Genomic DNA, 230,686 nt, shown 5'->3' on the forward strand with positions numbered 1-230,686 from the left:
TACTCGGATCAATTTCTCTAGAATTTCCTGCCGCTTTTACAATTTGGAGATAAGGTTTTAAGTACATTAAGTTATCCCAAGACTGCGCCGTTACATTATATTTACCAAACTGATATGTTTGAAGATACATCGGATCAAAACCATAACTGTTATTGGCTACTAATATTCCATTTGAACCATTATATGCTTCCGAAAGCATTTCCGAAACATCATTCATCCAGTCATATGCATTGATTTTGGCTTCATAGGCGATACCTTTGGCTTCTGCATCTCCATTATTCCCAGCGAGTGTACCCGCTATACTGGTACTGTGACGTGAAATTGTTTGATTTTGTAAATTATCATAGCTGTTTATTTTTCCAGTTAATAATTCATGAGTGGTTCGGGGTTTTGAATAGTCCCATTGACCAATGACCATATTTTGTCCAGCAATATTTAATCCGGCAACTCCACCAGGATATAAATTATCTGCTTTGGTCATTTTAGCAGCACCCGCATTCAGAGTTGTATAATAAAGAGGTTTTCCGTTTTCATCAGCTCCGACAAGCTGTTTTTCATTCCCATTTTCGGAAATGAATTCTTTGTTTCCTAAGCCTTTAAGCCTTAGAACTTCTCCTTTTTGTTGATTTTGGTATTGATTTATTTTATGTTGAAAGGCTTGTATTTCGCTTTCTTGTGGTTTTTCATTTAATACATCTTTAGTTTGCCCATTTGATGAAAAAAAGAATAGCACAGCAATCCCCAATAATGATTTATTATAGATTTTCTGCATTCGGATAATTTTAATTATTGTGTTTTTATTAAAAAGTAGCCATGGATTACTTTAACAATATAGTTTTAATTTCTTGTCATTAAAATAAATTTGAGTAGAAGAGAAAATACGGTGTTTTTCTCATTACTTAATAGGATCTATTTCTGGTTATTGTATTTTTTATTGAGTTCTTTATTTTCTTCTTCCAACTTTTTAACATCTTTATTAAGTTGTATTACGTAGAGAGTCAATTCTTCAATTTTTTGTAAAAGTTTAATTTGAAATTCTCCCACATTCACGCCTTCTTTCTCCATTTGCTTTGCTGAAGCTATTTCAGGTAAATGTTTCTTCTCTAAGATGTGTTTCTCAATTTCTTCGAGTCTTGGAAGATTATAATCTTTTTCAAAGACAAAGTCAGCTGTAGGAGTTAGAGTTACTTTCAATTCTTTAGCCTCTAGTTTTCCTTGCAAGAATGCATTTCCATTTGGAGTGATTTTCATCAATTCACTCATTACTACTGATGAGTTCAAAGCAATTTGTTCTTGAGACTTTGCCAGAAAATGTAACCCCTCATTATCTAAAGTAATTGCAGCTTTAGCTAAGTTCTGTGTTCCGTTACTAGATAACCAGCCACCCGCAATTACATTATCTGTTTTAGCTCCAAAACTCATATATGTCGCCCCCGAACTTCTTAGTGAACCCCAATTGTTTAAAGATCCATCATCATATCTTATAGCAATAGCATTAATCCCTTCTGTTGCATGAGTAGCTCCTGTTAAAATATCTCCCATAACATCTAACTTTTTAATTGGTGTCGCGGTTCCTATTCCTACATTTCCATCTACAAACATTTGCCCATCATGTCTTAATGAAAAAGTTACATCTTCGGTTCCTGTTCCAAATATGCTATTTTTCATAAAGTACCTATCACCATTTCTTAAGTGGTTAGTTTTTAACTGAAATTGAGTTGAACCTGCAGCTCCGTTATTATGTACTGTGAATTTTGATTCTGGGTTGGTTGTTCCTACACCTACATTTCCGTTATTTAATAATTGAATCCCTAGCCCTGCAGACGTTTGAAGCCTTATTCCGCCATACCAATTAATATCCAATCCATCTGAAGAGGAAACAGGATAATGACTCAAATAATAATGTGTAGGATCAGAATTTCCATACAACTTATCAAAAGGAATGTTCTGAGAAAATAGAGACTCAAAAATAATTAAGCCAAAAATTGATAATATTTTTTTCATAGATGTTTTTTTTAATTTGTAATTTTTATTTTTAACCCAATGTTAAACTGAACGTTGATTTTATTAATCAAAACTCTCTTTTGAATACATATCAGATTTAATATGAAATAATCTTGATATTATTCCTTATTTTTTTATAAATAATTATCCCACAAATATTTATAAATAATTAGATGTGATTTTTAAAAGTCGAGTAAAAATGTAGTTAATTCTCAGTATTGAGAAATAGAAGAATCTATATTATAAATTTCGTGTGTTTTTTCATCGTGTTTGTGTTGTAAATTTGTGTTTTTAATAAGTCAATGCAAATATATCTAATTTTTCCTTTCAGGAGATTTTTTTTTGAAAAATCATTATTCAATACATAACATGCTGAAAACATGCAGATTAACCACAAATGAAAATTAAATTAAATTTTTAAACAAAAAAACCACTACAAAAGCAGTGGTTTCACAATATTTCAAAATTAAATAAAATTTAATCGTTTTGATTATTTCCTAAAAAAGCATCCCAACCTTGTGCAGTAAGAGAAACCAATTGATTAGAGCCTCTTGCTACCATGAAATTACCCTCTTCTTTATCAACAGCATGTCCGATGATCGTAAAATCCGGATGATTTTTCATTTTTTCAAAATCATTTGGAGAAATAGTGAACAACAATTCATAATCTTCACCGCCACTTAGAGCAGCCATTACAGGATTTAAATTAAATTCATCCGCTGTAGTGATCGTCAGATTATCCATTGGAACTTTCTCTTCATACAACCTGAAACCAACGTTTGATTGGTCTGAAAGATGTAAAATTTCAGAAGCCAAACCATCAGAAATATCGATCATAGAAGTTGGTTTGATATCCAATCCTTCTAGAATACCTTTAACATCTGTTCTTGCCTCAGGCTTCAATTGTCTTTCAAGAATATAATCAAATCCTTCCATTTCAGGTTGCATATTTGGGTCAGCAAGGAACACAGCGTGCTCTCTTTCTAAAATTTGAAGTCCCATATACGCGCCACCTAAATCTCCTGAAACAACAAGAAGATCATTTGGTTTTGCAGTACTTCTTTTTACGATGTTCTCTTCATCTTCAATTCCAACAGCCGTAATACTCATCACCAAACCTGCGTTTGAGCTTGTAGTATCTCCACCGATTAAATCAACTTTATATCTTGTACAAGCCGCCTGAATTCCAGAATAAATTTCTTCCAAAGCTTCCACCGGAAAACGGTTTGAAACCGCCAAAGAAACTAAGATCTGTGTTGGAGTAGCGTTCATTGCTGCAACATCACTAAGATTCACAACAACCGCTTTATATCCCAAATGCTTCAACGGAACATATCCTAAATTGAAATGCACTCCTTCTGCCAAAACATCCGTTGTAAGAACAACCTTTTTATTTCCAGGATTAATGATTGCTGCATCATCTCCTACTCCAAGTTCTGAAGACTCGTTGGATAAAGGAAAATGTTCTGTTAAATGCTTAATCAATCCAAATTCTCCTAGCTTAGAGATCGGCGTTAATTCTGGTTCTTTATCTTCAAACATATTTTTTAATTATAAGTAATGATTTATAAATGATAAATGATTTTGAAGACATTTTGTTCTATCAACGATCATTTATCTCTTATCATTTATTAGTTAAGTTTCGTCGGATCTATATTTTCCGGACGGAAAGGCAATTTCTTAAAATCTTCTCTCGTTAAGATTATTGTGTCCGGTGTTTTATATTTGTTCATCGCTTCCATTACATCATCCGGTGGCGTTGTCATTTTTCTCAGCATGGTATCAATCCAAACTCCCGTAGCTTCTGAAGTTGCACAATGTGAACCATCAGGAAGATAAAATTTGTGTACAAAACGATAAATAGAAGAATCTTCTGCACAACCATCAATTTCCAGACTTACAATAACGACCTGATCTGCAAATATTTCTTTGAAAAAAGAAAATCTTTCATGCATAATCACAGGACCAATCCCCCATCGACTCATTTGAGTAACGCCCATTTTTTCCTGCTTCATAAAAGCCATTCTTGTTTGCGCGCAAAATTGTACATATGATGAGTTTGCTAAATGTTTGTTGGCATCAAGATCACTCCAACGAACTTCGAATTTATGGTAAAATATCATTTAAATTTTATTTTTTAATAATGAACTCCAACTTTTTAACCACAAAAGGAACAAAAGCTTTTGCAATACATAAGTCTTTCAACAATAAACAGAAGAAGACATTAGTTTTAGAAAATCTTTGATTTTCATCTTATGTGAACTTTTAAACTGTTTAATAATAAACTTATTTTTTCTAAAGTGTTTACAATCTTTTGTTCCTTTTGTGGTTGAATATTTTCACTTTAAAGTTCAAAAAATTATATTCTTCAAAATTACTCAAATAAGATGGTTTATAAAAATTGTAGTTTTGTAAAAATAATCTTGAGCATAAGATTAATAGAATTATGAAGCAAATTATCATTATTGGAGGCGGTGCAGCCGGTTTTTTCTGCGCATCGAATCTTGACGAAACAAAATATAACATTACGATTCTTGAGCAAAACTCAGATGTCCTTCAGAAAGTTAAGATTTCCGGAGGTGGAAGATGTAATATAACTCATGCATGCTTTGACCCAAAGGAATTGGTTCAGTTTTACCCTCGTGGAAATAAAGAATTATTGAGTGTTTTCACTAAATTCCAGCCGGGAGATATGATGGATTGGTTTGATCAACGAAAAGTTCCGTTGAAAATAGAAAATGATAACAGGGTTTTCCCTGAAAGCAACTCTTCACAGACCATTATTAATACTTTATTGAATGAAATTCAGCAAAAAAATGTTGAAGTAAAGACAAAATGTTCTGTTAAGGAAATTGAAAAACTAGACGAAAAATATGTCGTTAAAACAAGTTTAGGTGATTTTGAAGCTGACTTTGTAGTTTATACAACGGGAAGTTCGCCGAAGTCTTTGAAAATTATTGAAAATTTAGGACATAAAATCATCGATTTAGTTCCATCACTTTTTACATTCAATATTAAAAATGATTTATTAAAAGAGTTGCCCGGAACAAGCTTTGAAAATGCAGAAATTTCTATTCCGAAATTGAAGACAGAAGAAAGCGGACCTTTGTTAATAACTCATTGGGGACTTTCAGGACCAGCGATTTTAAAAATATCGGCTTGGGAAGCTTTAAGTTTAGCCAAGGTTAAATATAATTTTGAAATTGAAGTTAATTTTATTTCAAAAGATATTGATGATGCAGAAGAATTGTTTCAAAACTTCAAACAATCCAATCCGAAAAAGACCATTGGACTGGCAAAAATATTTGATATAACGAATAGATTCTGGCAGAAAATATTAGAAGTTTCAAAGGTTGACCTCAACAAGCAAGTTGCCCAGATTTCAGGGAAGGAAATGCAAACCATTTTGGAAAATCTCTGCAAAAAGAAATTGCAGGTTACAGGAAAATCAACTTTTAAAGATGAGTTTGTAACGGCCGGAGGTGTAGATTTAAAAGAAATTAATTTTAAAAATATGTCCTCGAAAATTTTACCTAATTTTTATGTCGCCGGAGAAGTTTTGAATATTGATGCGGTGACTGGAGGATTTAATTTTCAGGCTTGCTGGAGTGAGGCTTGGCTGATTGCGCAGGATTTGAATTTGAAATAGTTTAATCTAAACACAAATGACACTAATAATTTCACAAATAACACAATTCAATTAGTGAATACTTGTGGAAAAATTTGTGATATTAGTGTTTAAAAAGACAACACAAATTATAAAATGCTCACAGTTAAAAGAAATATCCCAAACATCTTAAAAATCCTTTTAGTAATCGGGTTCGGATATTTCTTTTGGCTGATGTTTAAAATCACGTTAGAATATATTCCTTTAAAAACAGAGGTGAGTTTTTTAATGATAAAACAAACTGAAGTTACCGACAGACCGGAATATTTGTGGTTTTTCTACACCCATGTTTATACGAGTATTTTTGTTTTACTCTCCGGATTTTTAGCAATCCTCAGGAAAGATTTTGGACTTAAAAATTTCCATAGAAATTCGGGGAAAGTTTATATTTTTCTATTATTGATTTTGTCTGCTCCATCAGGAATTTACATGGGATTTTTCGCTAACGGAGACGTTTTTTCTAAAATTTCTTTTGTTATTTTGGGAAGTTTGTGGTGGTTTACTACTTTTAAAGCTTATCAATTTGCCCGACAGAAAAAATTTAAACAACATAAGCAATGGATGTGGCGCAGTTTTGCATTAACGCTTTCTGCTGTCACTTTAAGAATGTGGAAGGTTATTATTGTATATTTATTCCACCCCAATCCGATGGATGTCTATGAGATTATTGCATGGATGGGCTGGGTTCCGAATATCCTTTTAATTGAATATTTAATTACAAAAAAACATATATGAAAACTTTAAAATTAACATTAATTTCTTTATTTACAGTCAGTTTAATTGCCTGTAAAAAGGATGGAAAAGAAACCGAATCATCAAAAGATTCTCTTGTTGCAAAGAAAGATTCTGTGGCTGTTCCTGAGGTTCATCAAGAACTGTACGGAATTTACATGGGCGATTTTGCAGGAAAAGAAATGATTACTTCTGAAGATGGGGAGGAATATGAAGGTGATGTTTATAAAAAGCTTGCTTTAAAGATTAACAGAATCACAAAAGACAGTGTTTACGGGCAAAGTATTGTGAATGGAAATCAACGTCCGTTCCGAGGAAGTTTTAATGAAAGCTCCAAATCATTTACGCTTGACGAACCCGGAAATGATAAAACGGATGGAAGATTTGAAGTGAAATTATCTGGTGACAGTTTAACAGGAAAATGGTCTGTATTCAATAAAAAAGCGGTAAAATCACCTCTAAAAACACTAAAGCTAACCAAAAAGCAGTTTGTTTATAATCCGAATTTTATGCTGGATGAAGATTCAAACTTGGTAGATTGGGAAAATCCGAAAGATTTTGTTGAAAAATATACCGATGAAGAAACCGGGAAAACAGAAAAATACACAACTCAAAAAAATAGAGTTGCCTCGGATGCTGTGTTTAAATTAAATGCCTCTAAACAAAAGCTGTCAGAAAAAGATCTTAAAAACTTAAGAAAACTAGATCTTGAAATCATTAAAAATTCTGTTTTTGCAAGACACGGATATGCTTTCAAAAAGCAGACCTACAGAAATTTCTTTGAACAGACAGATTGGTATATTCCGGTTTCTAATAATGTAGACAATGACCTTTCTCCAATGGAAAAAGAGAACGTTGTTTTATTGAATCGCTTTGTAAAATATGCGGAAGATAAATACGACAGTTTCGGAAGATAATTGATCTTAACTCACTTTTTGTAAGCTTCTTGATTCTTCAAATTTTACAAAAAGAAAAAGCAGTAAACAACCTGCAACATAACACAAAATATCAATCCAGGAAAAAGAATTTCCGATCACAATATACATCAGGCTTCCTTGTTGGAAGCCTAGTTTTTCTGCAATATTGAAGGATTGAGCAAACTCAACCAAACAAGAAAAAGCCAAAATTCCAAGAATAAGTTTTTGATTATTAATGAAGATAAAACTTTTAACGAAAGTATAGAGAAGAATTACCACAATGACATCACCCAAATAGGCTCTGACGAAGAAAATGTCTTTTAGTTTTGTGGCAATTAAAACCTCAACCAAGAAAATTACTATTGTTGCAACGAAATATTTTAAGCTGAATCTGAATTTCATATTTATGTTTTAGCTAAAGCCGAATTGGTTTTATTATTAAAAAAACGGGCTAAAGCCCGTTCCAATTTATATATTTTTACAAAGATATTATTTCTTTACTTTCACAGTACATCCAATGGCAACAGTTTTTGTCATTTTTATAGGCTCACCTTTTATCAAAGCATTTAAAGCATCTTGAGCGTAATATTCTGAAACATCGTTTGGATTTTCGTAATTATTATCGATCGCTCCGATGTATTTTACTATATTTTTACCGTTTTCTTTCTGTAAAACAAATACATGAGGTGTTTTTGTCGCTCCGTATTGAGGGAAAACCTTCTGACCTTCATCCACCAAATAAGGGAAAGTAAACCCTTTTTCTTTAGCTCTGTCGATCATTTGTTTGTAACCGTCTTCCGGCTGTACACTTGGGTCATTCGGATTGATCGCGATCACGGGATAACCCTGATCTTTGTATTTTTTGTCAAGTTCAACAATTCTGTCCTCGTATTTTTTCGCATACGGGCAATGGTTGCATGTGAAGATCACGATAAAACCTTTTGCGGACTTAAACTCTCTCAACGAAACCATTTTTCCATCAACATTTTTTAGCTTAAAATCTGTTGCCTCGTCTCCTACTCCATATCCTTTTGAAGAAGCGTTGCTTTGTTTTTGAGGCGCCTTATCATCGTTTATCGTTGTGAAGCTTAAAAGCCCTAAACCAACGACAAAAGCCGTCATTAAAATTTTTAGATTTTTCATATTATATTGATTATTGTAAATTTTTAGTAATTGTATTTTCAAGTTCTTGTTTGCTCATTTCTCCGTCGTTGAAATGTACTTTTTCGCCATTTTTATAGAAAATCGTCACTGGAATATTTCCGTCCCAGTCTTTTTCAAACTTAGGAATCCAGGTGTTCATTCTTTTGATGTCATCCAATAAAATTACTTCTGCCGTGAGGTTTTTATTTTTGATGAATTTGATCACTCTTTCTTTATCTACCAATCGATCAAGTGAAACCAAGATCATTTTAAATTTCCGATTATTAGCATATTTATTATTGACTTCCATGAAATGAGGAAGCTCTTTTACGCATGGCGCACAAGTCGTTGACCAAAAATTAACGACAAGAAGTTTATCTTTCTCCTGTTGAATACGTTTTTCCAGCTCTTCATATTTAATTGAAGAAACCGTTGTCTGTTGTGCTTTAAAAACCGAAAAACACAAACACAGAAATAATATATTGATTACATTCTTCATACTCAAAATTAGTGAAATTATTATTAGTTTTTATTTTGATAATTATTCTTTAAAATCATTTTTATCACTATTATTTGATTTATTTTATTTATATTCGTTTTACAAATTAAAATTATTACTTATGAAAAATTTAAAAAAACTTACAAGAGATCAATTAGAAAAAGTTAATGGTGCTGGAGAAATCAAGTGTGTTACAACTTGCTTTTGTTTTACAGACACAGACGGTGAGGCTTACATCGGTGCTTGCAACGCGAAAGGAGTTTGCTGTTAATTTTTTAAGCACATCTATATTAAACTTCTAATGACGTCAAATTTTGATGTCATTTTTTATTGAAACACCCTATTTTAAATTTAAAAATATATTAACCATATTATATTTTAACTTATAATTTATTCAAATAATTAATTATTTCTCTTATTTTTGACTCTTATAACTCATTTAATCAATTTATATGAAAAAATTTTACTTCTTACTACCTATTTTACTTTTCACATCGTGTGCAACAGTTGAGGAAGATACCTCTGCAGAAGACAATCCAATTTTAGTGACAAAAATGGTGCAGGATGGTGATAATTATACTTTTAGCTATAACGGAGCCAAGATTGTTACCCTGACCAATACAACGGATAATTTCAAAAGAACTTATACGTATTCCGGTGACTTGATTACCAAATATCTTGATACTTACGCTGATGGATCAACACAAACCACAAATGTAACGTACAACAGCTCAAACAAGATCTTAAAAAAATCGTCTACTTATCAAGGCGCAACATACACTACAGATTATGCCTATATTGGAGCCGATCGAGTAAGAATAACGGATGTTATTGCTCATACCAACTCAACTAAAACTTATGTAAAAGATGTTTATTTAAACACTGACGGATCTTTAAAAAACTGGACGGAAACCGTTGCAGATGTACAGCCAGGAACAACTCAAAACGGAACTGGAATTCTTAAAAATGTTGCTTATGACGGAGGAAGTTTTCCATTTAAAAATATTATCGGATACACCAGACTTATGGACAGTGAGGATATGAACGGATCAACCCGTAATGTTATAGATTATAACAACCGTATCCAATATACTACTACACCAGGAGACGAATGGACAATCTACCATTCAACCTACGAATATCATACGAACGGATATCCTAAGAAAGACACCCGCGATTTTTATGAAAAAACAGGGACAAGCATAACCGATACCGAGATCACTACTTACGAATACAATCATTTATAATAAAAAGAGAGCACTTAGGCTCTCTTTTTGCTTTGGTTAAAAGCATTAAAATCTTAATTAAATTCTTTCGCTATGAAAAAATCATTCTTCTTTTTAATAGCATTTTTAGGCATTACAGTATTTGGGCAAAAAGCAGAAACAAAAACAGGTACTCCAACGATTACAGATTATACATTTTTAAAATCAAAAATGAAAATGGATGATGTGGTAACAAAAGCAGATAAGGCACCCGAATTTCCGGGAGGAATGGAAGCTTTCCACAGAAAATTTGCCGAGAACATGGATATTATTGATGTAAAAACTAATAAGATCAACACAAGAGTCTATTTTATCGTTGAAAAAAACGGCTATGTACGATACGTTACTGCAACCGGAGATGATAAAAAACACTCAGCTGCCGCAGAAACAGCCATCAGAAGAATGTTTGTAAAATGGAAACCAGCTACTGTAAATAATGAACCCGTTCGTTATCTTTATACTTTCCCTTTATCATTGAAGAAATATTAAAGCTTCATTATTAATATTTCAACGTTAAATGATTATTTCCCGATCATCTTTTTAATAGAATTCAGCTTCATTAGAGCTTCAATCGGCGTCAAAGTATTGATATCAATTTTCGTAAGTTCTTCACGGATATTTTCCAACACAGGATCATCCAATTGGAAGAAAGAAAGCTGCATATTTTCTTCTGTTACTCTTTTAATGGTTTCAGATGCGCCAGTTCCCTGCCCGCGACTTGCTTCTAACGTTTTGAGGATTTCATTGGCTCTGTTGACCACTTTTGAAGGCATTCCCGCCAATTTTGCCACATGAATACCGAAACTGTGCTCACTTCCACCAGGAACCAGCTTTCTCAGGAAAATAATACTTCCTTTGTTCTCCTGAATAGAAACGTGGAAATTCTTTACACGCTCGAAATTCACAGTCATTTCATTTAGTTCATGATAATGCGTTGCGAATAAAGTTTTAGCCTGAGTCGGATGTTGATGAAGATATTCCGCGATTGCCCAAGCAATGGAAACCCCATCATAAGTTGAAGTTCCACGACCGATTTCGTCTAATAAAATCAAACTTCGATCTGAAATATTATTCAAAATATTAGCGGCTTCGTTCATTTCAACCATGAAAGTTGATTCACCTGCAGAAATATTATCTGTGGCTCCTACTCTCGTAAAAATTTTATCTAAAACTCCAATTTCCGCATGCTTTGCAGGAACAAAACTTCCAATTTGTGCTAAAAGACAAACAATTGCAGTCTGACGAAGAATTGCAGATTTACCCGCCATGTTGGGACCTGTAACCATGATGATTTGCTGAGAATCTTTATCTAAATAAATATCATTCGGAATATATTTTTCACCTAAAGGAAGCGCGTTTTCAATAATCGGATGTCTTGCTTCTTTTAAATCGATTGAGAAACTATCCGTTAAAACAGGTTTTGTATAACTCTCAGAAACAGCCAATTCAGATAAACCAACGGCAACATCCAATTGTGCAATAATGTTCGAGTTCTCCTGAATCTGATCCATATAAACCATCGTTTCAGAACAAACATTTCTGTATAATTGGTTTTCTAAAACGCCAATTTTATCCTCCGCGCCAAGAATCTGACTTTCATATTCTTTTAATTCTTCCGTGATATAACGTTCAGCATTAACCAACGTTTGCTTTCTCAACCAATCACTCGGAACTTTATCTTTATGGGTATTTCGAACTTCAATATAATATCCGAAAACATTATTAAAATCAATTTTAAGGCTAGTAATTCCCGTTCTTTCGATTTCTCGCTGACACATATCATCAAGGAAACCACGCCCTTTACTTTGAAGACCTCTCAACATATCCAGCTCTTCAGAAATACCATTTTTAATCACATTCCCTTTCGCCAGACTTACCGGAAGTTCTTCATTAAGAGAATTTTGTAAGGATTTAATTAATTCATCTAAATCAGACAACGGTTCAAGCCAAGCCAAAACATCAGCATGGGGATGAAGCAACGCTTTAATTTTATGAATATTAATTAAGCTCTGGCGTAAATGTCCTAATTCTCTGGGCGAGATCTTTTCGGCAGCCAGTTTTCCCATTAATCGATCTAAATCGGAAATCGCCTTTAATAATTGGGAAATCTCATATTTCAGATGATCATTTTCATTTAAAAAATCAATTAAAGAAAGCCTTCTTCCAATTTCGTAGACAGATTTTAAAGGAAGGATAATTCTTCTTCTCAACAGCCTTCCGCCCATTGGAGTTGAAGTTTTATCTATAATATCTAATAACGATTTTCCTTGTGGATTGCTTGGATAAACAATTTCAAGATTTCTCAAGGTAAAATTATCCATCATCAAGAAATCTTCCTGAGGAATCACCTGAATCTTTGTAATGTGAGCCAATAAATTATGGTGTGTATCTTCAACAAGATAAGCGAAAATGGCTCCTGCTGCTGCAATTGCCAGTTTAGAATTTTCAACACCAAAACCTTTTAGAGAATTTGTTTTAAAATGATTCGTCAACTTTTCGTAGCCAAAATTATATTGATAAGCCCAATCTTCAAGCTTGAAAGCGCTTTTATTTTTAAGCTGCTCGGGAAGCTGAACACTTCTCTGATAAATAATCTCACTCGGATCAAAAGTATTGACGATATGAAGTATTTTATCTAAATTTCCTTCACTTACCAAAAACTCACCTGTTGAAACATCAACCAAAGCGATTCCGTATTTTTCTTTTTCTTTATGAAGAGAAAGCAGGAAATTATTCTTTTTCGAGTTTAAAACCTGATCATTGAAGGTAACTCCGGGCGTCACCAATTCGGTCACTCCTCTTTTTACAATTCCTTTTACGGTTTTAGGATCTTCCAATTGGTCGCAGATCGCAACACGAAGTCCGGCTCTCACCAACTTTGGAAGATAAGAATCTACAGAATGATGCGGAAATCCAGCCAATTCTATATGCCCGTCTCCATTCGCTCTCTTGGTTAAAACAATTCCTAAAATCTGAGAAGTTCTAACGGCATCCTGTCCGAAAGTTTCATAGAAATCTCCCACTCGAAATAACAAAAGCGCATCAGGATATTTGGCCTTGATGGCGTTATATTGAGCCATTAACGGGGTTTCTTTCTTTTCTTTCGTCGCCTTTGCCATTAAAATCTTTCTTAAAAAATTAGGATGGTAAAAGTATGAAATAAAATAGAAGGATTAAAATGCTTAATAATTTAAAATAATTTTTTCTCCCACGGATTTCACGGATTTACACAGATGATTGCGCATATTTTCTTTTTTATAGAATTAAAGCATGAATCTGTCCACAACCCTTGTCAAGGTTTAGAACCTTGACAAGGGTAATTAATAAAAGATCTAATTAGAAAACTCGTGAAAAATAAAAAATCATGTATTGTTTAGCCGCTTTTCCAAAGCTTCAGTACTTTTTTCATACGCCCATTTCTGTTTGTAATTCACCCATTTAGATTTAAAGATTTTTCGCATCAGTTTATCTGTATATCTCATAATGAAAACATGATACAGCATATTGGCAAAAACTTTCGGTTTATTAGGAAGTGCCCGAAGTGACATTGAAAATCCGGGTTCCAAATATCTGTTGAAATGCCAAAATGCTCCCGGAATAAAAAGTGCATCGCCATGTTCCATGAAGATCTCAAAGCCTTTTGCATATTTTAAAGCCGGAAATTTTTCGTAATCCGGGTTTTCATAATCTACATCATAGATCGTGTGAACCGACAGCGGAACTTTATATAAAAAGGGAGATTGCTTTTGGTCAAATAATAAAATCCTCTTCTTTCCTTCAAAATGGATGTGAAGAAAATCACCAAGATCGACATCATAATGCATTAAAACATGAGCATCGCTTCCCCCGAAAAACAAAGTCGGAAGTCTTTTGAAAAACTTCATTCCAAGATCAGGATAGGTGAAATTTTTCAATAGTTCAGGAAGCCTGTCAGTGATAATATAAAAGAAAATACGAAGATCTGACGGTTTACTTTTTATGGTATCAATATAATCCTTCATCTTCATGTGTGTGACGGGAGCATCTGTACTTTTAGAAGCATCTGCGGGTTTGTTATCATACAGGGGAACGTCTTGTTCACCTGCTTTTTCGCGGATAAAATCGAAATTCCATTTGTCGAAAGCATCCCAACGGCTCGCAAAATTTTTAATTAAGAGAGGTTTATGCTTTTTGAAATAATTTTTCTGAAAATCTTCTTTACTGATATCGTTTACAACATCTACGTTTTCGAGAATCATTTTGTTTCTTGATTTAATGCGAAATAAAAATAGTGTTTTTTTGAAATTTAGAAAAATTTTGGAATTAAATTATTTCCTCGAGATTTACACGGATCATAAAATTATTTTCAAAGATCTGTGTAAACCTGTGCAATCTGTGAGAAATTAAATTCTCTATTTTTTTTAAACTAATTTTAAGTTTCACGTAAAAGGAAAATGAAACGAAAATTTTATCTTTGTAAGACTAACCTAATTTATGAGAGCCTACAACACCAAACATTTCCTTAAAATCCTTTTCAGTTTACATAAAAGTGATACATTGAAAATTCTTTTTCCAAGTATGATTTTGGTGGGATTGTACTCTTGGGGAATTCAATATTTAGAAGTGGAATATTTTCATCTTACTTCAAAATCTGGAGTCAGCAATGTGGGAATGATTCATTCGTTATTAGGTTTTGTGCTTTCTTTATTGTTGGTTTTCAGAACAAATACAGCGTACGACAGATGGTGGGAAGGCAGAAAACTTTGGGGAAAGTTGGTAAATGATACCCGAAATTTTGCCGTAAAAATCAATAATATTTTAGTTGATGACAGAAAAGATGCTGAGCAAATCGCAAGATATTTAAAGTTTTATCCTCACTTTTTAGCAAAACATCTTTCAAAGGAATCTACGAGATTGGCTTTGGATGAAGATTATTCTGAAATTGAAAAATCTTTGAAACACCACGGCCCAAGTGAAATCGTCATTCTTTTAACTCATAAATTAGGTCAGTTAAAAAAAGAAGGAAAAATATCAGACATTGAAATGCTGTATTTAGACACCCAACTTTCAGGTTTTCTGGATGTTTGCGGAGGCTGTGAAAGAATTAAAAACACTCCGATTCCTTATTCTTACTCTTCGTTTATCAAGAAATTTATTATTCTTTACGTTTTTGCCTTGCCGATTGCTTATGTCATTAATATCGGGCTTTTCATGGTTCCGTTGACGGTTTTTGTATATTATGTATTGATGAGTCTGGAAATGATTGCAGAAGAAATTGAAGATCCTTTTAATAATGATGAAAATGATATTCCGATGGAAACTTTAGCACAGAATATAGAGAAGAATGTTCATCAAATTATGGGATTAAAAAAATAAAAATCAACCATTAAAGGTTGATTTCTTTTAGTTCGCCGTCTTGTTTTATTTCTACAAACTTGCTTTCTCGATTTCCGGAAGAATATCCGTAGAAAAACGTCTGATATATTGGTGTAGAGTACAAATATCCTCCATAAGCATTGTATGCGTCCGACTGCCCCGTTTTTTGCTGATAACTTGCTGTCGCTGTAAAATTGACAATTGTTTCAAGATAATATTTTCCGGGTTTCAGTTTTTCGAATTTAAATCTGCCGTGATCGTCGGTCAAAGCTTCAATTCTATATTTAAAAGCTTCTTCAGACATATAAACTGTAGTTTTTTTGTTCTCATACTTTTTTCTCATGCTGTAAAACTCTTCAAAATAAGGCGTTACAGGAAAAAGCATTACCACAGTTCCTTTCGGGGCATAATGTTTTTCTCCAAGCAAAGGTTTGATTCCCCAATTATTTTTTTGTTTGGTTGAAGCCACACCTTCAAGCGTAGAATTTCCAAAGCCAATCATTTGCTGAGCTAATTTCTTATCAAAAAAAGCTTGAGGATAATAGGTATTTTGAGCCTTTGAAAAAATAAAACCAAAGAGCAACATCATAACAACTGAAACATTTTTCATAGTATATTTTTTAGTCAAATATAAGTATTTTGCTATTTTTGAAATAAAAAATTCTATGAAATACATTTTTCTGTTACTATTTTCAACAACGTCTTTTGCATTAGCACAAAAACCATGCGGATTTAAAGACGGTCTACAGGAAGGAAACTGCAAACAGTTCTATGAAAGCGGACAGGTAAAAGAAGTTGCCGACTGGAAAAAAGGAAAATTAGAAGGTGACGCCATTTTCTATTTTGAAAATGGAAAAACACAGGCCAAAGGAGAATATAAAAAAGGATATAAAGTAAAAGAATGGGATTATTACGATAAAAATGGCGTTTTAACCTCGAAAGAAGTCTTTAGAAATGGAGATAAAAACGTTTATGATAATAGTTCTACTGCAACTTTTTATTCAACTTCAGGCGCTGTGATTGAAGTTTCTAATTATAAATTTGGTAAATTAGACGGCGAAAGTAAACTTTTTCATGATGATGGGAAGTCGGTAAAGCAGGTTGGTTTTTATCAAAACGGTCTTGCAATCGGGAAATGGAAGGCGCTTTATCCATCAGAAAAAATCCAGAGAGAAACGGAGTTCGTAAATGATAAAAGAGACGGCAACAGAGTTCATTATCGCGAAGACGGAAGCATCGAAAAAACGGAAGTTTACAAAGAAGGAAGATTAATTTCAACAAAATAATACATTGGTACACAAATTAAAACTGGAAGAACTTAACAGAATAGATGTAGAAACATTCAAGAAAGTTGAGAAAATTCCTTTAATCATAGTTTTAGATAATATTAGAAGTATGCACAATGTGGGTGCTACTTTCAGAACGGCAGATGCTTTTTTAATTGAAAAAATTATTCTGTGCGGGATCACTCCACAACCGCCTCACCGTGAGATTCACAAGGCGGCATTAGGCGCAACAGAAAGTGTTGACTGGAGCCATGAAAGTGATATTAACACTACAATTAGCGATCTGAAAAGTAAAGGATTTGAAATTATCGGTATTGAACAAACCTCAAACAGCCAGATGATTACAGATTTCACGATCGATAAGACAAAGAAATATGCTTTAATTCTTGGAAATGAAGTTGAAGGAATCAGCGATGAAGCATTAGAAAATATTGATACATTTTTAGAGATTCCGCAGTTAGGAACCAAGCATTCTTTAAATGTAAGCGTATGTGGAGGAATCGTGATGTGGGAGTTCACAAAGGCCTTAAAATAAAAAAACTGCATGTGTCTAAAAGACAGTGCAGTTTGAAATAAATCTAATAAAAAGTAAAAATGAAAGGCGACAAAGATACTTTTTTTTTCGGCGCGAACAAATTTTAAAATTGGTTTTTTTATTTTCTCCAAAAAAAATATAGGTTTTCAGAAAAAGTTTCGTTTAATTTTTTATAAATTAGCACAATGTTTATCAAGGACTATATCTCAAAAGATTTCCCGTGTTTTAGCTTGACTGACTCAATAGAATCAGCAAGAAACATGTTAGAGGACTTTGGATATTCTCATATTTTCGTTAAAAAATCCAATCACTTTTACGGAGCAATTGCGCAGGATTTCCTTTATGAAGAAGAAGGAACCCTGAAAGATCTTGAACATCAGATCGAGCGTTTTGCAATTCTTGAGGATAACAATATTATGGACAGCATTCGTTTGTTTTATACCTTCAATGCCAGTATAATTCCGGTTATCAATAAAAACGAAAAGTATTTGGGATACATCGGCTCCGACGACATTTTCCAGGATTTGTCTAAATATCCGCTGTTTTCGGAACTAGGAGCTATCCTTACGATTGAAACCCCCGCCAGAAGATATTCAATGACAGAAATTGCCAATATTATTGAGAGTAACAACTCTAAATTTTATGGTGGATTCATCAGTTTTATGTCCGATGAAGTAATTCATGTGACCATAAAAATAAGCAATGAAAATCTGGGCTCGATAGACGCAACTTTTGACCGTTATGATTATAGAATTGTAGAAAAATTCTATTCTGACGAAAAATCTGATTTGTTTAAAGACAGATTCGGCTTTTTACAAAAATTCATAGAAATTTAAACATGAAGGCAGCCATATATTCTCAGAAAAAAGATCTTGATACTTTTTTATATTTAAGCAAATTTGTTTCAGAACTTGAAAGCAGAGGCGTAAAATCTGTTTTGTACGAGGGAATGGCGGAAGCGCTTCAGTTTTCAAAAATATTTGAGACCTTTAATAATAAGCAGGATCTTATTGATAAAGAAGTTGATCTTTTCTTCACTTTCGGTGGAGACGGAACGATTGTAAACTCTTTAACTTTCATTGAAGATCTTGAAATCCCAATTGTTGGTGTAAACACCGGAAGATTAGGATTTTTGGCAAGTTTTACTAAAGAAGAAGCCTTCAAAGAATTGGATGCGATCTTAAAAGGTGATGTAAAAACGAGCCGTCGTGCTGTTATTGAAGTCGTTTCACCAAGATCAGACGAATTTTTTCCGTATGCTTTAAATGATGTTACCGTTTCCAGAAAAGAAACGACATCTATGGTTACGGTTGATTCATATATTAATGATGAATTTTTAAATGTATTCTGGGGAGATGGCGTTATCGTTTCTACCCCAACAGGCTCTACTGCTTACTCTTTGAGTTGTGGTGGACCGATCATTTCTCCCAATAACGAAAACTTCGTCATCACTCCTATCGCTCCTCACAATCTGAATGTGAGACCTTTAGTGGTTAATGACAGAGTAGAAATAAAATTCAAAGTTGAAAGCCGAGTGCCTCAATATTCGCTTTCTTTAGATTCAAGATTAATACATATAGAAACAGATCAGGAGATCATCATTAAAAAGGCAAGTTTCCAGATACTTTTGGTACAGCCGAATGATCTGAGCTTCTACGAAACCATCCGCCAGAAACTACTTTGGGGGCGCGACAAAAGAAATTAACAATTTATCAAAAATTCTTACCTTTACAGGAATTTTAGAAACACCTAATAATTTATATAAAAAGTAAAACATGAGCAGAATTTTCCCGGCAGGAGTTGCCACAGGTCAATTAGTTACTGATATTTTTCAGCATGCTAAAGAAAACAAATATGCATTACCAGCTGTAAACGTAATTGGTTCTAGCAATGTAAATGCTGTTATGGAAACTGCAGCAAAATTAAACTCTCCTGTTATCATTCAGTTTTCTAACGGTGGAGCTGCTTTTAACGCAGGAAAAGGATTAAGCAATGACGGTCAGAAGGCTGCTATTTTAGGATCTATTGCCGGAGCTAGACATATTCACACTCTTGCAGAAGCTTACGGAGCGACTGTAATTTTACATACTGACCACTGTGCAAAAAAATTATTGCCTTGGATCGACGGATTATTGGATGCTAGTGAAGAATTTTATAAGCAGACAGGTAAATCTCTTTACTCTTCTCACATGTTGGATCTTTCTGAAGAATCTTTAGAAGAAAACTTGGAGATTTCTGTTAAGTATTTCGAAAGAATGGCTAAAATGCAGATGACTTTAGAAGTTGAGATCGGTGTTACAGGAGGTGAAGAAGATGGTGTTGATAACTCTGATGTAGACAACTCTAAATTATATACTCAGCCTGAAGATATTGCTTATACTTATGAGAAATTAAAAGCTGTTTCAGACAACTTTACTATTGCAGCAGCATTCGGTAACGTACACGGAGTTTACAAGCCTGGAAACGTGGTTCTTACACCAAAAATCCTTGACAACTCTCAGAAATTTGTTGAAGAAAAATTCGGAACTGGTGAAAAGCCTGTGAATTTCGTATTCCACGGAGGTTCTGGATCTACTTTAGAAGAGATCAGAGAAGCTATCGATTACGGTGTGATCAAAATGAACATTGACACAGATCTTCAATTCGCTTACACAGAAGGAATTAGAGATTATATGGTTAACAATATTGATTATTTAAGAGCTCAAATCGGAAATCCTGAAGGAGAAGAAAAACCTAACAAAAAATTCTATGACCCAAGAGCTTGGGTAAGAAAAGGTGAAGAAACTTTCTCTACAAGATTGGTTAAAGCGTTTGAAGACTTAAATAACGTAAATACGCTTAAATAAATTATAAATAAATGCTAAAAGATGAGTGATAAGTGATTTTTAAACCGCTTTCATTTCATCTTTTAGCATTTATCATACATCAATTATATAGATATGGCATTCGACTGGTTTAAAAGAAAAGCAAAAAACATTACGACCTCTACTGATGAAAAAAAGGATGTTCCCAAAGGTCTTTGGCACCAAACTCCGTCAGGAAAAGTAGTAGAACATGACGAACTGAAGAAAAACAATTATGTTTCTCCTGAAGACGGATTTCATGTAAGAATAGGAAGTGCAGAATTTTTTGATATCCTTTTTGACGAAGGTAAATTCACTGAACTAGATGCTAATGTTGAAAGTATAGACATCCTAAACTTCAAAGATACAAAGCCTTACGCTGATCGTTTGAAAGAAGTAAGAGCAAAAACAAAGCTTACAGATTCCATCAGAAATGGTGTAGGAACTGTAAACGGAACTAAAATGGTAGTTTCTTGTATGGATTTTGCTTTTATTGGAGGATCGTTAGGTTCTGTAATGGGTGAAAAGATCAGAAGAGCAATTGATTACTGTATCGCCAACAAACTTCCTTATATGATCATTTGTCAGTCAGGAGGAGCGAGAATGCAGGAAGCAACCTATTCTTTGATGCAATTGGCTAAAGTACAGGCTAAATTGGCTCAACTTTCAGAAGCAGGACTTTTATACATCGCATATCTTTGCGACCCTACTTTTGGAGGAATTACAGCTTCTTTCGCAATGACTGCAGATATCATTATGGCTGAACCTAAAGCTTTGATCGGCTTTGCAGGACCAAGAGTTATCCGTGAGACCATCGGTAGAGACTTACCGGAAGGTTTCCAAACTTCTGAATTCTTGCAGGAAAAAGGATTCGTTGATTTCATCGTAAAAAGAACTGAAATTAAAGAAGTAGTAGCTAAGACAGTAAATTTATTAGCAGTACATGCTTAAAATTTGTAACAAATACAATACAATCTCTCTCTAATTGGGGAGAGATTTTTATTTATGAGGACTTTTAAAATATTTTTCAATACAATCCGAAGTATGAGCTTTAAAAAGATTTGTCGTCTTTTGTCGCTTGTTCTTCCTCATCCTCTTTTTTCTTTATTAAGCTTTTATGCTACTATGCAGGCTTTTACTATCGCTCAGAAACGCTTTCCCAAAACGGCTTCCAATAATGGCATTGGTAATGCTTTCAGACACGCTCTTTGGTGCGCTTTCATCCTGATGTATTGTAGCAAGATTTCTTCACCCGAAAAAGCATTGGATTTCTGTAAAAGAATAACCGATATGCACGAAGAGCTATTCCCAAATAAACCATTAGAAACCAAAATGGATCTTCATAACAATAAAATCGGAATGGATTATTTCATGGAATTGTTACCCGGAATTCACCGTCAGTTTTTTGAAAAAGGATTTTTTATTGATGCTTTAATTGATAAAATGAAAGACGCAAAAGTTCTGAAAAACCTGGATGATGATTTTGCGGGACACTTGGTTTATCTTGACGAAAAGTAGTTTTTCAAAAATGTTTTAAAATCATTAAGTCTTATTAAGATTTTAAGTTAAAGTCAATCATTCTGATTTTTAAAGCTAAATCTTAATATTCTTAACTCCTTATTCAATCTTAATGGTTCAAAAAAAATAAAAGTTTAAATAGTTTTACATTAAATTTATTATCTTTTCTCAAATTTTAATTTAATCAAATGGTTCTCAGCAGAATTTGGTCGGCTTTTATTATCGTTGCCATTGCTATAGCAAGCATAAAGTATATGTCATCAAGTCATTACAAAACCATTTTCAATGATATGGTTGTTGGAAAAGGCGGTGATACGGTGCAGATAGCAACTCAGAAAATGAATACCCTCTCTCCTATTGTCCGAGACAGTTTGATGAAAAAACAGAATTTTGCCGATAGCAGAATTCATTACAAGACAGATTCTCTGAAACAAGATGTAAAAGTTTACCGTGTTCAGGAATCAGATGGCGTTATCGGAACCTCTGAAACCGCTGTGAAGATCTGTATCGGTTTAATTGGAATCATGACCTTATTCATGGGATTCATGAGTATCGCAGAAAAAGCCGGCGGAATCAATCTTTTAAGTCGATTAATTCAACCTTTCTTTTCAAAATTATTCCCGGAAATACCAAAAAACCACCCTGCTTTCGGGCATATGTTAATGAATTTCAGTGCTAATCTTTTAGGATTGGATAATGCCGCAACACCATTTGGTTTAAAAGCCATGGAAAGTCTTCAAACTTTAAATCCAAATAAAGATACTGCGAGTAATTCACAGATTATGTTTCTGTGTCTTCACGCAGGAGGAATGACTTTAATTCCGGTTTCTATCATCGCAATTAGAGCTTCTATGGGTTCTAAAACCCCAACGGATATTTTCCTTCCTTGTATGATCGCGACGTTTGCAGCTACATTAGCGGCAATGATTATTGTTTCTTTATATCAGAAAATAAATCTTCTTCGTCCTGTAGTTATCGCTTATGTAGGCGGAATTTCAGCGATCATTGGACTTTTGGTTGTATACCTGGTTCAATTAAGCAAAGATGAATTAGACACCTTTAGTAAAGTTTTAAGCAACGGACTGATTCTCTTTATTTTCTTGGGAATTGTTCTTGGTGCACTTTATAAAAAAATTAATGTTTTTGATGCTTTTATTGAAGGGGCAAAAGAAGGTTTTACAACCTGCGTCAAGATTATTCCTTATCTAGTTGGAATGCTGATTGCAATTTCTCTTTTAAGAACTTCAGGAGTTTTTGATGTCATCATCGATGGAATGAAATGGGTAGCGTACACTGCTAATTTTGATCCTCGTTTTGTTGACGGACTTCCAACCGCATTAATCAAACCTCTATCCGGTTCCGGAGCCCGTGGAATGATGGTTGACACCATGTCAACTTTCGGAGCAGATAGTTTCCAAGGGAAGTTGGCTGCTGTTCTGCAGGGAAGTTCAGATACGACGTTTTACGTGATTGCTGTTTATTTTGGAGCAGTAGCAGTGAAGAATACAAGATATACGGTAATTGCTATGCTTTTGGCAGATTTAGTGGGTGTTATTACTGCGATTGCGTTGGCTTATTTGTTTTTTGCATAATTCAATTTCATGAAAGCTTATATTCAAACTGATAAAAATGGAGAATTTTATAATGTAAATGCTTTTGTAGCCTATGAAGGGTTCAAAAATTTCGGCTTTGAAACTCAGAAGTTTATTGACGTTGATGAGATTTTAGATAAAACTCCTGAATACATTATTGTTGGTGGAATTGGAAATGTAAGAAAGCGATTGCAAAATTTAAATATCATTCGTAAAAACAAAGAAATAGATTATCCCGAAGAATTAAAACCATTTATAAAAAGAAAAATTTGGAGCTCTTCCATCAACGAAGTATTCAATAAAAAAGAATGGAATATTTTTATCAAACCTCAAACAGAAACAAAATTATTCGTTGGAAAAGTCATTAAAAACGAAATGGATTTTTTAGGATTAATTTATGAAGAGAAAGACACTGAAATTTGGTGCTCTGAACTTGTAAATTTCAAAACAGAATGGAGGTGCTTTATTCGATATAAAGAAATTCTTGACATAAGAAGATATAAAGGAGATTGGGATACAAAAATCGATATAAAAACTGTTTTATCAGCAGTAGATTCGTTTATTTCACAACCCAATTCATATGCGTTAGATTTTGGTGTAAATGAAAGGGGTGAAATGTTTTTAGTAGAAGTTAATGATGGTCATTCATTAGGAACTTATGGTCTTTCATCTGCTAATTATGCTAAATTTCTCTCAGCAAGATGGAGCGAATTAACCCAAACAGAGGATTATTTAAACTTTTAATATAAGAACAACTAGATTATGATCACAGATAAAGAATTCACATTAAGATTAATACGTCAGTTAACTCAAGCATTACAAAAACTGATTTTAGACAAACCTGAGGAAAGCTTAATGCAGAAAGAATTAGATTTTGATTCTTTAATGAAAGATATTTTCAAGTTTGATTTTGTTACACTTTCAGCAAAATCTAAAGAAGAAATCATAGAAATTGTTAATGAGAGACAGGAAAGAGACCACAAAGATTATTACGAAATGCTTGGGAATCTTTTCTATTTTACAGGTAGAGGACAAAAAAATAATGACTTTTTAGACAAAGCAAAAACGTTTTACGAACTGTATCTTCAAACCAGCGGAATTTTTGCGCTTCCGGTTATCAACAGAATCAACGAAATAAAAAAAAGCACTTGAATAAAGTGCTTTTGTATTTTTAGAATGTTATTTTATAAGTTCCGGTGGAGGATGTGCTTGCTTTTTCGGCTTTCACATACTTCTTAACCCAAGACACCGCTGTAGAAGAAATACAGGAATCTGATGTTCCTCCTGATCGTCTTGCAGAGACTACATTTCCTGCTTTATCTACGGTGTAGGCAATTGTGATTGTTCCACTCGCCGTACAGCTATTGGCTGGCTGTGAACCTCCTCTTCCCATTGTTCCGGGAATGTATCCTATTAATTTTCTATCGATTCCGACTTTGCTATCGCCATTTCCATCTCCACCAAGAGGATCACCTGCATTTCCCATTCCTTCTCCCGTTCCTTGGCTTCCGGCTTTGGTTCCTCTTCCTTTAATTAAATTTCCGATGGCTGCATTTCCTTTTCCATCACCATTTCCAGTTTTGGAGTTGGCTGTTGTGGCGCCTGCTTTCTTCGTATTTTTAGAAGCAGATGTACTTGTTGCTGCTTTTTTATCAGATTTTTTAGCTTCTTCTTTTTTAGGAACCGTAAGTTTTGAATTATTTCCTGTAATTACTTTCTCCTTAGCTTCAGCCTTCTTCGTTTCAGGCTGGGGTTCAGGTTTTACAACGGTTTTAGTTTCAGGAACAGGAGTTTCTACAGGTTCTGGAGTCACAACTTCTGTCGCGGCAGCTAGACTTCCTTCCTGGTCAGCAGGTTCTTCAATGCCTTTTCCGTTTCGGTTATCTCCAAAATTGACGAGCATTGTGGTAACAACTTCATCAGGCTTTTTATCCAGCTCCGGCTTTAATTTATATAGAAAAACAAAAAGCAGGATTGCAGACCAAATAAGGATAGAAAGTATCGCACTCTTTATCCTGTCTCGGTTTTGCTCGTCTTTGTTCACTGTATAACTTCTCATCTTAAAATGATCCTTCCCGATATTTTCGGAGTTATTATTTATCTTTAACCGTCGCAATGGCAATATTGAATTTATTCTTTTCAGCAATTTCCATTACAAAAACAACATCTTTATGCATTGTATTTTCGTCTGCACGAATTGTAAAAGACTTGTTGGCTTGGTTATTTAATTTACTGACAATCAACGGCTCCAATTGATCTTTCGTCACAGGACTATCATCCACAAAATAAGATCCGTCCGGCTTAATACTTACCACCAAAGGATTGGGAATATTATCTTCTACCGCTCCCGCTTTCGGCAAATTTACCTCAATAGCGCTTTGATTGGCGGCCGATGAAGTAATCATAAAGAATATCAGCATCAGCAAGATAACATCGGTCATCGCTGCCAAACTGAATTCGGGATTCGCTTTATTTCTTCTCTGAATTTTCATCTGGAAAGATTTATAAAGGTTTATTGATAAGATCTAAAAATTCGCCAGACATATTCTGAGCTTTCAATACAAACTTATCAATTCTTGTTAAGAGAATATTGTAGAAAAAGTTAGCCGGAATTGCCACCGCAAGACCAACCGCAGTTTGTCCCAACGCGGTATAAATACCTTCAGACAAAGTTTTCGGAGAGAAAGATCCTGATGCGTGAGATAGATTAAAGAATGCAATGATCATCCCGATAACCGTTCCCAAAAGTCCTAACATCGGAGCAATACTCGGTACAACCGCCAAAAGGTTAAGGTTTTTCTCCATATTTGCCACTTCTACCTGAGCCTGAGATTCCATCGCGCTTACAATATCTGAAACAGGACGTCCCAATCTTGAAATTCCCTTTTCTAAAATCCTTCCTTCAGGTGAATTTTGTCTTTTACAGTAATCTGCTGCGGATTCTATTTTGCCTTCTTTAATGAAATCTTCAATATTATCCATGAAATTGGAATCCGTTTTTGAGGTCAGTCTTTTAATAAAGAAAAATCTTTCAAAAAACAGATATACCGAAAACACACCAAGCGCCAATACGGTAAACATTACTATTTTAGCGAAAGCTCCACCATGGAACATGATCTTCCAAAATGAAAATTCTAAATCGTCTGTTGCAACTGCTGGTGCAGTTATTTGCGCAAATAAAATCTGAGTAAGTTCCGTTAGCAGCATTAATATTAGTATTTATAAAGGTTTTAACGACAAAAGTAGTTGAATATTATTAATTGATGTCTTAAAAAATGCTTAAAAACACCTTAAATTTTGTTATTTTTTATCAACAACAAATTTCTCTCCAAAAACATTTGAAAAGAAATCTGATATTAAAACATTGAGGAGAGATTAATTTTAATCCTCGTCTACCTCAATATCATCTTGTTTGAATTCGCATTTGAGTCTAAAAGGAATCGGCGTGTCCGACCCTGTGTAGAAATCATCAATGGTTCCCTTCCAGATGACCTGAAGTACGTCTTCTTCGTTTTTGTCGAATTGAAGCTCATTATCATAAATAAAAGCCTCTTCATCGTCGAAAAGATCTACTTCTGTGTAGGTTTCCTCATCAGAATCATTGATTTTAATACTTTTTCCCTGTATTTCCGCTGTTTCGATAGGAAAATCGAAAATATTAAGCGAAAGTTGCGGAAAATTGTAGTGTAAAGAATCATCATCTACATGATCTAAGCTGTCATCCGTGATTATTTCAACCTCAAGAAAATGTTCTTGGTTACTGTAAACCGCCTTGCAATAAGTATTTCTAATATTGTATGTTAGCGTTTCGTCCGGATGGTAAATTTTTAAAATCCCTTTCATTATTTCTTAAAAAAGAGCTGTAATAATATGATTGTTAAACGTTTTCAGCAAAGATAAAAAATAGATTGAAAGTGGAAAATATTTTGAAAATTATTTTTCTAAAAATCCGATTTATTAATAATCGGTTTATTTCAATAATACTTACTTTTGTTTTCATAAAGATTCTGAAAATGAAAAACATTTTATCGAAAAGTATTTTAGGTTTAGGCTTGGCAGTAAGCTTAATTTCATGTAAAAAATCCGATTCTCCTTTAACGAAAGTTACTCCGACAAACATAGATTCTATTGCTTCGAATTATTATGAGCAATATCTAAAATTATATCCGTTGGAAGCTACGTCACAGGGAGATCTCAGATATAATGATCAGCTTCCGATCAACATCGATAAAGACTTCATTTCCGGAGAAGTAGCTTTTTATAATTCTGTTCAAAAACAATTGGATCAGGTAGATTACAAAAGTCTTTCTGATGATGATAAAGTGGTGTATGATGTTTTGGATTACACCTTAAAAGATAAAACTGAAGCCTATGCTTATCATCCTGAATATATTCCGTTTACTCAATTTGGCGGATTGCCATTAAATTTCCCTTTGTACGGAAGCGGAGAAGGAAGCCAGCCATTTAAAACTGAAAAAGATTACGAAGACTGGTTGAAAAGAATGGATAAATTCCCTTTATGGATGGATGCAGCCATTGAAAATTTTAAAGAAGGAATCAATAATAAAGTCGTTTTGCCTAAAAAGCTGATCGTAAAAATGATTCCTCAGATGAAAGCCGAAGAAATCACCACTCCTGATTTCGAAAAAAATATTTTCTACGGCCCAATTGAAAAATTTCCGAAAGATTTCACTCAGGCTCAAAAGGATAAATTCACGAAACTGTATCAGGATGCTATTTCTAAAAAAATAATTCCTGCTTATACAAAAATGGGCAAATTTTTAGAAACAGAATACCTACCAAAAGGAAGAGATACAGACGGTTACAACAGCCTACCGAAAGGAAGCGATATCTATGCTTATTATGTAAAAAGCTGGACGACAACGAATAAATCTCCGGAAGAAATTAATAAAATCGGACTTCAACAAGTTGCCATGCTTCGTGCTGAAATGGAAAAAGTAAAACAACAAGTCGGTTTTTCAGGAACATTGGAAGAATTCATCAATTTTGTAAAAACTGATCCAAAAGCGATGCCTTACAAAACTTCCAAGGAAGTTTTAACCGGATTTAATGGTATTTTAGCTAAAATAACTCCGAAACTGAAAACGATGTTCAGTGTAACTCCGAAAACAAAATTTGAGATCAGACAGACTGAAAAATTCAGAGAAGCAAGTGCAAGCGCAGAATATATCCAAGGAACACCAGACGGAAAAAGACCGGGAATTTTCTATGTTCCGCTTCCTGATCCTTCAAAATTCAATGTAACTTCAGGAATGGAGTCGCTTTTCCTGCATGAAGCAATTCCGGGACACCACTATCAGGTTTCTCTGCAACAGGAAAATATAAAATTACCAAAGTTCATGAGATTCGGTTGGTTTGGAGCTTATGGTGAAGGTTGGGCGCATTACTGCGAAACTTTAGGTCCGGAATTCGGTTTGTATACAGATCCTTATCAGAAAATGGGCTATTTAAGCGACCAGATGTTGAGAGCCGTAAGATTGGTTGTCGACACAGGAATGCATACCGGAAAAATGTCGAGAGAAGAAGCTATCAAATATTTCCTAAGCAATATTTCTTATGATGAAGCCGGTGCAACTGCAGAAGTTGAGAGATACATGGCAATGCCCGGACAGGCTTTAGGATATAAAATCGGTTCGTTGAGAATCCGTGAATTGAGAGATCAATATCAAAAACAGCTTGGAAATAAGTTTAGCTTGGCAAAATTCCATGATGAAGTATTGAGTCAAGGTTGCCTTCCTTTAGATGTTTTGAACAGAAAAATGGAGCTTTGGGCGAAGAAGCAGAAGTAATTTGATGAGAATTATTCTAATCTTTTTTGTTTTTCTTTTTTTAAGTTGTAAAACCGAGAAAAAAGAAATAAGCAAATTTCAAAAAATAATTATTGATGGAAGTTTGGTTGACAATGATACGATCAAACTTCTATCAAAATATCCTGAACTTAAATTATTTAATAGCGAAAAAGAAAACAGTAAAACCAGAACAGCTTATGTTCTTGAGACAGCAAATTATTATGATTCAGGTTTATTAAGGACAATTCATTTTGAAGACTATAAATGTAAGGCAGAATATAAGCAAGACACTCTTAATATTTGGTTGAATAACAACAATGGATATTTTGGAAACGGTGTCTTGGTAAAAGTTTTTAACGGTCAATTTTTAATTAAAGATATAGACCCGAAAACATTAAAGGGTGAAATCAAATTTATTAATTCAAAGCCTTTCTATCAAAAACTAGTTCTTAATAAAGATATATTTCAAAAAAATGATAGCATTTATGGCTTTATTGATTACAAAACAGATGTAGACTCATTAGTTAAAAAGAATTTTAGAGGATATTTCAAAACTTCAATTAATTAAAATAAAAAAAACAAAAAAATGATGATAACAGAAAGCCTGAAATCTCTTTACGTGAGAGACCTAAATAAATTAAAAACAGAAATTGAAGCTTATCAAAGCGAAGATTCAATGTGGGAAATTGACAAAAGCATAGCCAATTCTGCAGGAAATCTTTGTCTTCATTTGGTTGGAAATCTTAATCATTTTTTTGGAGCAATACTGGGAAATTCCGGTTATGTGAGAAACAGAGAACTTGAGTTTTCATTAAAAGATATTCCGCGTACAGAGTTAATTGAAAAAATTGAAGGAACATTAGATATTGTCATCAAAACACTCGATCAGCTTGATGAAAATGATCTGAAAAAAGAATATCCTCTTGAACCTTTAGGATATAAAATGACAACTGAATATTTTCTGATTCATCTTTTTGGGCATTTGAGTTATCATTTGGGGCAAATCAATTATCATAGAAGATTGCTGGATAATTAAAAATATATTTCTGGATAGTAAAAACAACCTCGAAAAGGTTGTTTTTTTATTTATCAAACATCATTTTCGTAATAAAATCCTTCTCGCCTTTTCCTCTTGCCGGAGAATATTCTCTTCCGTAGAAAATGATTTGCAGATGGAGTTTATTCCAAACCTCTTCTTTCCAAATATTCTTTGCGTCTCGTTCTGTTTCTACAACGTTTTTTCCAGAAGTGAGCTTCCATTGCGTCATCAGCCTGTGAATGTGTGTATCGACAGGAAAAGCAGGAAATCCGAAGCCCTGACTCATCACCACAGAAGCTGTTTTGTGTCCTACTCCAGCCAATTCTTCCAATTCTTCATAGGTTTGCGGAACAATACTGTTATGTTTTTCTACTAATACTTCTGCCATTTTTTTTAGATTCTTAGCTTTGGTATTGGATAGTCCGATTTCTTTGATCAGTTCTTTAATTTCAGAAACTTCTAATTTTGCCATTTTTTCAGGCGTATCTGCAACGGCAAATAATTGAGGCGTCACCTGATTCACTTTTTTATCGGTCGTCTGCGCAGAAAGTGCCACAGCAACCATCAACGTATAAGCATCAGAATGTTCTAATGGAATCGGAACTACCGGATATAATTTTTCTAATTCAATTTGAGCAAGCTCAGCCCTTTGCTTTTTTGTCATTTAACCATTAAATTTGAACAAAATTAAATCATTATGTTGAAAGTTGGAGACAAATTACCTGAATTTGAAGGAATAAATCAAGAGGGAGAAACGGTAAGTTCATCAAAATTAATTGGGAAAAAGTTGGTTATTTTCTTTTATCCCCAAGCCAATACTCCAACCTGTACGGTAGAAGCTTGTAATTTGAGTGATAATTATTCTCAATTAGAAAAAGCAGGATTTCAGTTATTAGGAATAAGTGGTGATTCTGTAAAAAAACAGAAAAATTTCCACAGCAAATTTGCTTTTCCTTATGATCTGATTGCCGATGAAAATCGTAATATTATTGAAAAATTCGGTGTTTGGCAGGAAAAGAAAACGTTCGGAAAAACCTACATGGGAATTATAAGAACGACTTTTATTTTTGACGAAAAAGGTATTTGTGAAAGAGTAATTGAAAAAGTGACTTCGAAAACGGCTGCTGAGCAGATTTTAGAAGGATAGATTTAAACACGAATAACGCAAATATTTTCACAAATGCCACAAAAACTAGTGATATTCATGAAAATATTTGTGTTTTTTATTCTGTTTCGAAATACATTAGTTCTTCATCTTCGTTGGGAAGCGTTACATGATTTTTGAACTTTAAGCCTAATTTTTCGATTAATTTTTGGGAAGAAAAATTATCTTTTAATGTAATTGCAGAGATCTTTTTTAAACCAAAATCATCCATTCCGATGGATTTTACTTTTTGAGCAGCTTCATAAGCGTAACCTTTGCCTTCAAATTCTTCTAAGAGAGAAAATCCGATATCTACGATGTCTAAACCTTCTCTTTCGAAGATTCCTACTCCACCGATCTTCTCATTTTTATCTTTAGTAACAACCAAATAATTTCCGAAACCTAACCTTTCAATTTGCGGAAGAAATCTGTTTTTGATGTAATTTTCGGCATCAGAAATGGTTTTAAGATGACGATCTCCGATATATTGGATGAATTTCGGTCTGTTGTACAGTTCGAAAATAAACTCTCCATCCTCCAATGACATTGGACGAAGAATGAGTCTTTCTGTTTCGTAGACGTTATTTTCGCTTGGTAGATTTGGCTGGTTTTTTAGGCTCATCTTTTGGTTCTTCCTTTTTTTCTATTTTCATAAGCCTTGGATTATTCGCACATTTTTTATTGTAAAGTTCAATATAAGCTCCATTGTCTTTTACATTGGTAATGGCTCCTGTTGACTTATTTATCGTTAATGTATAATGCTTTTTCTGGTAAGGACATTCTTGTGAAGTAAGCTTTCCGAGGTCTAAATAGTAGTTAGAAGTATCTTCATAATAATTTGCTGCAACATCTTTAAACTCTTCATCTACAATATATCCTTCTATCGTTGCCGCAATGGCAGCTTCCTGAATATTGTCAACCTTTCCGATAAATGTTTTTAGCCCATTAACATCTGTGACGTAATTCATTTTTCCACCGGAAGAATAGGCGATATAATAGAAACTGTCTTCCTCCGGAAAAAGGTCAAATCCTGAAAATTGAGGTGTATAATCCTGCTTAGATCCGGAAATACTAATCTCCTGATCTTTTGCATAGGTATTATAAACCAACACCCAAAAAACTATTTTACCGTTTGGTATAATTCCTTTTAAAATATTAGGAATACTGCTAAATTTTTTCTTCTCTTGAGCATACGTAAGCGTCCCTAAAAGAAAGAAAATCAATAAAATAAGTTTGGATGTATTTTTTATCATAATTCAAAACGTGGCAGAAATTATGCCATTTTTTCTAAATGAATTTTTCTCCTTTTTTTAAATTTTTAAGATCAAGAACGTAATCTTTTATTAACTGGTCGTGATCTCTTGGGCAAATCAGTAAGACTTTCTCTGTATCTACAACGATGAAATCTTTCAATCCATCAATAACAATTGCTTTATTACTGTTTTTTACATGAATGATGTTTCCTTCTGTGTTGTAGGTTAGAATATGTTTTTGCTTTACTGCGTTCTCGTTTTCGTCTTTTTCAGCGTTTTCATAAACAGATGTCCAAGTTCCTAAGTCGCTCCATCCCAGATCAGAAGGAATTACGTAAACGTTTTTAGCTTTTTCCAAAATTCCGTTATCAATAGAAATTTTCTGAACTTTCGGATAAATAATTTCAATACAGCTTTTTTCACTGTCTGCATTGTATTCACAAGCCATAAAATGCTGTGTCATCTCGGGAAGATACATTTCAAAAGCATGATGAATCGTTTTTACATTCCAGATAAAAATCCCAGCATTCCAAAGGAAATCTCCACTTTCCATAAAGCTTTTTGCAAGTTCCAGAATCGGTTTTTCCGTAAAAGTCTTAACCTTAAAATGTTCTGATCCTTTTTTATCTACAAATTGTATATAACCGTAACCTGTATCTGGTCTTGTTGGTGTAATCCCCAACGTTACAAGATAATCATTCTTAGAAGCCAGATCAAAAGCCACCTCTACTTTTTCCAAGAAAATATCTTCTCTCAAAATCAAATGATCTGCCGGTAAGACGATCATTGTTGCATTAGGATTGAGCTCAGCAATTTTATTAGCCATGTAAAGATTACATGCTGCTGTATTTTTTATTAATGGTTCACCTACGATATTTTCTTCCGGAACTTCAGGTAATTGCTGATGAGAAAGAGTGATATACTCCTTATTCGTAATTACAAATATATTCTCATTAGGGATAATTTTTTTGATCCTGTCATACGTCTGTTGAATCATCGTACGCCCAGTTCCTAAAATATCCTGAAATTGTTTTGGAAATTTCTGAGTGCTCAGTGGCCAGAATCTACTACCGATTCCTCCTGCCATTATCACACAGTATTTATCTGAATTTGACATGTTTAACTACATTTTTCTACCCTAGCCAAAGGCTTGAAAGAATACTTTCTGCCAGTAGCCAGATTCTTACAAAGATAGTTTTTTTTTATCAGACCTTCTAAAAAATACTTTTCATTTCGATAGATGAAATAGTCTCCTTTTTGAAGTTCTTCAATAAATTGTAGGGTATCATCTTGTTTTTCAATGTGAAAATATTTAACCAAATCGGGGCTGGCCATGAAATTTGCCTTTGGAGACTTAGAAAATTTGGTAATAATTGGTCTTAATTCTTCCTCATACACCTCAATACTTTCAAGAAGCATTAATCGAAAGGTCTCTTTCCACTCATTTCCGTGTGGTGAAATTCTTCTTCCATACTTTTCAAACGCTATTAAATGAGCCAACTCGTGAGTTAAAACAAAGAAAAAAAGTTGTGGAGGAAGTGTAGAATTTATCGTAATTTCATGGGAATTGTCCAGGAGTTTTCTGTAATCTCCCAGTTTAGAATTCCTGTTTCGTGTAATTTTAATATGAATGTAATAATCTAAAAACCAATGTTTTAAATATTGAAGCGTATTTGGTGGTAAATATTTTTCTAATGATTGAATAGACATTTTACAAACTTAGTGGAATTCCCGCATAGAAATTCAATAATTTAAGACTGAAAAGATAGTTAAATTTAGCCTGAGCCACAGAACCTTGTGCGTTTGCATAATTATTTCTGGCAACATTCACATCGTAAATCGTTGTTCTACCTGCAACATAACTTTTATCTGCGAAATCTAAAGCCAATTTTGTACTCTTCTCGGCTTCTACAGCAGATAAAAATATTTCATAATTAGCATCAACGTCAAATTGCGCCTTCTGAACATTCTGTCTTACGGTTTGTTTTTGTTGTTCTAAAGTTGCTTTGGCAATATTTTCATTAATCTTGGACTGCTCAACCTGAAGTTTAGTAATTCCTTTATTAAAAATCGGAATATTGATAGAAACTCCTGCATTTTGCCCAAAATTATCTTTATACTGAGGAAAGAAAACCCTTTCATCCTGAGCATTCAACAAGTTATTATAAAAACTTCCTATTCCTGCACTTGCTGTTATTGTTGGCCAAAATGCGGTTTTACTTACCTCTGTCTGAGCTTCGGCAGATTTAATTCTACTTTCGGCAGCTTTCACCTGAGGCTGATTTTCATAAGCTGTTGTCAAAACCTCATCTACAGATTTTAATTGTGGAGACAGTTGATCTGAAACGCTTACATCTTCAACATCAAAATCCTTATATTCATTTAATTGTAAAAGCTGAGCTAATGCAAATAAGCTTCTTCCAACATTAATTTCAGCCGTTTTAAGGTTTTGTTTTTCTCTTGCCAAACCTGCATCAGCTTCCGCCAAAATCGTTTGAGCTGTAGTTCCAACCTGAGTGGTTATTTTTGCTCTGTCGGCTTGTTTTTGAGCGTTTTCTACCGCTGCCTGAGAAATTTTTACAATTTCTTTATTCAACAAAGTCGTTAAATATTGTTGAGCTATTTGCAGAGAAATATCATTTTTAATGGTTTCGATGTCGTATTGACTTGCTTCAACATCAAATTCCGTCTTACGTATAGTTTTTTCTAATCTTCCGTTGTTATAAACCAAGATATCAGCGCCAAGATTAGCATTATTACTAAATCTGTCATTCCTGATACTTCCCGTTCCTAACGAAGCCTGACCAAAACTCACCGTATTTCCCACACTTGCAGAAACAGACGGTAAATAGTTCTTTTTAGCTATTTTTAAATTAGAATCCTGAATTTGTTTTGAATATTCATTTTGGATCACCTGAAGATTATGCTCTACGGCATAGTCTACGCATTCTCTTAAGGACCATCTTTTCTGAGCGCTTAAGCCCATGCTTGTTAATCCCAAAACAATAATCCAAACTTTTTTCATATTCTGATTTTATGATATTAGACGAACCAAATTTAAAAAAGTTACAGATAAAAAAAATTAATGTTTTATTTTTATCAAACTTTTGAGAATTTTGCATCATGACAACTGAACAATATCAAGAAGCTGTTGACTGGCTTTTCGTACAAGCACCTAACTATCAGTCCGATGGAGAAAAAGCTTATAAACCAGGTTTAGATAATATCACTAAACTTTGTGATTTTTTTGACAACCCTCAGGAAAAAATAAAATGCATCCACATCGGTGGAACTAATGGAAAAGGTTCTTCCAGTAATATGTTGGCATCTGTTCTTCAAGATTCAGGTTATAAAGTTGGCTTATACAACTCACCTCATCTTATTGATTTTACGGAGCGTATAAAAGTGAATGGAAGAAACTGTGACAAAGAGTTTGTCTTTAATTTCATCCAAAAGCTGAAAGGTCTTCCTGAAGATATTCTTCCTTCATTTTTTGAGTTCACGACCATTATAGCTTTTGAATATTTTTATCAGCAACAGGTGGATTTTGCCATTATTGAAGTTGGTTTGGGTGGAAGATTAGATTCTACCAATATTATTAAGCCTTTAGTTTCTGCGATCACAAATGTTCAGTTAGATCATCAAAATATTTTAGGAGATACGATTGAACAAATTGCATTTGAAAAGGCCGGAATCATTAAAAATAATACTCCAATAATCTTTGGTGACGAAAATGAAGTCGTAAAAAACATTATTATAGAAAAATCTATCCAAGAAAACGCTCTTTTTATTGATGCTACCCTACTAAAAACGGATTTAAAATCTGATTTAAAGGGAAATTATCAGGCAAAAAATATAAAGGTTGTTTTAGCCTTAATTGATGAATTAAGAAAACTCAATGTAAATGTTTCAAATCAAAATATTGAAAATGGACTATTAAACGTTCATAAAAACACAGGATTCATCGGCCGTTGGTTTGAATTTTCACAAAATCCACTGACAATTTGCGATACAGGACATAATCAGGCCGGATTGGAACAGGTTTTTGCTCAATTAAATTCAATTGACAAGCATAAACACGTTATTTTAGGTTTTGTAGTTGATAAAAAGATCGATGAAGTGATGAGTTTATTACCTGAAAATTCTGAGTTTTATTTTGCAAAACCGTCTATCCACAGGGGCAGACATCCGAAAGATTATGAAGATATGCTCATAAATGCAAAAATTTTTTATAAAATTTTCGATTCTGTGCAAGAAGCGTATTTATCTGCAAAACAACAATCTACAAATGAAGAAATGATTTTTATTGGCGGAAGTAACTTTGTTGTTGGAGAATTTTTAGAAAAAAATTTGGAGTTTTCCGAATAAGTCGTATATTTGCACCACTCTAAACGGAAATAACGTTACAGAGGGCGATTAGCTCAGTTGGTTCAGAGCATCTGGTTTACACCCAGAGGGTCGGGGGTTCGAATCCCTCATCGCCCACAAAGGTTCCTAAAACCTTTAAAAAACTTAGGGCTCTTAGCTCAGTTGGTTCAGAGCATCTGGTTTACACCCAGAGGGTCGGGGGTTCGAATCCCTCAGGGCCCACAAAATCTCTCTTTTTAAAGGGAGATTTTTTTGTTATATTAAAACTATGATGATGAAACAAACATTCATATCTTTTGTCTTTCTTCTCTCGATTTCAATAATCTATTCTCAGGAAATCAAAGAGAGCTCTGTAATCATAAAAGTTTCAAAGAATGTTGACCCTAACTTTGATAATTTTACGCGATTTGAGTATAGTCTAGACACTCGAAACATTGATATCTTAAGCCCTGATCAACCCTATTCAAAAGTTTTAATATTTATCGGCGATAAAAAAGTCTTTTCGCAAATAAATTCCTCTTCCAAAAAGATTCAATTGACGAATCGCTCAATAAGAGATATCCATTTTGAAAGCATTTTAACAAAAACTACTTTTACTTTTAAAATAAAAAAGCAATTTCTTATACTTACCGATATTAAAAACAATAACGAATCAATCTTAAAAATAGACAGATCAGGAGAATATATAAAATTGGTTGATGAAAACAGAAAAGAAGTTTACGTTGGAAAAGAAAAACAGAAAAAATTCAAATAAAACCTATTAACAAATTTTATCAACTATTTTCTGGATATTTAGTTCTTCCAGACAAGCCCAATCTCCTCGATAACATTCCTTATCCCCAAAAACAGAGCAAGGCCTGCACGTAAGATCACTCACCTGTACAACATCATCTTCACTCTGCCCGAAGCCTAAAAAGCCGGCATATGGATGCGTAGACCCCCAAATAGAAACACATCTCGTTCCCATTAAACTCGCCAAATGCATATTGGCAGAATCCATGGAGATCATTAGTTCTAATTCTGAAATTTTATTAAGCTCTTCCGTAAGACTTAATTTGCCTGATAAACTTTTTGTATTCGGAATCTGACTTTCCCATTTTTCTAATGTTTCAGTCTCTTCTTTACCGCCTCCGAAGAAATAGATTTTATGTTTTTGGGCTAAAATTTTCACCAATTCGTAAGATTTCTCCAAAGGAAGCATTTTTCCTTTATGCTGAGCAAAAGGCGCAAAACCAATTCCGGATTTATTAGTTGAAGTTGGTCTTAACTGATGAGAAAGTTCCACCTTAAAACTCATTTCACGAAAAACATCAGCGTAACGTTCAACCGTTTTTCTTAACTGAACTTTATTTAAATTCCAAATATCGGTTAGATGCTCTTTTTCCTCTTTTCCTTTATTGATTTTGAATACTTTAAGTCCTTTTCTTCGATAAATTTTATCTAAGATTTTCGTTCTGATCACATCATGCAGATTAGCGATCATATCGGGATGAAATTCTTTAATTAATTCATTCGCTAATCTTTGCAACCCGAAAATACCCTTATAATCATCTAAGTTGATTCCTTTGAATATAACATTCGGAATATCAGAGAATAAGCTCTCAAAATTCTTTCTCGAAACCATGATGATTTCAACGTCAGGATTCTGTTCCAAAAACTCTCGAAAAACCGGCGCTGTCATAGCGACATCACCAAAAGCGGAAAAACGATATGCTAAAATTCTGGTCACAGCTACGACTTTAGTTGATAGGCAACTGCATAAAATTTAATTTGTTTTGTCATCGCCATGAGTCCGTTGGCTCTGGAAGGAGAAAGAAACTCCTGTAATCCGATCTCTGAGATAAATTCGAAATCAGAATCTAAAATTTCCTGTGTAGAATGGCCACTGTAAATGCTCACTAATAAAGAAACGATTCCTTTTGGTAAAATACCATCAGAATCTGCATCAAAAAACAGTTTTCCATCTCTGAACTCTGCATCAATCCAAACTTTACTCTGACAGCCTTTAATAAGATTTTCATCACCTTTTTTGTCATCCGGAAGACCTTTTAATTCTTTCCCAAGATCAATGATGTACTCATATTTTTGCTCCCAGTCCTCAAGAAACGCAAATTCGTCGATAAGTTCCTTCTGTTTTTCTTTAATGGTCATTTCTTTACTTTCTTTTTGCAAAGATACTAAATTATGCTTTAGGCTTGAAGCAGTAAGCTATAGGCAAAATGATTGTGATATGAGATTTGGCTTATTTCCTATTACTTAAAGCTTATAGCGCAATTGAAGCCTCTTCAAAAACCTTTAATAATTTTACCTCCTCATTTTCCCAGCAAAGAATATTTGCTGCTTTTTCGAGTTCGGGTTGATAATTTTTTCTTCCTTTATTTAAAATTAAATTGATCGATTCAGCAATATTTTCAGGCTGATGATCTTTTATGATTTCTCCAATATCAAATTGACTTTTAATATTCTGCATTTCTGGGAGATTTGACAAAATTAAAGGAACTCGTGCCTGAATGCAATCTAAAACTTTATTAGGTAAAGAATAAAAATAACTCTCTCCCCCATTCTCTTCAATGCTCATTCCGCAATCAACTGTTATTGTGATTTCTCTTAAATCTTCTGGTTTTAATTTTCCTAAAAATTGAACTTTATGTTGAAGATTTTCTTTAATAACCAATTCTTCGTATTTCTTTTTACGAGGACCATCTCCCGCAATTTTTAAAATTACATTATCAAGATGGTGCATTGATAAAATAACTTTATCAATTCCACGAAAAGGATTTATTGCGCCTTGATATAAAATTACTTTTGGACTATTTTCAGGAATTTCAAAAGTAAAATCTATTTTTCGGGGAGCATTTTGAACAATAATTGGATCAACTCCATACTTTTTTTGGAACCATTTTCCATAACTTCCACTCGCTGTCATCATGAATTTCACTTTCGGAACGATGCTCCTTTCAAGATATCTCCATAATTTTTGTGACATTTTGCCTTGAATTGCCGGCATTTCGGAAAAAATTTCATGACTGTCAAAAACCAAAGGAATATTTAATTTTTTAGCAATAAGATAATTAGGTAGCAAGGCATCCAAATCATTAGCATGAAGAATGGTATTTTGATCTGCCTTTTTCTTTAATTCGTGATACAGCTTCCAGTTAAACTCAAAGTAGGCTGTTTTTAAACTTTTAGAAATTAATTGTATTCTGGAAAAAGAATAAGGTCGCTGCATTTTTTCTGCACCACCCCAATCATTTCCTATTAATTCAATCTCATAGCCGTTTTCATGCAAAGTCCTGCAAACCTTTTCGATACGTTGATCTGTATATAAATTACTAAAAGCAGATGTGATTATTTTTTTCCTCATTTACTTTTTTTTCCTGCCAACAAATGGTAAATTTGTATAAAGCAAACCAGCCCGTTAGGTATGATCACCGGCCAAAGCATTCCGCTAAAAATACCGTAAATGACAAAACAAATACAGCCAATCATATTAACAATTCTGATTTTTCTTACATCTTTCAATATAAAGCTCAACACAACGAAAAGTGAGGCAGAATATCCGACGTAAGTAGAAATTTCGGGATTCATGAGAAAAATTTAAAGGATAACAAACTTAGTCATTTTCAATAAGATAATAAAGTTTTTTTCTGCCATAAAGTCATTATTTGATTTTTGGTAAAATATTTGTAATTTAGATAATGAATAAATGGCAATGTTGCTATTATTCTAATGAGATATATTATGGATTATAAGTTTTCACAAGGTTTGAGCCAAGTGTTCAAACAAAGCAAAAGCGAAGCTAAACGGCTGAAAAGTGAATTTCTCAATACAGAACATCTACTTTTAGGTATTATAAAAACGGAAAACTCTGCAAAAGAAATCCTTCAAAACCTTAATGCGGATTTAACACAAATCAGAAGAAAAATTGAAACTCTAAATACAGCAAGTCTTAATCCTATTTCTGAGGAGGTTACCAATATTTCTTTCACCAAGATGGCAGATCATTCCATCAAACGTGCTGAGTTAGAATGCAGACAGTATAAAAGTAATGAAATTAATACCGTTCATTTGCTTTTAGGCATTCTATATAAATATGAAGACCCCACCTCAAGTATATTAGGTGCTTACGACATCGACTATGAAGGAGTATCAAAAGAATATCAAACTATGCTAAAAAATTCTGGCCAAACACCACAAATGAGTGCTTACGATGACGACGAAGAGAGAGAGGATTTTGAGCAAATGAGAAAGCCTACAGGAAATTTAGGGTCTGCAAAAAGTAAAACTCCAACTTTGGATAACTTTGGTAGAGACCTTACTTCTTTGGCAAGAGATGGGAAATTAGACCCAGTGATCGGTCGTGAGAAAGAAATCGAAAGAGTTTCTCAAATTTTATCAAGAAGAAAGAAGAACAATCCGTTGCTTATCGGTGAACCTGGAGTTGGTAAATCTGCCATCGCTGAAGGTTTAGCTTTAAGAATTCAACAGAAGAAAGTTTCAAGAGTTCTTTATGGTAAAAGAGTAATCACTTTGGATTTGGCGAGTTTGGTAGCAGGTACAAAATACCGTGGACAGTTTGAAGAGAGAATGAAGGCTATCATGACGGAATTAGAAAAAAACCGTGATGTGATCTTATTCATCGACGAGCTTCACACGATTGTTGGCGCGGGTAGCTCTACTGGAAGTTTAGATGCTTCCAATATGTTCAAACCGGCTTTAGCAAGAGGTGAGATCCAATGTATTGGTGCTACAACTCTTGATGAGTACCGTCAGTATATTGAAAAAGATGGTGCTTTGGAGAGAAGATTCCAGAAAGTAATGGTGGAACCGACTAATATTGAAGAAACCATTCAGATCTTGAATCAAATCAAAGACAAATACGAAGAACATCATAATGTAGTGTATACTCCGGAAGCAATTCTGGCTTGTGTTAATTTAACAGCCAGATATATTACAGACCGTTTCTTACCGGATAAAGCAATTGATGCAATGGACGAAGCTGGATCTCGTGTTTATATTAAAAACATGAAAGTTCCTACTGAGATCATTGATTTTGAACAGAAAATTGAAGACATTAAAGAACTGAAACAGAAAGCTGTAAAAGCTCAGGATTATCTTGAGGCAAGAAAGCTTAAAGATGAAGAAGAGCGTCTTCAGATGGAATTAAATTCTGCTCAAGATAAGTGGGACAAAGATGTAAAAGAGAAGAAAGAAACCGTAACCGATGAAAATGTTGCGGAAGTAGTTTCTATGATGAGCGGTGTTCCTGTAACGAAAGTCGGTAAAAATGAGCTTGATAAACTAGCTCAAATGGACGAAAAACTGAACGGAAAAGTTATCGGTCAGGAAGAAGCAGTGAAGAAAGTTGTTAAAGCTATTCAAAGAAACAGAGCGGGTCTTAAAGATCCAAACCGTCCAATTGGAACATTTATTTTCCTTGGAACAACGGGTGTTGGTAAAACTGAGCTGGCTAAAGTAATGGCAAGAGAACTTTTCGAATCTGACGAATCTTTGATCAGAATCGATATGAGTGAATACATGGAAAAATTCGCGGTTTCAAGATTGGTTGGTGCGCCTCCGGGATACGTTGGATACGAGGAAGGTGGACAATTAACAGAAGCTGTAAGAAGAAAACCTTATGCTGTGGTTCTTTTAGATGAGATTGAAAAAGCTCACCCGGATGTATTCAATATTTTGTTGCAGATCTTAGATGAAGGTCACGTTACGGACAGTTTAGGAAGAAAAATTGATTTTAGAAATACAATCATTATCCTTACTTCAAACATCGGAACCAGAGATATTAAAGACTTCGGTGACGGTGTAGGATTCGGAACTTCAGCTAAGAAAACAGGTTCTGATACAAGAGCTAGAGGAACAATCGAAAATGCCCTTAAAAAAGCATTTGCTCCTGAATTCCTGAATAGAATTGATGATATTGTGATCTTCAACTCTCTTGAGAAAGAAGACATCAAAAAAATCATTGATCTTGAATTGAACAAGCTTTACACCAGACTAGATAAATTAGGATATAAAGTTGATTTAACTGAAGAAGCGAAAGACTTTATTTCTGAAAAAGGTTGGGACAAAGACTTTGGTGCAAGACCTCTAAAAAGAGCGATCCAGAAATATATTGAAGATTTATTAGCTGAAATGTTGGTAAACAAACAATTAAATGAAGGAGAAACTATTATTTTAGACGTGAATGAAGCGAAAGACGGCTTAGCCGGAAAAGCTCAGAAAACAAAAAAGACGGTTGAAAAATCTTCTTAATCAATAATTTAATTTTTTAAATATAAAAGCATCGGGAATTTCTCGGTGCTTTTTTCGTTTTAATTAATTTTTAACATATTTTTTTCACTATTTAATGATTAATTAAAAAAAATATTTAATTTTATTGAACATTAAATCAATATCATTAATATGAAGAAAACAATTCTACTCGTAAGCTTTTCCTTGCTTACAATTCTATCCTGTGCCAATGAATCATCTGCAACCTCCACAATGCCTGACGTTTCAAAGCCGGAAGCAGTACAAAAATTCAATTTAGCCATCAAAAAAGTAGCAATGGAAAAGGAACCGGCTCCCACAACTCCACGAACATCCGCTGAACTGAGTGATTACAAAAAAGAAATGCTTTTACCAGCTGCGAAAGACCTCATCGCTTCATCCGGAGTTTCTTATTCTGAAATAGAAAGACAAACAGGAGGTGACAAAGAAAAAATTCTAAAATGGGCTGTAGAAGTCTATGGAGATTACAACAAGCAAACCAATAAAAACTACAAATCTGAAAACTAGAATTATGAAAAAACTACTTTTATTAGCATCATTTGCTGTTTCATTTTGCGTTTCGGCACAAGATCTTTATATCCAAAATTATACGGATACGGTAATACAATATGTCGTATGGAGATTAAACCCTTTGAATACATCGGTAAACTGTATTAGCCCTTACCTACAATCCTCAAGTTCTGTCACAGGAATGTCAACATTAACCTACTCTACTTCACCTGGATTAGTACCTGTTGAAGCTCTTTATAGCGGAAATATCAATACATCAAATACATTTAATCCTCTATTTCCTCAAACTCCTTTAATTGACACCTGGACTTTAGACAGCAACTATGCCAATCCGTACACTCTTCCTTCCAATCCGGTTCCTGCAGCAGCTATTTCAGGATCAAAATGGGGAGGTATAAAACTGGGCGTTCAGGATCAGGCAGGAAACAATATCGGAGGATATTATTCTCTGGGATATTCTTGCGGATCACCAACAGCTCTTGCCACATTTAGTGGGGTTATCAACGGTACTTTTTTTGAGGTCGGAGGAGCAACCTGGATAGTACTCTATTAATAATTTAGATCACTTTAACTAGTTAAAACACTATCAATAAAATTTTTAACAACAATTTAACCATGAAAAAAACAATTTTACTTTTAAGCATTTCGATGCTTACATTTCTTTCTTGTGCGAATGAATCATCTGCAACAACCACGATGCCTGATGTTTCGAAGCCGGAAGCAGTACAAAAATTCAATTTAGCGATCAAAAAAGTAGCAATGGAAAAGGAACCTGCTCCTGCAACACCAAGAACGTCTGCTGAATTGAGTGATTATAAAAAAGAAATGCTTTTACCAGCTGCGAAAGACCTCATCGCTTCATCCGGAGTTTCGTACTCTGAAATAGAGAGACAAACAGGAGGTGATAGAGAAAAAATTCTAAAATGGGCTGTAGAAGTCTATGGAGATTACAACAAGCAAACTAATAAAAACTACAAATCTGAAAACTAAAATCATGAAAAAACTACTTTTACTGGCAACATTTATTGCTTCATATTGCGTTTATGCTCAAACAACACCTCCACCAATTTATATCCAGAACTATACTCCTAATTATGTAGAGTACAACTTGATTAAATCTAATTTAGGGAGCCCTACAACAGGATGTACTCCTAATTTGGAGGCAAGAACCGTCACAAACAATTTATTAAAGTTAGGATATACTAATGATCCTTCAGTTTCAATAGATGCAAATTATGATGGGAATGTAAATAATACTTTCGCATTTAATGCAGCCTATCCATCCACCCCTCAGGTAGGCAGATGGATCGCTAACTCCAATTTTGCTGCTCCATATTATGCTCCTGCAGGGGTTCTTAATGTTTTCAGTAATGTGACAACCTGGACGGGGATTAAATTTGGAGTACAGGATCAATCAGGAGTAAATGTTGGCGGATATTATTTCCTTGGCCAATTTTGTGGAAGTACAACTGTATATTCAGATTTAACAGGTAACGTAATTCCTCCATCTATGACAGATGCCGTCCTTTTTACAGTAGGAGGAGCAACTTGGGTTGTCATATTTTAATCATTTAATTCAAAACAATTATCATGAAATTAAGAAAAACAATTTTACTTTTAAGTATTCCCATGCTTACATTTTTATCTTGTGCAACTGAAAATATGGCAACAAATACAACTCCGGATATTTCAAAGCCTGAGGCGGTACAAAAATTCAATCTAGCGATTAAAAAAGTAGCGATGGAGAAAGAACCTGCTCCTGCTACGCCAAGAACATCTGCAGAATTGAGTGATTATAAAAAAGAAATGCTTTTACCTGCTGCAAAGGACCTCATCGCTTCATCTGGAGTTTCTTACGCTGAAATAGAAAGACAAACACGCGGAGATAAGGAAAAAATTCTTACTTGGGCCGTGCAAGTTTATGGCGAGTACAACAAGCAAACTAATAAAAACTATAAATCTGAAAATTAAAATTATGAAAAAGTTATTTTTACTGACAGCATTTATTGCATCATTTTGGGCCTCCGCGCAAGATGATCTTTTTATCCAAAACTACACGGATACAATTATTGAGTATACAATCTGGAAATCCAATTATACCAGCACAACCAACTGCAGCCCTAATATTCAGGCTAACACCAGCCTGTCGGTATTGGGACCTGCGTCTTTATCTCCTCTAGGCTATGTAGAAGCATATTATAACCCAGATGTAAATACTTCAAATACTTTTAATCCTAACTATCCCGATACCCCTTTAATTAATAGCTGGGTGGTGAACGCTGATTATTTAAATCCTTATAATCTTCCCGGAAATCCTGTCCCTACAGCATTGTGGATGGGATCAAAATGGGCAGGTATGAAATTCGGTGTCAAAAATACTTCGGGAGTAGCAATAGGCGGTTATTACACAATGCACATGGGTTGTGGCACGGCTAATCCTCCTGTTTTAGATCTTTCCGGTTATGGTAGTCCAGCGGTTAATGGGACTATATTTACTGCTGGAGGTTCAACTTTTATTGTATTATTTTAGAGATTTAATCTAAATAAATTCCAACTAAAATTCCCGAGGCGATATGCTTCGGGAATTATTTTTATATCAAAATTGTAATGAAACTTAATCTTACAATCCAACTACAAATCCAATATTAGGTACTAAACCACTTGAAAATATACTTGAATTTTCTTTCCAAAGAACATTATACATTACCCCAATCTGCATAAAAGAATTGTTCCCGATTCTTTGCATATAACCTCCTCCGAGATACAAAGCATCTTCCTGTTCATTCATTTTATAATCGTAATATTTATCTTTATAATTGATGAAGTAATGCTGATAATTGGCACTTAAATAAAACGTTCTGGCAATATAATAATTCAAAAACGGGCCAACTCCGAACATTGTAGAGCGATAATAATCTGAAGTTTGCCAGGAAATACTTCCAATGACTCCTCCTTCCAAACCATCGGTAAGCCTGTAACCTACTCTTGGTGAAGCCTGTAAATAAAACGAACTCTGACTTCCGAAACCAACTCCAATTCCGCCTCCGAAAGTCCATTTGTTATTATTTTGTTCTGTTGTGCCTACCGAAACCTGAGAAAATGCCGATCCTGAAAGCATCAATAGTAAAGGAATAATAAACTTTTTCATATAAATTGTTTTTATCGATGTTTAAAATTATGTTTTTTTTACGAATTTTTTTAGTTGTATTTTTGCCGCATCAAACTAAGAACTCCCGTTAAGAGTTTCGTAAAATTGAAATAAAATGAAAATAGTAGTAGGATTATCTGGAGGTGTAGACTCCAGTGTTACGGCATATTTGCTGCAGCAACAAGGTCATGAAGTCGTGGCTTTGTTTATGAGAAACTGGAACGATGCTTCGGTAACGTTAGAAGATGAATGCCCTTGGATAGAGGACAGTAACGACGCGTTGATGGTTGCCCAGAAGTTGGGAATCCCGTTTCAGGTGATTGATATGAGCGATCTTTACAAGGAAAGAATCGTTGATTATATGTTTGACGAATATCAGAAAGGAAGAACTCCAAACCCTGATGTTTTGTGTAACAGAGAGGTGAAATTTGATGTTTTTATGAAAACAGCGATGTCTTTAGGTGCTGATAAAGTAGCAACGGGACATTATGCAAGAGTAGATTCTACTTTTGACGAAAACGGAAAAGAGATTTTTCATCTTTTAGCCGGAAAAGACAATAATAAAGATCAATCATACTTTTTATGTCAATTGAATCAGGATCAATTGTCTAAAGCATTATTTCCAATTGGAGAATTAACAAAACCTGAAGTAAGAGAAATTGCAAAAGAAATCGGATTGGTTACGGCTGATAAAAAAGATTCGCAGGGATTATGTTTTATCGGAAAAGTAAGTCTTCCTCAGTTTTTACAACAACAATTGGTTCCGAAAGAAGGTGAAATTGTAGAAATTTTCAAAGATTCGCCTTTATTTTCTCAGGAAACGCCGAAATTTTCTTCAAAAGAAGAAGAATTAGAATTTTTAAGTCAAAAAATCAATTATAAAAAAGCGGACGGAAAAGTGATCGGAAAGCATCAAGGTGCCCAATTTTTCACGATCGGTCAAAGCAAAGGATTAGGAATCGGCGGACATAAAGAAAGCTGTTTTATCGTATCAAGAGATATGGAAAACAACATTATTTTCGTTGGAGAAGGTCACAGCTTCCCAGGTTTGCATAAAAAAGCCTTGAAAGTTGATAATTCTGAACTTCACTGGGTTCGCGAAGATCTAAGACTGAAAAATGGAGAATCAATGGAAGTATTGGCGAGATTCCGTTACAGACAGGCTTTGCAGAAAGCAACGATCTTCCAGTTTGAAAATTCGTTCTACATGGAATTTGAAGAACTACAATCTGCCATCGCAGAGGGACAATTTGCCTCGTGGTATCTAGATGACGAACTTATCGGAAGCGGAGTAATTGCTTAAACTAAATATTAAAAGACCTTTTCAGGTCTTTTTTTATGCTTGATATTTTCTTAAAACTATTTCCCAATAATTTCCTTTCTGTGAGCAATTCCCCAATCTGTCAGATTATTAATGATTGTCTGCAACGTTTTACCGTGTTTAGTCAATTCATATTGTACCGTTACAGGTTGAGTATTCAAAACCGTACGGTTTATCAGTTTATTGATTTCCAATTCTTTTAATTCCTTACTCAGCATTTTGTTGGAAATTCCAACCACATCATTCAGAATATCAGAAAATCGTCTTTTATTGTAATAGCAGATTGATGAAATAATAGATATTTTCCATTTCCCACTCAACACATCCATCGAATCCTGAACGGCCATCATCTCCTTTTTATGAAGTTCTTTTTCAAGAGGTTTACATTCCATAAGGTTACATTGTTACTTAGAGGTTACTGTTACTTTTAGTTACAAAGTTACTAAAATAAATTTCAATGTGGTAATTTTGCTCTTAAGTTTTTAAACAACAAGAACAATGAGTAAATTAAAAAATAAAGTAGCTGTAGTTACAGGTGCTTCAAAAGGAATAGGTGCTTCAATCGCAAAATATTTTGCAGCAGAAGGCGCAAAAGTTGTCGTTAATTATGCATCAAGCAAAGCTGACGCAGATAAAGTGGTAAACGAAATCACCAACTCTGGCGGAATCGCCATTGCCGTACAGGGCGATGTCTCGAAAGAAGCAGATGTCATCAGACTTTTTGATGAAACGAAAAATGCTTTCGGTACATTGGATGTTTTGGTAAATAATGCCGGAATTTATAACTATGAGCCTATCGAACAGGTATCGGCAGAAACATTTCATCAGCAATTCAATATCAATGTTTTAGGTTCTATTTTTGCGATTCAGTCAGCATTAAAACTATTTGGTGAAAAAGGTGGAAATATCATCAATATCAGTTCAGGTGCAAGCAGATCTCCATTGCCTACAGGCTCAGTATATTCTGCAACAAAGACCGCATTAGATGCTTTTACCGTTGCTCTGTCAAAAGAATTTGCAGGCAGAAACATCCGAATCAATTCTATTTTGCCGGGTATCGTAGAAACAGAAGGTTCTCATACAGCCGGATTCATCGGTAGCGAAGCTGAAACTAAATTTGTATCCAACACACCACTCGGACGCACAGGACAGCCAGAAGACATTGCAAAAGCTGCCGTATTTATTGCTTCAGACGATGCAGGATGGATTACGGGTGAACAGATTGCTGTTTCAGGTGGAATTTTTGGTTTTTAATTATTAAAAAAATGAACAGATTAAAAAATAAAGTAGCCGTCATTACCGGCGGTAACAGCGGTATCGGATTTGGTATTGCAGAATCATTCAAAAATGAAGGTGCAGTTGGTACAATTACGGGTAGAAATGAGACAACCTTAAACAGTTCTGTGGACGCTTTAGGTTCAGAATTTATCGGAATTAAAGGAGATGTTACCAATCTTGATGATCTGGAAAATGTCTTTAAGAAAACATCCGAAAAATTTGGAAAAATTGACGTCTTGGTAGTTAATGCGGGAGGCATTGTTGACGGCGTTCCATTAGGAAGCATTGAAGATATAACAGAAAAAAGTTATGATCAATACATGGATTTAAACCTGAAAAGCGCCTACTTTTCCGTTCAAAAAGCACTTCCTTATCTTAATGAAGGAGCTTCCATTATTCTTATCGGATCAAGTGCTGCTCATCGTGCCGCACCGGGAATGGCGATTTATGGAGCTGCAAAAGCCGCCATTATATCATTAGCCAAAGGTTTGTCATTAGATTTACTGCCGAAGAAAATTAGAGTGAATGCCCTTTCACCAGGTTCTATTGACACACCAGTTTTCGGAAAAATTGTCCCGGAAGAACAATTGGAACAGGTAAAACAGTTATGGATAGACATTACTCCGGTTGGCAGACAGGGATTACCATCGGACATTGGAAATGCTGCTGTATTTTTAGCATCAGATGAATCAACTTTTGTTGTTGGAACCGAAATTCTTGCAGACGGAGGACTTACCAATATCAGTCTGATGAAGTAATTTGAATGAAGATAATTTTGTAATTAAATTTTTTCTGTAACATATTTCGAATTGTTGTACTTACTTGATAAATAACAATTAAAAATATTAATCATGAAAACTTCATTAAAAAACCAGTACGCTCAAGCAAATCAAATATTAATCGGAATTGTATCTGCCGTTTTTGGATATAACCTTTATCAGGCAATCGTACATCCCGAAAAATCTCACTTGATATTAAGCATTATTTTGTTAGGAATTACTTACTACATGTGTAAAGAATACGGTTATAAAACAGCCAAAGAAAAAGAATAAAATAGAAAAGGGGGTTGAAAATTTTCAATCCCCTTTTTTTGTATAAAAATATTAACCTTGTTTCTATTTAATGATAATATCTTTTGTAGAAGTAGTGTGCGCAGAAAAATATCCTAGAGCTCCGTTACTGATATTGCTTGGAGGATTAGTCGGTGTAACGCTTACTCCAGAATTTTCCAAAGTTGATAATGGGAGTGCTTTAAAATATTTATAAACAGAAGCATCAACAGACCGCATTTCAACCTGTATCGTATCATTCTTCTTCAAAGTAATTTTATTAGAAATCGGCTTAACATTTACTTCTCCATTTCCTATATCATCAGACATAACAGTATAAGCGGGAGATAGATCAAGGTTAGTTTTATTAGACTTAAAAAGATAATAATTCCCTTTTTCTGATGGGTCTGTAAAAATTGGAATAATACCTACACCATCCTCACTTCCATTAAAAAGTGTTGTTTGTTTGAGCCCTTCAAATTCTACATATTCCGGCATTTTACTGGTAGATTTATAGGTAACTCCATCTACAGTAACCGAAAGTGTATAAACACGTCCATAATTCGTCACAAGATTTACCGTTTTGTAAACACCGTTTTCATATTTCAGCGTATCCGTTTGCCCTTGGTCATCTGTAATAACTACGGTTGCATTGGCTACTCGCACAGAACCGCTATCTTCAAAAGATATTTTTCTGGATCTGGTAACTTGCACGAAATAAGGCCCATCTTCATCTGTAACGGCTCCTTCAATAACAATTTTTCCGCTCATATCATCTAAAGGAAGATCTATTACTTCTTCACAGCTTACTAAACACAAAAGAAGAGAATATATAATTAAGTATTTTTTATTGATCATCATTATTAATTTAGAATTTAAAGTTATAGGTTACGTTCGGAACGATAGAGAAAAGAGAAGTTTTCACGGTCTGTATCCCGTTTGGATCAACTAATTGAGGTTGGAATGTTACAGAGAAAGGATTGCTTCTTCCATAAACATTATATATCCCAAATGACCATGAGCTTTTAAAGCGTTTATTTGTTATGGGTTCATAGGTCGCATTAATATCCAGCCTATGATAAGCAGGCATACGATTGCTGTTTCTTTTTCCGTATTGCAATATCGTTTGATCACCTGATTCATACCTTCCAACGGGGAATGTTACTGCATTTCCCGTACTGTAAACAAATGCTCCGGATAACGTCCACTTAGGAGTTAATTGATAGCTCGTTACGATTGATAAATTATGCGTCTTATCTTGTTGGGCATTATACCATTCTCCGTCATTAATTCCGTCTATTTTTCTCTCTGTTTTTGATAATGTGTACGACAGCCAACCTGTAAGTCTTCCCGAGGTTTTCTTTGCTAAAAACTCTAGTCCGTAAGCTCTTCCGTGACCATTATACAAAAGATTATTTTCTATATTATCCAATACGTTTACTTCAACACCATCTTTATAATCTACCAGATTAGACATTTTTTTGTAAAAAGTTTCAATGCTGATTTCATAATCACTTTTGAATTTTTTGGTATATCCAATATTGATCTGATCTGCAGTTTCCGGTTTTCTTAAATTAATCCATAAATCATTAGCCAAATTTTCATTACTTGTACTGCTCAACGTCTGAATATTTTGGGTATTTCGGGTGTATCCTATTCTAAGGCTGTTACTTTTATTAAATTCATAATTAAGCATCAAACGAGGCTCTAAATTGGTGTAGCTTTTGGCAAAATTGTTATTTCCGGATTCTTCAGTTTCTGATGTTTTCTCTCCGGAAGAAAGCATAGACAATCTCACTCCGTAATTAATAAAGAATTTATCTGTAATTTTAAAATCATCATTAATATATAAAGCGTTTTCCCACATTGATCTGGGTTTTACCAAAAAGCCGGATTTTACAGATTCTGAAAGTCCCGGTGTATTAAAATAATAGTAAGATGATTGTAATCCATATCGTAATGAATGATTAAGACCAATATAATGGTTAAAATCCTGTTTAAAAGAAAGGTTTCTTATATTCGGATTAACTTCCAGAAGAGATCCGTCAAAATTTTGAATATTTGTTTTATAATTATAATTACTGAAGATAAAAGAAGTATTGGAAAACAATTTACTGCTTATAATACTGTTCCAGCGTAATGTTACGGCTATATTTCCCCAGTTATTTTTAAACTTTTTATAGGAAATAACGTCTTTCCCAAAGTAAGTTGATAAATGTATACTGTTGTTGTTATTTATCTGAAAATTTGCCTTTGCATTAAGATCATAAAAATACAGTTTTGTCTTTTTTCCGTCTTCTTTGCCTACAAAAAGATCTGCATAAGTTCGTCTCCCTGAGATTATAAAAGAAGACTTTCCTTTCTGAATTGGACCTTCTACACTTAGCCTGCTGCTGATTAAACCAATCCCTCCGGTAACATTGTAATCCTGATTGTTACCTTCTTTCATTTTTACATCAATTATTGAAGACAATCTTCCTCCGTATTGCGAAGGCATATTTCCTTTGTAGACCGAAACACTTCTCAATGCATCACTGTTGAATGTGCTGAAAAATCCCAACAAATGCGAATTATTAAATATAGGAGCCTCATCTAATAAAATAAGATTTTGATCAGGACTTCCTCCTCGCACACTAAAACCTGAACTCCCTTCTTGTGAGCTTATTCCCGGCAAAAACTGTAACGTTTTTATGACATCTTTCTCACCAAATAAAACAGGAAGCTTTGAAATACTTTGAATATCTAATACTTCTGCTCCCATTTTAGATTTTGTGAAAGCTGTCGTTTTATTTTTTTTATTGATTAAAACTTCTTCTATTACAGCATCTTCTTTTTCCATGGTCAAATCCATTTTTACGGTTTCGTATAAATGTATATTCTTAGTTATTGTGCCATGTTTATTGTGGTTGATAATTAATGTATAATCACTTTCGGGTAAGGAGATAGAGTAAAAACCATACTCATTGGTTTCAATAGTAATTTCAGGTTTCTCTTTTACTTTAATAGAGGCTCCAGAAATAATCTCTCCCGTATCTTGATCTTTGATGACTCCGTTAATAGAGTGGTTTTTTTGGGCATAGGAACATACTGACAAAAAAATTGCCATTGTAGTTATTCTCATCATTTATATTACGTTTGTTGTATTTTTTTGCAAATATAAAAACTTTCACATCTCAGTAAACACTTACTAACAAATGACTTACAACACATTAAAGAGAAAAAAAACAACTAAAATTTCATAATTTCGTCTATAAAACCTATACAATTAAGAAATATTAATTAACGTTATTAATCATTTTCTTAATTCCAACTTATACACTGTAATTTCTTTATTAAAAACTTTAATATTTATTTAACTATAAAATCCGTTATTTTTCATCACCTGTTAATAGTTTTAACATTAAAAAACTTCCAATGATAGTCTCTATAGCAAGAATTATTAGAAGAAATCCAACAGGTTTTTCTAATATTATTCCTCTCATCAGCTTTACAATGCCCAAAACGAAAATCGAAATCATAAAGTAAAATGTCGTTTTAGAAACTACATCTTTGAAAGATTTCAGAATAAAAATTGAAACATAAAATCCGAGTAAAAGAATCAAATAGAATTTCAGAAATTCTGGACCTTTCAAAGAAATCGGATTAAAAGTATCGTTGTTTACAATAAGCCAAATCAAACTTATTATAATCGGAATTGTGTGAATGATTATCTTTTTCATCGTTAATCCTTTTTGATTATCCCCCGCAACCACCACATCCTCCGCACCCTCCTCCACAACCACCGCCGCTGCAACTTCCTCCTCCTCCGCTACAGCCGCCACCGTCAGCACTGCTGTTACCATTTTTATCCTGATCTTTTGGAATATTTGTCTCTAAAATCGTTGAAATCAAACTTATAAAGAGAAAAAAAACTATAATCACAGCAACAAAGATTGTCAGCGTATTAAGAGTATTATCGGAGCAGGAATACACCATCAATAAAAGACAAATTAAAGTGGTAATCTTCAGTCTTGTGAGCCATGATCTTTTATACTGAGATTTTTTAACTGTACTATTCCAGATATCTTCTGGTGCGTCCTGATTAAAAATTTCTTTGTAGTTTTTTAAAGTATCTGAGAACCAATTCTGATGTTTATCTTTTTCTGCAAAACCTCCTTTTGACGGGTGGTGGTGAAGTTTCCTTTTCAGAATATCCGGACAAAATTCTTCCCAGTAATTTTGAGTATAAATAAGATGCATATGCCACACCTTATCTACAATTTCGCTTGGTGAAGCGCCGTTTGGGAGAACACAACAGAGATAAACGAACTTTTTATACTCTTCTATCGCTTTTTTAGTAAAATCTACACTCCACTTTTCTTCTTTGGCTAATTTTTTTGAGAAAGGAAAATCAACATTGGGAGCATCTAACGAAAACTGCTGAAGTCTGTTCCAGAGAGAATCGTTCTGTAATAACATTTTTGTTTCCATTGTTTTAACTTTTATTTTCTACTCAAATTTGGATTGATTAAAAAATATAAAAGTCTTACAATAATCTTTTTTAGTAGTAAAAAAATCTTAAATTAGTCTTATAAAACTAAAATAAACTGATGAAAAAAGAAGATGTTTTACACCTTGAGAAATTAATGAATTTCTTAAGTCTCCATTTTTTAAAGAAAAATAATTGGGAGGATGTCACAAAAACCGAATGGTCATACATTGTTGCCGAACTTAATGATTTAATTATCAATGACAACACAGAAAAAAGTATAAAGAAAGAGCCGGAATTGCTAGGTTCAAATTACCTTTATGAACATTTGATAATCAATAAACTAAAGAAATATCATCAAAACGAAAATGCTGTTTTAAGCAAACCTAATTTGGCAAAATTAAGTCTTATTGTTAAGGTTTTGGGATATTCAAATTATATCGATTTTATTAATTCAAATACAGAAGCATTTAATTTTAATGATCTGAGAATTGATATGAATAATGCCAAGCAAAACACCGTTCTTTTGGATCGTTTGGTTGGCTGTTGGTATTCTTACAACAGAAATCTTCCGGAAAACATTTTACAGGCAAAAGACGACCGAATCTGGCGTTCTGCAATGGAAATTTACAAATCCGAGACCTCCGGCGAATATTTTATTGAAAGAAGCGGCGGCGATCACCACAAGTATTTTGGAAAAGTAACCGCCTATTCAGATTATGTTTTTATCATCATGAACAGCAATACGTTTATTCGTCAAAGACATTTTATTTCAAGAATAAAAGATATCAAGGAAAAATTGAAAAATCCAGAATATAAGCTCCATGAGTTGCATTTTATAAGTACGTGTATTAGTTTTAATCAAGAGCCGATCGCTCTGTTCGAAATTTTTCAGAAAGCAGATCGGAAAACGTTTTTTCCCGACTCAATCAGCTTCCCGATTGACAGCGATGAAATCCCAAAATCTATTGTACAACAGCTTGAAGACACAGAGTCTAACAGAATTGATTACAGGTGATTCGTTTTGGGTGTTTAGTGTTTAGATTTGATTTAGGCTACCCTTTTTAATTAACCTACTAACCAATCTTTAAAATCTTTCACGCGATCACGGCTTACCGTAATTTCTTCGTGAGGTTGAAATTCCAATTCTACTTTGTAGTTGGGTGAGGTGTGAATATTTTTAATATAATCTGAGCTAATAATGAATTGCCTGTTTGCGCGGAAAAATTTCTTTTCATCTAAGACATCTTCCAGCTCATCCAACGTGAAATCTGATGGATAAGTTCTGTCTTCTGTCTGCAGATAAACGATCTTATTTTCACTGAAAAAGCAACTGATCTCACTTGTCTGAACGATCTTCAAATTATATCCAATCTTCACCAAAACTCTTGAAAGTGTAGTCTTATCTTTCTTAATTAACTGCTTAATTTCCTGCGAAGTAACAGAATTTCCTGAAGGAAGAAATGATTTAAATTTTTCAATAGCTCCAGCAAGATCTTCCTCTAAAATCGGTTTTAAAAGATAATCGATGCTATTCAGTTTAAAAGCTTTCAATGTATATTGATCAAATGCTGTCGTGTAAATGATAAATCCTTTTGTCGGAACTTTTTCAAAAATATCAAAAGACAAACCGTCACCCAAAACGATGTCTGAAAAGATAAGTTGCGGATGCTCATTTTCTGAGAACCATTTCACTCCGTCTTCTACAGATTCAATACTTGCAACAACCTGTAATTCCGGAAACAGGCTCAACATTCTTTCGATCTTTCTTGCTGCAGGTTTTTCGTCTTCGATAATGACAGTTTTGATCATTGATTTTTAGTTTTAATTTGGAATTAAAATTAAATAAAACTTTTCAGCTATTAAAAGTTTATCGGACTTTTTGATTTTCTCACCTCCTTTTCTATGACTTCTTTTTCCCATTCAGAATCAAATATAAATAGTTTTACCGCTTTTACCGTTAAAATAATTCCCCAAATTCCTAAAATAATTGACCCGTCGAAAAGTGAGAAATTAAATGTTCCTTTTTCAAAAATATCGTCTAAGAAAACGAATCCTGTGATGATTACAAACCAAAATATACCTTTATAGAATTTCTTTAGTTCTTTTACTCTTTGTTCTGCTTGATTATAATTCATGATATTAATTTTTTAAAGGCTATTATTAATTTATTATAATGTTTTTACGTTTTTTCTTTCTTCATCCATCAATTCCTTGATCTTTTTTTCTTCCCAGTCTTTTCCGATCCCAAAGACGTTGATTCCGTGTGCCAAAAGACCCATTCCCCATCCTAACATTGGCCAATAAAACCATAAATGATTAGGGGAAGTTAAAAGATTAAGAACCAATAAAAAAGGAATTATCAAACAATAAGAAGTAAGATTCCCATAGAATCCTTTTAGTTCTTTTACTCTCTTTGTTGCTTTTTTATAAGCTAAACTTTCTTTGTTTGGGTAAGTTTCCATAGTCTGTTATTTTAAATTTGTTTGTTTTTCTTGAATCAAATTTAGGTCAATAAAAAGCTTCCAATCAACTTTATCTTACTGAGCTGTAGAAAATGGATACTGAATTGCAAAAATTTGAATTTAATGGAAATTGAGGGAGTTATTTTTTCTTTTCTCGCGGATTTTTGCAGATAACTCAGATAATTTTTATGCGCTAAAAATATGCTTAAACAGGGTTTATTATATTTAGTAAATAAACGGAATTAGTTTTTTTGTAGATTTTCTGTATTCGATATACTCATCTCCAAATTGCTCTATCAAAGCCTGTTCCTCAATTTTAATCCTGTAGCTGAATGCTAATAAGGGAGGAACAAATGCTAAAATCAATGAAAACCAATTATTTAAATATAAGCCAAGGCCAAAAGAAGTTAATAAAGAAAAAGCATACGATGGATGTCTTAGATATTTATAAAATCCCTCTTTTTTGATTTTATGATCTTCTCTAATCGTAACATCAACAGTAAAGTACTTCCCTAAAGATTTAATGATTATAAATCTTAAAATGATTCCGATAAGGATAAAAATTTCACCAAGATAAAAGATCCACATCGATTGAGCAATTGGGAATTTCATACTGTATGAAACCGTTACAGACGCCACAATGGAAAAAGGAATGGCAATCCATAATAAATTCAACGTAGATTTATCTTTATTTTTCTGGTCTTTTTCTCCTGACTTCAGTATATTCTTATAAAGATATTCACTGATAAACCAAGCAACCATTGAAATGTAAAAAATGATGTCTAGTGTTTCCATCTACTTCTCTTTATTCATTAATTCTTTAATTTTCTTTTCCTCCCAATTGTTTCCTAATACAAATCCGGGTAAAAAAACACTCATTCCGTAGCCGACAACTCCGGTTCCCCAGAATATTGGGAGAGAGAAATATTTTAGACTCCAAATGGTTTGTCCGGGTTCTAATTCCCTATAATTCACAAATAAAATAAAAATATTCACCGCAAAATAAATGAAAATGAAAACATAAAAATTCTTTATTTTTTTCACTCTTCTTTCCGCTTCTTTGTAACGAAGGTCGTTTTGATCTATATTTTCCATAGTAGTAATTTTTTATCTTTTATCCTGTTTTTCTAAAATCTCTCTGATCTTTTTTTCTTCCCAATTTTTACCGATCGCAAAAACACTCATTCCGTGGGCAACAATTCCAATTCCCCAGCCTAACATTGGAAAATAAAACCAAATGTGTTTTGGATTGGTAATAAGGTTTACAATGATCAAAAACGGAATAATAATGCAATACGAAATAAGGTTTCCGTAAAAACTTTTGATCTCTTTTACCCTTTTCTTGGCTCTTTCGTAAGCTTTGTCATTATCTTCAACTTTTATACTCGTTTCGTTTGGTTTAGCTAATAATATCGGAAGTTTTACTTTAAAATAATCTTCGGATTTTTCGATAAAAACATTCTTTTTTGTCAACAGAGAATAACGCTGAACAATATTCGATAACCCAATTCCTGCACTCTCTTTCATTTGCTCTCTTACCTGAAGATTGTTTTCAATACAAAGCGTATCATTTTCAGAAAAAACTTTAATAATTAATGGTTTTGAAGAGGTCGCAAAATTATGTTTGATACAGTTTTCCAACAACAATTGCAGCGAAAGCGGAACAACATATCTTCTGTAATCTTCTTTATTGACATCAAAAACAAAGTCTACGCTGTCTTCAAATCTGGTTTTTAAGAGATCACAATAGGTTTTTGCAAATTCTATTTCATCTTCCACCGTAACCAACTCTTTATCTTTCTGTTCTAATACGTATCTGTAAATCTTTGACATTGAAGCAGTAAACTTCTGCGCCTGTCTCGGATTTTCATCAATTAATGAACTTAAAACATTTAATGAATTAAAAAGAAAATGAGGATCTAGCTGGTTTTTTAAGCTTTCAAATTGTGCATTGGCAGATTTTGCAATCAACTTTTGCTCTACAACTTCCTTTTTGGACGTTTTTTTGAGCTCTTCCATGAATCCTCTCGCATGGAGAAAAGCAGAAATTAGCAAGGCAACATTGATCGTAAACCAATTGATGAAATTATATCTTCCTGAAAAATATTCTGCTGTATTAACTGCTTTTTGAATCAGTACAAAATTCACATAATTGCAGAAATAGACTAAAATAATATTCGCAATAAGAATCGAAACAATGCTTATGGCTGCTCTTTTTGTTGTAGCCTCAGACCAAGGGAATTTTTTATTAAGAAAATCATTAATCAAGCCATTTCCTGCACCTAAAATGAATGAATACATGAAAGATATCAACACGGTCAGTAAAAAATTTTCAACGTTTTTTTCATCTGTAAAAAAGATAAAGAAGAACATTGAGGTAACCAATGATATCCAAAGTAAAGTGATAAGATTTTTGCGTTTCATGATTGAATTTCTTAGGTCAAAATTAGTTTTAATTAAAGGTATTAAAAATTATTTCTCACCGAACCGTCATTTTCTATAACTGAACTGCACAAAAAAACCTTCCATGATCTGGAAGGTTTATGATATTGTAAGTTTTTTTATTTCTTAGCTCCTTGGCTGATGAAATACTGAGCCTCTCCTTTCCCCCAGTTTGGATCTAATGCAGATTTCGGTTTGAAAGCATTAAATTTCTCCAAAGCCTGTTTGAAAAGCTCAATTCCTTTTGTTTTGCTTCCTCCGTACTGTTCTGGAGTGAAATACATATCTTCAGCCTTAATCAAAGCAATTCTTGGATTGGTTGGATCTAGCTGTTCAGCTGTTTTAAGCTCTTCTGCAGCCTTCACACCGTCTGTCATATATCTTTGTTGAGGATTTTCCATCATTCTTAAAGAATATGCCATTTTTTTCAATAAATGGATCTCAGAGTTGTCTTTTCCTGCAATGCTTTCAGCTTGCATCAAATATTTTTCAGCAGCTCCTGAATAGGTTAATAATTCATCCTTTTTGCCCGCATTCATCTGCGCTCTCCCTTTCTGGATATAAGAATAAGCAATGTAGTAAACCGGCAACCATTGGTTTTGGTCTATTCTTGATATTCTTTCGAAATCATTGGCCAAAGTTTGAAAATCTTCCGCTGATTTCACTGTTTCCAGCTTGGCAACTTTTTCAGTCATTGATTTTTCGTAAGCTGTCTGACCAAATGCCGTTAAGCCCATAAAAGCTAAAGCAAAACTTAATAGATATTTCTTCATTATTTCTAATTTTTGAGGTTAGTTTATATTTTATTCAAAGATATGTATTTAATCAATATAATTAAATCATTAAAAATACAGATTGTTTAGATTTTTACAAATTATTATTAATAGCATCCTGAGTTTTATCAACTCCAAAACTTATAAATGCGCCAATAAAGATAAAAGTATTCACCGGAGGAACTACTGCAGAACTTCTTGATCCGTCTGACGAAAAATTATATCCGTAGACATTTTTCGATCCTAAAACATTTGAAACACTCAATACAAAAACAGTGAATGCTTTGGCATCTTTTTTTCCAAGGTTCGGAAGATAATTAAAACTTAAATTAAGCGCGTTATAATCCTTCAATCTTCCTTCGTTTCTAGTATAATTAATCGTTTCTCCGTTCACATCTTTCGTTGCAAAATCATAATAAGGTCGTCCTTTTGCGTAGGTATAAGAAAGATTAACTCCTAATTTCCACTTTGGAATAAATCTCTTCGCAACAGCAGAAAGTGTATGTTCTGATGCGAAATTCGGTTTTAAGCTTATCGGATAATTCATAAAATCTCTTTTTGAATCGAGGAACGAATAACTGATCCAATAATCAATATTATCAAATGTTTTTTTATCTCTCCAAAACAGCTCCAAACCTTTTGCATAACCGAATCCGTTGTTGTTATCTGCCGTTTGAACGGGTTGATTTTGATTATTATTAAATCCAAGGTTTGAAACTTTAATCAGTTGATCATATTTCTTGTAAAAAGCCTCAAATCTTAAACTTCTGCCATCCGTCGTTCTCTGAACCTGCAAAATATAATGTTGAGATTTTTGAAAATCAAGATTTGCGGGGCCGTTAATGTATTTACTTTCAGGATTTTGATAGAAAAGTCCGTATGCGAAAGAGGTTGTCCAGTCTTTAGCCAAACGATACGCCAGAGCGATACGCGGTGCAAAATTCGTTTTACCGAGGAAAGATGAGTTTTCTGCCCTCACTCCTATTTTCGCAGATAATTGGTTACTGAAACCCAAATCTGTTTCCACAAAAACGGCTGAAATAAGGTCTTTATAATGTTTATTTACTTCCTCAAAAGAAAGTTTTTCGTCGGTGCTGTTTAATTCAAAACCTCCTCGTAAGGCGCTGATTTTGTTTATCTTTCTTTCCAAAACTGCTTTTAGATTGATATAATTTCCGTCTGTGAGCAACCTCATCTTATCTGCTTCAACTTCATTGGATTCTGTTGAAAAATTAAGATCCGTTCTGTTGAATGAATAAGAAGTTCCTGCATTTAAAAGATATCTTCCGAATTTTTGCTTCAAAGATAAATTATGATACGTGTTCTTCCCTTTCAATTTAATTAAAGAAAACTGATTATCAGCTTCTAAGCTTTCAGTTTTTACGCCCATACTGTTGGTGTCGTACATTCCGTAATATTTAAAAAATCCACCAGATTTTGTTTTAATTCTGAAGTTGGCATCAGCATTTATTCCCTGAGGAGCATCGATAAAATCTGTGTTAAAATTCAGAACTTCCTGCATCAGATTTAAATTTGAATATCCTAAAGTTGCTCCGTATGAATGATTTTTATCTTCACCCAATTTTTGGAATCCTGCACTTAAAAAGATCGGAGAAATCCCAAAATCATAAGAACTTTGATCCGGAAGATCAACACTTTCCAACATTAAAGCACCGGAAAGAGCCTGTCCGTACAACGCAGAATATCCTCCGCTCGAAAATACATTTCCTTTAAAAAGAGAGGTGTTAAAACGATCTCTCCCTGCAATTCCCGGAACTGAGCTTGAGAAATAGTTATTAATTAAGCTTCCATCCATAAAAATTTTAGATTCGGTTCCTGTGCCTCCTCGGATGAACAATCCTTCTGTTTCGCCTACTTTCTGAACGCCCGGAAGATAATTTAAGGCTGAAGAAATCTGCCCGTCTGCTCCTGCTGTCGTATAAATATCAATTGGCGTTAATAAAGCGGTTGCTCTTTTCTTATCGCTCGCCTCAATTGAGCCTGCGGAAACTACCACAGCATCAATTTCGTTGATTTGTTCCTTTAATTCTGCATTTACTGAAACATCCTGATTATCAATAGAAATCGGTTTTTCAACATCATTATATTTTGAATGAGTAAAGCTTAATATCTGATTGCCTTTTTCAGAAGTTTCAAATGTAAAATTACCGTTTGCATCTGTAGTTGCTCCATCGTAAGTATTTTTAAGAGTGACATTTACATCGCTTACCCCTTTATTTCGAAAGGTAACTTTTCCTGAAACCTTTATCTGAGAATAACTCAAGATAAACGAGAGAAAGGTGATGAGAAATAATAGTTTTTTGGACTGCGTTTTCATTGGTCTTAATTTGATTCCAAAATTAATCTGAAAATTTAGATCTGCTAATTTTTTCTTTCCGAACGGTAAAATTTGTGTACTGAATTGTAAAAAAGACCTATTTAACATAAAAAGAGGCAAGATTACAAAGCTTTCTAAAAAATGTTCCTAAATTTATAAGATTATAAATCATTTAAAAATCACTTAAAATGAAGGTACAAACATTAGCATTATTGGCGGGCTGTGCATTATTTGCTGTTTCTTGCGGAACGGTAAAAACGTATTCAGTTAACGCCAAAAGCGGAACACAAACGGGAGGAACTGCAAAGTTTACTCAAAAAGGAAATGAAGTTGTAATGAAACTTGATGTCACGAATCTTACTCCGGGAATTCACGCGGTACATATTCATGAAAAAGCCGACTGTTCAGCAGCAGACGGAACCTCAACAGGAGGACACTGGAATCCAGGAAAAGACGATCACGGAAAATGGGGTGCAGAGCATTTCCACATGGGAGATATCGGGAATTTAGTGGCTAATCAGGAAGGAGTGGCAACGCTGACTTTCAAAACTGATAAATGGTGTCTTGGTTGTGCAGACGAATCTAAAAACATCATCGGAAAAGGAATGATCGTACATGCTGCGGCAGATGATTTCCATACTCAGCCTACAGGAAATGCAGGCGGAAGAGTTGGATGTGTAGAAATTAAATAATCAAATTGATTGCATAAAAAACCCCGCTAATTTTAGTTAGCGGGGTTTTTATTTTATTGTTTTACATTCATATCACCAATGATATTCATTGCTTCCTGAAGGTAAGGATCTTTTTTAAGATTTTTGATCCACATATCAGATTTTTTCTTGAATGCTTCATCTTTCTTCTCTCTTTCAAGTTCGCTTGGATAAAGTGTGAATTGAAGACCGTTTTCAAATTTCGTCAATGCTTTGAATTTTTCGATCTGCGCTTTTCTTTGCTTCATCAATTCGTTAAACTTATTGATATTAAGCGTAATCGTTTCTTCTTTGTCTAATTTCTCTCTCCATTGAGCGGACTCCAATAATAACTGATAGTTGGTGTTTTTAGCCATTCTATCGTTGCTTGCTTTTTCTAATGCTTTTACATCGAAATAGTTCAACTTCTGGAAAGTTGTGCTTGGAATTTTATCCCATGCCAACGCATAATCATCGTATCTCTCTCCTATTTCAGCATACGTGAAGAAATCTTTCATCTGAATATCAGAAACAATTCCTTTTCTCTGTGTAGATTCTCCTGTAATTCTGTAGAATTTCTGAATTGTTAATTTTAAAGAGCCAAAATCATCTTCTGTATTCAAGAATCTGTTTAAATCAACAAAAGTCTGAACCGTTCCTTTTCCAAAAGACTGTGGAGAACCGATAATCATCGCTCTTCCAGTATCCTGCATTGCACCAGCCAAGATCTCAGAAGCCGAAGCCGAAAGTTCGTTTTGCATGATAACAAGAGGACCAGTCCAAATTGGAGTTTCCTGCTTGTTTTTTAATGTCTGAATCTTTCCGTTTCCATCTTTTACCTGAACATATGGTCCAGCATTCATGAAAAGTCCCATGATATCTCCAACTTCCGTTAAAGATCCGCCACCGTTGTTTCTAAGGTCAAGAACAATTCCGTCAATGTTTTGAGCCTTTAGTTTAATGATCTCATTTTTAATGTCATCAGAAGCGTTTCTTCCTTTAGCATCTTCAAAATCAGCATTAAAACTTGGTAAATTAATGAAACCATATTTTTTACCGTTTGGAGAATTTACCACAATACTTCTTGCGAAAGTATCTTCAATAGCAACCTCTTCACGGATCATTGTAACTTCTTTTATCGTTCCGTCTTTCTTCTGAACCGTCAAAGTAACCGGAGTTCCTTTTTCACCTCTGATGTATCTTACGGCTTCCTCAGAAAGCATTCCGACAACATTTACGGCATCATCTTTCGGTTTAGATTTTACTTTTAAGATCTTATCTCCTTCTGTAAGCTGTTTAGACTTCCAAGCTGGTGCGCCGATTGTTAGCGCTCCAAGATATAAATACCCTTTTTTCTCCTGAATAATAGCTCCGATTCCGATCACTTTTCCTGTGAAAGTCATATCAAATTCTTCCTTATCCTTTGGAGAATAATAATTGGTGTGCGGGTCAAAAACCTCAGTGTAAGCATTCATGTACACTGTGAACCAATTCATTTTATTTCTCTTCTTAAACCTTGTGAACGTGTCTTTTACAAGATCTTTCACCTCATCTGTAGCTTTTACTTTTTTCTGCTCAGGAGTTAGGATTTGAAGTTTAATCGTATCCTGTAATTTATATTTCTGTACAGAATCTTTTTTCTCTTTTTGAGCCTGTTCTTTGCTGTTTAAAGATTCAATTTCCTGAAGAATATTGTATTTAATGAATTTTTTCCACTCATTATATTGATCCTGCTTAGAAACCGGTGCTTTTTTAAGCTTGTTTTCTAAAACCAATGTCTCATCTTCTTCCAAATTGATTGGTTTACTGAAAATATCCTGAGTCAATTTATCAATCTCATCAACCCTTTGGAAAAGTCTGTCTGTAGTCAATTTATAGAACGTAAGATCTCCGATATTCAGATAATCATCAAGCTTTGTTTCGTGCTTGCTGAATTCATCCATATCAGATTGCAGGAAATATCTTTTCCCCGGATCTATCATCTCAAAATATTGTTTGTAAACATCCTTAGAATAAGCATCATTAATAGCTTTCGGGCTGTAATGTAGATAAGAAAGAGTGTTCTTTACGCTCACCATTATCGTCTGCATCTTTTCATCGTCATTTTTAGGTGAGTTGAAACAAAACATTAGACTTGTTAATGGAATTAGGAGTAAAAATTTATTTAGCTTGAAATTTTTCCACATAAATCTGTAATGTATTTTTATTAATTTTTTAAAAAGTATTTTAATTAGTAGTAATTTTTAATTTACTGTTACAAACTATCAAATTTAATACCTTATTTATAAATATCAGACAGTTTTAAGGAATTTTATTAAAAGAGCCGTTCTCATTTAATTTATTGCCCTTTGAAATTAGTTTTACAAAAGATATCAAAGTTAAAATAATATTTAAATTCAAGGTTTTTAAAGAAAGTCTTTTACACTATATTTGTTAAAATTAAAATTTAATATGGAAAGACCACTTATTCTGGTTACTAATGATGATGGAATCACAGCACCTGGTATCAGAAATCTTATCAGTTTCATGAACGAAATCGGAGAAGTTGTTGTTGTAGCACCCAATTCTCCTCAAAGCGGAAAAGGCCACGCAATTACCATTAACTCAACTTTAAGCTTCGAAGAAGTTACGCTTGAAGGCCCACAAACAGACTTTTCTTGCAGCGGAACTCCCGTTGACTGCGTAAAAATGGCTCTTGATAAAATCTTAACAAGAAGACCGGATATCGTAGTTTCAGGAATCAATCATGGAGCGAATTCTTCAATTAATGTTATCTATTCCGGGACGATGTCTGCAGCTGTTGAGGCTGGAGTTGAAGGAATTCCTGCGATCGGATTTTCATTACAGGATTTCAGTTGGGAAGCAGATTTTTCTCAGGCAAAAGAATTTATTCAAAATATCGTTAGAAGAACATTGGAGAACCCAATGCCAAAAGGAATTGTATTAAATGTAAACATTCCGAAACTTCCTAAAGAGGAAATTAAAGGCATTAAAGTCTGCAAACAGGCCAATGCAAAATGGGAAGAAAGCTTCGACGAAAGAGTAAATCCACACGGAAAAAAATACTATTGGCTGACAGGATATTTCAATAATATGGACGAATCTGAAGATGCTGACGAAACTGCTTTAGCTGCAGGATACATCTCAATTGTACCTGTAAAATTTGATATGACCGCTTACGAATACATCAAAACGTTGGAAGAAGTAATGAAGTTTGATTAATGTACGAGAAATTAGACAATCCTGTATATCATTCACTTAATGAATATCATGAAAAGTTTTGCTTAAACTTCGGAGATTCTAAATTTTATAATCCTGAAGTCGCCGCTTTCGGAGGTTCATCAACGATTGCAAAAGAAAAAGACATCACAGAATATGCAAAAATCTGTGATGATTTTCTAGTTTTTGGAGCAAAACCTAGTTTAGGAAATTTTAAAACAGAAATGTCCCAGCTTGTTTGTGATCAATATGTTTTAGAAAATACAATTGAATTGGATTTTACTGAAGATATTATCGAGCTTAAAAATGAAAATCACGATGAATTATTGGCATTTGTCAAGAAGTTTTATCCTCATTATTTCAAAAACAGAACACCAGAATTAGGTCGATATTTTGGAATTTTTAAAGATGATAAATTGGTTACAGTAACAGGTCAGCGAATGCAGATGAACGATATGACAGAAGTAAGTGCCGTGATCACAGATACAGATTACCTTGGAAAAGGTCTTGCAAAACAATTGGTCGCATTTGTTTCAAATACAATATTTGAAGATGGCAAAACGCCTTTTCTGCATGTTGCTGAAAATAATCTCGGAGCTAAAAAGCTTTATGAAAAGCTTGGATTTGATTTGAGAGGCAAAATAAATTTATGGGGTGTGAAAAGATAATTTTCACATCTTTTTTTTATAAATGTTCTTTTGTCTTGAAACAAAAGAACCAAAAATTCAAGACTTGGAAACTTCTGCTAAAAATTAAAATTTAATCCTAAAATCCCCAAAACTTGCGCGAATTTATTATTTGTTTTTCGATTCAAAATTGGTGTCGCGCTTCAAACAGTGGGAATTTTTTAACGGATTAAACTTTAATTTTCTTAACGCGCCAGTTTCCTATGTCAATTCAATTTTAGTTTTCAAATTCAATATTAAAATCTGCCAAATTTGCTAAATCAGCGAGATAATTTATAATGAAGTTTATTCTTAAAGAATTTATAAAATCCTTTAAATCCACTATTTCATTAAATCTTTTTCCTACATTTATTCTTATTAATTTTTTCCAAATTATGAGAATAGAATACGATATAAAACTGGGTTTTAAGGATGTTATGTTCCGCCCGAAACGTTCTACATTAAAATCCCGTTCGGAAGTTAGCCTAGAAAGAGAATTTACCTTTAAACATACCAAAAAGAAATGGCAGGGAACTCCCATCATCGCAGCCAATATGGATACTGTGGGAACTTTTGAAATGGCTGTAGAATTAGCAAAAGATAAGATCATTACAGCTATTCACAAACATTATTCTGTTGAAGAATGGAGTGATTTTTTAAATAGTCAGCCTGAAAGTATTCATCAATATATTGCATTAAGCACAGGAACCGGCAAAGCTGATGAAGAAAAGCTTCAACAAATCCTCGAAAAGCATCCAAAAATTGAGTTTCTCTGTATTGATGTTGCCAATGGTTATTCCGAGCATTTTGTGGGCTTTGTAAAGAAAGCAAGAGCCAATTTCCCTGATAAAATCATTATTGCCGGAAATGTTGTAACGGGCGAAATGGTTGAAGAGCTTCTTTTGGTTGGCGCAGATATCATTAAAGTAGGAATCGGACCAGGTTCTGTTTGTACGACCCGTGTAAAAACCGGCGTTGGTTACCCACAACTTTCCGCAATTATTGAATGTTCAGATGCAGCTCATGGTTTAGGAGGTCATATCATTGCAGACGGTGGCTGTAAAGTTCCGGGAGATGTGGCCAAAGCTTTTGGCGGCGGTGCCGATTTTGTGATGCTCGGCGGAATGTTTGCCGGTCATGACGAAAGCGGCGGCGAAATTATCGAAGAAAACGGCAAAAAATACCGCACATTCTACGGAATGAGTTCAAAAACAGCGATGGACAAACATTCAGGTGGCGTTGCTGAATACAGAGCTTCTGAAGGAAAAACGGTGAAAGTAGCTTACAAAGGTCCGGTTTCGGAGACGGTGAAGGATATTTTGGGCGGTGTACGTTCTACCTGTACTTATGTTGGAGCGTCAAAGTTGAAGGAATTGTCAAAAAGGACGACTTTTATCAGGGTTCAGGAACAGGAAAATCAGGTTTTTAAAGATTAAAACAATTTAAATATTAAAAAATGTCTCTATAATTATTATTTGGAGGCATTTTTTTAATCCTCTACTCTAATATATTTTTTATCAAAATACTTTTGCAATTGTTCGCTTACGTAGTTTTTATCTTCTTTTACAGAAGACATTTCATCAAAATATAAAATTTTAGGAACTGTTTTAATCCTGTCAATAATTAAGGAGTCTTTTTTCGAATTTTTGATGGTGTTTATTCTATTTTCTATTTCCTGATCGTACTTTTTCAAATCTGTAAAAAGAATCTCTTTCCCAATCGTATTTATATTAAAATCAAAGTTAAAATTTGAATATTTTTCAGGTAAAAAATTAGTCTCGGGTAAAAATATGATCACAAGGCTTACCCACCAGTATTTTTTTATTTTTTCAACCATAAAAAACCATAAAACGGAAGAAGAAACAAAATAGAAAAATATAATATTTTCAAATTGTCTTCCCATCGTATTCATGATGTAGGCTGTAAAAATCAATGGCAGAAAAGAAACAGACCAAATAATTAATGCTTTTTTGAAGTTTATTTTTTTAATAATAAATCTTAATTCGCTTTCAAATATTTTGATAAATAATGGCATTATTAAAGATGTTTTAATAAAAAAAAAGATGTTATTGACTCCAAAAATGCCGATCCTTTTGATAGATTTCATTAAAAATCCTCCGGTGGAATCATCTAACCTTTTAAAATTTCCGGGAGCTAAGAAACTTACCAAACAAAACAGTAATCCTAGAATCAATAGAAATTGAGTTTCTTTCGTTCTTTTTTGATAGTAAAATACAGCCAACGAACCCAAAAGAATTAAAGCTGACAGTTCATTAGAGCCCATTAAAATAACAATCAATACAGCTAACAGGTAAAACCATATTCTACTCTTAGATTCTGCATATTTTCCCAAGAAATACAGCAAAAAACCAAATAAAATAATTGGCAGGAAATATATATTTGAACCCGTAATCCAAAAATAATGCTCCGGAATACTGACTAAAAGTACCGTGTAAAAAAAGAAAAGAATGAAGCCTTTGACAGTAGCTTCCTTTAAAGAATATTTGAAATATTGCTTAAAATTTAAGACTGATAGTCCTATAAAACTTAAGAATAAAAAAACAGGATAAACTTTGGGCAAAATCCCCGTATTATCTTCTGAAACAGGATTTAATGTATTGATAGAATATCCAAAATACCTTCCACCCCAGTTTAAATAAAAGCTTTTACTATTATTGAGAAATCCAAGTTTCCGGGTTCCGTATGAGTAGATATAATCATCGGTTTGATATACATTAAAATAAGCAATGTACATCAAACCGATAAGGGTAAAAATCGACAAGAATAAAACGATATTCTGTACAGATTTCATATTTTATGTTAGCATTCCGCCATCAACATTCAGAACCTGACCTGTAACGTAAGCAGACATCTCGCTTCCGAAGAATACACAAGCATTTGCAATATCTTCAGGCTGTCCTCCTCTCTTCAAAGGAATTCCTTCTCTCCAAGCCTGAACTACTTTTTCGTCTAAAGCACCCGTCATTTCAGTTTCAATGAAACCTGGAGCAACAGCGTTACAACGGATATTTCTTGAACCCAATTCAAGGGCAACAGATTTTGTAAATCCGATAACTCCCGCCTTAGATGCCGCGTAATTTGCCTGTCCGGCATTTCCTTTTACTCCCACTACAGAAGTCATATTGATGATAGATCCTGATTTTGCCTTCATCATAGGCTTGATAACCGCCTTTGTAAGGTTGAATACTGAATCTAAATTTACCTTAATAATTGTGTCCCAATCGTCTTTAGACATTCTCATTAAAAGATTATCTCTTGTAATCCCTGCATTGTTGATCAAAATATCGATTTGACCAAACTCAGTCATTACTTCATCTACTAATTTTTGAGCCGCATCGTAGTCTGATGCATCAGATTGGTAACCTTTAATTTGAGTTACAGAACTTAAAGTCGCTTCTAATTCCTTTGCTTTATCTACAGAACCAGCGTAAGTGAATGCTACTTTTGCCCCCTGTTGAGCAAACATTTCTGCAATTCCTTTTCCGATTCCTCTTGTAGCTCCGGTAATAAGTGCTACTTTTCCTTCTAATAGTTTCATATTTCTGACAATTATTTTTCCTTTAATGAATTAGCTTATTGTGTTTTGGCTAATTTAATATATTTAATTTTATCGAAATTAAATGGTGCGCAAAGATATTATAATTTGTTATTTAATGCATTTTAAACCATTATTTTAATAAAATTTTATGAATGTTTTTTGTCATATGAAAATATCGTTAAAATAAGACTTTGTTTTCCGAAGACGTAAAATCTATAAATTCCGATTCCTTCCCTTTTGTAAGCTTAATTTTCTTTCTGTCTACCGAATACTTATCGTAAACAACGTCTTTTAAAGGCTCATTTTTAAGATTCGTAACGCCAAATTTATTTCCTTTTTGTACGACAACTTCATCTCCTGAAAAAAACGTGAAAATATCGTCATATACAAATGGTATGATTTCATTTCCCGCTTCATCAAGCATTCCGTAAAGGTTTTCTTTATTTTTGCAGATAATCGCCGGATAAAACTGAAATGGTTTTATGGAAGTGATATTTTTAAGCTCTGTGTAAGATTTATCTTTTGGTAAAAATTTATAAAAAGTATCTTCTTTTTTTACAATTAAATTATCAAAAAAAACTTTTTCTATTTGATAACCATCGTCTAAAACGCTGTTTAAGTTTTTATCTAAAAGTTTCTCTTCCCCATCTTTACTTACATAGAGATAATTTTCATCTTTAATTTTGAAAGCTTCAACAACATCATATTCTTTGGGAAAAATGATTTCTCCATTGGTTTTAAGAACAGCTATTTTAGGATTTTTGTCATCTTTTAAAGACTTGAACATTCCATTAAATAAATGGTTTACATAATGAAAATCAGTAGGATAAACCTTCTTTTCTGCTTTAGAAAAAATGCTTACGTTATTATCGTGTATCAAATAAATATATTCCCTTCCTACAAAAGCCTGTTCGTAGATTTCATCAGCCAAAACATTTTCATTTTCATCTACAATTCCGTATTTATTTTTGATGACGTTTTTTGTAATTAAGAAAGGAAAACCGTTGATATCTTCAATATAATGATCTGAAAACGTGGTTACTGTTTTTCCATTATTATCCAGAACCTCACCACTTCTTGCACCTGTCGTGAGGTATACTTTTCCTTTATAAAAGCGAAGATTTTCTTTAAATTCTCTGTCAGAAACCTGCTGACCGTCAAAATCATAGATAAACCAACCACCATCTTTTTTTACAAAGAATCTGTTTTCGCTGGCAAATTGTATTTCATCATAAAAAGGGATGATCTGTTTGCCGTTGTAATCATACACACAGTCTTTTCCGTCTTTGGAATAGATCATTCTGTCCTTATTTTCCCAAGTTCTGAACTTGAAATTATCAAGAGCAATCAATTGATCACCTTTTGCATCAATTAAAGCTGTCTTTCCTTTAGAAATGGCATCTTTAGTCTTTAAAATGAATCTGTTCTTAGATAAACGCGAGATTTCACTTTTAAAAGGATAATCAAAAGAAATAGAGCCCGACGAATCTACAATCCCGGATTTTCCGGTTTGCGGATCGGAAATTATTCCGTAGCCTTTGGTGTAAAAGCGGACGTCTTTTCCTAGCTCTTTAGACAATAAGATCTGCTTGTACTGATCGGTCTGCTGTGCCATACAAACCGATGAAAACAATATTAAAATTAGCTTTTTCAATTAAATAGAATTATTGACAATAAGAACGATCTCTCCTTTTAAAGTTTTGCTTTTGGAGAATTCAATTAACTCATTAATTGTCCCACGTTTAGTTTCTTCGAATTTCTTTGAGATTTCACGGCTTAAACTTGCTTTCGTGTTTTCTCCAAAGAACTCTTTTATCTGTTCAAGTGTTGTATTTATTTTGTGTGGACTTTCGTATAAAACGATTGTCTTTTTCTCTTCTGCAAGTTGTTTAAGCTTGGTTTGTCTTCCCTTTTTCTGAGGAAGAAATCCAGCAAATAAAAACTCGTTATTCGGAAGTCCGGAAACCACCAAAGCCGGAACAAAAGCTGTTGCTCCGGGCAGACAAATCATCTCAATGTTATTGTCTGATCCTGCTTTGCTTAATAAATAACCAGGATCTGAAATTCCGGGAGTTCCTGCATCGGTAATAATGGCGATATTCTGGCCGCTTTTAAGGTCATTAATTACCTTTTCCGTTGCCTGATGCTCATTATGTAAGTGATACGATTTTAAAGGTTTAGAGATTTCGTAATGCTTCAAAAGAATTCCGGAAGTTCTCGTGTCTTCACATAAAATATAATCTACCTCTTTCAGTACTTTTACTGCCCTGAAAGTCATGTCTTCTAAGTTCCCGACGGGTGTGGGAACAAAATAAAGGATTCCGCTCAAAATTTAGTTTATAAAAATTTATTTTCTACCAATATCCACAGTCTTTGTGCATATTCATCTACCTTGCTCCATTTTCTGTCGTAGTAAAGATCGCTCAGATATTCTTTTGCTTCTTCTAATGTTCTGAAACTGTTGAGTACTCCAACAACATCATTCAAATCAGACTGGCTTCCTCCGAATAATGTTTTTGTGAAAGCAATTCTGTCGTTTAGATCTAATTTAAACTCAGGTTTTGCCTTTTGTGCTTCCATTAAATTGGTCGGAATATTTGTCTTCAGGATGCTTCCTGTATCTTCTTTTACAACCGGAATTGGTTTTTCCAAAGGATTTTCTACCTGCAAATGGTCATCATCAAATAAAGACTGAACAGCCTTTAATCCTTTAATATTCGCCAATCTTATCTTTTTTTCCTGATTGTAAGCCTCTAAGTTTTCAAAACTTTCGTCAGAAGCTAGTTTTTCTTTTTCAAATTCAGGAAGTGGCTTGTCTATATTTGTGATCTTTCTTCTGTCAATTTCTTCTGCGATTACATCTTGCTCATATTTTTCTTCATTTTGAGCATCATTTTTTATTTCGCTGAGAATATTTTCAACATTGGACGTTTCATTTACCATTTCTCCCTGTCCGATAGTTGCGTTTGAAGTAATGAATTGCTCTTCACTTTCTTCAATCAGCATTTCATCGTCTTCTAAGTCTTCCCTTCCGAAAATATTTGGGATAATTTCAACTTTTTCTTCTTTTTTAGATTCAAAACTATCTTGAATCTTCTCTTCTTCATCAAAATTATTCAATTCATTTCCTCGATTGTCGGAAATTTCATTTTCAAATTCATCAATTTCGTTCAATTGATTATTAAAAATAACTTCCTCTTCCGTAATGGTCTGACTGAATATTTCTTCATTAATATCTTCATCCGTTTCAGGTTCTGCATCGGCAAGAATTCTTTCTTCATCAATGAAACTTAAAATATTCCCCTGATAATCGGAAGGTTGCTCTTCATCAATTTCATTTAACTGATGATTAAAAATTATTTCCTCTTTCGTTAAATCTGGGTCAATACAATTTTCTTCATTATTCGGTTCAGTATTTTCTTCAACAAGATTTACAATATTTTCGTGATATTCATTTTCAGCAATTTCATTCAGCTGATTATTGAAAATTGCTTCTTCCTCAGCCTCTTGAGCTTGAATATTTCCTGTCTCAACAGGACTTACAGCGTTTTCGTTGTAGGAAGATTCATGATCATTTTCGTCAATTTCATTAAATTCATTATTAAAAATAGCTTCCTCTTCTGTAACGTCATTATTTGACTCCTGGGACTCAAAATTTTGATTAACGAAAGAAATATTTTGTTGATTTTCTGAATTTTGAACAGAATTATCGGTAATAAAATACTCGATATTCTTTTCCAACAACCGTAAAAACGATATCCTGTTCGCAAGCTCATCTACAAGATCTTGCTTGGAAAGTAGTTCGTCCACATTGTTGATTTTCTCCAAAATATCAATGATATTCTTGGATTCAAAAAAAATCTTTTCCTTTAAATCTTGGATGTTCTGCATATGAGAATCTTGTTAAAATTGCTTACTTTTGATCTTAAAAATATACGGCTAATTTAACAAATGTTTTTAGAAAATACAATTAATCATTCCAAACAAAGTGGTTGGATGGAAGTTATTTGTGGCTCAATGTTTTCCGGAAAAACCGAAGAGTTGATCCGGAGACTCAGAAGAGCTGAAATGGCGGGGCAAAATGTGGAGATTTTTAAACCAAAAACGGATACCAGATATTCTGATGAGGACGTTGTTTCTCATAATCAGAATAAAATTCGCAGTACCGCAGTGGAAAGTCCTAGTGAGATTCTCTTATTAGGGTCAAATTGTGATGTTGTAGGAATTGATGAAGCACAATTTTTTGATGAAAGCATCGTAGAAATAGCTAATCAATTGGCAAACAGCGGAATACGAGTTGTAATCGCAGGCTTGGATATGGACTTTTTAGGACGTCCTTTCGGGCCGATGCCTAATTTGATGGCCACCGCAGAATACGTGACGAAAGTGCATGCTATTTGCAAGAGAACGGGTAATCTTGCCAATTATTCCATGAGAATTTCTCAGGGTAATAACCTTGTGGAGCTCGGTGAAACAGAAAGTTATGAAGCAGTAAGCCGTCGTGTTTTTATTGAAGAAGTACTTTCTAAGAAAAAATAAGATTAAATTTAAGTCTAAATTTATTTTAGATTTAATGAAAAAAATATTTTGTTTAAATGGAATGACGAAAAATTTTATCCAATCATCCAATTAATCAATAAAAAACAACCAACACAAAATATAAAGCAGAAGGGGCACCAATGAATTATACAGTACAACAAATTGCAGAAATCACCAATTCACAGATTATTGGAGATGAAAATTTAATTGTCAAAACGATAGCTTTTGACAGCAGGATCATTTATTCAACAAAAAATGCCGCCTTTATTGCAATTAATACTCAAAAAAATTCAGGGGAAAAGTTTATTGAAGCTGCTATTGACAGAGGAATTACGATCATAATTTCTGAACATCAATTTCCGCAGTTTGAAAATGTAACGTGGATTATCGTAGAGAATTCTATTGATTTTCTTCAAAAATTAGCAAAATATCATTTCGAAAATACCACCTTACAATCTATTGGAATTACGGGAAGCAACGGGAAAACTATTTTAAAAGAATGGTTGTACCAATGTCTGTGGAATGAATTCCCGACTGTGAAAAGTCCTAAAAGTTTTAATTCTCAAATCGGGCTTCCGCTTTCTTTGCTTCAAATCAACGAGTCTCACAAATTGGGAATTTTTGAAGTAGGAATTTCCAAGCCCAACGAAATGCAGAAACTGGAAAATATTTTCCATCCGCAAATTGGTTTGCTTACCCATATCGGAACTGCCCACGCAGCCAATTTTGAATCTGAGGAAGAATTAATTGATGAAAAAATTAAGCTTTTTAAAGATTCCAAAACCGTTATTTACAATGGCGATAATGAATTGGTAGACAAAAAAATAAAAGCATTATATTCAAGTAAAAAATTAATATCCTACGGCTTTAAAGGTCACAATCATGTTTTCATTAAGAATAATATTTCTAAAGACGAAAATATTGTTGTAGAATATTTTGGTGAGGAAATAAGTTTTCCGGCCAATCAAAGAGACGAAGCAACTTTAACGAATGCTTTGGCGCTGATTACAGTTCTTAAAGAGCTAGGCATCGAAAATCAAAAGATCGTCGAAAAAATCAACGCTTTAAAGGCCGTAGAAATGCGACTTGAAGCGATTGAAGGAATTAAAAATAATATTGTTATCAATGATTCTTTCAACCTAGATCTTGATTCTCTGAAAACTGCTTTACAATTTTTAAATGAGTACAATAAAACTAAAAAATCTTTGGTTTTAACGGATATTGTAGGTGTAAATTCTAATTCTCAGGAATTGTATGAAGAAGTTTCAGAGCTTGTGAATGAACAAAAATTTGACTCTGTTTTCCTGATAGGAGATGAAATATCAAAGTTTAGTGATTTATTTAAATCTAAAACTTCTACTTTTATTAATACTCAGGAATTAATTGACAGCAAACATCTTACAGAACTAGAAAATCAGATCATTTTATTAAAAGGAGCAAGAAAATTTGAGATCGAAAAATTGAAAGATCTTCTTGAACTCAGAAAACACGATACTGTTTTAGAAGTAAATTTAAATGCTATTCTTCACAACATTAATTACCATAAATCTTTACTAAAACCAGAAACCAAAATGATGGCAATGGTAAAGGCAAACTCTTATGGATTAGGAAGTTATGAAATTTCAGAGTTTTTGCAACATCATCATATTGATTATCTTGGTGTAGCTTATGCCGATGAAGGTGTTGAGCTTCGTAAAAAGGGAATTACCACTCCTATCGTTGTTATGAATCCTGAGCAACACAGTTATGATGCGATTATTGAATATAATTTAGAGCCGGAAATTTATAGTTTCAGGGTTTTGGATTTGTTTTATGAAGCAGTTCAGAAATCTGGTTACGATAAAAAATTTCCAATTCATATTAAATTAGAAACAGGAATGCATCGACTTGGCTTTAAAGATTTTGAATTGGATCAATTAAGCGAAACTTTAAATGAAAGAAACTTGAAAGTTCAAAGTATTTTCAGTCATTTATCGTCTTCAGATGTACCGGAGGAGAAGGAATTTACTTTAAAACAATTGGAAGTTTTTGAAAAAAATTCAAGTTATTTTATTGAAAAATTAGGATATTCGCCTCTTAGACATATTTTAAATTCTTCAGGAATAACAAGTTATACCAATCATCAATACAATATGGTGAGAATTGGAATAGGAATGCTAGGAGAATCACCAAATAGTGAAATACAGAAACAGTTACAGTCTGTTGTAAGTTTTAAAACGGTTATCTCTCAAATTTCTCTGGTAGAAAACGGAGAATCAGTAGGTTACAGTAGAAGATATAAAACAGACCATTTAACGAAAATTGCCACAATTCCTGTAGGATATGCAGACGGAATTCCAAGATTAATCGGCAACCAAATAGGAAAAGTAGGGATCAACAAAACATTAGCTCCAATCGTAGGAAGCATTTGCATGGATATGATGATGCTGAATGTAGACAATATTCCCAATGTAAAGGAAGGCGACACTGTAACGGTCTTCAACTCAAAACCAAGTTTAAAAGAATTTGCAGCATATTGCAAAACCATCACATACGAAGTATTAACCTCTATTTCGCCCCGGGTGAAACGGATTTATATAAAAGATTAATTATGAGAAAACTCCTGATTCTCTTATTTGTATTCCAATTACTTTTGATACAATCTCAGGTAAAAAAGAATTTAGTGATTCCTAAAAACCCAAGAATAGGACTTTCACTTGCTGGTGGCGGTGCCAAAGGTTTTTCTCATGTCGGGGTACTTAAAGTATTAGATTCTTTAGGAGTAAAAGTCGATTATATTGCCGGAACAAGTATGGGTGCAATTGTAGGAGGTTTGTACGCTTCAGGATATTCCGGAAAGGAAATTGAGAAAATTGTAATGGATACAGATTTCTACTCTCTAATCATGGATCCGAAATCCCGACAGGAAAGTACCTTCTTCAATAAATCCGTAGACAAATATCTTTTATCAATTCCTTTAAAAAACGGAAAAATTACACTACCCTCTTCCATCAGCTCTGGGCAGAAAAATGTTTATTTACTGAAAGAGCTTTTCAAAAATGTTTCCACAATTGATGATTTTTCAAAACTTCCAATTCCTTTCATGTGCGTTGCTACAAACCTTGAAAGCGGAAATATGCAGATCTTCGAAAAAGGAGATTTGGTACAGTCAATCATGGCGAGTTCTGCATTTCCATCTTTAATGGATCCTGTAAAAATTGGTGACAGTATTTACATCGACGGAGCCATGACGGTAAACTATCCTTCGAAGCCATTAAAGGACAAAGGAATCGATATCGTCATTGGTGTGGATCTTAACCAGGATCTATCGACAAGAGAGGATTTAAACAGTATTATAGCGATCCTAAATCAGGTTATTGACATGAACATCCATAAAGATACCAAACGTCAATACAAATACACAGACATCAATATTAAGCCTAATCTAAAAGGCATGACGGCCACAAGCTACGACGAAAAGAAAAAAATTCTCGATAGTGGTTATGTAGAAGGTTTAAAATACACAGAAATATTAGACCAGCTTCCCAAGCGATCTTTCGACAGACTCCGCCAACGGGTGAATCCAATTTATTCTAATGTCTATAAAATTGACAGCATCGCTATAGACGGAGGAAGAATCTTCGGGAAAAATTATGTTTTAGGAAAAATGGGATTGCGTCTCCCCTCTCTTCAAACTTATGGAAGCATTAATAAAAAAATAGATAAGCTTGTAGCTACCAATAATTATAAATTTATTAATTACGATATCATTTCGGAGAATGACGCAAGTTATCTCAAACTTTATGTAACGGAAGATGATGCCAGACACTTTGTAAAATTCGGTCTTCATTATGATGAAATTTTCAAAACAGGCTTACTTGTAAATTATTCTGCTAAACGTCTTCTCTTTAAAAATTCGAATCTTTCTCTCGATGTAGTCGTTGGTGATAAACCTAGATACTATTTAAACTACTTTATAGATAACGGATATATTCCAGGTTTCGGACTTTATTCTTCAGGAATGAGTTTTGATCTGAAAGATGGAAATAATTATGGTATAGATAAATGGGAATGGTTCAGAAATGAAGCCTACATTCAATCTGTATGGAGAGATAAGTTTGCCATCGGAGGAGGTATTAGCCACGATTACTTCGATGCTGGAGCCAACGGTACAAATAAAAGAATAGGTCGATTTTTAAACCCTTACGTATTTCTAAAAAGCGATACCCAAAACGACAGAGATTTCCCTACAAAAGGGATCTATATTGTAGCAGAAGGAAAGGTAATTGATTTAATGAAATCCGAAGTCGACAAAAGACTTGTTCAGATAAAAGCAGATATCAGAATTAATATTCCACTTACAAAACAATTCTCCTATCGTTTAAATCTTTATGGTGGAGTTACACTTGGAGAAAATCTTCCTCAATTCTATCAATACAGATTGGGAGGAATTTTCGAACAAAATATGGTTAACTTCAAAAGCTTTGGAGGTTTCTACTTTGCACAGCTTAATTCTAATAATGTTGTGTTGGTTTCAAATGATCTTCAATTCAAATTTAACAAGAACTATTTTTTCAGCGGGAATTTTTCTTTCGCAAATCTTTCCGACGATATTAATTTTCAAGATGCCGTAAAACTTAATTACAGTTCACTCGGAGTTTCCGCAGGATACAAATCTCCTTTCGGTCAGATAAGGCTTAATTTCAGCCACTCACTTAAAAATAATCAAAAAGGCATATTCAGTGTTATTTTAGGACACTGGTTTTAAAACAATGATACAATTCTTTTACGAAAACTTACAAGAATCTGTAAGTACAGACTACACAAAATGGCTGGAAGATATTATTCTTTCAGAAGGAAAAAAGCTTGGTGACATCAATTATATCTTCTGTGATGACGAGTATTTATTAAAAGTTAATCAGGATTATTTACAGCATGATTACTACACAGATATCATCACTTTCGATTACGTGAAAGGCAAAACAATAAGCGGAGAGATTTTCGTATCTTTGCAGCGCATTTCAGACAACGCTTCTACCCTATCCAAAGAATACGAAGAAGAGCTTCGAAGAGTTTTGGCTCACGGCATTCTTCATCTTTCAGGATATAAAGATAAAACGGAGGAAGAAGAAAAGTTAATGCGTAGTAAAGAAGACTTTTATTTAGCAAAGTATTCTTAACAGATTTAGAAATTCAGAGATCCAGGAATTATTTAATTTCACAATCTCTCAATCTCTCAATTTTTTTAGAAGCTTATTCCCGCTTTCCGCACTCGCTTTTTTTCTTTTTCAAAGAAAAAAGAGCTCAAACAAATGCTACAATCGGGGCTAGATAATACAAGATAAAGGCTCATTCAGACCTTATCTGGGAACTATGTTTCACGTGGAACATTTATTAAAAAGATTAAAATTTAAGGCTTAAAACAAGCAATATAAAATGATATCAGAAATATACGATGTAATCGTAGTTGGTGCAGGTCACGCAGGATGTGAAGCAGCAGCTGCAGCAGCGAACTTGGGTTCCAAGACTCTGCTTGTTACAATGAACATGCAGACGATCGGACAAATGAGTTGCAACCCTGCAATGGGAGGTATTGCAAAAGGACAGATCGTAAGAGAGATCGATGCAATGGGAGGTTATTCAGGAATTATAGCAGACAAATCTGCTATCCAGTTCAAGATGCTTAACCTATCAAAAGGTCCTGCAATGTGGTCTCCAAGAACACAAAATGACAGAATGCTTTTCGCAGAAGAATGGCGTTTTGCATTAGAAAATACACCCAATCTTGATTTCTTTCAGGATATGGTTAAGAGCTTAATTATTGAAAATGGAAGAGCCGTTGGAGTTGTAACTTCATTAGGAATTGAGATAAAATCTAAATCCGTTGTCCTTACAAACGGTACTTTTCTTAACGGATTAATCCATGTCGGAGATAAACAATTAGGTGGCGGAAGAATGGGTGAACCAAGAGCTTTTGGAATCACAGAACAACTGGTTTCTTTAGGTTTCGAAGCCGGAAGAATGAAGACCGGTACCCCACCCCGCGTAGATGGAAGAAGCTTAGATTACTCTAAAATGGAAGAACAAAAAGGAGATGAAAATCCTCAAAAATTCAGCTATTTAGATACGCCTAAGTTAACCAAACAATTAAGTTGCCACATCGTTTATACCAACGAAAAGGTACATGAAGTTCTACGTGAAGGTTTCGATAGAAGCCCAATGTTTAATGGTACAATTCAGAGTTTAGGGCCAAGATATTGCCCAAGTATTGAAGATAAGATTAACCGTTTTGCAGAGAGAACAAGACATCAGTTATTCGTAGAACCGGAAGGTTGGAAGACTGTTGAGATCTATGTAAATGGATTCAGTTCTTCTCTTCCGGAGGATATTCAGATCAAAGCAATGAAACATATTCCAGGATTTGAGAACGTAAAAGTCTTCCGTCCGGGCTATGCAATTGAATATGACTACTTCCCTCCTACTCAACTAAAGCATACTTTAGAAACAAAATTGATCGAAAATCTATACTTTGCAGGTCAGATCAACGGTACAACAGGATATGAAGAGGCAGCAGGACAAGGCTTAATTGCAGGTATAAATGCTCACAATAAAGTACACGAAAAAGAAGACTTTATCCTTAATAGAGATGAAGCTTATATCGGTGTTTTAATCGATGATTTGATCACAAAAGGGACAGAAGAACCTTATAGAATGTTTACTTCCAGAGCAGAATACAGGCTTCTTTTAAGACAGGATAATGCAGATATCAGGCTAACTGAAAAGGCATATAAACTAGGTTTAGCAAAAGAAGACAGATTAGTAAGAGTTAATGAGAAAATCGCTAAAAGTGAGCAACTTGAAGCCTTTTTGCGAGAAACTTCTTTAAAGCCAGGCGTTATAAATCCTATCCTTGAAAGCATAGAAAGCAACCCTGTAGACCAAGCTTACAGAGCCGCTCAGTTCCTTACAAGACCTAATATTACACTGGAAAAACTGGATAATATTGATGTTATTAAAGAATTTACTTCTCAATTTGACGATGAAGTAAGAGAACAGGCAGAGGTAAATATCAAGTATAAAGGTTATATAGAAAAGGAAAAAGAGAACGTTGCCAAGCTTAATCGTTTGGAAAATGTAAAGATTCCTGAAGACTTTGATTATATAAAAATATCAAGCCTTTCTGCAGAAGCAAAACAAAAAATGACTAAAGTAAGACCAAAAACTCTTGCTCAGGCAGGAAGAATTAGCGGTGTTTCACCTGCTGACATTAATGTTTTAATGGTCTATTTAGGACGATAATTAAGAAATGTTTCACGTGAAACATCTATAAAATATAGACAAAAATTAAGGTATTTATAAGGTTATTTTATCTTCTAAATATCTTAATTTTTAATTTAAAAGAAGTTATTTAAATGAAAATTAAAGATCATTTTCTTTCTCAGGAAGTATTTGAAATTAAAGAAACAGAAACAAAAGGAGTCTTCAAGACCTCCCCTATTCCATCGAATATTTCAAAATATTATGAAAGTGAAGACTATATTTCTCACCACCAAGATTCCGGAAGCTTAAAAGAAAAGCTATATAAATTTCTACAATCTTTCAATTTGCAATACAAAAAAACGATCCTTATTGATAGAATTAATAAAGGTTCTAAAGTATTAGACTACGGTTGTGGCGCAGGAGAATTTGTAAAATATATAGAAAATGATTTTGAAACTTTAGGTTTTGAACCTGATTCAGATGCCAGAAAAGCAGCTCAAAGTAAAATTACGAAAGCTAAAATTTTAGATAATATCAATCTAATTGAAGATGAAAGTTTAGATGCAATTACTTTATGGCATGTATTCGAGCACGTGGAAAATCAGGATGAAATGCTGGAAATCTTCAATAAAAAATTAAAAGAAAAAGGATTATTAATTATCGCTGTTCCCAACCCTACTTCTTATGATGCAAAACATTATAAAGAATATTGGGCAGCTTACGATGTACCGAGACACATCTATCATTTTTCTAAAAACGGAATGGAAAATTTAATTTCAAAGAAACCCAATTGGAAAATGAGAAAAATCAAACCTTTGGTCTTAGATTCTTATTATATCTCCATGTTGAGCGAAAAATACAAGAAATCTCCTCTTTTTTGGGTAAAAGCAACTATCTACGGAACGATTTCTAACGTAAAAGCATTGTTTTCTAACGAATTTTCAAGTTTGATATACATTATCGAAAAAAAGTAGAAAATCGATTTTTAAGGCATTTATAGAGGTGAATTTTCATCAATTTCGATTAAAAAAAGCAAAACTCAGGATATTTTCCTGAGTTTTTATTTTTCCAGCTCCTCTCCTACTCTGAACTTTTCCGTCAATTTTTTTTGAAAAGAGAAAATTCTTAAAAATTCCAATTATTTCGATTAAAATTGTTGGTAACATATTAGTAAGCCAATAAATGGATTTGAATTTTGAAGAATTAGGCATTTAAAAATTTTTAAAATATAATTTTCTAGTCACCTTAAAATCAGATTCTGAAAAAAATTTAGCCTACACCCCTGCTATGAGCATTCAAATTCTGAGTACAGTCAAAATATTTTATTTAATAATTCTTCATCACACTCACTCTACTCCTCCGTAAGAAATACATCTAGGAAAATAAAATTTAAATTATAATTTCTAAGGAAGAACAACTTGGACAGAAATCCACTCGGAAAGAGAAAAAGTAAGTTTCAAAAAAGTAAATACTTTCAAAAACATACATTTTTAAGCTCTAATTCAAAATAATGTCCAAATACCTTAAGAATTCTAGTTTTTTAATTTTAAATATAGTTCTGAAAGCCATTTTTTTGACATTTTTGAGAAAATAGTAATTTTTAAGAATTTAGAAAAATCAGAAAACAAAAAAAGTCTGCCGATAGATTCAGCAGACTTTAAAATATCTTTTTTAAAAATTTTATTTGTTGATAGCAGCAACACCCGGAAGTTCTAAACCTTCCAGACTTTCAAGCATTGCTCCACCTCCGGTAGAAACATAACTCACTTTATCTGCGTAACCGAATTGTTTTACAAAAGCAACACTGTCTCCTCCTCCAACTAAAGAGAAAGCTCCAAGTTTTGTAGCTTCAGCAATACTTTCCCCAAGAGCTACAGTTCCCGCTGAGAAGTTTGACATTTCAAAAACTCCAATCGGGCCATTCCATAAAATTGTTCTTGAATTCAAAAGAACGTCATTGAACTGATCTCTAGATTTTGGACCAGCATCCAATCCCATCCATCCTTCAGGAATTTCGTAAATATCTACTTCTTTTCTTTCTGCGTCGTTACTGAAACTTTCAGCAATCATCGTATCAGACGGAAGATAAATTTTTACGTTGTGTTCTTTAGCTTTTCCTAAAATTTCTAGAGCAAGAGGTAATTTATCTTCTTCAACCAATGAAGTTCCGATTTTTCCTCCAAGAGCTTTAATAAAAGTAAATGCCATTCCACCACCGATGATCAAATTATCAATTGCAGGAAGGATATTTTCTATAATGGTAATTTTAGTTGAAACCTTAGATCCACCAAGTATAGCTGTAACAGGCTTTTCACCACTTTTCAAAACTTTATCTATAGCTTTTAGTTCATTAGCCATTAACAAACCGAAAAATTTAGTTGAAGTAAAGTAGTTTGCAATGACTGCTGTAGAAGCGTGAGCTCTGTGCGCAGTACCAAAAGCGTCATTTACAAAAGCATCCCCTAACTTAGAAAGTTGTTCTGCAAAGCCTTCGTCACCTTTTTCTTCTTCATTATGAAAACGTAGATTCTCCAATAATAAGATTTCTCCCGGTTTAAGATCTGCAGCTGCCTGCTCAGCTTTCTCTCCGATAGACTCTTCTACAAATTTTACTTCTCTGCCAAGCACAGAAGAGACTTCGTTAAGAATATGTTTTAGAGAAAACTCATCTTTCACTTCTCCTTTGGGTCTCCCAAGGTGTGTCATCAAAATTACGGAACCTCCATCATTGAGAATTTTCTCAACCGTTGGTTTTACGGCTACGATCCTTGTGTTGTCTGTAACTTTAAGCTGATCATCCTGCGGAACATTGAAATCCACTCTTACCAGAGCTTTTTTATCTTTAAAATTGAAATCGTTGATTGTTTTCATAAATTTCTGTTGAATTTTCGTTTCACAAATGTAAGATTTTAAAATTTTTGAAAAGCTCCAACCGGATAAAAGTTTTCAGAAAAGTTATTCGCAGAACCATCACTCACCTATCAACAATATTTTCTTCTTTATAAAAAAAAGAATGATAGTTGTTGTTGAGTGTTGTTAGTTTGGGGGATAAGTTTTTTTGAAATACTTTATAACACTTAATTTTTATGCTACTAACATCTTATTTACATTATAATCCATTGTTAATCTGATTTTTCGGTTGGTTACTAACAAATATGGATAACTTTTCCCCAATTCCGATTATTAATAACTGATTTATGGAAAAGTTGAAGAAATCTCTGAGTAAACTTTTTGAAAAAAAGTGTTAAAATTTTTGGAGGCAATTTTCATTACAACTTTTTTTAATGTTACGAAACATTTACTTCAGATGTTTTTTCAACACTTACTCACAAGGCTTTTCACAATTAATCCCCAAAAATTCAAGAGTTATCCACATTATACTTACATTTGTGTGGAAATATGTCTAAAAAAGTTTAATTCAAGAATTATGAAAAGAAAAATTGCTATCGCTGCAGACCACGCTGGCTTCGAGTATAAGGAGATTGTTAAGAACTATTTATCAGAAAACTTTGATGTTCAGGATTTTGGAACGTTTTCCACAGACAGTGTGGATTATCCTGACTTTGTACACCCAGCAGCGACCTCTGTTGAAAATGGAGAAAATGAGCTGGGTATTCTTCTATGCGGAAGCGGAAACGGTGTTCAGATCACGGCGAACAAACATCAGAAAATTCGTTGCGCTCTTTGTTGGATGCCCGAGATTGCAAGTTTGGCAAGACAGCATAATGACGCGAATATGATTTCGATTCCTGCAAGGTTCATCTCAAAAGAGGTAGCTATTGAAATAGTAAATAAATTTCTTTCTACAGATTTTGAAGGTGGCAGACACCAAGGCAGAGTTGACAAAATAGCATTTTGCTAAACATATAAAGGCTTGTAAATCAAATTGCAAGCCTTATTTATTTTTTATTTTGTATATTTGCGTGTTGAATAGAGAACATATTCCATACTTACTTCTCAAAACCTATATAATATTTAACAGATATTTAATAGAAGGTTTTTCTCCCCTCTTCTCCATATTTGTATTAAATTTATACAAAACAAAAATCCAACTATAAAAAAGGAAGGAAAATTGATGTAGTTGTTTAAACTAAACAAAAAATAAAATCATCTTATATAATAAGTTTTTAGATGATTTTAAAGAAAAAAGTGGTTTTAATAATGAATTTTAAAACCAAAAGTAATTAATAAAGAAAATTAAAAAATGCCAAAAAAGAAAAAATATATAAGTCAGAAAAATGATCATAAGCTGATGGAAATCGGCAGATTGATCCTTCGTTTCATGACTGAAAATTCTACGAAGATCTATAATTATAAGCAGATCTCAGACGGAATTGATTATAAAAATCCAAGACAGAGAGAGCTTGTGATTCAGGCTTTACATAAACTTCAGGGTTCTGAAAGAATTAAGGAAACTGAAAAAGGAAAATATATATTAAACCTGAATATTGAAGGAACTTTAACCGGAACCATTGATTTTAACCAGTCAGGAAATGCCTATGTAAGAGTTGAAGGTCTTGAAGATGACGTTTTCATTCATTCTAAAAATGTAAAAGATGCGCTACAGGGTGATAAAGTTTTAATCGTCACCTATAATTATAAAGGAAAGAAAATGGAAGGTTCTGTTTTAGAGGTTTTGGAAAGAACCAGAACAGAATTTGTAGGAACTTTACAGGTTGTTACCCATAAAGATTTCGGATTTGTTGTTTGTGATAAAAAGTCGATCAACACAGATATTTTTATTCCAAAAGGAAAATTCGGAGGTGCTCAGGATGGTGATAAAGTTGTTGTAAAAATGACAGAATGGAGACCTGGTGATAAAAATCCTGAAGGTGAAATTATCAAGGTTTTAGGTGCTCCTGGAGAACATGAGACTGAGATCCACTCTATTCTTGCGGAATATGGTCTGCCTTATCAATTCCCTGAGGAAGTTGAAGCAGATGCCGATAAAATCGACAGAAGAATTACCGAAGAAGAAGTTGCAAAACGTTGGGATATGAGAGGTATTACAACCTTTACGATTGACCCAAAAGATGCAAAAGATTTTGATGATGCCTTATCTATAAGAAAATTGGATAATGGAAATTGGGAAATTGGAGTGCACATTGCAGACGTTTCTCATTACGTAATTCCGGGAACTATTTTGGATGATGAAGCCTATCAAAGAGCTACATCGGTATATTTAGTTGACCGAGTTGTTCCGATGTTACCGGAAGTTTTAAGTAACGATGTTTGTTCACTTAGACCAAACGAAGATAAATTTACTTTCTCTGCAGTTTTTGAATTAAATGACAGCGCAGAAATTCAGAAACAGTGGTTTGGTAGAACGGTAATTCATTCCGACAGAAGATTTACTTACGAGGAAGCTCAGGAAAGAATTGAAAATAAAGAAGGAGATTATACAGAAGAGATTTTAGTTCTTGATAATTTAGCGAAAATCATGCGTGCAGAACGTATCAGACAAGGTGCGATTACGTTTGACAGAAGCGAAGTAAGATTTAATCTTGATGAAAATAATCAGCCGATCGGAGTGTACTTTAAAGTAAGTAAAGACTCAAATCATTTGATTGAAGAATTCATGCTTTTAGCAAATAAAAAGGTTTCAGAATTCGTTTCATTATCTAAAAAAGGATCGCCAACAAATAATACATTTATTTACAGGATTCACGATGATCCGGATCCTGCAAAATTAGAAGCTTTAAGAGATTTTGTTTCTACTTTCGGATATAAAATGGATTTGGCGAATACCAAAAAAGTAGCAGAATCTTTAAACCAATTACTAAGTGATGTAAAAGGAAAAGGCGAAGAAAATATGGTTGAAACGTTAGCGATGCGAAGTATGAGTAAAGCAGTTTATTCTACAGATCCTATCGGTCACTATGGTTTGGGCTTTGATTATTATTCTCACTTCACCTCTCCTATCCGTCGTTATCCGGATTTGATCGCTCACCGTCTTCTTCAGCATTATCTGGATGGAGGAAAATCTCCTAGTAGAGAAGAAGTTGAAGAGAAAGCAAAATATTGTAGTTCAAGAGAAAGATTGGCAGCTGATGCTGAGAGAGACTCTATCAAATTCATGCAGGTGAAATTCATGGAGAAACATTTGGGAGAGACTTTCAGTGGTGTTATTTCAGGTGTTGCTGAATTCGGTTTCTGGGTAGAAATTCCTGAAAACGGTGCAGAAGGATTGATCAAATTAAGAGATCTTATGGATGATTCTTACACGTATGATAAAGCTACCCATGCTGTTTACGGATCCAGAACAGGAAAAAGATATCAGTTGGGAGATCAGGTTCAAATAAAAGTGATTAAAGCTAATTTGATTCAAAAACAATTGGATTTTAAGATTGTTGATTAGTAATGACTAAAATAGATAAATGTATAGTTTTTAGTATTCTTAATTTTATCTTACTTGTTACAGTTATATTTGAAACTGTTCTTAATTTTTATTGGTTTGTAGCAGCTATTATTTTACTGTACATAATAAGTCATATCTTAATTAAGAAAAATATCATAAAAGTAGGAATTTTAGGTAGAAATTATTTTTTTGGAGTTACTGTTCCGATGATAATTAATGCATTTTTTCTTATTAATTATTTGACAGGAATGAATCCTATAAATGAAACATACTGTTATACAAATATGATTGCAGAAGTTGGTGGAAGGAATAGCCATGAAAGAGGTAAAACTACTTATATCTATCTAAGTGATAATGCTTATGAATATTCTTATATGACAAGAAGTTTTTTTATTGATTATAAAAGAATGTTATTTAAAAACCAAATTATCTATACTTTTGAAAGAGGAATTTTTGGATTAAAAATTAGAAAAGATTATCAGTTTATTTACAACGAAAATTGTTCGGACGAAGAAAATTGATTAAACAAATATCACAACATATTATAAAAGACTACAAATTTTGTAGTCTTTTTTGTTTAAAAAAAGCGTCTAAATTGAGTTTCAAAACCTAAAAGAATTGGATTTTATCGACAAATAGAAATATAATTTTTAAATTTGGATGAGAAACAATTTTTAAATGTTTGAATTAGTACTTTCTGCTGTTATTTTAGGATTCATGTTGAGTCTTGTTTTTATCGGACCAATATTTTTCTTATTAATAGAAACCAGCTTCTCGAGAGGTCCTAAGCATGCCTTGGCTTTAGATGTAGGAGTAATTACAGCAGATTTGTTGTGCATTATTGCGGCGTATTATGCGAGTGCAGACCTCGTGAGTTTAATAGATAAGCATCCCGGATTTTACAGGGTTACCTCTATTTTAATCTTCGTATACGGAATTGTGATGATGGTCACGAAAACCAAGATGCACATGCCGGGTGAAGAAAAAATTATCAGTCAGAATTATTTTAAAACCTTTATGAACGGGTTTTTCTTTAATCTTTTGAATGTCGGAGTTATCCTTTTCTGGCTGGTTACCGTAATTTCGGTGAGAAAAGAATATCCGGATACAGGTAATTTTATTCTTTATATCGGTTTGGTGATCGGAACGTATTTATGTATTGATCTTGCTAAAATCTTTTTGGCAAAACAATTCCACGATAAATTAACACAAAAATTAGCCAATCAGATCAGACGAATAGTTGGCGGAATTCTTATACTGTTCAGTTTCTTTATCTTTTTACAGAGTTTTAAAAAATTCAATCAATTTGATAAGCGATTAGAAGAAGCCGAAAAAACTGAAGTAAAATATCAAAAAAACAAATGAAAAAAATAATCTTTCCAAAATCCCTTAAAAAAGGGGACAAAATAGCTGTTATTTCTCCTGCTGGATCTGTAGATGTATCTCAACTTGAAGCAGGCATAAAAATGATTAAAAATAAAGGTTTTGTGCCTGTTTTAGGCGAACATCTTTATAGTAAATTCTCAAACGGTTATAACTATGCCGGAACAGAAAAGGAAAGAATAAAAGATATCAATTGGGCTTTAAATGACAAAGAAACTTCCGCAGTATGGGCTTCAAGAGGTGGATATGGATGTCAGCATCTTATTCAGCATTTGAAGCTTAACAAATTTATAGAAAATCCGAAATGGTACATTGGGTATTCTGATAATACCGTGATCCAAAGTTATTTGTTGAAGAAAGGTTTTGCTTCCATTCATGGACAGACCATTAAAACTTCAAGTTTCGGAGTTACAGATGAAAGTTATGATTTGATTTTTGATGTTTTAAAAGGAAAAGTTCCAAAATATATCATAAAACCGGATCAATTTAATAAAAAAGGGAATACTAAGGGAGAATTGGTTGGAGGGAATTTAGCCCTTATTTTTGCTCTTCTTGGGACAAAATACTCATTTGATTTTAAAGATAAAATTTTATTCATCGAAGATATTGGTGAAAATTTTTATGCTCTTGATCGAATGATTATGAGTTTAGAGCTAGCAGGAGTTTTTACTAAAATTTCAGGATTAATTGTTGGAGGAATGACCAACATGGGAGATGAAAAAGAGAATACACAATATAACAATAGCTTTGACGAATTCGCTTATAAATTGATCTCAGAAAGACTTTCAAAATATAAATTTCCTGTTGCTTTTGGTTTCCCAAATGGTCATATTAAAGACAACCGGCCTTTGATTATTGGAGGAAATGTGAAAATGAAAGTTGATAATATTATTAAGATTGAGTTTTAAGAATTACTAACTCTCAAACCCTCAAACCCAGGCATGGCAAACCACAATGACCTCGGGAAAAAGGCAGAAGACTTAGCTGTAGAATTTCTACAAAAGAACAGCTACAAGATTCTGATAAGAAACTTTCGTTATCAAAAAGCAGAGATTGATATTATCACCGAAAAAGGTAGTTTAATAGTTGTTGTCGAAGTAAAAGCTCGTTCAACAGACGCTTTTAATCTCCCTCAAGAAGCCGTTAATAAAAGAAAAATATCATTAATAGTTTCAGCTACGAATCATTATTTGGAAGAATTTAATAAAGATCAGGAAGTAAGATTTGATATCATTTCAGTTCTTCCCGATGCAAAGGGAAAGCTGGTTATAGAGCATATAATAGATGCTTTTGAAGCATTTGACGCAAATTAAATAGTTTCAGTCATAAAATTTTATATTATTTAAAATACATTTTTATATTTAAAATGAAAACAATACTCATCACAGGAGCAACTTCCGGAATAGGAAAATCCACTGCAGAACTTTTTGCAAAACAAGGATACAGAATTATTATTTGCGGAAGAAGAACTGAGGTCTTAGAATCTCTAAAAACTGAGCTTTCTCAATATACCGAAATGTTTAGTTTAAAGTTTGATGTAAGGAATCTTCAAGAAGTTGAGAACGCGATCAACTCTCTTCCTGAAGAATGGAAAAGCATTGATGTTCTCATTAACAATGCAGGAAACGCTCACGGTTTAGAACCTCTTTCGGCAGGCAATACAAACGACTGGGATTCGATGATCGATGGAAATGTAAAAGGTCTTTTATATATTTCTAAGATGATTATTCCGGCAATGAAAGAAAGAAATTCCGGACATATCGTGAATATAAGTTCTGTTGCTGCAAGACAAACTTATGTCAACGGAGTTGTTTATTGCGCCACCAAAAAAGCAGTTGATGTAATTTCCGAAGGAATGCGTTTAGAATTAACAGAATTTGGAATTAAGGTTACCAATATTCAACCAGGAGCTGTTGAAACTGATTTTTCTTTAGTTAGATTCAAAGGAGACAGTGAAAAAGCTTCTACAGTTTATGCAGGATATGAGGCTTTAAAAGCTGAAGATATTGCCGATGCGATTGCCTATTGCGTGAATGCTCCAAAGCATGTGAGTGTTTCTGATATGACGATCTATCCTACTGCCCAAGCTGAACCTAGAACTATTTACAGAAAGTAATTCATTATAGATTCTTTTTAAGATTTAAATATATTTATTTGATGGAAAATGGTGCAAAAAATTTTTTGATTTATAATACACCCAACGAAGAAGTAAGGGTGGATGTTTTTTTGCAGAATGAAACATTTTGGCTTACACAAAAGGCAATGGCCGCTTTGTTTGTTGTTGATAGAACTGTCATCACAAAGCATATTCAAAACATCTATAATGAAGAAGAATTAAATAAAGAAGCAACTTGTGCAAAAATTGCACAAGTTCAAATTGAGGGTGAGAGAAGTGTCTCTAGAAATATAGAATATTATAATCTAGATGTAATTATTTCAGTAGGTTATAGGGTGAATTCTAATAAAGCAACTCAATTCAGAATTTGGGCAACACAGACTTTAAAAGAATTTATCATTAAAGGGTTTGTAATTGATGATGATCGTTTAAAGCAAGGTCAGGCTATTTTTGGAAAGGATTATTTCAAAGAACTTTTACAGAGAGTTCGTTCTATACGAGCTAGTGAAAGAAGAGTTTACCAGCAGATCACAGATATTTTTGCTGAGTGTAGTATTGATTATGACAGAAATTCTGAGAAAACGAAAACTTTTTATGCAATGGTTCAGAATAAATTCCACTTTGCTATTACAGGAAAAACAGCAGCAGAAATTATTTATCAAAAGGCGAATAGTAAAAAAGAAAATATGGGCTTGACCACATGGAAAAATGCTCCGGATGGCAGAGTTTTGAAAAATGATATTATTGTTGCTAAAAACTATTTAGAAGAAACAGAAATCAAGCAATTAGAACGAACAGTTACCAGCTATTTTGATTATATTGAAGGTTTAATAGAGAGAGAAAACACTTTTACAATGGATGCTTTGGCAGAGAGCGTAAACAAATTTTTGAACTTTAATGAATACAAAATTTTAGAAGGAAAAGGAAATATTTCAAAATTGGTTGCCGATAAAAAAGCTGTTTCTGAGTATAATGAATTCAATAAGACGCAAAAAATAATTTCCGATTTTGATAAACAAATTAAAAAAATCAACAAAAAATAATTTTAGAAAGGAAGCATTATTTTATCACTATACATTCTTAAATTTGTAAAATGAAAATTCTATACCTAGAAACCTCTTCCAAAAACTGTTCTGTAGCCATTTCAGACAATGATAAGTTATTGTGCGTTTGCGAAGAAGTTTCAGATAATTATAAGCAGTCGGAAAGTCTGCACACTTTTGTAGAATGGGCTTTGGAAGGAGCCGGAATTTCGATGAAAGAGATTCAGGCAGTTTCTTTAGGAAAAGGCCCGGGTTCTTACACGGGATTAAGAATTGGTGCTTCGTCTGCAAAAGGGTTTTGTTATGGTTTGAAAATACCATTGGTTGCTATCAATTCTCTTGAGACTATGATAGAGCCTTTTTTAAACCAAAACTATGAGTATATCATTCCATTGATCGACGCGAGGAGGATGGAGGTTTATACGGCCGTTTATGATGGCAATACCGGAAAAGAACTCTCGCCAACCGAAGCAAAGGTTCTGGATGAAACTTCTTTTGAAGAATTTAAGGATAAAAAAGTACTTTTTGTAGGAGATGGAGCAAAGAAAGCACAGGAAATTATACAACTTCCAAATGCTGATTTTAATGATACCATCTATCCTTCTGCACAGTATTTAGTAAAGAAAACCTTAGAAAAAATTGAAAATAAGGAGTTTGAGGATATTGCCTATTTCGAACCGTTTTATTTAAAGGATTTCCATGGAGTGAAGAAAAAGGAATCACCTGATTCTATTTAATTAAATAATAAGCAACTGCATAAAAAAAGCGAAGAGTAATCTTCGCTTTTCTATTTTATTTTGGTTTTGCCGGAGCTTGAGTTTTTGGTTTCTGCCCCGGTGTACTGCCAGGTTGAGTTGGTGGCGGAGCACTTTCATCTAAAAGCACTGCGGCAGAATTGGCAACCGGAGAAGGTTGCGTTGGTGTAGCTTTTTGAGCTTGCCCATTATTCTGATTATTTACTGATCCCGGATTAATCGTCTGAGAGTTTGGCTGCATAGGCGTAGATCCCGGTTTTTGAAGGGTATTTCCTTTGTTATCAGTTTCTTGGAAAGAAAGATCGCTTTTCAAATAATTAAGCATTTCCTTAGCCTTGATTCCTTCTGGAGTTTTGCCATAATTTAAAGCAATTTGCTCCAATTGTAGAATCATTACCTCTTTTCCACTGGATTTTCCAGTATTAAATGCATTCAATAAAGAAAATTTAGGAATTAAAGCATCTTTCGGATACTTCTGAATAGCTCCATCTATGATCGCTTTACTTTCTGCAAATTTCTCGGCTTCAAACAAAGCATAGGCCTTTTTATATTCATTCTGGACATCTTCGGAAGATTTTACGAATGAACTGTTTTTAGGATTTCTGGCAAATTCTGCATATGAAGTGTAAGGATAATCTTTTAACAAAATTGATTTCGCTCTTTCTGCAATCTGAGGATTTTTCTCAAAATTCATATTAAAGATCTCATATAAAGCCTGTAACATTACTTTTTCCTCAGGTTTTACATCTACCAAATCGTACAATGTTTTTGTAGCCAAAGGTGTATTGGTAAAATAATTCTGATACATAATTCCCAAACCTAGAGAAGCGGTGTCTCTGTCTTTTTTAAGCTGGTCTAATTTAGCAACATCAGTCGGAATCTGTTCAATATAAAAAGATGGTTCAAAACGCCTAGGATTAGGTGCTGATGTAACGCCCAACGCTTCGTTTTTCATATCATCGATCGTTGCCATTTTTTTAGAATAACGCCAGTTATCGACCAGCGCTCTGTCTCCCCAAACCTGTTTAAATGTTGAAGATCCTTTCGAAACGGTTCCTGTATTACTGAAATAAAACCCCTTTGAACTGGTACCGAAATCTTCAAAAGAATTGGAGCTGTTGGCGAATATAGAATTAGCGCTGTAATCTCCCGTATCAAAACCTTTAGCTCTTTCTGCACGTCTTCTTTCCAGCTCTTCTTTTTCTTCTTTTAATTTTAATTTCGCGATATGTTTAGAGAAGAAATCTGTTTTTTGGGTTTCAGACATCTTAGCTAAAGTAAGAATACTGTCATTTTTCTTAATTAAATAATAGTTTCTGGATATTTTCTTGATGTTGATAGATTGTTCCTTTAAAAGTACTTTTGAAGGCTCATAAGTCATCGCAACAAGCGCAGAATCATAATAACTTCCGGCTCCTATGTAATCATTTTTATCAAGATAATCCTTTCCTATTTCATAATAAGCCAGCCCACGAACCTGCTGATCTGAAACCTTTTCTTTTAAAGATTTCTTGAAAAGATCCTGAGCTTCCTGCTTTTTACCTGCTTTGTTGGCCATTAAGCCTAAAGCATAATAAAATTCATTCTTTCTGGAACCATAAGTTCCTTTTTCACTAATATTTTCTAAATATTTTCTGGCTCCTTCATAATCACCTTTTCCGTTAAAGGTTTTGGCGATTTCTATCTGAGATTTAACTTCAAATTCAAAATCATTGGCGTATTTATAAGCAGCCATGAAGCTTTCTCTTGCTTTTTCGTTTTGATTTAAACCTTCCAAGACCTGACCTCTCAGGAAAGCAATTCTACTTTTCAGTTTTCGATTGGTATTAACTTCAAAGGCATTATCAAGTTCTTTTGCAGCTTCTTCTTTTTTTCCTGCATCTAAAAGAGCTTCAGCATAGTAAATACTTGATATTTTTTTATAATCTTTACTAATATCTTCAGTTTTCAATTGAGCGAAAATCTCCTGAGATTTATGATAATCTTTTAACTGAGCATAGGCTGCAGCCTGATAAGTTTTAGCTAAAGGAATTCTTTTGTCATTCTTCATGTGAGTGAAAACGTAGTTCAAGGCATCCAGAGCTTCCACAGATTTGTTCTGATAAATTCTTGATTGCGCAAGAATGATATAAGCATCAAAGATTTTCTTGTTTTTTTCTTCCCCGTTTTTGATCACAGAATATTTGTTAATCGCCTTTAAAGCTTTTGCTTCGGCAATTTCCAGAACAGTTGCTCCTTTATTTTCAGGTTGACCGCTTTGTTCCAATTGACTGTTCGGGTTCCCTCCATTAAGTCCACCTGGCATGCCCGGAGGTGCACCTGGAGGCGCTCCCGGCGCTCTTCCTGCCCCATTTCTACTGGGAGAATTGTTCACTTCCGCAATTTTCATTGTATTTTCAGCGAAAGCGGAAGATTGTCCAAGATCGCTTCCTAAAGGTTGATCTTCGTAGGTAAGAATGGGAATGTACGGAGCATAAAAATTATCTTTATGTGCCTTGTCTCTACTCGTAAATTCACTGTTTAGCGCATCTTTAGCATTAAATAGTGTATTGTAATATGTGGAAAACCCTTTCATGAACTTCGATCGCTGATCGGGTCTCTTGGGTTTTGATCCGCAGGAGAGAACGATGCAAGCCACTAAAAGGAATAAAATGTTCTTTTTCATTATTCAATATAACTAGCCAATTTACTTTTTATTATCAAAAGATTGATGATTTTGTAAAAATAATAAAATTTTATATTGAAAATATTTATATTTCTTTCAAAATTTTGTAAACCAAATGAGTAGGAAGTCCCATAATGGTATAATAGCTGCCTGATAATTTTTTAATTTTCGCCATTCCAAGCCATTCCTGGATGCCATAGCTTCCTGCTTTATCGAAAGGTTTGTAATTTTTAACGTAAAAATCTATTTCTTCATCCGAAATTTCATCAAGCTCTACATCGGCAACATCTGTTTCTGTAATTGTTTTATTGATTGTTTTAATGGTAATTCCTGTATAAACCTGATGCGTTGTTCCTGATAATTGTTGCAACATTTTTTTTGCATCAGCTTCATCTTTCGGTTTTCCAAGAATTTGATTATCAATGGCTACAACGGTATCAGATGTCAATAAAACTTCATCGTCTACAAGATTTCTGAATGCATTTGCTTTTAATTCAGATAAATAAGCTGCAGCCTCTCCTATTTCAATATTTTTGGGTAAAATCTCTTCACAATCTATTTTTACAACCTCAAAATCAAATCCTAAACTTGATAATAGTTCTTTTCTCCTAGGAGATTGTGATGCTAATAGTAACTTCATTTTCAATTAATTAAATAGATTGAGTATTATCATCATGCCAATTTCCCTGAACTTTCATTACCTGCTCAATGACATCACGTACTGCTCCACTTCCACCCTGTTTTGGTGAAATGTAATCGGAAATTCCTTTCACTTCAGGAACAGCATTTTCCGGGCAGGTTGCAATAGCAGACGTTTCCATCATATGAATATCCGGAAGATCATCTCCCATTGTCAGAATTTCTTCGTTTTTAAGATTGTATTTTGCTTTAAAATCTTCAAAATCAACCATTTTGTCGTGAGATTTTGGGTAATAATCCTGAATTCCAAGATAGTTGATTCTATGTTTTACCATTTCATCATTTCCTCCCGTAATTACTCCTATTAAATAATTGTTTTTTAAAGCTTTAACGACTGCATAACCATCTAAGACATTCATAACTCTCGACATATTTCCTCCCGGCATCAAATAAACGCTTCCGTCTGTGAAAACTCCGTCTACATCAAATACAAATGCTTTTATATCTTTTAATTTCTCTTTATAACTCATACATTTTTTTAATAGAATAATTCATTGTTTTATAGATCTCCAGACTTTCGTCTTTCAATAATTGTTCATGCAATTGCAAAATACGTGCATCATTTCTTACAGCTGGTCCGGTTTGTGCTGATTTAGGTTCAATTTCATGAATTTTCTGAACGGTTTCATCAATCAATGGTAAAAAATAATCAAACGGAATCTCCTGAGAATCTGAAATTTCCTTCGCTCTTGAAAAAAGATGATTCACAAAATTACAGGCAAAAACAGCGGTCAGATGAATATATTTTCTCTTTTCATGAGTACTTTCCATCACATTTTTGGAAATTTTTGAAGCGATTTCAAAAAGTATTTTCTTGTCTTCTTCATTTTCAGTTTCTAAGAAAAAAGGAATTTTTTCATAATTCAATTCTTTAGATTTAGAAAAAGTCTGTAAAGGATAAAAGCTTGATTTTCTGTATTCTCCTACTAATATTTCTTTGGGTAAAGAACCAGAAGTATGTACAACTAAACAATCTTTTTTAGTGATTAATTTAGAAACATTTTCTACAGAACTGTCACTTACACAAATAATATACAGATCTGCATCTTCTAGTTTTTCTGTAGAGTAAGGAATATTTAATTCTTCAGAAATTTCATTTAAATCTTTTTCGTTCCTTCCAAAAATCTGCGCTAATGGAATGTTATTCAGAACAAAAGCTTTTGCCAGATGATAGGCTACATTTCCGGAACCGATAATTACAATTTGCATAAAACAAAGATAATATTTTAAGATGAGTTTAAAAAGGGAGTTGGAAGTTCAAAGATGGAAGTTTTTATAAATCTGCTTATTGCCCGTTGCTTCAAGCTTAAAACGTAACTATCTGATATTATTTCAATATTTGGATCAAAAATTGAATAAGTAATTTAACTTTCCATTATTTTTGTAATCCAAAACAATGAAAGCATCTTATGAAGATTAAGGACGCGGAAATTATTACGCTGATGCAAAACCCACGAACTCGAGAGAAAGGAGTTCGCGCGTTGATGGATGCTTATCAAAGTAGATTGTATTGGCATATAAGAAGGATCATTGTGGATGGTGACCTTGCGCAGGATACCTTGCAGGAAACATTCATTAAAGCTTATCAGAATTTTCATCAGTTCAAAAATGATAGTCAGTTGTACACCTGGCTGTACAGAATCGCGACCAACGAAGCGTTACAGCAGGTAAACAAATTAAAAAAGATGCAGAAGACCGATGAAGATCCGGAATATTATATGCAGAATCTTGTTGCAGACAACGTATCAAGTGATGCAGAAGAGATACAGACATTGTTACAGAATGCTATACAAAGCCTGCCCGAAAAGCAGAAACTGGTATTTATGATGCGGTATTATGATGATTTGCCTTACGAAGAGATATCTAAAATTGTAGATATGTCAGTAGGAACTTTGAAAACAAATTATCACTATGCCAAGCAGAAAATAGAAGAATATATAAAAGAAAATTACGAGAAATAATTTTTGAGACGCAAAAGACATGAAAGAGTTCGATATAGAAAAATTAGAACGTAAAAACATTTACAAGGTTCCTGATAATTTGTTTGAAAATATTCAGGAAAAAGTAATGAATGATGTAAAAGCTACCAAAAAAGCACCTATCTTTAAAATGAATTGGGCTTATGCAGCTGCAGCATCGTTAGCATTGATCTTTGGAGCTACTTTTGTTTTTAATCAAAGTAATGATTCAGCAAAAGATGCTGGAAATTCCGGAGCAAAGTATGTTGCGGATACTCAGGCACCAAAGTCGGAAAGCGAGATCGCTTATGAAACTTTAAAATCAGATTTAACTTCTGTTGAAAAAAACAATCAAACAGTTGTAAATCAAAATAGTAGAAGCTTAGTTTCACAGGATATAGAAACAAAAGAAACGCCTACACCAAAAACAGTGAAGCCGGTTTCTAAGAAAACTGAAACTCAAATGAATGAATATTTAGATTCGTTTTCTAACTCTGAAATTTCAGAATTAGCAAGCAATTCGACTCAGGATGTTTATTTGGATTTATATAATTAAAGAAAGATGAAAAAGATATTATTTACACTTTTTATTATTTATGGTTTTGGCTTAAATGCCCAAAAAACGGATTATGACTGGAAAAAAATGGACCCTAAACAAAGAAAAGAGGTAATAAATAATCTTTCTCCAGAGGAAAGAAAAGCACTTCTTACAAAGTTTAGGAACAATATGGTGATGGATAATCTGGATATTGATCCTCAAGATAAAACTGAGTTTACAAATCTTTATAACGAGTATATAGATAACCAAAAACAGATAAAAAGCCAATTTAATTCCAATTTTAACCCAGAAACTTTATCTGATGATGAAGCAAAGGCAAAATTGCAACAGAGTTTTGAAGTGGGACAAAAATTATTAGATAATAGAAAAAAATACGCAGATAAAATGCAGGAAGTTATTCCTTGCCAGAAAGTCTTGAAGCTGTTTCAATCTGAGGGGATGATGAGAGATAAAATGAATGAAAGAAAACCTCACGGAAACAAAAATGCTGGAGGCCAAAGGCAATCACCATAATAGTTTATTTTTTTAATGTTGGACGACTCTTACAAATCTTTTTTTGTGAGAGTCGTTTAATTTTTAAACTAATTCATAGCTTTGCGAAAATTTAATGATGAAAAAAATAATACTGTTCCTTTTATTTTCAGTTTTTCTATCGGCTCAAAAAATTGGAGTCATTGAATTGAAACAAAGTATAAAAGACAAAAAAGCTTTTTCAAAATCTCTTACTTTAATTGATAATAGGGAAAATAAAGAAATTGGGAAAGTGACTGAAAAAGAAGGTTTTGGCGAAGTGAAATTTGCTAATGAAGATCTTAAGACCTTTATACCCAATTGGTATTCGGAAGATAATAAGGGGACAGGAAATAATGATATTGTTTTAATGCTTGAAGAGCTAAAGATTTATGATGAGCAGACTCCGAATGAAAAAATAATGTTCGGAAAAGCTAAAATCAAAATTTCAAGTTTTCTTAAAAGAAATGACAAGTATTATTTAATCAATCGTTTTGATAATGTGATTGTTTGTGATCCTAGAAAGACATCGAGTATCGTAAAATATTTATCTCAGAATATTTCGGATGTGATTACGGAGTTTATCAGAGCTTCTTACACAAATTTGGTTTTAAGCCAGTATATTCCTGAAAATGAAATTAATAACTATTATTCTTATTTAATTAAAAATAATAAATCTTTGGCTCCAGAACTGAAAGATGGAGTTTATTTAGATTTCAAAACTTTTTCAAACCAGGAACCGGCTTTTGGATATTTTATAGAGAAAAATAAAAAAGGAAGATTCGTGAGGATGAAAAATAAGGAAGAAATTGTATCGTTAAGCAATGCTTTTATTTATGTTGAGGCAGGAAAGGCTTACAGATTTACACCCGTTGGTTTTCTGGAAATGAAGAAGAATGAAAAAGGATTTTACATCATTGCTTCCAGAGCTGAACTTTTTGCAGAAACAAAAACGGGAGGAGTGATGATAGGAGCAATGGCAGGAGGAATAGTAGGAGCTGCAATCGGTGCTGCGATTGATTCCGGATCCAATAAAGGAGCAATGAATGGTTTTGGCTTCAAATCTGCGACAATGACAAATGTTTATATTGATTCTCTGACAGGAAGTTTTAATTTTGAACAATAAAAATTAACTAAAAAATAATTAAAATGCCTATCATATTCTTTATGATAGGCATTTTAATTTAAATCAAATTCATATTTTTGAGTAAATCTTTTATCACATGAAAAAAATCTTACAATTCACATTTATTTTCGTTTCTATTCTCAGCTTTTCGCAGGCTCAGGAAATTATTAAGGAAAGAGGAAATTTATCAAATCCTAAAGGAAATATTTACAAATCTCTTGAAGTAATCGATCAGAGAGAAGATAAAAAGATAGGAGAGATGCCTTTTGGAGATACTAAGGAAATGAAAGAAATTGTTTTTCCGACAACGATTAATAATTTTTTAAGTCAATGGTATACAGATAGTAATCATAAAGGTGGAAAGCATGAAATGGTTTTAATTTTAAAAAGATTAAAAACGACACTTGGTGAAACGGTAGGCAAAGAAACAGAAGCTGATATTGATTTTTCGGCACAAACTTTCCTTAAAGAAGGAGATAATTACAAATTTTTATATAAAAAAGATACAGTTTACAGCTTTAAGAATAAAAATATATCAGATGTTGTTGTAAAGAATATTCCGGTTATCATTGCAATGTTTATGAAGAAAACATATACAATGAAACCTACGGAAAATGCTGTTACAATGAATGATCTTGCAGATTATGAATTGTATGTAAGAAACAATTCTCAAGCTTATAAAAACGAACAATTAAAGGATGGTGTTTACCTAAGCAACACAGCGTTCTTAAATCAAACTCCGGAAATTGGAAATTATGTTCTTGAGAAAAACGAAAAAGGCAATGTTTTAAGAGCAATAAAAGAAGAAAACGGTAAAAAAGATAAGATTTCAGCGAATGAAATGTTTGCTTATGTAGAAAATGGAAAAGCTTACAAGAAAACATACTCAGGATTTTTAGAATTAAATAAAAATGAAAAAGGATTTTATATCGTCAGTAACAGAGGATATATTTTACCTGTCCGAAATTCAGCCGTTTTTGTGAGTGTTGGTGGTGGCGCTGGCGGAGGAATGTATGGCGGTGTTGCAATTGGACTTGTTGGTATTTTTGAGCGAGGGTTAAGGCAAAATAAGGAGAGAAAAGGAGAGATGTTTGAGATTTATATTGATCCCTTAACTGGAGAATATGATTTTTCAAACGAATAATTGAAATTAATTACATACTAAAAATTTAAGAGAGAGGATTTGTCTCTCTTTTTTTTATCTTTGCAAATTACAAGGTTCTTAAATGAAAAACATACGAAATTTTTGCATAATCGCTCATATTGACCACGGTAAAAGTACTTTGGCGGATAGGCTATTGGAATATACCAATACTGTTACTCAGAGAGAGTTGCAGTCTCAGACACTGGATGATATGGATTTGGAGAAAGAACGTGGGATCACGATTAAGTCTCACGCCATCCAAATGGATTATGAATATAAAGGAGAAAAATATATTTTAAATCTAATTGATACACCGGGACACGTAGATTTCTCTTACGAAGTTTCCCGTTCTATTGCAGCCTGTGAAGGTGCGCTTCTTATTGTTGATGCTGCACAAAGCATTCAAGCACAGACAATTAGTAACCTTTATTTAGCGTTAGAAAATGACTTGGAAATTATTCCGATTCTTAATAAAATAGATCTTCCATCTGCAAATCCGGAAGAAGTTACCGACGAGATTATGGGACTTCTAGGATGTAAATATGAAGACGTTCTTAGAGTTTCAGGAAAAACAGGTGAAGGAGTTCATGATTTGCTGGAGCACATTGTGAACAGAATTCCAGCTCCGGTTGGAGATCCGGATGCACCGCTTCAGGCGTTGATTTTTGACTCAGTTTACAATCCATTCAGAGGAATTGAAGCCTATTTCAAAATAGTAAATGGAAGTATTTCTAAAAACGAAAAAATCAAATTTTTCGCAACAGGAAAAGAATATGGTGCAGATGAAGTAGGTACTTTAAAATTAAAGCAGGTTCCAAAGAAAACAATTCATTGTGGCGATGTTGGTTACATTATTTCGGGGATTAAAGATGCGAGAGAAGTAAAAGTAGGTGATACTATTACCTCTTTTGTAAATCCTGCAGCTGCAGCGATTGACGGATTTGAGGAAGTAAAACCAATGGTTTTTGCGGGAATTTATCCTATTGAATCTGAGGATTTTGAAGAATTAAGATTTTCACTGGAAAAATTAAGACTAAATGATGCTTCTTTGGTTTTCGAACCTGAAAGTTCTGCAGCACTTGGTTTCGGTTTCCGTTGCGGATTCTTAGGAATGCTTCACATGGAAATCGTTCAGGAACGTTTAGACAGAGAGTTTAACATGGATGTTATTACGACTGTTCCCAACGTTTCGTACCACGGATATTCGAAAAAAGATCCTGAAACGACAATATTGATCAACAACCCGTCTGAAATGATTGATCCCAATCTTTTAGACAGAGTTGAAGAGCCTTATATAAAAGCTTCTATCATTACTAAATCTGATTTTGTAGGTTCTGTAATGACGCTTTGTATCGAAAAAAGAGGGGAAATTGTAAACCAGAGTTATTTGACGGCAGATAGAGTAGAATTAACCTTCAATATGCCTTTGGCTGAGGTTGTTTTCGACTTTTATGACCGTTTGAAATCTATTTCTAAAGGTTATGCATCATTCGATTATTCACCAATCGGAATGCGTTCTTCTAAATTGGTAAAAATGGATATTCTGATTAATGGAGATATGGTTGATGCCTTATCATCATTAATTCATGATTCTAATGCCTATTACATCGGTAAAAAGATGTGTGAAAAGCTTCGTGAACTGATTCCTAGACAGCAGTTTGATATTGCAGTTCAGGCAGCATTGGGAGCGAAAGTTATCGCAAGAGAAACCATTAAAGCATTAAGAAAAGACGTTACCGCAAAATGTTACGGAGGAGATATTTCCAGAAAGAGAAAGCTTCTTGAAAAACAGAAAGAAGGTAAAAAGAAAATGAAACAGATTGGTAGAGTAGAAGTGCCGCAATCAGCGTTCATGGCCGTTTTAAAATTAAATGATTAAGCATTTAGATGCATTTTTAATATTGAATCCACAGAAATTTTCTGTGGATTTTTTATTTTACAACAGGCTGATAATAAGCGTGAGATTATTCTTAACAGCACTTTCATGTCAAATTTTTCTAGAAAGTAAGAATTATTATTCATAGTTTTGTGTAATCGTAACGCAAATTGAAATATGGGTGCTCCAAAAAAATTACAGGATATAAAAGTTGCTGTAGACGCAGTTATTTTCGGATATTTTGATAAGAAAGATCTTCAGATTCTTTTAATTAAAAGAAAAATAGAACCTTTCAAAGGCGGTTGGGCGCTTCCTGGAGGCTTGGTTTTAGATGATGAAAATCTAGATGATGCAGTAAAAAGAGAGTTGCATGAAGAGGCGGGCATTAAGCCTGATTTTTTGGAACAACTTTATAGTTTTGGCAACGTTGGTCGTGACCCTAGGAATAGAGTAGTTTCTGTGGCTTATTTGGGTTTAGTAAATCCTTCCTATCATGAGTTGTTTGCTGACTCTGATGCTGAAGACGCACAATGGTTCAGTGTTAATAAACTTCCGAAGCTCGCTTTTGATCATGATAAAATCATTGATATTGCGTTAAAAAGACTTCGTACCAAAATTCAGTATCATCCAATTGGTTTCAATCTTCTTAATGAAGAATTTCCTTTTTCAGACCTTGAAAATTTATATAAAACTATTATCGGGCAAGAAATTGACCGCCGAAATTTCCGTAAAAAAATCATGAGCTACGGGCTTTTGAATGAAACGAATAACTTTAAAAAAGAGGGAAGCGGAAGACCCGGGAAATTATTTACCTTCAATCAGGAAAAATATAAAGAGCTTGAAGAGCAAGGATTTTATTTCGAAATTAAATAAGTTCTAAACACAAATATCACAAATGTTTTGCACTAATTTTCACAAATATTTTAATGTAAACCAGCAAAAAGATTTTTCAGAAAGATTCAAATTATATACATCAATAGGAACGGGCTTTAGCCCGTTTTTTAATGAACAAACATTCCATTGGCTTTAGCCAAAACTTAAATGAACATTAGTCAATTGTGCCATTCGTGAAAAATATTTGTTTCATTTGTATTTAAGCGGAATGAATTTTTATAACTGAAAATCAATAATTTAACTTAATTAGTGTAAAATAAACACAAATTAATTTGGTTGATAAAGTCTTGCTTTCTTATATTTGTGTAACAATAACGCAATCATGAAATACACATTACAAAATACAATAGAGAAATTTCAGAAAAAAGAAAACATAGAATTCTTATTTTTCTGGGGACATACAGTAAAAGAGGAGATTACAAAAGCTTGTTTCAGTCAATGGTTTCCTTTTCAATTTGAAGAAAACGGAATTGAATATAAAACTGCCGAACATTATATGATGGCCGGAAAAGCGAAATTATTTAATGATAATGAAAGGTTAGAAGAAATTTTAAAATCAGATTCTCCAAATCAGGCAAAAAACTTAGGAAGAAAAGTAAAAAACTTTGAGACTAAACTTTGGGACGAACAAAAATATAATATCGTAAAACGAGCAAATTTTTTAAAATTTTCACAAAATGAAAAGTTCAAAGAATTTCTTCTATCAACAAATGATAAAATTCTGGTGGAAGCAAGTCCATACGATACGATCTGGGGAATCGGAATGCTGGAAACAGATCCAAAAGCAGAAAATCCACTTCAATGGAATGGTGAAAATTTGTTAGGATTTGCTTTAATGGAAGTTAGAGATTTATTAAAAGAATAGGAATAATTCGCAAAGAATTAAGGCAAAACTATGCAGTTTTTAATTAGTGTAATATTAACGCAAATAAAAAATTTAAAAACATGGAAGAAGACTTAAAACCCAAATTTATCGAATCATTACAAAGAAATAATGACCAGATAAGAGAAGATCGAGCCCGAACAATCGGGGAAGATTCAGAGTTGATATACAGACGCCGAGTTGAAGACATTGAACTGAAAATAAAAAGACTGGAACGCGAACAGGAAGGTCTTATTGATATCAGTCCGTTAGACAAAAATAGTTTGACATTTGCCGATTTTCAGCCGGAAGCATTCGTTCAGAAAGACATAGAATTATCATTAACAATCAGAAATTTAAATATTCAACTGGAAGTTTCAACAAAAAGATTTGAATATTTATTTGGCAAAAAATTTTAGTTATGGGAAGTACAAGATACGACATGGATGCTCGTTATGACAGAGCAAGAAAAGAAGGGTATGCATCAAAATCTGTAGGTGAGATTTTCACTCAGAATGCAAAAAGAATGGCGCACGAATCAATGAATCCTAACGGCATTTCTTTCAGAGAATCAAGAGATTCTGCGGTTCATCCGAATTCAGTTCCTATTATTTTAGGATTGGATGTTACTGGAAGTATGGGACATATTCCTCATGAATTAATTAAAGAAGGGCTACCAAAATTAATGGGAGGAATTATCCAGGGCGGAGTTCCTGATCCTGCTCTTTTGTTCTTAGGAATCGGCGATCATGAATGTGACGGGTATCCTTTGCAGGTGGGTCAGTTTGAATCAGGAGATGAAGAATTGGATATGTGGTTGACCAGAACTTATATTGAATCAGGCGGTGGCGGAAATGCCGGAGAAAGTTATTTATTGGCTTGGTATTTTGCCGCTTTTCACACAAGAACTGATGCTTTTGAAAAGAGAAATCAGAAAGGATTGCTGTTCACAGTAGGCGACGAACCTTGCTTGAAAACACTTCCGGCTTCTGCGATCAGAGAGATTATGGGAACCGGTCAGCAGACCTTTACGCATACTGAATTGTTGAAAGAAGCTCAAAAAAAATATGAAGTTTTTCACATCAGTGTTTTGCATTCAGATCAAGCGGTTAGAGCAGATAAAGGTTGGAAAGATCTGTTAGGACAAAACTGTTTATCGATAGAAGATTACAGAGAGGTTCCAAATGTGATCAAAGAAATTGTTTGCAATAAATTTAAAAATGGGACTTCAGGATCTGTAGATTTAGGAGGATTTAATAATATTCAAATGTTTTAAAAAATGAAAACTGCACAAATAATTATAGGCTTAGGTTTTGGTGATGAAGGAAAAGGAATCACTACAGATTTTCTGGCTCAGCAGAATCCTGAGTCTGTAGTTATTCGTTTTTCTGGCGGGCAGCAGGCGGCGCATACCGTGATGATTGATGATAAAAAACATGTTCATTCCAGTTTTGCAAGTGGTGCGCTGCGTGGTTTGCCTTCATATTTTACGGAACATTGTACGATCCATCCAACTTTTTTATTCAATGAAAGTGAAGAATTAAAACAAAAAAACGGAAATGTTGAATTGCATATTCATCCATTGGCAAAAGTAACAACGCCTTTCGATGTTTTAAGCAACAGGAAAAATATCAAAAATCTAGAACACGGAACTTGCGGAAAAGGTGTCGGCGCAACGATGAAGAGAAATGAAAGTCCATTTAAATTATTTGCGATTGATTTGATCAGTCCAAGATCAATGTTGATTGAAAAATTAAAAGGAATTGCCCATTATTATGGTTTTGAAGAAGGGGAAGAAATTCAAAATGCTTTACAGGATTTCTTAGAAGCTATCGATAAAATTAAGTGGAAAATAGAAGGTTATTCATATCTGAATTCATTTAACAATCTTATTTTTGAAGGCAGTCAGGGAATTTTATTAGATATGGATCATGGCGTTTTCCCAAATGTAACTTTTGCCAATACAACTTCAAAAAATGCTTATGAAGTTTGTAAATTATTGAAGATTGAAAATATAGAAATGTTTTACGTGACAAGAAGTTATTCAACCCGTCACGGAAGTGGTTGGATGAGTAATGAAAATGAAATAAAACTAAAAAATAATGAAGAAGAAACCTGTATTTTTAATGAATATCAAAAGGATCTTCGCTTTGGAAATTTGGATTATGATTTATTAAATTATGCTTTGAAATTGGATGAAGCTTATGTTTTTGCTAATAAGAAAAATCTGGTAGTGACTTGTCTGGATCAAATTGATGAGGAATTTAAAATAGAAAATCTTGATGTGAAATTTGATGAGGTTTACGGATCTTATTCTCCATATTCAAAGGATTTTAAAAGAATTAATAAAAATATTGATTAATTTTAAAAGAAACATTTTTACATCATCATTAGATCAATAGGAATGGGTTTTAACCCATTTTTATAATGAATAAATTTCAACGGCTTTAGCCAAAACATAAAGAAGAAAATAAAAAACACATTATTTAACCATGAAAACTATAAATTATTTAAAAGGAGATGCAACAAACCCTCAAACAAAAGGAAATAAAATCATCATTCATATTTGCAATGATATAGGAGGTTGGGGAAAAGGTTTTGTAATGGCAATTTCTAAACGGTGGAAAAATCCTGAAACTGAATATAGAAAATGGTTTCAAAGCGGAGAAAATTTTAATCTTGGTGAAATTCAAATTGTTCAAGTTGAAGAAGATATTTGGATTTGTAATATGATTGGTCAACATAAAACGATTTCAAACTCCAAAGGAATTGCTCCAATTAGATATGAAGCTGTCGAAAAATGTTTAAACAAACTAATTGATGAAGCCTTACAATTAAATGCAAGTGTACATATGCCGAGAATTGGCTGCGGTTTAGCGGGAGGAAAATGGGAAGAAATTGAGCCAATTATTGAAAGAACATTGTTGAAAAATAATGTGGAAGTATATGTTTATGATTTTGAATAAAACTTAAATAATGAAAACAACAACACTTTACAGACCTGTCGGAGAAAAGGAAATGGTTTTAATTATCGAAAGCAATTTCAAAAAATTTCCACCAAGATTAGAATGGCAGCCGATTTTCTATCCTGTTTTAGACGAAGATTATGCCTCCGAAATCGCAGAAAAATGGAATACTAGAGATGAAGCAGGAAACTATCTCGGCTTTGTAACCAAATTTGAAGTGTTGGAAGAAGAAATTAATAAATATCCTGCACAAAATGTCGGAGCCAGAAATCATAATGAATTATGGGTTCCATCAGAAAAGCTAGAAATATTCAATCAGGCGATTGTTGGAAACATTGAAGTGATAAAAGTATTTATGGGAGATCAATTTAAAGACTCTGAAAATGCTGAATTGGAAAGCCTGATGTTAAATATAAAAAAACTAACCATGACAAATAAAGGAATGGCAAAAGATACATTAGACATCTTAGCCAAAAAATATTATATAAACGAAAACTACGAAAAAAAAATATAGAAAACGAACTGGAAATCTCTAAAAAAGAAACCATTTTATTTTCATCAGAAGAGCTTTCGGAAATGCTGAATAATGAACTTCCGAAAACAGATTTTGAAACAACATTTGAAGTCTGGAATTGCAGTTCTTTAAAAGCAATTTTAAGATTAAGCGAAGAAGAAGATCAGCAGAAAATTATGTGCCTGAATTTCGCCTCTGCAAAAAATCCGGGAGGAGGTTTTATCAACGGAGCAGAAGCGCAGGAAGAAAGCCTGGCAAGAACTTCTGCCTTGTATGAAACTCAACTTCAGGCTTGGGATTATTACACCGTTCACCGTGCGATGGAATCGTGTTTTTACACAGATATGATGATTTACAGTCCGAAAGTTCCTGTTTTCAGGAAACATAAAGGAGAATTATTACCGAAACCTGTTTTGTGTAATTTTATCACTTCTCCCGCTGTAAATGCAGGAGTTGTCAAACGACAGGAGCCAGAGAGAGCGGATGAAATTTTCGGAGCAATGGACATGAGAATGGATAAAATGCTGGCTTTAGCTTTACATCAAGGAAATGAAACATTGATTTTAGGGGCTTGGGGTTGTGGCGTTTTTAAAAATGATCCGAAAGAAATTGCAGAATTATTTAAAAAGCATCTTCACGGAAAGTATAAAAATAAATTTAAAAAAGTGGTTTTTGCAGTTCTGACGAAGAAAGAAGAAATGATAAAACCATTTGAGGAAATATAATGAAACTTAAACTAAAAAAATATAAAGAACAAATAAAAGATTGGCCTCAAAAAGGGTATCACATCATGGCACAATATGACGATGAGAAAATTATTGTATATCAGTCTTATAAAAGAAATATTGGTGAATTTGCCGTTAAAAATCAATATTTTGGTGGTGAATTCAGTTTAGAAAGAATGACTTGGATAAAACCCAACTTTCTTTGGATGATGTATCGAAACGGTTGGGGAACAAAAGAAGGACAGGAATATGTTTTGGCAATACATTTAAAAATGTCTGCTTTCAAAAGATATTTAGAAAATGCTGTCTATTCTTCTTACAACGACAGATTGGAAATTTCCAGAGAAGAATGGCAAGATCAGGTAAAAGAATCTTCGGTGAGATTGCAATGGGATCCAGATCACGATCCTTTTGGAGGTAAGCTGGAAAGAAGAGCAATTCAAATTGGTTTAAGAAATGAATTTACCCATTCTTTCGCTAAAGAAGATATTATTCTGATTGAAGATATTTCAGATTTTGTAAAGGAACAAAACCAATGTGTTCTGAATGATGATTTGGAAAATTTAATTCTTCCTGAAGAAAAACCATTGCTTTTTGATGATGAAGATTTAAATAAAAAATTAAGGTTAACTAAAACTAAATATCATGAAAATTGAAGTAACATTAGGCGATATCACAAGAATTAAGGCAGATGCAATCGTCAACGCAGCCAATTCATCCTTACTTGGCGGAGGAGGAGTTGACGGTGCAATTCATCGTGCAGGCGGAGATACGATTTTAGAAGAATGTAGAAAGATCAGAAACAGACAAGGTAAATGCAAAACTGGAGAAGCAGTTGTAACAACAGCCGGAAATCTTCCTGCAAAATATGTCATTCACACCGTCGGTCCGGTTTGGAATGATAATGAAAAAGAAAGCTCAGAATTGTTGGCGAATTGCTATAAAAATTCTTTGAAATTGGCAGAAAGTTTAGCGGTAAAAACGATTTCTTTTCCGGGAATCAGTACAGGAGTGTATGGTTTTCCAAAAGAATTGGCAGCAAAAATTGCCGTTGATGAGGTGAAAAAATTTCAGTCAAAAAACATTGAAAAAGTAATTTTCGTCTGTTTTGGAGATGAAAATGAAGAAATTTATAAAAAATTATTAAGAGAATAAATTAATGCTCATTTGCTGAGTGAAACGCCTTTGCGAACGAAAATATGCAGAATAATTTTAAATAAAATCTTTGCGGACTTTGCGTTTAAAAATAAAAACAGGAAAACAAATGAAAAAACTAACCATATTAAGCGGTGCCGGAATCAGCGCCGAAAGCGGAATAAAAACATTCAGAGACGGAGATGGCCTTTGGGAAAATCATAGTATAACGGATGTGGCAAGTCCGGAAGGATGGAAAAAAGACAGAGAATTGGTTCTTGAATTTTACAATCAAAGACGTCGTCAGATCCATGAAGTATATCCAAACGATGCTCACAAATTAATAGCAGATTTAGAAAAATACTTTGAAGTTCAGATTATTACTCAAAATATCGACGATCTGCACGAAAGAGCAGGATCAACAAATATTCTTCACATTCATGGAGAATTGTTAAAATCTTGTTCTTGCAACAATAAAGGTTTGATCTATGAACAAAAAGACGACATTAACATTGGAGATAAAGCAGAAGATGGAGCACAATTAAGACCTTTTATCGTTTGGTTTGGGGAAGATGTTCCTTTGATGAAAGAAGCAACGAAAAAAGCAAAAGAAGCAGATATTTTCTTGGTAATCGGAACATCTTTACAGGTGTATCCGGCGGCAGGATTGATCCACGAGATCAAAGATGACTGTCTTTTAATTGTAATCAACCCCAACGAAACAGGCTTTGGATACGGACAAAGAGCTGTTGTCATGAAAGAGCCCGCAACAAAGGGAATGAAATTGTTATTTGATAAGCTTGTAAATCTAGCCTAATGAAAAATATTGTAAAAGCAGGAATTTTCGGAGTTTGTATTGGCGATGCTTTGGGCGTTCCGGTGGAATTTAAGAAGAGAGAAGATCTAAAAAAGTCACCTGTTACAGGATATTTGGAATATATGTCATGGAATCAACCCAAAGGAACCTGGAGTGACGACAGTTCTTTAACTCTTTGTCTTGGAGAAGAATTGACAAAAGGTTACGATTTAGAAAAAATAGGCGAAAGCTTCGTAAAATGGAACAAATACGGGCATTGGACCGCTCACGGAAGACTTTTTGATATTGGCGGAACAACAAGACATTCCATTGCAAGATTGATTAAGGGAGAAAGTGCAAAATTTTCTGGAAATATTTTTGAAGAAGATAACGGGAATGGTTCTTTGATGAGAATTCTTCCCTTAGCTTTTTATCTTAAAGATGAGGAAAATATTGAAAAACTATATCAAACCATAAAAGAAGTTTCATCAATTACTCACGGACATTTCCGTTCTGTTTTTGCATGTTTTATTTATGTGATTTTTGCCATTGAATTGATTAAAGGAAAAGATAAAAAAGAAGCATATAATCATGTTCAGAAAACAGCTTTAGAATATGCAGAAATTCAAGGTTTTAACCCAAAAGAAGTTGAACTTTTTGAAAGAATTTTAAAGCATGATATTTCAAAATATTCTGAAGATGAAATTAAAAGCAGCGGTTACGTTCTTCACAGTTTAGAAGCCTCTTTATGGTGTTTTCTAAACTCAGAAAGTTATTCTGAAACTGTTTTGAAAGCTGTCAATCTAGGAGAAGACACTGATACAACAGGAGCCATCACAGGCGGAATAGCAGGAATTTATTATGGTTTTGAAAATATTCCTGAAGAATGGATTTCTGAGTTAGTGAGAAAAGAGGATATTGAAAATTTGTGTGAAAAATTTTATAACGAATTAGAATGGAAAATATTGTAAAAGCCGGAATTTTCGGAGTTTGTATTGGTGATGCGTTGGGTGTTCCGGTGGAATTCAGAAGTAGAGAGCAGTTGAAACGTTCACCCGTTACAAAAATGAGAGCTTTGGGAACTCATCGTCAACCTGCAGGAACATGGAGTGACGATAGTTCTTTAGCTTTATGTCTTGCTGAAAGCCTTTGTCAGGGCTATGATTTAGAAGATACAGCTTTGAAATTTTTACAATGGTACAATGCCGAAATCTGGACTCCACACGGAAGAGTTTTCGATATTGGAATTGCTACTTCACAAGCGATTCACAGAATTAGCAAAGGAACTTCTCCAACATTATGCGGCGGAACCTCGGAGTTTGATAATGGCAATGGTTCTTTGATGAGAGTTTTGCCACTATTATTTTATATTAAAGATTTTCCAATTGAAAAGCGCTTTGAAATAACGAAAGATGTTTCTAGTATTACACATGGACATATTCGGTCTGCTTTGGCTTGTTTTATTTATTTGGAATTGGCTTTAGAAATTCTGACAGGAAAAGATAAATGGGACGCATATAAAACAATGCAGGAAAAAGTGCGAAACTTTTTGGATCAGAATCCGATTTGTTCTCAAAATGAAATGGATAAATTCCACCGAATTTTAGAATTAAAAGTAGGTGAATATGACTTGGCTCCGTTACATACTTTGCAAGAGGAAGAAATAAGTTCTTCAGGCTACGTTCTTCACAGTTTAGAAGCCTCTTTATGGTGCTTTCTAAACTCAGAAAGCTATTCTGAAGCAGTATTAAAAGCTGTCAACTTAGGAGAAGATACAGACACAACAGGAGCCATCACAGGCGGAATAGCAGGAATTTATTATGGTTTTGAAAATATTCCTGAGGAGTGGGTTGCTGAGTTGGTGAGGAAGGAGGATATTGAGAATTTATGTATTAAATTAGAAAATAAATTAAAAAAATAAAACACAAACCATGAACGAACAACAAAAGAAAAAAACAAGCAAATTCCTGAGCTACGTTCTCAGGCATCATCCCGAACTCATCGATTTGAATTTGGATGAAAACGGATGGGCAAATGTTGACGAATTAATCACAAAATCAAAAAAAGATTCTTATGAAGGCTTTACCTTTGAAGAATTAGATGAAATCGTACAGACAAACGCAAAAAAACGTTTTGCTTTTAATGAAGATAAAACAAGAATCAGAGCCAGTCAGGGGCATTCAATTGATATTAATTTGGCTTTAATTCCTCAGCAACCGCCAGAATTTTTGTATCACGGAACGGCTCAAAACAATATTGAATCCATTCTAGAAAAAGGAATTGAAAAGAGAAGTCGCCAACATGTTCATTTAAGTCAAGACAAAGAAACCGCCACCAACGTCGGAATGCGTCACGGAAAACCGATTATTCTAACGATCAGAACACAAAAAATGTTCGAAGATGGAATCGAATTTTATCTTTCAGAAAATAAGGTTTGGCTGACGGATCATGTAGATGCAAAATACATTTCAAATTAAATGAAAAGAACATTAGTAGTCGGCGATATTCACGGAGGGTTCAAAGCTTTACAACAGGTTTTTGAAAGAGCCAATGTTACCGAAAATGATAAATTAATTTTCCTCGGAGATTATGTCGATGGTTGGAGCGAATCTTCCAAAATCATCCAATTTTTAATAGAACTTTCCGAAAAACAGGAATGTATTTTCATCAAAGGAAATCATGATGCATGGACTGAAGACTGGATTTCTTTAGGTGATGCGCCAAATGTTTGGCTATCGAACGGAGGAAAAAGCACCGTTGAAAGTTATGCTGATTATTCTTTAGAAGATTTGAATCTGCATCTGGAATTTTTTCAAAGGATGAAAAATTATTACGTTGACGAAGAAAACCGCTTGTTTATTCATGCCGGTTATTCTTCCATGCATGGCCCTGAAAAGGAAGTCTATTCAAGCAACTACCGTTGGGACAGAACTTTGTGGGAAACCGCCGTTGCAATGGATAAAAAGCTGTCTAAAAACTCCAATCTATATCCCAAAAGATTTCTTTTATACAACGAGATTTTCATTGGTCATACGCCGACGTTATACTTAGGAATCAAGCATCCCGTAAACAAAGCCAATATTTGGAATCTTGATACAGGAGCTGCTTTCACTGGAAATTTATCCATCATGGATGTTGATACCAAAGAATTCTGGCAAAGCGATCCGCTTCCATCTTTATACCCGAATGAAAAAGGAAGGAATAATTAAAGGTTGGATAAACGCAAAGGCGCAAAGATTGTTAAGTACATTTTGCTTTAAGGCGCAAGAAAATCGAAGATTTTCATCAAGTTTACGGATATAAATTTTATCGAAGATAAAATCTTTGCGCCTTAAAACATATTGAATTGTAAAAGAATTGCGCCTTTGCGCTTAACCAAAAACGAAATTTCAAAGATTTATTTTCAGTAATTTTGAAACCTGAAATATCACTTCAATGAAACTGCAATATCTCTTATTTTTACTTAGTTCATCTTTATTTTTAACACAAACCCAATTTCAGACCCCTTTTGAAAAAGGAAATGGAAATCAAACCGTTACTTATGACGAAATGAATTCCTATTATCAGAATTTAGCTAAAAATTTTAATGAAATTCAATATCTTAAAAAAGGAGAAGACGATAACGGAAAATCAATTTACGTTGTTGTTTATAATCCGTTTCCTGAAAAAGATTTAGATAAATTAAGAAAAGAAAAAGCAATTCTCTTCGTCAATAACGGAATTCATCCCGGCGAACCGGATGGAATTGATGCAACAATGATGTTGATGCGGGATTTGGCGACAAAGAAAATCAAAACTCCTCAAAATTTTGTGATTGCAGCCATTTCAGCGTACAATGTGAGCGGAATGTTAAACAGAGGGTCTTTTTCCAGAGCCAATCAAAATGGACCGGAAGAATATGGCTTCCGTGGGAATGCTCGAAATTATGATTTAAACAGAGATTTCATCAAAGCAGATTCTAAAAATGCCCGAAGTTTTCAGGAAATTTATCAATGGCTAAAACCAGATGTTTTCATTGATAATCATGTGAGCAATGGAGCGGATTATCAATATACTTTTACATATATCTCAACTTTTAAAGAACGATTGGGAAATGTGCTGGGGAATTATTTCTACGATAATTATCAAGCTAAAAATCTTGAAGATCTAAAGAAATTAGGGTATGAAAGTACACCTTATGTCAACATTCACGGCGATGTTCCGGAGGTTGGTTTTGCATCTTTTGAGGATTCTCCGAGATATTCTACAGGTTATACGACTTTGTTTAATTCTTTAGGAACTGTTCCTGAAACACATATGTTGAAACCTTATGACAAAAGAGTGGATGCGACTTATAAATATATGCTCGTCAACCTTCAAAATTTAGATAAAGAGTATAAAAAGATAAAAGAACTTCGAATTGAAAATTTTAAGCAATATCAAGCCGGAAAACAATACGGAATCCGTTGGAAAATTGATTCTACGAAATATTCTACGATGGATTTTAAAGGATATGAAGGAAAATACAAGCCAAGTGATATTTCGGGGAAACCGAGATTATTTTATGACAGAAATAAGCCTTTCACAAAGAAAATAAAACTGTTTACAACTGCCGTTCCGATAGGTTATATTACAATTCCAAAATATTATGTAATTCCCCAATCGCAGTACAAAGTGATTGAAGAGTTTAAAAGAAATCAGATTCAAATAAAACCGCTTCAAAAAGACAGCACAATTACTGTTGAATCTTATAAAATTAATGATTTTAAAACAGTAAAAAATCCTTACGAAGGTCATTATGCCCATTTTGAAACAATAGTTGATAAATCCAATAAAAAACTTAGTTTTTCAACAGGAGATTACATCGTTCCAACTAATCAGGATGGGGTAAAATATATTATTGAAACTCTTGAACCAGAAGCGTTGGATTCTTTCTTTAATTGGAATTTCTTTGATGGAATTTTAGCGCAAAAAGAATATTATTCAGCCTATATTTTTGAAGATACGGCAGCAGAATTATTGAAAAAGGATAAAGATTTAAAACAAATATTTGAAGCCAAGAAAGCTTCGGATAAAAAGTTTGCTGATGATGGTGAAGCTCAGTTGGATTGGGTGTATAAAAACTCACCTTATTTCGAAGAAAAAACTTTCAGGCAATATCCGATTTACAGGATTTTATAATTACAATAAAAAAGACGTTTCAAATCGAAACGTCTTTTTGTTTTTATCTTGGTAAGCCTCTTTTTAGAGCCATTTCAGCTCGTTTGATGGCTACTTTTTCTTTCCAGTCCATATATTTCTTTTTGAAATTGGATTTCATGATGTCGTCAAATTTACGTTGAACCGTAAGATTCCATAAAGACTGCGCTTTTACTCCCCAAGATTTGTCCCAAGCTCTCAATGAAAGCGAGAAACTGCCATCCAGATACTTCATCCAATGCCACCAGCCTGTCGGCATAAATAAGGTGTCACCGTGTTCAAGGTAACAGTCAATACCTTCTACACCATCCAGCGCCGGATATTTCTCAAAATCAGGATTTTCAATGTCGTAATCTTCCAGCGCATAAGTTGCGTATGGAAGTTGATACAGTCTTTCTTTCCATTTATTTTCAAATAGCATAACGTGTTTTCTTCCATTGAAATGAGTATGGAAAATATGAGCTAAATCGATGTCAAAATGTAAAAATGTTACAGAACCCTTTCCTCCGAAAAACATTCCTGGATACTTATCTAAAAAGCCACCCATAAGCTCTTTTGGCGGAATATATTCTTCGAGTAGTTTACCTGCATGTTTTATAGGATCAAAAAAGAAAATTCTAAGATCTGTAGGCTCTCTTTGGATGAGGTCTATATAATCTGCAAATTTCATTTTGGTAGTAGGTGTATTAAGGGGAGCTGCAGGATCGGCCTTTTTAGAGTCATAAAGAGGTACTTCAACATCTCCAACCACTTCCTTTACATAATCCATCGTCCATTTTTGATAGGCTGGCCATTTTTTCGCCATGTTTTTTATGACAACGGGCCTCCTTGGTTTTAGATATTTTTCGTAGAAATCTTCTTTAGAAATGTCATCTACAACATCTATAGGCTTTAAAATAATTCCCATTTCTATAAATTTTATGTTACAAAATTATTAAATTAAACCGTATCAAGCTGAGTTTAAGTTTTTTTTAATCTATGATTCAAATCATTTTTTTAAATACTTAGAATAAATAAAAAAAAGAATGTTCAAAAAAGCTGTATTCATGGGTATATAAAAAGAAATACCCTGTAAAAAGAATTACAGGGCAAAAACACAAATTGATTGAATAAAAATTCATTCAGGACGAATGTATAACATTTATTTTATATGCAAAATGTGGTGAAAGTTAATATTAGTCACTATTCTGTAGAGTTATACTTTAATTATTATCATAAAAAATTATTATTAATTTAAATGTAAATGCCATAAAAGAATATTGTTGAAAGTTTTTTTATTTTAAAAATTTTCAAAAAAAATATCACTATGTTTGTAGTTATAATTTGATTTTAACTTTTCTCATAAAAATACATCTTTATAGAAGTGTAACAAAAAACGGTAACCATTAACTAATTAATCAAATAATAAATTATGAAAAAGAATGTTTCCTTATTTCTGATGCTTTTTTTCTCGGTGCTTACGTTTGCCCAGAAAACAGTTTCGGGGAAAATAATGGATGAAGACGGCATTGCAATCCCGAGCGCAAGTGTAACAGTTGAAGAGCCAGGAAAAGATGCCATTTTAGCTTATGGAATTACAAACTCTAAAGGAGAATATAAGGTAACGTTCACTTCTGCTGAGGCTAATGTAGATCTTAAAGTGAAAGCTTTTAATCAAAAACCATTAACAAAACAGATTACAAACAGTGACCAGACTTTAACCTTTAAAATGCAGTCTGAAGCCACAGAAATAAAGGAAGTACAGCTTAAAACCAAAATGATCACATCAAGAGGTGATACCATCGCTTATGATCTTAAAGCATTCGACAGTAAAAGTGACAGAACTTTGGCCGATGTAATGAGAAAAATCCCGGGAATTGAAGTGAATACAGACGGAACGATTCTCTATCAGGGAAATGCGATCAATAAATTCTACGTCAACGGAAAAGATTTAATGGAAGGTGGTTACGGAACGATCAACAACTCGCTTCCAAAAGATGCCGTACAGAAAGTTGAAGTTCTTGAAAATCACCAACCTGTAAAAATTCTTCAGGACAAAGTGCCTTCCGATGCAGCAGCTATCAATATTAAACTAAAAAATTCGGTTACCATGACCGGCAGAGGGGAAGTAGGAACAGGATTTGGAGATCCCTGGCTTTGGAATGTGAAATTAACCCCGATGTTTTTCGGACAAAAAAGCCAATGGGTAGTTAATTACAAGACCAATAACATGGGCGAGCAGGTGGAAAATGAAGGAAATATTTTGGCTTTCGGAAGCAGATTTGAAGGAAAAAGAATCAACGCATCCCAAAATGATTGGTTGAATGTTGAAAATGCAGACACTCCTGATCTTCCTGTAAAAAGATATTTGATGAATAATGTTCATTATTTATCTGCCAATTATCTTACGAATATTGATAAGAAAAAAGAATGGGAGCTTAAAGCCAATGCAAATTATACAAATAATGCGGTAGAAAGAGAAGCTTATAGCCAGAGAGATTATTTTGGAGGAAGCTCTAATATTACAAATATTTTTAATAATTTTTATACAGATAAAGCAAAAGGAGAATTGATATTTACAAAGAATGCCAAAAAAGGATTCTTTAAAAATACTACAAGTTTCTCTCAATATTGGAATGCAGACAGAGGAATTGTAGACAGGACAGATGCTAAAACGGGTAAACTCACGCATGCAGATGAAGGAATTGAATCTCCGACAACTTCATTCCAGAACTCATTAAGTACAATCGTTCCTTGGAAGGAGAAAATGGTAAATCTTTTATCTTACGTAAGCTATCAGACAGATAAGCAAACGTTGGAAGTTTCTCCATCATCTTATTTGGATATTCCTGGATTTAATCCTGTGGCCAATACGGATTTTGCCAGACAAAGTTTAAGACTTAAAACTTTTGAAGCCAATCATTCTGCCAATATTGGGTTTTCTGTAAAAGGATGGACGTTTACTCCGGAGGTTGGATTTAATTTTAAAAGTACAGATATGGTTTCAGATTTGTCAAATATTAAAGCAATTCCATCTACCGATCCTAATATTTCAGATCCTAAGCCTGAAGCATATTATAATGATTTAAAATATACTACAGCTACACCTTACGGAAGCGTAGGAGTAAATTATAAGAATGATTCTTGGATGTTATATGCCAACTTTCCGGTAAATTCTAATAATATTAAAGCTGAAGACCCGTTAAGAAAAGTTTCAAAGGAAGTAAACAAAGTGACTTTTGAGCCAAGTATTTTTGCTCAGTATACTTTTGCATCTTTTTGGAAAGCTTCGGTAAATGCTAATATTAACAACAATTTTGGAGAAATAAACACTGCTTATTCAGGGTTTCTAATGACGTCACCAAGTGGGATCAATACTATGGATAAAGACAATCCAATTCCTGAGAATAACAATAAATCTGCAGGAACAAGAATAGAATATAGAAATCCATTGAATAACTTATTCTTCAACGTTAATTACAGATATTCTGATGCAAAGAGAAACTTAATTTCAAATCCGGAAATCAATGGTGGTGGTTATACCATCATGAAATACAAAGTGCAGGACAATCATGTATTAAATAATGGATATAGTGTAGAAGTAGGAAAATATTTTCCAAAGTTCAAAACAAATGCTTCTCTTAGCTATAGCAATAACACTGCGGAATCTGATGCATTCCTAAATGATAAATCTTATACCAATAAAAATAATGGTCAGTCATTTGGTATTAAGTTTAATAACACGTATTTCAGCTGGATGAGTATTGATTATAATGCAAGTCTTTCTAAAACGAAACAAACCAGTGTTGGAGAATTAAACTCTAGTGCTACAAGAACAGGATTTACGCATAATCTTGGACTTTTCTTCTATCCGATCGAAAACCATACTGTTGGATTCAATTGGGATCAGGTAAATACAAATGCAGCCGATCAAAAATATCATAACGGATTCTATGATGTTTCATACCAATTTACTTGGGCTAAAAAGAAAATTGATTTTGAGCTTAAATGGATGAATATCGCCAACAAAAAAGTATTCGAAACATATGATATTAATACCACGAATATTACTTACACAAGATATCAGCTTCGCCCAAGCCAATTCATGTTCACAGTAAAATTCAACTTTAAATAAAATATAAAAAACCAATCTCACTGAGGTTGGTTTTTTTATTTATAAGAAAAGTTAGTGTAAATCTGGAAGCTTTAAAAATTCGGATTATCAGCAGAAGGCCCATAACTTCCCGGAAGCGGAATATCATTTAATCTGTAATAAACACCCAGTTGAGCCCGGTGATGCGTAATTTGATTTAATCCATGTCGAATAGCGGCGTATTTACTCCAGCTAGCTAATTCATGACCATCATTTTTTATGGTCCAGCTCGGATTTAGATCATCTTCTTTTGCATTTTCTAGCGCTTGTTTTCCTGCCTGAAAATTGTCATCTAATTTTTTCAAAAGTTCTTCTTTTGTAGAAAGTTTTGCGGGTTGATAAGCTCCTTTTGCAAAATCTAGCTCAGAAGTTGCCAAGATGGTGTTTGGCCATTCGAAGACTTCCACCAAATGAGTTGCCAAAGGCATCATTTTCATGCTTTTTTCGTGAGGAGCATAGTCATTTTTTTCTTCAGGAAAGAGATCAATAAACTTTTTTGTCGTTTGATACTCAGTTTCTAATTCAGATTTTAATTGTGTTAATGTGTCCATATAGTTTTGTTTTTTAGGTAATTTAAAGGTAAGATTTTTAGTGATTTTAATGTTGTAATGAAATCATAAATTTTATAATCTATTTTAAATCAGCTCTATAAACGAGTTGATGAAATAAATTCAAATAAAATGTGTAACAAAAATGTACAAGTGCTAACTAATTAATAAACATTTTAAAAATGAAAAAGTTCTTTTCAGTATTTTTTATCGCTCTTGTTACTTTTGCGAGTGCTCAGGAAAAAGATTCTAAGGAAACAGCCAACCGTTTCTTTTATGAATTAACATTTAAGCCTAAAAAAGATTCTACAAAAACAGATAAGGTAATTACCATTTTGGATATTACAGATAAAAACAGATCTATTTATCAGGATTATACGGTGATTGCTCAGGATTCTATCATGAAAATAGAAATTGAAGCAATGCAAAAAGCTGGGATCATGAAAGATTTATCTAAAACACTTAAAACTCCGAAAATTTCTGCAAGGATTTACAAAATTTATCCAAGCATGAAAATTCAGTATGTAGATAAGATTGCAAGCGGATTTACGCCAGCCAATATCGGTTATGATGAAAATTTGAAACTTAACTGGAAAATTGAAAACGAAAAACAAAAAATAGGAGCATACAATACTCAAAAAGCAACTACTGAATTCGGTGGAAAACAGTGGACAGCTTGGTTTAGTGCAGACTTACCTTTTCAGGACGGGCCATACAAATTTTACGGACTTCCTGGTTTGATTGTAAAAATTGAAGATGCAGGAAAAAATTATTCTTGGGTTTTACAAGGAAACAAAAAAGTAAAAGATTATACAGAATACTCTTATATTGAAAATCTAATGCAGGCTAAAGGCGGTAAAGTAAACGTATTATCAAGAGAAAAGTTTGAAAAAACGTTTAATGATTTCAAGAAAGATCCTTTTGCTACAGTAAGACCAATGATGACGCAGGAAATGATGTCTAAATCTATCCCGGGAATGGACGGAACAATTGGAGACATGATGAAGAAACAGGAAAAGCAGTATAAAGATTTTTATAATGCAAACGACAATCCTATTGAGCCGGATTATGGTAAATTAAATGTCGGAAATTTAGAAAAAGTAGGAAAAGAGAAAGATTCAAAATAGCATTCATATCAACTAAATTATATCTTATAAACCCAAGTGTAGCAATACTTTTGGGTTTATTTTTTTAACAAAACGCGTTATTTAGATTAAATTTAAATAGCGTATATTTGCATTTACAAAACGTCAGGCTTTGAAAGAGAAGGGTTTACATAAATTGAGCGGATTTCCTAAAAACAAAATGGGAAAGATTCTGGGGTATGATGATGATCAAATGAAGATGCCGAGTAAGATCATAGAAATGGGTCTATTGCCGGAAACGGCCTTCAGAATATTGTATCAGGCTCCTTTTAGTGGTCCTATGTATGTAGAATTTGGAGAAGAAAAAAGCCGAATTGCTCTTCGTGAAGAAGAAGGCAGTTTTATCATTGTTGAAGAATTGAATTGATGCAGGATACTCAAAAAAAACAGGTACTTTTAGTCGGAAATCCTAATGTAGGAAAGTCAACGGTTTTCAATACGCTTTGCAACAAAAAACAGAAAACCGGGAATTATGCTGGTGTTACTGTAGCAAGCCATTCGGGGAATTATGCCTATAAGAATGAAGAGGTTGAGGTGGTTGATTTACCGGGTTCATACAGTATTTATCCAAGCTCCGAGGACGAGGCTATTTTTTCTAAATTTCTTATCGATGAGCAGAAAAATTATGCTGGAGTTATTTATATTCTTGAAGCTTTAAGTTTAAAAAGAGGACTGTTGCTTTTTCAACAGATTCAGGATCTGGGAGTTCCGATGATTTTGGTTGTTAACCAGATCGATCAGGCTGAAAGAAGAGGAATTACGATTGATATTCAGAAATTTTCGGATGCATTAGGAATTAAGATCATCCAAACCAACGCAAAAGAGCAAATTGGAATTGAAGAAATAAAAGAAGCTGTTTTAAACAACGAATTTTTAAAAACAGATAAAACTTCTTTCGAAATACCAACCCAACACAGAGATTTTATCCAAAAACTGTCTTCAGATAAAGGCCTTGATAACGAATATAAAGCTTGGATATCCATATCTTCAGGCGTTGAGTTGGATAAGGAAGAATCCATGAAGAAAGGATTGAGTGATTCTGAGGCTAAAAATATGGTTCCTAAAAGATTACAGGTTCAGGAAACGGTTAGGAGATATCAGAATGTCGACAAGATTTTAGCTAATGTAATTTCAAAAAGACCTCAATTCAAAGAATTATTAACGGAGAGATTGGATAAAGTTCTCGTTCATAAATTCTGGGGATATGTTGTTTTCTTATTGATTTTATTGATCATTTTCCAAAGTGTTTTCTTCTTGGCAGAATATCCAATGAACTGGATCGATAATTTCTTCGCATGGCTATCAGCTTTCACAGGAGAACATCTTCCGGAAGGGCCACTAAATTCATTAATTTCAAACGGAATTATTCCTGGCTTAGGCGGAATCATGGTTTTCGCTCCACAAATCGGGATTTTATTATATTTCCTCTATTTATTAGAAGATTCAGGATATATGGCGAGAGTTATTTTTCTGATGGACAGGTTTTTACGGCCTTTTGGACTAAACGGAAAAAGTATCGTTCCATTAGTTTCCGGAACGGCTTGTGCAATTCCTGCGGTAATTTCAACAAGAAATATCGAGAACTTAAAAGAAAGATTATTAACCATCTTGGTAACGCCTTTCATGACTTGTTCTGCGAGACTTCCGGTTTACAGTATCATTATTGGTTTAATTATTTCAGACGGAACTTTCTTCGGAATTCAATATAAAGCATTGGTTTTATTGGGAATGTATCTTTTAGGATTTATGGTGGCGTTACTTTCGGCTGCAATTCTTAAAGGTTTCATTAAAAATCAAGGAAAAACATACTTGGTAATGGATTTACCAACCTACAAAAAACCGCTTTTCGCATACGATTTCAAGATGGTTTTAGGTAAAGTTTGGGAATTCATAACCGGTGCCGGAAAAATCATCTTCATTGTAAGTATTATTATCTGGTTTTTAAGTTATTTCGGACCAAAACAAACTCCAAATGAATTTGTAGCAACGAATGTTAAGCTTGATCACTCTTATTTGGCAAAAATGGGAAAAGCGATCGAACCCGCCATTGCGCCATTAGGTTACGACTGGAAAATGGGAGTTGGGATTATCACAAGTTTCGTAGCAAGAGAAGTTTTTGTTGGAACAATGTCAACATTATACAGCTTAGACGACGATGCTCCGGAAGGAAAAGTGATTGATAAAATGAGACACGATGTAAAACCCAACGGCGAAAAAGTATTCAATTTCGCAACAGGTGTTTCCGTGCTTTTATTTTACGCATTTGCAATGCAGTGTGTTTCTACACTTGCAGTAGTTTACAGAGAAACCAAAAGCTGGAAATGGACTGGCTTTCAGGTGGTAATGATGACCGGTTTGGCATACTTTGTGTCGATGATAGCATATCAAATATTAAAATAATGGATTCTTCATTAATTTTTCAATATGTAATTGTCTTGCTTGTAGTTGCGTTCGCGTGCTATTCTTTATTTAAGATTTTGAGAAAGAATTTTGCACCTAAAAAATTCAGTTCAAAAAGAACAGGTTGCGACAAAGACTGTGGCTGCTCTTAAATTTGTTTTAACATAATAAATTAAGAAAATTGTTGTAATTTTCATACAGGATAAAACATACCTGATTTGAAAAAAACAACACACTTCCTGCTATGTTGGCTTTTAGGATTTTTTGCAAATGCTCAAAAACAACCGGACAGCACCAAAATCATTTCCTATGAAGATCAGGTGATGGTCAGGCTGAATTTTGATACAAATATTGAAGATTACGTTGCCGTTTATAAAGGAGAGAAATTTTCCAAGACGAAGCTTTCTATTAATAATAAAATCAACACTTCTTTTTCAATTGATTACAAGATTATAAGTGCGACGTTTTCATTCGCTCCCAACTTTATTCCCGGAAATAATGACAATCATTTGAAGGGTGAAAGTTCGTATTCGGATATTAGATTCAGATTTTTCCCTAAAAGTTTTATTCAGACTGTTTACTATAAAAATTCAAAAGGTTTTTATCTGAAAAATATGCAGGATTTCGATCCCGATTGGCAAAAAGGAAAAGATGCCTATTTAAAGCTTCCTGATTTGAGGATTCAAAGCTTTGGCGGAATTACCGCTTATTCTTTTAATAAAGATTTTTCATTAAAAAGTATCTATTATCAGAGAGAATGGCAGAAAGAAAGCAACGGAAGTTTTGTTCCTGCTTTAGAATATGACCTTACTTTTTTTAAAAATAAAGATATCGATGATCTCAAAAGCATGGAAACGCAAATTAATATCGGAGCCAATCTAGCTTATTATTACAATTGGGTCGTGACAAAAAATGTGAATATTTCACCTTTTGCATTTGCCGGAATTGGAGGAAAATGGTCAAGTTATCAGGAAGATTTGGAAAATGGTTCAAAATCTGAAAAAGAAAAGAATAAATATTTCACTAAGAAATTCGGGGGCGGAATTCATATAGGTTACAACTCAGACAGGTTTTTGTTTGGAGGAAAGCTGAATCTAATGTCATATAATTACAAACAGGATGCTGATTCTCATGTTCAAAACAACAATACTTACGGATTAATATATGTAGGATATCGTTTTGCACCGCCAAAAGTTGTGAAAAACAGTTACGATAAAATCCAAAAAAGGGTTCCGATTTTATAAGTATCTTTGCTGCGAAATTCAAATAAAAATTAATTATAGAATTCAATTTTTATTTATTTTTGTGAAAAATACATCACAATTGAAATGAAAAAAGAATTAATAGAAGAGCTCTTTTTAAAATTTGAAAATGCTTCACATTTATATAAAGATATTGAATGCTGGAGCGCTAGAGATTTACAAGAAATTCTCAACTATACAAAATGGGATAACTTTTTAAAGGTTATTGAAAAAGCGAAAAAGGCTTGTGAAAATGTTGGAGAAGACGTTCAAAACCATTTTGCCGATATCGGGAAAATGGTCTTATTAGGAAGCGGTTCTGAAAGAGAAATTTTAGATATAGCATTAACTCGTTATGGTTGTTACTTGGTTGCTCAAAATGGCGACAGCTCTAAAAGTGAAATAGCTTTTGCTCAAACTTATTTTGCTGTTCAGACAAGAAAACAAGAGATTATTGAGAAAAGACTTTTAGATGTTGCGAGAGTAACAGCAAGAGAAAGATTATCAAAAACAGAGAAAAAACTTTCAGGTATTATTTATGAAAGAGGTGTTGATGACAGAAGTTTTTCAGTAATCCGCTCCAAGGGAGATCAAGCTTTGTTTGGTGGTTTTACTACAAACGATATGAAAAAAAAGCTTAATGTTCCACAATCTAGACCTCTTGCTGATTTTCTTCCTACATTAACAATTAAAGCAAAAGATTTCGCAACTGAATTAACAAGTCATAATGTTGTTGAAAAAGATTTAAATGGTGATTCTCAGATTACCAATGAACATATTGAAAATAATTTAGCAGTAAGAAAAATGTTGGGAGAGAGGGGTATAAAACCTGAAAATCTTCCCGCGTTAGAAGATATTAAAAAAGTTCAACGAAAGTTAGACGGTGATGAAAAGAAAATTTTAAAACAAACTAAGAAAAAATAGGAATGTCATTAATAAAAAGTATTTCAGGAATTCGGGGAACAATAGGCGGAAAAGTAAATGATAATTTAACGCCGCTTGACGTGGTGAAATTTGCTTCTGCTTTCGGAACCTGGCTTCAGAATAATAAAAATAAAAAAGATTTAACTTTAATCATTGGTCGTGATGCAAGAATTTCTGGTTTAATGGTTAATTCATTGGTTACAGCAACGTTGCAAGGGCTTGGAATCAACGTAATTGATCTTGGACTTTCTACAACACCAACCGTTGAAATTATGGTTCCTGAGTTGAAAGCAGACGGAGGAATTATCCTTACCGCTTCTCACAACCCAAAACAATGGAATGCGCTTAAATTATTAAACGAAAAAGGAGAATTCATCACTGGAGAAAACGGCGCCGAAGTTCTTGCTTTGGCCGAAAGTGAAGACTTTAATTACGCCGAAGTTGATGATTTGGGTAAATATGAAACAAGAGATGATGCTTTTGATATTCATATTCAGCAGATTTTGGATTTGCCGATGGTAGATGTTGAAGCAATTAAGGCTAAAAATTTCAAGGTAGTTTTAGATGCCGTAAACTCTACGGGAGGTATTGCGATTCCGATGCTTTTAGATAAGTTAGGTTGTGAAACCGTTAAATTATATTGTGAACCAAACGGACAGTTTCCACACAATCCTGAACCGTTGAAAGAACATTTAGGAGATATCTGTGAATTGATTAAAAAAGAAGGCGCCGACGTTGGGGTTGTTGTAGATCCCGATGTTGACAGATTGGCTTTGATCGATGAAAAAGGGGAAATGTTTGGCGAAGAATATACACTGGTTGCTGTTGCAGATTATTTATTGAAGAATAAAAATGGCGTGGCAATTTCAAACCTTTCTTCAAGCCGTGCGTTGAGAGATGTTGCGCAGAGCCACAATTCAGAATATTTTGCAAGTGCTGTTGGAGAAGTGAATGTTATTACTCTAATGAAGGAGAAAAATGCCGTAATCGGAGGTGAAGGAAACGGCGGAATTATCTATCCAGATCTACATTACGGAAGAGACTCTTTGGTAGGTGTTGCGTTATTTTTGACTCATTTAGCAAAAGAAAACAAGACTGTTTCTGAATTAAGAGCAGGATATCCAAGTTATTTCATGGGTAAAAAGAAAATCGAATTAACTCCTGAAATCAACGTAGATGATATTTTATCTAAAATGGAAAAAGAATATCAAAACGAAAACGTTTCTACGATTGACGGTGTAAAAATAGACTTTGAAAACAATTGGGTTCACCTTCGTAAATCGAATACAGAACCGATTATCAGAATTTATACAGAAGCTAAATCTCAGGAAGAAGCTGACAAACTAGGGGATGATATCATTGCAAAAATCAAAAGTTTGATTTAATAAAATTATAAGAACGAGGCTTTTGGTCTCGTTCTTTTTTTTACAATATGTTCGAACATCTACAAAACAGATTTTCTTTCCCGAAAGATACTTGGGGAAAATACAGAAAGAATTTCACACGAATCGAAGTTCCGGCTAAAACAATTCTGTTAACAGAAGGTGAAATTTCATTAAATGCCTATTTTATTGAAAAAGGGATTGTAAGAGCTTGGTACAATAATGATGGAAAAGACATTACTTTTCAGTTTTTTATGGAAAACACGATGTTTTCTTCGCTGGAAAGCTTCCGAAAAGGATTGCCGAGTATGGTTTCATTTGAATCAATTGAGCCTTGTATTTTGTGGCAAATAGATAAACCTACCGCCAATAAAATTTTGGAAGAAGTTTACGAAGATCCAAAGTTGAGAAGTGAATTTATGGATTCTGTTTTCGAAAGGGTTTTTGATTATATGAAACACTTTTTCTCATTTATTAAAGAAAGTCCACAAGAACGATACCTTAATCTTTGTAAAGAAAAACCGGATATTATTAAAAGAGTTCCGCAACATTATATTGCTTCTTATTTAGGCATCACAACCGTTCATCTGAGCAGAATTAAAAGCAAGATTTTGAAAGACAGGCTTTGAAAGGCTGGAAGATGGATACTGGAGGTTTCTTTGCGACTGCATATAATTGAATTAATAATGAACTTTTTCATTTTTAAACGCAAAGTTTTAATTTAAAAATAAAACATATCTAAGTAAGCAAAGAAGAATCAACAAGTTGATTTAAGGAGGCGATGTTTTCAAGCTTCGCGAAGCAAATTTATTTGCCTTTGCCCTCTAAAAATAATACAGAAAGAAATATAATCTTTGCGTCAAAAAAATTATTTCCTAAATCTTCCATCTTCAAGCACCCAACTTCCAGCTCAACTGATAACAAATGTTATTGCTTCCCGAAACGCTTTCATAATAAATTTGTATTAAAATTAAACATAATGAAAGCCGCAATAGTATTTGAAAAAGGTGGAATTCCACAATACGCAGATTTCCCAGATCCTGAAGTAAGTTCTGAAAACGAACAACTTATATCCGTAAAAGCTGCATCTATCAAACATTTGGATAGAGCAAGAGCAAGCGGAACCCATTATTCAACCGAAAATGAAGTGCACCAACCTAAACTTATCGGAAGCGATGGAGTAGGATTGCTCGAAAATGGAGATAAAGTATATTTTTTCAGTAAAAAAGGAACCGTAGCAGAAAAAGCTGTTACAGATAAAAAATTCATCGTTCCAATTCCTTACGGTTTGGATTTTTCTACAGCTGCAGCTTTACCAAACGCTGTGATGGGTTCTGCAATGGGACTTAAATTCAAAACAAAACTAAAGCCAGGAGAAATTGTTTTGATCAACGGAGCCACAGGAATTACAGGAAAAGTTGCAATTCAGGTTGCTAAATTATATGGCGCCAAAAAAGTAATTGTTACCGGAAGAAATCAAGAAGTTTTGGAGTCTCTTTATGATCTTGGAGCTGATGAAGTTGTTTCTTTACAATTAAATGACGAAGATTTTAAGCAAAAAATAAAAGAAATTCATATAGAAACCCCAATTGATGTTGTTCTGGATTATATTTGGGGACATTCTGTAGAACTTTTATTGTCTGCATTGAAGGGTGACGGTAATTTTTCACACAAAACAAGATTGGTTTCAGTCGGAGGAATGAGCGGTGACACGATTCAATTATCATCACAAATTTTAAGAGGAACGGACATTCAGATTTCCGGTTCCGGATTGGGAAGCTGGTCGCCTGAGGAATTTAAACTTTTGTTAACAGAAATTATTCCCGAAATGTTCCAAGCCGCTGCAGATGGAAAATTAAAAATAGATATAGAAACAGTTCATTTGAAAGATATTGAAACTGTTTGGGAAAAGGAAATCAATAGTAGAAAAAGGTTGGTTATATTAATTTAGTGATAACTCCTGTTTATTTATCCACAATTCTTTCATCTTCGTATTCTTTTCACTATCTTTAGTATAGAAATTTACGAAAATGTATGTCGAAAAAAATTCGCAACTTTGCATACATTTTGAAATAGTAAATTTCAGAAGTAATATTAATTTAAGAAGTTTGTCGATGTCTGCAAGTAAATTCAGACGTTGGGCCGACGATAAGACACGCTATTGGAAGAATACTTTGGAAATGAACTTGTGAAAAAGTTCGAAGAAATGATGGAAAATAATGATGAATTCTACTTTGATACAGAAGAGTTGGAGGATATTATTGTTTATTATCTGGAGTTAGGCGACTTTAATTATGCTGATAATGCAGTGAATTATGGCCTTAAACTTCATCCCAATTCTTTGGACATCAAGATTAAAAAACTTGAAGTTCTTTTAGAATGGGAAGAGTATAATGCTGCGAAAGAGCTTATCGATGAGTTGAAGGCTTCATCTATGGAGAATACAGACTTTTTGGTTTGCTATGCAAAGTATTATTCGAATTTAGGAAACCCTAAAAGATCCATTGAAATTTGTAAAAAAGCATTAGAATTAAAAGAAGAAGAGAATTTTCTTCACAATTTTATTGCGGATGAATATGTGAATTTAGGAGATCCTTTTAACGCTCTTAAACATTACAAAAAAGCATTGAAAGAAGATCCAACGGATGAATATCCTTTGGAAAATGCAATGATTTGCTTTAGTGAATTGAATAAGAGTGAGGAGGCAATTGCCTTTCTGAATGAATATTTAGATGATTTTGCTTATTCTGAAACTGCTTGGTTTGAATACGGACAGTTCTATTTCAACAGAAAGAATTATGATGAAGCCATAAAGGGATTTGATTACTTATTGGCGATTAATTCAACTGCTGTTGGGGTTTATGCCAATAAAGCAGCTTGTTATGAAGCTTTAGGACAATATAAAAAATCAATTGAAATTTACGAGGAGATGCTCGAGTTGGAATATACAAAAGCGTTCACTTTTTATAAAATTGGTTTGTGTTATAAAGCATTAAAACAACCTGTTATGGCCTTGAATTCATTTCAGAGATCATTGAGAGAAGATCCTCAATTTTATCTTTCTATGATGGAGCAGTCGTATTTATACGAAGAAATGGGCGGAATGTCGGAAGCGTTGCATTTTGCAACAGAAGCGACTCATTTGAATGAAAATAATCTTGATTATCAAAAAAGATTAGCCTTTTTATTAATTGATTCAGGGAAATTTGAAGAAAGTCTTGTTTGTCTGAAAAAATTGGTTGAAGCAGAACCTTCAAGATTTTATAACTGGTATGCTTATTCTGAAGTATTGATGCTTCTGGGAGAGTACGATGAGACGGTTACACTTTTAAATGCTGCTGTAATTTTACATAACAGAGCAGAATTGTATTATCAGTTAAGCAATTGTTATTTTATCCTTAAAAATCAGGAAAAAGGAATTGAATCTCTTCAGTTGGCATTAAGCTTAGACCCTACTCTTGCTCCGGATATGCAGAAAAAATATCCTTACATTAAAGATGAGGTGAAAAAGGCTAAAGCTAAAGTGAGAAAGAAAAATTAGAAAAGGAGGAAGCTAGATGATTGAAGATGGAAGTTATGAACTTGCAATAAAAATCAACAAGGTTATTCTTAACTAAACTTTATTCTTAAAATATATCTTAATGATTTAAAATATTAAGATTAAAATAAAAATCCTGCAGCAATGCGGGATTTATTTTTTTATAGCAGGTTTTGCCCTTAAAAAGACCAATCCGGCAATAATGATACTTGCGCCTACAAATTGTAAAATAGTTAATTCTTCGCCATCTAAAATACCCCAAATGATAGCAACAATAGGCATTAACAAAGTTACTGTTGATGCAAAAAGAGGAGTTGATACTTTCAGTAATCTGTAATTCATTGTCATTGCCAAGCCGGTTCCGAAGATAGATAATAAGCTGACAAACATTAATCCCGTTAAATTATCTTTCGAAAAATTAAATTCAGAAAAGAATCCTGTAAAGCTTAAAGCGATTAATGACGGAAAAAATAATACAAAAGAAAATACAAAAGCGGATAATATGGTGGAAGAAACTTCCATAAGTTTAGATTTTACCGTCGTAGTACTCACGGCGTAACATAAAGTAGCCAATAAAAGAAGCAGAATCGGAATAAGCTTAAAAGTTGAACCATCGCCGCCGCCAAAAGCTAATAGACAAACTCCCGTAAAGCTAATAAACACACCAATTATCTGCTGTTTTGTGGTTTCAAACTTCCACACCAGCGCACCAACAATAATCACAAAAATAGGCATCATTGAATTAATAATTCCCGCAATACTGCTGCTGACTTCTGTTTCCGCGATGGGAAATAAAAACATTGGGATAAAGTTACCCGTAAATGCGGCTAAAATCAACCACTTTAAATGTTTTTTAGGAAATAATTTATATTTTGAGATGGCGATCGGCATTAAAATAATTCCGGCAATCAAAACCCTCAATGCTCCCACTTCAAAAGGATTGAAATGTTCTAAAGATTTTTTAATTAAAATAAAAGATGAGCCCCAGATAAGACTGAGTATGGCTAAAAGAATCCATTTTTCTTTATCTGCGTTCATTGTTTTTGTGTAAAATTTTTAAAAATTCTTTTTTAGAAATCATTCTGGCGCCTAAGCTTTCTAAGTGATCTGTATGGGATTGACAGTCAATTAGATCAAGGCTATTTTTATGAGTCTCAACAAAATGAATAAATCCTGCTTTTGAAGCATTGCTTACTTTCGCAAACATACTTTCTCCGCAAAAAACGTTGCCAATTTGTAGTCCATAAAATCCGCCAATCAATTCTCCGTCCTGCCAAACTTCGATGCTTTTTGCCAATCCATATTCGTGAAGCTGAATAAAAGATTCCATCAATTCATCCGAAAGCCACGTTCCCGATTGCCCTTTTCGGCTTATTTCCTGACAGCTTTTAATGACTTCTCTGAAATTTTGATTTTCTGTGAAGGTAAAAATATTACGATCCAGTATTTTTCTCATGGATTTTGAGACTTTCAGCTCATCAGGAAACAAAACAAATCTCGGATCCGGGCACCACCAAAGAATTTCCTCATCAGGATTGTACCACGGAAAAATCCCCAATTGATAGGCGAACCAGATACGTTCTATAGATAAGTCGCCACCAAAAGCAATAATTCCGTCATGACCATGATACAGCTCAGGATCGGGAAATGAAATTTCGTTTTCGTCTAATCGAACCATTTTTTGTGAAAAAAAATCCCACTTGATAAAGCAGGATTTATATTTGATCGTTATCTTTTAATTAAAAAGGTAAATCATCGTCTTCGTCTCCAGCAAATGGATTCTCATTAGAAACCGGAGATGCAGATTGTGATGGCGAAGCCTGAGTAGGCTCTGAACCGTTATCCATAACTTTCTCAATTTTCCAACCTGTAATAGAGTTGAAATATTTAGTTTCACCTTGAGGAGAAGTCCATTCTCTTCCTCTAATGTTGATTCCCACCTTTACATTTTCTCCTTCCTTAAGATTGTCTAGTAAATTTATCTTATCTGATAAAAATTCTATGTTTATCGGCTGTGGATACTGCTCTTGCGTCAAAATAACCATTTCTCTTTTCTGAAAACCGCTCGCAAACGTCTGAGCATCAAAAAGTTTCTTTACCGTTCCTTGTAATTCCATATTGTAAATATTAACGATGTAAAAGTAATAAAATCAATCGTAATAAGTGCTACGAGAGAAAAAAAATGTAAAAAATTTAATTTTTTTTTCTGAAAAGTTTGGAAGTAAAGGAAAATGTCCTATATTTGCACTCACAAAAACGAAACAAGTTCTTTAAAAATATAACTTAACAAAACAATGCGGATGTGGTGTAATTGGTAGCCACGCCAGACTTAGGATCTGGTGCCGTGAGGCGTGGGGGTTCGAGTCCCTTCATCCGCACATAGTTTTGCGAAAATAGCTCAGCTGGTAGAGCACAACCTTGCCAAGGTTGGGGTCGCGGGTTCGAATCCCGTTTTTCGCTCCACTCCATGCCCTGGTGGTGGAACTGGTAGACACGCAGGACTTAAAATCCTGTGTTCGTAAGAACGTGCGGGTTCAAGTCCCGCCCGGGGTACTAAAAACCCTCTGTAATTTTATTACGGAGGGTTTTTTATTTTTAGTACCTTTTAGTTAAGATCTTTAATCATAAAAAAAGATATTAGAACTTGGATAGAAATTATCCTCATTCTAATATCAAAATTTAAATCTAATAATTACTCTACTGTTTCATAGGCTCTATTTTTTGATAAATGTTTTTGAAAGTGATTTCTTAGCTCCATTAATTTTAATGAAATAAACTCCGTTAGAAAGGTTTTCTACACTCAGTTTTTCATCAAAACCTCCATTTGACGAATTGATTTTTTTAGATGAAATAATTGAGCCTTTTGCGTCAATAATCTCAACTTTTACCTCTTTTTCATCAGATTTGAATTTCACATTGATATTCTGACTGGCTGGATTTGGATAAATAACGAAATCGTTAGTTGAAGTTTCTATATCTTTTGTAGCTAAAGTTCCGTTTGTGCAGACAGGAATTCTATTCACCCCGTCAATTCCCCAAGAAGCCTGAACAGGAATACACATCCAGTTTAAAACAGTAGGAAAATGGTCTGTTTCTCTAGTAGTTGATAAATAATTGTAAATTTTAAAATTAGTAGATGTAGCAAGGTCACGAGTTGGAGAACCGGTAACTGCTGAATTATTACTGTTTGGACTAGAATCCACCAAAGTATTTCCCGATGTTTCATCACATGTATAATTAGCCAATAATTGAGAATAATAAGGGTGAGAAGGGGTAATATTCTGATTGGCCCAATTCACCAAAACATCATTCGGAAGGGCAGATTTCCAAACTCTTATGTCTTTATAAGATGCTGCCATATTAAGATTGTAAACATTCGTTCCATCCTGATTAATGGTAAAAGGAAGCCCTGAGTCAATATTTCCAATCGTATTCATTTTTGCGAAAGTTACAGGAACGCCATCTTCGTATAACGTTACAAGTCCGTCTCTGTCGAAAGTTGCTGCGATATGCTTCCATTGATTAGTTTCCATTTTTCCGCCTACAAGATCGATTCTATTGGTGCCGTCACCAATATTCATTTTAAAGGTTTGTCCGGAATATCCTGAAAATACAAATCCTTTGTTTTTTCCGTTTGCCCAGTTTTTATTACTAATCATCACTGGATCGCTTGAGAAACTCACATTAGGTTTTACCCAAAACTCAATTGTAAAATCCTGATTAGTCCCAAAATTAAAAGGAGTTTGATTAGCTGGTTTTGCAAAAGTTCCTGCAGGAAAATTAAGCTGATTGAATGTTTTATTAGTGTCAATTATTGTTTTGCTGATCTGTTGAGGTGTAAAGCTTGGATTAGAATAGATCGTAAAAATATCTCTTTCTGAAAGATTTCCTCCGCCATGACCGTTGTCAACAGCACCGTGATCTGTTGTTAAAACTACCAACCAATCTTCATTGTTATAGGTTGCTCTATTTTTCATCGCGTTGACAATCTCTCCGATATACCCGTCCGTAGTTTGCATTGAGGCAACATATTGCGGAACAGTTGAAGAAAAACCATAAGAATGTCCTGCATGATCCACATCATCGAAATCGACAAATAAAATATCTGGATTATCGCTTTGTAAAGCACTTACAGCAGCATTTTTTACTGCTAGATCTGTTCCTAAATTGGTTTGAACATCAGCATTTTGAACAATAATATCATTGATCGGAGCCCAATGAGCCAAAGAAATTGTTCTTAAATTAGGATTATAAGTCTCCGCTCTTGTCAAAAAATCTGGATAATTAACATAATTAGGGCTGGTAAAATTATTGTCCTGAACATTATGTTTTGTATGCCAAACTCCTGTAAGCATCGTACTCCATCCGTTTCCGCTCCAAGTCGTTGCAGCGCACAAGCCATCTAAAGAATAAATAGACTGGTTAACCAAATTGTGGATGTTCGGAGTGTTGGAAGACATCATCACATCAGCTCGGCATCCGTCGATACCGATAAAAAGAACTTTTTTCGTCTGAGCTCCGAGGAAACAGCTCATCACGACTGCCATTGAAAATAGTTTTGCTTTCATAATAATAAGTAGTTTTTGAATAAGTATTTGTAAGTTTAGAACCTTGTCAAAGTTTTAAACTTAGACAAGGTTAATCACCACACTTTCACCAGTTTATTTGTGCTATTTGTGAAAATATTAGTGACATTTGTGTTTAAGTCAAAAAAATTGAGGCTGAATTGAGTAGCTTAATTTGAAAGAATTAGTAAAGAATTTCTTCAGCCTCGGATATAGTGTTGAAAATATAATCGGGATTAGATTTTTCGAGTTCGGTTTTATTTTGGGCTCCAGAAAGAACGGCGATTGTCAGTCCACAGCCTGCATTTTTTCCTTCTTCAATATCAATTACAGAATCACCGGCTTTTAAAACCTTTTCAGCATCATTAATATTGAATTTTTTCATCGCAAGAATGATCATTTCAGGGCTTGGACGGCTTTCAGAGACATCATCTGCGGTAATTAAAGCATCATAATGGGTATTTTGTTTCCAGCCTAATTTATCTAAAAGCTGTTGTGCAATTTCGGAAGTGTACCCTGTATTCAAAACGATTTTTTTGGCTTGAGATCTCATTTTTAGCAAAAAATCTTCAACACCATTGATAGGTTTTACCTCTAAATTTTGATAAGCTTCCTTTAATTGATCTGAAAAGTTTTCAAAAATAGCGAGTGCATCTGCTTCGTTTCCTTCAATTTCCTTTAATAAACTGGTGATTGCCTCCAGTTTTTCCATACCGGCACAGGTTGATAAGACTTTTTCTAAAGAAACTTCGTAACCGTAATCATTAACCGCGGTCATTAAAGTTTTATATACTACATTGTCTTCATTGATTGTAGTTCCGGCCATATCCAGAACCAATAATTCTATGTTCTTCATTTGTTTTTATGCGTAAATTTTATCTATATTAAATTTTGAAAATCCTCCACTTCCGGTCATTCCTTTCCCTCCAATTCCTGTTATGATGTGAATATTTGGTGATGGATTATGTTCGAAAATATCTTTCGTTTTGCATTGAGAATACACTCCAAACCATCTTCTTTGGATCTCGTAAGTAGGAAGATCTATAATTTTCTTGGCTTCATTGATCATAAATTCGTCGATTTCCATATTTAAGTCAAATCCTAAATCATCAGAATTTTTTGCATCTGCATATTCATGGGAATCACCTAAAATAATCGAACCATCCAGAGCCTGTTTGAATAAAATATGAACTCCAAATTTTTTCTCAAAAGAATTCGGATCTTCCAAAAATTTGATCTTTTTGAAAGAAGGACATTCTTCAAAAGACTCATATCTTCTGATGGATAATCCTGTTAAAATATTTCCTTGCAACGAATAAATTCCCTGTGGTTTTGTCTGAAGCATTTGTAATTTACTGACTTCAAGGTCGCTTTCATTAAAAACATTTGGATATAAAGTTTTAAACTCATGTCCTCCACAGATAATGATTTTTGAAGCATTCAATTCTGTTCCGTCTGCGGTGATTGCGATACATTTACCGTCATTTTCATGAGTTTCAACAACTGTGGTATTGTAGAAAATTTTTAAGTCTAATTTTTCCTGTAAAAGTGTGTGAAGTTTCACAATCATTTCAGCGGAATCCACGGATAATTCCTGTGGGAAAAACAGTCCGCCTTTGCAATAATCTGAACGCAAACCGTCAAATCTGTTGATACATTCGCTTTTCGATAAAAGGACAGATTCATAATTATTATTCTTATTGATCTCGTATAATTCGTTGATCAATTGCATTTCTTCATCATTGGACGCGATATAAACCGAGCCGTTTTTTCTTATCGTTAAATTGGTCTGAGCTTGAAGTTCGTTATAAATTGTTAAACTTTCTCTTCCGAAGTTTTGCCATTTGAGATCCATTCCGGAGGGAACGACCTGCCCGAAATTTCTTACCGTTGCGCCCTGGGGAATAGAGTTTTTTTCTAATAAAGCAACTTTAAGACCTTTTTTCAAGGCATGGTATGCATGGAATGTTCCTAAAATGCCACCTCCTACAACGATTAAATCGAATTTTGTTGTCATTTTTACTATAATTTATATACTTTTCGACGTATCGAAATTGATGTATGGTTTGTTGTTAATTTTATTTTTCCTTGATTTTTTTCTGAACATAATAAAAGCGATGAGGGAAAAAATTAAAGCAATTACTACGATGATGTAGTTTAGTTTAATGTAAAAATTTAACCAAGAAGTCTGTGATGAGCCGAAGTTTTTGTAAAGTAGAATCAAAACACTTCCCAAGTACCCAAAAGAATCTACAAAATAGATTAGAAATCCTACATTTCCCTTGATGTCGAAGGCGGCAATCATTCTGTCAAAATAAATTCCGTTGAATGGGATGTAGCATAAGTACATGCCAAAACCGGAAAGTGTCATCCATATAAAAGGAGATAATTGGCTGTTTTCAAACAGATATGTTGAGAAACCGACCGTCAAAATTCCACCAAAAAGAATGTAATGATAATAGGCAAAAGCTCTCTTATTATTCTTTACTTTAACCATGAAACTTAAGATCAGAAGAACCATGATTGCAATTGGGATTTCTGTTAAGGTGAAGATCGAACTGTCAAATTTGATGTGTAAATTATCCCAGATCTCACGGTTAAAATTATCTCTGAAATCTCTTAAAATTGTAAGGCTCACATATAAGAAGGTAATGCAGACGATCGGAATAAAAAATTGCTTGATGATTTTTTTTCTTTCTGTTTTATTGAGTGGCTGCCTTTTGTTTTTTAATAAAATATCTTCTTCGGTTGGCTTTGGGAGTTTTTCCAACATGAATCCGAATATCAATAGCGGAATAATGAAGATTAATCCTGCCGAAAAAGGCATCCAGAATTCTGAAACATTAAAAGTATCCATTAAAAATTTTCCGACAGATTTTGTAAATCCTGAAGAAACTACGAAACTTGAACATAGAAATAATCCGATGATTTCCGTGGTTTTTCTTCCTTCAATGTAAGAGAAAACGATTCCCCAGATCATTCCCAACGGAATTCCGTTAATGAACATCAAAAGAATATTGTAAGGCGCGGGAACTACCGCAAAACCAAGCAAAGCAAGTTCTGCAACCGCAATGAATGTGAATAAATAAAAGATCCTTTTTTCCGGTTTTAATTCTGAAATAAATTTAATTCCAATAAACTTTGATATAAAATACCCCATTACCTGAGCAATGATAATTAAAACTTTATAGTCAACTCCGAAATAAGCCAGCCCTTCGAAAGAAGCAACTGTAAAGGGTTTTCTAAAACCATACATGCAAAAGTAGACACCAAAAGCAGCGAAAGCCGCTCTCAGTGTTACTAAAGTTTTTTTATTGATACTTTCTGCCATTTTTAATGGATTAGAAATTAAGTTTTACACCTAGATTGCATCTTACTCCGTAATATTCAACCTGTTCCGGACGAGTTTCATCTTTTCCGAAGTGATAGATTAAAGGTTTGTTCAGAATGTTGTTTACGTCAACATATAACATAAGATGCTTGGTAAATTGATAAGAACCTCCGAAGTCTAAACTACTGTATTTCCCATAATATGAGTCGTTTAAGTCTTCTTCTGCATATTCAACGGCATATTTCCCTTTGTAGTTGTAAGCCAATCTTGCATTGAATCCTTTTTTCTCGAAAAACAACTGAATGTTGTATAATTCTTTCGCCTGATAAGGAAGCTTTACTTCTCTTCCGCTTGGTTTTTCCATTTGAGAATCCATGAAAGTGGCATTCAATTGCGTTCCGAAATATTGTAGGAAACCTGGCAAGAAATCGAATCTTCTATTGATTCCTAATTCAATTCCACCTAGCCAAGCTGATTTTCCGTTGTTGGGAGCGGTGAATTGTACTCCATTGATTCCATTATAACTTCCAATAAAAGAATCTTGGAAAATAGGGTCTGTGATTGATTTATAGAAAACTCCACCACTCAAAATCCCTACGTTTGAAAAATAATATTCTCCCATTAAATCGAAATTTAAAGAATAGGTCGGATTCAAATTAGGATTTCCGCCTTTGAATTCGTTATCCGCTTCACTGTAAGTTCCACCCGGAGTTAAGTCTCCAAAATTGGGTCTTGAGAATGTTCTTGTTGCTGCGAATCGTAAATTGGTTTTGTCGTTTAAAGCATATTTAATGTGTAACATAGGTAAAACGGCAAGGTATTTTTTAGTGTTTTCAACTGGAACTAATGTATTGTCAATCACATTGTAGCCTTTCACTTTTGTATAGGTATTTGACAATCTGATTCCTCCTAAAATTGTGATTTGATCATTTACTTTATATGTTCCCATTCCATAAGCATCGGCATGTTTTTCGAAAACATCGAAGTTTCTTCCAAGTGCTTTATTATATTCAATTGATTCTGAATCGGTTGGATTTATCTTTAAATTTCCCTGATTCTGAAACCAGAACTGATCCATTCCCGAAGTAGATAAAACGGGTCCGAAAGTATTCCCGATGTGGGCATTCATTTCGCTTAAATATTTGGGACCGTTCGGCTGAGTGGTAATATATTGACTGAAGTCAGATAAAAGCGGGGCTGTTCCGTTGCTCCAATTGTAGAAGATGTCGGAGAATCTAGCATTACGCTCTTTGTCTCTGTATTTAAAACCATATTTTAAGGTTAATTTATCGGAAGCATAAATTTCATGGTTAAAAGCTGCTACGATTTTATCTTTTTCCTCAACAAAAACTTTATAGAGTTCCAGATCGGTAAACTTCATTTGGGAAGCATCCATTTTGAAATTCGGATCACTGTAAAAACCAAATAATGCATCAGGATCTTTATAATCTAATTTTCCGCCGTCGGCTTTCCAATAAGCTCTCGGACCATTTCCGTGATCTGCGATGTAATTTGTGTTAATTCCAACTCCGGATTGCGTGTATTTTATAACGTAGTATGAGTTATTCTGTTTATCGGGAATGTTTCCGTATTTAAATTTGTTATCATAATAAGATAAATCCCAATCAATTTTTCCTTTATTTAAATTATGAACCGCGCCTAAAGAAACTGAAGTTAATTCTGTAATTAATAGATTATGAATGTTTTGCAGTTCAACTCTCGCAGTGTTATTTGTAGAACTGAATTTATCAAACCTGATTCTGTGTTTATAATGCGTTTCATCGTCAGATAAGGTTCCGTACATTCCTTTTAAGTAAAATGTGGTTTTTGGAGATAAGACATATTCAAAAGCGGTATTAATTCCTGTCGTTTTTCTAACTCCATTATAATCACGAAGTTCTAATCTGAAAACCCCTTCGTCACCACTTCTTCTTGCCTCAAAATTATCTGTCGACCAATTTCTGATAAAATGCGCAAAATTGAATAAATAACCGAATTTTTTATCCTTCGTTCTTCCGCCGTAAAGCAATCCTAAATTGTAAACTCCTTTATCGGATTTAGCGTTATAACCGCTTCCTAAAGTTGCTTTAAACTCGGTTTTCATTGGTGGAGTTTTGGTGATGAAATTTACGCCACCACCGATTCCGTCGGATTCCATGTCGGGAGTGAAAGATTTATTTACATGAACGTAAGAAATCAATTCTGTAGGGAAAAAATCGAATGCCGTTGCTCTGGAGGTTGTTTCTTCTTCTGCGGTTGGCAGTCTGTTTCCGTTGATTGTTGTTGATGCCCAAAACGGCGGCAACCCTCTCAATGAAACGAATCTTCCTTCTCCCTGATCTCTTTCAATCGAAACACCTTGCACACGTTGAACGGTTTCTGCAGCATTTCTGTCTGGTAATTTTCCGATTCCATCCGAAGCAATTACGTTGGAAATATTAATGGCATTCTTTTGAAGGTTTAAAGCTCTAGCTTCGCTGTTCCTTAAGGTAGAAGTGATAACAACTTCATCTATATTTTTCTGTTTTTGAGTAAGTTTCAGAGTTCCAAGATCTGTAACTTCTCCAGATTTTGCATCTATATCTAAACTTTTAGTTTCATAGCCGATATAGCTTATTTGTAAATTCTGTTCACCTGTTTTTACATCATTAATGGTAAACTTTCCGTCAACATCGGTTACTACACTTTTGGAAGAACCTTTTATTTTTATGGAAGCGCCTGGGAGAGGTTGGCTCTCGTCAAGGACAACTCCTATGATTGATTGTTTTTGTGCTGAAGCAAAGGTTATGAAACAGACAAAAACGAGGATAAGTAATTTCTCTAATTTTGTTCCCATTTTTACATATATTAAATTTTCTATGCAAATCAAGCTAATAATTTTAATATATGTAATAATCTTATGTTAAGTAATAATTAAGAAATTCATAGAAATAGTAAGTATGTCTTGGTGTAAATATTTATATGAAAATCAGGTTTGTAGTGTGTGAAATATAGGTAAATAGGCGAATAAGACGCTTTTTTTCTAATTAAAGCTGTGTATGTGTTAATAAAATCATTCAGTAATTTGAACGACTTTTGGTTAATTCTATGTTAATTTTGAAATGCCTTAAAAAATGAGAAGTTGAGTATTTGTAAACTTTTTATTCTGAAAATAGGTTTGAAAAGTTTAATGAGAGTAAAAATAGGAATGAAAAATCGCTCAAAAGTTTCTTTAGAGTAAAAACTGAAATTAATGTTTATCAGAATAAAAATAAAGAACAAGCATGATACAGTTTTCGTCGCTGATGCTTACCGGAACGTGCGGAAATTTTCCATTAAAATATAGAGAATCGCCTTCTTTTAGAATGATTTCTTCGTTATCAATTAAATATTTTACTTCTCCTTTTAGAATATATTTAAATTCCCAAGCGTCGGTAATTACTTTTTCTCTTTTAGAATTAGGTTCAAGAGTTAATAAAGCGGCTTCAAAACCTAACGAATGGAGACTTTTACTGAAAATATGCATGTATTTAAAGCCCTCAGCTTCAACCTCTTTTTCGATAAGCTGTTGATTTTCTTTAGGTAGATGGATAAATTTTGCATGTGATTTTTTCTCTACGCCTTCGAAGAAATAACTTGCATCGATTTCTAAAGATTGGATAAGGTCTAAAAGTACAGGAAGAGAAGGAATCGTTCTCCCGTTTTCGATTCGGGAAATAAGTCCATTGCTTACATTTGCCTTGAGAGCCAATTCGTTAATGGTTGAATTGTTTTTTTTTCTAATATCTTTTAATCTTTTTCCGATACCTATTAAAAAATCATTCATAGTATTTAGAATTTAGCCCGAATTGTTTTCATCATTATTAATGACAACAAATTTAGTATTATTCTCTATAGTTTGTGCTAAGTTTAAAATCAATTAATTGAAAATTCTCTTTTTGCGATATGATATCAGTTCCAATCTTCCAACATAAGACTTCCAATCGAAATAAATTTTCTATTTTTGTGAAATTCCTTATTTCAATGAAAAAAATTGTTCTGATTGAAGATGAAACCAGCGTTGTATCTTTTATAAAAAAAGGATTGCAGGAAAATGGGTATGAAGTTTCGGTGGCTTTCGACGGTCGTACCGGAGTGCAGTTGGTGCAATCAAACGATTTTGATCTAGTGATTTTAGACATTATGTTACCGGAAATGAACGGTTTAGACGTCTGTAAAGAGATCAGAAAAACGAATAAACATGTCCCGATCCTTTTTTTAACGGCATTGGGGACTTCCGAAAACATCGTTCTTGGCCTGGAAAGCGGCGGAGATGATTATCTGGTAAAACCTTTTAAGTTTATAGAATTGGTTGCGCGAGTAAAGTCATTATTAAGAAGAAGTAATAACAGTCCGGCTCAGGAAATTGTTGAACCTGAAATTGATAATGAACATGTTTTTCAATTTTCAGATTTAATTGTTAATGATTATACTAAAAAAGTGACCCGCGCAGGCGAGGATATTTCGTTGACTTCTACAGAATATAAATTGTTGCTGTATTTTCTCAATAATCCTGAAAAAGTGATTTCCAGAGCAGAAATTCTGGATGCGGTTTGGGGCGTGAACTATGAGTTGGGAACCAATGTGGTAGATGTTTATGTGAATTATTTAAGAAAAAAACTGGATCATAAAGAAGATAATAAATTGATACATACCGTCATAGGAATGGGATATGTGTTGAAAAAGCCTTAATGAATGTTTAATAAAGTTGTTACAAATCAGACCAAAACGATGGTGCTTTTAATGTTGGTTTTTACTGCCATTATATTGCTGTTCAGTGGATTGGTGTATTTTTCGATTGTCAACTTTTCGCATCAGAGGTTTTATGAATTGCTTAAAATCCGAACGACAACAATTGTTCAGATTGAAAAAAGTAAGGATCATCTCGATCTTCCTGAAAACTACGTCCTGAATAGCTCGAACGATGAAGAACTTCCGATGGAAAGAGATTATGTTTTTGCTGTTCCAGAGGATTCTAATTTTAAGAAAATTTCCCAAGAAGTACATATTCCCGACTATTTTTTCAAAAATATTGTCAAAAAAGGAGAGGCAAACTACAATGATAAAGAGTTTTATTATATCGGGCAGTCGTTTAAATCTGATGATAAAGAATATATCGCGATAGCTTCCGCAAAAAACCATTATGTGGTTTATTATTTAGGCTTTTTAAAACGAACATTAATAACTTGTATAGTTCTTTCGCTTTTCTTTAGTATGATTTTCTCTTTTTATTTATCTAAAACTTTATTTAAGCCTATTTTAAAAATTACAGGAAAAGTAAAAGATATTAGTTCAGAAAATCTACACTTAAGATTAGAATCTCAACCTGATAATAAAGAATTGAATGAGTTGGTGGAAACCTTTAACGATATGTTGAATCGTATCGAAACCTCATTTGAAACTCAAAATCATTTAATTGGAAATGTCTCTCACGAGTTGAGAACGCCCTTGACTTCGATTATGGGTGAAGCAGATGTTGCGCTTTCGATCAGCAGAACCGGCGATGAATACAAGGAAACTTTAGAAATTATTTTAGATGAAGCCGAAAAATTAGACAAAAAGATCAAGGCTTTATTGATGATCGCTCAAACCGGATTTGATGGAAAGATCCAGAAAATGGATAAAGTCCGCATCGATCAATTGCTTTGGGATGTTATCGAAACATTGAGAAAAATTGATACTCGAAATAATATCTACCTGGATATAAGTATGTTACCTGATAATCCTAAAAAATTAAAAGTTCAGGGTAACGAACAGTTGTTGCATCTTGCGGTTACCAATATTATTCAGAATGGCTGTAAATATTCTAATTTTCAGCAGGTTAAAGTTTCACTAGGAGCTACGGATACCGATGTTTATATCATTATAAAAGACAACGGGATCGGTATTCCTCAAGAGGAAATGAACAAGATCTATGATCCATTTTTCAGGGCTTCAAATACAAAAAACTACGAAGGCTATGGAATTGGACTTCCATTAGCCCGAAACATTGTAAGAATGCATAACGGCGAATTGATTGTCAGTTCTCATGAAAATCAGGGAACGACTGTTCAAATTCGTTTTCCAAATTTCTACAGTACTCAGCAGGAGGAAAAATTAGTATAAGTTTAATCTAAAATAAATATACTTTTGTCATTCCAGAGGAAGCTCAATTGTTGTTATTTAAAGGCAGTTTAGATTCCTCCGGAATGACAAACTTTGGGTAAATTCTTTTATTTAAAAAGGAGTTTGAGATTATTTTTTTCTCCTAATATTAATTTCCCTTAACAATTTTCTAATCTCATTCTAATCTCTTTAATCACATTTTAATTCCATTCCAAAGAGCTTCTAATTTGGTAGGTATAGTTTTGTAGTATCAAAAAAGATAAACACGAAACTAAATCTTAAAGATATGACCAAAACAATTTTAATTGCCACAGATTATTCTCTTGAGTCTTTGAATATATTGAAAAAAGTACTGAAAGAGAAGGACGCAAGAGAAGAGGAGATTCAATACAAAATTTTGTTGGTGTCAGGTTATGAGATGGGAGATTCTATCAGAGATCTTTTGTTCACCACAAAAAGTACAATCTTTAATAAAATAAGGCCGCAGGAATTTGTTGACGCTTTCGGGATCATCAGAAACAAATATCCTCATCTCATTAATAAAATCGTTTGCGATATTTTCACGGGAAGCTTTCAAAGGACTTTCAATAATTATGTGAATGCAGAAAATATTGAGGAAGCGTATTATTCTCCGGCGATAAAAAGCAAAGGAAAAGGGAAATTCGACATTGTTCCTTACATCAAAAAATGCAAAGCTCTGCAGATTCAGGAAATAAGAATTGAGACTGCTGAAAGACTTCCGGAAAGAGGAAGGCTTGCTGAGATCTTTGTAGAGGTTTAAAAAAACAACACAACACTCTAAAATTTAAATCATGTTAAGAAATTATAGTAACAGCAGGACATTGGGAGACAACATCAGGTTGGGGACGCTGACTGCCTTCACGGCGGGGACTATAAATATAGCATCTCTATTAATATTTCTCTCTTTTACCTCAAACGTAACGGGACATTACGCCATTTTGGCGGCAGAAATAAGCAAAGGAAACTGGGCACAGGTTGCAGTCGTGGGAGGCTGGATCTTTCTGTTCTTTTTCGGTGGATTTGTATCCAATTTTATTGTCATTAATTTCAATAAAAAAAGTAAATATTTTGCACACTCAATGCCGATCGTATTAGAAATACTGTGTTTATTGTTTGTTGGAGTTTACGGACAGTTTTTCTATCGAAGAACACTAGAAGAAACGGAATTTTTGGTGTCATTAATGCTTTTTGCAACCGGTTTGCAGAATGGTTTAACGGCAAGTATATCAAACTTTTCCGTAAAAACAACCCACCTTACGGGAACAACCACCGATTTGGGAATACTTTTCTCGATGTTTACCCAGAAAAAGTTTAGAAAAAACGGAGAATTGATTGCAAGAGCAAAACTACTAACGAGCATTATGTTTGCTTATGTTTTGGGAGCGGTTTTCTCGGGATTAACGTATTATTATCTTGAATTCAGGGTATTTTATGTGATTAGTTTGTGTCTTTTGGTGGTGATTGGATATGATATGTATAAAATTCATATCAGACACTTTAAAACACAATATCGATATAGTAAAATTTTTAAAAAGCCGAACCTTGTGGCTTATTTATATGACAAGATCCACGGAATTCCGGAAATAAAAGAAAAAAGACAAGAAAAAAGAAAATTGGTGTTTGAGGATTAAATTCAACAAATATCAAGTATATCAGTATTAATTTTGTGTAAACTAGCTGTGAATCAATCCTCTATTTGTGTAATGCAATTAGAGGATTGTATTTTAAGAAAACCTTTATTAATCGCGAATGTTGCTCTGGTGGATTTACGGCAAGATTGTTGATTTGTTGATAATTAAATTGTAATTCACGGTTTTAATGTTTTTATTACCGTTTTCATTGACTATTTTTGTAAGTCGATTTAACGTTTTATGTCAGATATTATTCAACTTTTACCGGATCATGTAGCCAACCAAATTGCGGCAGGGGAAGTGGTGCAGAGACCTGCGTCCATAGTGAAAGAACTTTTGGAGAATGCTATAGATGCAGATGCTAGCAAAATTGAGCTTATCATCAGAGATGCCGGAAAAAATCTGATACAGGTTGTAGACGATGGAAAAGGAATGTCTGAGACCGATGCAAGAATGGCTTTCGAAAGACATGCGACCTCCAAGATCAAAGGAACCGAAGATATATTTAAAATTGCAACAAAAGGTTTCCGTGGTGAAGCGTTGGCTTCCATTGCGGCAGTTTCTCAGGTTGAGTTAAAGACTAAGCAGAGAGAAGCGGGAATCGGAACTAATATTTACATTGAAGGCGGAGTTTTCCAATTTCAGGATCCTGCGCAAACTGCTGAAGGTTCTAATTTTTTAGTTAAAAATTTGTTCTACAACGTTCCTGCAAGAAGAAAATTCCTTAAAAATAATAATATTGAATTCCGTCATGTGATCGATGAATTCCAGCGTGTGGCTTTGGCTCATGAAAATCTGGAATTTTCTTTATTTCATGATGATGATCCTGTTTTTAGATTAAGAAAGGGAAGTCAGATGCAGCGTATCGTTGATATTTTTGGACGAAAATTGCAACCGCAGCTTATTCCAATCAAAGAAGATATTATTTGGTGTAAACTTCACGGATTTGTCGCTAAACCAGAAGGAGCAAAGAAAACAAGAGGTGAACAGTTTCTTTTTGTGAATGGAAGATATTTTAAAAGTCCATATTTCAATAAAGCAGTTCAGGAAGCGTTCGAAGGATTACTTTTACCGGGATACATTCCTACGTTTTTTCTTTTCTTAGATCTTGATCCTGAAAAAATCGACGTTAATATTCATCCGCAGAAAACAGAAGTTAAATTCGAGGACGAGCATCTTATTTTTGCTTTGCTTCGATCAACCATAAAAAGATCTTTAGGAATTTATAACGTTGCACCGAGTCTGGATTTTGAAAAAGATCCGCAATTGGATCAGATGATGCAGAAAGCATTTCCAAGCAAGGCAAACAGTATCAATGTTAAAATGCCGGAGATTGTTGTAGATAAAGATTACAATCCGTTTTTAGAAGAAAGAGTGGTAAAACAAGCCGAAATTCAAAATTTGGCGGAAATGTATCACCAAAATATCGCTGCAGAACCTTCAAAAATTAATTTGTTTGAAGATGAGGATTTTGATGAAGATCTAATGAGACTTCCGAACGGATATTGGCTCTTCAACAAAGGCGACAGAACGTTGATGCTGGATTTGGGAAGAATGCACAGATTAATGGTTTCAGAAGTCAATAAACCGACAAGAAAAGGAACAACAAACGGGCACGCTCTTCTTTTCTCTTTGGAATATCATATGAACGAAACGGAGAAGAATAAGTATAAATCAATTAAAAAATTCCTTCCGGAGCTTGGTTTTGACACGAAGGTTGCTCACGAAAATGTGTTAAGAATTGATGCCGTTCCTGAAGGATTGAAAGAAACACAGGTCATGAAATTCCTTGAAGATCTGTTTGATATTTTAGAATACAAAACGGAAGACGAATTTTTACATTTCTATAATAATCAATGGAATAAAATGCAGTCTAAATCCAGATTTGATTTTATATATAAAAAAGATGCGGAACAATTAATAAAAGACTTCACTGCATTAGGCTTCCCTGAGTTTTTACCCAACGGGAAAAGATGTTTTTATGAAGTTCCGTTCAATGATTTTAAGAATAAATTTTAAAGAACATGTTTAATAATATACCTCCAATTACAAGAAATATTATCATTATAAATGTGATTGTATTTGCTGTGACATTTTTATTAAAAGATCAACTTACGGGTTATCTTGCTGCTTTTTATCCGTTTTCACCGTTTTTCCACTCTTGGCAGATTATCACTCATATGTTTATGCATGGAAGTTTTATGCATATTTTATTTAATATGTTGACATTGTATAGTTTCGGGCCGATATTAGAGCAGAGTTTGGGTGAAAGAAAATATCTGATCCTTTATTTTGTAAGTGGATTGGGTGCTTTTTTCCTTTATAATTTGTGGAATTTTGTTGAAGTTCAGCAGATCACTCATCAATTAGAACAATTAGGATTTAATGTAAGTGCTTATTTGTCCGGAGCTCAAGGAGTTTTTAGTGGAGGGGCAGAATCTGTTCTTAAACAAAGAGAATTGGTTGGGGATCTTAATAATATTATGGGAACTCCTATGGTTGGTGCATCTGGAGCAATTTTTGGAGTGATAGCCGCTTTTGCAACGCTATATCCGGATTCAAAAATCATGATTATGTTTATTCCTGTTCCGGTTAAAGTAAAGTATATTTTACCGGTAATCCTTGTCGTTTCTGTGTTTTTAGGTATTTCTGGAAACGTAGGAGGTATTGCTCACTTTGCACATGTCGGAGGAGCTTTGGTAGGATTTTTGTTAGCATGGATCTGGAAAAAACATTTATACAGATTCAACTAAATTTATTTTGTGAAAGTTCTTCGTCTCATATTTTTAATACTGCATGTCGGGATATTCCTTCTTTTATTGGGAATGTTGTTGAATGCATATGTTCCGCCAAAGATATTTCCTTGGTTTAATTTATTATCATTAGGATTTCCGATTTTAATGGTTGCTTATGTTTTGTTGATCTTTTTCTGGATTTTCAGTTGGAAAAAAAGAGCCTTTGTTTTTATGTTATTGGGATTGATTTTTACAAATCCGGTAAAAAGATGGGTGAATTTTTCTTTAGATAAAAAAGAAATTGCCAATCTCAAGATCTTATCTTTTAATGCAAAAGGAGGATTGAATGGAATGGAAAAGATTGATGATTATGTAAATTCTTCCAACGCAGATTTAGTTTTCTTACAAGAAAAGGGAGGTAAAGAATATCATTTTAATGGCTTAAAAAATACAAGCGGAAATTATATTGTTTCCGTATTTACAAAATATAAAGTTATTGATCAGAAGGAACTTATTAAAAGCGATTATTTCGATAACAATGCCTACGCAACGCAAACAGATATTGAAATAAAGGGAAAAATATATCGGTTTATCAATGTTTATCTTCAACCCTTTAAGTTTGAAAAAGCGATGGTAAGGCTCGATGGAAACAGCGATGAAGATGAGGAAAAACTGAAAAATGTTGTAAAAAGATTGATACCAACCTTTAAAATGCACCAGGATCAGGTTGCAGATATTAAAAAAGGAATCGAAAATTCTCCTTATCCTGTAATTCTGTTGGGAGATCTTAATTCTGTTCCCAATTCTTACGAATATTATCATCTTTCAGAAGGTTTGCAAGATGCTTTTCTGGAGGTAGGAAAGGGAAGTGGAACAAGCTTTCACGATTATAAATTTCCATTAAGAATTGATTATATTTTCACCTCAAAATCAATACAGCCAATTACTTATAAAGTTGACCGTTCGGTGAAAATTTCTGATCATTATCCGGTTGTGGCTACCTTTAAATTAGACTAGGGTTTTCATAAAATAAGTTAAAAAAGTTAACGTGGTAGGGTTTTTGCTTAAAAAAAGTGTACCCAAGACCGTTATTCCATGAAGCCGAGCCAGATCCTGTTGTTTTTCCATATTGTAATCATTGTTTTACTGCTATCCACATTAGGAAATGCATGGATTCCACCCAACCTGTTTGGCAACCTTAATCTGCTTTCTCTGGGATTTCCTTATCTTGTATTTATACATATTTTATTAACGCTGGTCTGGGTTATCAAAAGAAAAAAAATTGCTATTGCTTTTGTTTTAAGCACATTTATTTTTTACAATCCAATCAGGAGATGGGTGAATTTTACCCCTAAAAATGAAAATTCAAAATCAATAAGAGATATTAAGGTTTTGACTTTCAATGTTAAATATGGTGATTTTGGATGGGATAAAGTGAAAAAATATATTTCAGATCAGGATGCGGATATTATTTTGGTTCAGGAAAGAGATACGAAAACGGCTTTGAGAGATGATTTAATCAAATATCCTTCTGTAATTTTAAAAACCAAACACAAAATCGTAAGACAGGAAAATCTTGTTGAAGAAAAAGATCGCGGAAATTCATTCTACGCAGATATTGACATCAACGGAAAGATTATCAGAGTTGTAAATGTTTATTTGGAACCTTTCAGACTTCATAAATCAATGCTTTCATTTGACGGATTTGGTAAGGAAGGAGGAAAGATAAGTACACTTCTTTCTCATATGATTCCTACTTTTAAAGCACACGAAGATCAAATCAGAAGAATCAGAAAAGCGGTAGATTTATCGCCTTATCCTGTGATTTTAGCGGGAGATTTTAACTCTGTTCCTAATTCTTATGAATATTATAATTTAGGAAAAGATCTTCAGGATGCATTTTTATCTGCCGGAAGCGGAAGTTCTTCAAGTTTTTATGATTATAAAGTGCCTTTGAGAATTGATTATATTTTCAGTTCAAAATCAATTATTCCTTTAAGCTATAAAGTGGATAATTCTGTGAAATTATCGGATCACTATCCTGTAATTGCGGAATTTCTGCTAAATTAGTTCCATGAAAAATTTAGTTTTTGCAATCCTTACTTTTCTTGTTTTTCTGAGTGCCTGTTCTAAGCAGGAACCAGCGAGTTTTGATACAAATCAGGAAGTAAAAGTGCATTATGATACGGTTGCTGTTGATTCTTTTTCTGCAGGAGCAACTTCTGTAGATATTGTTCGCCAGATAAGAATGTCTTCTCAAAAGTATCAGGATTCTATAAAAGAAGCGATAAAACTTCAGGCTGAAGAAAAGAGAATTAAGGATGAATTAGATAAAGAAAATAAAAAGAAACAGGACGACGAAAAGAAGAAAACTGATGAAGAGAAGAAAAAAAATGCTGCAGAAACTCCTTCAACTCCAACAAAAACCGAATAAAAATAGTTAAATTTTAAAACTCATTAAAAAATATAAAGCAATGAAAAAACAAATTTTAGCAGCATTAATGATTTCAACACTTGTTGTATCATGCACAAAATCAACTACAAAATCTGAAACTACTGAAAATCCTGATGGATCTGTAACAACAACTACAACAACTGTAAGCCAAAATGGAGTTGATGTGATTGATACTGCAAAAATCGCCGAAGCTAAAGATAACGCAAAAGCTAAAGTAGACGAAGCAGGAAATAAGATAGACGATGCCGCTCAAAAAGCAAAAGAGAAAATTGATGCGACTGCGGATAAGGCTAAAAATGATCTTCACAAAGCAGGTCAGGACATCAAAACTGAAGCGAATAAAGTTGGTAAAGATGCCAAAGAAGCCGCTGCAAAAGGAGCTTCGAAAGTGGAAGATGCCGCTAAGAAATTAAAAGAAGATTTAAACAAATAGTAAAATTAAAACCGCAGAATAATCTGCGGTTTTTTTTATTTATTCAGTTCCAATAAAGGATCGATGTATTCTCTGTCGTTGCTTAATCTTGGGACTTTATTTTGTCCGCCCAGTTTCCCTTTGGATTCCAGCCAGCAATAAAATAGGTTCGGCTTGGCAATATGCACAATTGGTCTTTTTAGTGTCAAATTATTATACCTTTTGGCTTCATAATCTGAATTGACGGTTTTCAAATGCTGATCAAAACAGTCGATAAAATGATCCAAATTGCTCGGTTTTTCACTGAACTCAAAGATCCACTCATGAGCACCGCCTTCATTTTCTTTCATGAAAACTGGGGCTCCTGTGAAGTCGGTGATACTGGCTCCTGTAGTTTGGCAGGCTTTAGAAATAGCTGATTCTACATTGGTGATCATCAGTTCTTCCCCGAAAGCATTAATATAATGTTTCGTTCTTCCCGTAATTTTAATTCTGAAAGGATTAATTGAAGTAAAAACAACCGTATCCCCAATCAAATATCTCCATAAACCGCCGTTGGTAGTAATCACCATCGCGTAGTTTTTGCCAACTTCAACATCTTCTAAGCTTACGACTTTTGGATTGGAAAAATGGAACTCATCCATCGGGATAAATTCATAGAAAATACCGTAATCCAACATTAGTAGCATTTCGTCACTGTCAGGTCTGTCCTGAATTCCGAAGAAGCCCTCAGAAGCGTTGTAAATTTCGTAGTAATTGATTTTCTTTCCAATGATCTGCTGGAATTGTTCTTTGTAAGGTTTAAAGCTAATTCCGCCGTGGAAAAAGACTTCCAGATTTGGCCATAATTCTGAAATATTCTTAACCTCAGTTTCATTTAAAACTCTCTGCAAAAGAACCATCATCCAACTTGGAACACCCAAAATACTTCCTACATCTTCATTTTTAACCTCAGAAGTGATCGCTTTAAGCTTGCTTTCCCATTCGCCCATCAAGGAAACCTTTTTACTTGGAGTCGTGGTAATTTCTACCCAAAAAGGCAAATTATCGATTAAAATTGCAGATAAATCGCCAAATTTTGTGTTAAAATCAGCGTATAATTCTGAACTTCCGCCTAAACGTAAATTTTTATTGGTAAAAAGTTGATTTTCAGGATGATTATTGGCGTAAATAGAAACCATATCTTTTCCTGCTTTCATGTGACAGTATTCTAAACTCTCCGCAGAAATAGGAATGTATTTGCTTTTCGCGTTTGTTGTACCCGAAGATTTCGCAAAATGTTTGATGTAGCCCGGCCAACTTACGTCTTTATGACCCTGCCTTGCTCTTTCAATATAAGGTTCAAAATCTTCATAGGTAACGATCGGAACTTTATTTTTAAAGTCCTGATAACTTGAAATGGAATTAAAGCCATACTTTTTACCGTACTCAGTATCCTCAGAATGAAACAATTGAGAGAATAAAATCCCTTTCTGTGTTTCAATAGGATGATCCATAAAATTCTGTATCTGGTCTATCCTTTGGCGGATGAACCAGTTGACCACAGTATTGAAGAGTGCTTTCGTTGCCATTTCCAAATATAACGATATTTGACTTTTCTAAGAATATTTTAACGCGATAAATAAAAAAACCGCTACAAATTTTGTAACGGTTTAGTATTTAGATTTATTGTTTCTTAGCAATACTCGTCATAAGTCTAACTTCTCATGATATTTTTCATTTTCTAATATAGATTCCATCAGAATTTTTTATTATTTCCGATGTTTTATGTTTACTTCTAATGTAAATTGGTTCTCCACTTTCATCAGAAATTAATAAAAATATTGCACTTTTAAAAACAGGCTCATTAATAAGAACAGTCCAACAGGGAAGCTTTTTATTTTCATTTCCATGTATACTTTTTTCTTTCTCAAATGATGCTCCTTTTATATTTTTTCATTGTAATATTTTGCTTGTAAGTCTTTTAATATAATCGTTGCTTTTTCTAAAATTTCTTTTTCGGTATAATTCATTTTAAAATTAGATTATTTTTGGTATTGATAAATACCCTCATTATTTTTAATGATTTCCAAAGTAATTAAATTAAAATTTTGATAATATAGTGGTTCTGAAGTTTCGTCAGAAATAGTCAAATGGTCTTCATTACCAAACAATGACTCTATGTAAGCTATCCAGCAAGGATGCTCTTTGTCTATATTGTTACCTCTTGATAATTTGTTGTTTCCTATAAAAGTAACATGATTGACCTTTCTCATGCTTTGATTTCCATCGAGGTCTTTTATAACTTTAATCGCTTTTTCCAGTATTTGTTCTTTTGTGTGTTTCATTTTTACTCTTCAATAGTAAACTTTACATTGGTGCTACTAACAATTGTTTTTCCATCATTTGATAAAGAATATTTAATTTTAGATTGACCGAGTGAATGAACCAATAAAAGAGGTAATTTTTTATCATCATCAATATATAGGAAAGCGCCTCTGCTTTTACCAAAATCTTCTTCTCCCCATAAAAAAGAAATCTGCCAAATGTTTTGATTTTCTTTTTTGCTGTAACCAAAAAAAGAGTCTTCATTTAATTCTGTACACTTTATTTGATTCTCGTCATCATAACCGAATCCAGAATTATTTAGAATTTTTTTGGATAGTTCAAGTATTTGTTTTTCAGTGTTTTTCATAATTGTTATTTTAATATTCCTAATTTTCTTAATTTTACTAATTCTTCCATTTCATCAATGAAAATTTTGCTTATTCCAGATTCTTCCCTGAACTTATTCATATATTCATAAGAATCTACAAGTTCAATTTTTGTCCATTTTTCTTTTGTTTTCCAGATAGCATCCCAAACCATTGTTTCATCCTCCCAAAGGGGTAATTTTGCATACTCTTCAGGTGACAATCTTTTCCAAGTTTTCATATGAACCATTTCGTGGAAAACTGTTAACTCTGAAACTTCTGAACGTACAAACATGGTTTGAAGTCTTGAATTGAAAGAACCTACTACACCTCTTGCGTTCCAATCTTTAAGCTTTTGCTTCATTCCAAAGTCCTTATCTACGATTTTCAAATCTACATCATAAAGTTCCTTTAGCAATTTTCGAAGTTTTTTAAGCTCTTTTATAGTTAGCAATCTCCCCCCATCAAATCCAAAACCATCATTAATTTTTCTGAAAAGCTCCTCAATATCCTCAACTACTTCATCTTGAATTCTATTTCCACTTCCAAATATAGCATCAATTTTCTTTTTAAGCCATTCTGCAACTTTCCCATTCTTTATAGCTTCAATCATTTCAAGAAACTCTTTTTCAAGCCATTTATATAAGTCTTGTGCTGTGTTGGCAATTTTCTTTCCTAAATTTTTAGAAAAATTCAGTGCTTTGGTTCCTGTCTGTTCTGCTTTAGCTATCAATCTACTGATTTTTGCAGATGCTTCGGAAACTAATGAACTTCCACCTGTAAAATAGGCAATAACAGCATCTAAAATCAATTCAAAGGCAACTCCCCCTATGAAGTAAGCCCAGAAATACTCATTGTAATTAGAAATTTTTTTACTCAAGCCAGAAATAAAAGTAGAAATGTCTTTCCAAATTTTATCATCAGTAAAGAGCTTTTTAATTCCGTTAAGGAATTCTTTTGCATTTTTATCAAATAAATCTACAAAATCTTCTATAAACTCCAGTTTCTCTTGGTGTTTTGCTAACTCCAAAGCACTCATTTTCTCTAACTCAAAAATAGGAAGTTTGTCGACTATCATTGCTAATAGCATAATAATCAATTGTACCAAAGAGATAAGCCCGTTGAGTATCCCACAAAGAAAAGCATTGATTTTTGCAGTTTCTCGGTTCAATTTTTCACTAATTATGCTTCCTATGTTTGAAACAATATTTAAAATTTCTTTAAATAATATTTTTAATTTATTGTAAATATTTTTTATGCTGTCGGGCATATTTTCTTCTATAAAATTTTTCACAAGGAATGTGACAGCAAACAAAATATCATCGGTAATAGTAGGAGTTGCTGCAACAATGTTGAAAACAGCAGCAGTGGAAATTTCATCAAATGATGCTACAAACCCCGTGAGTTTCTGTAATCCAGCTTCTGCAATATTCTGAGTATTATCAGACATATTTTTATACTCGTTGCAAGGAAACGGAACAGGGATAATAGGTTTATATTTTACTTCCTGTTTGGGAAAACCATTTGCACCAGCTATATTTTGGAAATTATTATACATCGGCTCTGTATAAAACTTAGTATAATCATAGTTTTCTTCTGTAAATTTCCATTTCTCAGTGGCTTCGATGCCTCCTCTTAACCAATCTGCCAATTGATTATTTAATGAAGATACTTTTTTAAAAGCTTCATTGATTTTACTTTTTTCAAGTATTTCTAAATAAATAGCACCTTTAAGTAAGGTGTCATCAATTCCATAATCTTTAGCAATTAATCTTATAAGACCGTTAAAATCTGATACACTGCCATCTATTGTGTTGCCATCGTAGTTAATTGTCTTTCCCTTACTGTTATAGTGATTTATTAATCTTTGCCTTGCATAATCTCCCATTTTTACTCGACAAGCTGTCCCAAAAAAATTGCTGGTATTCTTGGATGTCTCTTCATAATAAATAGTAAAATAATCGGATTCTATTTTATCTTTCTCGTATCTGTCAAAAACTTCTATTCCACTTTTACAGAAAATAGCCTGATGATGAACTATACTGTATTTTTCTGATTTTGGATAACTATCTTTTAACTCTGGAGGAACTATAAAAGTTTCGTAAAAAATACTGTTTTCGCCTAAAGGACTTTCGAGTTCCCGGCTCAATACATACTGTAATCTTTGTGTCATAACATTTGGTTTTAAAAGTATTATAAACCAAAAGTAGATATGGGTAACGACAAAAGTTGGCGTATTAAAATAAAAAAACCGCTACAAATTTTGTAACGGTTTAGTATTTAGATTTATTGTTTCTTAGCAATACTCGTCATAAGCAGCTTGAAGGTTCGCTGCAATAGCTCCTGCAGGGTTTCCTTCAATGTGGTGTCTTTCTAACATGTGAACCAATTCTCCGTCCTTGAAAAGAGCCACACATGGTGAGCTTGGAGGGAATGGTGCCAAATGCTTTCTAGCTTCTGATACAGCTTCTGTATCGAAACCTGCAAAAACAGTCGTTAAATGATCTGGTTTTTTATCTCCTGTTAAAGAATATACAACTCCCGGTCTTGCTGCTCCTGCTGCACATCCGCAAACAGAATTGATCACCAATAGAGTAGTTCCTGATTGTTTTAATGCTTCTTCAACCTGTGTAGGTGTTGCTAAGTCTTGGAAACCTTTATCTGTAAGTTCTGCCTTCATAGGCATTACTAAATCTGTTGGATACATATTTTTGTTTTTTAATCTATGCAAAGTTAAACAATTCTTTACTTTTCTTCAATATATAAAAACTATCAAAGTATTCGTAAAACAATATTAATGATGTATTAATAATTTAATAATATACATAAATTAATGAAATAAAATTATGAATAATCAAAAATAATTGCTAAATTTGAAATGATTCTGAAAACAATAACCATGAAAAAAAACATTTACATTTTTCCCTCAATTTAATGAAATATTCAATTTCCTTTTAGAATCATAAAAATATTGAATATCTCAAGATAAAAATGAAGCCCGAAACTGGAAATGTTTCGGGCTTCTTAATCAAATCGATATGCAAAGGTTGAATATCCTTATCTATTGCTTGGAAATCACGCCAAGACTTTATGAAAGTAACTTTTTTGCCATCTCGGAAATACTCTTTCCATCAGATCTTCCGGCAAATGTTTTTGAGGCAACTCCCATTACCTTTCCTAAATCTTTTATAGATTCTGCTCCGGCTTCTGAGATAATTTTCTTCATTTCAGCTTCCAATTCTTCTGCAGAAAGCTGTTGAGGTAAGAATTTTTCAATAACTTTCATCTGAGCATCTTCTACTTCAGCTAAGTCATTTCTGCCCTGTGCAGAAAACTGTTCGTAAGAATCCTTACGTTGTTTGATCATTCTCTGTAAAATAGCAATTTCCTGGTCTTCTGAAACTTCAGCACCTCTAGCTTCTGTTTTTAGAAGTAGAATCTGAGATTTCACAGCACGAAGAGAATCCAGAGCTACTCTGTCTTTTGCTCTCATTGCTGTTTTTATTGCTTCACTAATTATAATTTCTAAACTCATGGTTTTGGCTTTTAGCTGTAGGCAATAAGCAGTATGCATTTGGCTCAATTAAAAAGCTTGTAGCTTACCACTTATTGCTTACCGCAATTTAATCTACATCTTTATTTAAAAATCTGTTTTCTCTTACTTGCATAGAACCATTGTTTTCAGATAAATACGTGTTGATATTTTGATCTGAAGCATTGGTTCCGTCAATAGAAATGTTTTTTCTCTTGAAAGCAGGAACAGATTCGAATTCACTTGCGCTATCAAAGCTTTGGTAACGAGAATTGAATTCTTTTAATTTATTTCTTCTTTCTACAACTCTTTCCTGATCTGCAGTTTTGTTCACGAATGTGAATTCACTTTCAGCAGGTTTTGGAGTTTCGATCTCTGTTTTATTTTCATAAGAAGGTCTCTCTTCAGTTTTTATTTCTTCCTTTGGCTGGTAGAAACGTTCCACTTTTGGAGCTTCTTCTATGATTTGAGCTACTGTATTCGTTGGAGTGCTAAACTCTGCTTTTGGCTGTCCGAAATCAGTTTTGGGCTCATTGATAGGCTCATTTACAAAGAAACTGAACTCAACAGGTTTTTCTTCAGAATAAGAATTCGTAGAAATATTTGTTTTAGGTTCTTGTTTTTTTTCTTCTGTTTCGAATGAGAAAGATTGAATCTCCAGATCATTAGGATCGTTATCTTCATCAAAAGCGAATAGATTGTAAGCATCCTGCTCTTCGTCATCATTTCTCCAAGTCTGAATCGGGCTGTCTAATGTATCTTCCTCTCTATCAGAGAATTTTATTTCAGTTTTAACCTCTTCATCCTCGATAATCATTTTTTTTTCAGTAGAGACAGACTTGAACTGTGGAGTATCATGGTCTTCGTCATCCAATCTGAAAAGATTTTTTCCTCCAAAATCATATCCATGCTCAGGAGCAACCTCTCTTTCTTCTCTTGTTTTAAAAGGAGAAGTTTTATTTGAATCTAATTTATCGTTTAGACTGATTCTTATTTTTTCTGTTGGTCCAGCGAATTTTTTATCGTCATTAGAAAAACCTGTAGCGATAACAAGAACGCTTACTGCATCTCCTAATTCTTCATCAGCACCCACCCCGAAAATGATATCAGCAGTATGTCCTGCTTCTTTCTGGATATGATCCATAATGATACCGATTTCGTCCATTGTAACCTCTTCTTTACCGCTTCTGATCAACAATAGTACATTTTTAGCACCTGTAATTTTATTGTCATTCAATAATGGTGAATCCAATGCTTTTCTTACTGCTTCATCTGCTTTATTTTCACCTGAAGCTGTACCTGTAGACATCAAAGCCGTACCGGAGTTTTGAAGCACAGATTTAGCATCTCTAAAGTCAATATTTACATCAAAGTAACCTGTAATAACCTCTGCCATACCTTTTGCGGCGTTGGTTAAAACTTCATCAGCTTTTGAGAACCCCTGTTTGAATCCGAGGTTACCAAACTGCTGTCTTAGTTTATCGTTATTGATTACAATTAATGAATCAACATTATTTCTTAATTTCTCAAGACCTAATTCAGCCTGCTCTAATCTTCTTTTCCCTTCAAAACTGAAAGGGACGGTAACAATACCTACCGTTAAGATTCCCATATCTTTAGCAACCTTAGCAATAACAGGAGCTGCACCGGTTCCGGTTCCACCGCCCATTCCGGCAGTAATGAAAACCATTTTGGTGTTTTGTCCCATGGCAGCTTTGATCTCTTCAATACTTTCAATCGCTGATTTCTCACCAACTTCAGGATCGGCACCTGCGCCAAGTCCTTCTGTGATGGTAGTTCCCAACTGAACTTTGTTTGAAACCGGGTTATTATCTAAAGTCTGAGCATCTGTATTACAAATCACGAAATCTACCCCGTGAATTCCTTTCTCGTACATGTGTTTCAGTGCGTTGTTTCCACCGCCACCAACACCAATTACCTTTATGATCGATGAATTTCCTTTTGGCAAATCAAATGAAAATCCTTGTGTACCTATATTTTCCATAATATCTGTATTTACTATTCTACTTCTTCAAAGAATTTTTTTACTTTTTCCATAAGCGACTGCCCGAAAGTTAATCTTGCCGCTCTTTTATTTTCCTGTTGTTGAGTCATAACTTCCTGTTCCTGAACCGGAGCCATCTGCTGAGTAACTGCATTATTTTCAGCTACTGTTGCTGCAGTTTCCTGCTGAGGTTTTTCCTGAACGAGTTCTTCTTCTATTATGACAGGTTTTTTATCCCTAATTTTTAAACTTTCCATTAATAATCCAATAGAAGTTGCAAATTCAGGACCTTTTAAATATTGATTTTTATCATTGGCAATATACTCATTTGCAAAACCAATTCTACTATCAAAACCTGTTGTATAATTCGCTAATTGACGAAGATGTTTCAAATTTGATCCACCACCCGTAAGAACAATTCCTGCAATCAGTTTTTTCTTTTGTTCAAATGCTCCGTAAGCCTTTAATTCGGTATTTACCATTTCAAGAATTTCTTCAACTCTTGCATTGATAATCTGAGCTAAAGTTTTCAGTGAAATTTCTTTATCGGGTCTTCCGTGAAGTCCTGGAATAGTAACAAACGTGCTGTCTTTTTCCAATTCGGGAACTGCAGAACCGAATTTTACCTTCAATTGCTCTGCGTGTTTCTCAATGATTGAACAGCCTTCTTTAATATCTTCCGTAATGATCCCGCCACCATAAGGAATTACGCATGTATGACGGATGATATTATCTTTAAATATTGCTATATCTGTAGTACCGCCACCAATATCAACGATGGCAACACCTGCTTCTTTCTCTTCTTTTGTAAGTACCGCTTCTGAAGATGCTAAAGGCTCTAATGTAAGAGCTTCCATTTCCAGACCTGCTTCTCTTACGCATCTTGCGATGTTTCGGATACTGCCCATTTGTCCCACAACAACGTGGAAATTGGCTTCAAGACGCTTTCCGTGCATCCCGACAGGCTCCTGAATTTCACCTTCTGAATCTACTTTATATTCTTGGGGAAGAACATGGATAATTTCTTCTCCGGGAAGCATGACCAGTTTCTTGACCTGATCTTTTAACGCTTCTATGTCGTCATCTGTAATAAATTTGTCGGGATGCTCACGCATAATGTAATCGGAGTGCTGAAGAGAGCGTATGTGCTTCCCTGCAATACCTACCGTAACTTTACGGATAGGAACTCCTGCGCTGGATTGTGCTTCTGCCACAGCCGCCTTGATTGAGTTGATGGTTTGCGAAATATTATTTACAATACCTTTATGAACTCCAAGACTTTTGGCCTTACCAACACCGAGAACTTCTATTTTCCCGTGTGCATTCCTCCTTCCGACAATCGCGACTATCTTTGTTGTCCCGATGTCCAGACCTACTGAATACTCTTGATTTTCCATTGTTTTATATCGATTTGATTTTTTTATTCTATTTTAACCTTTGCCTTTGTTTTCGGCTTTGTTGCCGTAGTTTTCTTCTCTGTTTTTTTTGTTTCTTTTGCCTTGGGTTTGGTTACTGCTTTTGGCTTTGTGCTTTCCTTCGGTTTTTTTGAAGTTGAGCTTGGTTTTTTCGTCTCTTTTTTTACTTCTGCTATTTTAAGTTTAGCTTCTGTGTTTTTTCCTGCCGTGGTTGGCGGAACTTTTGCCAGTTCTAATTTCCCAACTTTTAGAATACTGTCATTACCTTTAAAATAAGGATTCAAAGTGGTAACAATCTGATTCTGATACTTAATAGAGATCATATTGTACTTTAAAGGATCCTGATAAACGAGATATTTCTCTACAAAAGCCTTAAAACCTTTTACTTTTAGGTCTATATTATCTAAATCTCCTATTTCTACTTTATAATTTCCTTCACTTGTCAGAAGATTGTAATCTCCGTTATTGTCTTTTGAGATTCCGATGAAATATTTTTTACTGAAATCATCTTTGTCGATCTTCCCAACCAATTCAGCTAATTTTTCGTATTCATCTTTTTTCACACTTCCTGTCACCAACATGCAAGGATGTGAATAGGTTCTGGAAATAGGAAATTCAATTCCTCTTTCGTCTACATAAAAGTCTTTTCCGTCTTTATTTAATCTGAAAACAGGAACTCTTTGTTTAATATCTAAATTAAGCTTTCCATTGAGGTTTAAGTAGACATTGGCACTATCGACCGCTGGAAGTGAATTAATCTTTTTTTCCAATGCGGGAATATTAAGATCTCCCACTTTTCCTGATGGATTTTCCTTGTTTACAATTGCTCTAATGTCTTTTTCATCAATGAAATAAACCGGAGTTTTCTCATTCATTTTTACAGAAATCTTATTATCCGTAATCTTCTGACCCCCAAATTTCTTCAATGAGAAACTCAGCAGGAAACCTAGAAGGATCACTGTGATAGCAATTTTTAATATTCTGTATTTATTTTTCATTTGTTTTCTTTAAACTTTTTAACGCTATGCTCGCAAGGATTTATTTTAATTATTATCTATTATTTTTCGTTCGCAAGGGCGTTTCACTCAGCAAATGATAACTGAAAATATTTTTACTATTTTAGTTTTATACTTGCATATATTGTATTTAAACCAAGCTTTTGTTTTATAATTTGTTTACTGCTCTTTTTACTCCGTCTTTAAATAAGGTGGAATGAAAATTTAAAATCATTCCCAATTTCATTTCTGTGACCCTTAAATAATTAAGAAGCTGAAAAAAATGATATTTATTAATTTCCGGAACTGCTTTTATTTCTATAATTACTTTATTTTCAATTAATAAATCAACTCTAAATGCTTTCTCAATTATCAAACCTTCATAATTGATGCTAATATCTTTTTGGCTTTCAATATTAAGCCCACTATTTTTCAATTCGTGAATTAAGCATTGCTCATAAACATTTTCATAGAGCCCAATTCCAAGTTTACGATGCACTTTCATCCCTGCATCAAAAACTATATTTGATATTTCATTTTCTGTCATCTTTGTGTTTTTAATTACTCTGAATGATATTTTCAGTTATCATTTGCTGAGTGAAACGCCCTTGCGAACGAAATTAATAAGACTTCCAAAAAAAAATCATTGCGCTCGTTGCGTTTAATTTATTTAATCTAATTTTTTTCCATCCATTCACAAATAGGGTCGTACAACGTATCAATATTTCCTGCGCCTACTGTGAGAAGAATGTCAAAGTCTTTTTCTTTTATTTTATTGAAAGCATCAGATAAATTTGATACTTCTTTTTTATCTAAAGTCACTTTTTCCAATAACCAGTCTGAAGTTATTCCTTCAAAATTTTCCTGAAGTTCTCTTGCCGGATAAATATCCAATAAGATTAATTCTTCAGAATCACTTAAGCTTTCTGCAAAACCGTCTGCAAAATCTCTCGTTCTGCTGAATAAATGCGGTTGGAAAACAACCAATAATTTTTTCTCAGGGTAAAAAGTTCTGATCGATCCTACTACCGCATTAATTTCTGTTGGATGGTGAGCATAATCGTCGATGTAAATTTTACCGTTTTTATAGATATGTTTAGTATATCTTCTTTTAATTCCTTTAAAATTAGCAATAGCTTTCTTTAAAATTTCGAAATTAATACCTAAATTATTTAAAATAGCCAATGCAACCGTCGCATTTTCTACATTATGAATGCCCGGAATTTCCCAAACAAAATCTTTTATCGTTTCTGTTGGTGTATGAAAATCAAAAGAGATTTTATCATGATCCATTCGCAGGTTATCTGAGTAATAATCAGCAACTTCGTTTACTGCATAAGTAAGATGAGGTCTTCCGATTTCAATTCCTTTTCTTACAAAAAGTTGTTTGTCATTCGGAACTAAAGCTGCAAATTGTTTGAAGCCCTCCTCAATCGTATTTTTATCACCATAAATATCCAAATGATCTGCATCTGTGGAAGTTATCACTGCCCAATCCGGAGAAAGGTTAAGGAAACTTCTGTCATATTCATCTGCTTCAACCACAGAATATTGATTACCGTTGAAAAGAAAATTTGATTTAAAATTCTCTGCAATTCCGCCCAGAAAGCAAGAAAAAGGTAAATCCGCTTCTTTACACAAATGTGCAACCAGGCTGGAAGTTGTCGTTTTTCCATGCGTTCCTGCAACAGCGATGCAGTCTGTGTTTTCAGTGATTAAACCTAAAACTTTTGCACGTTTTAAAACTTCAAAACTATTTTGATTAAAATAATCTAAGATCCCCAACGTTTTGATTGCCGGAGTGTAAATTATTAATGTATTTTCTTTTTCAAGAGAATTTATTCTTTCGTCAATAAGATCTTCAAAAACAATATCAATTCCCTCATTCATTAGATTCTGAGTGAGTTTGGTGTTGGTCTTATCATAGCCCAAAACTTTTTTACCTGAAGCATTGAAATAGCGTGCCAAAGCACTCATTCCGATCCCTCCGATTCCAACGAAGTAAAAATTTTGATATGTTTCTAAATTTTTCATTTTATATTAAAAATTAAAAGATTAAAAAATTAAGATATTTAGAAATTCGAAATGCCTTAATCTCTGAATTTCTAGATTTTTTAATCTTATCTATTTTATCACTTTAAAGATCTCGTCTACAATCTCTTTTGCGGCATTTGGCTTGGCAAAGTATTTCAGATTTTCAGACATTTCTTTTCTTACATCTTCATTTTCGCAGATCTCTGATAATGTCTTCCAGAATTTTTCCTGCATTTCAGAGTCTTTTACCATTTTGGCTGCATTTTTTTCAACCAAATTCAGCGCATTTTTTGTTTGATGATCCTCTGCCGCAAAAGGGAAAGGAACTAACAAAACAGGTTTCTGTGCTACCGCCAACTCTGAAATGGCAATCGCACCTGCTCTTGAAACAATGACATCGGCAGCGGAATAAGCTGTTTCCATGTCTTTGATGAATTCCTTCAATTGAATGGAAGCTGGAAGTTGGAGGCTGGAAGATAATTCGCTGTAATCCAATTTTCCTGTTTGCCAGATTAATTGATAGCTTTTTTCTTTAAGGCTTTCAAGGTTTTCTTTCCAACCGTTATTTAATGTTCTTGAGCCTAAAGAACCGCCAACAGAAAGTATTGTCAGTTTATCTTTATCTAATCCCATTTTTTCTTTTGCCTGAGCTGTTCCCTGCATTCCTGAAATAATATTCTCACGAATCGGATTTCCTAAGAATTTTATTTTTTCACTCGGAAAACCTTCCACTTTCGGATAGGCTGTAAAAACGGCTCTTGCTTTTTTACTTAAAATTTTATTCGTTACTCCTGCATGTGCGTTCTGCTCTTGGATGAAGATTGGAATTCCCAATTTGCTTGCTTCATACAAAGCGGGTCCGCTTGCAAAACCGCCAGTTCCAACCGCAAAATCCGGAGCGAAGTTTTTAATTATTCTTTTAGATTTAGATAAACTTTTCAAAATTTTGAAAGGTAAACCTAAATTGGATAGCATATTTCCTCTGTCGATTCCGGCGATATCAATTCCTTCGATTTTATAACCAGCTTGAGGAACTTTTTCCATTTCCATTTTTCCGTTGGCTCCAATGAACAAAAATTCTGCATCAGGAAATCTTTTCTTGATCTCATCTGCAATAGCGATAGCCGGGAAGATGTGCCCTCCTGTTCCGCCTCCTGATAATAATATTTTTAACTTTTTGTCCATTTTTAATTTATCGTTTTAATCGAATCAATTAATTTTATTTTAATGTTGATAGGATTTCATCCTATCCTTTGCTAAATCGTCCTTTTGGGACTCTTTACGCGATATCGTTTATTTCTGCTATGCTTTGTTTTTTGCCCATTCCTTCTTCATCGTATATCTGGATTCTTGAGCTTATATTTAAAATAATTCCTAATTGCAAATAAGTGACCAACATTGATGTTCCTCCGTAACTTATTAATGGCAAAGGTTGTCCTGTTACCGGGATCAGATTAATTGCAACTGCAATATTTACAGATAGTTGTATGAAAATCATCACCCCGAGACTTAGGACGAGTAAGGAGCCGAAAAAGGCCGGCATCTTACTGGCTATCATCACGATACGGATCATCATAATTAAATACAGACAAATCAGAAAAGCAGCTCCGATAACTCCATATTCTTCAACAATTACAGCAAAAATAAAATCCGATGCAGACTGTGGAAGCATTTGCTTTAATGCACTTTTCCCTGGTCCCATTCCGGTAATTCCACCGTGAACGATGGCGGCTTTCGCTTGCATTACCTGATAATTTTTTGCCTTTAAACTTTCATCATCTACATCAGCTGATTTTGCTTTGCTTGATGTAAATGTTTCAATACGGCTCATCCATGTGTGAACACGGTTTCCGCCGATCATGTTTGTATTTAAAGCAATCAATAAAAAGAAAACAATGGCCACAAATGATGAGGAAATGAACCCTGCAATGTATTTCCAATGTAATTGTCCTATAACCAAAACAACTACGGAAACCATTAAGATCATTAATGCCGTAGAACCGTTATCTTTCGCAACCAAAACAAAAACAAGCAAAATGGGCCCGAAAATGTACATAATGTTCTCAATCGGAAGCCTTTCTCGTGTAATTTTCTTGGTTAAATATCTACACAAATAAATAATCAACATTAAAAAAGCAAATGAAGACGGCTGAAATGATATCGGTGTTCCCGGAATTTTTAACCATCTGGAAGCACTCGCTCCGTCGATTGTTTGTCCAGTAAACATCGTGACAACCAATAAGATAATCATTAAACCAAGCAAAATACTGCTGAGTTTTCCGATGTATTCGTATTTAATTGTTCCTACAACTCTCATAATTGCCAGACCAAGAAGTACGAAGAACATATGTTTCATCACGTGACCTGTTGTGGTTCCGTTATTTACGATATATTCCAGATTCGAACTTGCAGAATATACAGGGAAAATAGAGAAAATGGAGATCACAAGAATGACCATCCAAAGTACTTTATCGCCCTTTAGGAATTCAAATCTGCTATCTTCTGTGTCTTGTTCGTTCATAATGGTTGCTTTTAGCTGTTGGCTATTAGCTGTTTGCTTTTAAAACCTGCTCTTTAAACTGACGACCTCTGTCTTCATAGCTTTTGAATAAATCAAAACTTGCACAACATGGAGATAATAGAACCGTATCACCATTTTTAGCCAAAGATTTTGAAATTTTCACAGCATCTTCCATACTTGAAGTGTCATAAATATATTCTTTCTTGTCTTTAAAGAAATCTATAATTTTTTGATTATCAATTCCTAAGCACACAATTGCTTTTACCTTTCTTTTAACTAATTCCTCAATTTCTGAGTAATCGTTTCCTTTATCCTGTCCACCAACAATCCAAACGGTTGGATTTTTCATGCTTTCCAACGCGTAATATGTTGCATTAACATTAGTTGCCTTGCTGTCGTTGATGAATTTTACACCATCAATTTCAGTTACCAACTCTAATCTGTGTTCAACTGCCTGGAAAGTCATTAGTGAATTTCTAATACTTTCATTATTGATTTCCAATATTTTACCAGCGATTGATGCTGCTAAGCTGTTGGCTACGTTGTGATTTCCTAATAAAGACAATTCATCAAGTTTCATTGAGAAATTATCTTTCAATTTTACTTTTATCTGATCATTGTCTACAAAACCTCCTTCAGACAAGCTTTCTTTTGTTGAAAAAGGGATCATTTTCGCTTTTATCTCTAATTTTTCAAGAATGTTTTTGCTCATTTCGTCATCTTTATTGTAGATGAAAAAATTGTCATTTTCCTGATTTTCAGCTATTCTGAATTTTGCTAATGCATATTCTTCATAGTTGTAGTTGTATTGATCCAAATGATCTTTAGATAAATTCAACAATAAAGAAATATAAGGTCTAAAGTTTTGAATATCATCTAATTGGAAAGAACTAACCTCCAATACATAATATTCATGATTTTCGTCGGCTACTTGCTTCGCAAAGCTGTACCCGATGTTTCCTCCTAGACCTACATTTAATCCGTCATTTTTCAGGATATAATAGATTAGAGAAGTTGTAGTTGTTTTTCCGTTGCTTCCTGTGATCGCGATGATTTTAGCATTGGTAAACTCCGCAGCAAACTCAATTTCAGAAGAAAGTCTGATTCCTTTCAAATGAATTTTATTGATGATCTCTGCTTTTTTCGGAATTCCCGGGCTTTTTACTATCCAGTCTGCATTTAATATTCTTTCTTCGTCGTGGTCTCCTTCTTCAAACTCGATTTCATTTTCTGTTAGAAACTGCTTGTAGTTGTCCTTAATGACTCCTTTGTCTGAAAGAAACACTTCCAAACCTTTCTTTTTAGCCAAATAAGCAGCTCCACATCCGCTTTCTCCTCCTCCTAAAACAACTATTTTCATATTAATTTTGATTTAATGATTGAAAAAATTTCAATATTTGAATCTTTTCAATTTTAAATTAACTTATCTCATTTTCAATGTGATAAGACATACAATTGCTAACATAACACCGATGATTATCATTCTGTTCACGATTTTACTTTCGTGAAAACCTTCTTTCTGATAATGGTGATGTAATGGTGACATCTTAAATAATCTATTGTTTTGAGCATATTCCAGCCCGTATTTTCTTTTTCTAAATTTGAAAACAACTACCTGTAGCATCACAGATATATTTTCTATTAAAAAGATCCCGCACAGCACAGGAATCATTAATTCTTTTCTTAAAATGATCGCTAAAACCGCAATAGCTCCACCCAGCATCAAACTTCCTGTATCGCCCATAAAAACCTGTGCAGGATAGGTGTTGTACCAGAAAAATCCGATCACGGCTCCTACCATCGCGACCACGAAAATGGTGGTTTCACCCATGTTGGGGAGGAACATAATGTTGAGATAATCTGCAAAAATAATGTTCCCGGAAACGTAGGTGAAAAACGCTAATGCAAGCAGTATGACTGTACTTGTGCCTGCTGCGAGGCCGTCAATTCCATCGGTGATATTGGCTCCGTTGGAAACTGCTGTTACAATAAAAATTACGATCGGGATGAAAACGATCCATGCCCATTCGTGAGCGTCTTTGTCATTCATCCAAAACAACATTCCACTATAATCGAATTCGTTATTTTTAGCAAAAGGAACTGTAGAAACAGTGATTTTTTCTGTAGGCATGAAATTTTGCTCTACATTATTTCTGTTCACTACTTTTGCATCTGCATATTTTCTTTTAACCGTAATGTCGGGGTGGAAATACATTGTAACTCCGACAATTAGCCCTAATCCGACCTGTCCTACAATCTTGAATTTTCCACTTAAACCATCTTTATTTTTCTTAACCTTTTTTAAATAATCATCTAAGAAACCAATTGCGCCCATCCAAACCACAGAAACAATTAAAAGAACAATATAGACATTGGTAATTCTCGTGAATAATAAAACCGGAATCAACGTTGCCAAAATGATGATAAGACCTCCCATTGTTGGAGTTCCTTCTTTTTGTTTTTGTCCATCTAATCCTAAATCACGAACCAATTCCCCCATCTGTTTTGCTCTCAGATAGTTGATGATTCTTTTTCCGTAAACAAGAGCTATGGTTAAAGACAACAGAACAGCCATTCCGGCACGGAAAGAAATGTATTTTAACATTCCAAGTCCCGGGACGTGAATTCCATGGTCGGTAAGATATTCGTATAGATAGTATAACATGTTTCTATTTTTTATAAATTATCGATTATAAATTACTTACTCATTAACTTCCAAAGCTCAATAATTACTTCTTTGTCATCAAAATGATGTCTTACATCATTTATCTCTTGATACGTTTCGTGGCCTTTTCCGGCTACCAAGACAATATCTTTAGGTTCTGAGAACTTTATTGCCATCTTTATGGCTTCTCTTCTATCCGGAATTGAAGTGTATTTGCTGAAGTATTGGGGTTCAACGCCTGCTTCAATTTCTTTTATAATTGCTGTCGGATCTTCTGTTCTTGGGTTGTCTGAAGTGATGATCGCCAACGTTGATTTTTTGCTGGCAATATTTCCCATTTCAGGTCTTTTGGAGTGATCTCTGTCGCCCCCGCAACCGAAAACTGTAATCAGTCTTTCATTTTTTGTTCTGATATCATTAATGCTGTCCAAGATGTTTTCTAAAGCATCGGGAGTGTGTGCATAATCTACAATGAAGAAAATTCCACCGTCTGATTTGAAGGTTTCGAATCTTCCGGAAACTCTTTTTAATTTGCTGATCGCCTGTAGAATTTCGTCTTGCTCAAAACCAAGCTCGGAAGCAATTCCGAAAACCAGCAATAAATTGTAAACATTAAATCTTCCTGTTAATGTTGTCCAAAATTCTTTTCCATTAAAATTCAACAGCATTCCGTTGAAATCAATTTCCAGTGATTTTCCATGGAAATCTGCCATTGTCTTCAAAGCATAAGACTTTTTCGTAGCCTTTGTGTTTTGGAGCATAACCATTCCGTTTTTATCATCAACATTGGTGATAGCAATGGCCGTATCCTGAAGTTCATCAAAAAATCTTTTCTTCGTTTTTAAATACTCGTCAAAAGTTTTATGATAATCTAAATGATCGTGGGTAAGGTTTGTAAATCCTGCAACTTTAAAATGCAGACCTTCAATTCTGTTTTGGGAAATTCCGTGTGAACTTACTTCCATGAAAGCAAATTCGCAACCTTCTTCAACTGCCTGAGCTAAAATTTTATTAATCGTAATAACGTCCGGAGTTGTATGTGTCGCCGGAATTATTTTTTCTCCAATTCTGATTTCAACTGTGGAAAGTAAAGCTGAATCGTAACCTAAATTTTTAAATACATCAAAAAGCAGGGTAGAAACAGACGTTTTTCCATTTGTTCCTGTAACTCCGATTAATTTTAATTTTTCAGAAGGATTTCCGTAGAAATTAGAAGCCAAATGACCTAAAGCTTTAGAAGAATCCTTCACTTTAACGTAAGTGATATTTTCATTCAAACTTTCAGGGAACTCTTCGCAAACAATTGTTTTTGCTCCTTTTTCAATTGAAGATGCAATAAATGAATGTCCATCCACAACCGTTCCTCTCATTGCAATGTACAACGAGTTTTCAGTAACCTTTCTGCTGTCGAATACCAATTCCGAAACCTCACGAGTGTTTTCACCGTGAATTTCTAAAACTGTAATTCTGTTTAATAATTCAATTAATTGCATTTTTTGATGCTTTATATTCTTAATAATTTTGATAGGATTTTATCCTGTCGATATTTAATTGTCTTTTCGGAATTTAATATTGAACCCTTCGGGTTTTTTATTATTTAATTTTTTTCCTTTTGGTTTGATAGGATTATCATCCTATCCTTATTTAAATCGTCCCTTTGGGACTCTTTTTTAATTCTGTAGAGACAAATAAATTCTCTGACTTTTACTAATTGTTGTGCCTTCTAGTGGGAACTGTTCTTTAATTCGTCCAACTCCTTTATAATCGACACGATATCCTAGGTTTTCCAATTGTGGGATGATGTTTTTACCAATCAATCCGACTACACTTGGCATTTGTTTATTATTAACTGCTATTTTTACATTAGGTTCAACCATTTTATTAAGGTCAACCTTTTTGTTAACAAGCATTTCTTTTTCAACGTTTTGAGGTGTTTTTAAGAAAGTTTTTCCTGCAATTTCTTTAAACACTGGCGCAGAAACTGTTGCTCCGTAAAATCCTTTTGCTGTATTCGGCTCACTGATCATCACATAACACGTATATTTCGGATTATCAGCCGGATAGAAGCCTGCGAATGATGCACGGTACTTCATTGGGCCGGGCAACCAATATTCAAATCTTGCGGTTCCTGTTTTACCTGCCATTTTTAAATTGGGCGTGAAAATACTTTTTCCTGTTCCTTTCTCAACCGCTTTGGTCAATGCGCTGGTCATCATTTTAATAGCTTTTTCTGAAGCCATTTTATTGACGATAACTTCGGGTTTTGCATTGTACATTACCTTTCCGTCTTTCATGATCTTGTCGATGAATAGAGGTTTTAGCATTTTACCTCCGTTAGCAACTCCGTTATAAAAAGTTGTTAATTGTAATAAATTGATGTTTGAAGAATATCCGTAAGCAATTGAAGCTAATGTTGCAGCATTCCATCTTTTATTTTCAGGAGTTACGATCTTCGGTTTTGTGATTCCCGGAAGCTCGATGTCCATTTTGTCGAATAATTTCCAACGTTTTAGATGATCCAAGAAAATCTGTGGTTTCGCAGCGTAATATTTTGTAATTAATTTTGCTGTTCCAACATTGCTTGATTTCGCTAAAACATCACTGATGTCATAAGTTCCGCCACCGTGACCGTCTGAAATTCTTTGTTTTGCATATACCCAAACTCCGTTTCCTACATTTACGGTTGTATTTTCATCAATAAAACCATCATCCATTGCTGCTAACAACGAGATTGTTTTGAATGTAGACCCCGGTTCGATGTTATCTTTTAGAGCATAGTTGTAAGAATCTTCATATTCTCCATCTTCGGTTCTTCTTAAATTAACCAAGGCGCGAACTTTACCAGTCTGCACTTCCATTACAATTACAGTCCCGTGTTTTGCTTCGAAATTCACAAGTTGCTTCTCTAAAGCAGAGTGCGCAATGTCCTGAATTCTAAGGTCTAAAGTCGTATAAACATCTTCTCCGTCAACAGGTTCCTGAACTTTCCAAAAATCGATTGGTTTCCATTGAGAAGAGTTGATTCTTTGTTCTAATCTTTTCCCGTCACTTCCTGTCAGATATTTTGAGAAAGCGCCTTCAAGACCCGCTTTAAGCTCACCATTATCAATTCCAATAGTTCCGGCACCGATTTCTGAGGTAGCTAATTCTCTTTTATAATTTCTGTCAACGATGAAACCGCCTTTGTTTTTTCCTTTTTTGAAAATCGGAAAGTTTCTGATTCTGTCGTACTCGTCAAAATCCAGACCTTTAACTAAAGCGTAATATTGATTTTTCTTTTTCTTCTGTTCGTCGAATTTTTGTCTGAAATCACCTCTCGATTTTCCAAACATTTTGCTTAAAGAATCCGTTAAAGCTCCGATGTTGTTGCTATAAATCGTGTCTTTCATCGTTTTGAAATCCAGATAAATATCGTAACGCATCACGGTTGTCGCAAGAATAGAACCGTCGGAAGCAAATAAATTCCCACGGGCAGCTTTTAGAGTTGCTTCGCGGTAATTTTTGTTAATGTAGTCGTCTTTAATTTCCTGAACATTGGTGTTTTGAAGAATGATGATCCTTGCAATGAACATTACAAATACGCACAAAGCCACCACTGCGAAGAGGTAGCCCCACCTTAAGGTTCTTTTACGTTTGTTGTCGTATTCATTTTGCTTTTGCATCTGTACTATCCAATTTTATTAATAATTTGTGAGGATGGTTTTCCAGTGTCATCAAAGAATCCCGGGCAACTTCTTTCCCTAACTGAGATTCCATTTTTACTTTAATAAGCTTACTTTGTGCGTAAGCGTTTCGAGATTTGTATTCTTCTGTTTCTTCTTTTAAGGCGTTGACAATTTTAATTTTCTTATTGACGAGATGATTACTGTAAATCATTGCCATCATTAAGATAAACAACAAGAGAAAATACTTATAATGTACTTTGATTTCATCACGATTCAGGAAATTACCTTTTATAATATCTATAAAAGTTAATCTTTTCTGAGGGCGATTTGTTGTTGTTCTTTTTGCCATTTTGGTTGTTTGTTGCTGGTTGTTTGTTGCTGGTTGTTTGTTGCTGGTTGTCGGATTTAAACCTTACAACTATCAACAAACAACCAAAAACTATACTTTTATTCCTGTTCTCATTTTAGCACTTCTTGCTCTTGAGTTTTCTTCAATTTCCTTATCATCAGGAATGATTGCTTTGCTCTTAACCAATTCAAATACTTTTTTATAATTTCCGTAAATGTCTCTTGTAGGTTCCCCTTCGAACATTCCGTTTTTCAAAAATCTTTTTACCAAACGATCTTCCAGAGAGTGGTAAGAAATTACGACCAATCTTCCATCGGGTCTTAAAACATTGTATGCCTGAACAAGCATTTCTTTTAAAACCTCCAGTTCCTGGTTTACTTCAATTCTTATCGCCTGGAAAAGCTGTGCATAAAATTTATTGATCTTATGCGGCGGAAGAAAACTGAAAAGCTTTTTCAAATCTTCCGTTGTGTTGATAGTTTTAATTTTTCTGTGGTGAACAATGTCTCTAGCTAATTTTCTAGATTCTCTTAATTCGCCATAATAATAAAAAATATTAGCCAACTGCTCTTCTTCGTAATCGTTGATTACTCTTTTTGCATCAAGACCCTGCATTACATTCATCCTCATGTCCAAAGGAGCGTTGCTTCTTGTGGAAAATCCTCTTTCTGCTTCATCAAACTGATGAGAAGATACACCAAGGTCGGCAAGAACTCCATCAACCTGAGAAACTCCATACATTAATAAGGAGTTTTCTAAGAATCTGAAATTCTGATTGATCAAAGTGAATCTCGGATCATCAATTGTATTTTTAAGTGCGTCTAAATCTTGGTCAAAACCGTACAGTTTTCCTTTATCGGAAAGTCTGCTCAGTATTTCTTTTGAGTGACCACCGCCACCAAAAGTACAGTCCACGTATGTTCCGTCTGGATTCGTTACCAAATCATCAACACTTTGCTTCAACAAAACGGGGTTATGATACATGTTTAAGTTGTGTTTTTTGTCGCTTTTTTTATTTAGCGGTTATTCTTCATCTAAAGAGCCCATCACGTCTTCGGCAAGGCTGGCAAAATCTTCTTCGTTGGTAGAGATCACTTTTTCGTAAGCGTCTTTGTCCCAAATTTCAAATAATTCTCCGGCGCTGGTAATCACAATATCTTTTTGAAGATTTGCGAAATGCGTCAGGTCTTTTGAAATTTGTAATCTACCGGCATTATCCAATTCTACAGTTTTTACTCCTGCCGTAAACATTCTAATGAAATCAGCATTCTTTTTAATGAATCTGTTTAATTTATTAATCTTGCCCATCAATTTATCCCAAGCATTCATAGGGTAAACTTCTAGGCAAGTTTGGAACACAGATCTTTTGACTACAAACGCCTTGTCATCAAAGTCTTCCATCTGTTTGATCAGAGATGAAGGAACTTTTAAACGGCCTTTGTCGTCAATTTTACACTCATATGTTCCAATGAAATTTTTCATTTGGGACAAATTTATATAATAATTTCCAATATTTCCCACTTTTTCCCACTTTTTGACTTAATGTTAATAAGTTTTATTAATGATTTAATAATATAGATTTAAGTTGTTGATATATTGAGCCTTGAGAATTGTATTATTCAGGCCATAGTAAAGAGATTTTCAAAAAAAGAGTTAAAAAGCACTTTATTATATTATTTTTATTTTAAATTAGGCATATCAAAATATTTTTGAGGTTTAATTTGTATTTTTGCAAGGCTTTATTAAGGCGTTTTATGATATTTAGTACAAAAAAAGAAAAGAAATATACCTTTGTAGAGGCGGGAGAAGGACATCCATTAGTGCTATTGCACGGTTTAATGGGTGGTTTGAGCAATTTCGATAAGATGGTGAATTTTTTTTCAGAGAGAGGATTTAAGGTCTATGTACCTCAATTGCCGATCTATGATTTACCAGTGCTCAATACTAATCTTACCACATTAGCAAAATATATTATAAAGTTTATAGAGAGCCATATCGAAGGGCCTGTAACTATTGTTGGAAACTCAATGGGAGGTCATATCGGGCTTATACTAACTTTGGCAAGACCGGATCTAGTTAATAATCTGGTTTTAACAGGAAGTTCCGGATTATATGAAAGAACATTCGGAGACAGTTTTCCGAGAAAAAATGACAAATCATATATAAGGAAGAAAACTGAAGAGGTTTTTTATGACCCTGCGGTAGCAACTGAAGATCTTGTAGACGAGGTTTTTGGGGTGGTAAATGATAGAATGAAGGGAATAAAGACCGTAATGCTGGCCAGAAGTGCCATCAAGCACAATATGTTGCACGATCTTCCTAAGATTTTGACACCAACGTGTCTGATCTGGGGGAAACAGGATAATGTGACACCTCCGGAAGTTGCAATCGATATGCACAAATTTATTCCAAATTCAGATTTGTTCTGGATTGATAAATGTGGTCATGCAGCAATGATGGAAAAACCGGATGAATTTAATGAAATTCTCTACAGCTGGTTAAAAGATAAAGTTTAAAAAAAATAAATTGAACCATTAAGAGCTTTTCTTAATGGTTTATTTTTCTAAAAATATTCGAAATGGTTATTAAGACTGCAGAATTTGTAAAAAGTAGCGGAAAATGGCAGGAATGTCCGGAACCGACAATCCCTGAATATGCTTTTATAGGAAGATCAAATGTTGGGAAATCTTCATTGATCAACGCGATGATGAACAGGAAAGATTTGGCTAAAACTTCCGGAACTCCAGGGAAAACTCAGCTTATTAATCATTTTATCGTCAATGAAAATTGGTATCTTACCGATTTACCGGGGTATGGTTATGCAAAGGTTTCAAAGGTTCTGAGAAGAGATTTTGAGAAACTGATCAACAATTATATTTTAAACAGGAAAAATCTTGTAAATCTTTTTGTTTTGATTGATTCAAGACATAGTCCACAGAAAATAGATCTTGAATTTATTGAATGGTGTGGAGAAAGCGGTGTTCCGTTTTCAATTGTTTTTACTAAAGTTGATAAACTGAAACCGAATATCGCCATAAAAAATGTAGAAGATTATAAGGCTGAGCTTTATAAAACGTGGGAAGATCTTCCCGAATTATATGTGACTTCTGCTGAAAAGAAAGAAGGTTGCGATGAAATTCTTGATTTTATACAAACCACAAACGACTTTTTAAATAATAATAACGTTAATTTCGATGAGTAATATTATCTGGAAAATTAAAACATTCGAGGAATTTACGGTCCCTGAATTATACGCCGTTTTGAAAGCCCGTATCGATGTTTTTGTGATCGAGCAGAATTGTCCTTATCCTGATTTGGATAATTATGACCAAAAGGCAATTCATATTTGGGCAGAGGAAGATGGAGATGTATTAGCATACTGTAGAGTTTTCGATAAAGGAATTAAATATGATGAAACCTCTTTAGGCAGAGTTTTAACCACAGAAAAAGCACGAGGAAAAAGCTTAGGAAAACTGCTGATAAAATATGCAGTTGAAACCATAGAAAACCGTTTTCATACTTCTGAAATCAGGATTTCTGCACAGGATTATTTATTGAAATTCTACGGAGATTTTGGTTTTGAAGATACCGGAAAAAAATATTTGGAAGATGACATTCCGCACACGGAAATGATCAGAAAATAAAGAAAAGCGAAGAGAAATCTTCGCTTTTTTTGATAATTAAATATATGGAGTGTTTTTATGGTTTTAGTTTTTGATGTTAATTACATCCTGAACAATACGATCTATCAACATATACTTTACTACTTCCAGAATAGTAATAACAACCTCCTCTTGACCCGACATTTAATGAATTACCATTATAAGTACAGCCTTTGCTTTGAGAGTAAGATGATCTTGAGCTGTTAGAGTAAGAAGATCTTGAACTTTTTGATCTGCTTTTTCTAACCTTGTTGCTTTTGCTTTTCTTTGGTTTTTTTGATGAAAATTCAGTTGTTGATGTTATACCGTTTGTTGATGCTGAAAAGCTTGCTGGTAATAGTAGACCTAAGCTTAAAAGACTTGTGAATAGGAGTTTTTTCATGGTTATTAGTTTTAAAAGTTTTTAATTATAATTTTAGAGTATATTTTTCTTTTTTGAAATGCTTTGTTTTTAAAGAGTTTCATTAATGATTTCAGAATCTTTTAAAGATTCGATGTCATAATAAGTGAATTCATCATCACCAGAATACCATTTATATTGTGTTTGTTTAAATCTTAGGTTTAAAAGCATTTCATGTAATGTAGATTGTGTTTCTTGAATATTTTTGTTACTAGCGAAATATCCAGCCGTAAATTGTAAAGTTCTATTTGTTGAACCAATAATTTTAACCTCGATATCATTTACCCAAAGTTTTTCTTTCATTAATTTATAATAGATAAGTCGAAGTTTTGGGAAGGTTTTTATTTGAGAGCTAATTACCTTTTTTTCAAGAGTTTTTGCTAATTTTTGCTCTTCAATATTCTGACTTTCTTTGCCTTCTTTAATATTAGAAGCATATACTTTATAAAGTGCTAGGACTATAACGATTCCATCTACTGAACTTACACTCTTCGTTAAATCAGAGTCTTTTTCAATTCCTTCTATTTCTCTTTCTAACCTTGTTTTTAAATCATTTTTCTTTTCTTCTGTTTTAGTGATTTTTTCAACGGGTGTATCTTTTTTAGGAGAATCATTTTTTGTGCACTTTATTAAGAAAAGGCAAAAAAGAACTAAAAGAATTACTGCTGACTTTTTAGATATAATTTTTTTCATAATTATCGTTTTTAAGAGGAGGGTTAATTTTGATTCAAAAATACAATCCTTTAAAAATCAAACCTTACGGGAATCCGTAAAACGAAAAAACCTTCCAAAAAAATTGAAAGGTTTAATAAAATATGTTTTAAAGATCTCGTTAAATAATCCCCAAATCCTTACAAAAAGCAACCAATTGCTCATTGCTAGTGACTTCCAACGCTTCTTTTAAGCTGTTTAATCTTTTTTCAACACTGCTTAAACTATTAGGTCTGATGTTGTTGTTTTGAAGATATACAGGAATGTTTTTTTGCAAAACTCCCTGTGATAGGAGAGAAACTAAAGTAATATCATAACTAGAAAACTCATAATTATTAAGTTTTTTCACCTCTTTTTTTAGGTCTAATGACAAGTAATTTTCATTAACATAAACAGATGCGATTGCTTTTTTTAATTCTTTTGAGTCATTTCTCGCTTTACGAACATAACCATTGATTTTTGATTCCGTAAAAAGAGAATCAATAACTCCGGATCTATGCTCGGCAGAAAAAACAATCACTTTTAATGAAGGCTGAATTTCCCGTAATTGCTGTACTAATTCTATTCCGTCTTTTATGTTTTGTTGGCGATGATCTTCTTCGTAATAAAGGTCGGTGATCAGCAGGTCGTAGGTATCATTTTCACGGACAGATTTTTTAATTTTGGCTAAAGCATCATCACAATATGAGACATAATCAACCGTTGGAACATTCAATTCTTCAAGCGTTTTTTGTACAGAAATACTGATACTTTCGTGGTCTTCGGATATTAAAATTTTTTTGAACATTGTTTTCTTTTTTTAAATAGGAAATGAAATGGTGATCTTCAATCCTTTTTCGATTTCGGTATCAAAAATAATTTCTCCGCGGACATTCTCAATACGGGAAACCGTACTCGTGAGTCCATTTTTATAAATTAATTCTCCAGAGATGCCTACACCATTGTCTGTGTAATGAATTGTGATAATATTATTTATCTTTTCAAATTTGAATACCACTCTGTCTGCCTGACTGTGTTTTTTCATATTGACCAAAAGTTCTCTAATGATCTGATAAACCTCTTCCTGACCTGATGATTTTAAATCTTTCCAAATGGTCTCATCATTTCCGGCAACATAGGTATTTACTGTTTCATTTTTAAAAGTGGCGATAAGCTTTGATATTTTCTTGCTGAAATCTTCCTCCTTTTCTTGTGAATCTATTTTTTCATAAGAAATATCTCTTGATTTTTCATAGACGAATTCCAGCTCATCCAGCATTTCATCTTTATCAATACTTTCCTGATTTTCAATTTTGGTTATTACTTGATAGATGCCGTTGGCAACGACGTCGTGTACTTTCTTGGAGAGTTTGAGTTGGTTGCTTTTTATTTTTAATTCGTTTTCTTGTTGAAGTCGTTTTTTTCTTTTTTTATTCCAGAAGAAACCGCCAATTAGAATTATTGATAAAATACCTAAACCAATATTTCGTTTTAAAATATCAACTTCCTTTTCTGCATCTTGAAGTTTTAGTTTTTGATTTTCTGCATTTTTTACTTCTACATCATATCTTATTATTGCAAATTGATTTTTAGCTTTATTTCTTGCTGTTTGTAGGCTGTCATTAATAAACTTATACTCTTTGAAATTATTTAAATAATTTTTAGGATCTAAATTTATAATTCTCTGTAATGCTTCTATTTTATCATCAGAAATCTTAATCTCTTTAGCTGTATTTAGTAATTTTATTGCAAATGATAATGATTTTTCTTTATCTCTCTGTGTGAAATAATCAGAGAGGGTTGCAAAGCTTGAATTTAAACCACGAGTATCATTATTTCTATATCTTATTTCTAATGCCTTGTATAGCTCAGGGAGAGGATTGTAATTTTTATTTTCTAATAGTTTAGCTTTAGCTAAATTATTTAGAGCCATAGAATAATTATTGCTATCCTTGGCTAAAACGGCTTTTTGTAGATATTTTTGAGCCATTTTACCATTTCCTTGTAATAATAAGACATCTCCGATATTATTATAGTATACATATTTATTCTCATCAACATTTGCATAATGTAAAGCTTTAATATAATATTCACTTGATTCTTTAAAATCTTTTAAAAAGGATGAAGAAATTGCCATATTATTATAACTAGAGGCAAGAGTACTTTTTACAGTACTGTCTTTTATATTCTTCAATAGTTTATTAGCTTCTAGTGAGGTCTCTATACTACCAAAGTAATCTCCTTTACTAGTTTGTATTATTGCCATATTTACTAAAGATTTGGCAGCACCTGTTGAATCTCTGTTTTTTAAATAATCATTTTTAGCTAAGTTGTAATAGATAAAAGCTGAGTCTGAAATGTTTGAGTTTCTAAATTTTTTAGCTTTTTGATAATATTTATCGGGATTTGTATTTTTAGAAAAAGTTTCCTTTTTACAAGAATTAAAAGCTAGTAAAATTGCTAAAAGGTAAAAAAGATTTTTCATTGAATTAGTTTTTATGCAAAGTAAGAAAAAGGACAGATTTATGCAATCTGCCCTTTTCATTTTTAAGGATTAGTAAATGGAGGAGGTGTTTGTCCTGTATTTCCTGTTATTGGGCCGCCATCGTCTCCCTCTCCGGTTCCTGTAGTTGGGCCACTCGGTCCGTTTTGCACTGTTACGGGGTTTCCGTTATTATCGTTACACGTTGTCGTATTTGCGTTGTTATGTGAGAATGCTAAACCTAGTAGCATTAATATAAACTGGATCATGTTTTCAAAAAATTTATTGTTAAAGCATTCGTGTTCTTCCCTGCGAAACAGATCGCAGATAGTTTTACACGTTTAAAATTTCGAAGCGCTTCTTAAATTTTTTGGGAAGTGAACCTTCAAAAACGGAGGAGAAACATCTGCTTCCCAACCCGGAGTTTTCCTCCGTTTTATCTGGTGATTTTGAAATCAGTTTTGTACATTTGTTTTTGTAATGTTTTGTTTCTCACTGATTTCTGAAGCAAAGATGCGACAATGGGTAAGGCAGGTGTTAGACAAAACATGGACATCGATGGACATCAAATGGACAGGGATTGTGTTACGGAAACCCGTAATGCGACATGGTCAAAAATTAGCTATTTTGTAACTCCTTAAAAACTAACTATGTCCAAGAAAAAACTACTAATTCATGAGGTATTCAGAAAGGCGGAAGAAGAGACCGGAAAAAAAACGAAAAATGGCCTAGCAGCTTATTTATGGGCTTACTTTGATGAGCGTTTTCCGGATTATATTACAGATAAAACTTTGTCTAGGTATTATGACACATTCATACGTGACAATGGAGATCGAAATATAGATACCGATACTTTAGATAAATTCAGTGAATATGTTGGCTATAAAAATTTCGCAGATTTCTCCAGAACTTTCATCAAAAAAGATGATGATGCCAATAAAACCACCGTCAAGATAAGTGTTGATAAAGATGAAGAATCAATCTCTGAGCTACTTTCTAATATAATTATCAATATAACGAACGAGCAAAATTTCAAAATGCCCGAATTCATGAAGAAAAATGGAATGGGGATTATGGAAATGGCTTTGGTGGTCTGTCTTGTCACCGGAAGTGTTATTTTTTCGCACCCAAAGAATAAAACATATGGTTTTGCCGGAATCTTACCATCGATGGAATGTATGTATTGGGATGGAAGCGAATATAAAATGGTAGATTGTAATGATAAGAACCCTCTGTTTGATCATAAAATTCCTGTGGATAAAGTAGAATTACAGTTTTTTAAAAGAATTTTGAGAAAAGATACTTTGACCTATGAAAATGCGATTGGGAAAACATGGTATTCAAAATATAATGGTGAAGTAGAGTTTTTTACAAAAGACGGAACAGATCCCGACACTGGGCGAGAACTAAGAAAATCAACGCCTCTTATGTTAGAAAAATATGCTTTTCAGCAATCAGATTCCATAGAAGTAGAATGATAAATTTTGAACATAAAAAAACCACAAAAGCATTGTAAACTTTTATGGTTAAAAATAAACTTTTGATTGATTTTTATTCTGCATTCAACATTCCCAATTCTCCGAAATGTTTTTTGAATTTCTGGATTTTAGGACCTACAACAGCACTGCAATAAGGCTGAGTGGGATTTTCATTATAATATCCTTGGTGATATTGCTCTGCTGACCAGAATTTCTCGAATTGTGTTAGTTCTGTAACATAAGTTCCAGCCCATCTTCCTGAAGCTTCAGAAACTATTATAGCTTCTTCGGCTTTTGCTTTTTCAGCATCATCTTTATAATAAATTACAGAGCGGTATTGAGTTCCGATGTCATTCCCTTGTCTGTTTAATTGAGTAGGATCGTGAAGAAAGAAAAATACATCCATTAATTGCTCATAAGAAATGATTTTAGGATCATAAGTGATCTGTACCACTTCCGCATGACCTGTTTCTCCTGTGCAAACTTCTTCATATGTCGGATTATCTTTATGACCTCCGGAATATCCTGAAAGTGCAGATTCAACACCTTTCAGCATATTGAAACAGCTTTCTACACACCAGAAACATCCGCCTCCGAAAGTAATTGTTTCTAAATTATTGTTATCCATTTTAGGTTGATTATTGTATTAAAAAAACTAATCAAAAGTAAGAAAAAGTTTTTCATTTTAGGTTGAAAAGAGGGGTTTAAACACAAATAACACTAATAGATTTCACAAATAATCACAAGAAAAATATAACGTAAACATCTGTGTAAATCTGTGAGATCTGTGGGAGGTTTTTAAACACTAATAACACTAATTTTTTCACAAATAAACACAATGATCCTTGTCAAGGTTTTAAACCTTGACAAGGATTTTACATGTAAAATAAATATAACGCAAACATCTGCGTAAATCCGTAAAATCTGTAGGAGATTAAAAAAACAAAAAGCACCCTAAAAAGGATGCTCAATATATTTTAAAATGTTTTTCAATTACTTTTCCCAAACCAAAGCACTTGCTCCTAAAATAGCAGCATCGGCTTCGTCAAGTTCACTGAAAACCAATTTCACTTTATTTCTAAAAATCGGAAGAAGATTTCTTTCCATATGAAGTTTAGCGGGCTTTAAGATGAAATCTCCGGCTTTAATTACTCCTCCAAATAAAAGAATAGCTTCCGGTGAAGAGAACATGACAAAATTTGCCAATGCTTCCCCTAATTTCTGACCTGTATATCTGAAAACCTCAATAGAAATCGGATCACCTTTCAAAGCACATTCGTGTACCGTTTTTGAGTTGATCGATTCTTCAGGAAACTGACTCAACATAGATTCCGGGAATTCTGCTCTCATCTTTTTTGCTGTGATCGCGATTCCTGTTGCAGAAGCATAAGCTTCCAAGCTTCCTTCAGATCCAGTACTCCAGTGTTTTCTTCCGCCTGGTTTTACAATCGTATGTCCAAGTTCACCTGCAAATCCATCATGCCCGTAGATCAATTTACCACTTGAAACAATTCCACTTCCTACGCCTGTTCCCAATGTGATCATGATAAAGTCTTTCATTCCGCGAGCCGCTCCGAAAAGCATTTCACCAAAAGCTGCAGCATTAGCATCATTAGTTATTGTAGTAGGTAAACCAAACTTTTCAGTCATTAATTTACCAAATGGGATGACGCCTTTCCAAGGTAAATTGGGAGCCTGTTCTATTGTTCCGGTATAGTAATTTCCGTTGGGAGCGCCTACACCAATTCCGTCAAAGTTTTTCTCTTTTCCGTAACTATTGATGAGCGGATGCACTTTTTCGTACAAAGCATCTATGAATTCTTCAACCGTCGCATATGCGTCAGTGCTTAGATTGCCTTTTTCAAGAACTTCACCTCTGTGGTTTACAACACCGAATTTGGTCGTTGTACCTCCAATATCAATTCCTAGGGCAACGTGTTTTGATAAATCTATTAATGACATTTCTATTCTTATAAATTCTAAAGGGTTAAAATTATAAAAAAGATTGTATTAATGAATTATTAACGAAACATTTATTAAAAAAAGTTTTTAAGCTGTTTTTACCGTTTTCTTTTTTCTTCTTCCCCACCAAACAAGGAAGCCAGTGACTGGTAATGAGGCACATATCAAACTTACAATGAATGCAATGATCTTTGTAGGGAGTCCTAAAATAGATCCAACGTGAATATCATAATTGGCTCCAACTGTTTTTTCACCAAAATTTTTGTCTTTCATGTCGTGAGTATGAAGCAGTTCACCTGAATTTTCGTCAAAAATTAAACTGCTGCTTTTATGATAAGAGTAAGACAAATGTTTTACATAAACTTCGAAATTCGGATGTTCGTGATCATCCATGTGCGGATGTCCAAGATCGAGTGCGAAACCATAAGAATCAGGATATTTTGCTCTAACTGTATTGCTGATCTTGTCTAATGTATCTTCAGTTCTTAATTCAATCGGAGCTTTTGTTTTGATATGAGAGAAATCCGGATATTTTGTTTCACCTCCTGAGAAGATCACATAAATCGTTGCCTGAACGACAAAGAATGCATAAAATAATCCTGTGAGTGAGAAGATCAAAGCAAAAATTGAGGCGTAAAAACCTAAGATATTATGAAGATCATAGTTTTTTCTTTTCCAACTTTTGATATTCTTCCATTTGAATGAAAAACGTTGCTTTCTCGCTGCTTTGTTTTTAGGCCACCATAAAATGATTCCTGATATCAGCATGATGACGAAGATGATAACAGGGATTCCCACAACATATGTTCCCCAATCCTGCTTCAACAAATAACTCCAGTGAATCATTTTTACGATCTGGAAGAAACCGTTTTTTTCGTCGTAGGTTCTTAGAACTTTTCCGTCATAAGGATTGACGTAAGCGACTTTATAGATAGGAAATTCATCAAAATAATTCCACGCATCGGTATTGTGTTCGTACCAATAGAATTGATAGGACATTTTTTTGTCGATAGGAATATTTACCCAGTGAATTGGGTATTTTTCTTTTACCTGAGCATCCACCGATTTTTCTAATACACGGATCGGAAGAATCTGTTTTTGATCGATATTTTGTTCATTATGATAGATGACATCTTTTCGAGTAATATTCTCAATTTCGTCTTTAAAAACATACAAAGCGCCAGTAATGGAAATGATGAAGATCAAAAATCCAATACCTAAACCAAACCACAAATGTAGTTTTCCTGTCCATTTTTTAAATATGCTTGGCTTTTTTTTGTGATGTTTCTTCTTCATAATTTCTTAAAGTTCGACAAAGATAAGTTTTTAATTTTTATTTAGAATGTTTATAATTAACAAGCTTGAAATAGAAAATATTATTCTTTTTTATTAAATAATTTAGTTTTTTTTGACGCAAAGTTTTATGTTGCTGAATGATTTATTTAAGAGAGCAAAGAAGAATCAACCAAGTTGATTTGATGAAGCTGTATTTTCAAGCTTCGCAAAGCAAATTTTATTTGCCTTTGCCTCCTAAAAAATAAAAAGTATGTAATAAAATCTTTGCGTTAAAAAATAAAATTCAAACAAATGAAACCTTGCATCATCAATAAAAGTCTTTTACACAACTCATAAAAGTCAAGATGAGTTGTAGGCTTAGATACTTATAAGATGACAAATATTGTGGATATTCCAAATGTTTAAATTAATGACTGCGTATTAGCCCCGATTGCAACGACATCCTTTTTCTTAAATGGCTTTGAAAAAAAGCGCTGGCGAAAAAGATATAGTGGAAAGCGGGAAAAAGCTTCAAACAAAAATTTAAATAAACTTTTAATTAAAATTTATACTCAACCATAAACGTTCCTCTTAATCCTAACGAGTTGGTAAAGTCGGCGTCTCTTGCCGCCCACCAGGCAATTGCAGGCTGATAGGTTTTGTTGAAAAGGTTTTCGATACCTAAAGAAACTTTCCAGTTTTGGTTCACTTCATAGCTTGATTTTAGGTTAAAAACGGTGTATTCAGGAACTTTTCCTTCTCCGTAGGCGTATAAACCTTTGGCATTAGGCTCGAATCTGTTTTGAGCAAAAGCATGTAACATATCAAGACCTACAGATAAAGACTGAATCGGTCTTACCTGAACATATGCTAAAACTTTCGGCGCAGAAATCCTGCTGTTGTTGATTTTGGCTGAATAATCTCCGTCATCTTTTATAGAGGTAATTCCTTCCATCCAGCTGTAGCTTCCTCCGAAATTGATCCATTTAGTGGGCGTGAAATGTAAAAATCCTTCTACACCATACACGACTTCCGGTGATCTTTGGATTGTTAACGCTCTGTCAGGGCTTTGAACAAAGGTTGCTCCCAACTTGGAAGTACTTACATAAGACGTAATCTCATAATTAACCCATTTTGCAATCTGCCCAGTCGCTCCAAATTCATAATTGTTGACAATGATTGGCTTTGTTTCAAGATTTTGGATGGTTCCTTCAGTTGAGGTTCTTAAAATTCTTCCTAATTCATTGATCGAGTAAGCCTGGGAAAAGCTTCCGAAAAGATTAAGCATTGGATTGATGTTGTAACGAACACCGATATTTCCAACTAAAGCATTGTATTTTAGATTTCCGCCTGTTACAAAAATACTTTTGGTGAAAGTTCCGTCACTTTTAACAGTAGAAAGTGTATTGAAATCTCCAACTTTTACAGCAATGTTTTCATATCGTAAACCTCCTTTTATGGTTAATTTTTTCATTAAATCAACTTTAACCAAAAGGAAAGGGGCGATGTTGGTCATGTTCATGTCCGGAGTCCAGTAACGGCCGTCTTCCAGTTTTTGAACGGTTTGATCATTCAAAACATCTAGTCCGTAGATCATTTCACCCTGAGAATTTTTACCACTCCATAATTGAGTATCGAAATTGGCTCTGGCACCTGTCTTTTTTGAAATAACATTCGACTGGCCACCATTCAGGAAAGTATCGCTGTATCCGTAAACGGTTCTGAAATCCTGTAAATAAAGGTTTACGTTTAATGAAGTTCCTTTCCACAGATTTTTGTTGTCATAGCTTAATTTGAAGTTATGATTTCTTGGTGTTCCCTGTGGAGTTGTTTCCAGATTTTTTCCTTCTCCTTCTCCAATCGTTGGGGTAACGCCGTATTTTCCTGTTTTTAAGCCTAAATTTAAATCAGATTTGGCAGCATAACCGATGTAGGAAGCTTCGACTCTTTGATTATCATTAATAGCGTAGCCTAATTTCAACATTCCGTTGTAGTTGTTCATCTTGGCTGTGCTGTACGTCGGACTAAGATTTACGCCATCTGCATCTTTCATAAACCCTGTTTTTTCATAAGCCAATGAAACTACGTAATCAAACTTGCTGATCTTTCCAGATAAAAGCTGACTTGCTCTGTAGCCTAATGTCCCGCCGTATTGCTGACCGGTAATTCCAAACTGGGAAATTCCCGAGATCTTCTTGTCGGATTTGCTTCTTCTTGTAATATAATTGATAATTCCTCCATCTGCACCGTTTCCGTAGATGGAAGAAGCTCCTTTAATCACCTCAATTCTTTCGATAACTGAAGGGTCGATAGATCTTAAATCTCTCGCTCCGTTTCGAAGTGGAGTAGACTGTGGAATACCATCAATTAAAACCAAAACCTGGCGTCCGCGAAGTGTTTGTCCTGTATTGGAAGTTTGTCCTGAGCTTGTTGCCAAACTCGGAACCGTATATTGTAAAATGCTTGTAATATCTGAATTTACAGTTAATTGTGACTGAACCTGTTTTTCACCAACAACGGTTATAGAACTCGGTATTTCTTTAATATTTTCTCTCTTTCTGGATGCCGTTAAAACAACCTCATCTACATCTTTTGTATTAATGCTGTCTTTTACTTGTCCAAATGCTGAAATAGTAGCTAAACAAGCTACAGATAGAGTTAATTTTTTCATTATAGTGTCTTAATTCCTTTTTTCTTTTGTTTCCCAAGCCATACTAAAAAGCCTGTTACTGGCAATGATGTGCAGATAAGTCCTGCGATAAACCAAATAATTTTCCCGAACAGTCCAAAATATGATCCTGTGTGAATATCATAATTGGCGTTGGCGTATTTTTCTGCGTTGTTTAATTGTTGATGAGGTTTATTGGCCAATAATTTCCCTGAATATTTATCAAAAACCAATTGATTTCTGATGGCAAATTTTCCATCTTCACCATACACGGAAACCGGAATGTTTTTTAAATCTTTCCCTTTTTTATTTTTTCTGTTTAATGGAATTCTAAAACTTGATGAGGTAGCGTATAGTTTTCTTGATTCGCCTGCGGTAAGGTCAAATATTGCATTATTCTTTGCTAAAAGTGAGTCGGGAGATTTGATTTCTTTTTCTTTTGGAAGTTCCAAAGAGCCCGATAATGTAAGATTAAAAGCATTTTTCACCCAAGGATAAGCGAAATAAATTCCTGACAAGCTTAGTATTAAAGCAATAAACGAAGCGTAAAATCCTAAGATATTATGAAGATCGTAGTTTTTGCGTTTCCATGTTTTTACGTTTTTCCAATCGAAAGAAAAACGTCCTTTTCTCATCTTTTTATTCTGTGGCCACCAAAGAATGATTCCTGTAATGAGCATAATGATAAAAAGTACGACTGGAATTCCTACCACATATTTTCCCCAATCTGAATTTAATAGCAAACTCCAGTGAATAGCTTTTAAGATAGGGAAGAGGTCATATTTTTCATTATAAATTCCAAGAACCTGACCTGTGTATTGATTAACGTAAATTAATTTGTTGATTTTAACTTCATCAAAATAATTCCATGCTTTTTTATCCTTTTCGTAATAGAGAAATTCATAAGATTTGTTCTTATCTAAAGGAATTTCAACGGAACTGATTGGATACTTTTCATTGATTTCCAAAGCAACTTTTTCACGAAGAACTTCAATGGATAATGGTTGCTTAGTAATTGTCTCAGCTTTTACAAAAATGGCTTCTTGTCTTAGCTGATTCTGAATTTCATCCTTAAAAATATACATTGTTCCCGTCAAAGAAACAATAAATACAATAAGCCCAACGGACAAACCAAACCACAAATGCAGTTTGGCAGACCATTTTTTGGTTGAAGAAACTTTCTTCTTATGATGATGTTTTTTCTTCATATCAAAAAGTTAACCTTTTGAGGGGTTAACTTTTGTTTATTTAAAATTTGTATCCTATTGAAAGTCTGAAGTTTCTTGGTGCTTCTGCTTGATAGTAGTAATAATTTGCGTAAGGTGAACCTGAGTATAAGTATCTGTTGAATACATTAAATACATTTAAACCAACTCTGAATTTAGAATTTTCCCAAGATGCACCAGCATCAAATTTCACATAATCATTCATCTGTTGAGTGTTTGTTCCTCCCCAGTCCCAGCTACTTCTATCGCCAAGATAAGTTCCTCCGAAGCTTAATCCGAATCCTTCTAATATTCCATCAGTGAAAGTATAATTTAACCAAGCATTTGCTGTATGTTTAGCGTATCCTGGAACTCTTTTTCCTTCAGGGTTGTTTTGTGGATCGTTAGATTCTATAATCTTATTTTCTGTAAATGCGTAGTTGAAGATAGCATTAAATCCTTTTGTAATTTCACCTTTCAAATCAAATTCTACTCCCTGAACTCTTGTTTTTCCAAGTAAAATTGAAAATTGTTCAAGTGGACTATTTGCAGGATCATTTACTGTAGAATTGTTTTTGATAATGTTATATGCAGATAAAGTTGTATTCCATTTTCCACCAAACCAATCTTTCTTTACCCCAACTTCCATGTTATTTCCTGTAATTGGTTTCACTGTACTTCCGTCTCTGAATATTGCAGCTTGTGGTACAAATGCTTGATCATATAAACCATATACTGACATGCTTTCATCAATAGAATAGCTAATACCAATACGAGGAGTTATTTTGTCAGCTTCAGATTTAGTCCCATAATTATTTTCTTTTACGGTTGTGTAACGTGCTGCAAGAGTAAGTCTTAATTTATCATCCAAAAAGCCTATTTCATCTTGTAAATACAATCCAGTATAGTTCTGCTCGATAGTACTTCCTGCTCCAGCTCTAACTGAAAGAGGTTTGGTTGTTCCGTCAAAAGGAAGGTAGTTTTTTGTATTATTGGGACCGTAATAATTTCCCGTACCATTAATATCGTAGTTATTAGTATTTAGATTATACCAATAGTTATGATCAGCAGCTTGAGTATAATCATCATTCTCATTATATTTATCAAGGTTATATCCTTGGGACCAGTCTGCCATGTACTTTTTGCTTCCCAAATCTAGTCCTGCCAAGATTTTATGAGAAACTGAACCTGTTTTTACAAAACCATTTAAGAAAACTTGTCCGAATTTCATCGTGTTATCCGCTTCCCAATATCCAAGGCGGCGAATCATATAGTTTCCTTCAAAACTGCTTGGCCAAAGATTGCTTCCCATCGTATATTCATTCACATACGTTAATTGAGAAGTTAATTTCCAGTTTTGGTTGAAGTTATGTTGTAGATTTATATTTACCGTGTTGTTATCTACTTTTGTTGGATCAATACCTGGATCTGTAGCTGTATATCCAACAGGTTTTGTTGCATATCCATCAAAACTGAATACATAGGCAGAACCTACTTCAGACATTTTTGCCTTTTGATAGATGTATTCTGCTGTTAAAGTTGTTTTATCAGAAAGTTTAACTTTTAATGAAGGATTGATAATATATCTATCATTGAATTCATAGTCTCTAAAACTGTTTTTGTTCTGAGCCATTAAATTCAATCTAAAAGCTACTTTATCAGTAATTTTAGTATCAATATCAGCTTCTCCTCTATACATATTGAAGCTTCCAAGAGTTACTCTTGCAGAACCGTTTAAAGATTGTCCTGTTGGCTTTTTAGTTACGATATTGTAAATACCGCTTGGCTCTCCGTTTGACATTAAGAATCCTGATGGTCCTTTAATGAATTCGATGTGATCTACGAAAGACATATCTTCACTTAGAGGTCCCCAGTTTGAAGTTACATTTACTCCGTTCATGAAAGCTGCTGCTCTGGATCCTCTCATGTTTACTCTTGTATACATGTCTCCCCAGTGCTCTAATCTTTGTGCTCCGGCAACGTTACGAAGAACACCATCGCTCAAAGTTGTTACCTGCTGATCTTCTAGCGCTCTGTTTGTAATGATTGAAATATTTTGTGGAATTTTTATCAACGCTTCATCTAAACGCATTGAAGATGAACCCTCTTTTTCTACATATTTCTTGTAATATTTCCCATTTACAATTACTTCTTCAATATCATTAGACTTGATAGAATCTTTTTCCTGCGCAAAAGTCAACATAGACCCCAACAGTGAGGCACAGATCAGTACATTTTTCATGAAAGTCAAATTTTCTGCAAATATATTGTTTTTAATTATTCTAAATAAATTTTCGAATTGATATTTATCATACGAATGTTATCCATTGAATAACAAAAAACCGCTCCAAGCAGTGCTGGAGCGGTTTCTATTCTATAATTAATTATTTCTTAAGCAGGAATTTCTCCTTTGTATAAGAATGAAATAATTTCTTTGTTTAATTTATCAATCATTTCGCTGAATAAGTGGAAAGATTCTTGTTTGTAAATCACCAACGGATCTTTTTGCTCGTAAACAGCTCCCTGAGAAGATTTTCTTAGATCATCCATCTCACGTAGGTGAAGTTTCCAGTTTTCATCGATAATTGATAAAGTGATATTCTTTTCAAAATCGTTGATCAAACTTTCACATTGAGTATCGTGCGCTTCTTTAAGATCAGCTACAATAGTCATTGTTTTGTGTCCGTCTGTGAAAGGAACCTGAATCATTTTAAACATTGAACCTTGATTTTGGAATACATTCTCAATAATAGGAAATGATTTCTCTTTCAATAAGTTCAGTTTCATGGCATAATCCTCCTGAGCAGCTTTGAATAAAATATTCGTTAATTCCGGAACTTGTTTGTTACCAAAATCACTTTCAGAAACAGGAGAAGCCATTGTGAAATGTTTGATTATTTCAAATTCAAAATCTTTATAACTTCCGTTTGCTTTTCCTTTTGAAACGATAGAGTTAGAAACATCGAAAATCATGTTAGTGATATCGTATTTCAAGTGATCTCCGAATAAAGCGTTCTTTCTTCTCTTGTAGATTACGTCACGTTGTTTGTTCATAACGTCATCATATTCAAGAAGTCTCTTTCTTGTTCCGAAGTTATTTTCCTCTACTTTTTTCTGCGCTCTTTCGATAGATTTACTGATCATTGAATGCTGAATAACTTCACCATCTTTATGACCCATTCTGTCCATCATTTTAGCGATTCTTTCAGAACCGAATAGACGCATCAAATTATCTTCAAGAGACACATAGAACTGAGAACTTCCCGGATCTCCCTGACGTCCCGCTCTACCTCTTAACTGTCTGTCAACACGTCTTGAATCGTGTCTTTCAGTACCGATAATTGCTAAACCTCCATTTTCTTTTACTTCTTTAGCCAATTTAATATCCGTACCACGACCTGCCATGTTGGTTGCGATGGTTACGGCTCCTGGCTGTCCTGCTCCGGCAACGATTTCCGCTTCCTTCTTGTGAAGTTTCGCGTTCAATACCTGGTGCGGGATTTTTCTTAATTGAAGGGCTTTTGAAAGCAACTGAGAAATTTCAACAGACGTTGTACCAACCAATACAGGTCTTCTTGCTGCTGTTAATTTTTCAATTTCTTCAATTACCGCATTATATTTTTCTCTGTTAGTTTTGAAAACTAAATCTTGTTTGTCGTCTCTTAAAATAGAACGGTTGGTAGGAATTACTACAACATCTAATTTGTAGATTTCCCAAAGTTCGCCTGCTTCAGTTTCAGCAGTACCCGTCATTCCCGTAAGTTTGTTGTACATACGGAAGTAGTTTTGAAGCGTTACCGTTGCAAAAGTTTGCGTTGCAGCTTCAATTTTCACGTTTTCTTTAGCTTCAATCGCTTGGTGTAGACCGTCTGAATAACGACGACCTTCCATGATACGACCAGTTTGCTCGTCAACGATTTTTACTTCACCATCAATTACTACATACTCATCATCTTTTTCGAATAATGTATATGCTTTCAATAACTGACTCATTGTGTGAACACGCTCAGATTTTTCAGCAAAATCAGAGAATAATTTTTCTTTAGCCTCGAATTCTTCTTCTTTAGTTAAATTTTTAGCTTCAACTTCAGCGATTTCAGTTCCGATATCAGGAAGAACGAAGAAATTATTATCCTCATTTCCCTGAGACATGTATTCAACACCTTTGTCTGTAAGATCAACCTGATTGTTTTTCTCCTCGATAACGAAATAAAGATCTTTATCTACGATCGGCATATCACGGTTGTTATCCTGCATGTATTGACCTTCAACTTTTTGAAGCAATGCTCTGTTTCCGCTTTCTGATAAGAACTTGATTAATTGTCTGTTTTTAGGCAAACCTCTGTAAGCCTGAAGTAATTTGAATCCTCCTTCCTTAGTATTTCCTGCAGCAATTAATTTTTTAGCTTCACCGAAAATTGCAGAAACGGTTTTCTTTTGAACTTCAACAATTCTGTCGATAGAAGGTTTAAGAACATCAAATTCTTGTCTGTCTCCCTGAGGAACCGGACCAGAAATAATCAATGGCGTTCTTGCATCATCTACCAAAACAGAGTCAACCTCATCCACGATAGCAAAGTTTAATTCTCTTTGTACCAATTCTGAAGGTGAAGTTACCATATTATCTCTCAAATAATCGAAACCGAATTCGTTATTTGTTCCATAAGTAATGTCTGAATTGTATGCTTTTCTTCTTCCATCTGAGTTCGGTTGGTGATTATCAATACAATCGATATTCATTCCGTGGAACTGATACAATGGACCCATCCAAGCGGAGTCTCTTTTTGCAAGATAATCGTTCACCGTTACGACGTGAACTCCTCTTTCAGGAAGTGCATTTAAGTAAATAGGTAATGTTCCTACCAAAGTTTTACCTTCACCGGTAGCCATTTCGGCAATTTTACCGCTGTGAAGAATAACCCCTCCAATAAACTGAACATCATAGTGGACCATATCCCAAACTACAGGAGTTCCGGCTGCGTCCCATGAGCTTTTCCAAACAGCTTGGTCTCCTTGGATTTCAACGAAATCCTTAGTTGCAGCAAGTTCTCTGTCCATTTGAGTGGCAGTTACACGGATCTCTCCGTTTTGTGCCCATCTTCTTGCTGTTTCTTTTACTAATGCAAAAGCTTCAGGAAGAACCTGGCTAAGAACTTTCTCCTCGATTTCGTATGAATCTTTCTTAAGAGACTCAATTTGTGAGAAAAGAGCTTCTTTTTCATCAACATTGGTCGAATTTTTTATCTGCTCTTTAATTTGTTCTATCTGCGCTGTGATGGTACTTGTTGCTGTTTTTATTTTATTTTTAAATTCAGCAGTTTTCTCTCTTAAGCCATCATCAGACAATTGCTGAATGTTTGGTTCAACAGCTTTGATTTTTGTTACAACTTTTTTTACTTCCTTTAGGTCCTGCGCTTTCTTGTCTCCCAAAAACCCTTTAAGAACTTTGTTTAAAAAACTCATAAATTTTTACTTTATGCCTAAAGCGATATGCTTTAAGCGTTTTACTAAATACGCTTACTGCGCAAAAATTGATATTATAAAAAGGGAAATAAGCTTTAAGCCTATTGCCTAAAGCTCATGCCTTATTTAATATTCGTCTTCGTTCCAAAGATAATCTTCGTCCGTAGGATAGTCTGGCCAGATCTCGTCGATGGCTTCGTACATTTCCCCTTCGTCTTCAATAGCCTGAAGGTTTTCCGTTACTTCCATGGGTGCACCAGTTCTGATTGCATAATCAATAAGTTCAGCCTTTGTCATTGGCCAAGGTGCGTCACTTAGATATGAGGCTAATTCTAATGTCCAGTACATAATATTCTATTTTTTTTGCAAAAGTATAAAATTAGCTTATATTATACGCTTTTTTATACTTGATTTTCAATTCTTTTTATTAATTTTTTACTCATTGCACGTCACAGATTGTATTACAGCTATGTCAGCAACTTGTTCGATGTCATTTTCTCAAAAACCATTCCACAAATTTTTTTATGCCATTTTGGAAGTCTGTGGTTGGTTTATAATCAATTAATGTCTTCGCTTTTCCTATATCAGCATTGGTTTTTTGGACATCTCCGGGCTGCATTGGCAGAATTTTTTTGATGGCAGTTTTTCCGAGAGCCTGTTCAATTGTGGAAAGCATTTCGTTTAGATTAATTACCTGACTTTCTCCAAGATTAATAATCTCATATACTTTTGAATGGGTTTCCAGATAGCTGATAGATTTAGTAATTCCATCAATAATATCATCAACGTAGGTATAATCTCTTGCGGTGTTTCCATCGCCGTAGAAAGGAATTTCCTGATTTTCAGAGATTAATTTTGTGAATTTATGTATCGCAAGATCAGGCCGTTGTCTTGGGCCGTAAACCGTGAAGAACCTTAGTTGAATCATGTCGATATTATATAATTGATGATAAACATGACCTAAAATCTCCCCACATTTTTTTGTTGCAGCATACGGTGAAATAGGATTATCTACATTATCAGTTTCTGCAAAAGGAATTTTTTCATTGTTTCCGTAAACGCTTGATGAAGAAGCACACACGAATTTTTTAATATTGAATTCTTTACACAGTTCCCAAAGATTCATTGTTCCGCGAACATTCACTTCTTCATATTCTAAAGGTCTTTCGATGGAAGGACGAACTCCGGCAAGTGCGGCCAGATGAATGATCAAATCAATCTTATGATTTTTAAATATTTCTTCAAGGCCGTTTTTATCCCGAATATCCTGATAATATAAAGTATAATTATTTGATTTTGAAAGGGAAATTAAATTTTTAATATCAGTTTCTTTATCAGAAAAGGTAAAATCAGAAAAATTAGCGATTGATTCTAACGTATTTTTAATTTTTATCTGATAATCATAGAAATTATCAAAATTGTCAATGTTTATGACAGAATGTCCTTCTTTCAATAATTTTTCTATCAAATGAGAACCAATAAATCCGCTTCCTCCTGTTACAAGATATATCATCAATGTTTTTTTATGAGTACAAAAATATAAATTTCCTTTGGGAAAAATATAATCATTAAATTTACTTAATAAAGTAATATAAAATTAATATGCAGTTTCAAGGGCAAATTTTAAAGATGACGAGTTTCGATGCTCAGCCAATTCAGTATTATCTTAACCTTTCGGGTGATCTTATTCACATGAACGAATTGCTTGGAAAAGAATTGACGATAAAGCATACAGGATTCCAATGTGTGAATTGTGGAAAAAATAAGCCTATTTACAGAATGGGATTTTGCAAAAGCTGCTTTTTTGAAAGTCCTTATGCAAGTGATACAATCATTCGTCCGGAACTTTCCACGGCACATCTTGGCGTTGGCGAACGTGATTTGGAAGTGGAAAAGCAAATTCAGCTTCAGCCTCACACTGTTTATTTGGCTTATACAGGAGATGTAAAGGTGGGGGTTACAAGAAGTTCGCAAATTCCTACAAGATGGATCGATCAGGGAGCCACTTTTGCGCTACCGATTGCCAGAACAGAAAATCGTTATGAAGCTGGAATGATAGAAGTTGCCTTAAAAGATCATCTGCCAGATAAAACAAATTGGAGAAAAATGCTTCAGGATGATTTTGAGGGAGAAATAGATCTTGCTGATTTTCAACAAAAAATAAAAGAATATTTTCCTGAAGATTTCCAAAAATTCTACAGCGAAGGTGAAAATGTATCGAAATTCGATTATCCTTATGAAAAACCTGAAAAAGTAACTTCATTTACTTTAGACAAAAAACCTGAGTTTACAGGGAAGTTAGTTGGAATTAAAGGACAGTATTTAAGCTTTGAAGGGGGAGATTTTATTAATGTAAGAGGACATGAAGGGTATGTTATTGAATTGGATGTAAAAAATTAGGCACATATTTAGATGTAATTAAATTAAATCGTAAAAATGAAAAAATGGGTTAAAAAGTTACTAATTAGCCTCGGGGTTCTGATGGTGATTTTCTTGCTGGGAAACTTCGGCTTAAATTTTTGGCTTAAAACCCAACTTCCTAATTATATCAAAAAAAATACGGATTATAAGGTTTCCTACAAAACATTAGATGTAGATCTCGGGACAGGAAATATCCTTTCAACCGGAATTACAATCAACAGTAAAGATCCTCAAAATACAGATGTTATAGGTCTTCAAGGAACGATTGATACCTTAAAAATCGATCGTTTCGGGATTTACGATGCTATTTTCAATAAGCAAATAAGTTCTTCCGATTTGTTATTAGGAAGTCCTAATTTGAACATAATTCTCGCAAAACCGGCTGATAAAAAAACTGGTAAAAAAAAGAATCCTGTATTGTTTGAAAATATCAGGATTAATAATGGAACTATTAATGTTTTCAGAGATACAAAACAAAAATTTTTATCTGTTCAAAAGCTTGATCTTTTTGTTGAAAATTTACAGATGACAGAAGAATCTGTAGAAAATAAATTACCCGTTGTTTTTGACAAATATCATATTAAAGGAGAGAATTTTTTCTTCCGCCCGGATAATGTTTATGCTTTAAAAATCAATAAAATAAAAACAACTAACGGGCAAGTAGCTATAGAGAATTTCAGACTTATTCCGTTGTTGACGATTAATCAGTTTAAAAGATTTTACCCCAAAAAAGCGAAACTTTTTCAGTTTGATATTCAAAAAATGAATTTCAAGGATATTATTTTAAAAAGTAATGTTGTTTCTCTGGCGAATGCGGATTTTCAGAATCCTAAACTTTTAGTTTATACGACCAATACTGTTCCTGTTAAAGTAGAAAAACCTCTCAATTTTGAGCTTAATCTTGAAGATATAAAATTAAATAATGCGACCGTAAATGTTGTAAAACCTGATGGAAGCAATCTTTTATCTGCAAAAAACCTTAATTTAGATATCAATCAATTAAAGTTTGATAAGGATACAAGAGAAGAGGTAATTCCTGTCGGATACAAGAGTTTTCAGTTCTCTGGAAAAGATATTTTATACTCAAATCATCAGAATTATGTTGTGGGAAGTATTGCTTTAAATTCTAAAAGTGGAGAGTTAAGAAATATTACAGTGACTCCAAATCCATCAGATCCGGGGAGACGATCGATGACTTTAAAGGCAAATCTTGCAGCTTTTAATATCAATAAGTTAGAATTTATAGATAAAAAATTAAATCTTGATATAAAAGATGTTTTGGTTGATAATGTAAACGGAATCATCGTTGCGGGAGAAAATAAAATAAAGAGAACTCCGAAAGAGAATAAGGTTAATTCAATTCTTATCCGGAAATTTTCTTTTAGAAATTCTAATCTGACTTATGACAAAGGAAATGAACCGCTTGTTTTTAATGATTTGAATGCAACGATTAATGATATTGAAATTAAGTCTAAACGTAATAATTTAGGACATACTTTTAAAGCAAAAGACTATTTTCTGACAACCAAGAATTTTGTCTACAAAACAAAGTTCTACAACATGAGTGTCGGACTTTTAAAATTAAATAAAAACAAAGTTCAGATCACCCAATTTGCGATGAAACCTCTCATTTCGAGAGGTCAGTTTATCAAAATGATACCTGTTGAAAGGGATTTATATGATTTGAAGGCCAATCAGATAACAGCTGAAGGAAATTGGGACTTATTTTCTCAAAATAAATTCATCAATGCTTCCAATGTTGTGATCCAATCTGCGGATGCCAATATTTTCAGAAGTAAAATTCCTAATGATGATCCGAAAGAAAAACCGTTGTATTCCAGGTTGTTGCGATCTATTAAGATTCCACTGTATGTTAATAATTTAGATCTAAAAAACTCAATTTTAGTATACGAAGAAGATACGCCGGAAAGTGCTGGACCAGGGAAATTGACATTCGCCAATTTTAATATGAATGTTAAAAATTTAAACTCAGCCAAAACAAAAGGAAAACCGACCAAAGTTGATATAAAAATCAATTGTTCGTTTATGAATCTTGCTCCTCTGTCGGTAAATTGGGGTTTTGATGTTGCGAATCAGAGCGATGTTTTCACGATTTCGGGCAGAGCGGCCAATCTTCCGGCAAATGGAATTAATCCTTTTATCAAACCGTATCTTCATGTGATGGCGACTCAAGGGACGATTCAGGAAATGCTTTTTAATTTTAGAGGAAATCCAAGAGGTTTAAATGGAACTTTTAATTTGAAACATAAAGACTTAAAAATCGCTGTTTTAAATAAAGATAATCAACAGAAAAAAGGAGTTTTAACGGCAATTGCCAATCTTGTTGTGCGTTCGGATTCCGGAAATCTTCCTCAGTCAGTGGATGTGAAAGATGTAGAAAGAGATCCTACAAAATCGTTCTTTAATCTCTTCTGGAAAGGGATTGAACAAGGTTTGAAGAAAACGCTGATCGGAATAAACGTTGACAAAACAGAGAAAACGGTAAAAAACGCAGTGGCTTCTGTAAAGGAAATGAAAAAATCTGTGAAAGAATTAAAACAGGATATAAAAGGCTCCGGAACTAAAAAAGAAGAGCTAAAACCAGCTGAAGAGAAAAAGGAAAAGAAAGGTTTTCTAAAAAATGTCTTTAAGAAAAAAGAAAAACCCGAAACTGAATAATTTCGGGTTTAATATATATTTAAAAATTAAATTCTTCACTTTCCTGAACCGGAATATCTCTCAAAAATTCATCAAACTTTTCTCCGGGATAATTGCTGTCTGCGCCGTAAGAATCTATGATCATTCCTCGGTTTCCGGCAGCGTCTTTTAGGACATATAAAACGGCATTGTCGTCAGGATTGCTGTCACCCTCAAAACGGTATGTTTTTAAGATGGTCAAATCGGCAGGCTGATAGTTTTGTTCAGAATTATCAAGCTTCATTTCACAACTGTCATTCATCCTGAATTCCCTGTGTATTCCTCTCTCAGAGAGCCTTGTCATCACTTGGCTTAAAGTCGTCATTTGATCCATATTGTCTGCGCTATCCATAATATTATTTTTCTTTATTAATACAATAATTAAACCATTAATTTACGAAAAAAGGAATACTGAAGAATTATATTTTGGTTAAAAAAGAAGTTGAATGTTAACAAAATTTATAATTGAAAAAAATAAAATAGGTACACTTTTTGCAATATCGTCAGTAATAAATCGGACAAAATATGAAAAAAGAAGTCGGAGTTTTACTAGCAGGAGGTGTTGGGCTTTTGGCAGTATTAAGTTTTATAGGCATAAAAAAAGTATTAGATAAAAAAAATAAAAAATACAGTGATTCTTACTCAGACTATCACAGACACTTTGATGCTAAAGATCATGAGGACGAGTATCACGGAGTAGAATTTTACGCATTGAAGTAGTAAAAATATATAAATTATGTTTTTTGATATCCAACACTTTTTTAAGTGTTGGTTTTTTTTGTGGAAAACTTTAGTGTTAAAACTAATTATTTTTAAGCCATTCCATTTTACATTTACATCAGAAATGCAGAACGAAAATATCATAAAAGGTCAAGGCGCTCAGCGAAATGTTGTCAATCGTTTCGACCGATATACCTATGAGCCTGATGATGAAGATTTTGAATCTGTAAAAACAACTTTCACGGAAATTTTCCCGAAAACGATTGTAAATCAGGTGAAAAGCGAAGATTTACCGATGGAATATTCGATGAATCCTTATCAAGGCTGTGAACACGGATGTTCCTATTGTTTCGCCAGACCTACTCATGAATATTGGGGATACAGTGCCGGAATTGATTTTGAAAGAAAGATCATGGTCAAAAAAAATGCCCCAGAATTATTAGAGAAATTTTTCCAAAAAAGAGGGTATCAACCAGCACCAATTTTGCTTTCAGGAAATACGGATTGCTATCAGCCCGCCGAACGACAATTTGAGATCACGAGAAAGCTACTGCAAGTTTGTCTTGATTACAGACATCCTGTCAATGTTCTGACAAAAAACGCAATGGTTTTGAGAGATTTAGATATTTTAAAACCGCTTGCTGAACAAAATTTGGTTTCTGTTTCTTTAAGTATTCCGACAATTAATGAAGATCTTAGAAGAAAAATGGAGCCGAGAACTAGTTCTTCCAAGAATAAATTGAAAGCAATAGAAGTTCTATCTGAAAATAAAATTCCTGTGCATGTGATGGTTGCGCCCATAATTCCTGGATTGAATAGTGATGAACCTTTGAATATTTTAAAATCAATTTCAGAAGCTGGTGCTCAAAGTTTTGGATATACTTTGGTGAGATTAAATGATACGGTTGAACCTGTTTTTATTAAATGGATTGAAACTCAGTTTCCTGATAGAGCACAGAAAGTTTTAAATCTAATTCGTTCCATGCGAGGCGGGAAATTAGGTGAAAAAAGATATTTTGACCGACAAAGAGGCGATGGAAATATTGCTGAAATGATTCATAATACCTTTAAAATAGGAAGAAAGAAGTTCTTTGATGGCAAAGAATTTCCAAAATTGACAACCGCGAATTTCACAGGAGCGAAAGATCAGCAATTAAGATTGTTTGATTGATTTTTTTATCCCACAGATTACACGGATTTTCACAGATTGTTGTGTTTATTTGTGGAAAATATTTGTGCTATTAGTGTTTAGATAATCAAAACAAAAAACCGCTCCAAAAGGAACGGTTTTCTTATAAATGTTTTAGAATTTCAATTAGATTGAATCATCCGGACATGTAAATTTATCGCTGCAAGTTGCACAAATTACAACTCCATTGCAGTAATACATACAAAATTCGGGTTCCGGAAGTTTAATTCCTCCTGCTCCAGCAATACTTTTTAATTGGCCTTTACTTAGTTTTTTTAAATTTTTCATATTGTTTTAATTAAAAATTTGATAGTAAAGTAAAGATAATTAAAAAATCATTAACTAAATACAGTGTGGTAGTTATTTTTTTATTAAACCTAATTCAATTAATCTTTCATGTAAAAAGTCTCCTGCTGTTGTATCTTCATATAACTTTGGATGGTCTTCGTCAACACAGTTTTCAAGAGCATTTAATGACATTCCGCTTACGGGATGCATAAAGAAAGGAATTGAATATCTTGAAGTTCCCCACAATTCTCTTGGCGGGTTTACCACTCTGTGAATCGTAGATTTCAACTTATTGTTGGTGTGTCTCGACAACATATCTCCAACGTTGATTACCAATTCGTCCGGTTCTGCAATCGCGTCGATCCAATCACCGTTGTGGTTTTGAACTTGAAGTCCTTTTCCTTGAGATCCCATCAAAAGAGTAATCAGGTTGATGTCTCCATGAGCAGCTGCTCTTACCGCATCATCAGGTTCCTGAGTGATTGGCGGATAGTGAATTGGTCTCAAAATAGAGTTTCCTTCTGCGATTTTGTCGTCAAAATAAAACTCATCAAGATCAAGATACAATGCCAGCGCCTGCAAAACAGATTTTCCTGTTTTTTCAAGCATTTGGTAGGTTTCTTTACCAACTTCATTGAATTTTGGAAGTTCGTCAACGATCACATTATCAGGATATTCTTTCTTGTATTTTGAATCATCAGACACATATTGTCCGAAATGCCAAAATTCTTTCAAGTCTCCTTTTTTGAAACCTTTTGCAGTTTCTTTACCGAATCCGACATAGCCTCTCTGGCCACCGATTCCTGGAATTTCATACTGTTGTTTTGTTTCTGTGGGAAGTTCAAAAAAGTTTTTCACTTCGCCGTACAGATCTTCTACTAATTGGTCATTAAGAAAGTGCCCTTTTAAGGCAACAAAACCAATTTCTTCGTAAGCTTTTCCGATTTCATTTACAAATTTCTGTTTGCGTTCCGGGTCACCCGAAAGGAAATCACGCAGGTCTACACTAGGTATTTTATCCATTTTTAGAAATTTAACGTGGTGCAAAATTACATCTTTTTTGAATTAAATTTTTTTAGAATTAAGGATTTATAAGTTAAATTTGTACTTATGAAAAAATATTCTTCTAAGAGAAGTATCCAAATACTTGCGCATCTTCTTCAGCAGTACGGAATTTTAGATATTGTTATTTCACCGGGGTCCAGAAATGCTCCGTTAGCGATTCATTTTTCGGAAGTGGATGGCTTCAATTGTTTCAGTATTGTGGATGAAAGAAGTGCGGCTTTTGTAGGAATCGGAATGGCGAAAAGCGAGAAGAGACCTGTTGCAATTACCTGTACAAGTGGTTCTGCGGTAGCTAATTATTACCCTGCAGTTACAGAAGCATTTTATCAGAATGTTCCTCTTTTAATTTTAAGTGCGGATAGACCAACAGATTATGTAGATATTTTTGATGGACAGACAATCAGACAGAATAATATTTTTCATCAGCATTCTTATGGCGATTTCGAACTTTTAGAAGACAGTAAGGAAAACGCGGAAGAAATTAATTTTGACATTATTAAAAAAGCGATCGAGCTTTGTTTTGAAAAACAAGGCCCAGTTCATATTAATATTCCTTTGGAAGAACCTTTGTATGAATTGGTTTCTGAGCTTCCGACTTTTCCTACGGTTGAGAAAACAATTAAGCATAAAGAATACGAAATTCCTTCCAACTTAGTTGCAGACTGGAATACTTCACAAAGGATTCTTCTTTTGGTTGGAACAAGAGATTATAGCCCAGAATTGGAAAATCAACTTTCTCAATTGGTTAAAAATCATTCTGTTGTGGTTTTAAGTGAGGTGAATTCTAATTTGCATCACGAGAAATTCTTCAAACATATTGATCGATATATTTACAACTTCACGGAAGAAGATTATAAAACATATGCTCCGGATCTGTTAATAACGATCGGGCAGAATGTTGTTTCTAAAAAAGTAAAACAGTTTTTAAGAAGTGCCCGACCAAAACAGCATTGGCATTTGGATGAAGTTTGGCAGCCGGATACTTATTTTTCTTTAACGGAGAAAATAGAAATGAAACCTGAATTGTTCTTTTCTAAATTATTGAAATTCATTAGTCTAGAACCAAAACCATATTTTAATCTTTGGGATGTTTTAAGAGATAAAAAGGATGCAAAACACCTTAAATTTCTAAATATGGTGGAATTCTCTGATTTTTATTTCTTTAATAAAGCTTCCCAGACTGTTCCTGAAAACTATAATATTCATGTCAGCAACAGTTCGGCGATCAGATATGCTCAGCTTTTTGACTTTGGAAAGAGAAAAATCTATTGCAACAGAGGAACAAGCGGAATCGACGGTTCTACATCTACAGCAATGGGGTTTGCCATTAAAAATGCTAATCCAACCTTATTGATTACGGGAGATTTGAGTTTCTTTTATGATATCAACGGGCTTTGGAATCAATATATTCCGCCTTTTGTAAGAATTATGATCTTCAATAATGGTGAAGGAAATATCTTTAAAATTATTCCGGGACCTGGAAATGCCAACCCGAATACTTTAGACGAATTTATCGCTACAAAACACAAGAAAAACGCTGAACATCTTGCCAAGCATTTCGGGTTTTCTTACACAAGAGTGGAAGATGAGCCGACGCTTGACCGTGTTTTAGATAATTTCTTCAAGCCGGAGGCACAGCCTAAAATACTGGAAGTGAATACTCACGGTAAAAATAGTGCTGATGTTTTAAAGGCTTATTTCAATTTCATGAAAGAGAATTAAAGATCCAAATATTCTTCATTACCCGGTAGATTGATAATTCGGTCTATTGGGTAAATGAACATATCATCAAAATCATTCATCGCATTAATCAATTGAAAATGTGAGAATTGCTTTATGTTTTGTAAAGTGATCTCGGTTTCCTTAATTTTCTTCTGCTTTAAAAGATTTTGTCTTTGAACGCCATTCAAAAGATACGTTGTCGGAGTGAACCAATCTTTACCTTTTTGAAATAAAAGATTAGAAAATGAAGTATCTGTGATATGATTATTTTTTACAATAATAATTTCCTCAGCTTTGGATTTCATTTTCATTTTTTCTAACTCTTTTCGGTCTTCAAATTTGAAAGAATAATCGAAACTATTATTTTCAACTAATTGAAAATCTTGTATTTCAGGAATTGCATAAGGAATCATTTGAGTACGGATCTTTTTGTCCAAATCATAAGAAATTCTTAGTTTGTACATTCCGTCTTCATCATGTTCCAGATGTTTAAAAATTTTAGCCAAATCAATTGAGCCTTCTTTCCCGAAATGGGCAAAGGTTTGATTAACACGCTTTTGGTGAAGATCTAACAAGAAAATTTCCTGATCTTCTACTTTAATACTTTCAATGAATTGGGACATAGATTTTATTTTTCATTTCCTGATACTCGTCTTCTAATTTACTCATGTGCGTTATTCCGCCACCGCTCTTGAAATACAATGTACCATTTTCTTTTTCAATAAAACGGATCATTATGCAGCTGTCGAGATTTTCACCATCAAACCAACCGCAGACTCCAGTGTAATAACCTCTGTCATATCCTTCTGCTTCGAGGGTTATTTCCAAGGTTTTTGGCTTTGGAGCTCCTAAAATAGATCCTGCTGGAAGCAGTTTTTTCATAATACTTCCTACTTTTCCATCAAATTCAGGCTTTAAATTCCCTGAAATCTCTGAACTCATGGCATACAAATCTTTTTGCTGAGTTTTGATGAAATCAATGTGCTGAAATTTATCAACTTTTACATCGTCTGCAACCATGCTAAGGTCATTTCGAAGCAAATCTACAACGGTGTAATGCTCGGCTTTTTCTTTTTTATCGTTCTTAAGGATTTCTGCTGCGTTTTCTAAAGCCGCATCAATAGTACCTTTCATGGGATAAGTGAGAATTTTTCCGTCAATGATCTTCACAAAAGTTTCAGGAGAAAAAAATACAAAAAAATCTTTATAAAAAACCTTGTATTTTGCATTTGAATGATAGAAAATTTCTTCGAGTGTTAAATTCGTCTCAATTTTGGTTTTTCTAGTATAATTTACCAGATAAGAATTTCCTAAACGAATATTTTTCTGAACTTTATCAAATCCTGATTTAAAACTTTCTAAAGTTTCAGGATAAGATTTCCATTCAATTTTTTTATCTAATTCGTGTGTTGGTTTTGAGGTTGAAAACAATTGAAAATCAACTAATAAACCTGATTTTTCAATCTCATTTTCTTTATAAATTTCAACATTATCCAAAAGGAAGTCGATAACAAAAAAATAGGGAACCTTCTGGAGAGAAAGTTCGTCCATTTCCATAAATTTTTGATGATTCACTGAAAACATTCGACAAAAGTACTTATTGATGTTTACTTTTGCACAAAATATTTTTAATGCAGAACAAATATCCTCAGAAACCGGGAATTGACTTTATACTAAAACAGGCTTTTTTTTACTGGAATAAAACATTGATTTTTCAATTAATGTTCTCCATCATATACTTTGCTATATTTTTCACATCAATCACTTTTTTTGCTGCCAAATATGGAATGTTGGAGCAAAATCAGGCTTTGATAGAAGCTTTTAAAATAAGTACAGATGCTTATATGCAAAAGATCGCCGAGTTGTCTGCTACAGATAATTCGCGTTATTTCAGTTATGCTTTTTTTGCAACGATTGTTTTCCTTTATCCTTTAAACCTTGGATTTTTTCAGATTTACAGGAAAATTGATTTAAACGAGAAAATTGTAATCGGAGATTTGTTTGCTGGCTATAATGGACTTAATTTCTTTAAATATATAGGATATTTTGTTTTCTGGTTCTTCATTTATCTTTTTACGGTTCAAACTATAATTCTTGCTGTGGCTTGGGTTGTCATCACAATTTTCGTTGCTCCGCTGATGTTTTTTACGGATAAAAGAATTTTTGAAGCGATTTCATTAAATTTTAAAGCCTTGAAAATGTATTTTTTAGAAATATTTGTCTGCGTTATTGTGGCAACGTTCTTTAAATATTTAGGCTTTGGTCTGTTTTTGGTTGGAGGATTATTCACATTTCCGTTTTGGAATGCGATGATTTATGCTCTTTATAAGACCGTTTTTGCTGAAAAAAGTTAAATTCATCTGTAATTAATACTTTATCTGGCAAAAAAAGTTAAATTTGAGAATAACATTAAAAAATTAAACACCATGTCAGAATTTAATGAATTTGATCAGCAGGGATCTGTTCCAAGCAGAGAAACAGGATCAATTATTTCTCACGCTTTCGAAATGTATAAAGGCGTTTTTCTTTATGCGATAGTGGCAATGATCATTTATATTATCGGAGGAGCTATCATTCAAGCGTTAACCGGATTTAATTCTGCTTCTATAATGGAAGAGATGAGAGATTCGGGAGATTATTCAAATTTTAGTTACTGGAACGCGCCAGGATTTCCAATGTACATCACATTCTCAAGTCTTTTTGGAGTTTTATTGGCTCCTTTGTACGTAGGATTGATCTATATTGTGAATAAATTTAACACAAAAAGTAGTATTGAGTTTTCAGACCTTTTCATTGGCTATCGCCAGAATTTTGTTAATATTTTGATCTACAGTCTTATTTCTGGTATAATATCTAGCATTGCTTTATTTCTTTGTGTTATTCCTTTCTTTTTAGTTTATCCTTTATTGCTATTGGGATATCCTATTTTGCTTTTTGAAAACGCATCTGCTACGGAAGCTTTAGGTAAATCTTTCAATATTGCGAAAGAGAATTATGGAATATTTTTAGGAACAACGCTTCTAGGTCTTTTAATATCTGTTGCAGGGATTGTTCTTTGTGGAATTGGAGTTATCGTAACAGCGCCATTCATTATGGTCGTAATGTATTCAGCATATTGTGCTTTTCTAGGAAAACCTAGACAACTTTTAGATAAAAAATAACAATTTGAATAAAGATAAACAAATAAGCAGTGTGGTCATAAAGCAGGTTTCGTTACTTGCTATCATATTGGTGTTGGCGGGATTGATCTGTTTTAACCTTGCTCTTTTTATACCTTCGGTTTTGGGGGCAATTACCCTATATGTTCTTTGCAGAAGATATAATTTCTATCTGCAGGAAGAAAAAAAATGGAAACCTTGGCTCTCATCATTAATACTGATGCTTGCGAGTTTGATTATCCTTATTTTGCCAATCTATTTTATTGGTGATCTTTTAATTGAAAAATTAGGAAATGCACAGGCTTATATGACTAAGTTTAATGTGTTTCTGGAAAAAATTCATACTTATATTTTTTCAAAAACAGGTTTCGATATTCTCAGTAAAGAAAATATGGCTAAGCTGAAAAGCTCCGCCGGTCAAGTGTCGACGAAAGCTGTTAGCGGAACGTTTAATACACTTACCGTTATCATGTCCATGTATTTTATTCTTTATTTTATGTTGAGCGCACCTCGTTTTTTCGAACGTATTCTTGCTGCTTCAGCACCTTTGAAAAGAGCTAATGTGTCTTTGATAGGCGAAAAGATGAGAAAGCTCATCATGGCAAACGCAATTGGAATTCCTGTTGTAGCTCTCGGACAAGGTTTGGTTGCTTTGATAGGTTATTTTATTTTTGGGGCTCCAAGTCCGATTTTGCTTTTTGCATTGACGGCAGTTGGTTCTATGATTCCGATTGTTGGAGCGGCGATTGTCTATATTCCGATCTGTATTTTTATGATTGCAGAAGGAGATACGGGGCACGGTCTTGGTTTGGCAGCATATTGCTTGGTAATAGTAGGTTTAACGGATAACTTATTACGTTTTACTCTTCTTAAAAAATTAGAGGATATTCACCCGCTAAATACCGTTTTCGGAATTATCATGGGAATGAATCTGTTTGGATTTATGGGATTGATCTTCGGTCCGATTCTAATTTCTCTTACGCTTCTTTTGATTCAGGTATATAGAAATGAGTTTTCTGATGAAGATACTCCTCCGGAACTACAATTGTCCGATAAAGATGATGAGCTGGAAAATAAAGTTGATCTAATAGTTTAAAATAAAATGGTAGAAGGAATAAACCCGGAAATATTAAAAGAGATTTGTGTAATGAAGATGCCTTTCGGGAAACATAAAGGGGTAATTCTTGCAGATCTTCCAGTAAGTTATCTTGAATGGTTTCACAGTAAAGGAATGCCACCAGGAAAACTGGGAATGCAGCTTTCAACGATTTACGAAATAAAAATAAATGGCTTGATGGATTTGCTGACGCCACTTCGAGGAGGAACAGTGAATTATGATAAGCTAAAAAATAAGACTTATAAATTTTAGGATAAAGTTTCGGCGGCACCTTTGGTGCCGCCGAAACTATTTTATATTCAAATCAAATTAATCCTTTAATGCAGCAATTTCATCTCTCAGCTTAGCCGCTTTAATGAAATCAAGATTTTTAGCCGCAGCTTCCATTTCTTTTTGCTTTTGAACGATCATTTTTTCAACGTCTTCGCTCGCGTAGGTTGCTTTAACTTCAGCAACTTTTTGTAAGATCTGCTTTTGAGTATATTTTTCATCGGGGAAGTCTTTGCTTCGGCCGACTAGATTCTCAGATATTTTCTTATTTAATGCTGTTGGAACCTTGTTGTGATCTGTGTTGTATTGTATTTGTTTTTCACGACGATAACTCGTTTCATCTATCGTTGCCTGCATCGATTTTGTCATTTTATCGGCATATAAAATGGCTTTTCCGTTAAGGTTTCTTGCTGCACGACCAACCGTCTGAATCATTGATCTTCTGCTTCTTAGCATTCCTTCTTTATCGGCATCTAAAATTGCAACGAGAGAAACTTCAGGCAAATCCAAGCCTTCTCTTAATAAGTTAACTCCAATTAAAACATCGAATAACCCGACGCGCAAATCATGCATAATCTGAATACGTTCCAACGTTTCAACATCTGAGTGAATATATCTTGTTCGTATTCCAAATTTTGTGAAGTATTTAGTCAATTCCTCGGCCATTTTTTTAGTTAAAGTAGTTACCAAAACCCTTTCATCAAGATCGGCTCTTTTCTGGATTTCCTCCATCAAATCATCGATCTGATTTTGGCTTGGTCTAACCTCAATAACAGGATCTAAAAGTCCTGTTGGACGAATAATTTGTTCAATATACGTTCCTCCCGATTTTTCTAATTCATAATCAGCCGGAGTTGCAGAAACATAAATAACTTGATTTTGAATCGATTCATATTCTTCAAACTTCAAAGGTCTGTTATCCATTGCTGCAGGAAGTCGGAATCCGTATTCTACCAAAGCTTCTTTTCGGCTTCTGTCACCTCCATACATCGCATGAACCTGTGGAACGGTAACATGACTTTCATCAATTACCATTAAATAATCTTTAGGGAAATAATCCAATAAACAGAAAGGTCTTGATCCCGGAAGTCTGCCGTCTAAATAACGAGAATAGTTCTCAATACCAGAACAATAGCCTAATTCTTTAATCATTTCAAGATCGAGTTCCGTTCTTTCCTGTAATCTTTTGGCTTCTAAAGGTTTTCCTATTTCACTAAAGAAATCAACCTGTTTTACCATGTCGTCCTGAATAGATTTAATGGCTCCATTCAAAGTTTCTTTTGATGTTACGAAAAGGTTGGCAGGATAAATTTGAATTTGATCAAAGCTAGCCGTCACATTTCCTGAAACGGGATCAAAGCTCTGAATTTTTTCAATTTCATCCCCAAAAAACTGAATTCTGACTGCGTTATCTGCGTACGCAGGAAAGATATCGATAACATCTCCTTTCACTCTGAATGTACCTCGTTGAAAGTCTGCTAATGTTCTTGAGTATAGAGCATTAACTAAAGAATGTAAAAGTGATGTTCTTGTTGTTTTTTCTCCAATTGCAAGGGAAATTAAGGACTTATGAAACTCCGCGGGATTCCCTACACCATAAATACAAGACACAGATGCTACAATCAAAATATCTCGCCTTCCGGAAAGTAAACTAGCAATAGCTGAAAGTCGTAATTTTTCAACTTCTTCATTGATGCTCAGGTCTTTTTCGATATAAGTTCCGGATGTAGCAATATAAGCTTCGGGTTGATAGTAGTCGTAGTAACTCACAAAATATTCTACAGCGTTATCTGGAAAGAATTCTTTAAATTCCATGAAAAGCTGTGCGGCCAACGTTTTATTGTGGGCCATAACGATCGTTGGCTTTTGCACGTTTTGAACAACATTGGCAACGGTAAATGTTTTTCCGGAACCGGTAACACCCAATAAAGTCTGATATTTCTCACCGATTTCTATTCCTTCGGTAAGTTTTTCAATAGCTACAGGTTGGTCGCCGGTTGGTTTATATTCTGATTGAAGATTAAAATTCATTGAAAATTTAGTGTATATACAAAAATACGAAAGATATTATTAGTCTCAATAAAAGTGGTACGAATTTCAAAGATTATGATTTTTAATTGATTTACAAATATTTAGAGGATTTCATCTTTGTTTTTAGTATTATCATTTAATATATGAAATGAGATGTTTTTATTTAATTAAGATAAATGCAATATTTTATGTTTAATTGAACGTAAAATTATATTTATTGATTTATTGATTGTGTTTTGTTGTTATATTTGAATTATATTTGCTTTAAATCTAATTTGAATATTAATATGAAATTAAAATTACTCTATTTAGTGTTAATTAGCCTTTGTAATATTTTACATGCTGAAAAATACTTCACTCCCGATCCTCCGCCAACTGTGATCTCTGTGTATGAAGATGCTGTCTTTTATGACATGTATGCTGCTACGGTTAATCAGCCTTTGCCTGCAGATGCGATTCGACAAAACAATAGTTCGTATACCAAAATGCTTACGGAGTCTCAACTAGATTCGTTTGGAAACAAGCTTACCATGAATATTACAATTGGCGCGTTGTGTGATAATTACGACCGTCTGGCCAATGTTTATCTTGCTTTAGTAACGAAAGGTTCAGCAGATTATGACACTAATTCGGTTACAAAATTAGAATTAGGGAGGTTTATTACTCCTTTTATGAATAAAAATGTTAGTCCGACTTCGGTTCCTTATGCGTTTCAGATGGATAATGTGGCGGCTATTCTTAAAGATCCTGTTCTAAGGTCGCAATATGATTTCTGGATAGAATTTGTAGTTTTAGGAGTTCCTTACGCCGCACAAACGCAGGTTTCTGGTTGTGCTGGACGTATTGATACTTTTAAAGGTTCATTAAGTTTTACAACGACGACTGATTCTTCAATTCCGGCTACCAATAATTTTCTTCTTCCTATAACTGCTGCGAAAAGTCTTAATAATTACAGCGCAACAGATGTTCCGGGACAAACAATCAGAATGTTGAGTTTTGTATTAAATGCTCCTGTAAATAATGCTAATTTTTATTTAATAACATCCAATCACGGGGCAAATAGCGGAGGGGAAGAATATATTAGAAGACAGCATTTTATATCTCTTAACGATCAGCCTATTTATAATTACACGCCTGGTGGAAAGTCTTGCGAGCCATATCGCCAATACAACACACAAGGAAATGGAATTTACGGTTCCTCAGCCCAATCTACCTCTTGGTGGACTTCATGGAATAATTGGTGCCCGGGTGACGCTGTTCCGATCAGAAAAATTCCGCTTGGGAATGTGCAGGCGGGAAGTTATACTTTTCAAATTAGTGTTCCTTCTGCACAATTTGTAGGACAGCAGGGAGATTTTCCGCTTTCTGTTTATTTTCAGGGAGAAAAGCAAAATGTTTTAAGTACAAGTGATGTGAAAATCACAGACGTTAAAATTTACCCTAATCCTGTAGTTGATGTTGTGAAAATTTCCAGTACTAAAAAGATAAAAGCAACCGAGGTTTATTCTTCAGACGGAAGATTGCTAAGGGTTTTCAAAGGAAATGAAGCCGATATCAGCGAATATCAATCAGGAATGTATATTCTAAATATTATATTTGATGACGGAATGTCACTTAAACATAAGATCATTAAAAAATAACATTGAAAACGAAGAAAAGCACTAAATTATTAGTGCTTTTTTGTTGACTGAAAGATTTTTATGGCACTATTTTTCCATTTCTTTTATAACCACTAATCACAATACTATGAAATTCAATCAATATTATGTACCGGCTTTGAGTTTGTTTTTAATACTTTCTTCGTGTAAGAAGAATAATGCTAATGCTCAACAGGCAAGTAAGGACGGAAGTGTAGAAACTGAAAAACCAAATTCTGATTATAAACCTGCATTTGCGGGACAGACAAGAATTAAAGCTGTAAAAACGTCAACCGCATACAATGTAGAAATATTAAATAAAGACCTCGGAAAACCTTGGGGAATTATCAATTTGCCGGATGGAAAATTTTTAATTACCGATAAAAGAGGCTATATGAATGTTGTTTCAACGGACGGAAAACAGATTTCTAAAATCGAGGGATTTCCAAAAGTAGATTCAAAAGGGCAGGGCGGAATGCTTGATGTTGCTCTCGATCCTGATTTTAAAACCAATAATATCATCTATTTTAGTTTTTCAGAACCTTTTGGTGAGGGAAATTTAACTTCAGTAGCAAAAGGAAAGCTTTCATCAGATTTAAAAAATATATCGGAAGTAAAAGTTATTTTCCGTGCTGAACCTTCTTATGACGGAGATAAGCATTATGGAAGCAGATTAGCATTTGATAAAGACGGTAATTTGTTTGTGAGTACAGGAGAAAGATCTGATAAGCAGACAAGAGTGTATGCTCAGAAAACAGACAATTATTTAGGTAAGATTTTAAAAATAACAAAGGATGGAAAACCTGCTCCGGGAAATCCTTTCATCGGGAAAGCTGGGTTTAAACCTGAAATCTATGCTTACGGAATAAGAAATCCACAAGGATTAGCGATTGATCCCAACGGAAACCTTTGGGATGTAGAAATGGGACCCCGAGGTGGCGATGAGATTAATTTGATAAAACCCGGAAAAAATTACGGTTGAGGAGATGTGACGTATGGAATTGAATATTCAGGTTCGAAAATAAATAATGGAACAACACAAAAACAAGGAACCGAGCAACCTGTTTATTACTGGGATCCTGTGATCTCACCAAGCGGAGTTACGTTCTACACCGGAAATATTGATGAATGGAAAGGAAATTTAATCATTGGCTGTCTGAGTGGTGAACACATCAACAGAATTGTAATGAAAGATAATAAAGTAGTAGGAGAGGAGCGTCTTTTGGCTGATCAGAATGAAAGATTCCGAGATGTTTTGGATGGTTCGGATGGAAGTCTTTATGCTGTGACAGACAGCGGAAAACTCTATAAAATATCTAAAAAATAAAAACATAATGCTTCTGAATTTCAGAAGCATTATTGTTTAAAATATATATTAAAATCTGAAATTAAATCTAGCAAAAGCCTGTCTTCCTGCAAATCCCATTTGTACAGGATCGAAAATTCCGCCTGATTCGGTATTTCCATCAGAGACAGCGGTTTTTTGCAAAGTAGGGTATCGGTTGAATACATTCTTACTTCCAATTGTTAAGCTTACATTTTTACTAAAATCATATCCGAAAGATAAATCTGTGGTTACCTTAGGGTTATAAGTCTGAATATCATCTTCGCCGTTGTAACCAACTAAGTTGACTTTATCAAATCTCACCAATTGAAGATTGGCATTAAAGCCTTTTATTTTATAGTTTAAATTTAAATTAATCTTTGTTTTCGGAGCAGAAGCCAGAATAAATGCTTTTTCTCTTGCGCTCATATAAATATCCTCTTTTCCTGCTAGCTGTTGAGAGGTGTGGATTTTTGTAATTTCCATTTCATTATAATTTCCGGCTAAAGTGGCGGTTAGTTTTCCGCTGCCAATATTTTCATTATAGCTTAAAATTACATCTACGCCTTTCGTTTGGGTATCAATAGCGTTGGAAAAGAACTGAGCCTGATCGATAAAAGGATACTCATTTTGAGCTTCTAATGGAAGGTCTGTTTTTGCAAAATTTCCTGTCAAAACAATTCTGTCTTTTACTTTAATGTAATATCCATCAATTGTGGCTGTGAATTTTCCTGTGTTAAAAGTAAATCCCGCGCTTCCGTTAAGTGAAGTCTCCTGTTTTAATTGAGGAATTCCGGATACTTTTGCCAAGTTACTGTCATTGGAAGCAAGCTGAATCGCAACCAATTCTCCTCCCTGAAAATTAGTAAACTGCAGACTGTAATATTTCTGTGCTAAAGATGGAGCCCTAAAGCCTGTAGAAGCAGAAGCTCTGAAAGCAAGTTGGGGGATTATCGCGTACCTTGTTGCAAATTTTCCATTGAAGGTACTTCCGAAGTCATTGTAATTCTCAAATCTTCCGGCAATACTGATCATCCATTTTTTTGTAATATCCAATTCGGTGTCTACATATGCGGCAAAATTGTTTCGACTTTTATTCACTTCCTGAGAATATCCCGGAAATCCTTGTGAGCCGCCCGGTCGATAACTTTCGCCATTTGAACCTGGAACAGTTACTAATAAACTGGGGTCAGTGTTTGCAGTTACAAGATTTCCATTGATGTCATACATCGCATATGAAGCTTCTTCACCTTTAATGATATTAAATTTTTCATACCTGAATTCAGATCCGAAAGCAATATTTAAACCTTCTAAAACATCAAACTGCTTGGTAGCATTAAAACCTGTCGTATTTTGTAAAAGTGAATGCCCACCTGCGTTGAAGCTTGTGGGAGAATTTACTCCTAAAGTCGCATTAATTGTATTGTCAATCTGATAAGTGAATCTGTTGCTGCCAAAAGCGTTGTAAAAATCTACATCCCACTCGGCAACTTTAAATTTTAAACCATTGTCAAACGTAAAATCTGTAATGCTTGTATTTTGAATTGGATTAAAACCATTCGGATAAACTTCCGGAATATTTCCGTCTGCATCTGCCGTTCTCGTCCATGCGTAAGCATTTGTTTCTCTGTGTGAAAATCCTTGACGGGAATAGAATTTCAGATTATCAGACAAAGGAACTTCTATGTTTCCAAAGAAATAAATATTTTGAGATTTTGCATCGCCAAAACGCTGTCTTGGAGATTCATAAAATTCCGGATTGGCATTTCTGATAGAATGTTCTTTATTGATAAATTCTACAGTAAAATTTCCAAAACCGCCTTTTGAGCCTATTTTTGTTCCTAAATTTCCATTAAAATCAAACGTAATTCCGTCTATTTTATGGTCAGAAACTACATCTTTACTTCCCGGACTTTTAAACATATTCATTCCGTAGAAAGCATTTCCTTCAAAACCTTTGTCGCGGTCGTTCAGAATAACATTTATAACGCCTGCAATGGCATCAGAGCCATATTGTGCGGATGCGCCGTCACGAAGAACTTCCACTCTTTTTATCGCTCCAATCGGAATGGTGTTCATATCCGAACCCGTATTTCCTCTTCCTTTTGTCCCAAAAAGATTGATCAATGATGATTGATGGTATCTTTTCCCGTTTAATAAAAGTAAGGTTTGATCTGGTCCCAGACCTCTCAAAGTTGCAGGGTCTACAGCATCAGCTCCATCTGATCCGGATTGTTTATTAGAATTAAAAGAGGGCGCGGCAAACTGTAAAAGTTGGTTGACTTCTACCTGTCCCGTGGATTGGCTGACCTGTTTAATATCTATCACATCAATCGGAACGGGTGTATTGGTTACGGTTCTTTTTTTATTTCTACTTCCTGTAATCGCAACTTCCTCTATTTTAGCTTCTTTAGAAATGGTATCATTAATTTCCTGTGCGTAAAAAAAGGATGTTGCGCCAAGAAAAAAAGCGCTCACGTATCTTGCTTTCATATATAATGAGTTTCTTTAATTGGTAATTATTCCAAATGTATTGAATTTTGTTTTTAAACCAATAAAAAATATCACTATTGTTTGAAAATTTATTAATGAACTTGTGTTTTTGGTGAGTATTAGGAAAAGTTAAATCGTAAACTGTTATTAGATGATTATTTTTAATTTTAAAAACTGGTTATGATTCTATTTAATCCTTCTTCTAATATTTCTGTTGAGGTTGAAAAACATATTCTTACATGACCTTCTGCTCCTTTTCCGAACCATCTTTCCGAACCGGGAACGATGGCAACTTTTCCTTGTTGTAAAGCATGTTGAGCAAAATTTTCACTTGTAAATCCATTGTCGATTCTAGGAAATAAGACAAAGGTTGCTTCGGGTAAATTAGGAGTTAAAATCCCTGAATTGCTTAAAATTTTATAAGCTAAATTTCTGTTGTTCTGTAAATGATTTAGAAATTCTTTGAACCATGGTTTTGCTTTTTCCAAAGCAACAGTTGCAGCAATTTGTGACAATGTGGAAACGCCTTCAATGGTAGAATTGAAATTTGATTTTTCCGTAAAATCTTCCAGTATTTCCAGATCATTACATAAAATGGCTCCAATTCTCAAGCCTGCAATTCCAAATGATTTTGAAAAGCCATATACGGTAAAACTTTTCTTTTTTGCCTCTTCCGAAACCGATGAATAGGTGCAAAACTCTTTATTGTCATAAATAATATCACTCCATATTTCATCGCTCATTACCCAAAGATTGTGAGCCGATGCGATCTCGGAAATTTTTATTAAAACTTCTTTAGAATAAATTTTTCCCAACGGATTATGAGGATTGCAAATGCTGATCAATTTCGTTTTTGAATTGATTAATGAAACTAATTTCTCAAAATCTATATCTCCGGTTTTAGAATCTATAGGGCATAGTTGTATTACTCCGCCAACGGCTTCTACCGATTTTTTGAATAGAAAATCTACGGGATCTAAAATGATGGCTTCATCACCGGGGTTTAAAACATATTTCGCGATTAAAAACATTCCCTGAGCTGCGCTATTAACCGCGAGAATGTTTTCAGGCAAAAAAAATCCGTTTTTTTCTGTGTTAAAATGTTCTGAAACACTTTTGTTAAATTCCGGAAGTCCGGAGAATGGGCCGTAACTTAAATATCCGTCTTTTATATATTCAATAATGCCTTCTTCAATTTCAGGTGCTATTCTAAAATCGGGATCTGCGGCTGTTAAAGGGATTATTCCTTCTTCTAAGGTTGCCCATCTTCCGTTGTAGGCTTTTCTTTTTAATGCTTCAAAATTGATGTCTTTGTTGGTAAACATTTCTTTATTTATAAGAGATTGGTAAAATATTTTCTGTTTGCTGATGAAGTGGAAGTAAGAATTGTTCTAATAACATTCTTCCGTTTTTGATGTGGATATCGATTTCCGCTTTTCTTTCCTGTTCGTATTTTCTGAATGCCTGTTGCGGATCTTTTTCTTCAATTAAAAATTTAGTTAAAACAAAAGAATCTTTTAATGCTGAGGTTACTCCCTGACTTGTAAAAGGAATTAGTGGATGTGCCGCATCGCCTATAAATACAACGTTATCTTTGTAAAATGGGTTAAGTTTTTCCAATTCATAAACCCGCCATAAATGTACATTTTCATAGCTGGATTCTTTTATAATTGATGAAACCAAAGGATTCCAATCATCAAAAATATCAAACATATATTTTTTTAGACGGTCTACAGAACACTCATCTTCAAATTGATACTTAACAGGATCGAATTGTGAGTACCATAGAATTTTATCCGCAGAAAGTTTAAGAATTCCAAAGGTTAAACCGCCGTCTTCATGGTGAAATTTCATGAAATTATTTTCAATACGGTCAGCAATATTTTTATTTTCAATGATATTTACGATTTCATTTTCACGAACGGTTTTCATGACTTCGCTGGTGAATACTTGCCTTCTGATCCTGCTTTTAGAACCGTCAGAAACGATAATAATGTCAGAATCAATAGACGAGCCGTCGGTTTCTTTTAATTTTTTGTTGTAAGAAAAAGTAATTGTTTTTTCATAGGTGATTTTTTCTTGAGGAATATTTTGGGATAAGATTTCAATTAATGTGCTTCTTGCTATTACGAAAACATTATTTAATGTTTTTTCTGCAATTTTTTCTCCTTTGTGCGAATACTGAATATACTTTTTTAAAAAATTACCGTGTTTGAAGAGTTTCTCTTTGTTGACGATAAGAGACAGTTGTTCAATACCTTCTTGTGGCAATAAAAAACCGTGTCCTGTGGAATCATCTTTTTTTCTTCTTTCGTAAACGTGATAATCAATTTTGTGTTTTTCTAAGTAATTCGCCATGCTCAGACCGGAAATTCCGGCGCCAATGATAGCAATTTTGTTCATTTTCGGAATATGGGATTTTCAAGTTAGTGTTTGAGTAATTTTTACTTAAAATTAAAGTAAATACAAATGTAAATTAAATACGTTCATTAATTTTACGTAGTAAATTAAAAATATTCTAAATATCTGATAAATAAGATGTAAAATGTAATAAGTGTGTATTTTTGAGAAGAGTGCTTTAAAAGATGAGAAATAAAAAACCGAGAACTAATCTCGGTTTTAATTTTCTATGCTTCTTCTAATTGCACTGTGAAGTGTCTCAGAAGTTCTGGTTCCCATGTTATTTTGTAACCTTTTGCAATGTCATCACGTCTTTCGTAAACGTTTTTAATTGCAGCTGCAATATAATCCATGTGATTGTTTGTGTATGTTCTTCTAGGAATCGCTAAACGAACCAATTCCAACTTAGGATAACGGTTTTCTCTTGTTTCAGGATCTCTGTCTGCCAATAAAGTTCCGATTTCTACAGTTCTGATTCCGGCTTCTTTGTAAATCTCAAGTCCTAAAGTTTGTGCAGGGAATTCTGAACGGTCAACATTAGGTAAGAAATTTAATGAATCAATAAAAACTGCGTGTCCACCGATTGGTTTCTGAACAGGAATTCCGTATTCAATTAATTTGTGACCAAGATATTCAACCTGAGAAATTCTGCCTTCCAAATAAGCAAATTCTGTTGCTTCATTAAGACCAACAGCCAAAGCTGCCATATCTCTTCCTGCCATACCACCGTAAGTAATGAAACCTTCGTAGATAATGGTAAAGCTAGATGCTTTTCTGAAAACTTCTTCGTTATTTAAAGCAATGAATCCTCCGATATTTACCAGTCCGTCTTTTTTAGAACTCATCGTCATTCCGTCTCCGTAAGAGAAAACGTCTTTACAGATGTCTTTGATTGATCTGTTTTCTTGTCCTTTCTCTCTTTTTTTGATGAAATAAGCATTTTCTGCGAATCTTGCTGAGTCGAAGAAAACAGGAATTCCATATTTATTGGAAAGTTCTCTTACTGCTTTCATATTTTCAAGAGAAACAGGTTGTCCTCCTGAAGAGTTACATGTAATAGTAATTAAACAGAAAGGGATTTTTTCTTTTGGATGGCTTTTATAAACTTCTTCCAGTTTTTCAAGATTGATATTTCCTTTGAATGGATGTAAATTATTAATATCAAAAGCTTCATCAATCGTACAGTCGATTGCATGTGCTTTTCTTAGCTCGATGTGACCTTTTGTCGTGTCAAAGTGAGAGTTTCCTGGAACTACATCACCATCTTTTACTAAAACTGAAAATAAAACATTCTCAGCAGCTCTTCCTTGGTGCGTTGGTAAAAGATATTTGAAACCTGTGATATCCTGTACAGTTTGGTGTAATTGTTCGAATGAACGAGATCCGGCATAGCTTTCGTCTCCTGTCATTAACGCTCCCCATTGTCTGTCAGACATTGCTCCGGTTCCTGAATCTGTTAAAAGATCAATATAAACCTGTGAAGATTTTAGATTAAATAAATTATAGTTAGCGTCTTTTAGCCATTGCTCTCTCTCTTCTCTTGTTGATTGACGGATTTCTTCAATCATCTTAATGCGGAAAGGTTCCGCGTACGGTAAATTCATGATATTTTATATTAGATTGTTTGTAACGAAAATTTTGTTTGAAATAAATTCAAATTCATCAAGTATTTTTAAATGGAATAAAAGAATTATTCCGGTGCCTTAAAAATATTATCGTCTGAATGGAAGCCTGCTACACCACCACTTACAGCAAATTTCATTGCCGAAGCTGCGGTCATTCCCACTACAGGTTTGATGTTTTTTTCTTCAGTTACAATTACCCAACCCGAAATAGCGTAAGAATGAGGAAGATAAACAGCAACATAATTGTGCTTGTCTACATCTTCCATTTCTTTTTGTGTTAAAAATCCGATTCTCCAGATCTCTGGGTTTGCATTGGTTTTTACCCAAACAGGATCGTTGAATTTTTTCTTATCTCCTACAAATGAAGACATTACATCTTTGGTTGGTGTGTAAATATGTTTTACTCCGGGAGTTTTTTCCAGCAAACGATCCACTAAATCGAAAAAGAATTTTCCGACAACGAATTTGTTTCCTAAAAATCCTAGAAGTGCAGTAATTAAAATCGTTGAAATAAAAACCAACCCCGGAATTTCTTTGGCAACCGACGGAATAATATTGTCAACAGACGTGACAACATACCAAATGACAAAGATGGTAAGTCCGATTGGGCCAATAATCACCAATCCCTGAAAGAAATTTTTCAGAAAGAAATTAGTAATATTTTCGAAAGTTAATTTTTTCAACGTTTGTTTACTGTATTTGTTTTAACCGTGTATTGTTTCTTTGTTTCCGTATGATTTGATGATATTTGCTTCATATTCCAGCCATTCTTCCCAGCGTTTGTTTACTTTTTCAGGATCTCCCAATTGTCTTGCGAAACCGATAAATGTAGTGTAATGATTTGCTTCTGAGATCATTAATTCTCTGTAAAAAACTATAAGCTCTTCATCTTTAATGTTTTCTGTAAGCACTTTAAAACGTTCACAACTTCTCGCTTCAATCATCGCAGCGAAAAGTAATTTATCAACAATTAATTCTTCTCTTGTTCCTTGAACGACAAATTTAGCCAATTCATTGACATAATCATCTTTTCTTGCCTTCCCGAAAACAAAGCCTCTTTTCTTAATGATCTCGTGAACCTGACTAAAATGGTCAAGCTCTTCCTGAGCGATAGCAATAAGTTCTGTTATAATTTCCGGATGTTCAGGAAGCATATTGATCAAACTTATAGCGTTTGTTGTAGCCTTCTGCTCGCACCAAGCGTGATCGGTCAAAATCTCTCCGAGGTTTCCTTCTGCAATATTAGCCCATCTTGGGTCGGTAAGAAGCTTTAACTTAAACATTGTATAAATTTTTTGTAAAATTAAAATAAATTGCGATAACTAAGAAGTTTTATTATGATCTTGATTCTGTACTTTTTATGTTTTTAATTAATTCGTTTAAATTTCATGGTATTCTATTTGATATTACTAGAATATAATTAAAAATTTAAACTATCATGGAAACAATTACAATTTTCAAAAACAAATTAAACGGATTTCTTTCTCTTATTTTGACATTTGCTTTTTCTTGTTTTGCTTTTGCTCAGGAAAATTCTGCAAAAACAGCTGTAAGCACAAATGAAACCAAAACGACGACTACAACAGAATGGTACGCTGAGCCTACTTATCTTATTATTGGAGCAGTTGTTTTAATCATTATTGTTGCTCTTTTGGTAAGAGGAGGAAGAAAAGGAGATTAATTTATTTAATTTCCGTTTTTCTTCTTAAAATCTCTAAAATATTCCAGCCAAAACTATCCACTTTCTTCAATCCTGCTGAAATAATAAATGCTAGAATAATATTAATGATATAAATTAAGATCATTAAAATCCACCAAGGCATATTTTCTTTCAATGGAACAACAAGAAAATAGACAAGCGATGAACTTAATCCTTGGGCGAAATAGAAAAAGATAGCATTTTTCCCAATGTATGTGACAAAATTTTCTTTCGTAATTTTTAATCTGTTGTAAAAAACAAATAGAGTAGTCAAAGAAAATAGAGACCATATTATATAAGGAATCTTTGGTGGGAATTTATTTTTATTGATTTTATAAAAAATTTCATTTCCATAATACCAAAACATCCAAACTAATGCTACTGCGACAATTCCGTAAAGAACGGGAATCATCTTAGTTGGAATTTTTTTACCGCGTATTCTGTTGGCAATTAAGAAAATGGCCATATAAAAAGCTACATAACCAACTTGTCCTGTAGGATAAAACCATGGAAAAATATTGAAGAGTAAAGTTAAACCAATACAGATTCCGATAAACCAATTGATGTGTTTTGGAAAGAATTTTAAAATTAAAACACCAAAAACGGTAAGGATAAAATACACTTTTAAATACCAAAAACTTCCCATCACAACGGGGAAAGTATCTGCATTTGTATATTGATGGAGATACCAATTTCCGAGATTTTGCCATTGTGGAAATATAGAAATACTTGTCGTGGCATATTTTGATCCAAATGTTGAATAAAATTTCTGTAACCATTCCAAAGAGAAAAAACTCAGCCCAAAAACTTTAAAAAAGTAATCTAAAAAGAATAAAAATGTTACAAAGATCATATAAGTGATTTGTAACTTTAATAATCTGTAAAAAGTTTTCTCAATATTTGCACCTGAGGTAATTCCACTTAAAGCATAGAATAAAGCAACATCAAAAACCAAAGAAAATACTCTAACCTCGGCCGGAATATAAAATTGTCCTGACCAAAAAGCGGTATGAATAAATATAATGGAAAGCGTTGCCAGTCCTTTTGCAAAATCAATGTAGAGATCTCTGTTCATTATTATGGATGATAAACTTCAAAAGTAAATAAAGTTTAGGAATTATTTCAAATAAATAAAAAAGAGGTAAAACGAATTGTTTACCTCCTTTCTTAAATATGTTAAAAATGAATGTTTACTTAAGATCTTTGAATTCCTCAGCAGAAATTTCTCCAGTCTGGATTTTTCTTAACTCGTCAATATACTGACTCATGTAAGCGTCAAGTTCAGGATTTCTCGTGTTTTTTGCCTGTTTGTAAGTTCCATTTAAAACTCCCTGATAATAATAGAAGAAGTTATAATCGAAATCGGCTGCAGAAAGATCATACTGTCCTAATAGGAAACCTAAACGAACTGCAGATCTTCTCTGTGGCGGAGTTCCGTGGTGTCCCGCACTTGTTGTCTGATAATCTCCAATGCTTTGAGCAAACTCATAAGCTGCCGCAATTTGCGCAAATGTTGTTTGATTGTAACCGTTCGGTCTTCTCAAATAATATCCTGCGAAACCGTCAGCTTCCAATTCATTTGGTCTTGCTGTAGATTCACTTACAGAAGGTAAATTGTAACGATACTGAAGTTGATGCCCGTATTCGTGAGCAAGAATCATGGCGTTTACAATATCTCCTCCTTTTGCTTTTGCATCATAATAAATAGCGTATCCATAATAGATTTTACCATTTGAATACGAAATTGCATTGTACGTTGAATTTGGGTTTGATGCATCGTCCACAAATCTGAAAGTTAAGCTCGTGCCACCCCAAAGACTGATGATCTTGGTCATTTGAGCATTCATGAAATTGGTGTCAGTCGTCGTTTTAAGAGTAGTTTTTAAAACTGCATTTGAGCTCCAGTACTGATCAACATAAGAACACTGCTTTTGCAGATCTCCGGGTTGTTCGATTTTTGAAGTTTCGGTTTGAGATTCAGGAAGAACGGTGTCTTCCATTTTGTCGTCGTTACATGCTGTCAGTGAGAATGCAGCAATGGCTCCTGCTAGTAAGCAGAAATTAAAGTTCATTTTCATATTAAATATTTTTTGGTGAAAACGAAGGTATAAAATAATCTGTTATGAACGAGCGATTTAGTGTTAAAAATTATTCAACGCATAGTGATATGTATGTTGTGAAAAAAATATTGATTTGATTATAAGGTAATTGAAAATTAATTCTTATATTTGCACCTCGAATTAACTAAAAATTTATAAACAATGTTTGCAATTGTAGAAATAGCAGGGCTTCAATACAAAGTTGAGCAAGACCAGAAGTTGTTTGTAAACCGTTTGAAAGGAGAAAAAGGAGATAAAGTATCTTTCGATAAAATTCTTCTTACTGTAAACGGTTCAATCACTGTTGGCGCCCCAGCTGTAAGCGGTATCGTAGTAGATGCTGAAATTTTAGATCATGTAAAAGCTGATAAAGTAATCGTTTTCAAGAAGAAAAGAAGAAAAGGTTACCAAGTTAAAAATGGTCACAGACAATCTTTAACTCAAATTCAAATCACTGGTATCACTGGTTTTGAAGGAGCACCAAAGAAAGCTGCAAAAAAAGAAACTGTGAAAGCTGAAGTTCTTTCAGACAACGCAACTGTTAACTTTAGTGAAGATCACGAGTTGAACTATCACTTGAAGAAAAACAACTTGTCTCAGTCTAAAGAAAACAGAGAAACTTTAATTACTTTAGGTAAAGCAGTTAAAGTTGAATTAGAGAAAACTGTTCTTACTCACGAAGAAGTAGATGCTGCTATCGTTAAGAACATTGATCAATTTAAAGCACTTAATAAATAATACTGTAATAAAATGGCACACAAGAAAGGAGTCGGTAGTTCCAAGAACGGTAGAGAATCTCACTCTAAAAGATTAGGTGTGAAGATCTTCGGAGGACAAGAAGCTATTGCCGGAAACATTATTATCAGACAAAGAGGTACACAACACCACCCAGGTACTAACGTGGGAATGGGTAAAGACCACACTTTGTTTGCTCTAGTAGACGGTAAAGTAGTTTTCAGAAAGAAAGCAAACAACAGATCTTTCGTATCTGTAGAACCAAACGCATAATTATTTAAGCGTTCTATAAAAATGTAATCCTCGGCTTCGGTCGGGGATTTTTTTGTTTGGAGCTTTTTCCCGCTTTCCACTGTATCTTTTTGGTTACGGCTTCCGCTTCGCTCCAGCCGCAACCAAAAAGGATGTCGTTCCACTCGGGGCTAGGAAATTGTGACTGTTTATTAAACGTAACGGGTTTTCAAAACCCGTTACGTTTGGTACTATAAAAGATAAAGTTTTCAACAACGTTTGTTGTTCCACAGGAATCCAGATACTAATCTTTCCAGATTATTTGTAATGTTTTTTTAATCAATGATGTAAAAAATAATTTTCTTAAATTTCCAATGTTTAATTAAATCATCAAACTAAATATTAATCATTATGAAAGATTTAAAGAAAATCAACAGAGAAGAGCTTAAAACTGTAATGGGTGGAGCGCTTCCGGGAAAAGATTGTTTACCATGTGATGTGTACTGCAAAATTCCGGAAGGAGAAAGGCCATCTTGTAATATAGTCTACATTGTAGCTCATTGTAACAGCTGCAAAGATTATCCGGCAGAATCTTAATGAAATAAAAAACTCCTTGCTCAATGAACAAGGAGTTTGTATTTTAAAACCCAACTTGGAATCCTGCTTTGATCCCGAATTTAGAAATATCCTGTCGGTCAAGGTAATTTCCTCGCCAGTTAAAATCTACTCTGAAAATTCTTAAGTTTCCAAAACCTATATTCTCAATCCCGAAACCATATTCATAATAAACATGCTCACTTGGTGCAGAGTATTTGAAACCTTCAACATTAATAGATTTTGAAGCATCACTTAAAGTTCCATAAGCTCCTCTGATGAAAGCTACTTCTCTTAATTTCAATTTCTTAATTAAAGGAATATAAGAAAGTATTTTTCCGTTAAAATGATGTTCTAAATGTAATGTTGTATAAGTATCTGCAACAAATTCATAATAATTAAGTTGTGCAAAAGTATTCCCAACCAAACTGTAAGACTGGTTTCCCGGAATAACGTTCTGTAAAGCCAACGGAACCGTATCGAAATTTTTACCTGCTTCGAAATTAATTAATGTTTTACCCCAGCTTCCGATCAAAACTGGCTTGTAGAACATGAATTGAAGCTTATTATAGTTGAAATCTGCATTAAATAATCCTTCGATACCTCTTGTATATTTTAAAACGATTGTTGGCGCTAAAGTTCCATGTTCGTACCTGTCGACCCCGGTTTGGGAGAACTTCGCTCCCGGTCTTGCGATTAAACTAATCGTAACGTGAGAATCATTCACAGTTTTTCTTAGATCCCCATTTCTGTAATACATTAGATTAAATCCGTCCGGATTGGCAGATTTAATGCTTTGCATGGTTCCGTCAACACGAATCTGGAAGTTTTTCCAAGGCTCGATTGATGTGAATATATTGGTTTGATTTAATGAACTTAATGAAGCGTTTTCACCTCTCGCAAAAACGGTTGATGAAGCAAATGAACGAGCCATAATACCGTCATCTGTTGTCAGCTGAACGCCAAGTTGCAGGATGTCTCTTCGGTTTCCACCTCCGATCATAAATCTGTTGACTCTGTTGAACATATATCTACCTTCAACACCATATTTAACCTGCTGATCTTTAAATCCGTAAGCGGTGTAAAACTGAATTCTCCATGGATCATTTTGTCCAAAATAGGTTCTTGCGCCCAATCTTATTCTGTCTCCCTCAACATCATTTTTTCCGTAAATTGAAAATATTGGACCAATATCAATTCCTTTAAATGCATTGTAGTATCCGGAAGCC

General features: G+C 33.9%; 223 protein-coding genes, 5 tRNA genes and 1 pseudogene (2 of these 229 cut by a window edge). 120 read left to right on the forward strand and 109 right to left on the reverse strand.

Annotation, left to right across the window (positions count from 1 at the left end; translation table 11 throughout):
• The 4 genes from A0O34_RS08875 to A0O34_RS08890 form a co-directional block, all read right to left on the reverse strand.
• On the reverse strand, nt 1-772 hold the beginning of the coding sequence (locus A0O34_RS08875) for a S8 family serine peptidase (RefSeq protein WP_066753843.1). 1,466 nt of this gene lie to the left of the window's left edge; 772 of the gene's 2,238 nt are visible here — the first part of the coding sequence; its start codon is at nt 770-772; the stop codon falls past the left edge of the window.
• Between the two features lie 137 nt (nt 773-909).
• Nucleotides 910-2,004, reverse strand: a complete 1,095-nt coding sequence (locus A0O34_RS22595; RefSeq protein ID WP_066753845.1) for a hypothetical protein — start codon at nt 2,002-2,004, stop codon at nt 910-912.
• Nucleotides 2,005-2,481: 477 nt separating this feature from the next.
• The gene (gene thiL, locus A0O34_RS08885) at nt 2,482-3,546 is read right to left on the reverse strand and encodes a thiamine-phosphate kinase (RefSeq protein ID WP_066753847.1); all 1,065 of its coding nucleotides are present in this window, start codon (nt 3,544-3,546) and stop codon (nt 2,482-2,484) included.
• A gap of 89 nt (nt 3,547-3,635) precedes the next feature.
• Nucleotides 3,636-4,127: an acyl-CoA thioesterase gene (locus A0O34_RS08890; protein ID WP_066753849.1), complete on the reverse strand. Its 492-nt coding sequence runs from the start codon at nt 4,125-4,127 to the stop codon at nt 3,636-3,638.
• A 323-nt stretch (nt 4,128-4,450) separates the two neighbouring features.
• Here A0O34_RS08890 and A0O34_RS08895 point away from each other — a divergent pair, with 323 nt between their 5' ends.
• The 3 genes from A0O34_RS08895 to A0O34_RS08905 all read left to right on the forward strand — a co-directional run bounded on the left by A0O34_RS08895 (nt 4,451) and on the right by A0O34_RS08905 (nt 7,320).
• Nucleotides 4,451-5,653: a BaiN/RdsA family NAD(P)/FAD-dependent oxidoreductase gene (locus tag A0O34_RS08895; protein ID WP_157885986.1), complete on the forward strand. Its 1,203-nt coding sequence runs from the start codon at nt 4,451-4,453 to the stop codon at nt 5,651-5,653.
• A 114-nt stretch (nt 5,654-5,767) separates the two neighbouring features.
• Nucleotides 5,768-6,406, forward strand: coding sequence for a DUF2306 domain-containing protein (locus A0O34_RS08900; RefSeq protein WP_066753854.1), 639 nt, complete (start codon nt 5,768-5,770; stop codon nt 6,404-6,406).
• A complete protein-coding gene (locus tag A0O34_RS08905) occupies nt 6,403-7,320 on the forward strand; it encodes a YARHG domain-containing protein (protein ID WP_066753856.1) in 918 nt (305 codons plus the stop codon). The genes A0O34_RS08900 and A0O34_RS08905 overlap by 4 nt, the downstream gene beginning before the upstream one ends.
• A gap of 6 nt (nt 7,321-7,326) precedes the next feature.
• On the opposite strand, the gene A0O34_RS08910 is transcribed toward A0O34_RS08905, so the two are convergent.
• The 3 genes from A0O34_RS08910 to A0O34_RS08920 form a co-directional block, all read right to left on the reverse strand.
• Nucleotides 7,327-7,722 (reverse strand): ribosomal maturation YjgA family protein, encoded by a 396-nt coding sequence (locus A0O34_RS08910; RefSeq protein ID WP_066753859.1) that lies wholly within the window; start codon nt 7,720-7,722, stop codon nt 7,327-7,329.
• Between the two features lie 87 nt (nt 7,723-7,809).
• The gene (locus A0O34_RS08915; protein WP_066753861.1) at nt 7,810-8,463 is read right to left on the reverse strand and encodes a thioredoxin family protein; all 654 of its coding nucleotides are present in this window, start codon (nt 8,461-8,463) and stop codon (nt 7,810-7,812) included.
• A 10-nt stretch (nt 8,464-8,473) separates the two neighbouring features.
• Complete coding sequence (locus tag A0O34_RS08920; RefSeq protein ID WP_066753864.1) at nt 8,474-8,962, reverse strand: TlpA family protein disulfide reductase; 489 nt, start codon at nt 8,960-8,962, stop codon at nt 8,474-8,476.
• 121 nt (nt 8,963-9,083) lie between these two features.
• Between A0O34_RS08920 and A0O34_RS22335 the strand changes: the two genes are divergently transcribed.
• From A0O34_RS22335 to A0O34_RS08930, 3 genes are all read left to right on the forward strand, one after another.
• Entirely contained in the window at nt 9,084-9,233 is a 150-nt protein-coding gene (locus A0O34_RS22335; protein ID WP_157885987.1) for a bacteriocin-like protein, read from the forward strand.
• Between the two features lie 181 nt (nt 9,234-9,414).
• On the forward strand, nt 9,415-10,209 hold the full coding sequence (locus A0O34_RS08925; protein WP_066753867.1) for a hypothetical protein: 795 nt from the start codon (nt 9,415-9,417) through the stop codon (nt 10,207-10,209).
• A 72-nt stretch (nt 10,210-10,281) separates the two neighbouring features.
• Nucleotides 10,282-10,716, forward strand: a complete 435-nt coding sequence (locus tag A0O34_RS08930) for an energy transducer TonB (RefSeq protein WP_066753868.1) — start codon at nt 10,282-10,284, stop codon at nt 10,714-10,716.
• A gap of 32 nt (nt 10,717-10,748) precedes the next feature.
• On the opposite strand, the gene mutS is transcribed toward A0O34_RS08930, so the two are convergent.
• Together mutS and A0O34_RS08940 are read right to left on the reverse strand one after the other, a co-directional pair.
• On the reverse strand, nt 10,749-13,346 hold the full coding sequence (gene mutS, locus A0O34_RS08935) for a DNA mismatch repair protein MutS (RefSeq protein WP_066753870.1): 2,598 nt from the start codon (nt 13,344-13,346) through the stop codon (nt 10,749-10,751).
• Nucleotides 13,347-13,589: 243 nt separating this feature from the next.
• The gene (locus A0O34_RS08940; RefSeq protein WP_066753872.1) at nt 13,590-14,465 is read right to left on the reverse strand and encodes a cupin-like domain-containing protein; all 876 of its coding nucleotides are present in this window, start codon (nt 14,463-14,465) and stop codon (nt 13,590-13,592) included.
• Between the two features lie 235 nt (nt 14,466-14,700).
• Here A0O34_RS08940 and A0O34_RS08945 point away from each other — a divergent pair, with 235 nt between their 5' ends.
• Nucleotides 14,701-15,582, forward strand: a complete 882-nt coding sequence (locus A0O34_RS08945; protein WP_066753874.1) for a bestrophin family protein — start codon at nt 14,701-14,703, stop codon at nt 15,580-15,582.
• A 10-nt stretch (nt 15,583-15,592) separates the two neighbouring features.
• Here A0O34_RS08945 and A0O34_RS08950 read toward each other — a convergent pair whose 3' ends face one another.
• Entirely contained in the window at nt 15,593-16,192 is a 600-nt protein-coding gene (locus A0O34_RS08950; RefSeq protein ID WP_066759596.1) for a hypothetical protein, read from the reverse strand.
• Nucleotides 16,193-16,247: 55 nt separating this feature from the next.
• Between A0O34_RS08950 and A0O34_RS08955 the strand changes: the two genes are divergently transcribed.
• The 10 genes from A0O34_RS08955 to A0O34_RS09000 all read left to right on the forward strand — a co-directional run bounded on the left by A0O34_RS08955 (nt 16,248) and on the right by A0O34_RS09000 (nt 24,508).
• Nucleotides 16,248-16,868 carry a toxin-antitoxin system YwqK family antitoxin gene (locus A0O34_RS08955; protein WP_066753876.1) on the forward strand — a complete coding sequence of 207 codons (621 nt, stop codon included), beginning with the start codon at nt 16,248-16,250 and terminating at the stop codon, nt 16,866-16,868.
• A 4-nt stretch (nt 16,869-16,872) separates the two neighbouring features.
• Entirely contained in the window at nt 16,873-17,403 is a 531-nt protein-coding gene (locus A0O34_RS08960) for an RNA methyltransferase (protein ID WP_066753878.1), read from the forward strand.
• 260 nt (nt 17,404-17,663) lie between these two features.
• Complete coding sequence (locus tag A0O34_RS08965) at nt 17,664-18,239, forward strand: CBS domain-containing protein (protein WP_228394372.1); 576 nt, start codon at nt 17,664-17,666, stop codon at nt 18,237-18,239.
• 2 nt (nt 18,240-18,241) lie between these two features.
• Nucleotides 18,242-19,108 (forward strand): NAD kinase, encoded by an 867-nt coding sequence (locus A0O34_RS08970; protein ID WP_066753887.1) that lies wholly within the window; start codon nt 18,242-18,244, stop codon nt 19,106-19,108.
• Nucleotides 19,109-19,178: 70 nt separating this feature from the next.
• Nucleotides 19,179-20,249 (forward strand): class II fructose-bisphosphate aldolase, encoded by a 1,071-nt coding sequence (fbaA, locus tag A0O34_RS08975; RefSeq protein WP_066753889.1) that lies wholly within the window; start codon nt 19,179-19,181, stop codon nt 20,247-20,249.
• A gap of 93 nt (nt 20,250-20,342) precedes the next feature.
• On the forward strand, nt 20,343-21,197 hold the full coding sequence (gene accD, locus A0O34_RS08980) for an acetyl-CoA carboxylase, carboxyltransferase subunit beta (protein ID WP_066753890.1): 855 nt from the start codon (nt 20,343-20,345) through the stop codon (nt 21,195-21,197).
• A gap of 54 nt (nt 21,198-21,251) precedes the next feature.
• Nucleotides 21,252-21,764 carry a DUF6973 domain-containing protein gene (locus tag A0O34_RS08985; protein ID WP_066753891.1) on the forward strand — a complete coding sequence of 171 codons (513 nt, stop codon included), beginning with the start codon at nt 21,252-21,254 and terminating at the stop codon, nt 21,762-21,764.
• A 188-nt stretch (nt 21,765-21,952) separates the two neighbouring features.
• Nucleotides 21,953-23,356: a nucleoside recognition domain-containing protein gene (locus A0O34_RS08990; RefSeq protein WP_066753892.1), complete on the forward strand. Its 1,404-nt coding sequence runs from the start codon at nt 21,953-21,955 to the stop codon at nt 23,354-23,356.
• Between the two features lie 9 nt (nt 23,357-23,365).
• Nucleotides 23,366-24,100, forward strand: a complete 735-nt coding sequence (locus tag A0O34_RS08995) for an ATP-grasp domain-containing protein (RefSeq protein WP_066753893.1) — start codon at nt 23,366-23,368, stop codon at nt 24,098-24,100.
• An 18-nt stretch (nt 24,101-24,118) separates the two neighbouring features.
• On the forward strand, nt 24,119-24,508 hold the full coding sequence (locus A0O34_RS09000) for a hypothetical protein (RefSeq protein ID WP_066753895.1): 390 nt from the start codon (nt 24,119-24,121) through the stop codon (nt 24,506-24,508).
• A 19-nt stretch (nt 24,509-24,527) separates the two neighbouring features.
• Here A0O34_RS09000 and A0O34_RS09005 read toward each other — a convergent pair whose 3' ends face one another.
• The 4 genes from A0O34_RS09005 to A0O34_RS09020 form a co-directional block, all read right to left on the reverse strand.
• A complete protein-coding gene (locus tag A0O34_RS09005) occupies nt 24,528-25,415 on the reverse strand; it encodes an energy transducer TonB (RefSeq protein WP_066753898.1) in 888 nt (295 codons plus the stop codon).
• Between the two features lie 34 nt (nt 25,416-25,449).
• Nucleotides 25,450-25,848 carry an ExbD/TolR family protein gene (locus A0O34_RS09010; RefSeq protein ID WP_066753900.1) on the reverse strand — a complete coding sequence of 133 codons (399 nt, stop codon included), beginning with the start codon at nt 25,846-25,848 and terminating at the stop codon, nt 25,450-25,452.
• A gap of 10 nt (nt 25,849-25,858) precedes the next feature.
• Entirely contained in the window at nt 25,859-26,563 is a 705-nt protein-coding gene (locus A0O34_RS09015; RefSeq protein ID WP_066753902.1) for a MotA/TolQ/ExbB proton channel family protein, read from the reverse strand.
• A gap of 174 nt (nt 26,564-26,737) precedes the next feature.
• Nucleotides 26,738-27,199, reverse strand: coding sequence for a hypothetical protein (locus tag A0O34_RS09020; protein WP_066753904.1), 462 nt, complete (start codon nt 27,197-27,199; stop codon nt 26,738-26,740).
• Between the two features lie 170 nt (nt 27,200-27,369).
• On the opposite strand from A0O34_RS09020, the gene A0O34_RS09025 reads away from it, so the two are divergent.
• Genes A0O34_RS09025 through A0O34_RS09035 form a run of 3 tightly spaced genes read left to right on the forward strand, consistent with a single transcriptional unit; the run spans nt 27,370 to nt 30,202 of the window.
• Nucleotides 27,370-29,166, forward strand: coding sequence for a DUF885 domain-containing protein (locus A0O34_RS09025; protein WP_066753906.1), 1,797 nt, complete (start codon nt 27,370-27,372; stop codon nt 29,164-29,166).
• Nucleotide 29,167: 1 nt separating this feature from the next.
• Entirely contained in the window at nt 29,168-29,734 is a 567-nt protein-coding gene (locus A0O34_RS09030; protein WP_157885988.1) for a hypothetical protein, read from the forward strand.
• 21 nt (nt 29,735-29,755) lie between these two features.
• Nucleotides 29,756-30,202: a DinB family protein gene (locus A0O34_RS09035; RefSeq protein WP_185097285.1), complete on the forward strand. Its 447-nt coding sequence runs from the start codon at nt 29,756-29,758 to the stop codon at nt 30,200-30,202.
• Nucleotides 30,203-30,248: 46 nt separating this feature from the next.
• Here the strand turns inward: A0O34_RS09035 and A0O34_RS09040 are convergent, their stop codons facing one another.
• On the reverse strand, nt 30,249-30,869 hold the full coding sequence (locus A0O34_RS09040) for an endonuclease III domain-containing protein (protein WP_066753912.1): 621 nt from the start codon (nt 30,867-30,869) through the stop codon (nt 30,249-30,251).
• 33 nt (nt 30,870-30,902) lie between these two features.
• On the opposite strand from A0O34_RS09040, the gene bcp reads away from it, so the two are divergent.
• Nucleotides 30,903-31,352 (forward strand): thioredoxin-dependent thiol peroxidase, encoded by a 450-nt coding sequence (gene bcp, locus A0O34_RS09045; RefSeq protein WP_066753915.1) that lies wholly within the window; start codon nt 30,903-30,905, stop codon nt 31,350-31,352.
• A gap of 76 nt (nt 31,353-31,428) precedes the next feature.
• Here the strand turns inward: bcp and A0O34_RS09050 are convergent, their stop codons facing one another.
• The 5 genes from A0O34_RS09050 to A0O34_RS09070 are packed head-to-tail and all read right to left on the reverse strand — an operon-like array spanning nt 31,429 to nt 35,627.
• Entirely contained in the window at nt 31,429-31,971 is a 543-nt protein-coding gene (locus A0O34_RS09050; protein WP_066753917.1) for a GNAT family N-acetyltransferase, read from the reverse strand.
• On the reverse strand, nt 31,931-32,602 hold the full coding sequence (locus A0O34_RS09055; protein ID WP_066753919.1) for a hypothetical protein: 672 nt from the start codon (nt 32,600-32,602) through the stop codon (nt 31,931-31,933). The genes A0O34_RS09050 and A0O34_RS09055 overlap by 41 nt, the downstream gene beginning before the upstream one ends.
• 34 nt (nt 32,603-32,636) lie before the next feature.
• Nucleotides 32,637-33,719 carry a mannose-1-phosphate guanylyltransferase gene (locus tag A0O34_RS09060; RefSeq protein WP_066753921.1) on the reverse strand — a complete coding sequence of 361 codons (1,083 nt, stop codon included), beginning with the start codon at nt 33,717-33,719 and terminating at the stop codon, nt 32,637-32,639.
• 2 nt (nt 33,720-33,721) lie between these two features.
• Nucleotides 33,722-34,312: a SprT-like domain-containing protein gene (locus tag A0O34_RS09065; protein WP_066753923.1), complete on the reverse strand. Its 591-nt coding sequence runs from the start codon at nt 34,310-34,312 to the stop codon at nt 33,722-33,724.
• A 1-nt stretch (nt 34,313) separates the two neighbouring features.
• Nucleotides 34,314-35,627, reverse strand: coding sequence for a TolC family protein (locus A0O34_RS09070; protein WP_066753925.1), 1,314 nt, complete (start codon nt 35,625-35,627; stop codon nt 34,314-34,316).
• Nucleotides 35,628-35,725: 98 nt separating this feature from the next.
• On the opposite strand from A0O34_RS09070, the gene A0O34_RS09075 reads away from it, so the two are divergent.
• The 4 genes from A0O34_RS09075 to A0O34_RS09090 all read left to right on the forward strand — a co-directional run bounded on the left by A0O34_RS09075 (nt 35,726) and on the right by A0O34_RS09090 (nt 37,724).
• Nucleotides 35,726-36,970, forward strand: coding sequence for a bifunctional folylpolyglutamate synthase/dihydrofolate synthase (locus A0O34_RS09075; protein ID WP_066753927.1), 1,245 nt, complete (start codon nt 35,726-35,728; stop codon nt 36,968-36,970).
• Between the two features lie 42 nt (nt 36,971-37,012).
• Nucleotides 37,013-37,087, forward strand: a tRNA-Val gene (locus A0O34_RS09080).
• A gap of 30 nt (nt 37,088-37,117) precedes the next feature.
• Nucleotides 37,118-37,192, forward strand: a tRNA-Val gene (locus tag A0O34_RS09085).
• Between the two features lie 52 nt (nt 37,193-37,244).
• On the forward strand, nt 37,245-37,724 hold the full coding sequence (locus A0O34_RS09090) for a hypothetical protein (protein ID WP_157885989.1): 480 nt from the start codon (nt 37,245-37,247) through the stop codon (nt 37,722-37,724).
• Nucleotides 37,725-37,730: 6 nt separating this feature from the next.
• Here A0O34_RS09090 and A0O34_RS09095 read toward each other — a convergent pair whose 3' ends face one another.
• The 4 genes from A0O34_RS09095 to A0O34_RS09110 all read right to left on the reverse strand — a co-directional run bounded on the left by A0O34_RS09095 (nt 37,731) and on the right by A0O34_RS09110 (nt 40,558).
• Nucleotides 37,731-38,699, reverse strand: coding sequence for a glycosyltransferase family 9 protein (locus A0O34_RS09095; RefSeq protein WP_228394373.1), 969 nt, complete (start codon nt 38,697-38,699; stop codon nt 37,731-37,733).
• A gap of 2 nt (nt 38,700-38,701) precedes the next feature.
• Entirely contained in the window at nt 38,702-39,121 is a 420-nt protein-coding gene (locus A0O34_RS09100; protein ID WP_066753932.1) for a SufE family protein, read from the reverse strand.
• 112 nt (nt 39,122-39,233) lie between these two features.
• The gene (locus A0O34_RS09105; RefSeq protein ID WP_066753934.1) at nt 39,234-40,334 is read right to left on the reverse strand and encodes a glycosyltransferase; all 1,101 of its coding nucleotides are present in this window, start codon (nt 40,332-40,334) and stop codon (nt 39,234-39,236) included.
• Entirely contained in the window at nt 40,331-40,558 is a 228-nt protein-coding gene (locus tag A0O34_RS09110; protein WP_066753936.1) for a uroporphyrinogen decarboxylase, read from the reverse strand. The genes A0O34_RS09105 and A0O34_RS09110 overlap by 4 nt, the downstream gene beginning before the upstream one ends.
• Nucleotides 40,559-40,711: 153 nt before the next feature.
• Between A0O34_RS09110 and A0O34_RS09115 the strand changes: the two genes are divergently transcribed.
• The 7 genes from A0O34_RS09115 to A0O34_RS09145 all read left to right on the forward strand — a co-directional run bounded on the left by A0O34_RS09115 (nt 40,712) and on the right by A0O34_RS09145 (nt 46,298).
• Nucleotides 40,712-43,240, forward strand: a complete 2,529-nt coding sequence (locus tag A0O34_RS09115) for an ATP-dependent Clp protease ATP-binding subunit (protein ID WP_066753938.1) — start codon at nt 40,712-40,714, stop codon at nt 43,238-43,240.
• Between the two features lie 150 nt (nt 43,241-43,390).
• Nucleotides 43,391-43,765, forward strand: coding sequence for a hypothetical protein (locus tag A0O34_RS09120; RefSeq protein WP_157885990.1), 375 nt, complete (start codon nt 43,391-43,393; stop codon nt 43,763-43,765).
• Between the two features lie 4 nt (nt 43,766-43,769).
• Nucleotides 43,770-44,321 (forward strand): hypothetical protein, encoded by a 552-nt coding sequence (locus A0O34_RS09125; protein ID WP_066753942.1) that lies wholly within the window; start codon nt 43,770-43,772, stop codon nt 44,319-44,321.
• Between the two features lie 62 nt (nt 44,322-44,383).
• Nucleotides 44,384-44,758 (forward strand): hypothetical protein, encoded by a 375-nt coding sequence (locus tag A0O34_RS09130; RefSeq protein WP_066753944.1) that lies wholly within the window; start codon nt 44,384-44,386, stop codon nt 44,756-44,758.
• Between the two features lie 4 nt (nt 44,759-44,762).
• Nucleotides 44,763-45,335 carry a hypothetical protein gene (locus A0O34_RS09135; RefSeq protein ID WP_066753945.1) on the forward strand — a complete coding sequence of 191 codons (573 nt, stop codon included), beginning with the start codon at nt 44,763-44,765 and terminating at the stop codon, nt 45,333-45,335.
• A 23-nt stretch (nt 45,336-45,358) separates the two neighbouring features.
• The gene (locus A0O34_RS09140) at nt 45,359-45,739 is read left to right on the forward strand and encodes a hypothetical protein (RefSeq protein WP_066753947.1); all 381 of its coding nucleotides are present in this window, start codon (nt 45,359-45,361) and stop codon (nt 45,737-45,739) included.
• Between the two features lie 4 nt (nt 45,740-45,743).
• A complete protein-coding gene (locus A0O34_RS09145; RefSeq protein WP_066753949.1) occupies nt 45,744-46,298 on the forward strand; it encodes a hypothetical protein in 555 nt (184 codons plus the stop codon).
• 90 nt (nt 46,299-46,388) lie between these two features.
• Here A0O34_RS09145 and A0O34_RS09150 read toward each other — a convergent pair whose 3' ends face one another.
• Nucleotides 46,389-46,916: a hypothetical protein gene (locus A0O34_RS09150; protein WP_066753951.1), complete on the reverse strand. Its 528-nt coding sequence runs from the start codon at nt 46,914-46,916 to the stop codon at nt 46,389-46,391.
• Between the two features lie 115 nt (nt 46,917-47,031).
• Here A0O34_RS09150 and mnmA point away from each other — a divergent pair, with 115 nt between their 5' ends.
• Nucleotides 47,032-48,219: a tRNA 2-thiouridine(34) synthase MnmA gene (mnmA, locus tag A0O34_RS09155; RefSeq protein WP_066753953.1), complete on the forward strand. Its 1,188-nt coding sequence runs from the start codon at nt 47,032-47,034 to the stop codon at nt 48,217-48,219.
• Between the two features lie 56 nt (nt 48,220-48,275).
• Here the strand turns inward: mnmA and A0O34_RS09160 are convergent, their stop codons facing one another.
• Nucleotides 48,276-48,629 carry a winged helix-turn-helix transcriptional regulator gene (locus A0O34_RS09160; RefSeq protein WP_066753955.1) on the reverse strand — a complete coding sequence of 118 codons (354 nt, stop codon included), beginning with the start codon at nt 48,627-48,629 and terminating at the stop codon, nt 48,276-48,278.
• Nucleotides 48,630-48,735: 106 nt separating this feature from the next.
• On the opposite strand from A0O34_RS09160, the gene A0O34_RS09165 reads away from it, so the two are divergent.
• The 3 genes from A0O34_RS09165 (at nt 48,736) to A0O34_RS09175 (ending at nt 50,567) form a co-directional block, all read left to right on the forward strand.
• Nucleotides 48,736-49,491: an SDR family NAD(P)-dependent oxidoreductase gene (locus A0O34_RS09165; RefSeq protein ID WP_066753957.1), complete on the forward strand. Its 756-nt coding sequence runs from the start codon at nt 48,736-48,738 to the stop codon at nt 49,489-49,491.
• 11 nt (nt 49,492-49,502) lie between these two features.
• Complete coding sequence (locus A0O34_RS09170; protein ID WP_066753959.1) at nt 49,503-50,273, forward strand: SDR family oxidoreductase; 771 nt, start codon at nt 49,503-49,505, stop codon at nt 50,271-50,273.
• A gap of 93 nt (nt 50,274-50,366) precedes the next feature.
• Nucleotides 50,367-50,567 carry a hypothetical protein gene (locus A0O34_RS09175; protein WP_066753961.1) on the forward strand — a complete coding sequence of 67 codons (201 nt, stop codon included), beginning with the start codon at nt 50,367-50,369 and terminating at the stop codon, nt 50,565-50,567.
• 63 nt (nt 50,568-50,630) lie between these two features.
• Here the strand turns inward: A0O34_RS09175 and A0O34_RS09180 are convergent, their stop codons facing one another.
• The 4 genes from A0O34_RS09180 to A0O34_RS09195 all read right to left on the reverse strand — a co-directional run bounded on the left by A0O34_RS09180 (nt 50,631) and on the right by A0O34_RS09195 (nt 55,034).
• Entirely contained in the window at nt 50,631-51,425 is a 795-nt protein-coding gene (locus A0O34_RS09180; protein ID WP_082891131.1) for a DUF4249 domain-containing protein, read from the reverse strand.
• A 7-nt stretch (nt 51,426-51,432) separates the two neighbouring features.
• The gene (locus A0O34_RS09185) at nt 51,433-53,688 is read right to left on the reverse strand and encodes a TonB-dependent receptor (RefSeq protein WP_066753965.1); all 2,256 of its coding nucleotides are present in this window, start codon (nt 53,686-53,688) and stop codon (nt 51,433-51,435) included.
• 244 nt (nt 53,689-53,932) lie between these two features.
• Entirely contained in the window at nt 53,933-54,283 is a 351-nt protein-coding gene (locus A0O34_RS09190; protein WP_066753966.1) for a hypothetical protein, read from the reverse strand.
• Between the two features lie 16 nt (nt 54,284-54,299).
• Nucleotides 54,300-55,034, reverse strand: coding sequence for a glycine-rich domain-containing protein (locus A0O34_RS09195; protein ID WP_066753968.1), 735 nt, complete (start codon nt 55,032-55,034; stop codon nt 54,300-54,302).
• Nucleotides 55,035-55,153: 119 nt separating this feature from the next.
• On the opposite strand from A0O34_RS09195, the gene A0O34_RS09200 reads away from it, so the two are divergent.
• Complete coding sequence (locus A0O34_RS09200; RefSeq protein WP_066753971.1) at nt 55,154-56,050, forward strand: hypothetical protein; 897 nt, start codon at nt 55,154-55,156, stop codon at nt 56,048-56,050.
• 50 nt (nt 56,051-56,100) lie between these two features.
• Here A0O34_RS09200 and A0O34_RS09205 read toward each other — a convergent pair whose 3' ends face one another.
• The 8 genes from A0O34_RS09205 to A0O34_RS09240 all read right to left on the reverse strand — a co-directional run bounded on the left by A0O34_RS09205 (nt 56,101) and on the right by A0O34_RS09240 (nt 63,050).
• Entirely contained in the window at nt 56,101-56,844 is a 744-nt protein-coding gene (locus A0O34_RS09205; RefSeq protein WP_082891132.1) for a LytR/AlgR family response regulator transcription factor, read from the reverse strand.
• A gap of 50 nt (nt 56,845-56,894) precedes the next feature.
• Entirely contained in the window at nt 56,895-57,170 is a 276-nt protein-coding gene (locus A0O34_RS09210; protein WP_066753973.1) for a 2TM domain-containing protein, read from the reverse strand.
• Between the two features lie 33 nt (nt 57,171-57,203).
• A complete protein-coding gene (locus A0O34_RS09215) occupies nt 57,204-57,497 on the reverse strand; it encodes a 2TM domain-containing protein (protein ID WP_066753974.1) in 294 nt (97 codons plus the stop codon).
• Nucleotides 57,498-57,722: 225 nt separating this feature from the next.
• Nucleotides 57,723-58,292 (reverse strand): methyltransferase family protein, encoded by a 570-nt coding sequence (locus A0O34_RS09220; RefSeq protein ID WP_066753975.1) that lies wholly within the window; start codon nt 58,290-58,292, stop codon nt 57,723-57,725.
• The gene (locus A0O34_RS09225) at nt 58,293-58,592 is read right to left on the reverse strand and encodes a 2TM domain-containing protein (protein WP_066753976.1); all 300 of its coding nucleotides are present in this window, start codon (nt 58,590-58,592) and stop codon (nt 58,293-58,295) included. It lies immediately after the preceding gene.
• A gap of 12 nt (nt 58,593-58,604) precedes the next feature.
• A complete protein-coding gene (locus A0O34_RS09230) occupies nt 58,605-59,921 on the reverse strand; it encodes a 2TM domain-containing protein (protein ID WP_066753978.1) in 1,317 nt (438 codons plus the stop codon).
• A 137-nt stretch (nt 59,922-60,058) separates the two neighbouring features.
• Nucleotides 60,059-60,712 carry a hypothetical protein gene (locus A0O34_RS09235; RefSeq protein ID WP_066753981.1) on the reverse strand — a complete coding sequence of 218 codons (654 nt, stop codon included), beginning with the start codon at nt 60,710-60,712 and terminating at the stop codon, nt 60,059-60,061.
• A gap of 94 nt (nt 60,713-60,806) precedes the next feature.
• Nucleotides 60,807-63,050, reverse strand: coding sequence for a TonB-dependent receptor (locus A0O34_RS09240; protein WP_066759600.1), 2,244 nt, complete (start codon nt 63,048-63,050; stop codon nt 60,807-60,809).
• A gap of 188 nt (nt 63,051-63,238) precedes the next feature.
• On the opposite strand from A0O34_RS09240, the gene A0O34_RS09245 reads away from it, so the two are divergent.
• Entirely contained in the window at nt 63,239-63,742 is a 504-nt protein-coding gene (locus A0O34_RS09245) for a superoxide dismutase family protein (protein ID WP_066753983.1), read from the forward strand.
• Nucleotides 63,743-63,795: 53 nt separating this feature from the next.
• On the opposite strand, the gene A0O34_RS09250 is transcribed toward A0O34_RS09245, so the two are convergent.
• Nucleotides 63,796-65,925 (reverse strand): carboxy terminal-processing peptidase, encoded by a 2,130-nt coding sequence (locus A0O34_RS09250; protein ID WP_066753986.1) that lies wholly within the window; start codon nt 65,923-65,925, stop codon nt 63,796-63,798.
• Nucleotides 65,926-66,190: 265 nt separating this feature from the next.
• Between A0O34_RS09250 and surE the strand changes: the two genes are divergently transcribed.
• The 3 genes from surE (at nt 66,191) to A0O34_RS09265 (ending at nt 69,059) form a co-directional block, all read left to right on the forward strand.
• Nucleotides 66,191-66,961, forward strand: coding sequence for a 5'/3'-nucleotidase SurE (gene surE / locus A0O34_RS09255; protein ID WP_066753987.1), 771 nt, complete (start codon nt 66,191-66,193; stop codon nt 66,959-66,961).
• Nucleotides 66,961-67,626 (forward strand): GNAT family N-acetyltransferase, encoded by a 666-nt coding sequence (locus A0O34_RS09260; RefSeq protein ID WP_066753988.1) that lies wholly within the window; start codon nt 66,961-66,963, stop codon nt 67,624-67,626. The genes surE and A0O34_RS09260 overlap by 1 nt, the downstream gene beginning before the upstream one ends.
• Before the next feature lie 392 nt (nt 67,627-68,018).
• On the forward strand, nt 68,019-69,059 hold the full coding sequence (locus A0O34_RS09265; protein WP_066759602.1) for a GMP reductase: 1,041 nt from the start codon (nt 68,019-68,021) through the stop codon (nt 69,057-69,059).
• Between the two features lie 53 nt (nt 69,060-69,112).
• On the opposite strand, the gene A0O34_RS09270 is transcribed toward A0O34_RS09265, so the two are convergent.
• The 5 genes from A0O34_RS09270 to A0O34_RS09290 form a co-directional block, all read right to left on the reverse strand.
• Nucleotides 69,113-70,435 carry a DUF6056 family protein gene (locus A0O34_RS09270; RefSeq protein WP_066753989.1) on the reverse strand — a complete coding sequence of 441 codons (1,323 nt, stop codon included), beginning with the start codon at nt 70,433-70,435 and terminating at the stop codon, nt 69,113-69,115.
• A 3-nt stretch (nt 70,436-70,438) separates the two neighbouring features.
• Complete coding sequence (gene fabG, locus A0O34_RS09275; protein ID WP_066753990.1) at nt 70,439-71,182, reverse strand: 3-oxoacyl-[acyl-carrier-protein] reductase; 744 nt, start codon at nt 71,180-71,182, stop codon at nt 70,439-70,441.
• Between the two features lie 178 nt (nt 71,183-71,360).
• Entirely contained in the window at nt 71,361-72,797 is a 1,437-nt protein-coding gene (locus A0O34_RS09280) for a WG repeat-containing protein (protein ID WP_066753991.1), read from the reverse strand.
• A 39-nt stretch (nt 72,798-72,836) separates the two neighbouring features.
• Complete coding sequence (rsmI, locus tag A0O34_RS09285) at nt 72,837-73,511, reverse strand: 16S rRNA (cytidine(1402)-2'-O)-methyltransferase (RefSeq protein WP_066753992.1); 675 nt, start codon at nt 73,509-73,511, stop codon at nt 72,837-72,839.
• 8 nt (nt 73,512-73,519) lie between these two features.
• A complete protein-coding gene (locus A0O34_RS09290; RefSeq protein WP_066753993.1) occupies nt 73,520-75,073 on the reverse strand; it encodes a hypothetical protein in 1,554 nt (517 codons plus the stop codon).
• A gap of 60 nt (nt 75,074-75,133) precedes the next feature.
• On the opposite strand from A0O34_RS09290, the gene A0O34_RS09295 reads away from it, so the two are divergent.
• The 6 genes from A0O34_RS09295 to A0O34_RS09320 all read left to right on the forward strand — a co-directional run bounded on the left by A0O34_RS09295 (nt 75,134) and on the right by A0O34_RS09320 (nt 83,934).
• The gene (locus A0O34_RS09295; protein WP_066753995.1) at nt 75,134-75,721 is read left to right on the forward strand and encodes a thymidine kinase; all 588 of its coding nucleotides are present in this window, start codon (nt 75,134-75,136) and stop codon (nt 75,719-75,721) included.
• A 140-nt stretch (nt 75,722-75,861) separates the two neighbouring features.
• Nucleotides 75,862-78,309 (forward strand): bifunctional UDP-N-acetylmuramoyl-tripeptide:D-alanyl-D-alanine ligase/alanine racemase, encoded by a 2,448-nt coding sequence (locus A0O34_RS09300; RefSeq protein WP_066753997.1) that lies wholly within the window; start codon nt 75,862-75,864, stop codon nt 78,307-78,309.
• 2 nt (nt 78,310-78,311) lie between these two features.
• A complete protein-coding gene (locus A0O34_RS09305) occupies nt 78,312-80,468 on the forward strand; it encodes a patatin-like phospholipase family protein (RefSeq protein WP_066753999.1) in 2,157 nt (718 codons plus the stop codon).
• A gap of 4 nt (nt 80,469-80,472) precedes the next feature.
• The gene (ybeY, locus tag A0O34_RS09310; protein ID WP_066754001.1) at nt 80,473-80,880 is read left to right on the forward strand and encodes an rRNA maturation RNase YbeY; all 408 of its coding nucleotides are present in this window, start codon (nt 80,473-80,475) and stop codon (nt 80,878-80,880) included.
• 256 nt (nt 80,881-81,136) lie between these two features.
• Nucleotides 81,137-82,999 (forward strand): tRNA uridine-5-carboxymethylaminomethyl(34) synthesis enzyme MnmG, encoded by a 1,863-nt coding sequence (gene mnmG / locus A0O34_RS09315; protein ID WP_066754003.1) that lies wholly within the window; start codon nt 81,137-81,139, stop codon nt 82,997-82,999.
• 113 nt (nt 83,000-83,112) lie between these two features.
• Nucleotides 83,113-83,934 carry a class I SAM-dependent methyltransferase gene (locus A0O34_RS09320; protein WP_066754007.1) on the forward strand — a complete coding sequence of 274 codons (822 nt, stop codon included), beginning with the start codon at nt 83,113-83,115 and terminating at the stop codon, nt 83,932-83,934.
• A gap of 706 nt (nt 83,935-84,640) precedes the next feature.
• On the opposite strand, the gene A0O34_RS09330 is transcribed toward A0O34_RS09320, so the two are convergent.
• Nucleotides 84,641-85,831, reverse strand: coding sequence for a phosphoglycerate kinase (locus tag A0O34_RS09330; RefSeq protein WP_066754011.1), 1,191 nt, complete (start codon nt 85,829-85,831; stop codon nt 84,641-84,643).
• A 556-nt stretch (nt 85,832-86,387) separates the two neighbouring features.
• On the opposite strand from A0O34_RS09330, the gene rpiB reads away from it, so the two are divergent.
• From rpiB to tsaB, 9 genes are all read left to right on the forward strand, one after another.
• Nucleotides 86,388-86,822: a ribose 5-phosphate isomerase B gene (rpiB, locus tag A0O34_RS09335; protein ID WP_066754013.1), complete on the forward strand. Its 435-nt coding sequence runs from the start codon at nt 86,388-86,390 to the stop codon at nt 86,820-86,822.
• A 342-nt stretch (nt 86,823-87,164) separates the two neighbouring features.
• Nucleotides 87,165-89,318, forward strand: a complete 2,154-nt coding sequence (rnr, locus tag A0O34_RS09340; RefSeq protein WP_066754015.1) for a ribonuclease R — start codon at nt 87,165-87,167, stop codon at nt 89,316-89,318.
• Between the two features lie 2 nt (nt 89,319-89,320).
• Nucleotides 89,321-89,839 (forward strand): hypothetical protein, encoded by a 519-nt coding sequence (locus A0O34_RS09345; RefSeq protein ID WP_066754020.1) that lies wholly within the window; start codon nt 89,321-89,323, stop codon nt 89,837-89,839.
• A gap of 157 nt (nt 89,840-89,996) precedes the next feature.
• Nucleotides 89,997-90,683, forward strand: a complete 687-nt coding sequence (locus A0O34_RS09350; protein ID WP_066754022.1) for a LysE family translocator — start codon at nt 89,997-89,999, stop codon at nt 90,681-90,683.
• Nucleotides 90,680-91,609: a S66 peptidase family protein gene (locus tag A0O34_RS09355; protein ID WP_066754024.1), complete on the forward strand. Its 930-nt coding sequence runs from the start codon at nt 90,680-90,682 to the stop codon at nt 91,607-91,609. The genes A0O34_RS09350 and A0O34_RS09355 overlap by 4 nt, the downstream gene beginning before the upstream one ends.
• A 33-nt stretch (nt 91,610-91,642) precedes the next feature.
• A complete protein-coding gene (locus tag A0O34_RS09360) occupies nt 91,643-92,014 on the forward strand; it encodes a YraN family protein (protein ID WP_066754026.1) in 372 nt (123 codons plus the stop codon).
• Nucleotides 92,015-92,067: 53 nt separating this feature from the next.
• Nucleotides 92,068-92,817 carry an SDR family NAD(P)-dependent oxidoreductase gene (locus tag A0O34_RS09365; RefSeq protein ID WP_066754028.1) on the forward strand — a complete coding sequence of 250 codons (750 nt, stop codon included), beginning with the start codon at nt 92,068-92,070 and terminating at the stop codon, nt 92,815-92,817.
• A 41-nt stretch (nt 92,818-92,858) separates the two neighbouring features.
• Nucleotides 92,859-93,860 (forward strand): virulence RhuM family protein, encoded by a 1,002-nt coding sequence (locus tag A0O34_RS09370; protein ID WP_066754030.1) that lies wholly within the window; start codon nt 92,859-92,861, stop codon nt 93,858-93,860.
• A gap of 50 nt (nt 93,861-93,910) precedes the next feature.
• Entirely contained in the window at nt 93,911-94,597 is a 687-nt protein-coding gene (tsaB, locus tag A0O34_RS09375) for a tRNA (adenosine(37)-N6)-threonylcarbamoyltransferase complex dimerization subunit type 1 TsaB (RefSeq protein WP_066754032.1), read from the forward strand.
• 55 nt (nt 94,598-94,652) lie between these two features.
• On the opposite strand, the gene porW is transcribed toward tsaB, so the two are convergent.
• The 4 genes from porW to A0O34_RS09395 all read right to left on the reverse strand — a co-directional run bounded on the left by porW (nt 94,653) and on the right by A0O34_RS09395 (nt 99,188).
• Entirely contained in the window at nt 94,653-97,280 is a 2,628-nt protein-coding gene (porW, locus tag A0O34_RS09380; RefSeq protein ID WP_082891133.1) for a type IX secretion system periplasmic lipoprotein PorW/SprE, read from the reverse strand.
• An 85-nt stretch (nt 97,281-97,365) separates the two neighbouring features.
• Nucleotides 97,366-97,920, reverse strand: a complete 555-nt coding sequence (locus A0O34_RS09385) for a Maf family protein (RefSeq protein ID WP_066754033.1) — start codon at nt 97,918-97,920, stop codon at nt 97,366-97,368.
• Nucleotides 97,921-97,930: 10 nt separating this feature from the next.
• On the reverse strand, nt 97,931-98,449 hold the full coding sequence (locus A0O34_RS09390) for a KdsC family phosphatase (RefSeq protein ID WP_066754034.1): 519 nt from the start codon (nt 98,447-98,449) through the stop codon (nt 97,931-97,933).
• A complete protein-coding gene (locus A0O34_RS09395; RefSeq protein ID WP_066754035.1) occupies nt 98,439-99,188 on the reverse strand; it encodes a Rossmann-like and DUF2520 domain-containing protein in 750 nt (249 codons plus the stop codon). Before A0O34_RS09395 ends, A0O34_RS09390 begins: the two co-directional genes overlap by 11 nt.
• 200 nt (nt 99,189-99,388) lie before the next feature.
• On the opposite strand from A0O34_RS09395, the gene A0O34_RS09400 reads away from it, so the two are divergent.
• The 22 genes from A0O34_RS09400 (at nt 99,389) to A0O34_RS09505 (ending at nt 118,203) form a co-directional block, all read left to right on the forward strand.
• A complete protein-coding gene (locus A0O34_RS09400; RefSeq protein WP_066754036.1) occupies nt 99,389-99,940 on the forward strand; it encodes an RNA polymerase sigma factor in 552 nt (183 codons plus the stop codon).
• A gap of 19 nt (nt 99,941-99,959) precedes the next feature.
• Nucleotides 99,960-100,493 carry a hypothetical protein gene (locus tag A0O34_RS09405; RefSeq protein WP_066754039.1) on the forward strand — a complete coding sequence of 178 codons (534 nt, stop codon included), beginning with the start codon at nt 99,960-99,962 and terminating at the stop codon, nt 100,491-100,493.
• 6 nt (nt 100,494-100,499) lie between these two features.
• Nucleotides 100,500-101,009, forward strand: coding sequence for a hypothetical protein (locus A0O34_RS09410; protein ID WP_066754041.1), 510 nt, complete (start codon nt 100,500-100,502; stop codon nt 101,007-101,009).
• Nucleotides 101,010-101,106: 97 nt separating this feature from the next.
• Nucleotides 101,107-102,132 carry a glycine zipper 2TM domain-containing protein gene (locus A0O34_RS09415; RefSeq protein ID WP_066754043.1) on the forward strand — a complete coding sequence of 342 codons (1,026 nt, stop codon included), beginning with the start codon at nt 101,107-101,109 and terminating at the stop codon, nt 102,130-102,132.
• Nucleotides 102,133-102,229: 97 nt separating this feature from the next.
• Nucleotides 102,230-103,276, forward strand: coding sequence for a hypothetical protein (locus tag A0O34_RS09420; RefSeq protein WP_066754044.1), 1,047 nt, complete (start codon nt 102,230-102,232; stop codon nt 103,274-103,276).
• 82 nt (nt 103,277-103,358) lie between these two features.
• The gene (gene lepA, locus A0O34_RS09425) at nt 103,359-105,155 is read left to right on the forward strand and encodes a translation elongation factor 4 (RefSeq protein ID WP_066754047.1); all 1,797 of its coding nucleotides are present in this window, start codon (nt 103,359-103,361) and stop codon (nt 105,153-105,155) included.
• Nucleotides 105,156-105,329: 174 nt separating this feature from the next.
• Nucleotides 105,330-106,025 carry an NUDIX hydrolase gene (locus A0O34_RS09430; RefSeq protein WP_066754049.1) on the forward strand — a complete coding sequence of 232 codons (696 nt, stop codon included), beginning with the start codon at nt 105,330-105,332 and terminating at the stop codon, nt 106,023-106,025.
• Between the two features lie 343 nt (nt 106,026-106,368).
• Nucleotides 106,369-106,911, forward strand: coding sequence for an NADAR family protein (locus tag A0O34_RS09435; protein WP_066754050.1), 543 nt, complete (start codon nt 106,369-106,371; stop codon nt 106,909-106,911).
• 80 nt (nt 106,912-106,991) lie between these two features.
• Nucleotides 106,992-107,327, forward strand: a complete 336-nt coding sequence (locus A0O34_RS09440; protein ID WP_066754051.1) for a hypothetical protein — start codon at nt 106,992-106,994, stop codon at nt 107,325-107,327.
• A 2-nt stretch (nt 107,328-107,329) separates the two neighbouring features.
• Nucleotides 107,330-108,184: a hypothetical protein gene (locus tag A0O34_RS09445; RefSeq protein ID WP_066754053.1), complete on the forward strand. Its 855-nt coding sequence runs from the start codon at nt 107,330-107,332 to the stop codon at nt 108,182-108,184.
• 3 nt (nt 108,185-108,187) lie between these two features.
• Nucleotides 108,188-109,270 carry an adenylosuccinate synthetase gene (locus A0O34_RS09450; RefSeq protein ID WP_066754055.1) on the forward strand — a complete coding sequence of 361 codons (1,083 nt, stop codon included), beginning with the start codon at nt 108,188-108,190 and terminating at the stop codon, nt 109,268-109,270.
• Nucleotides 109,271-109,400: 130 nt separating this feature from the next.
• The gene (locus tag A0O34_RS09455) at nt 109,401-109,874 is read left to right on the forward strand and encodes a macro domain-containing protein (protein ID WP_066754057.1); all 474 of its coding nucleotides are present in this window, start codon (nt 109,401-109,403) and stop codon (nt 109,872-109,874) included.
• A gap of 10 nt (nt 109,875-109,884) precedes the next feature.
• Nucleotides 109,885-110,388 (forward strand): ADP-ribosylation/crystallin J1, encoded by a 504-nt coding sequence (locus tag A0O34_RS09460; protein ID WP_228394374.1) that lies wholly within the window; start codon nt 109,885-109,887, stop codon nt 110,386-110,388.
• A 14-nt stretch (nt 110,389-110,402) separates the two neighbouring features.
• Nucleotides 110,403-111,113: a TIGR02452 family protein gene (locus A0O34_RS09465; protein WP_335617693.1), complete on the forward strand. Its 711-nt coding sequence runs from the start codon at nt 110,403-110,405 to the stop codon at nt 111,111-111,113.
• Nucleotides 111,113-111,769 (forward strand): DUF4291 domain-containing protein, encoded by a 657-nt coding sequence (locus A0O34_RS09470; protein WP_066754060.1) that lies wholly within the window; start codon nt 111,113-111,115, stop codon nt 111,767-111,769. Before A0O34_RS09465 ends, A0O34_RS09470 begins: the two co-directional genes overlap by 1 nt.
• The gene (locus A0O34_RS09475) at nt 111,759-112,268 is read left to right on the forward strand and encodes an O-acetyl-ADP-ribose deacetylase (RefSeq protein WP_066754062.1); all 510 of its coding nucleotides are present in this window, start codon (nt 111,759-111,761) and stop codon (nt 112,266-112,268) included. The genes A0O34_RS09470 and A0O34_RS09475 overlap by 11 nt, the downstream gene beginning before the upstream one ends.
• Nucleotides 112,269-112,377: 109 nt before the next feature.
• On the forward strand, nt 112,378-113,064 hold the full coding sequence (locus A0O34_RS09480) for an SIR2 family NAD-dependent protein deacylase (protein ID WP_066759604.1): 687 nt from the start codon (nt 112,378-112,380) through the stop codon (nt 113,062-113,064).
• Nucleotides 113,064-114,014, forward strand: coding sequence for an ADP-ribosylglycohydrolase family protein (locus tag A0O34_RS09485; RefSeq protein WP_066754063.1), 951 nt, complete (start codon nt 113,064-113,066; stop codon nt 114,012-114,014). The genes A0O34_RS09480 and A0O34_RS09485 overlap by 1 nt, the downstream gene beginning before the upstream one ends.
• Nucleotides 113,999-114,964 carry an ADP-ribosylglycohydrolase family protein gene (locus A0O34_RS09490; protein ID WP_066754064.1) on the forward strand — a complete coding sequence of 322 codons (966 nt, stop codon included), beginning with the start codon at nt 113,999-114,001 and terminating at the stop codon, nt 114,962-114,964. The genes A0O34_RS09485 and A0O34_RS09490 overlap by 16 nt, the downstream gene beginning before the upstream one ends.
• Nucleotides 114,965-114,974: 10 nt before the next feature.
• Nucleotides 114,975-115,520, forward strand: coding sequence for an RNA 2'-phosphotransferase (locus A0O34_RS09495; RefSeq protein WP_066754066.1), 546 nt, complete (start codon nt 114,975-114,977; stop codon nt 115,518-115,520).
• The gene (locus A0O34_RS09500; protein WP_066754068.1) at nt 115,521-116,252 is read left to right on the forward strand and encodes a metallophosphoesterase family protein; all 732 of its coding nucleotides are present in this window, start codon (nt 115,521-115,523) and stop codon (nt 116,250-116,252) included.
• Between the two features lie 226 nt (nt 116,253-116,478).
• The gene (locus A0O34_RS09505) at nt 116,479-118,203 is read left to right on the forward strand and encodes a M14 family metallopeptidase (RefSeq protein ID WP_066754071.1); all 1,725 of its coding nucleotides are present in this window, start codon (nt 116,479-116,481) and stop codon (nt 118,201-118,203) included.
• Nucleotides 118,204-118,246: 43 nt separating this feature from the next.
• On the opposite strand, the gene A0O34_RS09510 is transcribed toward A0O34_RS09505, so the two are convergent.
• Nucleotides 118,247-119,128 (reverse strand): cupin-like domain-containing protein, encoded by an 882-nt coding sequence (locus A0O34_RS09510; protein WP_066754072.1) that lies wholly within the window; start codon nt 119,126-119,128, stop codon nt 118,247-118,249.
• Between the two features lie 504 nt (nt 119,129-119,632).
• On the opposite strand from A0O34_RS09510, the gene A0O34_RS09515 reads away from it, so the two are divergent.
• Entirely contained in the window at nt 119,633-122,335 is a 2,703-nt protein-coding gene (locus A0O34_RS09515) for a Plug and carboxypeptidase regulatory-like domain-containing protein (RefSeq protein ID WP_066754074.1), read from the forward strand.
• A 71-nt stretch (nt 122,336-122,406) separates the two neighbouring features.
• Here A0O34_RS09515 and A0O34_RS09520 read toward each other — a convergent pair whose 3' ends face one another.
• Nucleotides 122,407-122,904: a DinB family protein gene (locus A0O34_RS09520; RefSeq protein WP_066754076.1), complete on the reverse strand. Its 498-nt coding sequence runs from the start codon at nt 122,902-122,904 to the stop codon at nt 122,407-122,409.
• A gap of 179 nt (nt 122,905-123,083) precedes the next feature.
• Here A0O34_RS09520 and A0O34_RS09525 point away from each other — a divergent pair, with 179 nt between their 5' ends.
• The 9 genes from A0O34_RS09525 (at nt 123,084) to A0O34_RS09565 (ending at nt 133,534) form a co-directional block, all read left to right on the forward strand.
• A complete protein-coding gene (locus A0O34_RS09525) occupies nt 123,084-124,028 on the forward strand; it encodes a GLPGLI family protein (RefSeq protein ID WP_066754078.1) in 945 nt (314 codons plus the stop codon).
• Nucleotides 124,029-124,158: 130 nt separating this feature from the next.
• A complete protein-coding gene (locus A0O34_RS09530) occupies nt 124,159-124,413 on the forward strand; it encodes a FeoA family protein (RefSeq protein WP_082891134.1) in 255 nt (84 codons plus the stop codon).
• Nucleotides 124,413-126,446 carry a ferrous iron transport protein B gene (gene feoB / locus A0O34_RS09535; RefSeq protein ID WP_066754080.1) on the forward strand — a complete coding sequence of 678 codons (2,034 nt, stop codon included), beginning with the start codon at nt 124,413-124,415 and terminating at the stop codon, nt 126,444-126,446. Before A0O34_RS09530 ends, feoB begins: the two co-directional genes overlap by 1 nt.
• A gap of 218 nt (nt 126,447-126,664) precedes the next feature.
• On the forward strand, nt 126,665-127,690 hold the full coding sequence (locus A0O34_RS09540) for a DUF4421 family protein (RefSeq protein WP_066754082.1): 1,026 nt from the start codon (nt 126,665-126,667) through the stop codon (nt 127,688-127,690).
• An 84-nt stretch (nt 127,691-127,774) separates the two neighbouring features.
• Nucleotides 127,775-128,611, forward strand: a complete 837-nt coding sequence (gene dinD / locus A0O34_RS09545) for a DNA damage-inducible protein D (protein ID WP_066754084.1) — start codon at nt 127,775-127,777, stop codon at nt 128,609-128,611.
• A gap of 2 nt (nt 128,612-128,613) precedes the next feature.
• Nucleotides 128,614-129,996, forward strand: coding sequence for a phosphoglucosamine mutase (gene glmM, locus A0O34_RS09550; protein ID WP_066754086.1), 1,383 nt, complete (start codon nt 128,614-128,616; stop codon nt 129,994-129,996).
• A gap of 47 nt (nt 129,997-130,043) precedes the next feature.
• Nucleotides 130,044-130,622 (forward strand): Crp/Fnr family transcriptional regulator, encoded by a 579-nt coding sequence (locus A0O34_RS09555; RefSeq protein WP_066754089.1) that lies wholly within the window; start codon nt 130,044-130,046, stop codon nt 130,620-130,622.
• A 350-nt stretch (nt 130,623-130,972) separates the two neighbouring features.
• Nucleotides 130,973-131,944 carry a quinone oxidoreductase family protein gene (locus tag A0O34_RS09560; protein ID WP_066754094.1) on the forward strand — a complete coding sequence of 324 codons (972 nt, stop codon included), beginning with the start codon at nt 130,973-130,975 and terminating at the stop codon, nt 131,942-131,944.
• A gap of 210 nt (nt 131,945-132,154) precedes the next feature.
• On the forward strand, nt 132,155-133,534 hold the full coding sequence (locus tag A0O34_RS09565) for a tetratricopeptide repeat protein (protein ID WP_066754096.1): 1,380 nt from the start codon (nt 132,155-132,157) through the stop codon (nt 133,532-133,534).
• A gap of 150 nt (nt 133,535-133,684) precedes the next feature.
• On the opposite strand, the gene A0O34_RS09570 is transcribed toward A0O34_RS09565, so the two are convergent.
• From A0O34_RS09570 to A0O34_RS09580, 3 genes are all read right to left on the reverse strand, one after another.
• Complete coding sequence (locus A0O34_RS09570) at nt 133,685-134,569, reverse strand: DMT family transporter (protein WP_066754097.1); 885 nt, start codon at nt 134,567-134,569, stop codon at nt 133,685-133,687.
• The gene (gene aat / locus A0O34_RS09575; protein WP_066754099.1) at nt 134,556-135,209 is read right to left on the reverse strand and encodes a leucyl/phenylalanyl-tRNA--protein transferase; all 654 of its coding nucleotides are present in this window, start codon (nt 135,207-135,209) and stop codon (nt 134,556-134,558) included. The genes A0O34_RS09570 and aat overlap by 14 nt, the downstream gene beginning before the upstream one ends.
• Before the next feature lie 61 nt (nt 135,210-135,270).
• Nucleotides 135,271-135,648, reverse strand: a complete 378-nt coding sequence (locus tag A0O34_RS09580; RefSeq protein ID WP_066754101.1) for a DUF3127 domain-containing protein — start codon at nt 135,646-135,648, stop codon at nt 135,271-135,273.
• Nucleotides 135,649-135,827: 179 nt separating this feature from the next.
• Here A0O34_RS09580 and A0O34_RS09585 point away from each other — a divergent pair.
• From A0O34_RS09585 to A0O34_RS09595, 3 genes are all read left to right on the forward strand, one after another.
• A tRNA-Leu gene (locus A0O34_RS09585) sits at nt 135,828-135,909 on the forward strand.
• Nucleotides 135,910-135,918: 9 nt separating this feature from the next.
• Nucleotides 135,919-135,994, forward strand: a tRNA-Gly gene (locus A0O34_RS09590).
• 6 nt (nt 135,995-136,000) lie between these two features.
• Nucleotides 136,001-136,084 (forward strand) — tRNA-Leu (locus A0O34_RS09595).
• A gap of 161 nt (nt 136,085-136,245) precedes the next feature.
• Here the strand turns inward: A0O34_RS09595 and A0O34_RS09600 are convergent.
• From A0O34_RS09600 to A0O34_RS09625, 6 genes are all read right to left on the reverse strand, one after another.
• Entirely contained in the window at nt 136,246-138,099 is a 1,854-nt protein-coding gene (locus A0O34_RS09600; protein WP_066754103.1) for an alkaline phosphatase family protein, read from the reverse strand.
• Between the two features lie 181 nt (nt 138,100-138,280).
• Complete coding sequence (locus A0O34_RS09605) at nt 138,281-138,952, reverse strand: phosphonatase-like hydrolase (protein WP_066754105.1); 672 nt, start codon at nt 138,950-138,952, stop codon at nt 138,281-138,283.
• Nucleotides 138,953-138,958: 6 nt separating this feature from the next.
• Nucleotides 138,959-140,113 carry a TIGR03364 family FAD-dependent oxidoreductase gene (locus tag A0O34_RS09610; RefSeq protein ID WP_066754107.1) on the reverse strand — a complete coding sequence of 385 codons (1,155 nt, stop codon included), beginning with the start codon at nt 140,111-140,113 and terminating at the stop codon, nt 138,959-138,961.
• Between the two features lie 12 nt (nt 140,114-140,125).
• The gene (locus A0O34_RS09615) at nt 140,126-141,427 is read right to left on the reverse strand and encodes a DUF5690 family protein (RefSeq protein ID WP_066754110.1); all 1,302 of its coding nucleotides are present in this window, start codon (nt 141,425-141,427) and stop codon (nt 140,126-140,128) included.
• Nucleotides 141,428-141,437: 10 nt separating this feature from the next.
• Nucleotides 141,438-144,263 (reverse strand): TonB-dependent receptor, encoded by a 2,826-nt coding sequence (locus tag A0O34_RS09620; protein ID WP_066754112.1) that lies wholly within the window; start codon nt 144,261-144,263, stop codon nt 141,438-141,440.
• Between the two features lie 393 nt (nt 144,264-144,656).
• Nucleotides 144,657-145,232, reverse strand: coding sequence for a helix-turn-helix domain-containing protein (locus A0O34_RS09625; protein WP_066754114.1), 576 nt, complete (start codon nt 145,230-145,232; stop codon nt 144,657-144,659).
• Between the two features lie 197 nt (nt 145,233-145,429).
• On the opposite strand from A0O34_RS09625, the gene A0O34_RS09630 reads away from it, so the two are divergent.
• The 10 genes from A0O34_RS09630 to A0O34_RS09675 all read left to right on the forward strand — a co-directional run bounded on the left by A0O34_RS09630 (nt 145,430) and on the right by A0O34_RS09675 (nt 154,825).
• Nucleotides 145,430-146,137 carry a response regulator transcription factor gene (locus tag A0O34_RS09630; protein WP_066754118.1) on the forward strand — a complete coding sequence of 236 codons (708 nt, stop codon included), beginning with the start codon at nt 145,430-145,432 and terminating at the stop codon, nt 146,135-146,137.
• 3 nt (nt 146,138-146,140) lie between these two features.
• Nucleotides 146,141-147,550, forward strand: coding sequence for a sensor histidine kinase (locus tag A0O34_RS09635; RefSeq protein WP_066754120.1), 1,410 nt, complete (start codon nt 146,141-146,143; stop codon nt 147,548-147,550).
• A gap of 286 nt (nt 147,551-147,836) precedes the next feature.
• Nucleotides 147,837-148,331, forward strand: coding sequence for a hypothetical protein (locus A0O34_RS09640; RefSeq protein WP_066754122.1), 495 nt, complete (start codon nt 147,837-147,839; stop codon nt 148,329-148,331).
• A gap of 31 nt (nt 148,332-148,362) precedes the next feature.
• Complete coding sequence (locus A0O34_RS09645; protein WP_066754124.1) at nt 148,363-149,202, forward strand: YoaK family protein; 840 nt, start codon at nt 148,363-148,365, stop codon at nt 149,200-149,202.
• Nucleotides 149,203-149,442: 240 nt separating this feature from the next.
• Entirely contained in the window at nt 149,443-151,221 is a 1,779-nt protein-coding gene (gene mutL, locus A0O34_RS09650) for a DNA mismatch repair endonuclease MutL (RefSeq protein WP_066754126.1), read from the forward strand.
• Nucleotides 151,222-151,226: 5 nt separating this feature from the next.
• Nucleotides 151,227-151,955, forward strand: a complete 729-nt coding sequence (locus A0O34_RS09655) for a rhomboid family intramembrane serine protease (RefSeq protein WP_066754127.1) — start codon at nt 151,227-151,229, stop codon at nt 151,953-151,955.
• A 9-nt stretch (nt 151,956-151,964) separates the two neighbouring features.
• Nucleotides 151,965-152,954: an endonuclease/exonuclease/phosphatase family protein gene (locus tag A0O34_RS09660; RefSeq protein WP_066754130.1), complete on the forward strand. Its 990-nt coding sequence runs from the start codon at nt 151,965-151,967 to the stop codon at nt 152,952-152,954.
• 78 nt (nt 152,955-153,032) lie between these two features.
• Complete coding sequence (locus A0O34_RS09665; protein ID WP_066754132.1) at nt 153,033-154,007, forward strand: endonuclease/exonuclease/phosphatase family protein; 975 nt, start codon at nt 153,033-153,035, stop codon at nt 154,005-154,007.
• 4 nt (nt 154,008-154,011) lie between these two features.
• On the forward strand, nt 154,012-154,371 hold the full coding sequence (locus tag A0O34_RS09670; RefSeq protein ID WP_066754134.1) for a hypothetical protein: 360 nt from the start codon (nt 154,012-154,014) through the stop codon (nt 154,369-154,371).
• Nucleotides 154,372-154,411: 40 nt separating this feature from the next.
• Nucleotides 154,412-154,825 (forward strand): hypothetical protein, encoded by a 414-nt coding sequence (locus A0O34_RS09675; protein WP_066754136.1) that lies wholly within the window; start codon nt 154,412-154,414, stop codon nt 154,823-154,825.
• Nucleotides 154,826-154,860: 35 nt separating this feature from the next.
• Here the strand turns inward: A0O34_RS09675 and A0O34_RS09680 are convergent, their stop codons facing one another.
• The 20 genes from A0O34_RS09680 to mraZ form a co-directional block, all read right to left on the reverse strand.
• Nucleotides 154,861-156,375, reverse strand: a complete 1,515-nt coding sequence (locus A0O34_RS09680) for a GH3 auxin-responsive promoter family protein (protein WP_066754138.1) — start codon at nt 156,373-156,375, stop codon at nt 154,861-154,863.
• Between the two features lie 453 nt (nt 156,376-156,828).
• Nucleotides 156,829-157,131, reverse strand: a complete 303-nt coding sequence (locus tag A0O34_RS09685) for a hypothetical protein (protein ID WP_066754140.1) — start codon at nt 157,129-157,131, stop codon at nt 156,829-156,831.
• A gap of 2 nt (nt 157,132-157,133) precedes the next feature.
• Nucleotides 157,134-157,478, reverse strand: coding sequence for a hypothetical protein (locus tag A0O34_RS09690; protein ID WP_066754142.1), 345 nt, complete (start codon nt 157,476-157,478; stop codon nt 157,134-157,136).
• Between the two features lie 5 nt (nt 157,479-157,483).
• On the reverse strand, nt 157,484-159,649 hold the full coding sequence (locus A0O34_RS09695; protein WP_066754143.1) for a zincin-like metallopeptidase toxin domain-containing protein: 2,166 nt from the start codon (nt 159,647-159,649) through the stop codon (nt 157,484-157,486).
• 123 nt (nt 159,650-159,772) lie between these two features.
• Complete coding sequence (locus A0O34_RS09700) at nt 159,773-160,183, reverse strand: BrxA/BrxB family bacilliredoxin (protein ID WP_066754145.1); 411 nt, start codon at nt 160,181-160,183, stop codon at nt 159,773-159,775.
• 381 nt (nt 160,184-160,564) lie between these two features.
• Entirely contained in the window at nt 160,565-161,011 is a 447-nt protein-coding gene (locus A0O34_RS09705) for a GatB/YqeY domain-containing protein (RefSeq protein WP_066759607.1), read from the reverse strand.
• Between the two features lie 88 nt (nt 161,012-161,099).
• On the reverse strand, nt 161,100-163,013 hold the full coding sequence (ftsZ, locus tag A0O34_RS09710) for a cell division protein FtsZ (protein ID WP_066754147.1): 1,914 nt from the start codon (nt 163,011-163,013) through the stop codon (nt 161,100-161,102).
• Between the two features lie 14 nt (nt 163,014-163,027).
• The gene (ftsA, locus tag A0O34_RS09715; RefSeq protein ID WP_066754149.1) at nt 163,028-164,410 is read right to left on the reverse strand and encodes a cell division protein FtsA; all 1,383 of its coding nucleotides are present in this window, start codon (nt 164,408-164,410) and stop codon (nt 163,028-163,030) included.
• Between the two features lie 23 nt (nt 164,411-164,433).
• A complete protein-coding gene (locus tag A0O34_RS09720; RefSeq protein WP_066754151.1) occupies nt 164,434-165,426 on the reverse strand; it encodes a cell division protein FtsQ/DivIB in 993 nt (330 codons plus the stop codon).
• A gap of 166 nt (nt 165,427-165,592) precedes the next feature.
• A complete protein-coding gene (locus tag A0O34_RS09725) occupies nt 165,593-165,970 on the reverse strand; it encodes a GxxExxY protein (protein WP_066754153.1) in 378 nt (125 codons plus the stop codon).
• A 128-nt stretch (nt 165,971-166,098) separates the two neighbouring features.
• On the reverse strand, nt 166,099-167,457 hold the full coding sequence (murC, locus tag A0O34_RS09730) for a UDP-N-acetylmuramate--L-alanine ligase (protein WP_066754155.1): 1,359 nt from the start codon (nt 167,455-167,457) through the stop codon (nt 166,099-166,101).
• 90 nt (nt 167,458-167,547) lie between these two features.
• Nucleotides 167,548-168,642 (reverse strand): undecaprenyldiphospho-muramoylpentapeptide beta-N-acetylglucosaminyltransferase, encoded by a 1,095-nt coding sequence (murG, locus tag A0O34_RS09735; protein WP_066754158.1) that lies wholly within the window; start codon nt 168,640-168,642, stop codon nt 167,548-167,550.
• 94 nt (nt 168,643-168,736) lie between these two features.
• Complete coding sequence (locus A0O34_RS09740) at nt 168,737-169,978, reverse strand: FtsW/RodA/SpoVE family cell cycle protein (RefSeq protein ID WP_066754160.1); 1,242 nt, start codon at nt 169,976-169,978, stop codon at nt 168,737-168,739.
• A gap of 25 nt (nt 169,979-170,003) precedes the next feature.
• On the reverse strand, nt 170,004-171,338 hold the full coding sequence (gene murD, locus A0O34_RS09745; RefSeq protein ID WP_066754162.1) for a UDP-N-acetylmuramoyl-L-alanine--D-glutamate ligase: 1,335 nt from the start codon (nt 171,336-171,338) through the stop codon (nt 170,004-170,006).
• Between the two features lie 63 nt (nt 171,339-171,401).
• Entirely contained in the window at nt 171,402-172,643 is a 1,242-nt protein-coding gene (gene mraY, locus A0O34_RS09750) for a phospho-N-acetylmuramoyl-pentapeptide-transferase (RefSeq protein ID WP_066754164.1), read from the reverse strand.
• A 32-nt stretch (nt 172,644-172,675) separates the two neighbouring features.
• The gene (locus A0O34_RS09755) at nt 172,676-174,136 is read right to left on the reverse strand and encodes a UDP-N-acetylmuramoyl-L-alanyl-D-glutamate--2,6-diaminopimelate ligase (protein WP_066754166.1); all 1,461 of its coding nucleotides are present in this window, start codon (nt 174,134-174,136) and stop codon (nt 172,676-172,678) included.
• 177 nt (nt 174,137-174,313) lie between these two features.
• Nucleotides 174,314-176,305, reverse strand: a complete 1,992-nt coding sequence (locus A0O34_RS09760) for a penicillin-binding transpeptidase domain-containing protein (RefSeq protein WP_066754168.1) — start codon at nt 176,303-176,305, stop codon at nt 174,314-174,316.
• A complete protein-coding gene (locus A0O34_RS09765; protein ID WP_066754171.1) occupies nt 176,289-176,657 on the reverse strand; it encodes an FtsL-like putative cell division protein in 369 nt (122 codons plus the stop codon). Before A0O34_RS09765 ends, A0O34_RS09760 begins: the two co-directional genes overlap by 17 nt.
• Before the next feature lie 90 nt (nt 176,658-176,747).
• Entirely contained in the window at nt 176,748-177,641 is an 894-nt protein-coding gene (gene rsmH, locus A0O34_RS09770) for a 16S rRNA (cytosine(1402)-N(4))-methyltransferase RsmH (RefSeq protein ID WP_066754172.1), read from the reverse strand.
• 39 nt (nt 177,642-177,680) lie between these two features.
• Entirely contained in the window at nt 177,681-178,139 is a 459-nt protein-coding gene (mraZ, locus tag A0O34_RS09775) for a division/cell wall cluster transcriptional repressor MraZ (RefSeq protein WP_066754174.1), read from the reverse strand.
• A gap of 272 nt (nt 178,140-178,411) precedes the next feature.
• Here mraZ and A0O34_RS09780 point away from each other — a divergent pair, with 272 nt between their 5' ends.
• The 3 genes from A0O34_RS09780 (at nt 178,412) to A0O34_RS09790 (ending at nt 180,301) form a co-directional block, all read left to right on the forward strand.
• On the forward strand, nt 178,412-179,173 hold the full coding sequence (locus A0O34_RS09780) for an alpha/beta fold hydrolase (protein ID WP_066754176.1): 762 nt from the start codon (nt 178,412-178,414) through the stop codon (nt 179,171-179,173).
• A 62-nt stretch (nt 179,174-179,235) separates the two neighbouring features.
• Entirely contained in the window at nt 179,236-179,859 is a 624-nt protein-coding gene (gene yihA, locus A0O34_RS09785) for a ribosome biogenesis GTP-binding protein YihA/YsxC (RefSeq protein WP_066754178.1), read from the forward strand.
• A complete protein-coding gene (locus A0O34_RS09790) occupies nt 179,852-180,301 on the forward strand; it encodes a GNAT family N-acetyltransferase (RefSeq protein WP_066754179.1) in 450 nt (149 codons plus the stop codon). The genes yihA and A0O34_RS09790 overlap by 8 nt, the downstream gene beginning before the upstream one ends.
• A 76-nt stretch (nt 180,302-180,377) precedes the next feature.
• Here the strand turns inward: A0O34_RS09790 and A0O34_RS22340 are convergent, their stop codons facing one another.
• The 5 genes from A0O34_RS22340 to A0O34_RS09810 all read right to left on the reverse strand — a co-directional run bounded on the left by A0O34_RS22340 (nt 180,378) and on the right by A0O34_RS09810 (nt 184,160).
• Nucleotides 180,378-180,701, reverse strand: a complete 324-nt coding sequence (locus A0O34_RS22340) for a hypothetical protein (protein ID WP_157885991.1) — start codon at nt 180,699-180,701, stop codon at nt 180,378-180,380.
• 69 nt (nt 180,702-180,770) lie between these two features.
• Entirely contained in the window at nt 180,771-181,412 is a 642-nt protein-coding gene (locus A0O34_RS09795) for a hypothetical protein (protein ID WP_066754181.1), read from the reverse strand.
• A gap of 139 nt (nt 181,413-181,551) precedes the next feature.
• Entirely contained in the window at nt 181,552-182,217 is a 666-nt protein-coding gene (locus A0O34_RS09800; protein ID WP_066754183.1) for a response regulator, read from the reverse strand.
• Between the two features lie 12 nt (nt 182,218-182,229).
• Nucleotides 182,230-183,894: a tetratricopeptide repeat-containing sensor histidine kinase gene (locus A0O34_RS09805; protein ID WP_082891135.1), complete on the reverse strand. Its 1,665-nt coding sequence runs from the start codon at nt 183,892-183,894 to the stop codon at nt 182,230-182,232.
• A gap of 62 nt (nt 183,895-183,956) precedes the next feature.
• Entirely contained in the window at nt 183,957-184,160 is a 204-nt protein-coding gene (locus A0O34_RS09810; RefSeq protein ID WP_157885992.1) for a hypothetical protein, read from the reverse strand.
• Between the two features lie 381 nt (nt 184,161-184,541).
• On the opposite strand from A0O34_RS09810, the gene A0O34_RS09815 reads away from it, so the two are divergent.
• Nucleotides 184,542-185,369, forward strand: coding sequence for a hypothetical protein (locus tag A0O34_RS09815; RefSeq protein ID WP_066754186.1), 828 nt, complete (start codon nt 184,542-184,544; stop codon nt 185,367-185,369).
• Nucleotides 185,370-185,442: 73 nt separating this feature from the next.
• Here the strand turns inward: A0O34_RS09815 and msrA are convergent, their stop codons facing one another.
• The 9 genes from msrA to A0O34_RS09860 all read right to left on the reverse strand — a co-directional run bounded on the left by msrA (nt 185,443) and on the right by A0O34_RS09860 (nt 199,455).
• Nucleotides 185,443-185,997: a peptide-methionine (S)-S-oxide reductase MsrA gene (msrA, locus tag A0O34_RS09820; protein WP_066754187.1), complete on the reverse strand. Its 555-nt coding sequence runs from the start codon at nt 185,995-185,997 to the stop codon at nt 185,443-185,445.
• Between the two features lie 365 nt (nt 185,998-186,362).
• On the reverse strand, nt 186,363-187,331 hold the full coding sequence (locus tag A0O34_RS09825; protein WP_066754188.1) for an ROK family protein: 969 nt from the start codon (nt 187,329-187,331) through the stop codon (nt 186,363-186,365).
• A gap of 87 nt (nt 187,332-187,418) precedes the next feature.
• A complete protein-coding gene (locus A0O34_RS09830) occupies nt 187,419-188,627 on the reverse strand; it encodes a PepSY-associated TM helix domain-containing protein (protein ID WP_066754190.1) in 1,209 nt (402 codons plus the stop codon).
• Between the two features lie 538 nt (nt 188,628-189,165).
• On the reverse strand, nt 189,166-191,277 hold the full coding sequence (locus tag A0O34_RS09835) for a TonB-dependent receptor (protein ID WP_066754192.1): 2,112 nt from the start codon (nt 191,275-191,277) through the stop codon (nt 189,166-189,168).
• On the reverse strand, nt 191,277-192,482 hold the full coding sequence (locus A0O34_RS09840) for a PepSY-associated TM helix domain-containing protein (RefSeq protein ID WP_066754194.1): 1,206 nt from the start codon (nt 192,480-192,482) through the stop codon (nt 191,277-191,279). The genes A0O34_RS09835 and A0O34_RS09840 overlap by 1 nt, the downstream gene beginning before the upstream one ends.
• A 40-nt stretch (nt 192,483-192,522) precedes the next feature.
• A complete protein-coding gene (locus A0O34_RS09845; protein WP_066754196.1) occupies nt 192,523-194,721 on the reverse strand; it encodes a TonB-dependent siderophore receptor in 2,199 nt (732 codons plus the stop codon).
• A gap of 149 nt (nt 194,722-194,870) precedes the next feature.
• Nucleotides 194,871-197,942: a preprotein translocase subunit SecA gene (gene secA, locus A0O34_RS09850; protein ID WP_066754197.1), complete on the reverse strand. Its 3,072-nt coding sequence runs from the start codon at nt 197,940-197,942 to the stop codon at nt 194,871-194,873.
• A 126-nt stretch (nt 197,943-198,068) separates the two neighbouring features.
• Nucleotides 198,069-198,290, reverse strand: a complete 222-nt coding sequence (locus A0O34_RS09855; RefSeq protein WP_034756280.1) for a DUF2795 domain-containing protein — start codon at nt 198,288-198,290, stop codon at nt 198,069-198,071.
• A gap of 142 nt (nt 198,291-198,432) precedes the next feature.
• Nucleotides 198,433-199,455, reverse strand: a complete 1,023-nt coding sequence (locus A0O34_RS09860; RefSeq protein ID WP_066754199.1) for a GDP-mannose 4,6-dehydratase — start codon at nt 199,453-199,455, stop codon at nt 198,433-198,435.
• An 89-nt stretch (nt 199,456-199,544) separates the two neighbouring features.
• Here A0O34_RS09860 and A0O34_RS09865 point away from each other — a divergent pair, with 89 nt between their 5' ends.
• Both A0O34_RS09865 and A0O34_RS09870 read left to right on the forward strand, forming a co-directional pair.
• A complete protein-coding gene (locus A0O34_RS09865) occupies nt 199,545-200,342 on the forward strand; it encodes a DUF2797 domain-containing protein (RefSeq protein ID WP_066754201.1) in 798 nt (265 codons plus the stop codon).
• Between the two features lie 36 nt (nt 200,343-200,378).
• Entirely contained in the window at nt 200,379-203,042 is a 2,664-nt protein-coding gene (locus A0O34_RS09870; RefSeq protein WP_066754203.1) for an AsmA family protein, read from the forward strand.
• 19 nt (nt 203,043-203,061) lie between these two features.
• Here A0O34_RS09870 and A0O34_RS09875 read toward each other — a convergent pair whose 3' ends face one another.
• Nucleotides 203,062-203,412: a hypothetical protein gene (locus A0O34_RS09875; RefSeq protein ID WP_066754205.1), complete on the reverse strand. Its 351-nt coding sequence runs from the start codon at nt 203,410-203,412 to the stop codon at nt 203,062-203,064.
• Between the two features lie 173 nt (nt 203,413-203,585).
• On the opposite strand from A0O34_RS09875, the gene A0O34_RS09880 reads away from it, so the two are divergent.
• Both A0O34_RS09880 and A0O34_RS09885 read left to right on the forward strand, forming a co-directional pair.
• Nucleotides 203,586-203,780, forward strand: coding sequence for a hypothetical protein (locus tag A0O34_RS09880; RefSeq protein ID WP_066754207.1), 195 nt, complete (start codon nt 203,586-203,588; stop codon nt 203,778-203,780).
• Nucleotides 203,781-203,904: 124 nt separating this feature from the next.
• Nucleotides 203,905-204,951 (forward strand): PA0069 family radical SAM protein, encoded by a 1,047-nt coding sequence (locus A0O34_RS09885; RefSeq protein ID WP_066754209.1) that lies wholly within the window; start codon nt 203,905-203,907, stop codon nt 204,949-204,951.
• A gap of 144 nt (nt 204,952-205,095) precedes the next feature.
• Here the strand turns inward: A0O34_RS09885 and A0O34_RS22510 are convergent, their stop codons facing one another.
• Together A0O34_RS22510 and A0O34_RS09890 are read right to left on the reverse strand one after the other, a co-directional pair.
• Complete coding sequence (locus A0O34_RS22510) at nt 205,096-205,257, reverse strand: bacteriocin-like protein (RefSeq protein ID WP_169816837.1); 162 nt, start codon at nt 205,255-205,257, stop codon at nt 205,096-205,098.
• Nucleotides 205,258-205,329: 72 nt separating this feature from the next.
• Nucleotides 205,330-206,280, reverse strand: coding sequence for an isopenicillin N synthase family dioxygenase (locus A0O34_RS09890; protein WP_066754211.1), 951 nt, complete (start codon nt 206,278-206,280; stop codon nt 205,330-205,332).
• A gap of 87 nt (nt 206,281-206,367) precedes the next feature.
• On the opposite strand from A0O34_RS09890, the gene menD reads away from it, so the two are divergent.
• The gene (gene menD / locus A0O34_RS09895) at nt 206,368-208,044 is read left to right on the forward strand and encodes a 2-succinyl-5-enolpyruvyl-6-hydroxy-3-cyclohexene-1-carboxylic-acid synthase (RefSeq protein ID WP_066754213.1); all 1,677 of its coding nucleotides are present in this window, start codon (nt 206,368-206,370) and stop codon (nt 208,042-208,044) included.
• On the opposite strand, the gene A0O34_RS09900 is transcribed toward menD, so the two are convergent.
• Both A0O34_RS09900 and A0O34_RS09905 read right to left on the reverse strand, forming a co-directional pair.
• On the reverse strand, nt 208,041-208,667 hold the full coding sequence (locus A0O34_RS09900) for an aminotransferase class IV (protein ID WP_066754215.1): 627 nt from the start codon (nt 208,665-208,667) through the stop codon (nt 208,041-208,043). The genes menD and A0O34_RS09900 overlap by 4 nt on opposite strands.
• The gene (locus tag A0O34_RS09905; RefSeq protein ID WP_066754217.1) at nt 208,651-209,628 is read right to left on the reverse strand and encodes an aminodeoxychorismate synthase component I; all 978 of its coding nucleotides are present in this window, start codon (nt 209,626-209,628) and stop codon (nt 208,651-208,653) included. The genes A0O34_RS09900 and A0O34_RS09905 overlap by 17 nt, the downstream gene beginning before the upstream one ends.
• Before the next feature lie 47 nt (nt 209,629-209,675).
• Here A0O34_RS09905 and A0O34_RS09910 point away from each other — a divergent pair, with 47 nt between their 5' ends.
• The 4 genes from A0O34_RS09910 to A0O34_RS09925 all read left to right on the forward strand — a co-directional run bounded on the left by A0O34_RS09910 (nt 209,676) and on the right by A0O34_RS09925 (nt 212,571).
• The gene (locus A0O34_RS09910; protein ID WP_066754218.1) at nt 209,676-210,398 is read left to right on the forward strand and encodes a hypothetical protein; all 723 of its coding nucleotides are present in this window, start codon (nt 209,676-209,678) and stop codon (nt 210,396-210,398) included.
• A gap of 72 nt (nt 210,399-210,470) precedes the next feature.
• Nucleotides 210,471-211,205, forward strand: coding sequence for a beta-carotene 15,15'-monooxygenase (locus tag A0O34_RS09915; RefSeq protein WP_066754219.1), 735 nt, complete (start codon nt 210,471-210,473; stop codon nt 211,203-211,205).
• A gap of 4 nt (nt 211,206-211,209) precedes the next feature.
• Nucleotides 211,210-212,298 carry an AI-2E family transporter gene (locus A0O34_RS09920; RefSeq protein WP_157885993.1) on the forward strand — a complete coding sequence of 363 codons (1,089 nt, stop codon included), beginning with the start codon at nt 211,210-211,212 and terminating at the stop codon, nt 212,296-212,298.
• An 18-nt stretch (nt 212,299-212,316) separates the two neighbouring features.
• A complete protein-coding gene (locus A0O34_RS09925) occupies nt 212,317-212,571 on the forward strand; it encodes a DUF3820 family protein (protein ID WP_054512893.1) in 255 nt (84 codons plus the stop codon).
• Between the two features lie 57 nt (nt 212,572-212,628).
• Here A0O34_RS09925 and uvrB read toward each other — a convergent pair whose 3' ends face one another.
• On the reverse strand, nt 212,629-214,620 hold the full coding sequence (gene uvrB, locus A0O34_RS09930; RefSeq protein ID WP_066754221.1) for an excinuclease ABC subunit UvrB: 1,992 nt from the start codon (nt 214,618-214,620) through the stop codon (nt 212,629-212,631).
• A gap of 287 nt (nt 214,621-214,907) precedes the next feature.
• Here uvrB and A0O34_RS09935 point away from each other — a divergent pair, with 287 nt between their 5' ends.
• Together A0O34_RS09935 and A0O34_RS09940 are read left to right on the forward strand one after the other, a co-directional pair.
• Complete coding sequence (locus A0O34_RS09935) at nt 214,908-216,260, forward strand: peptide-N-glycosidase F-related protein (RefSeq protein WP_066754222.1); 1,353 nt, start codon at nt 214,908-214,910, stop codon at nt 216,258-216,260.
• 106 nt (nt 216,261-216,366) lie between these two features.
• Nucleotides 216,367-217,584: pseudogene (locus A0O34_RS09940) on the forward strand (PQQ-dependent sugar dehydrogenase).
• Between the two features lie 48 nt (nt 217,585-217,632).
• On the opposite strand, the gene A0O34_RS09945 reads toward A0O34_RS09940, so the two are convergent.
• The 6 genes from A0O34_RS09945 to A0O34_RS09970 all read right to left on the reverse strand — a co-directional run bounded on the left by A0O34_RS09945 (nt 217,633) and on the right by A0O34_RS09970 (nt 225,382).
• Nucleotides 217,633-220,074, reverse strand: a complete 2,442-nt coding sequence (locus tag A0O34_RS09945; protein WP_066754224.1) for a TonB-dependent receptor plug domain-containing protein — start codon at nt 220,072-220,074, stop codon at nt 217,633-217,635.
• A 167-nt stretch (nt 220,075-220,241) separates the two neighbouring features.
• Nucleotides 220,242-221,399, reverse strand: coding sequence for a pyridoxal phosphate-dependent aminotransferase (locus A0O34_RS09950; protein WP_066754226.1), 1,158 nt, complete (start codon nt 221,397-221,399; stop codon nt 220,242-220,244).
• 4 nt (nt 221,400-221,403) lie between these two features.
• Entirely contained in the window at nt 221,404-222,477 is a 1,074-nt protein-coding gene (locus A0O34_RS09955; protein ID WP_066754228.1) for an FAD-dependent monooxygenase, read from the reverse strand.
• 224 nt (nt 222,478-222,701) lie between these two features.
• Nucleotides 222,702-224,078, reverse strand: a complete 1,377-nt coding sequence (locus A0O34_RS09960; RefSeq protein WP_066754230.1) for a tryptophanase — start codon at nt 224,076-224,078, stop codon at nt 222,702-222,704.
• 86 nt (nt 224,079-224,164) lie between these two features.
• Entirely contained in the window at nt 224,165-224,782 is a 618-nt protein-coding gene (locus tag A0O34_RS09965) for a DUF502 domain-containing protein (protein WP_066754232.1), read from the reverse strand.
• A gap of 21 nt (nt 224,783-224,803) precedes the next feature.
• Nucleotides 224,804-225,382, reverse strand: a complete 579-nt coding sequence (locus tag A0O34_RS09970) for a MiaE family protein (RefSeq protein ID WP_066754234.1) — start codon at nt 225,380-225,382, stop codon at nt 224,804-224,806.
• 155 nt (nt 225,383-225,537) lie between these two features.
• Here A0O34_RS09970 and A0O34_RS09975 point away from each other — a divergent pair, with 155 nt between their 5' ends.
• Entirely contained in the window at nt 225,538-225,780 is a 243-nt protein-coding gene (locus tag A0O34_RS09975) for a hypothetical protein (protein WP_066754236.1), read from the forward strand.
• A 1-nt stretch (nt 225,781) separates the two neighbouring features.
• Here the strand turns inward: A0O34_RS09975 and A0O34_RS09980 are convergent, their stop codons facing one another.
• On the reverse strand, nt 225,782-226,873 hold the full coding sequence (locus A0O34_RS09980; protein WP_066754238.1) for an acyltransferase family protein: 1,092 nt from the start codon (nt 226,871-226,873) through the stop codon (nt 225,782-225,784).
• Nucleotides 226,874-226,988: 115 nt separating this feature from the next.
• Nucleotides 226,989-227,876 carry a neutral zinc metallopeptidase gene (locus A0O34_RS09985; protein ID WP_066754240.1) on the reverse strand — a complete coding sequence of 296 codons (888 nt, stop codon included), beginning with the start codon at nt 227,874-227,876 and terminating at the stop codon, nt 226,989-226,991.
• 183 nt (nt 227,877-228,059) lie between these two features.
• Between A0O34_RS09985 and rplU the strand changes: the two genes are divergently transcribed.
• The 3 genes from rplU (at nt 228,060) to A0O34_RS10000 (ending at nt 229,460) form a co-directional block, all read left to right on the forward strand.
• Complete coding sequence (gene rplU / locus A0O34_RS22085; protein WP_072409112.1) at nt 228,060-228,635, forward strand: 50S ribosomal protein L21; 576 nt, start codon at nt 228,060-228,062, stop codon at nt 228,633-228,635.
• Between the two features lie 12 nt (nt 228,636-228,647).
• Nucleotides 228,648-228,905 (forward strand): 50S ribosomal protein L27, encoded by a 258-nt coding sequence (rpmA, locus tag A0O34_RS09995; protein WP_034701234.1) that lies wholly within the window; start codon nt 228,648-228,650, stop codon nt 228,903-228,905.
• A gap of 369 nt (nt 228,906-229,274) precedes the next feature.
• On the forward strand, nt 229,275-229,460 hold the full coding sequence (locus tag A0O34_RS10000; protein WP_066754242.1) for a hypothetical protein: 186 nt from the start codon (nt 229,275-229,277) through the stop codon (nt 229,458-229,460).
• 43 nt (nt 229,461-229,503) lie between these two features.
• On the opposite strand, the gene A0O34_RS10005 is transcribed toward A0O34_RS10000, so the two are convergent.
• On the reverse strand, nt 229,504-230,686 hold the end of the coding sequence (locus A0O34_RS10005) for a DUF5686 family protein (protein WP_228394375.1). The gene runs 1,358 nt beyond the window's last position; 1,183 of the gene's 2,541 nt are visible here — the last part of the coding sequence; its start codon lies beyond the right edge, outside the window — the gene reads right to left on this strand; it ends in the stop codon at nt 229,504-229,506.

The sequence above is a fragment of the Chryseobacterium glaciei genome, from assembly GCF_001648155.1.
Lineage (GTDB): Bacteria > Bacteroidota > Bacteroidia > Flavobacteriales > Weeksellaceae > Chryseobacterium > Chryseobacterium glaciei.

Excerpts from the sequence above, each read along its gene's own strand:
- A0O34_RS09295 (WP_066753995.1), top strand. The coding sequence starts at position 75,134 with ATGTTTTTAGAAAATACAATTAATCATTCCAAACAAAGTGGTTGGATG.
- A0O34_RS09945 (WP_066754224.1), bottom strand. The coding sequence starts at position 220,074 with ATGAAAGCAAGATACGTGAGCGCTTTTTTTCTTGGCGCAACATCCTTT.
- A0O34_RS09305 (WP_066753999.1), top strand. The coding sequence starts at position 78,312 with ATGAGAAAACTCCTGATTCTCTTATTTGTATTCCAATTACTTTTGATA.
- A0O34_RS09430 (WP_066754049.1), top strand. The coding sequence starts at position 105,330 with ATGGGTGCTCCAAAAAAATTACAGGATATAAAAGTTGCTGTAGACGCA.
- A0O34_RS08970 (WP_066753887.1), top strand. The coding sequence starts at position 18,242 with ATGAAGGCAGCCATATATTCTCAGAAAAAAGATCTTGATACTTTTTTA.
- A0O34_RS09985 (WP_066754240.1), bottom strand. The coding sequence starts at position 227,876 with ATGAAAATGAACTTTAATTTCTGCTTACTAGCAGGAGCCATTGCTGCA.
- A0O34_RS09935 (WP_066754222.1), top strand. The coding sequence starts at position 214,908 with ATGAAATTAAAATTACTCTATTTAGTGTTAATTAGCCTTTGTAATATT.
- rpiB (WP_066754013.1), top strand. The coding sequence starts at position 86,388 with ATGAAAAGAAAAATTGCTATCGCTGCAGACCACGCTGGCTTCGAGTAT.
- A0O34_RS08890 (WP_066753849.1), bottom strand. The coding sequence starts at position 4,127 with ATGATATTTTACCATAAATTCGAAGTTCGTTGGAGTGATCTTGATGCC.
- A0O34_RS09040 (WP_066753912.1), bottom strand. The coding sequence starts at position 30,869 with ATGACAAAAAAGCAAAGGGCTGAGCTTGCTCAAATTGAATTAGAAAAA.
- A0O34_RS09515 (WP_066754074.1), top strand. The coding sequence starts at position 119,633 with ATGAAAAAGAATGTTTCCTTATTTCTGATGCTTTTTTTCTCGGTGCTT.
- A0O34_RS09885 (WP_066754209.1), top strand. The coding sequence starts at position 203,905 with ATGCAGAACGAAAATATCATAAAAGGTCAAGGCGCTCAGCGAAATGTT.
- A0O34_RS09120 (WP_157885990.1), top strand. The coding sequence starts at position 43,391 with ATGAAGAAAACAATTCTACTCGTAAGCTTTTCCTTGCTTACAATTCTA.
- A0O34_RS09635 (WP_066754120.1), top strand. The coding sequence starts at position 146,141 with ATGTTTAATAAAGTTGTTACAAATCAGACCAAAACGATGGTGCTTTTA.
- A0O34_RS22595 (WP_066753845.1), bottom strand. The coding sequence starts at position 2,004 with ATGAAAAAAATATTATCAATTTTTGGCTTAATTATTTTTGAGTCTCTA.
- A0O34_RS09405 (WP_066754039.1), top strand. The coding sequence starts at position 99,960 with ATGAAAGAGTTCGATATAGAAAAATTAGAACGTAAAAACATTTACAAG.
- A0O34_RS09610 (WP_066754107.1), bottom strand. The coding sequence starts at position 140,113 with ATGACAACAAAATTCGATTTAATCGTTGTAGGAGGTGGCATTTTAGGA.
- yihA (WP_066754178.1), top strand. The coding sequence starts at position 179,236 with ATGGTTATTAAGACTGCAGAATTTGTAAAAAGTAGCGGAAAATGGCAG.
- A0O34_RS08915 (WP_066753861.1), bottom strand. The coding sequence starts at position 8,463 with ATGAAAAATCTAAAAATTTTAATGACGGCTTTTGTCGTTGGTTTAGGG.
- A0O34_RS09975 (WP_066754236.1), top strand. The coding sequence starts at position 225,538 with ATGGAAACAATTACAATTTTCAAAAACAAATTAAACGGATTTCTTTCT.
- mraZ (WP_066754174.1), bottom strand. The coding sequence starts at position 178,139 with ATGAAAAATTTCATTGGAACATATGAGTGTAAAATTGACGACAAAGGC.
- A0O34_RS09655 (WP_066754127.1), top strand. The coding sequence starts at position 151,227 with ATGTTTAATAATATACCTCCAATTACAAGAAATATTATCATTATAAAT.
- A0O34_RS09225 (WP_066753976.1), bottom strand. The coding sequence starts at position 58,592 with ATGGAAAATATAGATCAAAACGACCTTCGTTACAAAGAAGCGGAAAGA.
- A0O34_RS09890 (WP_066754211.1), bottom strand. The coding sequence starts at position 206,280 with ATGGATAAAATACCTAGTGTAGACCTGCGTGATTTCCTTTCGGGTGAC.
- A0O34_RS09915 (WP_066754219.1), top strand. The coding sequence starts at position 210,471 with ATGTCAGAATTTAATGAATTTGATCAGCAGGGATCTGTTCCAAGCAGA.
- A0O34_RS09330 (WP_066754011.1), bottom strand. The coding sequence starts at position 85,831 with ATGAAAACAATCAACGATTTCAATTTTAAAGATAAAAAAGCTCTGGTA.
- A0O34_RS09625 (WP_066754114.1), bottom strand. The coding sequence starts at position 145,232 with ATGAATGATTTTTTAATAGGTATCGGAAAAAGATTAAAAGATATTAGA.
- A0O34_RS09855 (WP_034756280.1), bottom strand. The coding sequence starts at position 198,290 with ATGTACTGGACATTAGAATTAGCCTCATATCTAAGTGACGCACCTTGG.
- A0O34_RS09845 (WP_066754196.1), bottom strand. The coding sequence starts at position 194,721 with ATGAAAAATGTACTGATCTGTGCCTCACTGTTGGGGTCTATGTTGACT.
- A0O34_RS09370 (WP_066754030.1), top strand. The coding sequence starts at position 92,859 with ATGGAAAATGGTGCAAAAAATTTTTTGATTTATAATACACCCAACGAA.
- A0O34_RS09270 (WP_066753989.1), bottom strand. The coding sequence starts at position 70,435 with ATGAAATCTGTACAGAATATCGTTTTATTCTTGTCGATTTTTACCCTT.
- A0O34_RS09525 (WP_066754078.1), top strand. The coding sequence starts at position 123,084 with ATGAAAAAGTTCTTTTCAGTATTTTTTATCGCTCTTGTTACTTTTGCG.
- A0O34_RS09205 (WP_082891132.1), bottom strand. The coding sequence starts at position 56,844 with ATGATCAAAACTGTCATTATCGAAGACGAAAAACCTGCAGCAAGAAAG.
- A0O34_RS09690 (WP_066754142.1), bottom strand. The coding sequence starts at position 157,478 with ATGAAAAACACTGAAAAACAAATACTTGAACTATCCAAAAAAATTCTA.
- mutS (WP_066753870.1), bottom strand. The coding sequence starts at position 13,346 with ATGGCAAAGGCGACGAAAGAAAAGAAAGAAACCCCGTTAATGGCTCAA.
- A0O34_RS09950 (WP_066754226.1), bottom strand. The coding sequence starts at position 221,399 with ATGTTTACCAACAAAGACATCAATTTTGAAGCATTAAAAAGAAAAGCC.
- A0O34_RS09970 (WP_066754234.1), bottom strand. The coding sequence starts at position 225,382 with ATGTTTAAGTTAAAGCTTCTTACCGACCCAAGATGGGCTAATATTGCA.
- A0O34_RS09395 (WP_066754035.1), bottom strand. The coding sequence starts at position 99,188 with ATGCAAATTGTAATTATCGGTTCCGGAAATGTAGCCTATCATCTGGCA.
- A0O34_RS09955 (WP_066754228.1), bottom strand. The coding sequence starts at position 222,477 with ATGAACAAAATTGCTATCATTGGCGCCGGAATTTCCGGTCTGAGCATG.
- A0O34_RS09800 (WP_066754183.1), bottom strand. The coding sequence starts at position 182,217 with ATGTTCAAAAAAATTTTAATATCCGAAGACCACGAAAGTATCAGTATT.
- A0O34_RS09140 (WP_066753947.1), top strand. The coding sequence starts at position 45,359 with ATGAAATTAAGAAAAACAATTTTACTTTTAAGTATTCCCATGCTTACA.
- A0O34_RS09420 (WP_066754044.1), top strand. The coding sequence starts at position 102,230 with ATGAAAAAAATCTTACAATTCACATTTATTTTCGTTTCTATTCTCAGC.
- tsaB (WP_066754032.1), top strand. The coding sequence starts at position 93,911 with ATGAAAATTCTATACCTAGAAACCTCTTCCAAAAACTGTTCTGTAGCC.
- A0O34_RS09200 (WP_066753971.1), top strand. The coding sequence starts at position 55,154 with ATGAAAAAAGAAGATGTTTTACACCTTGAGAAATTAATGAATTTCTTA.
- A0O34_RS09035 (WP_185097285.1), top strand. The coding sequence starts at position 29,756 with ATGATAACAGAAAGCCTGAAATCTCTTTACGTGAGAGACCTAAATAAA.
- A0O34_RS09115 (WP_066753938.1), top strand. The coding sequence starts at position 40,712 with ATGGATTATAAGTTTTCACAAGGTTTGAGCCAAGTGTTCAAACAAAGC.
- A0O34_RS09865 (WP_066754201.1), top strand. The coding sequence starts at position 199,545 with ATGCAGTTTCAAGGGCAAATTTTAAAGATGACGAGTTTCGATGCTCAG.
- A0O34_RS09175 (WP_066753961.1), top strand. The coding sequence starts at position 50,367 with ATGAAAACTTCATTAAAAAACCAGTACGCTCAAGCAAATCAAATATTA.
- A0O34_RS09050 (WP_066753917.1), bottom strand. The coding sequence starts at position 31,971 with ATGAGCCTAAAAAACCAGCCAAATCTACCAAGCGAAAATAACGTCTAC.
- A0O34_RS09705 (WP_066759607.1), bottom strand. The coding sequence starts at position 161,011 with ATGAGTTTAGAAATTATAATTAGTGAAGCAATAAAAACAGCAATGAGA.
- A0O34_RS09445 (WP_066754053.1), top strand. The coding sequence starts at position 107,330 with ATGGGAAGTACAAGATACGACATGGATGCTCGTTATGACAGAGCAAGA.
- A0O34_RS09355 (WP_066754024.1), top strand. The coding sequence starts at position 90,680 with ATGAAAAAAATAATCTTTCCAAAATCCCTTAAAAAAGGGGACAAAATA.
- secA (WP_066754197.1), bottom strand. The coding sequence starts at position 197,942 with ATGAGTTTTTTAAACAAAGTTCTTAAAGGGTTTTTGGGAGACAAGAAA.
- A0O34_RS09170 (WP_066753959.1), top strand. The coding sequence starts at position 49,503 with ATGAACAGATTAAAAAATAAAGTAGCCGTCATTACCGGCGGTAACAGC.
- mutL (WP_066754126.1), top strand. The coding sequence starts at position 149,443 with ATGTCAGATATTATTCAACTTTTACCGGATCATGTAGCCAACCAAATT.
- A0O34_RS09145 (WP_066753949.1), top strand. The coding sequence starts at position 45,744 with ATGAAAAAGTTATTTTTACTGACAGCATTTATTGCATCATTTTGGGCC.
- A0O34_RS09090 (WP_157885989.1), top strand. The coding sequence starts at position 37,245 with ATGAAACAAACATTCATATCTTTTGTCTTTCTTCTCTCGATTTCAATA.
- A0O34_RS09765 (WP_066754171.1), bottom strand. The coding sequence starts at position 176,657 with ATGGCAAAAAGAACAACAACAAATCGCCCTCAGAAAAGATTAACTTTT.
- A0O34_RS09830 (WP_066754190.1), bottom strand. The coding sequence starts at position 188,627 with ATGAAGAAGAAACATCACAAAAAAAAGCCAAGCATATTTAAAAAATGG.
- A0O34_RS08910 (WP_066753859.1), bottom strand. The coding sequence starts at position 7,722 with ATGAAATTCAGATTCAGCTTAAAATATTTCGTTGCAACAATAGTAATT.
- A0O34_RS09600 (WP_066754103.1), bottom strand. The coding sequence starts at position 138,099 with ATGAAAGCAAAACTATTTTCAATGGCAGTCGTGATGAGCTGTTTCCTC.
- A0O34_RS08990 (WP_066753892.1), top strand. The coding sequence starts at position 21,953 with ATGGTTCTCAGCAGAATTTGGTCGGCTTTTATTATCGTTGCCATTGCT.
- A0O34_RS08950 (WP_066759596.1), bottom strand. The coding sequence starts at position 16,192 with ATGAAAAATGTTTCAGTTGTTATGATGTTGCTCTTTGGTTTTATTTTT.
- A0O34_RS09005 (WP_066753898.1), bottom strand. The coding sequence starts at position 25,415 with ATGAGAAGTTATACAGTGAACAAAGACGAGCAAAACCGAGACAGGATA.
- rplU (WP_072409112.1), top strand. The coding sequence starts at position 228,060 with ATGTTTGCAATTGTAGAAATAGCAGGGCTTCAATACAAAGTTGAGCAA.
- A0O34_RS09605 (WP_066754105.1), bottom strand. The coding sequence starts at position 138,952 with ATGAAGAACATAGAATTATTGGTTCTGGATATGGCCGGAACTACAATC.
- A0O34_RS09760 (WP_066754168.1), bottom strand. The coding sequence starts at position 176,305 with ATGCAAAAGCAAAATGAATACGACAACAAACGTAAAAGAACCTTAAGG.
- A0O34_RS09835 (WP_066754192.1), bottom strand. The coding sequence starts at position 191,277 with ATGAAAAAATTAACTCTATCTGTAGCTTGTTTAGCTACTATTTCAGCA.
- mnmA (WP_066753953.1), top strand. The coding sequence starts at position 47,032 with ATGAAAATAGTAGTAGGATTATCTGGAGGTGTAGACTCCAGTGTTACG.
- A0O34_RS09500 (WP_066754068.1), top strand. The coding sequence starts at position 115,521 with ATGAAAAGAACATTAGTAGTCGGCGATATTCACGGAGGGTTCAAAGCT.
- A0O34_RS09240 (WP_066759600.1), bottom strand. The coding sequence starts at position 63,050 with ATGAAAACGCAGTCCAAAAAACTATTATTTCTCATCACCTTTCTCTCG.
- A0O34_RS09220 (WP_066753975.1), bottom strand. The coding sequence starts at position 58,292 with ATGGAAACACTAGACATCATTTTTTACATTTCAATGGTTGCTTGGTTT.
- A0O34_RS09695 (WP_066754143.1), bottom strand. The coding sequence starts at position 159,649 with ATGACACAAAGATTACAGTATGTATTGAGCCGGGAACTCGAAAGTCCT.
- A0O34_RS09450 (WP_066754055.1), top strand. The coding sequence starts at position 108,188 with ATGAAAACTGCACAAATAATTATAGGCTTAGGTTTTGGTGATGAAGGA.
- A0O34_RS09455 (WP_066754057.1), top strand. The coding sequence starts at position 109,401 with ATGAAAACTATAAATTATTTAAAAGGAGATGCAACAAACCCTCAAACA.
- rpmA (WP_034701234.1), top strand. The coding sequence starts at position 228,648 with ATGGCACACAAGAAAGGAGTCGGTAGTTCCAAGAACGGTAGAGAATCT.
- A0O34_RS08930 (WP_066753868.1), top strand. The coding sequence starts at position 10,282 with ATGAAAAAATCATTCTTCTTTTTAATAGCATTTTTAGGCATTACAGTA.
- A0O34_RS09680 (WP_066754138.1), bottom strand. The coding sequence starts at position 156,375 with ATGGCAACGAAAGCACTCTTCAATACTGTGGTCAACTGGTTCATCCGC.
- bcp (WP_066753915.1), top strand. The coding sequence starts at position 30,903 with ATGTTGAAAGTTGGAGACAAATTACCTGAATTTGAAGGAATAAATCAA.
- A0O34_RS09215 (WP_066753974.1), bottom strand. The coding sequence starts at position 57,497 with ATGGAAACTTACCCAAACAAAGAAAGTTTAGCTTATAAAAAAGCAACA.
- A0O34_RS09360 (WP_066754026.1), top strand. The coding sequence starts at position 91,643 with ATGGCAAACCACAATGACCTCGGGAAAAAGGCAGAAGACTTAGCTGTA.
- A0O34_RS09795 (WP_066754181.1), bottom strand. The coding sequence starts at position 181,412 with ATGAAAAAAATTATATCTAAAAAGTCAGCAGTAATTCTTTTAGTTCTT.
- dinD (WP_066754084.1), top strand. The coding sequence starts at position 127,775 with ATGAAAAAAGAATTAATAGAAGAGCTCTTTTTAAAATTTGAAAATGCT.
- A0O34_RS09100 (WP_066753932.1), bottom strand. The coding sequence starts at position 39,121 with ATGACCATTAAAGAAAAACAGAAGGAACTTATCGACGAATTTGCGTTT.
- A0O34_RS09400 (WP_066754036.1), top strand. The coding sequence starts at position 99,389 with ATGAAGATTAAGGACGCGGAAATTATTACGCTGATGCAAAACCCACGA.
- A0O34_RS09160 (WP_066753955.1), bottom strand. The coding sequence starts at position 48,629 with ATGGAATGTAAACCTCTTGAAAAAGAACTTCATAAAAAGGAGATGATG.
- A0O34_RS09910 (WP_066754218.1), top strand. The coding sequence starts at position 209,676 with ATGCAGAACAAATATCCTCAGAAACCGGGAATTGACTTTATACTAAAA.
- A0O34_RS09870 (WP_066754203.1), top strand. The coding sequence starts at position 200,379 with ATGAAAAAATGGGTTAAAAAGTTACTAATTAGCCTCGGGGTTCTGATG.
- A0O34_RS09280 (WP_066753991.1), bottom strand. The coding sequence starts at position 72,797 with ATGGCACAGCAGACCGATCAGTACAAGCAGATCTTATTGTCTAAAGAG.
- A0O34_RS09780 (WP_066754176.1), top strand. The coding sequence starts at position 178,412 with ATGATATTTAGTACAAAAAAAGAAAAGAAATATACCTTTGTAGAGGCG.
- A0O34_RS09130 (WP_066753944.1), top strand. The coding sequence starts at position 44,384 with ATGAAAAAAACAATTTTACTTTTAAGCATTTCGATGCTTACATTTCTT.
- A0O34_RS09675 (WP_066754136.1), top strand. The coding sequence starts at position 154,412 with ATGAAAAAACAAATTTTAGCAGCATTAATGATTTCAACACTTGTTGTA.
- thiL (WP_066753847.1), bottom strand. The coding sequence starts at position 3,546 with ATGTTTGAAGATAAAGAACCAGAATTAACGCCGATCTCTAAGCTAGGA.
- A0O34_RS22340 (WP_157885991.1), bottom strand. The coding sequence starts at position 180,701 with ATGAAAAAACTCCTATTCACAAGTCTTTTAAGCTTAGGTCTACTATTA.
- A0O34_RS09740 (WP_066754160.1), bottom strand. The coding sequence starts at position 169,978 with ATGAACGAACAAGACACAGAAGATAGCAGATTTGAATTCCTAAAGGGC.
- ftsA (WP_066754149.1), bottom strand. The coding sequence starts at position 164,410 with ATGGAAAATCAAGAGTATTCAGTAGGTCTGGACATCGGGACAACAAAG.
- A0O34_RS09015 (WP_066753902.1), bottom strand. The coding sequence starts at position 26,563 with ATGCTGCTAACGGAACTTACTCAGATTTTATTTGCGCAAATAACTGCA.
- A0O34_RS09790 (WP_066754179.1), top strand. The coding sequence starts at position 179,852 with ATGAGTAATATTATCTGGAAAATTAAAACATTCGAGGAATTTACGGTC.
- A0O34_RS09300 (WP_066753997.1), top strand. The coding sequence starts at position 75,862 with ATGAATTATACAGTACAACAAATTGCAGAAATCACCAATTCACAGATT.
- A0O34_RS09150 (WP_066753951.1), bottom strand. The coding sequence starts at position 46,916 with ATGAAAAAGTTTATTATTCCTTTACTATTGATGCTTTCAGGATCGGCA.
- A0O34_RS09460 (WP_228394374.1), top strand. The coding sequence starts at position 109,885 with ATGAAAACAACAACACTTTACAGACCTGTCGGAGAAAAGGAAATGGTT.
- A0O34_RS09580 (WP_066754101.1), bottom strand. The coding sequence starts at position 135,648 with ATGGAATTACAAGGAACGGTAAAGAAACTTTTTGATGCTCAGACGTTT.
- A0O34_RS08920 (WP_066753864.1), bottom strand. The coding sequence starts at position 8,962 with ATGAAGAATGTAATCAATATATTATTTCTGTGTTTGTGTTTTTCGGTT.
- A0O34_RS09470 (WP_066754060.1), top strand. The coding sequence starts at position 111,113 with ATGAAACTTAAACTAAAAAAATATAAAGAACAAATAAAAGATTGGCCT.
- A0O34_RS09700 (WP_066754145.1), bottom strand. The coding sequence starts at position 160,183 with ATGTATCCAACAGATTTAGTAATGCCTATGAAGGCAGAACTTACAGAT.
- A0O34_RS09435 (WP_066754050.1), top strand. The coding sequence starts at position 106,369 with ATGAAATACACATTACAAAATACAATAGAGAAATTTCAGAAAAAAGAA.
- A0O34_RS09980 (WP_066754238.1), bottom strand. The coding sequence starts at position 226,873 with ATGAACAGAGATCTCTACATTGATTTTGCAAAAGGACTGGCAACGCTT.
- A0O34_RS09210 (WP_066753973.1), bottom strand. The coding sequence starts at position 57,170 with ATGAATTATAATCAAGCAGAACAAAGAGTAAAAGAACTAAAGAAATTC.
- A0O34_RS09840 (WP_066754194.1), bottom strand. The coding sequence starts at position 192,482 with ATGAAGAAAAAACATCATCATAAGAAGAAAGTTTCTTCAACCAAAAAA.
- fbaA (WP_066753889.1), top strand. The coding sequence starts at position 19,179 with ATGAGCAGAATTTTCCCGGCAGGAGTTGCCACAGGTCAATTAGTTACT.
- menD (WP_066754213.1), top strand. The coding sequence starts at position 206,368 with ATGAAAAAATATTCTTCTAAGAGAAGTATCCAAATACTTGCGCATCTT.
- A0O34_RS09805 (WP_082891135.1), bottom strand. The coding sequence starts at position 183,894 with ATGAAAAATCTTTTTTACCTTTTAGCAATTTTACTAGCTTTTAATTCT.
- A0O34_RS09620 (WP_066754112.1), bottom strand. The coding sequence starts at position 144,263 with ATGGGAACAAAATTAGAGAAATTACTTATCCTCGTTTTTGTCTGTTTC.
- A0O34_RS08925 (WP_066753867.1), top strand. The coding sequence starts at position 9,415 with ATGAAAAAATTTTACTTCTTACTACCTATTTTACTTTTCACATCGTGT.
- A0O34_RS08940 (WP_066753872.1), bottom strand. The coding sequence starts at position 14,465 with ATGATTCTCGAAAACGTAGATGTTGTAAACGATATCAGTAAAGAAGAT.
- A0O34_RS09860 (WP_066754199.1), bottom strand. The coding sequence starts at position 199,455 with ATGATATATCTTGTAACAGGAGGAAGCGGATTTATTGGTTCTCATTTG.
- A0O34_RS09560 (WP_066754094.1), top strand. The coding sequence starts at position 130,973 with ATGAAAGCCGCAATAGTATTTGAAAAAGGTGGAATTCCACAATACGCA.
- A0O34_RS09410 (WP_066754041.1), top strand. The coding sequence starts at position 100,500 with ATGAAAAAGATATTATTTACACTTTTTATTATTTATGGTTTTGGCTTA.
- murG (WP_066754158.1), bottom strand. The coding sequence starts at position 168,642 with ATGGACAAAAAGTTAAAAATATTATTATCAGGAGGCGGAACAGGAGGG.
- A0O34_RS09475 (WP_066754062.1), top strand. The coding sequence starts at position 111,759 with ATGAAAATTGAAGTAACATTAGGCGATATCACAAGAATTAAGGCAGAT.
- aat (WP_066754099.1), bottom strand. The coding sequence starts at position 135,209 with ATGGTTCGATTAGACGAAAACGAAATTTCATTTCCCGATCCTGAGCTG.
- glmM (WP_066754086.1), top strand. The coding sequence starts at position 128,614 with ATGTCATTAATAAAAAGTATTTCAGGAATTCGGGGAACAATAGGCGGA.
- fabG (WP_066753990.1), bottom strand. The coding sequence starts at position 71,182 with ATGAAACTATTAGAAGGAAAAGTAGCACTTATTACCGGAGCTACAAGA.
- A0O34_RS09685 (WP_066754140.1), bottom strand. The coding sequence starts at position 157,131 with ATGAAACACACAAAAGAACAAATACTGGAAAAAGCGATTAAAGTTATA.
- A0O34_RS09320 (WP_066754007.1), top strand. The coding sequence starts at position 83,113 with ATGAAAATTAAAGATCATTTTCTTTCTCAGGAAGTATTTGAAATTAAA.
- A0O34_RS09185 (WP_066753965.1), bottom strand. The coding sequence starts at position 53,688 with ATGATGAGAATAACTACAATGGCAATTTTTTTGTCAGTATGTTCCTAT.
- A0O34_RS08900 (WP_066753854.1), top strand. The coding sequence starts at position 5,768 with ATGCTCACAGTTAAAAGAAATATCCCAAACATCTTAAAAATCCTTTTA.
- A0O34_RS22335 (WP_157885987.1), top strand. The coding sequence starts at position 9,084 with ATGAAAAATTTAAAAAAACTTACAAGAGATCAATTAGAAAAAGTTAAT.
- lepA (WP_066754047.1), top strand. The coding sequence starts at position 103,359 with ATGAAAAACATACGAAATTTTTGCATAATCGCTCATATTGACCACGGT.
- A0O34_RS09055 (WP_066753919.1), bottom strand. The coding sequence starts at position 32,602 with ATGATAAAAAATACATCCAAACTTATTTTATTGATTTTCTTTCTTTTA.
- A0O34_RS10000 (WP_066754242.1), top strand. The coding sequence starts at position 229,275 with ATGAAAGATTTAAAGAAAATCAACAGAGAAGAGCTTAAAACTGTAATG.
- porW (WP_082891133.1), bottom strand. The coding sequence starts at position 97,280 with ATGAAAAAGAACATTTTATTCCTTTTAGTGGCTTGCATCGTTCTCTCC.
- A0O34_RS09725 (WP_066754153.1), bottom strand. The coding sequence starts at position 165,970 with ATGACAGAAAATGAAATATCAAATATAGTTTTTGATGCAGGGATGAAA.
- A0O34_RS09345 (WP_066754020.1), top strand. The coding sequence starts at position 89,321 with ATGACTAAAATAGATAAATGTATAGTTTTTAGTATTCTTAATTTTATC.
- A0O34_RS09900 (WP_066754215.1), bottom strand. The coding sequence starts at position 208,667 with ATGTCCCAATTCATTGAAAGTATTAAAGTAGAAGATCAGGAAATTTTC.
- A0O34_RS09755 (WP_066754166.1), bottom strand. The coding sequence starts at position 174,136 with ATGCAATTAATTGAATTATTAAACAGAATTACAGTTTTAGAAATTCAC.
- A0O34_RS09250 (WP_066753986.1), bottom strand. The coding sequence starts at position 65,925 with ATGTGGAAAAATTTCAAGCTAAATAAATTTTTACTCCTAATTCCATTA.
- A0O34_RS09235 (WP_066753981.1), bottom strand. The coding sequence starts at position 60,712 with ATGAAGAAATATCTATTAAGTTTTGCTTTAGCTTTTATGGGCTTAACG.
- rnr (WP_066754015.1), top strand. The coding sequence starts at position 87,165 with ATGCCAAAAAAGAAAAAATATATAAGTCAGAAAAATGATCATAAGCTG.
- A0O34_RS08985 (WP_066753891.1), top strand. The coding sequence starts at position 21,252 with ATGAGGACTTTTAAAATATTTTTCAATACAATCCGAAGTATGAGCTTT.
- A0O34_RS09260 (WP_066753988.1), top strand. The coding sequence starts at position 66,961 with ATGTACGAGAAATTAGACAATCCTGTATATCATTCACTTAATGAATAT.
- A0O34_RS09640 (WP_066754122.1), top strand. The coding sequence starts at position 147,837 with ATGACCAAAACAATTTTAATTGCCACAGATTATTCTCTTGAGTCTTTG.
- A0O34_RS09905 (WP_066754217.1), bottom strand. The coding sequence starts at position 209,628 with ATGTTTTCAGTGAATCATCAAAAATTTATGGAAATGGACGAACTTTCT.
- A0O34_RS08895 (WP_157885986.1), top strand. The coding sequence starts at position 4,451 with ATGAAGCAAATTATCATTATTGGAGGCGGTGCAGCCGGTTTTTTCTGC.
- A0O34_RS09520 (WP_066754076.1), bottom strand. The coding sequence starts at position 122,904 with ATGGACACATTAACACAATTAAAATCTGAATTAGAAACTGAGTATCAA.
- A0O34_RS09105 (WP_066753934.1), bottom strand. The coding sequence starts at position 40,334 with ATGAGGAAAAAAATAATCACATCTGCTTTTAGTAATTTATATACAGAT.
- A0O34_RS09670 (WP_066754134.1), top strand. The coding sequence starts at position 154,012 with ATGAAAAATTTAGTTTTTGCAATCCTTACTTTTCTTGTTTTTCTGAGT.
- A0O34_RS09020 (WP_066753904.1), bottom strand. The coding sequence starts at position 27,199 with ATGAAAGGGATTTTAAAAATTTACCATCCGGACGAAACGCTAACATAC.
- A0O34_RS09440 (WP_066754051.1), top strand. The coding sequence starts at position 106,992 with ATGGAAGAAGACTTAAAACCCAAATTTATCGAATCATTACAAAGAAAT.
- A0O34_RS09135 (WP_066753945.1), top strand. The coding sequence starts at position 44,763 with ATGAAAAAACTACTTTTACTGGCAACATTTATTGCTTCATATTGCGTT.
- msrA (WP_066754187.1), bottom strand. The coding sequence starts at position 185,997 with ATGGATAACAATAATTTAGAAACAATTACTTTCGGAGGCGGATGTTTC.
- A0O34_RS09720 (WP_066754151.1), bottom strand. The coding sequence starts at position 165,426 with ATGAAAAATAAATACAGAATATTAAAAATTGCTATCACAGTGATCCTT.
- A0O34_RS08945 (WP_066753874.1), top strand. The coding sequence starts at position 14,701 with ATGAGAGCCTACAACACCAAACATTTCCTTAAAATCCTTTTCAGTTTA.
- A0O34_RS09480 (WP_066759604.1), top strand. The coding sequence starts at position 112,378 with ATGAAAAAACTAACCATATTAAGCGGTGCCGGAATCAGCGCCGAAAGC.
- A0O34_RS09390 (WP_066754034.1), bottom strand. The coding sequence starts at position 98,449 with ATGAGTTATAAAGAGAAATTAAAAGATATAAAAGCATTTGTATTTGAT.
- A0O34_RS09505 (WP_066754071.1), top strand. The coding sequence starts at position 116,479 with ATGAAACTGCAATATCTCTTATTTTTACTTAGTTCATCTTTATTTTTA.
- A0O34_RS09365 (WP_066754028.1), top strand. The coding sequence starts at position 92,068 with ATGAAAACAATACTCATCACAGGAGCAACTTCCGGAATAGGAAAATCC.
- A0O34_RS09385 (WP_066754033.1), bottom strand. The coding sequence starts at position 97,920 with ATGAAGTTACTATTAGCATCACAATCTCCTAGGAGAAAAGAACTATTA.
- A0O34_RS09025 (WP_066753906.1), top strand. The coding sequence starts at position 27,370 with ATGAAAAACATTTTATCGAAAAGTATTTTAGGTTTAGGCTTGGCAGTA.
- A0O34_RS09485 (WP_066754063.1), top strand. The coding sequence starts at position 113,064 with ATGAAAAATATTGTAAAAGCAGGAATTTTCGGAGTTTGTATTGGCGAT.
- A0O34_RS09190 (WP_066753966.1), bottom strand. The coding sequence starts at position 54,283 with ATGAAAAAGATAATCATTCACACAATTCCGATTATAATAAGTTTGATT.
- A0O34_RS22510 (WP_169816837.1), bottom strand. The coding sequence starts at position 205,257 with ATGAAAAATTTAAAAAAACTAAGTAAAGGCCAATTAAAAAGTATTGCT.
- A0O34_RS09265 (WP_066759602.1), top strand. The coding sequence starts at position 68,019 with ATGAGAATAGAATACGATATAAAACTGGGTTTTAAGGATGTTATGTTC.
- A0O34_RS08995 (WP_066753893.1), top strand. The coding sequence starts at position 23,366 with ATGAAAGCTTATATTCAAACTGATAAAAATGGAGAATTTTATAATGTA.
- A0O34_RS09825 (WP_066754188.1), bottom strand. The coding sequence starts at position 187,331 with ATGTCATTAATAGATTTATCAAAACACGTTGCCCTAGGAATTGATATT.
- A0O34_RS09230 (WP_066753978.1), bottom strand. The coding sequence starts at position 59,921 with ATGAAACGCAAAAATCTTATCACTTTACTTTGGATATCATTGGTTACC.
- A0O34_RS08965 (WP_228394372.1), top strand. The coding sequence starts at position 17,664 with ATGTTAGAGGACTTTGGATATTCTCATATTTTCGTTAAAAAATCCAAT.
- A0O34_RS09070 (WP_066753925.1), bottom strand. The coding sequence starts at position 35,627 with ATGAAAAAAGTTTGGATTATTGTTTTGGGATTAACAAGCATGGGCTTA.
- murD (WP_066754162.1), bottom strand. The coding sequence starts at position 171,338 with ATGAAAATAGTTGTTTTAGGAGGAGGAGAAAGCGGATGTGGAGCTGCT.
- A0O34_RS09815 (WP_066754186.1), top strand. The coding sequence starts at position 184,542 with ATGTCCAAGAAAAAACTACTAATTCATGAGGTATTCAGAAAGGCGGAA.
- A0O34_RS09495 (WP_066754066.1), top strand. The coding sequence starts at position 114,975 with ATGAACGAACAACAAAAGAAAAAAACAAGCAAATTCCTGAGCTACGTT.
- A0O34_RS09630 (WP_066754118.1), top strand. The coding sequence starts at position 145,430 with ATGAAAAAAATTGTTCTGATTGAAGATGAAACCAGCGTTGTATCTTTT.
- ftsZ (WP_066754147.1), bottom strand. The coding sequence starts at position 163,013 with ATGGAAAATATAGGTACACAAGGATTTTCATTTGATTTGCCAAAAGGA.
- accD (WP_066753890.1), top strand. The coding sequence starts at position 20,343 with ATGGCATTCGACTGGTTTAAAAGAAAAGCAAAAAACATTACGACCTCT.
- A0O34_RS09110 (WP_066753936.1), bottom strand. The coding sequence starts at position 40,558 with ATGAATCCCGAAATTTCTACTTACGTCGGATATTCTGCCTCACTTTTC.
- A0O34_RS08955 (WP_066753876.1), top strand. The coding sequence starts at position 16,248 with ATGAAATACATTTTTCTGTTACTATTTTCAACAACGTCTTTTGCATTA.
- mraY (WP_066754164.1), bottom strand. The coding sequence starts at position 172,643 with ATGTTATACTATCTATACGAATATCTTACCGACCATGGAATTCACGTC.
- A0O34_RS09555 (WP_066754089.1), top strand. The coding sequence starts at position 130,044 with ATGTTCGAACATCTACAAAACAGATTTTCTTTCCCGAAAGATACTTGG.
- A0O34_RS09125 (WP_066753942.1), top strand. The coding sequence starts at position 43,770 with ATGAAAAAACTACTTTTATTAGCATCATTTGCTGTTTCATTTTGCGTT.
- feoB (WP_066754080.1), top strand. The coding sequence starts at position 124,413 with ATGCAGGATACTCAAAAAAAACAGGTACTTTTAGTCGGAAATCCTAAT.
- murC (WP_066754155.1), bottom strand. The coding sequence starts at position 167,457 with ATGAAAAATTTAGAAACATATCAAAATTTTTACTTCGTTGGAATCGGA.
- A0O34_RS09570 (WP_066754097.1), bottom strand. The coding sequence starts at position 134,569 with ATGAACGCAGATAAAGAAAAATGGATTCTTTTAGCCATACTCAGTCTT.
- A0O34_RS09810 (WP_157885992.1), bottom strand. The coding sequence starts at position 184,160 with ATGATCCAGTTTATATTAATGCTACTAGGTTTAGCATTCTCACATAAC.
- A0O34_RS09290 (WP_066753993.1), bottom strand. The coding sequence starts at position 75,073 with ATGCAGAACATCCAAGATTTAAAGGAAAAGATTTTTTTTGAATCCAAG.
- surE (WP_066753987.1), top strand. The coding sequence starts at position 66,191 with ATGGAAAGACCACTTATTCTGGTTACTAATGATGATGGAATCACAGCA.
- A0O34_RS09615 (WP_066754110.1), bottom strand. The coding sequence starts at position 141,427 with ATGGCAGAAAGTATCAATAAAAAAACTTTAGTAACACTGAGAGCGGCT.
- A0O34_RS09180 (WP_082891131.1), bottom strand. The coding sequence starts at position 51,425 with ATGATGATCAATAAAAAATACTTAATTATATATTCTCTTCTTTTGTGT.
- A0O34_RS09350 (WP_066754022.1), top strand. The coding sequence starts at position 89,997 with ATGTTTGAATTAGTACTTTCTGCTGTTATTTTAGGATTCATGTTGAGT.
- ybeY (WP_066754001.1), top strand. The coding sequence starts at position 80,473 with ATGATACAATTCTTTTACGAAAACTTACAAGAATCTGTAAGTACAGAC.
- A0O34_RS09510 (WP_066754072.1), bottom strand. The coding sequence starts at position 119,128 with ATGGGAATTATTTTAAAGCCTATAGATGTTGTAGATGACATTTCTAAA.
- uvrB (WP_066754221.1), bottom strand. The coding sequence starts at position 214,620 with ATGAATTTTAATCTTCAATCAGAATATAAACCAACCGGCGACCAACCT.
- A0O34_RS09010 (WP_066753900.1), bottom strand. The coding sequence starts at position 25,848 with ATGAAAATTCAGAGAAGAAATAAAGCGAATCCCGAATTCAGTTTGGCA.
- A0O34_RS09000 (WP_066753895.1), top strand. The coding sequence starts at position 24,119 with ATGATCACAGATAAAGAATTCACATTAAGATTAATACGTCAGTTAACT.
- mnmG (WP_066754003.1), top strand. The coding sequence starts at position 81,137 with ATGATATCAGAAATATACGATGTAATCGTAGTTGGTGCAGGTCACGCA.
- A0O34_RS09960 (WP_066754230.1), bottom strand. The coding sequence starts at position 224,078 with ATGAATTTACCGTACGCGGAACCTTTCCGCATTAAGATGATTGAAGAA.
- A0O34_RS09065 (WP_066753923.1), bottom strand. The coding sequence starts at position 34,312 with ATGTCTATTCAATCATTAGAAAAATATTTACCACCAAATACGCTTCAA.
- A0O34_RS09415 (WP_066754043.1), top strand. The coding sequence starts at position 101,107 with ATGAAAAAAATAATACTGTTCCTTTTATTTTCAGTTTTTCTATCGGCT.
- A0O34_RS09195 (WP_066753968.1), bottom strand. The coding sequence starts at position 55,034 with ATGGAAACAAAAATGTTATTACAGAACGATTCTCTCTGGAACAGACTT.
- A0O34_RS09875 (WP_066754205.1), bottom strand. The coding sequence starts at position 203,412 with ATGGATAGCGCAGACAATATGGATCAAATGACGACTTTAAGCCAAGTG.
- A0O34_RS09645 (WP_066754124.1), top strand. The coding sequence starts at position 148,363 with ATGTTAAGAAATTATAGTAACAGCAGGACATTGGGAGACAACATCAGG.
- A0O34_RS09165 (WP_066753957.1), top strand. The coding sequence starts at position 48,736 with ATGAGTAAATTAAAAAATAAAGTAGCTGTAGTTACAGGTGCTTCAAAA.
- A0O34_RS09880 (WP_066754207.1), top strand. The coding sequence starts at position 203,586 with ATGAAAAAAGAAGTCGGAGTTTTACTAGCAGGAGGTGTTGGGCTTTTG.
- A0O34_RS09245 (WP_066753983.1), top strand. The coding sequence starts at position 63,239 with ATGAAGGTACAAACATTAGCATTATTGGCGGGCTGTGCATTATTTGCT.
- A0O34_RS09060 (WP_066753921.1), bottom strand. The coding sequence starts at position 33,719 with ATGTCAAATTCAGATAAATACTGTGTGATAATGGCAGGAGGAATCGGT.
- rsmH (WP_066754172.1), bottom strand. The coding sequence starts at position 177,641 with ATGTATCATAACCCCGTTTTGTTGAAGCAAAGTGTTGATGATTTGGTA.
- A0O34_RS08905 (WP_066753856.1), top strand. The coding sequence starts at position 6,403 with ATGAAAACTTTAAAATTAACATTAATTTCTTTATTTACAGTCAGTTTA.
- A0O34_RS09075 (WP_066753927.1), top strand. The coding sequence starts at position 35,726 with ATGACAACTGAACAATATCAAGAAGCTGTTGACTGGCTTTTCGTACAA.
- A0O34_RS09665 (WP_066754132.1), top strand. The coding sequence starts at position 153,033 with ATGAAGCCGAGCCAGATCCTGTTGTTTTTCCATATTGTAATCATTGTT.
- A0O34_RS09490 (WP_066754064.1), top strand. The coding sequence starts at position 113,999 with ATGGAAAATATTGTAAAAGCCGGAATTTTCGGAGTTTGTATTGGTGAT.